The sequence below is a fragment of the Vibrio ziniensis genome, assembly GCF_011064285.1.
Taxonomy (GTDB): Bacteria; Pseudomonadota; Gammaproteobacteria; order Enterobacterales; family Vibrionaceae; genus Vibrio; species Vibrio ziniensis.
Window position 1 is genome coordinate 57,672 of the sequence record NZ_CP049331.1, and the last position, 230,686, is coordinate 288,357.

Below are 230,686 nucleotides of genomic sequence, written 5' to 3' on the forward strand. Positions count from 1 at the left end.
AGCTGGCTCTATCGTTTGTTATGAGAAAATGATTGCTGAAGGCATCGACGCTGGTTACGCAGGCCGTCTACTTCAATACGGTTGGGAAACTATTACTGAAGCATTGAAGTTCGGTGGTATCACTCACATGATGGACCGTCTATCTAACCCAGCGAAAATTAAAGCATTTGAGCTTTCTGAAGAGCTAAAAGAGCTTATGCGTCCACTGTACAACAAGCACATGGATGACATCATCTCTGGTCACTTCTCTAGCACTATGATGGCTGACTGGGCAAATGATGACGCGAACCTACTAGGCTGGCGTGCAGAGACTGCAGAAACTGCATTCGAAAACTACCCAACATCAGATGCGAAAATCAGCGAACAAGAATACTTCGACAACGGTATCCTTATGATTGCAATGGTACGTGCTGGGGTTGAATTGGCATTCGAAGCGATGACTGCATCAGGCATTATCGACGAGTCTGCTTACTACGAATCTCTACATGAGCTACCACTAATTGCGAACACTGTTGCTCGTAAGCGTCTATACGAAATGAACGTAGTTATCTCTGATACTGCAGAATACGGCAACTACCTATTCGCTAACGTTGCAACGCCTCTACTACGCGAGAAGTTCATGCCAAACGTAGGTACTGACGTAATCGGTAAAGGTCTAGGCGAAGTGTCTAACCAAGTAGATAACGCGAAACTTATTGAAGTGAACAGCATCATCCGTAACCACCCTGTGGAATACATCGGTGAAGAGCTACGTGGCTACATGAAAGACATGAAGCGCATCGCGGTAGGTGACTAATATAAGGTCAATGCCAGCCAAACACTAAAAACTCAAAGGCTGGCATAGCGTTACCACAATTAATATAAAAGCAAACACAACAAGAACAAAAAGGGCTGGGTCGTAAGACTCAGCCCTTTTACTGTTTATCGGATAATGAAATTACTTAGCAGCGATCTTGCTTTCTAGTTCCGCCAATTTTTGCTCCATCTCCGTCAGTTTTTGGCGGGTACGAAGCAGCACTTGAGTTTGTACATCAAACTCTTCACGGCTCACTACGTCTAGTTTGTTAAGCTGGCCTTGGATAACTTGGCGAACTTTCTGTTCAACGTCAGCACCCAGCTCTTTGACCGGTTGAGGCATTGATTCGTGAATTTGCTTAGCAATTTGCTCGAGTTTCTTTGGGTCAAACATCGGGTTTCTCTCCTATCTTTATGTCGAACATTCTATTCAATTCACACCTAAAAGTCGTTAATTGCAGTAATAAAAAAGGCCACAGATGTGACCTTTTTGTGATTCAAACAATGTGCGTTAGTTGTGGCTAGCTTGCTGCTCTTTATCAAAACGCTCTAGAGCTTCAAGTTCTTCTTCTTCCACAAATACAGGCAGCGGTTTGTGTTTCTCCGCTAAGTAACTATAAATCACTGGTAGTACGAACAGGGTAAACAAAGTACCAATCGCCAGTCCTGATACGATAACGACGCCGATGCTAAAGCGTTGAGCGGCACCAGCACCAGTAGAGTACATCAGTGGAATCAAGCCTGCGATCATCGCTGCTGTTGTCATCAGAATTGGTCTCAAACGAACTTTAGCCGCTTCAGTGACCGCTTCAATACGGGATTTTTTATTGTGTAGCTGTTCTTCTTTAGCTACTTCACAGATCAAAATGCCATGCTTAGTGATAAGGCCAACCAGTGTGATCAACCCTACCTGAGAGTAGATATTCATGGTTGCAGCGCCCCAAGCTAGCGTGATAAGCGCGCCACAGATCGCTAGTGGTACAGATACCATGATAACCAGTGGATCTTTTACCGATTCAAACTGAATTGCCAGAACCAAGAAGATTATTGCTAGAGCTAAACCAAATGTTGCGTAAAGCGCACTTCCCTCTGTTACATACTGGCGAGCTTCACCCATGTAGTCATGGTTATAACCCGCTGGCAGTTTCGTTTCCGCCATATTTTCAAACCAGTTGATTGCGTCACCCATTGCGGTTCCTGGCATAGGAACGGCGCCGATAGTCGCTGAGTTAAGCTGGTTGAAGTGTGGTAGTGAACGAGGTTCTGCTACTACATCGACAGAAATTAAACTACCAAGAGGTACTGCTTTACCGTCGGCCGCTCGCACAAAATAGTTCTTCATCGATTCAGGGTTTAGACGGTATTTACGTTCAACCTGTGGGATCACTTCGTATGAGCGACCATCAAGGTCAATACGGTTTACGTAACCGTCCGCCATCATAGTACCTAGCGTGATACCGATGTCTTGCATGGTAACGCCATATACACCGGCTTTGTCTTTGTCGATGTTGATTTTCATCGTCGCTGAATCAAAATTTAAATCCAACGTTGAGTACACCAACAGTGGGCTTACCGATGCTTCAGCCAGAATGTCGCTAGCAACGGTAAACAAGCTTTCAAAGCTGTTTGGTGTCGTAATTACAAACTGAATAGGTAGACCAGAACCCGCACCTGGTAGTTCAGGCATCTGGAATGCGGTAATTGACATCCCAGGGATATCTTTTAGTAATGTACCGAGACGGTTTGCAATTTCAGACTGGCTCAAGTCACGCTCACTCCATGGTACTAACGATGCAATACCAAATGCCTGATTCGAGTTTGGAACACCTGTAAATGCTTGGGTGTAATCCACTTCGTCTAATTGCTCTAATGTTCGGTTTACCTCTGCCATGGTATTTGATAGGTAGTCTAGGTTCGCATTTGATGGGCCTGTACCTATCATCATCACCGCACCTTTATCTTCTGAAGGTGCGAGTTCACTAGGAATGAACTTAAACAGCATCGGTAAGCTTGCGAATACGATGAATGCGAAGCCAATAATCACTGGACGATGTTGCATAACCGCCGCAAGCATCTTTGCGTAACGCTCTGTCATACCATCAAGAACATTGTGAACTTTCTGCTCGAATTTACTTGGCGCTTCGTTGGCTTTCAGCATTTTCGAACACATCATTGGCGACAGTGTTAATGCAATAATACCGGAAACGAATACTGCTCCCGCTAGGGTTAGCGCAAATTCTTTAAACAAGGAACCTGTGATACCCCCCATCATTGCGATTGGCGCATAAACCGCACCCAACGTCAGTGTCATTGCGATAACCGGAACCGCAATTTCGCGAGTACCGATAATAGCCGCACGGAATGGTGATTCACCCAGCTTAATATGGCGGTCAACGTTCTCGAGTACAACGATCGCATCGTCCACTACTAAGCCGATCGCCAGCACCATTGCTAGCAGTGTCATTAGGTTCCACGAAAAACCCATGGCCTGCATTGCCATCGCCACACCAATCAGAGACAGTGGTATGGTGATGATAGGGATTAATACTGCGCGGAAAGAGCCTAGAAATAGAGTAATTACAACCAGTACGATTAATGCAGCCTCCAAGATGGTTTTAATAACTTCTTGAATGGATTCATTAATAGAGACTGTTGAGTCATAAAGCACTTCCATTTTGATATTGCTTGGCAAGTTGCTTTCCAGTTGGGGTAACAGATCTAAAACATCGGCTGCGATGTTGATAGGGTTTGCGCTCGGTGCCGCGTTTATCGCAGTGACGACCGCTTCTTTACCATCAGCGGTTGCTCTGTAGACGTCATGGCTTTTTTCCATCGTCACTTTAGCTATATCGCTTAAGCGAATAACAGAGCCTTCGCCTGTTCGTACAACAAGGTTTTCCAATTCACCAACGGTTGAAACCTGAGTGTCCGCACTACCGTTGTACAAAACAAATTCACCAATCGCCTGACCTGTCGCCGATTGATAGTTGTTAGCGCTTAAGACGCTCATCACATCGGTAGCTGTTAAGTTCAATGCAGCCATTTTGGCTGGATCTAACCAAATACGTAGCGCGTATTTCATGCCACCATACAGGTCAACTTTAGATACACCATTAACAGTAAATAACTGTGGGTTGATTACGCGTTCTAGATAATCTGTGATTTGGCTTGAGGCTAATTCTTCACTGGTAAAACCAATGTAAAGAACGGCCGTTGTCGAACCGGTCGACATGGTTACTGAAGGGTCTTCAGACTCTTTTGGTAACTGAGAACGAACGGAGTTGGTTTTGGCCAGGATATCCGCCAGAGCAGCATTTGGGTCTGTGTTCAGTTTCATCGTCACGGTAATGGTCGATTTACCCAAAACAGATGATGAAGTCATATAGTCAATATTATCGGCTTGAGCGACAGCTTGCTCCAAAGGTTGAGTGATAAATCCCTGGATTAAATCTGCACTCGCGCCATAGTAACTGGTTGAAACCGTTACTACCGTATTTGTCATTTCTGGGTATTCATTGACCTGCATTTTGAACATTGCTTGTAAGCCAAGCAATGCGATCAAAAAGCTGATCGATACCGCAAGAACTGGACGTTTTATAAAAACATCAGTGAAGCGCATAGTTCCTCCAATTACAGCTTAGGTGTCTTAGCTGGTGGAGTAGTGGCATTACTTTCTACTACACGAACTTTTGCGTTGTTACTCAGACGGACTTGTCCTGACGTGATCACTATGTCACCAATCTCTAGGCCGCTAAGAATATGGGCATCAGCACCTTTGCGTTCGCCAACTTTTACTACTCGCTGTTCTACTCGTTCTACACCTTCAACGTTTTTCATCACATAGACGTTGTCGCCATAAAGAGTAAAGGTAATTGCGGTTTGAGGAACGATAACTTGGTCAACAAGCTTAGGCAGGATGATGTGTGCACGAGCAAACATACCACTACGCAATAGACCATCGTTGTTTGGAATGTCTGCTTGAACTTGAATCAAGCCACTTTGCACACTGACAGCTGGTTCAATCGCTGTGATAGAACCTCTGAACGGTGATGTAGGGTAAGCATCAACAAAGATATCGACTTCTTGTCCTAACGAAATTCGAGAAATGTCGGTTTGAGAAACGGTAAAACGCAGACGCATTATGCTAGTGTCTTCTAGGCGAACGATGTCTGTACCTGGTTGAAGGTATTGACCGAGATAAACGTTGCGGATACCTACGACACCTGCAAACGGAGCTTTGATTTCACGACGCTCAATGGAGGCTTTTAAACTTTCAATATCAGCAGATAGCGACAAGAAGTTTGCTTCAGCTTCATCATAAGATTCTTTAGAAATTGACCCTTTCGTGTACAGACCTTTGTAGCGTTTGTATTTTGCTTCCGCCGCAGGAAGACGAGCTTTGGTACTTTTCAGGTTTGCGGCTTCTACTTTTGAATCCAACAACACTAAAGGTTGACCAACCGATACTTGAGTACCAGATTCAAAAGCGATCTTGTCAATAACACCGCTGGTTTCCGTTGTTAACGTCACACCTTGGTTTGGCTCGATGAAACCGATGGCTTCGATGACTGGCGTCCAATCATTAGCCGTGACTTCAGTGACCGTAACAGGAAAGTCTGGTTCAGGACGGTTTGCCATATACTCGGCGATTTTCTGTTGTTTGAATAAATTGAAACCGATCACGCTGCCAAAAAGCAGTGTTGCGATCAGTAACATAAAAAAGGTCCACTTTTTCATTCGGATCCGAGCTCCAAGTTCGTATTGGTTTGACGATTAATTGTAGATAAATTAATCCATCAAACACGTTTGCTAACGAGTAAACCCGAGAAAGTGACCTTCCTCGGGGAAATGTAAATTAATTATTTGGCGGTATTATGCGCAACGACGTATCGATTTTGCAATACAGTTGTGCAATAAAATGACAATTGGTTACACTTTTAACTTTGTTGGAATTCATCGCTTATGCGGATTATCATAAGCGGCCTTTATTTATCGACTCGAGAACACTATGAAGCTGAACCCAAGACAAGACGAAGCCGTAAAGTATGTATCTGGCCCATGCTTGGTTTTAGCGGGTGCAGGTTCAGGTAAAACTCGTGTAATCACGAACAAAATAGCCTATTTAGTTCAGCAATGTGGTTACAAAGCCCGCAATATCGCAGCGGTAACATTTACTAATAAAGCTGCTCGTGAAATGAAAGAGCGTGTTGGTCAAACTCTCGGGCGCCAAGAATCAAGAGGGTTGATGGTTTCGACCTTCCACACCTTAGGTTTGAATATCATTCGTCGTGAGTATAAACATCTTGGTTTAAAAGCGGGCTTTTCACTCTTTGACGACCAAGATCAACTGGCGTTACTGAAAGAGCTGACAGAAAAACAGTTAGACGGTGATAAGGACTTATTACGTCAGTTATTGAGCACTATCTCTAACTGGAAAAATGACATGATTAGCCCTGCGCAAGCCAAAGCGATTGCTCAGGGTGAGCAAATGCAACTGTTTGCCTTCTGTTTTGAAATGTATCAGACCCAAATGCGTGCTTATAACGCTCTCGATTTTGACGATCTCATTCTAATGCCGGTAATGCTTCTGCATGGCAATGAAGAAGTTCGTCAACGCTGGCAAAATCGCATTCGCTATTTGTTAGTCGATGAATATCAAGATACCAACTCCAGCCAATATGAACTGGTGAAATTGCTAGTGGGTGAACGCGCGCGATTAACTGTTGTAGGTGATGATGACCAGTCAATCTACTCATGGCGTGGAGCTAAACCACAAAACCTAGTGCTACTTGGCAAAGATTTTCCCAACTTAAAATTGATTAAGCTGGAGCAAAACTATCGCTCAACCAGCCGAATTCTTCGCGCTGCGAACATCTTGATTGCCAATAACCCGCACGTGTACGAAAAATCACTATTCTCTGAAATTCCTGATGGGGAAAAGTTAAAGGTAATTTTGGCGAAAAATGATGAGCACGAAGCAGAACGTGTAACCGCGGAAATCATTGCCCATAAATTCTTAAATAGAACCGAATACCGAGATTATTCAATTTTGTATCGTGGTAACCATCAGTCGCGTTTGATTGAAAAATATCTGATGCAGAACCGAGTGCCGTACAAAATTTCTGGTGGTACGTCTTTTTTCGCTCGTGCAGAAATCAAAGACATCATGGCGTATCTGCGCATATTGGTGAACCCAGATGATGACAATGCTTTCTTACGTATTGTTAACACGCCTCGCCGTGAGATTGGCCCTGTGACGCTAGAAAAACTTGGCAGCTACGCCAACATGCGAGGCAAAAGTTTGTTTGAAGCCAGCTTCGAATTAGGTCTAGAACAGCACCTCTCAGGGCGAGGTTTGGAAAACTTACGTCGATTCACTCAATGGCTGGTGGCGATTGCTGATAATGCAGAGCGCGGCAATACGGTTGAGGCGGTGCGCTCGCTGGTTCGTGATATCAATTATGAAGATTGGTTATACGAAACCTCTGCAAGTCCAAAAGCAGCGGAGATGCGAATGAAGAACGTCTCTGATCTTTATTCTTGGATTGTGGCTGATTTAGAAGGTGATAATCCCGATAAAGAAGAGAAAACGCTTAAAGAAGTGGTTCAGCGACTTACGCTACGAGACATGATGGAGCGCGGTGAAGACAATGATGACAGTGATGCTGTTCAACTAATGACATTGCACGCATCTAAAGGTTTGGAATTTCCTTACGTCTATCTGCTGGGAACGGAAGAGGGGATATTGCCTCATCAAACCAGTATTGATGAAGATAATGTAGATGAAGAGCGTCGCTTAATGTATGTGGGTATTACGCGTGCGCAGCGAGAGCTAACCTTTATTATGTGTAAAGAGCGTCGCCAGTTTGGTGAGTTGATTAAACCAACTCAAAGCCGTTTCTTGGATGAACTCCCGTTCGATGATGTGGAATGGGAAAGCCAGAAAAAACCACAAACGGCAGAAGAGCGAATGGCGAAAGGGCAGGCACATATTGCGAACTTAAGAGCTATGTTTAAGAAGTGATACCATTCTGGAAAATTTCCTGATCAGTGAATGGGCGTCGATAAGCAAACCCTCCGAGCCATGGATGGCTCGGCGGAGCTTCAGGGACGAATGAATGCGCGTTTGCGTTTGCCGCCCATTCGCTGCTCGTCGATGCTCAGTCTGATCATATTTTTTATCTAGGATGGTATGACACGCGCAACACTGAAGTAAAAAGGGCTTGGTATAAACCAAGCCCTTTTTACATAGAAACCGAAAGAGATTACAAACCTTCAATCATATGTTCAATTGCAGCAAGGATTTCGTCATCAGAACAGTCCATACATGTACCTTTTGGTGGCATCAGGTTGAGACCGTTAAGTGCGTGCGTTTTCAATACATCTTTGCCTTGGGCAATACGAGGAGCCCATTGATCAGCGTTACCTTTGATTGGCGCGCCACTGACACCTGATGCGTGACAAGCGATACAAAAAGTACCATAAACTTTTGCGCCATCGCGAGGCCCTGTAGGCTCTGCGACAACTGGTTCACTGCCTGCTAGGTAAACATCACCAACGGGTTTAATACGTTCAGCAATAGCATCATAATCAGCTTGGCTAGTTGCTAGGGCTGCAGTAGAAAAAGTTAGAGCAGCGAACAATACGCTAAAGAGTGATCGAGACATATCCTATAAACTCACTTTACATTCCGAAGGTAAGTGCTGCTTACCTATTTATATTTAGAGTAGGGTGATTTAAAGCAACTTAGTCTGTTAAGTTAACTAGGCTGTTAAATCAATGTAAACAGTGAGTGATTATATCCCGATAAGTTGTTGCAATAAACAACAACTTGCGATCTTCAAGGGCTTAGTCACATCCTTATTGTGGTAATAGCAACAAGTATGTGACGAAAAAGCCACCAAACGGCAAAAAAAGTTGAAAAAATACTAGACGGCATAGTGTGAACTACGTATTATTCCACTCCGCCGATAGGGCATGCGCCCGTAGCTCAGCTGGATAGAGCGTTGGCCTCCGGAGCCAAAGGTCGAAGGTTCGAATCCTTTCGGGCGCGCCATCCGGATGCTTGCAGGAGCGTAAGCAAATTGGCAAATACAGTGGTGGCCATAGCTCAGTTGGTAGAGTCCCGGATTGTGATTCCGGTTGTCGCGAGTTCAAGCCTCGTTGGCCACCCCATTATTTAGGTAGCTTCGGTTCCCTTTCTTGATGAAGTTCGAGATAAAACTTAAGTCGGTGAATAGCGTGGTTTGATAGCGCATCCCGATTTTGGAATAAGCGGACCAGAGGGTGACCCTCTAGCAAATTCCATAGAAAAGAATTTAGTTCGGTGAATAGCGCAGCTTGGTAGCGCATCTGGTTTGGGACCAGAGGGTCGGGGGTTCGAATCCCTCTTCACCGACCACTTATTTTGGTGGCCATAGCTCAGTTGGTAGAGTCCCGGATTGTGATTCCGGTTGTCGCGAGTTCAAGCCTCGTTGGCCACCCCATTATTTAGGTAATTTCGGTTCCCTTTCTTGTTAAGTTCAAGATAAAACATAAGTCGGTGAATAGCGCAGCTTGGTAGCGCATCTGGTTTGGGACCAGAGGGTCGGGGGTTCGAATCCCTCTTCACCGACCACTATAACGAAGCCTCAGTCGAAAGACTGGGGCTTTTTTACATTCAGAGTTCAGGTTTTCGAACAGAGCTGGGTTCGCCTGATATTCGGGATCTGGCTCTTCACCGACCATTACAACGAAGCCTCAGTCGAAAGACTGGGGTTTTTTTACATTCAGAGTTCAGGTTTTCGAACAGAGCTGGGTTCGCCTGATATTCGGGATCTGGCTCTTCACCGACCATTACAACGAAGCCTCAGTCGAAAGACTGGGGCTTTTTTACATTCAGAGTTCAGGTTTTCGAACAGAGCTGGGTTTGCCTGATGTTCGGGATCTGGCTCTTCACCGACCACTACAACGAAGCCTCATACCATTCTGGAAAATTTCCTGATCAGTGAATGAGCGTCGATAAGCAAACCCTCCGAGCCATGGATAGCTCGGCGGAGCTTCAGGAACGAATGAATGCGCGTTTGCGTTTGACGCCCATTCGCTGCTCGCCGATGCTCAGTCTGATCATATTTTTGTCTAGGATGGTATCAGTCGAAAGACTGGGGCTTTTTTACATTCAGAGTTCAGGTTTTCGAACAGAGCGGGGTTCGCCTGATGTTCGGGATCTGGCTCTTCACTGAGCGCTATATAAGCCACATCGGAAATGATGGATATTCATACGGTTTTTACGTCTGTTTACGATGAATTGGGTTTTAATGATTTTTATGTAAGTTTTTCCGCTCAATATTGGGATGTGTTTCAAAGTTTATGGTGCCATTTGTTGTACCACGTAAAAATCACCTAGAGTATAAGTGGGTGAGTTTTGTACGGCAACGGTGTTTAAAACTAGAGTGACTAAACTTGCAACTTCGGTGCATTAAATTTGTTGGAGTAAACACCTGGCTTTGTATTTTTTATATCGAATTAATAACTATTGATTGTTTTTAATTTGGTTATAAATTTTAGTTTTCACTGCTGATTCTCATTTTGTTTCTATTTTGTTAATGGCAAAAACATGCCTTAATTTGATTTATTATTCATTGCTTGGGTTTTATATTGTATTGCTGATTCATGAGTTTTTAGTGTTTAAGGCTAAGTTGGTTGGTGTATTTTTACGTGCTAGATGAAAGGTCTAACCATTGTTATCTGTATAGGTGTTGCATACAAATTCGATAATAGTGCTTTAAATTTGTTTTTTTTCGAGTTTTTATCCTATCTTTGTTGCTTTTCTGTGAAATATTTGCCAAATTGATGGGCTTGTAAATTGCCAGAATTTTGTACTGGCAAGAATGGATTCACTTGTACTCATATTACTCGTATTTTTCACTGGTATATGGGGCGCAGACAGGGCAGAAAACTGCCGAGCAGTAGAGGTCTGGTGTAAATGTCACTTTTAGAAGTAAAAAACCTTCGTATTGAATATCCTTCGCGTCACGGTGTGCATGCGGCAGTCAAATCACTTTCGTTCAATATTGAGCGTGGTGAGATTGTTGGTGTGGTTGGTGAGTCAGGTGCGGGAAAGTCTACCGTTGGTAATGCCGTTATTGATTTGCTTAGCCCTCCAGGAACAATTGCTGGTGGTGAAGTTTTCTTAGACGGCGAAAAAATTTCCGGTTTATCATCTGAGAAAATGCGTAAAGTGCGCGGTTCTAAAATTGGCTTTATTTTCCAAGACCCAATGACGTCTTTGAACCCACTGTTTACAGTAGAGCATCAATTAACAGAAACCATTCATGCCAATATGAAGGTTTCAGATGATGAAGCTTATCAACGTGCGCTTTCTCTAATGAAGCAAGTGGGTATTCCTCAACCTGAAAACCGTCTTAAACAGTATCCTCATCAGTTTTCTGGTGGTATGCGTCAACGTGTAGTTATCGCTATTGCACTTGCTGGTGAACCAGATCTGATCATTGCAGACGAACCAACAACTGCGCTGGATGTATCTATTCAGGACCAAATCCTAAACCTTATCCGCGAGCTGTGTATCAAGAACAACGTAGGTTGTATGTTGGTTACGCACGATATGGGTGTGGTTTCTAACGTTACTGACCGCGTCGCGGTTATGTATCGTGGTGATCTTGTTGAGTTTGGACCAACGGCGAAAGTGCTAGGTAATCCAGACCACAAATATACACGTAGCCTGATTTCTGCTGTACCTCGTTCAGACAAGAAGCTCGACCGCTTCCCTCTGGTGACTTATATCGAACAAGCGGCAGATACCAAATCGATTGATATTAAGAATCACTGGTTGGGTAAAAGTCAGGACAACCGCAAGTACACAGGCCCACTACTGAAAGTGGAACACGTCAACTTGCGTTTTGTCACTAAAGATTCTTTATTCGAAAGCCGTCGTGAATACGTTCAAGCTTCAAATGATGTAAGTTTTGAAGTGCATGAAGGTGAAACATTCGGTTTAGTGGGTGAATCTGGTTCTGGTAAATCGACCATCGCACGTGTTATCGCAGGTTTATATGCGCCAAATGATGGTCGAGTGACATTTGAAGGTATCGATTTAACCGCTCTGAAATCAGAGAAAGAGCGTCGTCCTATGCGCCGCCAAATGCAGATGGTATTCCAAAACCCTTATACGTCGATGAACCCTCGTATGAAGATTTTCGATATCGTTGCAGAGCCGATTCGTTTCCATAAGCTCACCAGCGGTGAAGCGGAAACTCGTCAAATTGTGAATGACTTATTAGAGCATGTTGGCTTAGGCAAAATGGCTGGCGTGAAATATCCGCACGAGTTTTCAGGTGGTCAGCGTCAACGTATTTCGATTGCACGAGCACTGGCAACTCGTCCGCGCTTATTGATTTGTGATGAACCGACATCCGCATTGGATGTATCTGTACAGGCTCAGATTTTGAACCTTTTGAAAGATCTTCAAGATGAACTGAACCTAACCATGCTGTTTATCAGTCACGATTTACCAGTGATTCGCCAGATGTGTGATCGCGTGGGTGTGATGAAAATGGGGACCTTGCTAGAAGTTGCACCAACAGAGCAGCTTTTCAACTCACCTCAGCACGAGTACAGTAAACAACTGATTTCCTTGATGCCTGAATTTACAGGCTTGAGAGAAGAAGTAGAAACGGCTTAAAGCCGCAACCATTACCAAACGTTCTTGTTTGGCATTTTAAGCAGAAGCAAATACAACAACTAGGGATTTGGATTCCCGCATAAGGAGTTATGCAATGAAAACCATGAAAAGCAAATTAGCATTAGCTTTAATGGCCGCTGGTTTAAGCTTTGCAGCTAGCGCAGCAGATATCAAAGTAGCGTACGACGCAGACCCAGTGTCTCTTGACCCACATGAGCAACTTTCAGGTGGTACGCTTCAGATGTCTCATATGGTATTTGATCCACTAGTTCGTTACACACAGGAATTGGATTTTGAACCTCGCCTAGCGGAAAAATGGGAACGTGTTGACGATAAAACTGTACGTTTCCACCTACGCAAAGGTGTTAAGTTCCATTCAGGTAACGAACTAACAGCAGACGATGTTGTGTGGACATTCGACCGCCTACAAGTTTCGCCAGATTTCAAAGCGATTTTCGAACCGTTTGAAAAATTGGTTAAAGTTGATGATTACACATTTGACCTAGTGTCAAAAGGTGCATACCCGCTTGTTCTTCAAACCGCAACTTACATCTTCCCAATGGACAGCAAGTTCTACTCTGGTACTGGTGAAGACGGTAAAGACAAAGCTGAAATCGTGAAACACGGAAACTCTTTTGCTTCTACTCACACATCAGGTACTGGTCCGTTCATCGTAACTGCTCGTGAGCAAGGTGTTAAAGTTGAGTTTGAACGTTTTGACGGTTACTGGGACAAAGCGTCTAAAGGTAACGTAGACAAACTTACTCTAGTGCCAATCAAAGAAGACGCGACTCGTGTTGCTGCGCTACTTTCTGGCGACGTAGACATGATTGCTCCAGTTGCTCCAAACGATCACAAACGTGTTGAAGAAGCGAAAGGCGTTGACCTAATCACTCTTCCAGGTACTCGTATCATCACGTTCCAAATGAACCAATCTAGCAACGAAGCGTTGAAAGATGTTCGTGTTCGTCAAGCTATCGTTCATGCAATTAACAACGAAGGTATCGTTGATAAAATCATGAAAGGCTTCGCAACAGCGGCTGGCCAACAAAGCCCTAAAGGCTACGCTGGTTATAACCCAGATCTAGTTCCACGCTTTGACCTTAAAAAAGCAAAAGAGCTGATGAAAGAAGCGGGTTACGAGAAAGGCTTCACGCTAACTATGATCGCTCCAAACAACCGTTATGTGAACGATGCGAAAGTAGCTCAAGCAGTTTCTGCAATGCTGTCTAAGATCGGTATCAAAGTTGATCTGAAAACTATGCCTAAAGCGCAATACTGGCCTGAATTCGACCTATGTGCAGCAGACATGCTGATGATCGGTTGGCACTCGGATACAGAAGATTCAGCGAACTTCTCTGAATTCCTGACTATGACTCGTAACGAAGAGACTGGTAAAGGTCAGTACAACTGTGGTCACTACTCTAACCCAGAAGTAGACAAGCTAGTTGAAGAAGCAAACGTTGAAACAGATCCTGCTAAACGTTCAGCAATGCTACAGAAAGTAGAAGCGACTCTGTACAACGATGCAGCGTTCGTTCCTCTACACTGGCAAAACCTTGCTTGGGGTGCGAAGTCTAACGTACACGCGAAAGAAATCGTGAACGCAATGGACTTCCCTTACTTCGGCGACCTAGTGGTTGACGCTAAGTAAGATTAAGCATTAACACGTAATACCACGCCTTCGGTGTCTGACATCGAAGGCGTGTTTTAACAGCTAGACAGTTAGGCAGTTTATTTTTTCAGTCGGATAAAGTGTCGTTTTTTAGGCTGAGTATTTTCGCACCGTGTGTGTGTTCCGAATTTTGCATGGAAAGTTAAGGGGCAAGGAATGTTTACGTTTCTGGTCAAGCGCCTGTTTCAGGCACTGATAGTGATGTTTGTGATCAGTTTAGTGGCGTTTGCCATCCAAGATAACTTGGGTGACCCGCTACGTGAGCTTGTCGGCCAATCTGTTTCTGAAGCTCAGCGCCAAGCGTTGCGCGATGAACTTGGTCTGAACGATCCCTTCATTACCAAATATACACGCTTTGTTACTGCTGCAGTGCAGGGTGACTTAGGCACATCTTATTTCTTCAAACGCCCTGCAATCGACGTGATTCTAGATAAATTAGTGGCAACGCTAGAGCTTGTATTTGGCGCGTCATTAATCATTGTGATTTGCTCTATTCCAATTGGTGTTTATACGGCAATAAAACCAAAAAGTCTGTTTACGAAAGTCGTGATGGCCGGCAGTAGTATCGGTATCTCAATCCCGGTTTTCTTAACAGCGATTATGCTGATGTATATCTTCTCAATTGAATTGGGCTGGCTGCCATCTTATGGCCGTGGTGAAACCTACAATCTACTAGGTTGGGAATCAGGTTACTTTACCGTTGATGGTTTACTGCACCTGATCTTGCCATGTATCTCATTGGCTTCAATCATGTTGCCGCTGTTTATTCGTTTAGTTCGTTCTGAAATGTTGGAAGTTCTAAGCTCTGAATACATTAAATTTGCGACAGCAAAAGGTTTACCGCTGAAAAAAATCTACTACCAGCACGCTTTGAAAAACACTATGTTGCCGGTATTAACGGTAGGTGGGGTTCAGATCGGTACTATGGTGGCGTACACCATTTTGACTGAGACAGTATTCCAATGGCCGGGTACAGGCTTCCTATTCCTTGAAGCGATTAACCGCGTAGATACACCTTTGATTACTGCTTACGTTATTTTCGTAGGTCTAATCTTCGTTGTGACTAACACCGTGGTCGATTTGTTATACGGACTGATTAACCCAACCGTAGACTTAACAGGTAAAGGAGCATAATCATGAGTCAATTTTCAGAAGCTCCTTCACGCTGGGAGCGTTTTAAACAGTCAGATTTTCTGTACTACTTCTTACGTGACAAAGTGGCAATGGTGAGCTTTGCCGTTTGTATGGTATTCCTAGTACTTGCGCTGGCGGCACCGCTTATTGCACCAACCGATCCATACGATATGTCTTCAATCGATCTTATGGATGCAGAGTTGCCACCATCTTGGATGGAGGGCGGTGATGGGCGTTTCCTATTGGGCACGGACGAGCAGGGTCGAGATATTTTATCGACCATGCTTTATGGCTCACGTCTTTCATTGACTATCGGTTTCCTTGCGGTAGCGCTTCAGTTAGCTCTGGGTATCATTATTGGTTTGTCTTCAGGCTACTTTGGTGGTCGTATCGACAGCTACTTAATGCGTTTTGCAGATGTTCAGTTGTCTTTCTCAACCATGATGGTGGCGATCATTGTGTCGGCTATTTTCAAAGCGAGTTTTGGCAGCGAGTTCTACAGTAAATATGCGGTATTAATGCTGGTGGTGATCATAGGTGTGGCTGAGTGGCCTCAGTACGCGCGTACCATCCGTGCATCAGTACTGGCAGAGAAGAAGAAAGAGTATGTAGAAGCGGCTCGTGTAATGGGCTTTAAAGCTCCTCGTATTATGTTCCGCCATATCTTGCCTAACTGTCTGTCTCCGATTCTAGTGATTTCAACGGTACAAGTGGCAAACGCCATCATGTCTGAAGCGGCACTGTCATTCCTTGGCTTAGGTTTGCCAGTTGACCAACCATCGCTTGGTGCTCTGATTAGTATCGGTTTTAACTACATTTTCTCGGGCTCTTGGTGGATCACGGCCTTCCCTGGTGTGCTGCTTGTAACCTTAGTTTTGGTGATCAACCTACTGGGTGACTGGTTGCGTGATGTATTTAACCCGAAAATCTATAAAGGTTGATCCTCGTCGATTGATTTTACTCACATAATCTACCTAAACTAGAGCCGTAAGTGATTACGGCTCTTTTTTTGCCTATTCTTTTCTCAATGCAAGCTCAGGTAAAGTAATACAGTAACCATAGTCACCGGAATGGAGAACATATGGATATCAAGTGGGTCACAATGCCAAAACTTTCGCACCTTTTGTTGATTGGATTACCTTTGGGTTTCGTTTCTCAGCCACTATTGGCCGCAGAGTCTGACCAGTTTTTGTGTGGAGGGACTCAAACCTCGACCAATGAACTTCCTCTGCTAAACAGCAATTGCCCCATTGGTCATGGATTGTGGGCCAATGCCACACCGAAAGGACAAGACTCCTTGTTCTGGATTCAGTGTGGGTTGTTAGATCAACCAATATCGTTGAACCAAGCGAAAGTACTCTACAAGCATATTTCAACGGATGTGTGGATGAAGCCTGAAGGTAAGGATTTACGTTGTTTGATAGGTCCTTACGAGGATTATGCAACGGCTAAAAAAGAACTCGCAGGGGTCAGGAGTGAGAAGCGGTACAAGGAAGCATTTATTCGTGAAGTACGCAAAGGTGAGCAAGATACGCCAGTTGTAACGAAGAAGCCTGTGACAAAGCCAAAGAGCGCACCTAAGAAAGTGGCAGAAGTGAAGCCAGCAGTGACCACGCCGAAGCCAATGGTTAAAGCTGAACCTAAAATGAAACCAGAGTCGTCCTCTAAATCCACTAAAGCCTCTGCATCGGTAGCTAAAGATGCTGCTATGGTCACTATCCGACGTGAGGCCACACTTAATGGTGTTCACTATGTTGTGCCTTATGTGATGGACGAAAAAGAACAGTTCTATATGGAGCATGATTTAGCATGGAATCGCTTAAGTTATGCTGCAGCAGAGAAGCGTTGCCAACAGCTGCAAATGCGCTTGGCGATGGAAGTGGAATGGAAACAACTGCTTGATTCTAAACTTATGGAAAAGGAAAACTGGCCGATTTACTTGCCTTATTGGGGGCTGAACAACAAAGGCTTCTTTACCACAGGTAAGGTAACAACCTTAAAAGGGGACTCCTTACTGAACGTTCTTTGCGTAAAATAATACCAGCCTGGATGAATGCGTGTTTGCTTATCGACGCCCATTCACTGATCAGGAAATTTTCCAGAATGGTATGATTAGGAAATTAATGTTATTGGTATTAATAAAAAACCCAGTGAAGTCACTGGGTTTTTTTATCGTTAGATAAGATGATTATGCATCTTCAGGAATCTTATGTGGTTGTGTACGGAAAAACTTCATTACAATCACAAAGAACACGGGAACGAAGAAGATTGCCAGAATCGTCGCAGCAAACATACCACCCACAACACCCCAACCAATTGCGTTACGGCTAGCCGCACCTGCACCAGTACTTAGTGCCAGTGGAAGTACACCCAAGATGAAGGCAAATGATGTCATCATAATTGGACGTAAACGCATACGACACGCTTCGACGGTTGCACTAATTAAGTCTTGTCCTTCGTCATAAAGTGCTTTCGCAAACTCAACAATCAGGATGGCGTTTTTCGCAGACAAACCAATGGTTGTTAACAAACCTACTTGGAAGTAGATGTCGTTAGATAGCGATTTCAATGTAGCTGCTGCAATAGCACCAAATACACCTAATGGAACCACCATGATGACAGAGAACGGCACACTCCAACTTTCGTATAGAGCTGCAAGGCTCAAGAATACGATTAGGATAGAGAGCGCATAAAGCAGTGGTGCTTGTGAGCCGGTTTGTACTTCTTGGTAGGAAGCTCCTGTCCACTGTAGACCAATCCCCTGAGGCAACTGAGCAACGATGTTACTGATGGCTTGCATTGCATCACCGGTACTCATACCCGCTGCCGCAGAACCTTGAATGTTCACCGCAGGAACACCATTGTAGCGTTCTAGACGAGGAGAACCGTAAGTCCAGTCGGTAGTTGCAAACGCTTTAAATGGAACCATCTCATCTTTGCTGTTTTTCACATGCCACAGACTAAGATCTTCTGGTGTCATACGGTATTGAGCATCCGCTTGCAGGTATACTTTTTTAACACGACCGTTATCGATAAAGTCGTTAACGTAGCTCGAACCCAGTGCTGTTGATAGCGTGCTGTTGATATCAGATACAGACAGACCCATCGCCATCGCTTTTTCATAGTCAATGTTGATGCGGAATTGAGGCGTATCTTCCATACCATTTGGACGAACACCGGTTAGATTCGGGTTTTGTGCCGCCATACCTAATAGCTGGTTACGCGCTTGGATCAGTTTGTCGTGCCCTAAGTTTGCGTTATCAGTGAGATAAGCATCAAAGCCTGTTGCGTTACCTAAACCCATGATCGCTGGAACGTTAAAGGTATAGATGTTTGCCTCTTTCACTTGAGAGAATGCACCCCAAGCACGACCAACAATAGCGTTTACTGACATCGCAGGGTTAGTACGTTCGTCCCAATCTTTAAGACGGATGAACGCCATACCCATGTTCTGACCTTGACCTGCGAAGCTGAAGCCTGAAACAGTAAAGACTGACAGAACAGAGTCAGATTCGTTTTCCATAAAGTGTTTTTCAACTTTATCCATCACTTCCAACGTTTGCTCTTGAGTTGAACCCGCTGGCAACTGGATGATGGAGAGGAAAATACCTTGGTCTTCTTCTGGAACGAAAGAAGTCGGTAGACGAGTCCAAAGAGTACCTAGAATAGCAACAATGATGACGTACATAGCAAGGTAGCGAATTCGTTGATTCACGCCTTTGCTCACTACATTTCTATAGCCGTGTGTACCGCGATCAAAGGCTGTGTTGAACCAAGCCAGTGGACCACGGCGAACGTGGTGTTCACCTTTATGCATTGGTTTTAGCAACGTTGCACAAAGTGCAGGAGTCAGAACCATTGCCACGATAACCGACAGTACCATTGACGATACGATAGTCAGTGAGAATTGACGGTAAATTGCACCCGCCGCGCCGCCGAAGAATGCCATCGGAATGAATACCGCACTCAGTACCATCGCGATACCGACTAGTGCTCCGGTAATCTGTCCCATCGATTTACGAGTAGCTTCACGCGGCGCAAGACCATCTTCAGCCATTACCCGCTCAACGTTCTCTACTACAACGATAGCATCGTCAACCAGCAGACCGATCGCCAGCACTAAACCGAACATGGTTAGGGTGTTGATCGAGAAACCAAATGCGGCCATAACACCGAAAGTACCAAGCAATACCACCGGAACGGCAATCGTTGGGATTAACGTTGCACGGAAGTTTTGCAAGAACAGATACATCACGAGGAATACTAGAACGATCGCTTCAATCAGCGTATGAACTACTTCTTCGATAGAAATCTGAACGAACGGCGTAGTGTCGTATGGATAGATAACCTCAATGTTGTCTGGGAACGTTGGGGTCATCTCTTGAATGCGAGCTTTCACTAGCTGAGAGGTTTCAAGCGCGTTAGCACCTGTTGCCAGCTTAATCGCAATACCAGCAGCGTATTTACCGTTGTACAGTGCAACAGCTTGGTAGCTTTCAGCGCCCAACTCAACACGAGCCACATCTTTCAAACGAATTTGCGCACCATCGGTGTCAACGCGTAATAGGATGTTTTGGAACTCAGAGACCGTTCTCATACGGCTTTGCGCAGTAATGGTTGCGTTTAGACGCTGCCCTTTCACTGATGGCGCTGCACCTAACTGGCCCACAGACACTTGCGTGTTCTGTGCACTGATCGCTGACTTCACCTGAGCTGGTGTTAGGCTGTATTTGTTCAGTTTATTTGGATCCAGCCAGATACGCATTGCGTTCTGTGCACCAAACACTTGAACTTCACCCACACCTTGAACACGGCTTAGTGGATCTTTTACGTTCGAAATCATGTAGTCAGAAAGGTCAGTGTTGTCCATGCTGCCGTCTGTTGAGACGAAGCCAACAACCATCAAGAATGAGCTAGATGATTTTGAAACGGTAATACCTTGTTGTTGTACTTCGCTTGGTAGAGTCGCTTCTGCTAAGGCGAGTTTGTTCTGTACCTGAACTTGAGCGATATCCGCATCCGTACCACTTTCAAAAGTCAGTGTGATGCTGAAAGAACCCGATGAACTACTTTGAGACGACATATAAATCAGGTTATCAATCCCGTTCATATTTTGTTCGATCGTCTGTGTCACACTGTTTTCGACCGTATCAGCAGATGCACCAGGATAGGTACCTGATATGATTACTGTCGGCGGTGCGATATCCGGATATTGGGATACCGGTAGTGTCATGATCGACAGCACACCTGCTAGCATGATGATTATTGCAATCACCCAAGCAAAGATTGGGCGATCTATAAAAAATCGAGCCATATCTTATTGTTCCTTAGATGATTCCATGACTTGTGGGTTAACCGTGCTGCCAGCACGTACTTTTTGCAGACCTGCCACAATGACGGTTTCACCAGCTTCTAAGCCAGAATCAATCAACCATTGAGAACCTACGGTATGTGTTGCAACAACGGCTCGGCTTTCAACTACGTTTTCAGCATTAACAACTAAAACAGAGGCTTCACCACGAGCGTTGCGGCTTAGTGCTGTTTGAGGAACAAGAATGGCGTTTGCACGGTCTTCTGTTGGTAGTTGAGCTCGAACATAAAGACCTGGTAATAGGAATTGATCTGGGTTTGGCAGAGTTGCACGAACGTTTACCGTACCAGTGTTTTCATTAACAGATACTTCAGCAAATTGTAGCGTTGCTTTTTGCTCGATCGGCGTACCGTCATCTAGGAATAAATTGATGCCTTTCAGTTCATCTTTTTCTTTACCTGCACTTTGGCGCAGTTTTAGAAGTTCGTTACTTGGTTGAGAAAGGTCAACATAAAGAGGGTCTAGCTGCTGAATGGTTGCAAGCGCATCCGTTTGGTTAGCAGTAACCAATGCACCTTCTGTGACAATTGAACGACCGATACGACCTGAAATTGGTGCTTTAATGTGCGTGTAATCAAGGTCGATTTGTGCAGCGTTAACATTCGCTTGTGCCGCTTTTACTGAAGCCAATGCTTCTTTGTAAGTTGCTTGGGCATCTTCATAATCTTGTTGACTTACTGCGTGCTTTTTAACCAGTTCGTTATAGCGTTTTGCTTGAAGCTCTGTACGGCTTAATGTTGCTTCTGCTTTTGCTAGGTTCGCTTTCATACTTGCCAATGACGCTTGGTAAGTTGAAGCATCAAGTTCAAATAGAACATCACCTTTTTCAACTAAGCTACCTTCAACAAATTTACGTGCAGTAATAATACCGCGTACCTGAGGACGTACTTCTGCGATTCGGAAAGCATTCGTACGACCAGGCAAGGTGCTAGTTACATTAACAGACTGAGTCGCTACTTTAATAACGTCTACCGCTACAGCTGGTGCAGCACCGTTAGCTACCGCCGCTGGCTTGGCGTCTGGTTGACATCCTGCAAGCACAATTGCTGCTGCAATTGTGGTCAACCAAGTTTTCGACAAGGATTTACCTTGGCCCATATGTTTCTCTCCTTTACCACTAGAACTCATCCTGCACGCTTCCTTTTTATGCTTTGAAGGTAGTCGATAGGCAGAACGCTAATTGGAACTCAAATGTAGTTATACAAATATTGATAGTATAAATAACCCGCAGTTAATAATTGGTTAAGACATCGGTTCGTTACAACTTGTAAGGATGACTTTGTCATTTATTGCACAGTTGGACAAGACCCTACACGCAATTCATCACTAATACTAATGAAAAAGATGAAAATATATGCTTGGCAAACTTTTGCGGTGGAAAGTGAGAATTAAAAATGGAGTGCAGGAGACGAAAAAGCGGCCTACTCAAAGAGCAAACCGCTTGAGAGATTCTGCGTTATTTAGCGATTCGTACGATAGGGTTGGTTAAGCATGTCGGTCCGCCTTCACAAGCCATGCATAGAGCCTCACCTTCAAAAACAGTTACTTTAGTGCCGCTCTCTTCCATTACTGATTTCGTTTTTGGGAAGCCATCGATCATGATGCAGTGATCGGGTGAAGTAGGCAGAACATTCAGGTTGAGCCCAAACGAAGCCTCAAATTCATCCGCAGGCGCGACCACCATTTCGATGCCACGCTGTTTCAGTAGAGTCCAAAGTGCTGCTGGAATCAGTGGCGGGTGAACCAAATATTTAGTTTCCGTGAGTGGAGAAATGACAGACATGAGATGCAAACATGCTTCTTCGCCTGTCCAGTAAGGCATATCAAATCCAAGTACGGTTACTCCGTGAGGATTGAGTAATTGGTTGAGTTGCTCAACACCTTCTCGGTTGGAGCGAAATCCTAGTCCGACGATGAGCGTGCTTTCGTCCAACCAAATGATGTCGCCACCTTCCACTTTAGCGTCGCCCGTTAATTCACCCAGCACCGGAATTCCCGCTTTCTCGTAAGCGCGTTTGTGCAGTGCAGGCTCAGGAGTGCGTAGCGGTTTACCCATGCGAAGTGGGATTGCACCCGCTTTGGTCACCAATGATGCATCTCTGGTAAACATCGCATCAGCCAGCTCTTCACTCGCTTCGTCAATCCAGACTATTTCTGCACCAGAAGTTTCAATCAGGCTGGCAAACTCGTCATACTGTTGCAGTGCTTTTTCAGCATTGAACAGTGAGTTGTAGTGCCATTTCTGCGGGTCGGCGTTCAGCAGACTATTTCCAGGGCGGCGCATCAGTACGCGTGTCATTGGTTCAGCCATTAATTGGCAGCCGTAGTTCCCCATTGCATTCTCCTTATGACTGGGTAATTAAACTCTGTGTTAAACATTATACAAATGTATAAATTTATACAAGTGTATAATTTTGATTTTGAAAATGAGCTTTTGGGTTATGATAGTCACAGAGCGTTGAATGAAGGCTTGATTGGATGGCTCCACCTTTGGTGATATAGCCACAAGCAGCTGAAATAGAATGGAATGAAATGAGTAAGCAAAACAAAGCACCAAGAGAAGAAGCATCAAACAATCGCAAAGATGAGTTGATTGAAGCTACACTGCGTCTAATCGCAACCGATGGGATTAAAGCTGCTACGGTTCGTTCTATTTCTGAACAGGCAAAGGTTACTCAAGGACTGATTCGTTATCATTTCAAGAGTAAAGACGACCTCATCATTGCTGCTTATGAAAAGCACATGACCAATCTAATCGATTTGGCAGCGCAAGCCGCAGAAGGTGAGTTCGATTGTGCTAAGAAACGCCTAGCTCGTTTCGTTCAGGCTTCAGTATTGCCACCGATTGTCGATTCGCAAGCTATTGCACTATGGGCTGGCTTCTTCCAAATGCTGTTTCACAACCCAGCAATGAGAGAAAGTCACCGAAAAACCTATAACTTGCTGCGATTGCACTTAAAAAAGCTGATTGAAGATGTTTTGGTGGAAGAGGCTCGGAGTTTTGATGAGCCCGAACTGAGAAGGCTCAGCATCGCCTGCAACGCGGTACTTGATGGCTTATGGATTGAAGGTGGCGCTTTGCCGGAGGAGCTTAGCTCACAAGAGCTGGTGGATGTGGCTGTGACGACTTTCGGTCAAGTGATTGGTGTCGAGTTGATGAGCCATATTCAATCAGAGCTACAACCACCGTTTTGAATTAACATAGTTTTTGATCCAACAAGAAGCCCCGCATTTGCGAGGCTTTTGCATCTTAGGAGGTTGCGAATTAACGCATGGTAACAAACTCTTCAGAGCCTGTTGGATGGATAGCAACGACTGAGTCGAAGTCCGCTTTGGTAGCACCCATCTTCATTGCTACGCCGAAGCCTTGGATCATTTCATCGACAGCGAAACCAATGCCGTGAAGACCAACTACCGTTTCTTCTTCACCGGCACAAACCAACTTCATCTTACATGGTTGACGGTGCTGAGTGACGGCTGTGTACATAGCGGTAAAGCTTGAAGTGTACACTTTCACGTTCTCTTCGCCGTATTTTGCAACCGCTTCAGGCTGAGTCAGACCGATAGTACCGATTGGTGGATGACTGAATACCACAGTCGGTACTAAGTTGTAGTCCATCTTCGCGTTGGTTTTACCGTTGAACAGACGCTCAGACAATTGGCGACCCGCTTTAACTGCCACAGGAGTAAGCTCGATACCACCTTCCATGATATCACCTACACAGTAGATGCCAGCCACGTTAGTATTTTGGTACTCATCAACTTTGATATAGCCTTGCTCGTTGGTTGCAACGCCCGTTGCAGCTAGGTTGATCGCATCTGTTGCTGGGTGACGACCAATAGCCCAAATTAAAGTATCAACGTTTTGGCTTTCACCATTTTCTAAATGAAGAGTCAGGCTACCATCGGCTTCTTTCACGACTTCTTTTGGAACGCTGTGAGTATGAAGTGTTGGACCTTCAGTATTCATTACTTCAACCAAAGTATCGATGATCATTGGGTCGAAGCTACGTAGTGGTGATTCTTTACGGCAGAATAGGTGAGTTTCTGTACCCAGTGCGTGTAGTACACCAGCAATCTCAACGGCGATGTAACCCGCACCAATTACTGCTACGCGTTTTGGCTGTTCTGCTAAGTCAAAGAAACCGTTTGAGTCGATACCATGTTCCGCACCAGGAATGTTAGGAATGGTTGGGCGACCTCCGACAGCGATCAGAATGTTGTCTGCAGTGTAATGAACACCGTTAACTTCTACCGTTTTCGCGTCGATGAACTTAGCAAAACCGCGAATCACTTCCACTTTGTTGTTACCAAGAACACGGTCATAAGATTGGTGAATGCGACCAATATACGCTTGGCGGCTTTCTACCATTTTTGCCCAGTTGAAGCTTTTCACGTCAACGTCGAAGCCGTAATCAGGTGCGTATAGGTTCATTGCTTCAGCAACTTGAGCACCGTGCCACATTACTTTTTTCGGTACACAGCCAACGTTTACACAAGTACCGCCAAGATCTTTCGCTTCAATCAGTGCGACTTTTGCGCCGTACATTGCAGCGCGGTTTGCTGATGCGATACCGCTGCTACCGCCACCGATACAGATGTAATCAAAATGCGTTGTCATTACTTTCTCCACTTATTTTTATTCGTTTCCCACTTTTTATTCGTTTGCCACAAGCAATTCTAAACAGCTTAGGGATAAGTTGTATTCAGTCTACGATACGGAAAAACCAGAGCAAAGTATTCCCATATTGCTATTCGGTAAGATTATTCAGGAACAATCCATTCCACTTTGTAGTGACCGGTCACTGGTGCGATCGCTTCTTTCAAAAACGGCAGGATTTCCTTCATCTGGCTTTCCAGCTTCCACGGTGGGTTGATAACAATCATGCCTGATGCTGTCATGCCACGCTCATTGGTATCTGGTGAAACACCTAACTCAATTTGTAAAATTTTGTTAATACCAAGATTTTCCAAACCTTCAATCATGTCTTCGATATCACAGCGGTTTACCACCGGATACCAAATAGCATATATGCCCGTTGCCCAACGCTTGTAGCTTTGTGCAATGGCATTGACTACGTCACGGTACTCTTTCGCCAACTCGTAAGGAGGGTCAATCAGTACCAAACCACGACGCTCTTGCGGTGGTAAGCTTGCTTTCAGGCGTTGAAAGCCATCTTCTTTGTAAATCGATACTTGGCGATCACGTTCGAATTCTTGTTCCAACAGAGGGTAATCGCTAGGGTGTAATTCGGTTAATACCATGCGATCTTGCGGACGCAAGTGAGCACGCGCTACACGAGGAGAGCCAGGGTAGTAACGCAGTTCATCACCTTGGTTAAGAGCTTTGATTGCATCGAGGTAGCTCTGAATGTCTTCTGGCACATTATCTTGTTGCCAAATACGTGCGATACCTTGTTTGTATTCGCCAGTTTTTTCAGACCACTCATGAGTTAAGTCGTAACGACCCACGCCAGAGTGCGTATCGTGATATACGAAGGGTTTATCTTTTTGCTGCAGTGCATTGAGGATTAAGCTTTGTACGATGTGTTTCACTACATCTGCGTGGTTTCCTGCATGGAAACTGTGTCGATAACTTAACAAATTCGCCTCTAACCTGTTTCAGGGGATGTCGGTATCAGAAATATTTCGGCTAATTATACACCCAAGTTTCGACAAAATGCTCTGAATCCTGTTCCTTACGAACAGATCACTCTTGAAAATTCACCTTGCTACCTATATTTATTAACCTAACAGACGAGGATATCTCATCCTCACTACTCTCCATAAAAAGGAATGTTTTATGTCGAATCCACTTCTTAGCTTTACGGATTTACCTCCGTTTTCAGACATTAAGCCGGAGCACGTAAAGCCAGCGGTTGAACAGGCAATTGAAGATTGCCGTGCAAAGATTGAACAGGTACTTGAAGGTAATACTGAACCAACTTGGGAAAATGTGATTGCACCTATCGAAGAAGTGGATGATCGCTTGAGTCGTTTATGGTCACCAGTGAGCCATATGAACTCGGTGGTGAACAGCGACGAACTGCGTGAAGCTTATGAAAGCTGTCTGCCAATCCTGTCTGAATACGGCACTTGGGTTGGTCAGCACAAAGGGTTGTTTGAAGCGTATAAAGCAATCAAGAGCAGCGAAACATTCGAAACCTTAACTCAAGCACAAAAGAAGACCATCAAAGATGCACTGCGTGACTTTGAATTGTCGGGTATCGGCTTGCCTAAAGCGGAACAAAAACGCTACGGCGAGATCAGTAAGCGTATGTCTGAGCTGGGCTCTAAATTCTCTAACAATGTGCTTGATGCCACCATGGGTTGGACTAAGCACATTACCGACCAAAATGAGCTAGCGGGCATGCCGGAATCGGCGCTGGCGGCGGCTCAAGCAGCAGCGGAAGGAAAAGGTCTCGAAGGCTACCTGTTAACGTTGGATATCCCTTCTTACCTACCTGTAATGACTTACTGTGATAACCAAGCGCTGCGCAAAGAACTTTACGAAGCTTACGTAACGCGCGCTTCTGACCGTGGTCCGAATGCGGGCAAATGGGACAACACCGAGAACATCGCTGAGTTGCTAAAACTGCGTTATGAAGTGGCGCGTATGCTTGGTTTCAACACCTACAGCGAAAAGTCATTGGCAACCAAAATGGCGGAAACGCCAGATCAGGTTCTGAGCTTCTTGAACAACCTAGCGACAAAAGTGAAACCACAAGGTGAACGCGAAGTTCAGGAGTTGCGTGAGTTTGCTGAGCAAGAGTTTGGCGTTACTTCGTTTGAGCTGTGGGATATTGCTTACTACAGCGAAAAGCAAAAGCAGAAACTGTTTGAGATTTCTGACGAAGAGCTACGTCCTTACTTCCCAGAAAGCAAAGTTGTTTCTGGTCTGTTTGAAGTGCTAAAGCGTGTTTTCGGCATGAAAGTACAAGAGCGTGAAGGTGTGGACACTTGGCATGAATCGGTTCGTTTCTTCGATATTTTCGACAGTAACGGCGCACTGCGCGGTAGCTTCTACCTTGATCTATACGCTCGTGAACACAAACGTGGCGGTGCGTGGATGGATGAGTGTCGCGTGCGTCGTATCAATGCCAATGGTGATCTACAAACGCCAGTGGCTTACCTGACATGTAACTTTAACCGTCCTGTCGGTGATAAACCTGCGCTGTTTACTCATGACGAAGTAGTCACTCTGTTCCACGAAACGGGTCATGGTATTCACCATATGTTGACTCAAGTGGATGTGAGTTCGGTTTCTGGTATCAATGGTGTGCCTTGGGATGCGGTTGAGCTACCAAGTCAGTTCCTAGAAAACTGGTGTTGGGAAGAAGAGGCGCTAGCCTTTATTTCAGGTCACTACCAAACAGGCGAACCTTTACCGAAAGCGATGCTAGACAACATGCTGGCAGCGAAGAACTTCCAATCAGGTATGTTCATCCTGCGTCAACTTGAGTTCGGATTATTCGACTTCACGTTGCACACTACCTATGACCCAGAAGTCGGTCCTCAGGTGCTTGAAACTCTGGCTGAAGTGAAGAAGAAAGTGGCGGTGCTACCAAGTCTTGAGTGGAACCGTTTCTCACACAGCTTTAGCCATATTTTTGCTGGTGGCTACAGTGCGGGTTACTACAGTTACCTATGGGCAGAAGTGTTATCGGCAGACGCGTTCTCTCGCTTTGAAGAGGAAGGTATCTTCAATGCAGAAACAGGTTCAAGTTTCCTCAATAACATTCTAGAAATGGGTGGCAGTGAAGAGCCTATGGAGTTGTTCAAGCGCTTCCGTGGCCGTGAGCCACAAATTGATGCGTTGCTTCGCCATTCTGGTATTGCGGCATAAGTTTATTTGTATTTAGACAATTCAGTTCAAAAAATAACATAACCCTGCTTTAACCAGCGGGGTTATTTGTTAGAGTAACTTTGGTTTTAAAAGGAGATTCCAATGACGCAGTGCCAGAAGTTAAGCTTTTCTTTATTCACGACATTGTTGCTTTTAGGATGCGCTGAACTGAAACAAGCTGGAAAAGAAGTAGGGCATGCGACCCGTGATGCCACAACGGCTATTGGTCATGCAACTCGCGATACGACTAAAGCTATCGGTCATGCTTCTCGCGATGCGGTGACAAATATTAGTAACGATCTCAGCAAAGAGTAATCGTTAGACATTCTTCAACGTGAAGCCAGCAATCACTTGCAGTGCGGCCAATTTGGGTATTTCAGCAAGTTGTTGTTGGTTCAAATCTTCGAGAGTTGTCTGTTTGAGCATTGACTGCATAAATTCAAACTGATGCTCACTTAACGTTATCACCCAAGGGATTCCATTTTCTACATCACAACTCATCATACCTGACTGAGGCTTCATTAGCTCAAGTTCATCAAAGTTTTGCTGACGAATCGCCTGTTGTAAATCAAATAGAGCAAAGTGGGATTTAAACAGCGAGACCCAAGGGTAGAGATGAAGAACAACCCTATTCTGTTGATCATCCGTTAAACGCTCGAGATCGGATAGCGGTCTCACATTGGTTCTTTCCGTCTCAGCAAAGATTTGCTGTCCTCTATCCAGTTGCCACTCAAATATTGCTAATTCAAGCGCATAAGGTGCCGCCCTTGTCACATTAGGACATTTCTCTATAGTTCGATTGAAATGCTCGCCATAACCACTGACGTTGCCTTGCTTGAGTGGATACGAAAGTATGTGGTGGCGGGCAATAGCACCGAAACACTCTTCACCCAACACTGCCAGAAGCATCGGGTAGGTAGCTTGCAGCACCTCTGTCAAACTCATCACAAAGTTATTGCGGTATATCTGTAGCCTGTCGTCCGCACTCAATCGCCCACTTTTAATATCGCAAGCGCTTCCTTGGGCTTGGTAACGTAATGCTTGGGCAAAGGTGGCCTGTAGTTGGGCTAATCCAACGTTCATGATGCTTTCCTCGCCATCATGTCGAAGTTTGTCAGTATCTCGCTGGCTTTACGCGCTTCTGCCAGTAAAACGTCAACAGGTGGGATATCTAAATCCCATTCAATCAGTGTTCTTCGGCTGCCATGTCTTTCACACCAGTTTTGATAGAGTTGCCAGACTTCAGCAGATACTGGTTTGCTGTGGGTATCTATCCATATTTCGCCTTGGGGAAGCGTGTTGATTGAGAATCCCGCAAGGTGAATTTCGTCAACTGCATGTGCGGGAATAGCATCAATGTAGCTTTGACAACTAAAACCATGATTGAAAGCAGAAACATGTACATTGTTTAAATCTAGCAACAAGCGACATTCCGTGCGTTGTTGAACTTGAGCCAGAAACTCCCATTCTGAAATGGTGGAATGATTAAACTGCAAATAGCTGGAAGGGTTTTCAATCAATATCGGACGTTTAATGGCGTCCTGAACGGCAAGTACGTTACGGCAAAAGACATTCAACGCTTCTTCGGTATAGGGAAGGGGTAATAAGTCATTGAAATAGTGTCCGCCATTTTCACTCCAACTTAAGTGGTCTGAAACAAAAAGAGGCTGAATGTCGTCGACTAATGACTTAAGTTGCTGCAATTGGTTGGTATTGATGCTCTGTACAGAACCTAACGAAAGACCAACGCCGTGACAGCTAATCTGATAGTAACTACGAATTTGTCGCAGCTGTTTACGGGTAATCGAATAGGGAGAAAAGTAGTTTTCGCTATGAATTTCTAACCAGCTCACTTGTGGCTCTTGCTGGGCAAAATAGCTGATATGGGGAGCGCGTAATCCGACACCTACTTGGCTATGCAGCATAAAACCTCCGTCAGTCGTATGATGAGTTTGTTATAGCGAAAGAAGGAAAGTGGTGCGCCTTTTGAGCAGAGAGCACCACTTATACCATCCTAGATAAAAATATGCTCAGACTGAGCGTCGGCGAGCAGCGAATAGGCATCAAACGCAAACGCGCATTTATTCGTCCCAGCTCTGCCGAGCCATCCATGGCTCGGAGGGTTTGCTTATCGACGCCCATTCACTGAATCAGGAAATTTTCCAGAATGGTATTAGTTGTATTTTCAACTATTAAGACGACATAGTACTTCCGCCGGAAAGTTTGCCGCACAAACCTTTAGGTACGACAACGAAGGCGTCTTTCTGAGCATCTTTTTTAGAAGTACCTGCGCATGAACTCATTTTAGTCGCGCAGTCGTTTTGACCCGCTTTAGCCACGCCGTAGCATTTTTCCTGATCTGCTGCGACCGCTGATGTTGCTGTTAGCATGGTTCCGCCGACTACAAGTAAGCCTGTTACTGCTGCCGCTACCGCTAAATTTGATTTTTTCATCATCACTTCCTCATGAATTGCTCTTACCTGATATCGCAAGTTAACAATTTGTTAATTGTCGAGCTTGCTTATTGGAAAAGAGAGGAGTGACTAAGAAAAACTTTCACGGAAGGGAATAAAAAACCGACGAATTAAGCAGGTAAATGTGTTAAGCGAATGAAATATGTACCAATCTAAGTACAAAAAAACTTCAACTATTTTTGTTGAGGTCAGAAATCAGAAGCAATAATTTGGTTTGTTTAACGAGCATCTTGGTAGATTTTAGGGTTATAATCGTCATCATTATGTATAAATAACCAGTAGCCAAGTCATGATGGATCCTTCTCTTTTACTCGATGGTTTAAACGACAAACAACGCGAAGCAGTTGCTGCGCCACTAGAAAACCTGCTGGTGCTAGCGGGTGCGGGCAGTGGTAAAACGCGAGTTCTCGTTCACCGTATCGCATGGTTATTATCGGTAGAGCAGGCATCACCGTTCTCAATTATGTCGGTGACCTTTACTAATAAAGCTGCCGCAGAAATGCGGGGTCGAATTGAAGAACTGATGATGGGCAGTTCCTCTGGGATGTGGAATGGTACGTTCCACGGAATTTGTCATCGTATTCTGCGTGCACACTATCTGGATGCGAAACTGCAAGATGATTTCCAAATTATTGATTCTGATGATCAAATTCGTCTGTTGCGCCGCCTAATTAAAGCGCAGAACTTGGATGAGAAGCAGTGGCAAGCGCGTCAGGTATCGTGGTGGATTAACGGTAAGAAAGACGAAGGCTTGCGTCCGGCTCATATTGATGCCTATCGAGATCCTATCACTCAGACTTATCTTCAGCTTTATACCGCCTATCAGGATGCGTGTGATCGCGCTGGATTGGTCGACTTTGCTGAGATCTTGCTGCGAACGTTAGAGTTATTGCGAGATAACAAACATATTCGTGAACACTACCAAGCACGTTTCAAACATATTTTGGTGGATGAATTTCAAGATACCAACAACATTCAATACGCTTGGCTGCGTCTGATGACTGGTAGAGAGACCCACGTGATGATCGTGGGTGATGATGACCAGTCTATCTATGGCTGGCGTGGAGCAAAAGTAGAAAACATTGAGAAGTTTACCCAAGAGTTCCCAAGCGTAAATACTATTCGTCTGGAGCAAAACTACCGCTCAACCAAGACCATTCTTGAAGCATCTAACACTCTGATTGCTAATAACAGTGAGCGTATGGGTAAAGAGCTGTGGACTGATGGTGCCGAAGGTGAGCTAATCTCGGTTTACTCAGCCTACAACGAACTGGATGAAGCACGATTTGTGGTTGGAAAAATCAAAGCGTGGAACGAAGACGGTGGTTCTTTGGAAGATACGGCGATTTTGTACCGTAACAATGCGCAGTCACGTGTGTTGGAAGAAGCACTGATTCAGGCTGGCTTAGCCTATCGAATTTACGGTGGCATGCGATTCTTCGAGCGTCAGGAAATCAAAGATGCATTGAGCTACCTGCGCTTGATTGCTAACCGTAACGACGATACGGCATTTGAACGCGTAGTGAATACACCCACTCGTGGCTTGGGTGATAAAACCTTAGATACTATTCGTTTTGCTGCCCGTGATCGCGGTTGCACCTTATGGGATGCGAGTGTTCTATTGCTAGAAGAGAAAGTACTGGCAGGGCGTGCTGCTACATCGCTTGGTCGCTTTATTGAACTGGTTAACGCACTAGAAGATGACAGTGCAGAAATGTCTTTGCATGAGCAAACTGACCATGTGATCAAAACCTCGGGTCTGTTTGAAATGTACCAACAAGAGAAAGGCGAGAAGTCGAAGGCACGCATAGAGAACTTGGAGGAGCTGGTAACAGCAACTCGTCAGTTCGAAAAGCCGGAAGAAGCAGAAGAGATGACATTGCTAACGGCATTCTTGACCCATGCGGCATTGGAATCTGGCGAAGGTCAGGCAGATGAGTTCGATGATGCGGTTCAGTTAATGACGCTGCACAGTGCAAAAGGCTTGGAATTCCCAATGGTATTCATGGTTGGTGTTGAAGAGGGTATGTTCCCTAGTCAGATGTCAGCAGAAGAAGCTGGGCGTTTAGAAGAGGAGCGCCGCTTGTGTTACGTGGGCATGACCCGTGCCATGAAGAAGCTTTACATCACTTACGCGGAGATGCGTCGTCTGTACGGACAAGATAAGTATCATAAGCCTTCTCGCTTTATTCGCGAGCTGCCAGATAAATGCTTGGATGAAGTGCGAATGAAAGCGCAGGTGAGCCGTCCGGCAAGTAGCGGTCGTTTCAGTCAAACCGTTGTCAAAGAGAGCTTTAATGAGACGGGCTTTACGCTAGGCTCTCGTGTGCGTCACCCGAAATTTGGAGAAGGCACCATCATCAACTTTGAAGGCAGTGGTCCACAAAGCCGCGTTCAGGTTGCGTTTAACGGTGAAGGCATCAAATGGTTGGTTACTGCATACGCCAAGCTGGAACGAGTGTAAGTACGTTTGATTTATTGAAATTAAAACCTAGCCTTAGTGCTAGGTTTTTTTATGTTTACCAGATTGAATGCATCTCGTGCGGAACTGAGGATGGATAAGCAGGGCTAATGCCTTGTCGGGTTTATGTCTCTACCATCCTATATAAAAATATGATCAGACTGAGCATCGGCGAGCAGCGAATGGGCGTCAAACGCGCATTTATTCGTCCCTGAAGCTCCGCCGAGCCATCCATGGCTCAGAGGGGTTGCTTATCGACGCCCATTCACTGATCAGGAAATTTTCCAGAATGGTATCAGCTCCATACTGTTCAGATAAAGAAAAACCCCGAGGGCGTGAGCCCTTCGGGGTTATAGTCTTACTTGCAGCAATCCAGCTACTAATAGGTGCTCCCTGCATCTATTCCTTGATAAGTGTGCTGTATCCTTCAGCGCAATCCTTTCATCGCCATCCTAGCGGTGTCCATGATCTTCCTGATCTGCTAACAATCCTCGTTAGCTCTCATCACTTGTTCCCTGAGCGGTGTCCCTGACATCATCCTGATGTTAAGTCCTTTCCTCATCCAGAGGTGTCCATTGTCATTCCCTTGTCGCTACCATCCTAGTAACGAATGAGTCCGTTCAATGTCCATTTCGCTTTCCAAGCCGATCATTCATCCTGAATAACCGTAACTTCATCCTGAAGCTCACTATCCTTAGTGATCCATTTCCGTGTCAGCATCCTTCCGACAGGATTCATATTACCTACAACGAGGTATTCAGCAACGCAAAGAAATCGTTTGCATGCGGATATTTTTTGTCTAAAAAGTAACTTGTCATTAAAAATCAGTTAGTTAATTGTTTTCGACATCATTTTTCTCGCGCAGAAAGAGATATTTCCCTATCCGTTTGTGAGAGATCTCGCACAAGAATCAAGGGCGATCCGCCATTTTGCATTTTGGATCTAATTGCACAAATATTGAATATCTACCCACATTTATTCGCTTTTAGTGAATGAAACTAGTTAAAGACTGCCAAACAATGGTGAGACCTATAAGCGAAAAAATTACACCACATAGTAGATCGATATAGCGACTTGCCTGATTGAGCTTAGCTTGTAGTCGCTCTGTGGATAGCATCCACGCAAGGCAGGCAAACCAAGCCAAAGATAAGCTCCATAAGATGAGCAGTGCGATACCTTTGCCAGTTACCGACATGCTTGCTGGAACCAGTGTCGACATTAAGCTGACGAAAAAAACCAGAGCTTTAGGGTTAAGGATGTTGGTCATGAAACCGCGCGAAAACGCTTGTCTCTTGTTGCTCAGTAATAATGCTTTTTGGCTGGAGGAAGAGCGTTCTACAGACAAATTCCAGTGCGTTATCGTGGCTTTTAGAGCGCCAAAACCGAGGTAAAGCAAATAGCTGCCTCCGCACAATTGTAGCAGCGCAAACAGTACAGGTTGTTGATGTACCAAATAGCTGATGCCGGTGATGCTAAGAATCGAATGCAGCAAGATACCAAAAGAGAGACCAAGGGCAATATACACACCAGTCTGGCGGCCATAGCGGGTGGCATTTTGCACCACGAGCGCGACATCGGGACCTGGGCTCATGAGAGCTAAAAAATGCACTCCTGCTAAAGTGATAAGAATACTGGCTTCATTCATATTAAGACTCCTACTGCGAATGACGTGATTGTGCCTTGCCCGATTCTTAATGGCTTGTAAATTTTTGACAGTGTGAAGTGTTTAATTTATCGCAGAGGGGGAAACGCCGTAGCAGTGTTTAAAGGCTTTGGTAAAGTGTGCCTGATCGTAGAAACCTACCTGCATGGCGACTTCAGTACCTGTTAAACCACTCTTGACCAGTTTCATTCCCTGTTCGATACGCAGACGAGTTAGCCAAGCGTAAGGTGTCATGTTCATACGCGCTTTGAAATGGCGCTGAAACTGAGTAGGGCTAAGAGAGCAAAGAGTGGCAAGTTGTTCTAAGCGAACCGGCTGATCTAAGTGTGCTAAGAGATACTCTTTCAGTGTTGCCAGTGATTGCTTTCCAAGCGGGATTGCTGCCTTTTGTTTCAAAGTACCATAGCGTTCAACCAATCCACCCAAACCTTCATAGGGCATGCAATCGAGAGCTAATTGACTCAAGTTTGGTTGCATGAGTTTTTTATGTAGTTGGGCAAGAGGTGCAAAGAGATGGGGATCGCTAATGATGAGTTGTTTAAAGCTCAACATATCACTCGGCTGTGTGAACTCTAGGTTATCGGTAAACCAATTCGGTTCGATAGAAAACACTCGCACCTGATAGCCTGAGTCGAGGATAGAGCTACCATCGTGAAGTTCGTCGGGCGGCATGATGATGATATCGCCGTAGCCAACATTATGCTGTGTGCCTTGATGGGAGAATTTTTGTTGTCCGCTGGTCATTAACCCGATGTGAAAATCCAGGTGATAGTGGCGATCGAAAGCAAACTTATGATAATCAGCTTCTATCAAACTTATCCCTTGATCTTGAGTTGATGAGTAGAGGATTTTGTCCATGTTAGGCTTGGTGAAAGAAACCGCAATTCACCAAGCTTAACCAGTCACATTAGAATTGTCTTGTAAAAAACGATCACTTAGCTGCAACAAACGTTGCTGTACGTTTTTTACCTTGGGTCAGTCCGTCATAGCTAAACACCACTAACGCACCCCAGATAAATACGAAAGTGATGGCTTTATCTGTCGAGAACGACTCACCGTAAATCAGTACCGCCAACAAGAACATTAAGCTAGGACCTATGTACTGGAAAAAGCCTAAAGTGGAAAGCTTCAATTTGGTTGCTGCGCCGGTGAAACACAGCAAAGGCAAGGTAGTCACGATACCAGCACTGATCAGTAGTAAATTCAGGTGTAAATCGTTATCCGCCATTGAGCTGGTGGCTGAATTGGCAAACCAAGCTAGGTAGATGAACGCAATTGGCAGTAACACCAAAGTCTCAATGAACAGTCCTGTTTGACCATTCACACTGACCTTTTTGCGCAGCAGACCATAAAAAGCAAATGATAGTGCTAGCGAGAAAGCAACCACAGGCACAGAACCAAAAACGACGATCTGAATTGCCACCCCAATCGCAGCAAGTCCTACCGCAAACCATTGAAGTTTACGCAGACGCTCACCTAAAAACAGCATGCCGAAGACGACGTTGATCAGCGGGTTTATGTAATAACCCAAACTAGCATCAAGCATATGGTTGGCGTTGATTGCCCAAATGAAAATCAGCCAGTTGCCACCGATAAGTAGCGCTGTTGCAATTAGATATAACATCTTCGATTTTGACTGGAAAATGCTGACAACGTTACGCCATTGGTGACTAAAATGTATGATTATCGCTAAAAAGAAAAACGACCAAATAACTCGATGGCAGAGGATTTCCAGAGCAGGGACGAAAGTAATGGTTTTAAAATAAATAGGTGCGACACCCCACATAGTGTAGGCACCGATAGCCAGTAGTACGCCTTTTTTGGCGTTTGTTTGCTCTTCTGGAGTCATTATTTATTCTCGATTGAGAGTGTTCGATACCTGCTACAAATGGCTGCACTTATAGAGGTATTACAGAGTATTTTGAAAGGAATTGGCAGTATATACGTAAAATACCTGACTGTGCAGCTAAGGAATTGCCCGCAAGCAAAATAAAATAGCCATACGGTGGAGGTTTGATTTCTCGCAATTTTCTTTGCGTCGCTTCGAGTTCGCTATTTTCTTATACATTTAGCGGTTTTATTCACTGTTAAACGTCTCTACAATATCGAGCTAATTTTGATGCTTGTGCATCAATGGATTTACCCATCACTGAGACCTTGCATGACTGCCACTTTACTTGCTGAACAATCAGAGTCACCGTTGACTGCGACAGATGTCTTGCGTGACGTATTCGGCTATCAATCTTTTAGAGAAGGTCAGCAAGAAGTTATTGATACGGCGATTGAGGGCAACGACAGCCTAGTCATCATGCCAACTGGTGGTGGTAAGTCTCTCTGTTATCAAATTCCAGCTTTGGTCCGTTCGGGTATCACTGTGGTGATTTCACCGCTGATTTCATTGATGAAAGACCAAGTTGACCAGTTGAAAGCCAACGGTGTGTCAGCGGAATGCGTTAACTCGACACAAACCCGTGAAGAGCTGATCAGTGTTTATAACCGTATGCATGCGGGGCAGGTGAAGCTGATTTATGTCTCACCGGAGCGAGTACTAACTAACGAATTTATTGAGCGTTTGCACAGCATTCCGTTGTCGATGATCGCTGTGGATGAAGCGCACTGTATCTCGCAATGGGGACATGATTTCCGTCCAGAGTATGCATTGCTAGGGCAGTTAAAGCAGCTATTCCCCAATGTGCCGATTATGGCGCTGACTGCAACCGCTGACGACGCGACTCGTAGCGATATTCTGCACCGCCTTAATCTGACTGAGCCTCATATTTATCTCGGCAGTTTTGATCGCCCAAATATCCGCTATACCCTAGTTGAAAAGCACAAGCCGGTTTCTCAAGTCATCCGTTATTTGGGGACGCAAAAAGGGCAGTGTGGAATCATCTATTGCGGCAGCCGCAAGAAAGTGGAAATGCTGACCGAAAAACTGTGCAACAACCACATTCGCGCAGCCAGCTACCACGCTGGGTTAGAAGTGGATGAACGCGCGTACGTGCAGGAAGCCTTCCAGCGAGATGATATTCAGATTGTTGTCGCTACAGTCGCGTTTGGTATGGGTATCAATAAGCCGAACGTCCGTTTCGTGGTTCACTTTGATATCCCAAGAAATATTGAGTCTTACTATCAGGAGACAGGTCGAGCTGGTCGTGATGGTTTACCCGCAGAAGCGATGATGTTATACGACCCTGCTGATATTTCATGGCTTCGCCGTATGTTGGATGAGAAAGACGAAGGTCCTCAAAAGCAGGTTGAAACCCATAAATTGACCGCGATGAGTAACTTTGCCGAAGCGCAGACATGTCGTCGTCAGGTTTTGCTTAATTATTTTGGTGAATATCGTGAAAAGCCTTGTGGTAACTGCGATATCTGCCTTGATCCACCAAAGCATTTTGACGCGACAGATGAAGCGCGCAAAGCGCTGTCGTGTGTTTATCGTATCAACCAAAACTTCGGTATTGGTTATGCGGTTGAAGTGCTGCGTGGCATGCAAAATATCCGCGTGCGCGAAAATGGTCACGATAAAATCTCTACTTACGGTATTGGGCGAGACCACAGCCACGATTACTGGGTGAGCATTTTCCGCCAGTTGATACATAAAGGCATGCTGTATCAAAACATCACCCGAAATTCGACACTGCAACTGACAGAAGAAGCGCGCCCATTGTTGCGTGGTGATATGACGTTGGAATTGGCGGTTCCGCGTCTAGACACCGCTGTTCGCGCGGCTAAATCCGATAAGCTTTCGAGCAAAAATTACGATAAGAAGCTGTTTGCGAAATTACGTAAGCTGCGTAAGTCCATTGCGGATGAAGATGGTTTGCCACCTTACGTGGTGTTCAGCGACGCAACTTTGATTGATATGGCGGAGATTTTGCCAACTTCTTACGGTGAAATGTTGGCAGTCAACGGTGTTGGTCAGCGCAAGCTAGAAAAGTATGCCGACCCATTCTTAGATTTAATTCAGGAGCATTTAACCCATCATGGCTGAGTTCGGTTTAAAGGAATATCTGGCACTAGAAGGTCGACTGATTGTTCAAACTCAGGCGTTTGAATTTGATAGTTTTCCTGCAATGGGTGAGCGTTTACTTACTTTGTTGTCTGCAAGCGCAGTAGAGAAACAACAAGATGCCGATCTTCATTCATGGCTGATTGATTTCGAAGGCTGTCGTTTGATGCTGCGTGCTGAGCACTACAGTGAATGCGTGTGGCTAGAGGCATTGAGCGAAGGGCAGAGCAAAGAAGAACTGGATTTTATTGCAGGCTTATTAGCTCGAGGAATTTAAGATTTTAGTTCTCCCCCTCAGATGAGGGGGAGTTAGAGGGGGGTGAAGTCCACCGAACTTATTAATCACGGCAATCTTAATTAAGTGCGGTGAAAGCAACCCCACCCTGCCTCCCCTTCGAAAGGGGAGGAGCAAAGACTTTTGACTAAGAGGCAGGAGTTAAATAAAAATTAAACCTCGCCAATAAACCCACCAGTTTGGTGAGTCCATAGCTGAGCGTATACTCCATTTTGAGCAAGCAGCTCTTGGTGTGAGCCTTGTTCGATGATTTCACCTTTATCCATGACGATCAGGCGATCCATGGCAGCAATGGTTGATAGTCGGTGGGCGATGGCAATAACGGTTTTACCTTCCATCAGCACTTCAAGGTTCTCTTGAATCGCAGATTCCACTTCAGAGTCCAATGCGGATGTTGCTTCATCCATAATCAGTATCGGAGCGTTTTTCAGTAGTACACGCGCGATAGCGATACGCTGACGCTGACCACCTGAAAGCTTCACGCCTCGTTCACCCACTTCCACATCGTAACCCGTGCGGCCTTGTTCATCTTTCAAATCAATAATGAAATCATGAGCATGTGCTTGCTTGGCTGCGCAGATAAGTGCTTCTTCATCAGCGTTTGGATCGCCATAAAGAATGTTTTCACGAATTGAGCGGTGCAGAAGCGATGTATCTTGCGTGATCATACCGATTTGTTGACGCAGAGATTCCTGTGTCACCGCTGCTATATTCTGACCATCAATAGAAATTGTGCCGGACTGAACGTCGTAAAAACGTAGTAGTAAGTTAACTAAGCTTGATTTACCCGCACCTGAGCGTCCAACAATACCGACTTTCTCACCCGGTTTTAGATCCAGATTCAGCGATTGGAAGACAGGTTTATCTTCACTGTAATGGAAATCGACCTGATTAAATTCCACCTTGCCTTGTGTCACTGTCAAATCAGGCGCATTGGCTACGTCTTTGATTTCAACATCGCTGGAGATGGTGTTCATGCCATCTACTACCGTACCGATGTTTTCGAACAGCGCACTCACTTCCCACATGATCCACTTAGACATGCCCTGAACACGCAAAGCGATACTAATTGCAACTGCAATCACACCCACGGTAACGGCGTTATCTAACCAGAGATTGATAGAGAGCGCAGCGATAGAAAACAGCAACAAGTAGTTAATTGCGTCCACGCTAAATAGTAGGCACGTAACCATACGCATCTGTTTATAAACGGTTTTCAAAAACAGCTTCATGCTGCTTTCGGCATAATCCATTTCACGTTGCGAATGTGAAAACAGTTTTACTGTGGTGATGTTGGTGTAGCTGTCGACGATGCGCCCAGTCATTAATGAGCGAGCATCTGCTTGTTCAGTCGCAACTTGCTTCATTTTCGGGATGAAGTAGAACTGAATGCCCACATAGGTAATCAACCAAATAAGAATAGGCAGCATCAGTATCATATCGGATTCTCCCATCATCCAAATCATCGAAACAAAATAGACAGAGATATACACCAACACATCGACCATTTTCATTACGGTTTCGCGAACAGCAAGGGCACTTTGCATCACTTTTGTGGCAACTCGCCCTGAGAAATCTTTCTGAAAGAAGCCGACGCTCTGTTTCAGCATGTAGCGGTGTACTAACCAGCGGATTGACATCGGGTAATTGCCGAGCAAGGTCTGATGCATGATGTTGGAATGCAGAAACGCCAGTAACGGCATAACCAATGCGACAAGAATCGCCATCGACCAGAGGCGACCGCTTTGGTCTGCCCAAAAGGTGTCTGGATTTTGGCTACTTAGCATATCAACCAACTCACCCATATAACGCAGAAGCGTTACTTCAGCGATAGCAACACAGGCACTTAAAATCGACATGATCAGTAATGGCTTTTCAAAACCACGAGTGTAATGACGGCAAAAAGCAAACAAGGTTTTTGGTGGCTTTTGAGGTTCTTCTTTAGGGAATGCCTCGGTAAGTTTTTCAAACCATTGGAACATGTTTTTTTGACCTAGATTAATGAAATTGAGATTGCTTCGCATTTGTACTTCCAATTGTGATGTTTATCAGTAAAATGCCGTACGCATAATAATGATAATGACAATAGTTCTCAAATTTTTTAGCAGGGGTTACACCATGGTCAATACGCGCCCAACAAGGCTCGGACAATCAATCCGCACCGCTCTTCGCTTTAGCTTGGTGCCATTTTCGCTTCTAATTAGTCAAAACGTTTTGGCAGAAGACGTTGCCAAAAAAGATTCTCAAGCAGTAGAGACTATTGTCGTTACTGCTTCTGCGCTTAAGGTAGATACGCCAGCGCAAGAAACACCGAAGTCAGTTTCAGTGGTAACTGGGCAAGACTTGATTAATCGTGCACCACAAAAATTGGATGAAGCACTTCGTTACACCTCTGGTGTGACCTCTCAACCTTACGGTGCAGATAACGATACTGACTGGATTAAAGTTCGCGGTTTTGATGCTGCGACTTATCTAGATGGAAGCCGTCTATTTAAGGATGGTTACTATACTTGGTTGCTTGAACCGTACGGTTTAGAAAAAGTTGAAGTGCTCAAAGGCCCTGCATCTATCCTTTATGGCGAAGCGCCTCCAGGTGGTGTTGTTAATGCTGTTCAGAAGAAACCAACGGATACACCTCAAGGTGAGGTAGGGTTACAAGTAGGTAGCAATAACCTTCGTTCTTTGTCTTTGGACATTTCTGATTATGCTAATGAAGATGGTTCTATACGCTACCGTTTAGTTGGTTTAATGAAGGAAAATGACGGTGAATTAGACGGTACTGAAAATAATCGCTTTTATATTGCGCCAAGTTTAGCTATCGACATTTCAGATCGTACAACTCTGACTTTACTAACAAGCTATTTAGAAGATAAGGGTGTTCCAACGAACCCGTTTTTCCCTGCTGCCGGTACTTTAACTGCGTCTGATTATGGTTCGATTGACCCATCTACTAACTTGGGTCAACCTGACTACGATAAGTATGAACGTAAACAGATTTCTGCCGGCTACATTATTGAGCATGAATTAAATGATGTTTGGGCTCTGACTCAGAAGTTTAACTACGGGTACAACGAGTTATATCTTCGTAGCAGTTACTCCTTTATGAACTCAGATCCAAGTACAGATACTCTCTACCAAGGACTAGTTTTCCGTGATGGTAAGACAGAAAGTTTTACTGTGGATAATAATGCCATCGCTAAATGGGAATCGTCACGCATCGCTAATACCGTTCTATTTGGTTTAGATCTGCAACACCACAAAACAGATGGTGTAGAAGCTGACAACTATAGCTTTGGTAGTATTAACCCATTCAACCCGGTTTACGGCAACTACACTGCGATTGATGAAGCTGCAGCGGCAGATCGTGAGATCACGAAAGATCAAGCTAGTTTATATGCTCAGTACCAGATTAAATTTGATCAACAATGGATTGCTACACTAGGTGGCCGTTTTGATTCAGTAAAAACAGAAAACGTAAGCCAAGCAAATGCACAGAATAAGAGTCGTACGGACTCAGAGTTTTCGCTTGATGCAGGTGTTATGTACCTTTCTAAAGTGGGTCTATCTCCTTATGTGAGTTATGCGCAATCTTTTGATGTGTTGAGTACAATAGATGGTACAACTGGTGAGCTGTATAAACCGCTAAAGGGTGAGCAAGCAGAAGTTGGTGTGAAATATGAACCAAGTTTTTACAATGGTTACATAAATCTAGCCTTGTTCGATATGACACAAAAGAATGCGTTAGTTACTAATCCAACCACATATGTGGCGACTCAAACAGGCGAAGTAACTTCTCAAGGTGTTGAAGTTGAAACCACTGGATACCTAACAGATAGTCTTAAGTTAACGGCTAGCTATACATACACTAAAGCTGAAACCGATGAAACATCAGGACAAGGAACCAAACAAGCAGCTTTGATTCCTGAACATATGGCCTCTGCATGGCTAGACTTCGATGCAAACAAAGTGGGGCTTGATGGTTGGAAATTTGGCTCTGGTATTCGTTATATCGGTGAGTCAAAAGACAACCCTAAATCCAGCGATTTAACGATTCCAAGTGTTACCCTGGTCGACATGATGGCCTCTTACGACATTACTAAAGCTTGGCAAGCACAGCTAAATGTTAACAACTTATTTGATAAAGAATATATCTCAGGTTGTGACTATTGGTGTTACTACGGCCAATCTCGTAGTGTGGTGCTAAGTGCTAACTATCGCTGGTAATCCTTTTAAACTCACACTTATCAATGAGAGTGAGTTTTTGCTTTAATAATCTCTTCCCGCTTCTTGCGGGAATTGTCGTTTTTATCCCCATAGTCTCCTCATAAGTAAACTATGGGGGATTTCCCAGATTTAGGGAGAGAGAGATGTATTACTTACAAGGTGTTGAAATGGTACGAGGTGGGCGAACTATCTTGTCTGTGGATTCGCTGAACATTCCCACCAATGAGTTAACGGTTGTGCTTGGGCACAACGGTTCAGGTAAGTCTACTTTAGTCAGTCTTTTGTCTGGCCAGCAAGCGCCGGATAAAGGTCGAGTTGAACTAAATGGACAATCTCTCTCATCTTTAGCTACAAAAGAATTGGCGAAATCCGTCGCGTTTCTGCCGCAAAAGTTGCCTACCTCTGCAGGTTTAACAGTGCGTGAATTGGTTCGTTTAGGCCGTTTTCCTTGGCGCGGTGCATTAGGTCGCTGGAAAGCGGAAGATGAAACCATTATTGATGAGTCGATTGCCAAAACAGGTGTTACAGACTTTGCGAATACTCTAGCGGATGAACTGTCTGGAGGTGAACGTCAAAGAGCTTGGGTTGCGATGTTGCTTGCGCAGCAATCACCAGTTTTGATTCTTGATGAACCGACTTCGGCGCTTGATGTACACCATCAATATCAATTAATGGCTCTACTTTCTGAACTTAACCAGACACAAGGGTGTGGCATCATAGTGATTCTCCATGACCTAAATTTAGCTCTGCGTTATGCCACTCACATTGTTGCCCTTAAGCAAGGACGAATTGCTTTTGAAGGCGCGGCTGAATTACTGCTTGATGAACAGCGACTCTCAGAGCTTTACCATTCTCCTATCAAATTGATTGAACATCCGCAGCCAGTGGCTGAATCCAAAACCAATAAGGTCGCTATCGTATGTGCTTAAAAAGTTTGAAAAAGGCATGTCAAAGCCTCGTTGTTATTTCCAGTTTATTGCTTTCTTGTCAGGCATTAGCGGAGATTCATATTCAAGATAGTCGTGGTGAGCAGGTTTTCGCTCAATCTCCTCAGCGTGTTGTAGTGTTGAACTGGGATCTATTGGAGCAGGTTTTAGAACTTGAAATCACACCAGTTGGTGCGCCAAATCTGCCGTCTTATACCGAGTGGGTTGCTCAGCCTGCTATTCCTGCTGGCGTTGAAGATATTGGTACTCGCTCCGAGCCCAATCTCGATAAAATTTCAGCCTTAAAGCCGGATGTGATTATTGCGGCTTCGCCACAAAAAGATTTAATTCCAGCGCTAGAGCGCATTGCTCCTGTTGTATATTTGCCTAACTTTGAACAGTTGGATCAGTCTGCACAAGTGGCTATTGAGCAATTTAGAGTGCTCGCAAAATTACTTGGAAAAGAAGCTCTCGCAGATCAAAAACTAGCGGACTTGGATTCGCGCTTTCAGCAGTTAAGTACAAGGTTACATACGGCATTTGGTGAAGAATTACCATCTGTAGTGGCAATGCGTTTTGCCAGCACAACATCAGTGTTCTTGTATGGTGAAAATTCAACGACTCAATATGTGGTTGATAAATTGGGTTTAAGAACAGCGCTACCACAACCTGCAGCTCAGTGGGGTATTGTTCAAAAACGCCTGAATGAATTGCAGAATGTGAAAGACGGTTACGTGCTCTATATCTTGCCATTCCCAGAGCAAGAGAAACTCAATAAATCTATGTTGTGGAAGGCGATGCCTTTTGTCCGCAGTGGCAAGGTGAATGCGGTTCGTGCAGTTTGGAGTTACGGCGGTGCCATGTCATTGCTTTACACGGCTGAAGCATTGACCGAAAGCTTGCTGGAGGTTGCGCCAAAGTCATGAGGTTGGTTCATTTAAACCTGCTTGGTTTATTGGTGCTGCTGGCGGCAGTGTTCAGTTTGCAGATTGGCAACGAACTCAGTTTGTCGATGCAGTGGAGCCTTGCAACGTTAGCTACTGAAGCGCAAGAGTTTGCGGACTTCAATTTTTTCTATGCTCAATTACCAAGGGCGGCTATCACTATTCTCGTTGGCGCGATGTTAGGTCTAGTAGGTAGCCTAATGCAGCAGCTCACGCAGAACTCTCTGACTTCACCACTGACACTGGGCACATCTTCCGGTGCTTGGCTGGCATTAATCGTCGTTAATATCTGGTTCCCGGATTTAATCGCCGATTACAGTGCGCTTGCAGCCATGGTCGGCGCCTTGTGTGCATTCGGTGTGATTGTACTCATCACAGGTGTGAATAACATGACCGGCTTGCCATTAGTGGTGTCCGGCATGGTTGTGAATATTCTCCTTGGCTCAATCGCAACGGCAATCATTTTGCTCAATGAACAGTTTGCTCAAAACGTATTTATGTGGGGAGCGGGAGATTTAGCGCAGAATGGTTGGGAGTGGCTTGAGTGGCTACTTCCGCGTTTAGCTATCGCTATTCCATTATTAATCGTAGCGCCCAGAATTCTCACTCTGATGAGATTAGGACATCAGGGTGCTGCCGCTCGTGGTCTGGCTGTGATTCCTGCGTTCTTGTTATTGATGGTTGCGGGCATTTGGCTGGTTTCAGCATCCATTACGGCGGTAGGCGTGATTGGCTTCATCGGTTTATTAACGCCGAACATTGCTCGCGCTATGGGGGCTAGAACGCCAAAGATGGAACTTTATTCGAGCATGTTGCTTGGTGCGTTGTTGCTGCTGTGTACTGACATGCTTTCTATGTGGCTCAGCTTATGGACAGCGGAAGTCGTTCCTAGTGGCATTACCACCGCAGCGATTGGTGCACCGGCATTAATCTGGTTTAGTCGCCGTCAATTAAAAGCACAAGATACATTGGCTATCAGCTTGCCTCATCATCGCAGCAATGTGAGCACACGAAGTGTATCGATTCTTGTCATTGCGTTTGCTTTCGCGATTGTTTTGCACGCTTTTGTGCAAGTAAGTGATAACAGCTGGAGTTGGATTATCCCAAGTGACTATCAATGGCAATTGCGTTGGCCGCGAGCTTTAACGGCGTTGTTTGCTGGCATTGGTTTGGCGATAGCGGGTACGATTCTGCAACGTTTGATTTATAACCCATTAGCGAGCCCAGACATTCTTGGCGTATCTTCCGGTGCTACATTCGCCCTAGTGTTTTCCAGTTTGTTCCTTGGACAGTCGATGATGGGCACTAACTGGGCGACGGCTTTGCTAGGAAGTGTGGTTGTTCTGATTGCTCTGCTATTTTTAGGTAAACGTCATCAATACGCTCCTTCTAGCCTAATTCTGACAGGTATTGCCATTACTGCATTGCTAGAAGCACTGGTGCAGTTCTGTCTATCAAAAGGCTCTGCAGACAGTTATCAAATCTTGTTGTGGTTGGCGGGCTCGACGTATCGAGTAACCCCTTCTCAAAGTCTCTATTTGGCGGCCGGAGTGGCGGGATTGTCCTGCGTTGCTTTGCTGGCGTCACGCTGGCTAACTTTGATTTCTGTTGGACGCAGTTTTGCTGGCGCGCGAGGGTTAAGCCCGCAAACGGCCAGTTTAGTTCTGCTCATTGTGGTCGCTCTATTGTGTGCACTAGTGACAGCAACGATGGGGCCAGTCTCTTTCGTTGGCTTAGTCGCACCACATATGGCGATGATGTTGGGAGCACAGAAAGCAAAGCAGCAACTATTGGTGGCAAGTTTAGTTGGCGGCTCGTTAATGCTATGGGCGGATTGGTTAGGGCAAGTCATGCTGTATCCAATGCAGATTGCGGCGGGAACCATAGTTGCAATACTTGGCGGCAGCTATTTTCTGTTACTGCTGGTATTTAGCCGAGCTAAGTAATCAAAGAAAGAGCCCGTATGGGCTCTTTTTATATCAATGTGGAAAATTCACTGCTGCAACGATGCTTTACGTAAAATGGAATTACATCATATGTTTACGACGAATATCGAGTAGAGCGAAGATGCCGAAAATCAGTATTGACCATTTTTCCCAGCTGCTGGTTTTTACTTTGTCGCCAAATGCGCCGACAAATATCAGCATTTGCAGGCCATGCATCATGAAGAGGAATGCAGTCATGATGTAAAGCGCGATAGCCGCTTTACCGGGAAATGGCATAAAGATGTTAAGTAGTAAAACGATCCAGACAAATGCGATGGCTGCTTTGGCTAAAACTAATAGGGCTTTCATTCTGTGGTCCTTTCAAACGTTTTTTTCAAATAAGCGGTAACATACTTGGCCAGCACTTTTTTCTCGGTATAGCTGCCAGCTTGCTGGTAATTCAGGTAACGATAATTCTTTTTCGGTTTCTATGTAAATCATAGCGTTATCAGCAAGCCATCCATTTTGCTCAAGCAGTTGTAGTGTTTCTTCTAACAAGCCTTTACGAAATGGCGGGTCGATGAATACCACATCAAAAGGTGAGCCGCTTTGCTTCAGATAGGCTAAAGAGTCGGTATTAATCGCTTCGATGTTGGTTGCTTTTAACGTACCAATGTTGGTTTTTAACTGGTTGAAAGCTTGAGGGTTTAATTCCAACATAGTCACGCTTTCTGCCTGACGTGAAGCACACTCAAAGCCTAAACCGCCAGAGCCTGCGAATAGATCAAGGCATTTGGCATTTGGCACGTCTTGAGCAATCCAGTTAAACAGAGTTTCTTTGACTCTATCTGTGGTTGGGCGCAGACCCTCAGCATCGTGAACGGGTAGTTTTCTTCCGCGCCATAAGCCGCTGATAATACGAACTTGCCCACTTGGAGCACGATTTTGTGATGGGTTTTGTTGGCGACGTCTTACCATAGATTTTTTGACCGCTAATTAAGTGTTATTATACTCAAGTGACCTCAAGATGCTTGTTCAGCGAGAATTTATTCGCTCTTAGGCAAGGCACTGATTTGAAAACATAGTTATTCTACGTAGAAAATCAGTAACGCAGAATAGGAGCGAATAAAACTCGCCCTTTGGGAGCTCATCAACGAGCCCATTTCTGCGCTCAATAACGTTGAAAGGGAATGCCATTCCTACCGTTATTAAGCTTGCTCTGAACTCGTTGATGAAGCTCTGAATCCCGCATTGTGAGGTCACTTGGGTATATAGCCAACCTTTCAGTAATAATAGTTTTGCTGAAGATAAGCATTCATAAATATGGCAAAGTTTACCAAGTGAAGAAGAAAGTTATCACTGCTTTGTCATTTTTCTTTTCTTTTTAAGGATAATTCTTTAAGAAAAGAGTCATAGTTTAGAAAAATAATCAGTTAAGAAAATCTAGGATATCCTCAGATGACGGAAAAAAAGAAGCGTGGCTTACTGTCATGGCTTGGCTTTGGTGATGAAGAACCGAGCCAAACAAAAGCAGCCGAAGAACAAGTAGAACAATCAGAATCAGAACAAACGGTTGAAGAGCTGGTTGAGGAAGTCGAGACTGAAAAAGCAGAAGCAGAAGCAGAAGCAGAAGCAGAAGCAGAAGCAGAAGCAGAAGCAGAAGCAGAAGCAGAAGCAGAAGCAGAAGCAGAAGCAGAAGCAGAAGCAGAAGTTATAGCAGACGAAGAACCTCAAGTTCAAGAGCCTCGAATTCAAGAGCAGGAAAAACCGACCGAAAGCTTTTTTGCTCGCCTTAAACGCAGTTTAAGTCGTACTAAAGCCAACATTGGCGCAGGTTTCTTTGGCTTATTCAAAGGCAAAAAAATCGATGACGATTTGTTTGAAGAGCTAGAAGAACAGCTTCTTATTGCGGATGTGGGAATGGACACCACATTAAAAATTATTGAAAACCTGACAGAAAAAGCATCTCGTCAGCAACTAAAAGATGGCGAAGCACTGTACGATCTACTGAAAGGTGAGCTGGCAGAAATTCTGTCTACGGTTGAACAACCTCTAGTCGTTGATACAGCAAAAACACCTTATGTGATCTTAATGGTTGGTGTTAACGGGGTTGGTAAAACGACAACCATCGGCAAACTGGCGAAACAGTTCCAATCGCAAGGTAAGAAAGTGATGCTGGCCGCGGGTGACACATTCCGTGCAGCAGCCGTTGAACAGCTTCAAGTGTGGGGCGAGCGAAACAAGGTTCCTGTTATTGCTCAGCATACTGGCGCAGACAGTGCTTCCGTGATTTACGATGCGATTGAAGCCGCCAAAGCGCGTGGTGTTGATGTGGTCATCGCAGATACAGCAGGTCGCTTGCAAAATAAAGCGAACCTAATGGAAGAGCTGCGTAAAATCGTTCGCGTGATGAAGAAAATTGATGATTCAGCACCACATGAAATCATGCTGACGTTGGATGCGGGGACAGGTCAGAACGCGATTAGCCAAGCAAAACTGTTTAGCGATGTAGCGCCTATTACAGGTATTACACTAACCAAGCTTGATGGTACGGCTAAAGGCGGTGTGATTTTCGCAATTGCTGATCAGTTCCAAATTCCAATTCGCTTTATCGGTGTCGGTGAAGGTATTGAAGATCTTCGTCCGTTCGAAACGCAACAGTTTATCGACGCGCTGTTTAGTCGTGACGAGTAATAGCTGAAAATAAACCGAACAGTAACATACCCTAGAGAGATACCCGTTAGGGTATCTCGATGCACAAAAGGAATGATGCGTGATCAAGTTTCAACAGGTGAGTAAGGTATATCGAGGCGGGCGACAAGCTCTGCAGAAAGTCGATTTTCATTTACGTCGTGGTGAGATGACCTTTCTGGGCGGTCACTCCGGCGCAGGTAAGAGTACTTTGCTTAAGCTCATTTGTGCTATTGAGAGGCCTACCGACGGTAAAATCAGTTTCAATGGTCATGATGTGACGCGTATTCCCAATAAAGATATACCTTTTTTGCGTCGTAACATTGGGATTGTTTTCCAAGACCACCGCCTTTTGATGGATAGAACGGTATTTGATAACGTCGCGTTGCCAATGCGCATTGAATCCATCTCAGAAAATGAAATTAAGCGCCGCGTTTCAGCTGCTTTAGATAAAACCGGGCTGTTGGATAAAGCCCGCTGTTTACCTAGCCAATTATCAGGTGGTGAGCAGCAACGTGTCGGTATCGCTCGAGCAGTAGTAAATAGACCGACGCTCTTATTGGCCGATGAACCTACTGGTAATCTGGATCCTGAACTGTCGACCCGTATTCTTCATCTGTTTGAAGAGTTCAATCGCGCAGGGGTAACTATATTGTTGGCAACCCACGATCATAACTTAGTGAATTCTCGTCCTCAGTATCGCCACTTAGAGTTAAATCAGGGCTTTTTAAGTGAGGTTGAAGATTATGGCCGTTAAGCCGAAAAATAAAAAAGTAACTCAATCCCGCGATGCGAAAAGAATGAAAACTGATGGTTTTCTCAAGGTTCATATCAAGCAAGCGAAAGCCTCTTTCTTTAGTCTTTGGCAGCGTCCGATGGGTAACATTCTTACCTTAGCGGTCATTTCTATGGCTTTAACTCTGCCAGCCTGTTTATATTTGTTGAGTAAGAATATTGCGTCAGTAGCAGACAATGTCGCCAGCCCTTCACAGATTAGCGTATACATTAAACAAGATACTCCTGAGCCAAGAATTATGGTGATTAAGGATGAAATTGAAAGCCGATCTGACGTAGAAAAAGTCGAGTACATTTCTCCACAACAAGGTCTACAAGATTTGAGTCAGCATTCTGGTTTCGACCAAGCGATCAGCTTGCTTGATGAATATTCGCTGCCTGGTGTATTGATCGTGTCACCCAACGTGGAAACAGACCTAGAAATTAAGGCGATTGCAGAATCCATTCGTGACCAAGAAGGTGTGACTGACGTTCGTTTAGATGAAGATTGGATGGCCCGCTTAGATGCTATCCGTAATTTGGCAACTATTGTGGTAATAAGTTTGTCGGTACTGATGCTAGCTTCGGTGTTTCTGATTATCGGAAACACACTGCGTTTCAACGTTCAGGCAAACAAAGAAGAAATTCAGACCATGAAGCTGATAGGTGCAACGGATAGCTTCATTCTTCGCCCTTACTTATATGTAGGCATGTGGTTTGGTGTTTTAGGTGCGGTATCGGCTTGGTTATTGACGGCTTTCATTACGATAGTTCTTAATGGTGCAGTAGAGGATTTAGCTAAGCTGTACGATAGTCAGTTTAGATTAATCGGCTTAAATTGGGATGAAACTTTACTGCTACTCATGTTAGGAACTTTCTTAGGTTGTGTTGCAGCGAAAAGTGCAGCTCAACGTCATCTAAAAGAAATTGAACCTGTGTAACGAATCCTTGTCATTATTAGGTAAAAACAATATTTGGGTGGCTAGTTGACTTGTCACTAACATTTGTTTATGCATAATAACCAATCGGTCTTGAATCCTGTTCATTTTGGGTTCAAGATTGTTAGATTAAATTGGCTCCAGATCAGAGATTGATGAGGAATTGAATGACTACTTCAACATATCAATTAGCACTTGTTTCGCAAGACAGCTTAGATAGTTATATCCGCACAGCGAACAGTTATCCTATGCTGACCGCAGAGGAAGAACGTGAGCTTGCTGAGAAGTTGCATTATGAAGGTGATATCGAAGCTGCGAAAGGCTTGATTTTGTCACATCTTCGTTTCGTTGTTCACGTTGCTCGTGGTTATTCTGGCTACGGCTTGCCATTAGCGGATCTCGTTCAAGAAGGTAACATTGGTCTGATGAAAGCGGTAAAACGCTTTAACCCGGAAGTGGGTGTAAGACTTGTGTCTTTTGCTGTTCACTGGATCAAAGCGGAAATCCACGAGTACGTATTACGTAACTGGCGTATCGTGAAAATTGCGACCACAAAAGCGCAGCGCAAACTTTTCTTCAATCTACGTAAATCGAAAAAGCGTTTAGGTTGGTTTAACAACGGTGAAGTTGAAACGGTAGCTCGTGAGTTAGGTGTAGAGCCTTCAGAAGTTCGTGAGATGGAATCTCGTCTAGCGGCACAAGATGCTACATTTGAGTTTTCTGCTGACGATGAAGACAACAGTAACTCTTATGCAGCGCCAATGCTTTATCTTGAAGACAAGAATTCAGATTTAGCGGACAACCTCGAAGAGCAAAACTGGGAAAACCACACTACTCAACGTTTGAGCTTTGCGCTTGCTAGCCTTGATGAGCGTAGTCAGCATATTGTACGCTCGCGTTGGTTGGATGACCAAAAATCGACGCTACAAGAATTAGCCGATATGTATGAAGTGTCTGCAGAGCGAATTCGTCAGTTAGAAAAGAACGCAATGAAGAAATTGAAAGAAGCGGTAGGCGAGTTGTAATATCCCTAGCACTTTTATGAACACTGAAAACCGAGGTCTTTTGATCTCGGTTTTTTTATTCCGGATCGAAAAGTGTTTAGGATTTAGTTTGGATATCTGTGGATAACTCTGTGATAAATTTATTTACTGACTGTCATCAAGTAGGGTAAATAAAGGTATGAACGCTATTTTTTATTTGGGGATACTTTTCGATCTACACACAGAAAAAGCAGGATCATCACTAGATGTTGTGGATCGATCTTAAGAAAAACACTTTATCACCACAATCCACAGAATTATCCACAGTTGATGAACAAATGATCGCTGGTGGATAACCTTATTTAGCTCATGTACTTATCATTCATGGGATAGGTTACAATGATGCTTGAAAAATATTATTAAAGTGAGAGTAAATCATGGACCAATTTCAGCATATTGATGTAGCGGGTGCTCAAACCCTTATTGAACAAAAGAATGCAAAGCTAGTGGATATCCGAGATCCCCAGGCATTTGCTACTGCGCACGCAAAAACCGCATTCCACTTAACTAATGACAGTATTGTTTCATTCATGGAGCAAGCTGAATTTGATGAGCCTGTTCTAGTGATGTGTTATCACGGCATCAGCAGTCAAGGGGCAGCTCAATACTTGGTTAACCAAGGGTTTGAACAGGTGTATAGTGTGGATGGTGGTTTTGAAGCTTGGCATCGTGCCAACTTACCTGTTGAAGCGAGTTAGAAAGACAGATGATTAGATTGATCACTTTAAATAACCCTCGAATGGCACAATCATTTATTGATTACATGGCGTCGCGGCAAATCGAGATAAAAATGATGCCAGAGGGTGGTGGTCAATTTGCACTGTGGTTGATGGAAGATGAACATCAATTAGAGGTGGAAAGTGAAATAAAGCAGTTTCTCGCTGATCCCAACCACAGCAAGTATCAAGCCGCTTCTTGGGATATGGCTGAAAGCCGTAAACCTCAGTTCCAATACCACTCACCTAGTATGATGGATATGTTGAAAGCCAAAGCTGGTCCATTAACGCTATCCATCATGCTTGTATCTATTGTTATTTTTGTTCTTCAGCAAATAGGGATGAGTAACGCGGTATTTTCCGCACTGCATTTTCCAGCTGAAAGTGGACAACAGTGGCAGCTATGGCGTTGGGTGAGCCATGCACTACTGCATTTCTCCGTTTTGCATATAGTCTTCAATTTGTTGTGGTGGTGGCAATTCGGGGGGGACATCGAAAAACGTTTAGGTAGCTTCAAGCTATTGCAGCTGTTCTTGGTCTCTTCCGCTTTATCCGGCGCTGGGCAATATTGGGTGGAAGGTGCTAATTTTGGTGGGTTGTCCGGTGTGGTTTACGCATTGGTCGGCTATTTGTGGATGCTGGGTTGGCGCGCTCCTCAGTTAGGTTTAGGAATCCAGAAACCTTTGGTTGGTTTCATGTTAGTTTGGTTGGTACTTGGATTCGTGCAGCCTTTTATGGCAATTGCCAACAGTGCTCATCTAGCGGGTTTAGTGGTTGGTGTCTTACTGGGATTCACTGATGCGAACCGATATTCCCTAAAGAAACAAAAAAACGGCTCATAGGCCGTTTTTTTCGATTCGGAACGTGTTCATTACTGGTACAGATACTTAGTAAACAGTAGATCGGCGATGATAGTGCGGCCGGTCTCAGGTAGCAGTGTATTGTTTAGCTGCTCTACAAGGGTTTTACGTAAGTCTTCGCGGCCAGCTAAAGATTTAATCACATCTTCATTTTGTTTACCTAACAGCTCGACCACTGCATCACGTATTAGAGGCTGGTGTTTTTCTATCAGAGGTAAATCAGCACTGTTACTTACCATGACATCGATACGTACTTGGATATACCCTAATTTTTTACCTTTAGTGTAGAAGTTCGTTGTGACATCTGGCTCAAGCGTGAAATAGGCCAATTTTGGCGCTTCTTCTTCGGCACTGACTAAGTTGGAAGATAGAAGACCAAATACGAGTATGATCGGAGCTAGGTATTTTCTAAGCATATGTCTATTAATTCTTTTCTCTGTTCAAGATACTCGAATCGCCCGAGTCTTGTTACAATAGAGCATCTTTTTGTAAATAAAAATACTCTATTAGGTTTCATGTCCTTGGTTTGAGACCATGAGCGGAATTTCTTACGTGATGACTGCTCACTGTATTGAATATTAGTATGAATCAATCAATTTCGCTGTACCTGACTGCTTTAAGTCAAGTTAACTGGTCATCGCCAGAAGAATTTACATTTCCAGATCCCAATGCAAAAGCTTGGTTGCTAGAGCAAGGGTCTCTCTCTCGTCGATTATCGGAGAATTGCCAACAGTTAACCGTTGATCTGTTGAAAAACGTATGGGTTGAATCTTCGACCTTGGATACGAGTGAGACGGATTTGTTGCCAAAGGAGTCCTGTCTTCTGCGAAAAGTTATTCTACAAGGAGATGGTAAGCCTTGGATAGTCGGTAGAACATTGATTCCAAAATCATCTGTTCAAGATCAATCGCATAATCTCGAACATCAAGGCGAAATTCCACTTGGACTCACCGTGTTCAGTGCCGATAATGTTAAGCGTGATGCGTTACAGGTTGGTTGGGTAGAGACGCCGGATGGCATGTTTTTGGCGCGTCGTTCACGTTTGTGGATGAATGATAAGCCTATGCTGGTGTCTGAATTATTCTTACGTGATTCCCCAGCCTATTTTTCTAAGGAGCAAGTATAAATGAGCGCTGTAAAAGCAAAGGCATATTGGCAGCTAATGCGGATGGATCGTCCGATTGGTTCATTACTGCTGTTATGGCCTACTGTTTGGGCTCTTATTTTATCGGCTCAAGGTTTTCCAGACATCAAAGTTCTGATTGTATTCGTCCTAGGTGTATTTATGATGCGCTCGGCAGGGTGTGTGATTAATGACTTTGCGGATCGCAACGTCGATGGTCATGTCAAACGGACTTCACAACGCCCTCTGCCATCAGGAAGAGTGACTGCGAAGGAAGCTGTGATTCTCTTTCTTGCTTTATCTATTGCATCATTCTTGTTGGTGCTGACCATGAATCCACTGACAGTCCAGCTTTCTTTTGCTGGATTGGTGCTTGCGTTTATTTATCCATTCATGAAGCGATTTACACACCTTCCTCAACTGTTTTTGGGACTTGCTTTTAGTTGGTCGATTCCGATGGCTTGGGCTGCACAGGCAAATGAACTGCCGTTAATTGCTTGGTTTGTTTTTGCCATTAATGTGGTGTGGACCATTGCTTACGACACTCAATATGCAATGGTGGATAGAGATGATGATTTAATGATTGGCATTAAATCGACCGCCATTCTCTTCGGTCGATATGACAAAATGATCATTGGTGGCTTACAGCTGTTGACGATTGTAATGATGATCATGTTAGGTCATTACTATCAATTGGGAGCGAGTTACTACTGGGGATTGTTGGTTGCTGGTGGTTTGTTTGTGTATCAACAGCATTTGATTCGTCATAGAGAAAGACAACCTTGTTTTCAGGCTTTCTTGAACAACAACTATGTTGGAATGGTGGTCGCGTTTGGCCTGCTGATTTCGTACTTCTAATTAAAAGAAAAAAAAGGCATCCAATGGATGCCTTTTTTGTGTTCGTTGTCTACTTTACAAGATGTTGGTCGTATTGATAAATACTCTCTTGGATAGTCAATCTCACTTCTGGATAAAGCATGCTGTATAGCTTACGAGCAAGACGCTTGGTTTGCTCAACGTGGCATTCTCCATCACTATCCAAATAGCCTTCAGACTTCAACGTTACAAACAGTGCCGAGAACACACCTTTGTCGAAGAACTCTGGTGCGTTAATGCCGTGTAGTCGACCTAGACGTTGAGCAATTTCCTGGCTCTTCGTTTCTAAATCAGATTTACCCAGCTCTGGGTTTTCTACCAGTAAGTTTAAAGCAATCGCATAACGTTGCAGCGTTTCTGAAATAGTACGACCTAATAGCATCAACACTTGGGTTTTAGCTTGATTAATTGTCACCATACCATCGTTAATCGAGAGTAAATCTTGGCGCTGTAATTCATCTAAGTAGTGCGTTACTTTTTCAGTGAGTTGCTCACTATCAAGGCTGAGGAAGAGTTCTTGCTTCAAGAACGGGTAGATCAGCGCAACGTTTTCCTGAATCTTCTCAACACTGAGTTTTTGTTGACGAATCAGCATTTGAGCAATCAGTGATGGTAGAGCAAGTAAGTGAATGATGTTGTTGCGATAGTAAGTCATTAGAATCGATTGGTTACGGTCTAATGAAATAATATCCCCCATGGTATCGGATTCGATAACAAACTTGTCGAGAGATTCTGCGTGGTTAACCAAGTTTTCCGCGCTGTCATCTGGAACCGTAGAGGTATTCGAATACGGAACGTTACGCAGAATGTTTAAGTAGCATTCAATTTGGTTAATCAGCGTATCTCTTGATAACGCACGTTGACGGGAAGCAAGCAGTGCAGTTGCACACAGTGTGAGTGCGTTGGTCGCTGCAGCGTCGTTAATGTGTGTCATCATTTTAGTGGCGAGCTTATTAACCAACGGATTCATCCATTGTGGTTTGGTCGCCCCCATAGGATCGATATCTTGGGTCCAACTAGGAACTTGCTCGTTCAAGTATTGGTTTAGTGGAATTGGCTCACCAAAGTTCACATAGCCTTTACCAAAGTTGCGCAGTTTACGAATTGTACGTAGTACCAAACCCGCGTTTTCTTTCTCTTTTTGCTTACCGCGCAACTCTTTTGCATAGGTGCTCACTTCCATTACGTGTTCATAGCCAATGTAAACAGGCACGAGTGTCACTGGGCGATTCAGTCCACGTAGCATAGCTTGGATGGTCATCGCCAACATACCCGTTTTCGCTGTAAGCAGGCGGCCAGTGCGTGATCGACCACCTTCACTGAAATATTCAACTGAATAACCTTTAGAGAATAATTCAGCAAGATACTCACGGAAGATAGTTGAATACAGCTTGTTGCCCTTAAAGCTACGACGCAGGAAGAATGCACCACCACGACGGAAAATTGGGCCCGCTGGGAAGAAATTCAGGTTAATGCCCGCAGCGATATGCGGTGGAACTAAGCCTTCGTTATACAGAACGTAGGACAGCAATAGGTAGTCCATGTGACTGCGATGACATGGCACATAAACAATTTCATGTCCGTCTTGCGCTAAGCGACGTACAGTTGAAGCGTTATTGATGTTTAAGCCTTGATACAGTCGGTTCCAAAGCCAGCGTAAAACACGGCTGCCTTCTTTAATCATTGAGTATGAGAAGTCTGCTGCGATCTCATCCATGATGTCATGGGCGGCTTTACGAGCTTTCTCTATAGAAATGTTTTTTGCGTGGGCTTCGTCTTGAATTGCTTTATCAATCGCAGGAGATTGCATCAAGCGGCGAAAAAGCACTTCGCGCTGAGGTAGATTTGGACCAGAAGCGGCCAATTTCTGACGAGAAAAGTGAATACGCGCAACACGAGCTAACTTATGGGCAATGGCTTCATCAGTACCGTGTGAATCTGCCATATGACGCAGTGAAACCACAGGGCTGAAGCGCACCAAACAGTCACGACCGGATACAATAACCGCTTTTGCTTTCTGCAATCCGTTCATTGGCTGCAGATAAGGTTTCTCTCTGCCTTCTTTACCGGGCTTTCTTCCCCATAACACAGAGGCTGGAATTACTTGCACATCCAATTCTTGATCGTGGTGATGCAACGCTAGAAGGTCAGTGAATGTCGCAATCGAATCACTCGGTACATGGCTGTCATTTTGTAGCAACGTCGGACGAGAAGAGATAAACACGTAACGTTTTAGATTCTCACCCTGAATTTCTAGTGGAGATAGTGGATCTGGTAAGCCGGCCTCTCTCGCATGAGTTTGCAGTGTCAGCAAATCAATATTTGAGCGGAAAGGTAGTACATAAATGATTGGCTTATTTATATCGATGCCGATATCTTCAATCGGATTTGACGGAATTGGTGTTCCTTTTACTAGTAGCGTTGTCGGTAACTTTAAAAGCGAACGTGATAGTGATTGTCCAGAAGACATAAGAGTTCAAAGCCTCAAAAATCAGTACAATAACTAAAGTGTATTTCCGTGTTCCTAAAACGTTTGAGAAGGAAAATGGAGATACACCTAAGTTGGTCTTTATTTTTCGAGTGGCAAGAATACCAGAAACTGGTCAAACCTTTTAATTTTATTCAGAGATGTTTGCTTTTTGTGCAGTAATTCTGAATTTTCTTGCAGATTGATGTTTTTAACACGTGGAACACAGAATGTATAAGAAGAATCCCCAGGGCCTAATGCGCCTATTCAAAGCAACAAGCTATTCCTATAAAGGGATTTGTGCGGCATTTAAACATGAAGCTGCATTTCGCGAAGAAGCTTTGTTAGCCGTTGTCGCTCTACCATTGGCCTTTTGGTTAGATGTGACTCAAGTTGAACGCATGCTGATGATTTCAAGTGTACTACTGATAGTTTTGGTTGAACTGTTGAATAGTGCATTGGAAGCCGTTGTTGATCGAGTTGGCTCAGAACATCATGAGTTATCAGGTCGAGCGAAAGATATGGGCTCTGCTGCTGTGTTTATCGCGATGATTATTGCTGGTTATATTTGGCTAGAGGCTCTATTTATCTAAAAAATAAGCAATTGGCTTTGCATTTCATAAATTACTGGATATACTCACAGTCAACTGTATAAAAAAACAGGTGAACTATGAAGCCGTTAACGCCACGCCAGCAACAAGTTTTTGATTTAATCAAAAGCAAAATCGATGAAACCGGAATGCCACCAACGCGCGCTGAAATTGCTCGTGAATTGGGTTTTCGTTCTGCAAACGCTGCAGAAGAGCATTTGAAAGCTCTTGCTCGCAAACAAGCAATTGAGATTGTACCAGGGGCATCTCGTGGTATCCGTATTTTAGTTGAAGCGGCAAATGACGAAGAGCAAGGTCTACCTCTTATCGGTCGTGTAGCGGCGGGTGAGCCAATCTTAGCTCAAGAACATGTAGAGTCGCATTACCAAGTGGATCCAAACATGTTCCGTCCACATGCTGACTTTTTATTGCGCGTTCATGGCGAGAGTATGAAGAACATCGGCATTATGGATGGTGACTTGCTTGCTGTTCATAAGACTCAAGATGTGCGTAATGGTCAGGTTGTTGTAGCTCGCGTTGAAGACGATGTGACGGTCAAGCGTTTAGAGCGCCGTGGTTCAAAAGTTCTACTGCATGCAGAAAACGAAGAATTCTCACCAATTGAAGTGGATCTGACATGCCAAAACCTTTCTATTGAAGGTATCGCAGTAGGTATTATTCGTAATACCGACTGGATGTAGCCACTTCTGTATTGAGCGATTGTTAGGTATGAATCGAGTGAACAGATTCGATACCTAAATATTTGCAAATCTAATTGATATTCATTATCATCTTCTTTGTTGCGATACAAGGAAGATGATAATGCGCACTCCACAAAATCAAAACTCTCAACGTTATCAAATCCCTACCAATTTGGTTCAACCGCTTTGGTTACGTAGTCGTGAAAGCTTAGTCGATAACGGCCTTATTTATGATCCTATCGCAGCCACTGCTTGCCAACGTTGTCATTTAGCCCCCGATTGCCTAAGCGGTGATGTCGATCAGAAGCAGTTACTTCATGTCACCCTCACTCAACTCTGCGACAAACAAGTACGCAACTTTTTAGATGAACACCCAGATGGTTGGGTTATTAACGTGGGCGCTGGTTTGGACACTCGCTTCTATCGTATTGATAATGGACGATGTCATTGGATTGAGTTAGATGTGACAGAGAATCTTTTGTGGAGACAAAAACTGTTTCATCGCAGCGAACGCTATCTGCATTTGTGTGGCAGTGTTAGTGATATTGATTGGTTAGAGCGTCTGCCTGTTCCTGAGTTTGCTCCAGTTTTAATTCTGTGTGAGCATGCACTGCTGGATTGCGATACTGTACAAGCCTCTAGATTCATCCGCTCTTTAGGTCTGAGTTTTGCTCATGCGAATGCTTGTATTGTGTTGGCTGGAGATAAAACTTGTACCCACTTGGGGCAGAAAATGGGTTCAGGGACTTATGCGCATGGCTTTTCGGCACTAAAGGAAGCTGTGATGAACTGTTTGCCTTGGGCAAAACAAGTGACTACCTCTTCGCCACTCGACAGCCAATGTGGCCGTTGGAAATTTTGGCAACGAGTGTTGAGCAAGTTTGCCGGATTAAAGCAACGATTTACTCCTGTGGTTATTTACGTGCGTTGGTAGCGTGTGATAGCCGTTAGCTACTAACTTCGTTACACTTTGTTTTCTTTGCTCAATAGCTTTTTAGCTAAATGAGTTGGAATAAAAAACGCAGCTAAAGCTGCGTTTTTCTTGTTGTTGAACTTAAAACAGGCGGTTTAACCCGTTTAACGCAGCAACACGATACGCTTCAGCCATGGTTGGGTAGTTAAAGGTGGTATTCACAAAATATTCGATGGTATTAGCTTCACCTTTCTGTTCCATAATCGCTTGGCCGATGTGGATAATTTCTGCAGCTCGCTCACCAAAGCAGTGAATACCTAGAATCTCTTTGGTTTCTCGATGGAAGAGAATCTTTAAACTACCCACGTCTTTACCCGCGATTTGTGCGCGAGCTAAGTGTTTGAATGACGAACGCCCCACTTCGTAAGGCACTTTCGCTGCCGTGAGTTCTTGTTCCGTTTTACCAACAGAGCTGATTTCAGGAATGGTGTAAATACCAGTTGGGATATCTTCAATCAGTTTGTTGGTTGCTTGCCCATGAGAAATCGCTTGTGCAGTGAAACGACCTTGGTCATAGGCTGCGCTAGCAAGACTCGGATAACCAATTACGTCGCCGACAGCGTAAATGTGGCTAACTTCCGTCTGATAGTTACTGTTCACGCTGAGTTGACCACGAGAATCAGGCTTCAGACCAACAACTTCAAGATTTAGCTTATCTGTATTGCCAGTACGACCGTTGGCGTAAAGCATACAGTCTGCTTTCATCTTCTTACCGGAATTCAGATGTACGATAACGCCATCATCTGTACCTTCAATCTTGCTGTAGGTTTCATCGTTGCGGATAACCACACCGCTATTCCAGAAATGATAAGAAAGCGCATCTGATGTCTCGTTATCTAGGAATGATAGCAGACGATCACGGGTGTTGATTAAGTCGGTTTTAACGCCCAATCCACGGAAAATTGAAGCATATTCACAACCGATGACACCAGCACCGTAAATGATGATGTGTTGTGGATCGTGCTCGAGGTTCAAAATTGAGTCGCTGTCATAAACGCGAGGATGGTTGAAATCGACATCGTGAGGGCGGTATGGTCGAGAGCCTGTCGCGATAATAAATTTATCGGCAGTGTAGTGTTCAACCGTGTGGTCAGCTTTGGTTACTGCCACTGTATTGGCATCAACAAAATGCGCTGTACCGAAAATAAGGTTGCATTGGTTACGGTCATAGAAGCCTTGGCGCATTCTGGTTTGTTTATCAATTACGCTTTTTGCGTGGCCGAGAATGGATGAGAATGTTGAGTGTAAACTGGAATTATTATTACAGAACAAAGGGTTGCTGTTAAATTCTATGATGCGGCTAACCGCATGACGCAATGCTTTAGAGGGGATAGTACCCCAGTGTGTACAACCACCGCCTACGCTGGTTTCTTTTTCAATAATGGCGACATTCAATCCCGCTTTGGTTAACCCCATTGCTGCACCTTCACCGCCAGGTCCGCTGCCTATTACGATGACGTCAAAGTGGTTATTCAGTGCCATAGATGATCCTTGTTATAATTTGGTTAACATTGCGATAGCGGGATTTTAACTGATCTGTGCTAGGCGTAAAACTTAAAGCCCCTATAGAGTGGAGATGATCACGAGATTAAAACAAATATCGATGATTTAATGCTTGTGTTGAAAGCTTGATGAAAAATGCAACGGTTATGTTAAGAAATTGTCTGACGCTTCAAAATGACCTGCTTTGCCTCTTAGATATGGGGGGAAATCGCGATATAGTAGGCAACTTTAGTGACTGACTTGACAGGGTTTGGCTTGAAATGAAATCCATGGGAATTCGCGCACAACAGAAAGAAAAAACGCGCCGTTCGTTGATTGACGCGGCGTTTAGCCAATTGAGTGCTGATCGCAGCTTTTCTAACTTGAGCTTACGTGAAGTTGCACGTGAGGCTGGCATTGCACCCACTTCTTTCTATCGCCATTTTAAAGATATGGATGAGCTAGGTCTGACTATGGTTGATGAAGGTGGCTTATTACTGCGTCAACTGATGCGTCAGGCACGTCAACGTATTGTTAAAGAAGGTAGTGTGATACGCACCTCCATCGAAACTTTCATGGAATTCATCGAGAGTAGTCCGAACGTATTTCGCCTTTTGCTTCGTGAGCGTTCAGGCACCTCATTCGAATTTCGTACAGCGGTAGCTCGTGAAATTCAGCATTTTGCAGCAGAGCTCTCGGAATATCTGATTGCTACTGGGATGAATCGTGAAGAAGCCATTACTCAAGCCGAAGCTTCAGTCACTTTGGTTTTTAGCTCTGGTGCAGAAGCCTTAGACCTTGAGAGACGTGAACGCGATGAACTTGCAGAACGTCTCATCATGCAGTTGAGAATGATAGCCAAAGGGGCTTTCTGGTATCGTAAAGAACGTGAACGTAATAGATTGAAAGGAGGGCTGAATTAATGTCGAATGAAAGTAGCAGCACCATTAATCATGGCTCAGAACGTAAAACATTGGTACTTGCGTTAATTGCGGGTATGTGTGGCGATGCGTTGTTGTCTTGGATAACTATCAGCGAAGTGTCTTTCTCAATTTTCCCTGTAATCGCTTTAGTGTTGTCTGTACAGGCACTGTATCAGGAGTACCTACGTAATCCTGTCGCTGAAGAGATACCACTAGTTGGATTGGCATGTTTCTTTGTCGGGGTATTTGGTCACTCTGCTTTTGTTAAAGCGCAATACCCAGCTGCGGGATCTAACTTCTTTTCTATTATAGTGACTCTATTGCTCCTGTTATGGGTAGGGAAGAAACTGGGTTTTATAAGACGCTCTGAATAAGAGAGTGCTAATTAGAAACAAAAAACGAGCCATTGGCTCGTTTTTCTATTTATCAACTAATACTTCTGACTTCTGGTTACGCTTTTCTTTCTAGCATCACACCTGCTTCCATGTGGTGGGTGTATGGGAACTGGTCAAACAGAGCAAAGCGAGTCACTTTATGTGTTTTACATAAGACATCTAAGTTTTCTTGCAATGTTTCTGGGTTACATGAGATATACAGAATGCGCTCATAACCTTGCACCATTTTACAAGTATCGATATCCATGCCTGAGCGAGGCGGATCAACAAAAATGGTATTACAGTTGTAGCTCTTTAAATCGATACCAGCTTCTTTTAAGCGATTGAATTCGCGTTTACCTTCCATTGCTTCAGTAAACTCTTCTGCCGACATACGAATGATTTGTACGTTATCGATTTTATTGGCAGCAATGTTGTACTGTGCGGAATGTACTGACGGTTTTGCTAATTCGGTTGCCAGCACGCGATCGAAGTTTTGAGCCAACGCCAATGAGAAGTTGCCGTTACCACAGTAAAGTTCTAAAAGGTCGCCTTTGCTCTCTTGAGTACAATCGACGGCCCATTCCAGCATTTTTTCAGCCACTTTACCGTTTGGTTGAGTAAAACTGTTTTCTACTTGTTGGTAGGTATATGGTTTCCCGTTCACGCTCAGCTTTTCGACCACAAAGTCTTGGTCTAGCACAATCTTCATTTTGCGCGCACGACCAATGATATTCAGGTTAAAACCTTCATTTTGCAGAGCTTGCTTAAGTGCTTTCGCTGCAGAAATCCATTCATCGTCCAGTTGGCGGTGATAAAGCATTGATACCAGAACTTCGCCACTGAGTGTAGATAGGAAATCTACCTGGAAGAGTTTACGACGCAGAGTGTCGTTACCTTTCATTGATTCAATAAGCAGAGGCATCAAATCGTTGATAAGGCGGCTCGCTGCAGGGAATTGATCAACTCGGTATTTTTCACGTGTTTGCTGGTTGAACATGATGTAATACATTTCATCACCTTCATGCCAGATACGGAACTCTGCACGCATTCGATAAAACTGAGCCGGGGACTCAAAGACTTCCAACTCAGGCACACCATAAGATTCAAACATCTCTCCTAGTCGAGTGATCTTCTCATCCAGTTGCGCTTGGTAGTTGTCTGGGTTTACATCAAGAGTCGCCATTGCTTTACCTTTTTCTGGTACGTTCAAATAAAGAGCGCAGATTTTATTCAATCTCCCGCTTATGTCCAGTCTTGTTCTAAAATTGATGTTTTGTCGCACGTAAAAACTATAGCTTATATCAATCTATGCTAGACAAGTTATCGATTGCTCAATACTATCAACGGCAAGCTGGTGTTGTTTAGAAGCCTAGATGGCTAAAACAACTTAAGAGGGAATCTGGTGAAAATCCAGAACTGACGCGCAGCGGTAAGAGAGAACGAAAGCTCAAGTGACACTACGTTTGTGGGAAGTCGAGTAAGTAGGCCAAAGAGGTGCTCTCAAGTCCGAAGACCTGCCAGCAACCGAACAAACCCATGGGATGGACCCATGTTCGGTAGGATTAACGCGATTTAGGACAATATAATGAATAAATCCCTTCTAGCGGTGGCAGTGGCGTCGCTGTTTTCTCACACTTCTTTTTCTTACGCACAGCAGTCAACAGCTAGTGAAACTGTTGTTGTAACGGCGAACCGTTTTGAGACTAAAGTGAGTGAATTAACTTCTCCTATTGTTGTTGTAACAAAGGAGGATATTGACGCAATTCAAGCTAATTCTCTATCCGAAGTTTTACAACGTTTGCCGGGGATTCAAATCGTGAATGGTGGGGGGTACGGTAAGTCCACCGAAATATATATGCGAGGTACCTCGAGCAAGCACCAGCTAATTCTGATTAATGGGACTCGTATTGGTAGTGCTACTTTAGGCTATGCAGATATAAGCCAAGTACCTTTGATTGGTGTTGAGCGAATTGAGTATATTCGTGGGCCTCGTGCCGCGGTATATGGCTCAGATGCGATTGGTGGTGTGATAAATATCATCACCTCGACAAATAGCTCTCAGAGCAAAGTTGAAGTAGGTGCCGGTATTGGTAGTAATGGATACTATCAAGGCAACATTGGAGTTTCAGTTAACATTGGTGATGATAGTTGGGGTAAGTTCGCGGTTAAACGTCAACAAAACGAAGGCTTTTCAACTCTTCAATCTCCGTATGATCAAGATGATGACGGCTTCTTTTCCAATGATGTTTATGCAGAGCTAGGCACCAATATCTCCAGTTCACTTTCAGCATCTGTTGAAGCTACTTATCATGACGCTGAAAGTGAATATGATAGTGGTGCATACGCTGCACCAACTTATACGACTTGGGAAAATGCAGAAGATAGCGTTTCGCGTTCAAGCAGCTATAGCGTCGCGAGTAAAGTTGCGTATAAATCTGAATCCTATTCAAGTGATCTTCTGTTAGCGAATAATCAAGATGAATCGGTAAGCGTAAATGATGGTGACAGTAGTGAATACCAAACGGATCGTTATGTTGTTAACTGGATACATCGTTATCAATTGACAGATAACGTCGCTATTTCTGGTGGTTATGAATGGCAACAAGAGAAAGTAAGTACCAATGGCGATGCATATACAATAGATAATCGAAGCAACAATGCTTTTTACCTTTACAGCCAATATGCAATCAATGCACTTCTTTTGGAAGGTAGTGTACGAACTGATGACAGTGACGTTTATGGTAGGAAGAACACTTGGCAACTAGGTGCTTCATATCAGTTCATCAAGCAGTTAGGGTGGTCTATTAACTCTGGTACTGCTTTTAAAGCTCCTACTTTTAATGACTTGTATTACCCTGTGGATAGTTATGGAAACGTGGGTAACCCGAATTTGAAACCAGAGGAATCTAGTCATATTGAATCTTCTTTTTATGGTCTGTTACTTGACTCCATAGACTGGCGTGTTACTGCCTACAAGACGAAAATCGATAACTTGGTGTCTTGGGAATATGATTCAGCAACGTATACCTCTTCACCAGAAAATATTGATAAAGCGGAAATTAAAGGTATTGAAGTTGAATTCGCTTTTGATACAGGGCCGATCAACCATAGTTTGAGTTACGACTATACCGATGCAAAAGATAAAGAATCTGGTAATCAATTGATACGTAGAGCAAAGAACAATGTTAAATGGAATGCATCTTACTTATTAAACAAGTGGCGATTTGATTTATCTACGCTTTATCGAGGTCACAGTTTCAATGACACCAATAATCAATACGAGCTGGACGACTATGTCTTGGTCGACGTTGCAGCAAGCTACAATCTGTCAGAAGCTCTAGTTGTCAGAGGGCGAATTGCTAATGTATTTGATGAAGGTTATGAAAATAGACTTGATTACTATAGAACTGCCTATAACACAGCAGGTAGAGAGTTCTATATCAATGCTGCCTACCAATTCTAATAAAACTCAAACCGCCTTCGGGCGGTTTTTCACTATTTGGCGCTTCAACAATCATTGCCAATTCACATAGAGCGAGTATGATCTTTGCGATATCGTTGTTCTTATCTGGTTCCTGCTGTGTCTACTCAATCTGTTCCTAAAGTCCTAATATTCGACTCTGGTGTCGGCGGTCTATCTGTGTATAAAGAAATTGAATTGCGCCTTCCGCAACTCTCTTATACCTATCTGTTTGATAATGCCGCATACCCGTACGGAGAGTTAGAGCAGAGTGTCTTATTACAAAGAGTAGAACAACTAATCACAGGGCTAGTGGAACAACAAGGTTTCGACATAGTGGTTATTGCTTGTAATACCGCAAGTACCATTGTGCTTCCGACATTACGCTCTAAGTTATCTATTCCGGTGGTCGGTGTTGTCCCAGCAATTAAGCCTGCTTCGTCATTAGCCAATAAAGCCGTTGGGCTTATTGCCACACCCGCAACCGTCACTCGTCAATACACACATGATCTTATTCGAAGCTTCTCTGCTGATAAAAATGTGGAACTGCTTGGTTCTACTCGTCTTGTTGATATGGCGGAAGAAAAGCTTAGAGGAAAAGCGATAGATCTACAGGAGCTGCAAAATATCTTAAGTCCACTGATCAATCAGATTGATGTTGCGGTATTAGGATGTACACATTTCCCTCTTATCAAAGATGAGATTCAACAAGTGCTAGGGAAAGAAGTGTTGCTGGTGGACTCTGGTGAGGCAATTGCGAGACGAGTGAAAGATTTACTCGGTATAGAAAGCGGTGTTCGCTCGGAGAACAAACACACTATTTACTCCAGTGCACTTCCTTGGGAAGAAAGTGCACTGAATAAAAGGCTAGAACAGTTAGGATTTTCTGCTATTCGTCCATATCCTCTTCCGGGTGTTTCGGATCGTTTGCAATCCTAACTTTTAGTGTGCGCTGCATGTAATCATGTTCGTTGAGTGCATCAATCGCCGATTGAGCATGCGTTGCTGCCATGACAACAAAGCCAAAACCTCTACGTTTTCCTGTGCGCTTATCTTTCATTAAGCGAACTGCAAACACTTCACCATGTTGAGCAAATAAATCACGAACGTGAGACTCATTTGCTTTATATGGCAAGTTACCTACATAAAGTGTTTTGGTTGGTAATGCTGGTTCTTCATCTTCATTAAGAGAGGGTGATGATAGGAAAAGTTTGAATACAATAGTTGCTGCCACAACACCCACAATAAAACTTACAGCTGAAGGAATGCCTGGAACTAGAGAAATTATTGCACCGCCAATAATCGCAATCGCGATATTCAAAAACATTGGTTTATTTAAGTTCATATAAGAATACTACTTGTAAGAATAAAATTAGATGCGTATCTACGATTAACAAAATAGATACATGAATCTTACGTATATGCTTAGGTTTTTTCCAACCAATTGCTGTGACCCCCCTCAAATGTTGAAATTTTATTCGATAAACAGTGCTTTGCTTGCTTTTTGAGCGAACGAAAAATTATTTGAAAAAAGTGCTTGTCTAATTATTTTAGCTCCCTATAATGCCGCCTCACTGACACGGAGTGAGATGAACATCACAACGTATCAAGTAAGAGAGAAAATAAAGTTTGAAATAAACGTTGACTCTCAATAATTAAAGCGTATTATACGCACCCCTAGCGATGATGCTTTAAAGGCTGAAATCGATAGAAAAGCTCTTTAACAATTTAAACCTATCAATCTGTGTGGGCACTCGTTGATGAAAATCAATTAGAAGCTTCGGCTTCAAATTTAGATTTCAATGAACTGAGTGACCAATTTGATACTTCGGTATCGAGCACAGTCAATTCACTATCGAAAGATAGAATCAGTATTCGTTGAGTCGACAAAATCTTAAATTGAAGAGTTTGATCATGGCTCAGATTGAACGCTGGCGGCAGGCCTAACACATGCAAGTCGAGCGGCAGCACAGAGGAACTTGTTCCTTGGGTGGCGAGCGGCGGACGGGTGAGTAATGCCTAGGAAATTGCCCTGATGTGGGGGATAACTATTGGAAACGATAGCTAATACCGCATGATGCCTACGGGCCAAAGAGGGGGACCTTCGGGCCTCTCGCGTCAGGATATGCCTAGGTGGGATTAGCTAGTTGGTGAGGTAAGGGCTCACCAAGGCGACGATCCCTAGCTGGTCTGAGAGGATGATCAGCCACACTGGAACTGAGACACGGTCCAGACTCCTACGGGAGGCAGCAGTGGGGAATATTGCACAATGGGCGCAAGCCTGATGCAGCCATGCCGCGTGTGTGAAGAAGGCCTTCGGGTTGTAAAGCACTTTCAGTAGGGAGGAAGGCAGTGTCGTTAATAGCGGCATTGTTTGACGTTACTTACAGAAGAAGCACCGGCTAACTCCGTGCCAGCAGCCGCGGTAATACGGAGGGTGCGAGCGTTAATCGGAATTACTGGGCGTAAAGCGCATGCAGGTGGTTTGTTAAGTCAGATGTGAAAGCCCGGGGCTCAACCTCGGAATAGCATTTGAAACTGTCAAGCTAGAGTACTGTAGAGGGGGGTAGAATTTCAGGTGTAGCGGTGAAATGCGTAGAGATCTGAAGGAATACCGGTGGCGAAGGCGGCCCCCTGGACAGATACTGACACTCAGATGCGAAAGCGTGGGGAGCAAACAGGATTAGATACCCTGGTAGTCCACGCCGTAAACGATGTCTACTTGGAGGTTGTGGCCTTGAGCCGTGGCTTTCGGAGCTAACGCGTTAAGTAGACCGCCTGGGGAGTACGGTCGCAAGATTAAAACTCAAATGAATTGACGGGGGCCCGCACAAGCGGTGGAGCATGTGGTTTAATTCGATGCAACGCGAAGAACCTTACCTACTCTTGACATCCAGAGAAGTCGACGGAGACGTTGATGTGCCTTCGGGAACTCTGAGACAGGTGCTGCATGGCTGTCGTCAGCTCGTGTTGTGAAATGTTGGGTTAAGTCCCGCAACGAGCGCAACCCTTATCCTTGTTTGCCAGCGAGTAATGTCGGGAACTCCAGGGAGACTGCCGGTGATAAACCGGAGGAAGGTGGGGACGACGTCAAGTCATCATGGCCCTTACGAGTAGGGCTACACACGTGCTACAATGGCGCATACAGAGGGCAGCGAACTTGCGAGAGTAAGCGAATCCCAAAAAGTGCGTCGTAGTCCGGATTGGAGTCTGCAACTCGACTCCATGAAGTCGGAATCGCTAGTAATCGTGAATCAGAATGTCACGGTGAATACGTTCCCGGGCCTTGTACACACCGCCCGTCACACCATGGGAGTGGGCTGCAAAAGAAGCAGGTAGTTTAACCTTCGGGAGGACGCTTGCCACTTTGTGGTTCATGACTGGGGTGAAGTCGTAACAAGGTAGCGCTAGGGGAACCTGGCGCTGGATCACCTCCTTACGTAAAGATTCTCTTGATGAGTGTCCACACAGATTGATTAGGTTTAGAAAGTAAAGAGATTTTGATTTCACTTTTTTAAAAGTGGAAACAAATGCTAGTGTCCCGTTCGTCTAGAGGCCTAGGACACCGCCCTTTCACGGCGGTAACAGGGGTTCGACTCCCCTACGGGATACCATCTTTAAGCATTCTTGCGAGTGTGTTTAAAAATGGTTTTCGTAAACTCTTTGTTTATAAAAACTCTTGCTCTTTAACAATTTGGAAAGCTGACAAATAACAATTTTTGATTGAATTGTTATTTATTAAAAGTTCTCAAATCCTAATTTCTCTTAATAAAGAGTGATTAGGTACCAATACACATTCAAGTGTTCTTGGGAATCTTACTTTATAAGTAAGTATTCATATTTGAGTCCGGCAAAATCGAAATGTCTCTCGCTCATTCAAATAATGAGAGACAACTAAACCTTGGTTGTTTGCCATACGCCTTTTTGTCTTCACTTTTGAAAAGTGAAAGCAAATAGAAACCTCTTGGGGTTGTATGGTTAAGTGACTAAGCGTACACGGTGGATGCCTTGGCAGTCAGAGGCGATGAAGGACGTATTAACTTGCGATAAGCGTAGATTAGGCAGTAAAAGCCACTTGAGTCTACGATTTCCGAATGGGGAAACCCACATGCATAAGCATGTATCATTAACTGAATACATAGGTTAATGAGGCGAACCGGGAGAACTGAAACATCTAAGTACCCCGAGGAAAAGAAATCAATTGAGATTCCGAAAGTAGCGGCGAGCGAAATTGGATTAGCCCTTAAGCTTTTAATGACACAGGTGAAGGCTCTGGAAAGTGCCGCGATACAGGGTGATAGCCCCGTAACCGACATGTCATTTTAAGTGAAAACGAGTAAGGCGGGACACGTGATATCCTGTTTGAATATGGGGGGACCATCCTCCAAGGCTAAATACTCCTGACTGACCGATAGTGAACCAGTACCGTGAGGGAAAGGCGAAAAGAACCCCTGTGAGGGGAGTGAAATAGAACCTGAAACCGTGTACGTACAAGCAGTAGGAGCCTCTTCGTGGGGTGACTGCGTACCTTTTGTATAATGGGTCAGCGACTTATATTCAGTGGCAAGGTTAACCGTATAGGGGAGCCGTAGGGAAACCGAGTCTTAACTGGGCGCTTAGTCTCTGGATATAGACCCGAAACCGAGTGATCTAGCCATGGGCAGGTTGAAGGTTGAGTAACATCAACTGGAGGACCGAACCGACTAATGTTGAAAAATTAGCGGATGACTTGTGGCTAGGGGTGAAAGGCCAATCAAACTCGGAGATAGCTGGTTCTCCCCGAAAGCTATTTAGGTAGCGCCTCGGACGAATACTACTGGGGGTAGAGCACTGTTAAGGCTAGGGGGTCATCCCGACTTACCAACCCTTTGCAAACTCCGAATACCAGTAAGTACTATCCGGGAGACACACGGCGGGTGCTAACGTCCGTCGTGGAGAGGGAAACAACCCAGACCGCCAGCTAAGGTCCCAAATTACTACTAAGTGGGAAACGATGTGGGAAGGCTCAGACAGCTAGGATGTTGGCTTAGAAGCAGCCATCATTTAAAGAAAGCGTAATAGCTCACTAGTCGAGTCGGCCTGCGCGGAAGATGTAACGGGGCTAAGTAGTAAACCGAAGCTGCGGCAATATCCTTTAGGATATTGGGTAGGGGAGCGTTCTGTAAGCCGTTGAAGGTGTGTTGTAAAGCATGCTGGAGGTATCAGAAGTGCGAATGCTGACATGAGTAACGATAAAGGGGGTGAAAAACCTCCTCGCCGGAAGACCAAGGGTTCCTGTCCAACGTTAATCGGGGCAGGGTGAGTCGACCCCTAAGGCGAGGCCGAAAGGCGTAGTCGATGGGAAACGGGTTAATATTCCCGTACTTCTTACAATTGCGATGGGGGGACGGAGAAGGCTAGGTGGGCCTGGCGACGGTTGTCCAGGTTCAAGTGCGTAGGCTTGAGGGTTAGGTAAATCCGGCTCTCTTTAAGGCTGAGACACGATGTCGAGCTACTACGGTAGTGAAGTCATTGATGCCATGCTTCCAGGAAAAGCCTCTAAGCTTCAGATTGTAAGGAATCGTACCCCAAACCGACACAGGTGGTCGGGTAGAGAATACCAAGGCGCTTGAGAGAACTCGGGTGAAGGAACTAGGCAAAATGGTACCGTAACTTCGGGAGAAGGTACGCTCTTGACGGTGAAGTCCCTCGCGGATGGAGCTGATGAGAGTCGCAGATACCAGGTGGCTGCAACTGTTTATTAAAAACACAGCACTGTGCAAAATCGTAAGATGACGTATACGGTGTGACGCCTGCCCGGTGCCGGAAGGTTAATTGATGGGGTTAGCGGTAACGCGAAGCTCTTGATCGAAGCCCCGGTAAACGGCGGCCGTAACTATAACGGTCCTAAGGTAGCGAAATTCCTTGTCGGGTAAGTTCCGACCTGCACGAATGGCGTAATGATGGCCACGCTGTCTCCACCCGAGACTCAGTGAAATTGAAATCGCTGTGAAGATGCAGTGTACCCGCGGCTAGACGGAAAGACCCCGTGAACCTTTACTACAGCTTGGCACTGAACATTGAACCTACATGTGTAGGATAGGTGGGAGGCTTTGAAGCGCAGACGCTAGTTTGTGTGGAGCCGTCCTTGAAATACCACCCTTGTATGTTTGATGTTCTAACTCAGACCCGTTATCCGGGTCGAGGACAGTGCCTGGTGGGTAGTTTGACTGGGGCGGTCTCCTCCCAAAGAGTAACGGAGGAGCACGAAGGTGGGCTAAACACGGTTGGACATCGTGTGGTTAGTGCAATGGCATAAGCCCGCTTGACTGCGAGAATGACAATTCGAGCAGGTGCGAAAGCAGGTCATAGTGATCCGGTGGTTCTGAATGGAAGGGCCATCGCTCAACGGATAAAAGGTACTCCGGGGATAACAGGCTGATACCGCCCAAGAGTTCATATCGACGGCGGTGTTTGGCACCTCGATGTCGGCTCATCACATCCTGGGGCTGAAGTCGGTCCCAAGGGTATGGCTGTTCGCCATTTAAAGTGGTACGCGAGCTGGGTTTAGAACGTCGTGAGACAGTTCGGTCCCTATCTGCCGTGGGCGTTGGAGAATTGAAGGGGGCTGCTCCTAGTACGAGAGGACCGGAGTGGACGAACCTCTGGTGTTCGGGTTGTTACGCCAGTAGCATTGCCCGGTAGCTAAGTTCGGAATTGATAACCGCTGAAAGCATCTAAGCGGGAAGCAAGCCCTGAGATGAGTTCTCCCTGGCACTTTAAGTGTCCTAAAGGGTTGTTCGAGACTAGAACGTTGATAGGCAGGGTGTGTAAGTGCTGTGAGGCATTGAGCTAACCTGTACTAATTGCCCGTGAGGCTTAACCATACAACACCCAAGGGGTTTTGATTGGACTCAAAGCAAGAGCAGAATTGAATGTGTAGAGAACACAAACAGCTTTCCGAATTAAACAAATTTGCTTGGCGACCATAGCGATTTGGACCCACCTGATTCCATGCCGAACTCAGAAGTGAAACGAATTAGCGCCGATGGTAGTGTGGGGTCTCCCCATGTGAGAGTAGGACATCGCCAGGCTTTAATTTTCATTCACTTTTTTAAAAAGTGAAGACCAAAAGGTCATGACTTGCTTAGTTATTAAGCGAGTCAACATAGAGTTCTAAAATGTTTAGAATTTTATGTTGACTTTCAAAGCATGAAGCGTAATATACGCGTCCTGCCCAGGTGATAAGGCACTGAAAGCAAAGCTCTTTAACAATTTAAACCTATCAATCTGTGTGGGCACTCGTTGATGAAAATCAAATTAGAAACTTCGGTTTCAAATTAGGTTTCAATGAACTGAGTGACCAATTGAATCGTAAGATTCAGCACAGTCAATTCAACATTACTTAGCTTTTTATTAAGCAAAAGAATGTAATCAGTATTCATTGAGCCGACAAAATCTTAAATTGAAGAGTTTGATCATGGCTCAGATTGAACGCTGGCGGCAGGCCTAACACATGCAAGTCGAGCGGCAGCACAGAGGAACTTGTTCCTTGGGTGGCGAGCGGCGGACGGGTGAGTAATGCCTAGGAAATTGCCCTGATGTGGGGGATAACTATTGGAAACGATAGCTAATACCGCATGATGCCTACGGGCCAAAGAGGGGGACCTTCGGGCCTCTCGCGTCAGGATATGCCTAGGTGGGATTAGCTAGTTGGTGAGGTAAGGGCTCACCAAGGCGACGATCCCTAGCTGGTCTGAGAGGATGATCAGCCACACTGGAACTGAGACACGGTCCAGACTCCTACGGGAGGCAGCAGTGGGGAATATTGCACAATGGGCGCAAGCCTGATGCAGCCATGCCGCGTGTGTGAAGAAGGCCTTCGGGTTGTAAAGCACTTTCAGTAGGGAGGAAGGCAGTGTCGTTAATAGCGGCATTGTTTGACGTTACTTACAGAAGAAGCACCGGCTAACTCCGTGCCAGCAGCCGCGGTAATACGGAGGGTGCGAGCGTTAATCGGAATTACTGGGCGTAAAGCGCATGCAGGTGGTTTGTTAAGTCAGATGTGAAAGCCCGGGGCTCAACCTCGGAATAGCATTTGAAACTGTCAAGCTAGAGTACTGTAGAGGGGGGTAGAATTTCAGGTGTAGCGGTGAAATGCGTAGAGATCTGAAGGAATACCGGTGGCGAAGGCGGCCCCCTGGACAGATACTGACACTCAGATGCGAAAGCGTGGGGAGCAAACAGGATTAGATACCCTGGTAGTCCACGCCGTAAACGATGTCTACTTGGAGGTTGTGGCCTTGAGCCGTGGCTTTCGGAGCTAACGCGTTAAGTAGACCGCCTGGGGAGTACGGTCGCAAGATTAAAACTCAAATGAATTGACGGGGGCCCGCACAAGCGGTGGAGCATGTGGTTTAATTCGATGCAACGCGAAGAACCTTACCTACTCTTGACATCCAGAGAAGTCGACGGAGACGTTGATGTGCCTTCGGGAACTCTGAGACAGGTGCTGCATGGCTGTCGTCAGCTCGTGTTGTGAAATGTTGGGTTAAGTCCCGCAACGAGCGCAACCCTTATCCTTGTTTGCCAGCGAGTAATGTCGGGAACTCCAGGGAGACTGCCGGTGATAAACCGGAGGAAGGTGGGGACGACGTCAAGTCATCATGGCCCTTACGAGTAGGGCTACACACGTGCTACAATGGCGCATACAGAGGGCAGCGAACTTGCGAGAGTAAGCGAATCCCAAAAAGTGCGTCGTAGTCCGGATTGGAGTCTGCAACTCGACTCCATGAAGTCGGAATCGCTAGTAATCGTGAATCAGAATGTCACGGTGAATACGTTCCCGGGCCTTGTACACACCGCCCGTCACACCATGGGAGTGGGCTGCAAAAGAAGCAGGTAGTTTAACCTTCGGGAGGACGCTTGCCACTTTGTGGTTCATGACTGGGGTGAAGTCGTAACAAGGTAGCGCTAGGGGAACCTGGCGCTGGATCACCTCCTTACGTAAAGATTCTCTTGATGAGTGTCCACACAGATTGATTAGGTTTAATAAGTTTAGAGTAGGAAAAACTTTTCCAGATTGGGGTTATAGCTCAGCTGGGAGAGCGCCTCGCTGGCAGCGAGGAGGTCTGCGGTTCGATCCCGCATAGCTCCACCATCTTTAAATGTTCTTCCTTAAGAATCTTTAAAAATGGTATTTCTTTTTAGAAATTACTCATGCTCTTTAACAATTTGGAAAGCTGACAAATAACAATTTTTGATTGAATTGTTATTTATTAAAAGTTCTCAAATCCTAGATGATTTCTTTTTATGAAGAGATGATTTAGGTACCAATACACATTCAAGTGTTCTTGGGAATCTTACTTTATAAGTAAGTATTCATATTTGAGTCCGGCAAAATCGAAATGTCTCTCGCTCATTCAAATAATGAGAGACAACTAAACCTTGGTTGTTTGCCATACGAAAGACCTCTTGGGGTTGTATGGTTAAGTGACTAAGCGTACACGGTGGATGCCTTGGCAGTCAGAGGCGATGAAGGACGTATTAACTTGCGATAAGCGTAGATTAGGCAGTAAAAGCCACTTGAGTCTACGATTTCCGAATGGGGAAACCCACGTGCATAAGCACGTATCATTAACTGAATACATAGGTTAATGAGGCGAACCGGGAGAACTGAAACATCTAAGTACCCCGAGGAAAAGAAATCAATTGAGATTCCGAAAGTAGCGGCGAGCGAAATTGGATTAGCCCTTAAGCTTTTAATGACACAGGTGAAGGCTCTGGAAAGTGCCGCGATACAGGGTGATAGCCCCGTAACCGACATGTCATTTTAAGTGAAAACGAGTAAGGCGGGACACGTGATATCCTGTTTGAATATGGGGGGACCATCCTCCAAGGCTAAATACTCCTGACTGACCGATAGTGAACCAGTACCGTGAGGGAAAGGCGAAAAGAACCCCTGTGAGGGGAGTGAAATAGAACCTGAAACCGTGTACGTACAAGCAGTAGGAGCCTCTTCGTGGGGTGACTGCGTACCTTTTGTATAATGGGTCAGCGACTTATATTCAGTGGCAAGGTTAACCGTATAGGGGAGCCGTAGGGAAACCGAGTCTTAACTGGGCGCTTAGTCTCTGGATATAGACCCGAAACCGAGTGATCTAGCCATGGGCAGGTTGAAGGTTGAGTAACATCAACTGGAGGACCGAACCGACTAATGTTGAAAAATTAGCGGATGACTTGTGGCTAGGGGTGAAAGGCCAATCAAACTCGGAGATAGCTGGTTCTCCCCGAAAGCTATTTAGGTAGCGCCTCGGACGAATACTACTGGGGGTAGAGCACTGTTAAGGCTAGGGGGTCATCCCGACTTACCAACCCTTTGCAAACTCCGAATACCAGTAAGTACTATCCGGGAGACACACGGCGGGTGCTAACGTCCGTCGTGGAGAGGGAAACAACCCAGACCGCCAGCTAAGGTCCCAAATTACTACTAAGTGGGAAACGATGTGGGAAGGCTCAGACAGCTAGGATGTTGGCTTAGAAGCAGCCATCATTTAAAGAAAGCGTAATAGCTCACTAGTCGAGTCGGCCTGCGCGGAAGATGTAACGGGGCTAAGTAGTAAACCGAAGCTGCGGCAATATCCTTTAGGATATTGGGTAGGGGAGCGTTCTGTAAGCCGTTGAAGGTGTGTTGTAAAGCATGCTGGAGGTATCAGAAGTGCGAATGCTGACATGAGTAACGATAAAGGGGGTGAAAAACCTCCTCGCCGGAAGACCAAGGGTTCCTGTCCAACGTTAATCGGGGCAGGGTGAGTCGACCCCTAAGGCGAGGCCGAAAGGCGTAGTCGATGGGAAACGGGTTAATATTCCCGTACTTCTTACAATTGCGATGGGGGGACGGAGAAGGCTAGGTGGGCCTGGCGACGGTTGTCCAGGTTCAAGTGCGTAGGCTTGAGGGTTAGGTAAATCCGGCTCTCTTTAAGGCTGAGACACGATGTCGAGCTACTACGGTAGTGAAGTCATTGATGCCATGCTTCCAGGAAAAGCCTCTAAGCTTCAGATTGTAAGGAATCGTACCCCAAACCGACACAGGTGGTCGGGTAGAGAATACCAAGGCGCTTGAGAGAACTCGGGTGAAGGAACTAGGCAAAATGGTACCGTAACTTCGGGAGAAGGTACGCTCTTGACGGTGAAGTCCCTCGCGGATGGAGCTGATGAGAGTCGCAGATACCAGGTGGCTGCAACTGTTTATTAAAAACACAGCACTGTGCAAAATCGTAAGATGACGTATACGGTGTGACGCCTGCCCGGTGCCGGAAGGTTAATTGATGGGGTTAGCGGTAACGCGAAGCTCTTGATCGAAGCCCCGGTAAACGGCGGCCGTAACTATAACGGTCCTAAGGTAGCGAAATTCCTTGTCGGGTAAGTTCCGACCTGCACGAATGGCGTAATGATGGCCACGCTGTCTCCACCCGAGACTCAGTGAAATTGAAATCGCTGTGAAGATGCAGTGTACCCGCGGCTAGACGGAAAGACCCCGTGAACCTTTACTACAGCTTGGCACTGAACATTGAACCTACATGTGTAGGATAGGTGGGAGGCTTTGAAGCGCAGACGCTAGTTTGTGTGGAGCCGTCCTTGAAATACCACCCTTGTATGTTTGATGTTCTAACTCAGACCCGTTATCCGGGTCGAGGACAGTGCCTGGTGGGTAGTTTGACTGGGGCGGTCTCCTCCCAAAGAGTAACGGAGGAGCACGAAGGTGGGCTAAACACGGTTGGACATCGTGTGGTTAGTGCAATGGCATAAGCCCGCTTGACTGCGAGAATGACAATTCGAGCAGGTGCGAAAGCAGGTCATAGTGATCCGGTGGTTCTGAATGGAAGGGCCATCGCTCAACGGATAAAAGGTACTCCGGGGATAACAGGCTGATACCGCCCAAGAGTTCATATCGACGGCGGTGTTTGGCACCTCGATGTCGGCTCATCACATCCTGGGGCTGAAGTCGGTCCCAAGGGTATGGCTGTTCGCCATTTAAAGTGGTACGCGAGCTGGGTTTAGAACGTCGTGAGACAGTTCGGTCCCTATCTGCCGTGGGCGTTGGAGAATTGAAGGGGGCTGCTCCTAGTACGAGAGGACCGGAGTGGACGAACCTCTGGTGTTCGGGTTGTTACGCCAGTAGCATTGCCCGGTAGCTAAGTTCGGAATTGATAACCGCTGAAAGCATCTAAGCGGGAAGCAAGCCCTGAGATGAGTTCTCCCTGGCACTTTAAGTGTCCTAAAGGGTTGTTCGAGACTAGAACGTTGATAGGCAGGGTGTGTAAGTGCTGTGAGGCATTGAGCTAACCTGTACTAATTGCCCGTGAGGCTTAACCATACAACACCCAAGGGGTTTTGATTGGACTCAAAGCAAGAGCAGAATTGAATGTGTAGAGAACACAAACAGCTTTCCGAATTAAAGAATTTGCTTGGCGACCATAGCGATTTGGACCCACCTGATTCCATGCCGAACTCAGAAGTGAAACGAATTAGCGCCGATGGTAGTGTGGGGTTTCCCCATGTGAGAGTAGGACATCGCCAGGCTTTAATTTAGCACCAAGCGCTAACCAATGCGGAGCGGTAGTTCAGTTGGTTAGAATACCGGCCTGTCACGCCGGGGGTCGCGGGTTCGAGTCCCGTCCGCTCCGCCACTTATTTCGAAGCCTCGTCAGAAATGACGAGGCTTTTTTGCGTCTATAGCAAAGTGACCAATGCGGAGCGGTAGTTCAGTTGGTTGCTCTTTGTTTAAGAGCGGCCGGTCTGTCTCGCCGGGGGATGCGCTCACGTATAGTGAATAGGGAGTCCCGTCCGCTCCGCCACTTGTTCTTTAAAATAGACAGCGAAGCCTCGTCAGAAATGACGGGGCTTTTTTGCATCTATAGCAAAGTGACCAATGCGGAGCGGTAGTTCAGTTGGTTGCTCCTTGTTTAAGAGCAGGCCGGTCTGTTTCGCCGGGGGACGCGCTCACGCATGATAGATAGGAAGTCCCGTTCGCTCCGCCACTCGTTCTTTAAAATAGACAGCGAAGCCTCGTCAGAAATGACGGGGCTTTTTTGCGTCTGAAGAAAAGTACATAGGATTGAGTGTGATGTTCACTCCCACTCTTTGTTCTAAAGAATACGGCCTTCAACGTCTTTTAGACTAGACTCAGTTATTTGTATCACTCCTGTTTCTCTGCAGGAGCACAGTGCGAATATTAAGTATGAAAAAGCCGATGCAATGGCATCGGCTTTTAAAGAGACATATTGAATTTAAGCTCTAGAAGCTGCTTTGTGTTTTAGTTCTTCTTTTTCTAAGCCAGATAAGAAGGCTAGTTCTAAGCCATTTACTTGAGCTTGGCGGATTTGTTCTTGAGATAAACCAGCTTGAGGAGCCGCAATTTCATACTCGTGTGGAAGTTCAATACCCTCTACTGCCGGGTCATCCGTATTTAAACAAGCGAGAACACCATGTTCCAAGAATTGTTTCAGAGGATGATTTTGTAAGCTTTCGACTGTGCTTGTTTGAATGTTAGATGTAATGCAAGACTCTATGCCTATCTTATGCTCAGCTAGGTAGTCCATCAGCTTAGGATCTTGAATCGCTTTTACGCCGTGGCCAATACGAGTTGCACCAAGATCTCGAATTGCTTGCCACATGCTTTCTGGACCAGCAGCTTCACCAGCGTGAACAGTGATGTTTAAACCTGAATTACGTACTTGTTTGAAATGGTTAGTAAACAGTTCACCTGGTTGACCTAGCTCGTCGCCTGCTAGGTCGACAGCAACTATATTATCTCGTTGTGATAGGATTGCATTGAGTTCTTGCTGACATGCTTCTGTACCAAATGTACGGCTCATTATTCCGATAAGATTCGCTTTGATACCAAAGTCGCGGATACCCGCTTTAACTCCATCTACTACCGCTTCTACAACACCTGCAACAGGTAAGCTATGTTTCATTGCCATGTAATAAGGTGAGAAGCGCAGTTCAGCGTAATCAATTTGAGCATTTAGCGCATCTTCTACGTTTTCATACGCCACTCTTCTACAAGCATCTAAATCGCCTAAAACAGCTACGCCCCAGTCAAGTTTTGATAAGAATGCAACCAAAGATGGTTCTGCTTCTACGATCTGTACATAAGGTGTTAAATCGATAATGTTACTTGCAGGTAATTTGACGCCGAATTTTGTTCCTAGATCGAAGATAGTTTGGGTACGTATATTGCCATCTAAATGACGGTGTAAATCCGTTAATGGTAAGTTCTTGGTTATCATTATCTATTCCCATTGTTTATCTGGGTGAAGTATAAGAACCAATGTAGCACGTGTCAGTAGTTGTTCGAGCTAAAATGGGTCTAATTTGCTGTTTTTTGCCTCATGTTAACTAAGTTTGTTGGCCATTCATGATAAGGGATTGGCTTGCTAAATAAGAACCCTTGGCCCTGAGGACAGTTTAGCTGATGTAACAATTCAACCTGCTCTTGAGTCTCTATCCCTTCAGCGATTAGGTGCACTTTAAAGCCTTTCATCATGTTAATGATGGCAGCAACAATGCTCTCTTCCAAATGATCTTGGTTGAGTTGAAGAACAAAGGCTCTATCGATTTTTAAGCAGTCAAATGGCAGCTTATGTAGATAAGACAAAGAGCTATAGCCAGTACCAAAATCATCAATAGCGATATGTATCCCCAACTTCTTCAACGCAACCATGTTATTTAAGATGATTGGGTCGTTATCGACGATTTTCGATTCGGTGATCTCCAGCGCAAGGTTGCTTGGACTTAATTGAGTTACTCGAAGAATCTCTTCGAGTTGAGGTAGGAACAAATAACTGGACAGTTGGCTGACAGACAAATTCACGTGCATACGGAAATCGAAGGCCCATTTGCCTTCTTCTATTCCTTTGACAGTGTCTATACACGCTTGGACAAGTATTTGTTCACCGATGGTGTTGATGAGACCGCTTTCTTCCGCCACTGGAATAAATTCGGTTGGCGGGACTAAGCCGAGTTCAGGAGAAACCCATCGAGCCAGAGCTTCTGCACCTAATACTTCTCCACTATTTAAGTCAACGATAGGTTGATAGAAAGGTACAAATTCCCGTTTCTCTATCGCGACTTTGAGCAAGGTAACCATCTGAGTTCGTTTACGAGAGACTCCCGCCATTTCGGGAGCATAGTAGCTGATTCGCGTTGAATCTAACTTTGCATTACTTAACGCGATGCTGCCGTTTCTCAACCAAACGGTCATATTGCTTGAATCAAAGTTATGTACGATACCCACAGATACGTTAACGGCAATGGGTTCATTTGGCATTGAATAGGGTGTTGTAAACAATTGCAGAATTCGTTGAGCCTCATCTTGGATCTCTTGCTCATTCTGAACCAAAGGCAGATATAGAGCGAATTCATCACCACCAATCCGCGCTATATAGGCATCGGATGCGAAAATGCTCTTCAATCTTTGTGCAATCGCTATAAGCAGTTGGTCTGCAAGCTGGTGTCCTAAGCTGTCGTTGATGTCCCTGAATTTATCAATACCAATCAAGAATAAGCAGCCATTGAGATTCTTGAGGTTACTGCAGCTTTCAACCAGACCTTCACGGCTATAGAGTTTAGTGAGTGAGTCATACACCAACTGGGTTCTCAATGCTTTAAATGATGCTTTGAGATTATTTGCCATCTCATTAAAAGCGTGAACCAATAAACTCGTTTCGTAAATGTTACCTGACTTAGGCATTGGGCTTGTCCAATCACCACGGGCTAAATGCTCAGCAGCAGAAGCTGTTGACGTGATAGGCGCCGTAATTCGATTGAAGGCAATATAGCCGATACCAATGCCGAATATACTGATTAGCAGACCGATATACCAAGCATTACGCTGGTTATAAGGTACCTCACCTAATAACATCGGCTCAGAAATGGATACTCCGATGTACCAGTGCACGCCAAACTCATCTTTGAAAGGGGTAACTTTATTAAAATAGCGATCTGCGTTGACATAGGTGACGAAGTTTTTATTCGTGGTATTTTCGGATGGCTTCAGCTGTTTGAAGCGTTGGGCGCTGGCTTTGATGACCGGGCTAGCATTTTCGGTTGTTAATAGGCGAGCTCCTTTCGGAGATAAACTAGTTCCCCAAGAAACAACACCGCCAGCACTGGAATGAGCGATAAGACGATGCTCTTCATCAAATATGTAGACATCTGCTTCTGTTTGATGCTTCATCTCGCGTAAAAAAGCATTAAAGGTATCTATTTTAACGTCTGTAACCGTAACTCCCACAAATTGATCGTCTTGAAATACAGGGCTTAATGAAGAAAGAGTTATCTCTTGGCGTTCATCGGCGTTGGTATAAATAGAAGACCACATAGGCTTCTGACTTTCAGCGACGGGTGCATACCAAGGACGAATTCTCGGATCGTAGTTTTCTATCACCGAGCGAATGTCACGGCTAATGGTATTGTTCTGATAGATGACTAATTGATTTTGCGTTCTTCGATCTTGCACCATCAAGGTGTAGTTATGGTCGAGTTCTTTTCGGAAACCGACATACTCAGCATTGATGCCTCCAAATCCAACCACATCCATTTGCGATATAGATTGGTAGAGAACTGAAAAGTTAGAATGGAAGAAGTCCTCAATTTTTTTTGTGTTACCTTTTTGGTAAAGGCGATTGAAGCCAATGTTATGGCTCAAGTTTAAATTAGCGAGAAAAGGTTCTTCGAGAAAATTATAGAGGCGCTGTTCTACGTTGTTGGTGAGATAGGTCAGTTGTTTATTACTGATATCTTGAACCATCTGTTCGTAGTTGCCTTTTTGCACAAAAGCAATCACACCGAACGTGACCAAAAAAATGATCACGAACGGTAGCAATACAGCAGTTTTCAATTTGATTTGCTTATTAAAAGGCATATCCCTGATCTTAATACAAGCACTATCCCTATACTTACTGGAAAGAGCTCATCAGATGCCTTATAGATTCAAAAATCAGTACAGCTCTTTGAGTTTTCTTGTAAGCGTATTACGACCCCAGCCTAGTACTTTCGCAGCATCTTGTTTATGACCATTTGTATGATGCAGTGCCGCTTCTAGAAGTATACGTTCGAACTCAGGTAATGCGTACGAAAGAATCTCTGTTTCTCCCGATGCAAGCGCTGATTTAGCCCATGATTCCAATTGTTTCTGCCAACTGGTGTCATTTTCAAAGTCAACGTTCTTCTTCTCTGAAATTAATTCTGATGGAAGATCACTAGGTAGTACTTCAGAACCACTTGCCATGACCGTTAACCAGCGACACATGTTCTCCAATTGGCGAACGTTGCCTGGCCAGTCTAAGCGGTTAAGAATTTCTACAGTTTTAGGATGAAGAGTTTTCATCTCAACACCTAATTCTTTAGCGGCAAGTGCGAGGAAATGTTGAGTCAGCTTTTCAATATCTTGACGGCGTTCACGTAAAGACGGAATTTGAATACGTATTACATTTAAACGGTGAAATAAGTCTTCGCGAAACTTGCCTTGGTGGACGAGTTTCTCAAGATTTTGGTGAGTTGCCGCTACGATACGTACATCCACTTTAATCGCAGAATGACCACCAACCCGGTAGAACTGACCATCGGCTAAAACACGTAGTAGACGCGTTTGAATGTCGAGTGGCATGTCACCGATTTCATCAAGGAACAAAGTACCGCCGTTTGCCTGCTCAAAACGGCCTTGGCGAACGTTATTTGCACCGGTAAACGCGCCTTTTTCATGACCAAATAACTCAGATTCAATCAGATCTTTTGGAATCGCGGCCATATTGAGAGCAATGAAAGGTTTTTGCGCTCGAGGACTGTGGCGATGTAAAGCATGCGCAACCAACTCTTTACCTGTACCGGATTCACCGTTAATCAATACAGAAATTGAAGAACGAGACAGACGACCGATAGCACGGAAAACTTCCTGCATAGCTGGTGCTTCACCAATGATCTCAGGAGAATCATAAGATTGCTCAAGTTGACTTGACTGCTCTTTACGTTGCTCTTGACCATGTGCAATAGCACGTTCAACAAGAGTAAGCGTCTCATCCACATCAAATGGCTTAGGTAGGTACTCAAATGCTCCTTTCTGATATGCGTTAACCGCCGCATCCAAATCAGAATGAGCAGTCATGATGATGACTGGTAATTCTGGTGAGCGCGAATGTACTTGGTTAAGTAACTCGATACCATCAATACCTGGCATACGAATATCGGAAACCAATACATCAGGTGTTTCGCGCTCTAATGCCATTAAAACACTTTCTGCATCGGAAAAGGTTTCACATTTGATATTAGCTGATGAAAGGGTCTTCTCCATAACCCAGCGGATAGAACTGTCGTCATCGACAACCCATACGTATCCTTTACTCATAGTTTTATTCCTTAACAGCAAGCCTTTTAGCTAATGTGTCTAAATGGGTAAATAAATAGTGAATGTGGTTCTACCTGGCCAGCTTTCTACTTCGATTTTGCCATTATGCTGGTCGATCAGGTTCTGAGATATTGATAAACCAAGTCCAGTCCCACCTTCACGGCCACTGACCATTGGGTAGAACAAGGTGTCTTGCAGTTCCATTGGAATGCCTGGACCGTTATCAATAATCTCAATTCTGGCCACCAACTTATGCCGTTGGCCTTGAATCGTTGCTTGATGGACAGTTCTGGTTCGCAGCGTTATCTGTTGGTGTTTTTGACTCGATAATATTTGTGCTGCGTTACTGACGATATTAAGCAAAGCTTGCTCAATTTGATCTGTGTCCATCACGATGTCAGGTAGGCTTGGGTCATAGTCGCGTTCAATGACTAATTCTGGGCCACCTTCAAGTTCAACAAGCTGACGTACCTTTTCCAAAATAAGGTGCAGATTTTCAGATTTCTTTTTACCGGGCTTTTGTGGGCCAAGTAAGCGGTCAACTAAAGCTCTTAAGCGATCAGCTTGTTCAATAATAATTTGGGTATATTCGGTCAGGCTTTGATCAGGCAACATGCGTTCTAAAAGCTGTGCCGCGCCTCGTAAACCACCTAAAGGATTTTTAATTTCGTGGGCCAGCCCACGAACTAATAATTTAGCAGCTTGTTGCTGAGCATGTTGGTTGAGTTCTTGAGTGAGACGTCTTTGTTGACCAATACGGCGCATCTCAACTAATAAATACAGATCTTTTTCCCAAGACATTGGGCTTACGGTGACTTCGAGCATCAGTGGTTTGCCATCCACAACAAAGGTCACATCGCTGTCTGTAATACTTTGTCCACTCTGCAATGGTTGAGTGAGTAAAGCTAAATCCATTGAAGCGTGTTGAATCAGTTTAGAAAGCGGTTGATTTGTAATGCGTTTCGCACTCTGAGCGAACAGTTGTTCGGCCGCTGGGTTTGCATAACGGACGCACAACAATTCGTCCAACATTAAAGTGGCCGTAACGACGTTGTTTAAAATGGTGTGGCTCAGTTCTGCATTCACAGTTTCTTCCTTGTCCGTGTTCCAAAATAATGCAACGCACCTTTATGGTGCATTAAAATGTCAAGTATGGCGCAACGGTATGCAAAGAAAAAGAAAAACTCTTTGTGATATCAGGCTAATTAGTAGGTTATCGACTAATTCACGGACGCCCGATGTAGATACACCGTTACTACAGAGCTAGATGCAATAACCTTGCCGCTTCCAACTGACTGAATTGAAAAGCGATGAGTACCTCTATCGATGTTTTTTAGATGCCACACCGTTTTGGTGCTTGGTGCACCAATCGGTCTGTCATCCATTAATAATTGTAGGTGTTCAGAGCGATTTAAGCCTCTGTTGAGCTCGATTTTGACTTCAATTTTCCCATTATTATCTCGAATTGTTTCACCATTAGAGGGCGATATTATATTTATTGATAGTGGTGAGGTTGTTCTGGAACCGTCATCAAATTTTTGTGTTTTGGTATGGCTCGTAGGGAGTTTAGTGAGCGGCGAGTCTGATTTAGTTCGAGCGAATTTTGCAAGGTGCTGTGTAAGATAAGTGTCAGAAATGGGTCTTACGTTATCCCCATCAACCCACGGATTAGCTTCTTTAACTAAAGAGGGCATCGTAAAGAGTAGGCATACTGACAATAACCGCTGAATCAAGTTGTTACTCTCCAAACGTTCTTCAGATATTGAGAGCATTTATGCTAGAGAGATTTAGGCCATTGTTGAATATAAAAAAGGCCCGCCTGCGAGGCGAGCCTGATATATTGCTAAAGCGAGATCTTATACTGAGTAGTATAGTTCGAACTCTAGTGGGTGAACTGCTACGTTTACGCGTTGTACGTCTTTTGTCTTCAGCTCAATGTAAGAGTTGATGAAGTCATCAGAGAATACGCCACCTACAGTTAGGAATTCACGGTCATCACTTAGATATTGCAGAGCTTGTTGTAGTGATTCTGCAACTTTTGGAATCTCTGCTTCTTCTTCTGGTGGTAGATCGTACAAGTCTTTATCCATCGCTTCGCCTGGGTGGATCTTGTTCTTGATACCGTCAAGACCAGCCATCAACATTGCTGCAAACGCTAGGTATGGGTTTGCTGCTGGATCTGGGAAGCGAACTTCGATACGACGTGCTTTAGGGCTTGGTACCACAGGGATACGGATAGAAGCAGAACGGTTACGAGCTGAGTAAGCTAACATAACTGGTGCTTCGTAGTGAGGAACCAAACGTTTGTACGAGTTAGTTGATGGGTTAGTCAGTGCGTTCAGTGCACGAGCGTGTTTGATGATACCGCCGATGTAGAATAGAGCAGTTTCAGATAGACCGCCGTACTTGTCGCCAGCGAATAGGTTAACACCGTCTTTCGCTAGAGATTGGTGAACGTGCATACCAGAACCGTTGTCGCCAACTAGTGGTTTAGGCATGAAAGTCGCTGTTTTACCAAATGCGTGAGCAACGTTGTGAACAACGTACTTGTAGATTTGGATCTCATCAGCTTTTGCTGTTAGCGTGTTGAAACGAGTTGCGATTTCGTTCTGACCAGCAGTTGCAACTTCGTGGTGGTGCGCTTCAACAACTAGACCCATTTCTTCCATGATTAAACACATAGCAGAACGTAGATCTTGAGATGAATCAACAGGAGCTACTGGGAAGTAACCACCTTTAACGCCTGGACGGTGGCCTTTGTTACCATCTTCGTATTCAGTGCCTGTGTTCCATGCCGCTTCAATGTCGTCGATTTTGAAGAATGAACCAGACATGTTAGTTGAGAACTTAACATCGTCAAATAGGAAGAATTCTGGTTCTGGACCAACTAGAACTGTATCTGCGATACCAGTTGAGCGCATGTACTCTTCTGCGCGTTTTGCAATAGAGCGTGGGTCGCGGTCGTAACCTTGCATTGTTGCAGGTTCTAGGATGTCACAACGGATGTTTAGCGTTGATTCTTCTGTGAATGGGTCTAGCACAGCAGATGCAGCGTCAGGCATCATCACCATGTCAGATTCATTAATACCTTTCCAGCCAGCAACTGATGAACCATCGAACATTTTGCCATCTTCGAAGAAGTCTGCATCAATTTGGTGAGCAGGGATCGAAATGTGTTGCTCTTTACCTTTTGTATCTGTGAAACGTAGGTCCACAAACTTAACTTCGTTTTCTTGAATCAGCGATAGTACGTTTTCTACTGACATCTCGGATAACCTCCAGTGTTAATAAAGCGATTTGGGCTCGAATCAAAATTAGTTTCTTGCATCAATTAATGCTTAGACTCATCTTAATCGATGTTGAGCATATGCATGCGATATCCGTGCCAAACATTTTAGGCTATATATATCAATACATTACTCGCATTATGTTTTTTTTGGTGCTTTCTGTTGCACCAAAAAGATCCTTTAGTGAACCAAAATGGTGCTTGCGTGTGTGCAGTGCACCAATTTCTATCAAAGCGTACACTATTCACACAATGATTCACTCACTTTTTTAGTCATATTTAACTTTAATTTGTCACGGTTTGTTTAAAACCAGTTTAACGACTAGTCTTTATAGAGTGAAAATCAGCGTGATGGATCACATATTCCTAGGTTTTTCGCCAAAATCTGGTACATTATTGCCCGTTTTTTGAACCAAATTTAAGGCTACGTCTTTACATCGTGTAAAGGCGGGCCATTTTGTGTATATAAGTGAAGCAAACTCCATGGCTACTCCACAGATAGATAAATTAAGAAATATCGCGATCATCGCGCACGTTGACCACGGTAAAACTACCCTTGTTGATAAACTACTCCAGCAATCTGGTACGTTAGAATCACGTGGTGACATCGAAGAGCGAGTCATGGACTCGAACGACATCGAGAAAGAGCGTGGTATCACAATTCTTGCTAAAAACACAGCAATTAACTGGAACGATTACCGCATCAACATCGTAGATACTCCGGGACACGCAGACTTCGGTGGTGAAGTAGAACGTATCATGTCTATGGTTGACTGTGTATGTTTGATCGTTGACGCTGTTGATGGCCCTATGCCACAAACTCGTTTCGTAACGCAAAAAGCGTTTGCTCACGGTTTGAAACCAATTGTTGTTATCAACAAAATTGACCGTCCAGGTGCTCGTCCTGATTGGGTTATGGACCAAGTGTTCGACCTATTCGACAACCTAGGCGCAACTGATGAACAGTTAGATTTCCAAGTTGTTTACGCTTCAGCTCTTAACGGTTGGGCTACTCTTGAAGAAGGCACTACTGGCGAGAACATGGAACCATTGTTCCAAGCTATCGTTGACAACGTAGAACCGCCACAAGTTGATTTAACTGGCCCACTACAAATGCAGATCTCTCAGCTTGATTACAGCTCATACGTGGGTGTAATCGGTGTTGGTCGTGTTACTCGCGGTACAGTAAAACCAAACCAACAAGTCACTGTTGTTGGTGCTAACGGTAAGAAACGTAATGGTAAAGTAGGTACGGTTCTAGGCTACCTAGGTCTACAACGTTCTGAAACAGATCTAGCAACTGCTGGTGATATCGTTGCTATTACTGGCCTTGGCGAGCTTAAAATTTCTGACACTATCTGTGATGTGAACGCAGTTGAAGCACTTCCAGCACTGAGTGTTGACGAGCCAACCGTTACCATGACTTTCCAGGTAAACAACTCTCCGTTTGCTGGTAAAGAAGGTAAGTTTGTTACTTCACGTAACATCCTAGAGCGTCTTGAAAAAGAATTGGTGCACAACGTAGCGTTACGTGTTGAGCAAACTGAAGACCCTGATAAGTTCCGTGTGTCTGGTCGTGGTGAACTTCACCTGTCTATTCTGATTGAAAACATGCGTCGTGAAGGTTTTGAACTTGCAGTATCTCGTCCAGAAGTAATTCTGAAAGAAGAAGACGGCCAGCTAATGGAACCGTTTGAAACTGTAACGATCGACGTTCAAGAAGAGCACCAAGGCGGTATCATGGAGAAAATCGGCATGCGTAAAGGCGAGCTGAAAGATATGTCTCCAGACGGTAAAGGTCGTGTGCGTCTTGACTTCATCATGCCTTCTCGTGGTCTGATTGGTTTCCAAACAGAGTTCATGACTCTGACTTCGGGTTCTGGTCTTCTATACCATACGTTTGATCACTATGGTCCACACAAAGGTGGCGACATTGGTCAGCGTGTTAACGGCGTACTGATTTCTAACGGTGCGGGTAAAGCTCTGACCAACGCACTGTTCAACCTGCAAGATCGTGGTCGTTTATTTATCGGCCATGGTGTGGAAGTTTACGAAGGTATGGTTATCGGTATTCACAGCCGTGACAACGACCTGACAGTAAACCCTCTTAAAGGTAAACAGCTAACTAACATGCGTGCATCAGGTACGGATGAAGCGCAGGTGCTTACTACACCAATCACGATGACACTTGAGCAAGCTCTAGAGTTTATCGATGACGACGAGCTAGTAGAAGTAACACCAGAGAGCATTCGTGTTCGTAAACGTCACCTGACTGAAAACGACCGTAAACGTGCTTCTCGTAGTTAATTAATCTGTAACTGCTAACGTTTCCAAAGCCCCGACCTGCAATAGTTCGGGGCTTTTTGTTTTTACGGCTTTTAATGCAAAAAAAACTTTGCAAATTAATAATGAATCAATAGGTTAAGCAAATTTTTACTTCATCGCTTAAAATGAAGAGTGTGTAATTTCCCGGTCTAGGAGAGAATGTTGAACTTATCGTACTTTGCCAAACAGATATTTGCGTTTAGTCGCTATCTGTTTTTGAGAGTCAAACATGACAGAGTGAATGTCAATGCAGGGTATCTGGCTTATATCACTTTGCTCTCTATTGTACCGATGTTCACTGTATCACTCGCTATCATGTCATCTTTTGAGATCTTCTCTAATGTGGGGGAGGTGCTTCAAGATTTTGTGATAGAGCATTTTGTTCCCGCTGCGGGTTTAGCTGTGCGCACTGCTTTATCTGAGTTCATCGCCAACACTGCAAAAATGACGGCTGTCGGTGGTGTGTTTTTGTTTGTTGCAGCACTGATGCTTATTTCTAATATTGATAAGAATCTGAACTACATATGGCGGGTGAAGAACAAACGCCGGGTGGTTTTCTCGTTTTCAATGTATTGGATGATATTGACGCTTGGACCACTGTTATTAGGTGCAAGTATTGCGATGACGTCATATATCACTTCGCTAAAAATCATCAATAGTGAGGCTATGGTTGGCGTTTATACCCTGTTCTTGCGTTGGCTTCCGTTCTTACTTTCATTTTTCGCTTTTTCGGGGCTGTACTTATTAGTTCCGAATAAAAAGGTCTATATTTATCATTCTCTTGCTGGCGCGCTGGTGGCCGCTGTTCTGTTTGAGCTAAGTAAAAAGGCGTTTGCTGTTTACATCACTCATTTCCCTTCTTACCAGCTAATTTATGGAGCGCTGGCGGCAATACCAATTTTGTTCGTCTGGATATATTTGTGCTGGGTGATCGTATTGATTGGGGCAGAAGTGACGGCTGCGTTAGGCGAGCGTGAATGCTGGAGTGAGGAAAAAGACGTGATAGACTCAGGTTCCCTTTCAAATAGTGATAAGGAAGAAAATTCCAGTGATAGCGTTGATTCAACGAGTAAGTGAAGCTGCAGTACGCGTCGACGGTGAAGTAGTCGGTCAAATCGAAAAAGGTTTATTGGTATTGTTAGGAGTTGAGCGTGAAGACGATGAAGCGAAAGCTAAGCGTTTAATGGAGCGCGTGACCTCTTATCGAGTCTTTGAAGACCAAGCAGGCAAAATGAATTTAAGTGTAAAAGATGTGGGAGGCAGAGTGTTGGTTGTGTCTCAATTTACACTGCCTGCTGATACAAAAAAAGGGACACGAGCGGGATTTTCTCGTGGTGCTCATCCACAAGATGCTGAGCGTCTGTATAATTATTTTTCTGATCTATGTGAGGCTGTATTGCCAACTGAGCGAGGACGCTTTGCGGCAGACATGAAAGTTTCACTGGTCAATGATGGGCCTGTAACGTTCTGGTTGCAGGTATAAATTTTAGGAACGGAATCTATGTTTAAACTTATTACGCCGACTACGGATAATCAGCTCAATAAGTATTACCACTTCCGCTGGCAGATGTTGCGTGAACCTTGGCGAATGCCTATTGGTTCAGAACGCGATGAATATGATCCCATGAGCCATCATCGCATGATTGTCGATGGTAGAGGAAGGCCCATCGCTATAGGTCGCCTATACATTACGCCTGACAGTGAAGGCCAAATTCGTTATATGGCGGTAAAAGCGACTCGCCGAAGTAAAGGCATGGGATCGTTGGTCTTGGTTGCATTGGAGTCATTAGCCCGTCAGGAAGGGGCGAAACGTCTTGTCTGTAATGCTCGTGAAGATGCGATTTCATTTTATGAAAAAAATGGTTTTGAGCGTCGTGGTGAACTGAACGATGAACGTGGACCTGTTCGTCACCAACAGATGGTGAAGCAACTGGATCCCATGGCAAATGTGTTACGTAAACCAGAGTGGTGTACGGAACTTCAGGAACGCTGGGCAACCCAAATTCCAATCAGTGATAAAATGGGTATCAAGATTCAGCAGTATACGGGGTATCAATTTCAGTGCTGTGCGCAAATAAATCCGAACCTGAACCCACATAATACTATGTTTGCCGGTTCTGCATTCACTCTAGCCACGTTAACTGGTTGGGGGATGGCGTGGTTATTGATGCGTGAGCGTGGTTTAGAAGGTGATATAGTGTTGGTGGACAGCAGTATTCGTTATCGCCACCCAGTAGTTCATAACCCTGTTGCATCGACATCCTTAGATGGAATTAGTGGCGACTTGGATCGTTTAGCATCTGGCCGTAAAGCGCGAATTGTGGTGAATGTGACCATATCGAGTGGTGATGTTGAGGCTGTGGCCTTTGTTGGAACCTATATGCTGATTCCCAATTACCAAGAGATCCTAAAAAAGGCCGGTGCGAATTAAAGCACAAGCTTTATTTAGGACAAGGCTGAAACTCTTGTTTATTGTTTTGCAAGTCATAACTCACGTTCTCACAACCTTGAGCAACATTGAGCTTAAACTGCCCCTCTTGAGGTGAAACCAAATCAAGTTGGGCAGTGATATCAGCTTCCAATCCAGAACCTTTCAAAGCGGTCTTAGCAAGATGGATTCGTCCTCTGTCTGCTATCAAGTTAAAGTTCTCAATTTCAAAGGGTTGTACGACTAAAGACTCAGGGCTTTCGATCATCATAATGCCTTCGCGCATGCTACCATTAAGCTCTCCTGAAATAGAGTGTGCAAGCATAGAATAGTCTCCTGCCAACCCTTCTGCATTAACGTCGAATTCCGTAGTAGCATCAATCTTAACTGGCAGTTGGACAAAGTAATTCATAACGGAAAACGGTAGACCATCAGCATGTGCAGTCAGAGACCAGGGCGAGCTCGCTTTGGTGAAATCCCAGCTTGCATTCGCTTCAAGATAACCCTGTTCAAGTGGTATAAATGCTTTATTAAGCTGCCAGACCCCTTGCTCACTTCGCATATCAATTAGGCCTTGGCTGCTAACAATATTGCCTATACTGGCGCTGTTAGCATTGATAACGACATCACCATTCCATAATCCCAATCGGTTGTCTTTAATCAATTGAGTGTTCGATCCTTCAATCGTTAAGCCGGATAGTTGCCAAAATGGTTTGTTGTACAACTGAATAAGCTGCAGGTTGTTGATGTTTAATTGTTCTATGACCAGTTCATCAAACTGCGGCCATTTTTCATCTAACCAAGCGAGATCTTGCTGAGATTCACCAAACCATTTTATACCGTGGACGTTAAGTTCCTTTAAATGAAGGCTGCTCGGTGTCACTGTTCCTGATAGTTGTACGCTACCTTGCAATACTTCTGTTGAAAAGTCGCTGATAGCAATGGTTTGGTCAGAAAAATCAAGCTTGATGCTAGGTTCAATCCATTGGGTGTTTTTCCATAAAATGGTATCGGCATTTAATGACAAGTAACCTTGATCCTGTTGCCATATTGAATGAGTCAGAGATAAATTTTCCAAAGACGCGGCAAAATTCTCTAATCTCAATCCGGCTATCGTCAATTGGCTGTTAAGAATATCTAAACTGTTAATGTGGGTTATGTATTTAAGCGCTTGCTGTTGTAGTTCATCCGTTGTGCTGCTTAATGATTCAGGTAGATCTAGATGGTTGATGGTCGTATTAATTAGTGACCACCCTGAAGCCAACTGTTCTGCCTGACCTGAAAAGTCGCCTCCTTGCCATTTGAATGAGGCGCCATACACCGTGCTGTCTGAAGGTTTATAATCCGCATCAATCAGAATTTTATCAAAAGCTTCTCCATTCCAGTAAAACTGGTCAGCAGAAAGTTGAAGTTCTCCATAGGGCAGCAATTGCTCGGTATCTTTCCATTGCGGATGCTTGACCTGAAGATTAACTCCACGAGCAATAAGCCCTTGTTGTGAAAAATCCACATTGTGTAGAGCCAGTTGATTTAGTTGCAAGTAATGGAGGAAGTTTGACGCGGGTAAACCTTGGGAAAAGTTAGCGCCATCGAGTAATAGACTATCGATGACCAACTTGTCTTGTTTTATCAGTTTTTCGTTTAACCAAATATCAACTTTGGAAAAAGAGATCGGCTGTTCATCCGTTTCTATACTGACGTTATGTAAGGTGAAATGCGTCGGATACTCATACTCAAGTTTAGAGAATGAGAGTTTTTGGGGCCACAATTGTTGAGTTAGCCATTGAGCTGAAGGCGTGAAATAGCGGGTGTGCATAACACCAAATACTACCAACGTTAACGTGAGTAGTATGGCTATAACTCCAATCCCTAGTGCTAACAGCTTCTTCATGGTTTCGTATCGGCTAAACGGACAAGCTAACAGCTTTGATCAAATATCAATTTGCTTCAACAAAAAAGCCCCTAAATATAGGGGCTTGCTAGTTTTTTTGACGTTAAACGCTAAGATGTCTGCTTTAGTCTAGTTGTGGACCTGCTGCAACTAGAGCTTTACCTTCTGCGTTATCCGTGTACTTGTCGAAGTTGTTGATGAAGCGAGTCGCAAGGTCTTTCGCTTTGCTTTCCCATTGTAGTGGGTCAACGTAAGTATCACGTGGGTCAAGAATTGAAGGATCAACACCTGGTAGTGCTGTTGGGATTTCTAAGTTGAAGATAGGAACGTGTTTTGTTTTCGCTTCTTCAATCGAGCCATCCAGAATCGCATCAATAATACCGCGAGTATCTTGAATCGAGATACGTTTGCCTGAACCGTTCCAACCCGTATTCACTAGGTAAGCTTCAGCGCCAACGGCTTCCATACGTTTTACCAACACTTCTGCATATTGAGTTGGGTGTAGCGTTAGGAACGCTGCGCCAAAACATGCAGAGAAGGTTGGTGTAGGTTCGGTAATACCACGTTCAGTACCTGCAAGTTTTGCAGTGAAGCCAGACAGGAAGTGGTATTTGGTTTGTTCAGGAGTCAACTTAGACACAGGAGGTAGAACACCAAAGGCATCGGCAGACAAGAAGATCACTTTGTTGGCATGACCGCCTTTTGAAATAGGCTTAACAATATTATCGATATGATAGATAGGGTAAGAAACACGGGTATTTTCTGTTTTTGAACCGTCATCGAAATCGATAGATCCATCACCACGTACAGTGACGTTTTCTAGTAGTGCGTCACGGCGAATAGCGTTGTAGATATCAGGCTCAGCTTCTTTAGAGAGCTTGATCGTTTTCGCGTAACAGCCACCTTCAAAGTTAAATACACCGTCATCATCCCAACCGTGTTCGTCATCACCAATCAGTGCGCGTTTTGGATCGGTAGAAAGTGTGGTTTTACCTGTACCAGATAGGCCAAAGAAAATAGCAACGTCGCCGTCTTTACTCATGTTCGCTGAACAGTGCATAGACGCAATACCTTGAAGAGGAAGGAAATAGTTCATCATTGCGAACATACCTTTCTTCATCTCACCGCCGTACCAAGTACCGCCGATAAGCTGCATTTTTTCAGTTAGGTTAAATACGGTGAAGTTTTCAGAGTTCAAACCATGCTCTTGCCACTTGGTATTGATGCATTTAGCACCGTTCATAACGACAAAATCAGGTTTGAAATTCGCTAATTCTTCATCGCTTGGGCGGATAAACATATTTTTAACGAAGTGAGCTTGCCAAGCTACTTCAGTAATAAAGCGCACACATAAACGCGTATCAGCGTTAGCGCCACAATAACCGTCGAATACAAACAGACGTTTGCCAGAAAGTTGTTTGTTCACTTGAGCTTTCAAGTCGTTCCAAATTTCTTGGCTGATTGGTTTGTTATCGTTTTTTGCTTTCTCAGATGTCCACCATAGGGTGTCACGGGTGGTGTCATCTTTAACGATAAACTTATCTTTAGGTGAGCGACCAGTAAAGATGCCAGTGTCTACTGCTACTGCTCCCAGTTCAGTGACTACGCCTTTTTCGTAGCCTTCTAGGTCTGAGCGCGTTTCTTCAGCGAATAACGTTTCGTAACTTGGGTTATGTATCACTTCAGTTACGTTGGTTATTCCGTATTGGGTTAGGTCTAATTGTGCAGCCTTTGTATGTTCCATAACGGTCATAGGTGCTCCTTATAAGGATTTTTGTAGGGATTTTGTAATAATGTTTTTAATTGTTATCTGCTAACCATGCTAACAACGGGTCTGGGAGAAAACAGGGAGATAGTTCAAAAAACATCCACTTCTTTCCTGTGGTTTTAGGTGACTCGTCACATATATTAGCCTGAGTATTTTATCTTGTAGTTGAAGGCAGATACCAGAGAAAATCATTAATAATGACTAGAAATTAAGTATGCCGTACGGTGGTTTCAAGCCTTGTTTTTATTGGGTTGTGATCACAAAAAAAGCCAGCTTTATGCTGGCTCTTGTGCAAAGATTACGTGCTTGTTAATTCTAGTGAATTAATGCAGTGTTTTGGTGTCACTTTGTGCTTGAGAATATAGCTCAGCGACTTGTGCTGAATCGAAAGAATATGTTGTGCCGCAGTAATCACAATGTAAAGAAACCGATCCTTCCTCTGCTAAAATGTCGTTTATTTCATCGCGAGAGACAGTCACAATTGCTGCACCACTACGATCACGAGAACAGCCACATAGAAACTCAACATCTTGAGGTTCAAACAGTTTTACTTGTTCTTGGTTGTATAGGCGGTACAGCAGCTCGTTTGCTTCAAGAGTGAAAAGTTCTTCGTTTTTCACTGTGTTGGTTAGTTGCTCTAAGTGTTCAAAATCTTCAGGCGAACCTGTACCATCTGGAACAATTTGCAGTAGCATGCCTGCTGCATGCGGTTTGCCTTCGTGTTCACCAGTACGAATCCATAAACGGGTTTTTAGTTGTTCAGAGCGTAAGAAATAGTTTTCAATTACTTGAGCAATATTGTTACCTTCTAGCCCTACCACTCCTTGGTAGCGTTCGCCTTTTTTCGGCTCGATGGTAATTACTAAATGACCTTTACCCATTAAATCGTGCAAGCCTGCGTCATCGGCAATGTCACCTTCCCAGCGAGCTACACCACGAATACGTTGGTTGTTGTCGCCATTGATAACCGCTAAGGATACAGGACCGTTTCCTTGCAATTGCATGGTAATAGAACCTTCAAACTTAAGTGTAGCCGTTAATAGGGTCGTGGCCACTAGTAGCTCGCCCAATAACGTTTGAATTGGCGCTGGGTATTCCTTGCTAGTGATGATCTGTTGGTACGCTTTGTCTAGCTGTACTAGCTCACCGCGTACTGATAAGTCTTCAAATAGGTAGCGATTTAATACGTTGGTCGCCTTTGCGCTTGTAGTCATAAGGAATAATCCGGCTATTTACTGATGTTTAAATTTTAGAAGATCTCGACGCTGTTTTTTATCTGGGCGGCGATCTGGACTTGGGTTGTGGGCATTTAACTTGCGTGCTAACGCATGACGCTCACGTTTTTCTATACTCTCAAGCGTCTCTGAATAGAGGGTTTGCGCTTCCGGTGCACCACGCCTTTGATCCGATATCCTGTTAATGATAACAGTTTTCTCTTCTTGACCTTGGCGCAGAGTAATTACCGCACCAAGCTCGACAATCTTACTTGGCTTTGATCGTTGGCCATTATAATGAACTTTGCCACCATCGACCATATCTCGTGCAACAGAACGAGTTTTGTAAAATCTGGCAGCCCAAAGCCATTTATCGAGCCTAACCTCTTCTTTCATGGAATTAGCGGAACTCATTGTGCTTATCGCTCTCTAATCTGTGTATGACTCTTTTATGGGAATTACAATGGCGCTTAAATGGCATATTTTCAACCGAACCGACATTTTAATAATTAGAAAAAAACATTCCATATTGTTTGATGCTATAATTTTCGACCCCTATATTAACGAGTCAGTTAGTATTACAGTTGAAAAAAGTAAGAATGAACTAAGGATATATTGGCGGCGAATAATGAAGTTAAAGCAGTTTTATTTTCGACGAGACGGTCAATTCAGATGCTAAAAAAATTATATCAATGGCAGAAGACACTTAGTCTCCTTCTCACTCTTATTATGCTATCAGCTTCAGCGTGGATCATGGGCAAAATGATCTGGCTGTTAGAAGATGAACCAGTGATAGCGCTGCGCTCGAGTGCAGTCTCTGGTGTTAATGTGTCTAAAGCGAAGTCATTAGATTTAAGCGCGTTACATCAGGGTATTTTATTTGGTCAGTATTCAGAATCTGTTGAGCCCGTAGCCATTGTTGAGCAAGTTATTGATGCTCCAAAAACCAAATTAAATTTGGTTCTGGTCGGTGTTGTGGCAAGTAGTGACGCCAATAAAAATCTGGCGGTTATTGCTAATCGAAATGTGCAAGCGACTTACGGTATCAATGAGTCTATTGAAGGCACTAAAGCTAAACTCAAAGCGGTATTACTTGATCGCGTGATCATTGATAACTCTGGTCGTGACGAAACGTTAATGTTGGAAGGGGCTGAAAATATTGAGCTAAGTTCTAATGCTGTAAGAACCGCTCCGCGTCGTCCTCAGGCAAAACAAAATAACCAGCAAGAAGATAATAATGACAATAATAATGAAGATAAATTGGATGCAATCCGAGCATCAATTCTGAATAATCCTCAAGAAATTTTCCAATATGTTCGATTATCTCAAGTGAAAGAGGAAGATAACATAGTAGGTTATCGCGTGAGCCCTGGGAAAGATTCGATATTATTTGATTCAGTGGGTTTACAAAGTGGTGATATCGCCACGGAATTTAATGGTCTTGACCTCACCGAACCTGATGTAATGAGTAAGTTGGCTTCAGGTATGTCGGAAATGACTGAGATCAATTTAAGCGTATTACGCGATGGGCAACAATATGACATTTACATACAATTTTAAATCTGATGCACCAGCTTCAGCTTAGGGAGTATTTGTGAAGCATTGGCTTAAAAAAAGCACATGGTTAATTACCGGCAGTTTATTAGTTTCACCACTGGTATTAGCCAGCGAGTTTAGCGCAAGTTTTAAAGGCACTGATATCCAAGAGTTCGTCAATATTGTTGGCCGCAACCTTGAGAAAACGATCATTGTTGATCCATCAGTGCGAGGTAAAATTGATGTGCGCAGTTACGACACTCTGAATGATGAGCAGTACTATAGCTTCTTTCTAAATGTGCTTGAAGTGTACGGATTTGCCGTTATTGAAATGGATAACAACGTACTTAAAGTCGTTAAAGCAAAAGATGCTAAGACCTCACCAATTCCAGTGTTGGGTGATGATGACAGAGCCTCTGGTGATAAAGTTGTTACTCAGGTAGTGGCCGTTAAAAACGTGTCGGTAAGAGAGTTATCTCCCCTGTTACGTCAATTAATAGATAACGCTGGTGCAGGTAACGTTGTTCATTATGACCCCGCAAACATCATTTTGATCACTGGTCGCGCGGCGGTAGTGAACCGCTTGGCTGAAATTGTTCATCGAGTGGATCAGGCGGGTGACAAAGATATTGAGCTCGTTGAGTTAAAGAATGCGTCGGCGGCAGAAATGGTGCGTATTGTTGAGGCTCTGAATAAGACTTCTGACGCAAAGAATACTCCAGCTACATTACAGCCGAATCTTGTTGCAGATGAGCGTACTAACTCGATTTTGATTTCAGGCGAACCAAAGGTGCGCAAGCGTCTTAAGAATCTGATTAGACAACTTGATGTTGAAATGGCGACTAAAGGTAATAACCGAGTTGTTTACCTGAAATACGCAAAAGCGGAAGAGTTGGTGGATGTGCTTAAAGGCGTATCGCAAAACTTGCAAGCCAAAAGTCAGAACGGTCAGAAAAGTGCGGGTGGTGCCAGCAGCACTAACAATGACATTATGATCACAGCCCATGCTGGAACGAATGCTTTGGTAATAACCGCGCCACAAGACATCATGAGTGCGATGTTAGATGTCATTGCACAGTTAGATATCCGTCGCGCGCAAGTATTGATTGAAGCTTTAATTGTTGAAATGTCAGAAGGCGATGGTATTAACCTTGGTGTTCAATGGGGTTCGTTAGAAAGTGGCTCGGTTATTCAATATAGTAATACTGGTGCTTCAATCGGCCAAGTGATGGTTGGTTTAGAAGAAGCCAAAGAAAGCACAAGCACAGAATATTATTATAACTCTGATGGTAACCGTGTACCTTATGATGTAACTGAATCTGGTGACTACAGTACGCTTGCATCAGCGCTTTCCGGCATCAACGGTGCTGCAGTTAGCATTATGATGGGCGATTGGACAGCGCTGATTAGTGCAGTCTCTACAGATTCAAATTCGAATATTCTTTCTTCGCCAAGTATTACTGTTATGGATAACGGTGAAGCTTCTTTTATTGTTGGTGAAGAAGTTCCAGTTATTACTGGTTCTGCTGCAGGTTCAAACAATGAGAACCCATTCCAAACGGTTGATCGTAAAGAAGTGGGTATTAAGTTGAAAGTCGTACCGCAAATTAACGAAGGTGACTCAGTTCAGCTCAAAATTGAACAGGAAGTTTCTAACGTGTTAGGTGCTAATGGTGCTGTGGATGTCCGTTTTGCCAAACGTCAGCTCAATACATCTGTAATGGTTCAAGATGGGCAAATGTTAGTGCTAGGTGGTTTGATTGACGAAAGAGCAATGGAAAGCGAATCTAAAGTTCCATTTCTAGGCGACATTCCTATTCTGGGGCATCTATTTAAATCTACCAGTACTCAAGTGGAAAAGAAAAACTTGATGGTATTTATCAAGCCGACGATCATCCGTGATGGTATGACAGCTGATGGTATTACCCAACGTAAATATAACTATATTCGTGCGGAGCAACTATTCAAAGCAGAGCAAGGTCTTAAGTTAATGGATAATGACAATATCCCTGTACTGCCAAAGTTTGGCGAAGACCGCCGATATCCGCCTGAGGTTCAAGCCTTTATTGATCAAATGGAAGCGGTTCAATGACAGATGTTGTGGCGCCGATAGTCCGTAGATTGCCGTTTAGCTTTGCCAATCGATTTAAAGTCGTACTGGAATGGAATAACAGTTTAACGGAGGCAACCGTTTATTATGTTGCCCCAATTTCTATTATTGCTTTGGCTGAAGCTAAACGAGTCTTGCAAAGCTCTTTCCACTTAGTTGAAGTGAGTGAAGGTGATTTTGAGAGTAAACTTACTCAGGTTTATCAAAGAGATTCTTCTGAAGCGCGTCAGTTGATGGAAGATATTGGTGCCGATAACGACGACTTTTTCTCACTGGCGGAAGAGCTTCCTCAAAGTGAAGACCTGCTAGAATCCGATGATGATGCTCCGATCATTAAATTGATAAATGCCATGTTAAGTGAAGCTATCAAGGAAGGTGCATCAGATATTCATATCGAAACATTTGAGAAAACATTATCAATCCGTTTCCGTGTTGATGGTGTGCTACGTGATGTGTTAAGCCCAAGCCGTAAACTGGCTCCATTGCTTGTTTCTCGTGTCAAAGTTATGGCTAAACTCGATATCGCTGAGAAGCGAGTGCCGCAAGATGGTCGTATCTCTCTTCGAATTGGTGGTCGCGCTGTCGATGTTCGTGTTTCAACTATGCCATCATCACATGGTGAACGTGTAGTAATGCGTTTGCTGGACAAGAATGCTACTCGCCTCGACTTACATAGTTTAGGAATGACAGAAAGTATCCAAGATAATTTCCGTCATTTGATTGAACGGCCGCACGGTATTCTACTTGTTACTGGGCCTACTGGTTCTGGTAAATCCACCACGCTATATGCGGGCCTGCAAGAAATTAATAGTAATGAGCGTAATATTTTAACGGTAGAAGACCCAATTGAGTTTGACGTTGATGGTATTGGTCAGACTCAGGTCAACCCTAAAGTCGATATGACGTTCGCGCGTGGGCTACGAGCCATTCTACGCCAAGACCCTGATGTGGTTATGGTCGGAGAAGTTCGTGATTTAGAAACAGCACAAATTGCGGTACAAGCTTCTCTAACGGGGCACCTAGTGATATCTACACTGCATACTAACACTGCGATTGGTGCGGTAACACGTCTGCGGGATATGGGGATCGAACCATTTTTGCTTTCTTCTTCTTTGCTGGGGGTATTAGCACAGCGTCTTGTTCGAACATTATGTTCAGATTGTAAAGAAGCATATGAAGCGGATGACTCTCAGAAAAAACTGTTAGGGGTGAAGAAAAAGCAACCTCTTACACTCTATCGTCCCGTTGGATGTGAATGTTGTAACCAAAAAGGTTACCGAGGACGTACAGGGATCCATGAGTTGTTGCTAGTGGATGAAACCGTTCAATCTCTGATTCATGATGAAGCCGGAGAGCAGGCTATTGAGAAATATGTTCGTGAATATACGCCGAGCATTCGTCAGGATGGTTTAGACAAAGTGCTGCAAGGAATCACTTCTCTTGAAGAAGTGATGCGCGTGACGAAGGAGTCATAATGGCAGCATTCGAATATAAGGTTCTGGATACAAAAGGGAAAAATAAAACAGGTGTCATTGAAGCGGATAGTGCGCGTCAAGCTCGTTTACGATTGAAAGAGCAAGGACTCGTTCCTTTAGAAGTGATTGAGACTAAGTCAAAATCGACTAAAAAAGGTTCTTCCTCGTTTTCTTTCGGCCGTGGGATCAGCACCAGTGATTTAGCGCTGATTACTCGCCAGTTGTCGACATTGGTTCAATCGGGAATGCCATTAGACGAGTGTTTAACCGCTGTTTCTGAACAGGCAGAAAAGCCTCATATTCGTAATATGTTAGCGGCCGTACGAGCTAAGGTCACCGAAGGGCATACATTAGCCGACAGTTTTGGTGACTATCCGCATGTATTTGATGATCTGTTTCGTTCGATGGTATCGGCAGGCGAAAAATCCGGACATTTAGATTCCATCCTTGAGCGATTGGCGGACTACGCTGAGAATCGACAAAAAATGCAGTCTAAACTTTTGCAAGCGATGATTTACCCTATTGTTTTAGTTGTTTTTGCGGTGGGTATCGTTGCATTTCTGCTCGCTGCTGTAGTGCCTAAAATTGTTGGACAATTTGTGCAAATGAGCCAACAACTACCAGCGTCGACCCAGTTTTTGTTGTCTTCGAGTGAGTTTGTCCAACATTGGGGACTGCAACTTCTGGTTGTAATGGTTGCCCTAATTTATCTAGTCAAGTGGGCACTACGCAAACCGGATATTCGGCTCAAGTGGGATTATAAACTGATGTATTTACCACTGATTGGTAAAATTGTCCGAGGTCTTAATGCATCACGTTTTGCCCGCACGTTGTCAATCTGTGCGTCGAGTGCGATTCCAATCCTAGATGGAATGGGAATCGCTGTGGATGTTATGTCCAATCAATATGCTAAACAACAAATCCGCATTGCAGCAGATAATGTGAGGGAAGGGGTTAGCCTGAGAAAGGCCCTAACGGAAACGAAACTTTTCCCACCTATGATGCTACATATGATCGCCAGTGGTGAACAAAGTGGTGAACTTGAAAATATGCTCACTCGAGCGGCAGATAACCAAGACACCAACTTTGAATCAACCATAAACATCGCGTTGGGTATTTTTACCCCAGCACTGATTGCGGTTATGGCAGGGATGGTACTGTTTATTGTTATGGCTACTTTGATGCCAATTTTGGAAATGAATAATTTGATGTCTAGATAGCACTTTGTGCTGTCTGTTCACGTTATTATTTTGACGAAATATCATTTATCGACTTTTGCAAATGGAGCAAAAATGAACAAACGTAGTAAAAATCAGTCCGGCTTCACCTTGTTAGAAGTCATGGTTGTTATCGTAATTTTGGGTATTTTAGCCAGTTTTGTAGTCCCTAACTTGATGGGAAACAAAGAGAAAGCTGACCAACAAAAAGCTGTAACAGATATCGTGGCTTTGGAAAATGCTCTCGATATGTATAAGTTGGATAATAGTGTTTACCCAACCACAGACCAAGGTTTGCAAGCTCTTGTGACCAAGCCTTCAAATCCAGAACCACGTAATTATCGTGATGGTGGCTATATTCGTCGTTTACCGAAAGATGCTTGGGGCAACGATTACCAATACCTAAGCCCTGGCGATAATGGCACTGTAGATATTTTCTCTTTCGGTGCTGATGGTCAGGAAGGCGGTGAAGGTTCTAGTGCCGATATCGGTAACTGGAACATACAAGATTTCCAATAATAATCACGATAAGTGGGACTGGGGGCGGATGCCCCCACTTTTATTCGATGAAGCGAACTCAAGGTTTCACATTGCTGGAAATTTTACTGGTACTCGTACTGCTTTCTCTCAGTGCGGTAGCGGTAATTGCTGCTTTTCCCATTTCACAAAAAGATGAATCGAAGCTGGTCGTCCAAAGCTTATATCAGCGCATTCAACTGATTAACGAAGAAGCAATATTGAGTGGCCAAGATTTCGGCTTGCGAGTCGATCAGGATAAAAACCGTCTGCTTTTTCTAACGCTCACTGCTGAAGGGTGGCAGATACTAGAAAAGCCTCAGTTTAATGCAGAAATTGAAGTTCCCTCAGATCTAAAAATCGATTTTCAACTCGGTGGCAACACTTGGGGTAACGATGACAGATTATTTGAACCCGGTTCTTTATTTGATGAGGATATGTTTGCTGATCAAGAGGAGAAAAAGCAGCAGAAACCGCCCCAGATATTCATTTTGTCTAGTGGTGAAGTGACTCCGGTGATGCTGAGTATTCATCCGCTAAAAGATCAGTTAGAACAGAGTTGGAGAGTGGTCGTAAAAGATAATGGCCAAATCCAATTATTGGCACCCGGAGAGCAAGATGAAGAGGTATAAAGGCTTTACACTGCTTGAGGTGTTAGTTGCTTTAGCTATTTTTGCTACCGCTGCTGTAAGTGTCATTCGTTCAGTTAGCCAACATATAAATACAATTAACTACTTAGAAGAAAAGGCGTTTGCAGCCATGGTGGTTGATAACCAAATGGCTTTGGCGATGCTTGCTCCGGATGACTTAAAAGAGAAAAAAGGAACTGAATCTTTGGCTGGGCACACCTGGTATTGGAAAGTCATTCCGATTAAGACTGCGAATGGGTATTTGAAAGCATTTGATGTCAGTGTATCAGCAGAAGAAAAGAGCAGTCCTGTCATTACGGTAAGAAGCTATGTCGCTCAATAGAAAGGCAGCACAAGGCTTTACACTGATAGAAGTATTAGTGGCTATCGCTATTTTTGCTAGTTTAAGCGTTGCTGCGTATCAAGTGTTACATCAGGTGCAACGTAGCAACGAGGTATCTTTAGAGCGTACTGCTCGCTTAACTGAAATTAATCGTGCTTTTGTTTTGCTGGATGCCGATTTTCGACAGATTGCTGCGCGTCAGTTTCGCACTCAAGGTGGCGAGCCAAGCAAGCAGTTTTTAATTTGGCAAGATGGGTTGCTTGATTCGGAACAATACGGTGTTGTTTTTACTCGTTTAGGTTGGCATAACCCTCAGCAACAGTTCCCTCGGGGGGAGATAACCAAAGTTGCATATCGAATTCGAGATGGAGTGCTTGAAAGAGTATGGTGGCAGTATCCCGACACCTCTATTGACCAAGATGGGTTAGTAACACCATTACTCACTCAGGTCGACAGTTGGAGTATGCGCTTTTATTTTGAAGGTAAGTGGAGTGAATCTTGGGACAAAAACCTACAGTTACCTAATGCGGTTGCTGTTAAGTTAACGCTAAAAGATTATGGAGATATCGAACGTATCTACTTAGTTGCCGGGGGGATGGTTCAAGGCGGAGGTGATGATAGTGATTCGTAGCGCCTTACCTCGTCAACATGGTGTTGCATTGATCGTGGTGCTGTTGATTTTAGCGATTATGGTATCTATCGCAGCGACAATGTCTGCTCGTATGTTCACTCATTTTCAGCGAGCTCAGCATCAAGTTAATTACCAGCAAGCGTATTGGTATAGTGTTGGTGTCGAAGGATTGGCCAAGGTAGCAATTGAGCAGAGTTACAAAGACAGCGACACGATCAATCTTAGCCAAGCGTGGGCATTAAAAGAACAAGTCTATCCGCTTGATTATGGACAACTTAGCGGCAAGATTACTGATAAACAAGCGTGTTTTAATATCAACGTATTAAGCGGGGTTGAGGTCAGCAGCAGTACCAGTAAGCCGTATCTGCTTAATGTTTGGCAAACCCTGTTAGAAGAGCTTGAAGTCGAAAACTACCAAGCAGAAGTGATTGCCGATTCTACATTGGAATACATTGATAGTAATGACAGAGTTCAGACAACGTATGGTCTGGAAGACAGCTACTATGAATCGATGTCCCCTGCCTATATGGCAGCTAACACCTTACTTGCAGATAGTAGCGAGTTGCGTTCTGTTCAGCAAATGAGTGGCGATGTGATGACTAAAATTGCGCCATATGTTTGTGCTCTGCCAACAGATGACTGGCGGTTGAATGTTAATACATTGGATCCACAACAAGCTAAATTACTCGCTGCAATGTTCAGCCCTAATTTGTCTGAATCCAGTGCTAAGGCGGTATTGGAAAATCGTCCGTTTGACGGATGGGGAAGTGTTGAATCCTTCTTATCAGAATCGCAAATTGCTGCGACAGGCACATCAGTAACGGATCAAGCAAAAGGCTACTTAACCGTTGATAGCCAATATTTTGAGCTTGACGCACAAGTTTTAGTGGAAGAGGCGCGAGTTCGTATTCGCAGCCTGTTCTATAGTGATAATCGTAAAAATGCAATGGTAATTCGCCGTCGCTTTGGAGGGATCAGTGAGCGAGTTTCTGACCGTTCGGCTGAGTAGTCAAAAAGAAGCCAGTATTCCTTGGTTGGTGTGGTCTTCGGTACAACAAGAAGTGATCGCAAGTGGTGAAGTATTCGGTTGGGATCAACTTGAACAACTGAGTACATACGCAGATCAGCGGTCGACTATCGTTTTAGTTTCAGCTAGTGACGTAGTGCTAAGTAAAGTTGATATACCAACGGGTGCAAATCGTAAGATTGAATCCATTTTACCTTATTTAGTTGAAGACGATGTCGCACAAGATGTTGATAACATGCATTTTTGTGTCATCAAAAAATCAGGAAGCACTGTCGAAGTCGCTGGCATTGATCGTGATTTCTTACGTGCTTGTATTGATCAATTAGCTTCAGTTGGGCTCGCAGTAAAGCGTGTCATTCCTGACGTGCTGACGATTCCTGTTCAGCAAGGGTTAGCCGCTGTGCAGCTTGGCGATGAATGGTTAATTCGTAAGGGTGAGTGTCAAGGCGTTTGTGTTGCAAATGACTGGCTTGAGCTATTGAGTCACTCGGATTGGGTGAAAGATGAAGAAAACTACTTGCCTTTAATCGCTTACACGCCTCTTCCTGAACTCAGTTTAGCGGAAGATCAGCAGTGGCAGTTTACTCCGACACCACTCGTCATGCAGTTGCTTACCGAGGGCGCACTACAAAGCAAAATAAACTTATTAACGGGCCGTTTCAAAGTGAAGTCTTCTTCCATGAAATATTGGAATGTCTGGAAAAAAACGGTTTATGCATCGCTTATGCTTTCCTGCGTTATTGTCGGTTATAACCTTCTTGAAATACATCGTTTTGAACAACGTGTAGAAGCTTATCGTACTGAAAGTGAAAGGATTTTTCGCTCTGTATTTCCTGACAGAACAAAAATCCCAACGGTGAGTTATCTAAAACGATTGATGAATGATGAGTTAAATGCTTTGCAAGGCGGTGGAGGCAGCACTTCCGTTTTGGAATGGTTGGCTCAATTGCCAGCAACGTTAGGAACGATTCCCGGAATGGAGTTACAAAGCTTCAAATTCGACAGTAATCGTAGTGAAGTCCGTTTAGAAACCACTAGCAAAGATTTCCAGAGTTTTGAGCAAGCTAGAGTGAAGCTAGAGGAGCAGTTCATTGTTGAACAAGGACAAGTGAACAAAAATGGCGATGTGGTTTCTGGCTCATTTGTTTTGAAGCACAAGTAGGGGTGAGTAATGAATGAGCAAATAGCGAACAAATTAATTACGCCGCTTCAAAGCTGGTGGCAGAGTATCAATCAACGCGAGAAAATTATGGTGGTTGTCTGCTCGCTGCTGATGATTGCTGCTATCGTTTTTTGGGGGGTGTTACAACCACTTAATGAACGAAATTCTCAAGCAAAAAACCGAATTCAAAGCGAGAAACAACTGTTGGCATGGGTATCAGAGAATGCCGATAAGATTACGACACTGCGTAAGCAAGGTGGCGTTGTCCGAACCTCAACTCCTCTGAATCAAATTGTTACGACCACCACTCGTCAGTTTAAGATTGAACTTATACGTGTTCAACCTCGCGGTGAAATGATGCAGGTGTGGGTTCAACCACTCCCATTTTCTCAGTTAGTCGCTTGGATTGCCCATCTGAAAGAACAGCAAGGTGTGGATGTAGAATTTATGGATATTAAACGTGGTAAACAATCCGGATTGGTTGAAGTACAGCGCTTACAGTTAAAACGAGGCGGTTAACTTGAAAAAAGTCATTGGTTACGTCACGGTGTTTGTTACCGTATTCATCACGAGTGCTCTAGTAAATCTACCCGCTCGGTTTGTTATTCAAAAACTGCCGATACCTTCGCAGTTAGAGATAACGGGATTACAAGGAACAATCTGGCAAGGTAGCGCAGAGCAGATCCACTGGGAAAATCGTAACTTTGGTGATGTAGCATGGCAATTCAAGCCATCAGCATTATTCGGGGCTAGATTAGAAGTTGCGTTACGTTTTGGTCGAGGCAGTGAGCTCAATTTGCGAGGAAAAGGCTTGGTTGGATATGGTCTATCGGGAGGCTATGCCCAGGATACCATTATTTCTATGCCAGCAGATGTTGCGTTGACACAAGTTGCTTTACCAGTACCTATATCAGCCCAAGGGCAGTTAGAGTTGTCGATTAACCAATATGCTTACCAAGCCCCTTTTTGCTTGAATGGGCATGGTTCATTGGCTTGGAACTCAGCCAATCTTGAATCTCCATTAGGTTCACTAGCATTAACGCAAGCTGTTGCAGATCTGCAGTGCGATAATAGTACCGTTAAAATTAAAGGTAGCCAGAAGAGCGAGCAAGTTTCTAGTGAATTTTCGGCTCAGCTGAGCCCTAACTATAGTTATCAAGCTGAAGGTTGGTTTAAACCTGGTGCAGAATTTCCTCAGCAGCTCGCCAATCAGCTGAAATGGTTGCCTAAGCCAAATAACCAAGGCAACTACACGTTTAAACAGCAAGGTCGTTTGTAGAGCGAAACTTCATTTCGCTCATAACAAATAAAAAAAGGCGAGAGGGAGTTCTCGCCTTTTTAACTTAACGTCATCATTTCTTGCCTAGCATTTCAATATTTTATCCCATGGAAGATCTGCATCACCTAATACAATAAAATTCGGATTTTCCAAGGTTTCTCTTTCGTTGTATGAAAGGGGTTCTAAGGCAGTATTTAGAATGCGTCCACCGGCTTCTTCTACAATGCATTGTGTCGCTGCCGTATCCCATTCACCTGTCGGCCCTAAACGCAAGTAACAGTCGACAGCACCTTCAGCCACTAAGCATGCTTTTAACGCTGCAGAGCCGAGAGGAACTAAATCATAGTTCCAGGCGCTGCTGAGTTTGCTGGTAATGCGGTTGATGTCCTGACGACGGCTAATAGCAATGGCTATCGACTGGTTTGGCAGTTCATGAGTGTGCGTGCGGATACGAAGGCTTTCAGACATATCTGGAATTTTCCACGCACCTTTGCCTGCATAGGCATAGTACGTCACACCTGAAACCGGACCATACACCACGCCCATTACGGGTTTGTTGTGTTCAACTAGGGCAATAATTGTCGCGAAATCACCGCTGCGAGCAATGAACTCTTGGGTGCCGTCTAATGGGTCAACCAGCCAATATCTTTCCCATGTTTCACGTGTTTGCAAACTGATGTCAGCATCTTCTTCAGAAAGAATTGGAATATCTGGCGTTAATTCTTTTAAGCGTTCCATTACCAATTTATGCGCAGCTAAATCGGCGCTGGTTACTGGTGTTTCATCTTTTTTAGTGAATGCTTGGTAAGATTTTTTCTCATAGATATCGAGGATCAACTGACCGGCAGAGCGAGCAATCTCGATGACGTCTGGTAATAGGTGAGAGAGATCTTTGACTGTTGGCATAATCTTTCCTATGACTCTGGCGGTAATTATTGTAGGTATCGCAGAGTAAGCATTAGGGCGGTGATGCTGCGAGCTTCACAGAAGTCTAAGTGGGTTAGTAGCTCTTCAGCTTGTGCTAAAGGCCAGCGAACCACTTGAAGAGGCTCTGGTTCATCACCTTCCAATTGTTCTGAGTATAGATCTTGTGCAATAAAGAGCGTCATTTTGCTGGAAAAATAAGAGGGAGCTAGTACCACTTCTTTGAGTGCGGTCAGCTTATGTGCCCCAACACCAACCTCTTCTTTCATTTCACGGTTCGCTGCTTGTTCCGCAGTTTCGCCCGGATCGATCAAACCTTTTGGAAAGCCTAGTTCATAGCGCTCTGTTCCGGCACAATATTCGCGGACTAACAACAGATCACCTTGTTCAGTCACAGGAACCATCATGACGGCGTTACGACTACTCGGTTTCATCCGTTCGTAAGTGCGTTGTTCGCCATTGGAAAAACGAAGATCAAGTGCTTCGATAGAAAATAGCTTTGATTTAGCCACTACACTCTTGGCAAGAATCTCCGGTAACTTGGACGACATTCACTGACTCCTTCACTGCATTAGTTTTCTTACTATATGAGAAAATGTCTCAACTTAAAATATCACTTTCACCTGAGACACAAATAAAAAAGCTGATGCTTGTTGGCATCAGCTTTTTTTGAATGGAATCATTAGTAGTATGAGTGATCACCGCGGTCATGCTCTGTCGCATCGCGAACAGCAGTAAGTTCGCCTTCGAACTGAGCTAGCAACTCTTTCTCAATACCTTCTTTCAAGGTGACATCAACCATTGAACAGCCGTTACAGCCTCCACCAAAGGCAACAATAGCCACGCCTTGATCGGTAATTTCAACTAGGCTAACGTGACCGCCGTGACCCGCAAGTTGTGGGTTCACTTGAGTTTGAATAGCGTATTCAACACGTTCAATCAGACTCGCATCGTCAGCTACTTTACGCATTTTCGCATTTGGTGCTTTGAGCGTGAGTTGTGAGCCCATTTTGTCAGTAACAAAATCAATCAGCGCATCTTCAAGGAAAGGTAGGCTTAGTTCGTCAACGTAAGCAGAGAACTCGTTAAATGGAATCTCAGTATCAGTAGCTTCAACGGCTTCTGGTGGGCAGTAAGACACGCCACATTCAGCATTTTGCGTTCCTGGGTTTACGACAAAAACACGGATGTTTGTGCCTTCAGGTTGCTGTGAAAGCAGTTTTGCAAAGTGAGACTGAGCAGATTCAGTGATAGTTATAGTGTTAGTATTTGACACGACGAATACCTGAGTGCATTTGTAGGTTATTTGGTCACCATTCTACTCCTGTGATTGGAAGAATCCAGCCCTTTTGTTTTTATGCTCGGGCTTTACGAATTATCTTCTGGTTCAGGAGTGCGGCATATGCAGTAAATATCAATCCTTTCGACGCCTACTTCAAGTAGCAACTGACATAAATGCAGCACAGTACTCCCTGTTGTCACTACATCGTCCACTATTGCCACATGTTTGCACTTTGGCCGTCGGTTAAGTCGAAAAGCATTGGCTAAGTTGTGCTTGCGTTGCACTTTACTTAGTGCTTGTTGAGATTTGGTATCCAAAACTCGAGAAAACAATCTTGGCTGATAATCAACATTCAAAAAGGCGGCCAAGTGCTTGGCAATAAGATCACTTTGGTTAAACCCTCTGCGCAGATATCGATGCCAGTGCAGTGGGACGCTGGTTATCACTGGTGCCGGAGTTTCAATACATTCAGAGAGGCGTTTCGCCAACGGTTTCGCTTGCCAGAACTGCCGCTGATATTTGAGCAGGTGAATGATGTTGCTTAGTGGAAATTGGTAGTCACCCACACAATATAAGTTATGCCAAATCGTTGGTTTGGTGAGGCATTGACCACACATATCGACAGGTGTCAGTGTTGCTAAACCGCAGCATTGGCAACGAGGATATTTAGGATACCAAGCTTCACATGCAGAGCAAACGGCATAGGGTAGTTTGTTGTCTAATGCCAATTTACAGATAGGGCACTGTGGCGCAAGGCAACGGTGTATAAAATTAGCTTTTTGAAACCAATCGGATAACATGTTTTTGTCTTACAAAGAAGGAATAAATAGCATCTGCCTTCTGTAAATTGGATTGAATGGATTTAGTAGGAGAGTGTGTGAGTATGGCTTCAGAGTTGTATTGGCAAGTCAGTGGTAGTGGACCAGATATCGTATTGGTACACGGCTGGGGGATGAATGGCGCAGTTTGGCAGCAAACGGTCGATATTCTCAATACTCAGTTTCGTGTTCACGTTGTCGATCTTCCAGGATATGGACACAGTGCGGATTGCCATGCTGAAAACTTAGAAGAGATAGCTAAGGCTCTGATTCTTCAAGCGCCAAAGAAAGCGATTTGGATTGGTTGGTCACTTGGGGGGCTCGTTGCAACGCATATGGCGCTACATCATAACGAGTACGTCAGCAAGTTGGTGACTGTCGCTTCTTCCCCCAAATTTGCTGCAGACAAACCGTGGCGTGGCATTCAGCCAGCTGTGCTTTCAGCATTTACCGATCAGTTAGTGGAAGACTTTCAGCTAACTATTGAGCGCTTTATGGCTTTACAGGCAATGGGTAGTCCCTCTGCAAGACAAGATGTAAAAAACCTAAAGCAAGCAGTATTGTCTCGCCCGACGCCCAATCCTAAGGCTTTGCTTGCTGGACTTAAGATGCTCGCCGATGTCGATTTGCGTGAGCAGCTCCCTCATATTTCAGTTCCAATGCTGCGCTTATACGGGCGTTTAGATGGTCTGGTGCCGATTAAAGTCGCTCACGATTTACAGCAAGTTGTGCCGGATAGTGAACAATATATCTTCACGGAATCCTCCCATGCTCCATTTATGACGGAATTGGATACTTTTTGTCAGCAGTTGATCTCCTTCGCCCACCATAAACAGTGAATAAGAATCTATCTATCTGATATACGTGCGCTTTATTTTTGTGCTAAATGTTTACACAGATTGGTCGATAAATAAGCTAACCCGTTGAGGCAAAGCATAACTCTGTTTTAACGGGCTGGGCGATACTGAGGAGGTTTCGGCTATGATCGTGTCACCGACTAACGTTAGTGTGCCACTTATCGCCCCATCAGTGAATGTTCAGACAGAGCAGGCAGCACGAGACAACAAAGTTCGTGAACCTGTTATGCCGACCGTTGAGCTGGTTAGAACTAACTCTGAACGTAATGTAAAGGCTGATGATAAAAGGCGAAAGCGCGCCTCGTGGGATCCGTCAGAGCATCCTGGTTATGATGTGGTGACTGAACATGAAGCTCAATCCTCTTATCAAGAAGAACGACACAGTGAGCTTGATAGACTGTTCGAACTATTAGCACTATCGACATACAGTGAAGAGCAAGGTAAAGGCTATGCAATGCGGTTTCGGTTACCGAAACGTATCATTGATGAAGCGATAACTGCTGGAAAAATGGCTCGCAGACGTACTGTAATCAAGTACCACTATGGTCACGCTGTAGTGCCCAATATTCCTTCAGAAGTGATAGCGATATTATGAATGTCGTTTTTTCGCAACACTCAAAATAAAATCCCCATAGCAAAAGCGATGGGGATTTTTATTTGTAGCGTTCAACTCTTTTGCTTCGAATTGAAGGCTCTGGAGTCACTCTGGGGTGTTAAAAAAATGATCAGACGGAGCATCGGTAGAACAGCGAATAGGCGTCAAACGCAAACGCGCATTCATTCGTCCCTGAAGCTCCGCCGAGCCATCCATGGCTCGGAGGGTTTGCTTATCGACGTCCATTCACTGTCAGGATATTTTCCAGAATGGTATTAGCGTTTCGCTTTAGCAAAAGCGTCCGCAAAGGCACTATTAAAACCGCCACTTTGAGCTTCATTACGACCACGAGCAGTACCATTTCCTTGTGAAGAACGGTTGTTTCCGCGTGGTTGATTTCCCCTAGGTTGATCGCTCCTTGGTTGAGCGTTGTCAGAACGAGCTGGACGGCTGTCTTGCCCCGGTTCATCGTTAAGACGCATGGAAAGCGCAATACGTTTACGTTGCACGTCTACTTCCATGACTTTGACTTTAACGATATCGCCAGCTTTTACTACTTCACGAGGATCCGACACATAACGATCTGTCAGCGCAGAGATATGCACCAAACCATCTTGGTGAACACCAATATCCACAAAGGCACCAAAGTTCGCAACGTTAGATACGACGCCTTCTAGAATCATGCCCGGTTCAAGGTCGGAAACCTCAGTTATGCCGTCGGCAAATGTTGCTGTTTTAAATTCAGGGCGAGGGTCGCGTCCCGGTTTATCAAGCTCTTTAATGATGTCGCTAACGGTTGGTACACCAAAGTTTTCATCGGTGTAATCGACCGCACGTAGTGTGCTCAAGAAATCGCTGTTTCCAATCAATGTCTTAATATCTTGATGGTTTTTCTCTGCGATATTTTTCACCACAGGGTAAGCTTCAGGGTGAACCGCAGAGCCATCAAGCGGGTTCTTGCCATTCATAATACGCAAGAAGCCAGCACACTGCTCATAAGCTTTTGGTCCTAAACGTGCAACTTTTTTCAGGTCAGTACGAGCATTGAAACGACCATTTTCATCACGGTAGTCGACAATGTTTTGCGCGAGTACCGTTGAAAGTCCAGCGACTCGGGTAAGGAGGGCTGGAGACGCGGTATTTACATCCACACCTACGGCGTTTACACAGTCTTCCACTACTGCATCCAGACGTTTTGCCAGCAGCGATTGGCTTACATCGTGCTGATACTGGCCCACTCCGATAGATTTAGGGTCAATTTTTACCAACTCAGCTAGTGGGTCTTGCAGGCGTCGAGCAATAGATACCGCGCCACGCAAAGAGACATCCATATTCGGGAACTCTTTTGCTGCCAGTTCTGATGCTGAATAAACCGAAGCACCTGCTTCGCTGACCATGATTTTTTGCACTTTCAAACCATCACGTTTGATCATGTCTGCAGCAAAGGCATCGGTTTCACGAGAAGCGGTACCGTTACCAATCGCAATTAAATCTACGTTATGTTTTTTGACTAATGCAGATACAGTTTGCATTGCTCGGTCATATTGGTTTTGCGGCTGGTGCGGATAAATCGTATCGGTAGCGAGTACTTTACCAGTTGAATCAACTACTGCGACTTTACAGCCAGTACGCAATCCTGGGTCTAAACCCAATGTTGCGCGAGGACCGGCAGGTGCTGCCATGAGAAGGTCTTTGAGGTTGGTTGCGAAGACATTGATAGCTTCAATCTCAGCGCTCTCTTTCATGGTGCCCATCAGTTCGGTTTCCATATGCATAGAAACCTTGATACGCCACGCCCAACTGATCACCTGTTTACGCCATGTGTCTGCTGGCGCTTGGCTCAAATGAATACCGTAATGCTGCGCAATAATGGTTTCACAGTGAGATTGACGTGCGGTTTCTTCAAGCTCTGGATCAGCATTTAGAGTCAGAGTTAAGAAACCTTCATTACGTCCGCGAAGCATCGCAAGAGCGCGGTGCGACGGTACTTTGCTTACTGGTTCTTGGTGTGCAAAGTAGTCTTTGAATTTTTCACCTTCTTGCTCTTTGCCTGCAACCACACGAGAGACCAACTCTGCATTACGAGTCAGATGGCGGCGGACTTTTTCCAGTAAGTCCGCATCTTCAGCGATACGTTCCATAATGATAGCGCGAGCGCCATCAAGTGCTGCTTTGGTATCTTCGATGCCTTTATCTGCGGAAATGTAGCGCGCAGCTTCGGATTCGGGTTCTGTTTGTGGTTCGTTCCAAAGTTTGTCAGCTAATGGTTCTAAACCCGCTTCGATAGCGATTTGACCTTTAGTTCGACGTTTTGGTTTGTATGGCAGATAGAGATCTTCAAGACGTGTTTTGCTGTCGGTTTCTGAAATGGCTTTTTCTAATTCAGGCGTCAATTTGCCTTGATCCTGAATCGACTTAAGAATGGTTTGGCGGCGGTCTTCCAGCTCACGCAAATAAGATAGTCTGCTATCTAATGTGCGTAGTTGGGTGTCATCTAGACCACCAGTCACTTCCTTACGGTATCGAGCGATAAAAGGAACAGTATTGCCATCATCAATTAGGTTGACGGCTGCGATGACTTGCTCTGAGCGAACGTTTAGCTCATTGGCAATCAAGTTGCATATAGCTTGGCTCATGAATGCTCTCAAATTTTAACTACAGATATAATTAAATGGGGGCGGTGTTAATGGATTTAAACCGCATTGCCACTGCCCCAATTCATTTGTAGCTAGTTTATTTGTTTTTTACGCGTTGCAAATGCCAGTAAGAGCCGTGGACAATGAAGGTGTAACCGATGAGTTCTAGACCTTCTTGGATGATGGTTTTAACAGCAAATCCTTGTTGTCCTAACAAAGGCTCCCATATTAAGTGGCCGCTGCCTAAGATACGGCTTAACACCATCACTATAATTAGGCCCAACAATAGTGGGCGGAATTCGTCGAGCCTGATGAAATCACGGATTGGTCGCCAGATGGTGCTATTGTGGCGTAACAACGAATAGCCGATGGCCGAAAGTGCTACTGTCAGAGCTGGAATAAGCCAAAAGCCATGCCAGATAAGGTCAAAGAAATGATCTAATTCGCGGATTAATACGCAAACGAAAAAAAAGGATACCAGTATATAGAGGCCTCGTGATGAAACGTTTCTTTTAGCTGATACAGCAAAAATTAACGCACAATCCAATATAAACAGTTCTTGAAGCATCTCTGTTACTGAGATTTCTCCCACACCATTTTGGAAAACGATGAGATCCAAGTAAAGTGCTATCGGTGTTAACATCAACAGAAGCACAAAACCGGGAGGATCGGTTATTGAGCTAGCATGCTGTGATTTAGCGTATTGGTTAAGCATAGTGTCTGCTTATATATAGTTGTCATTAGATAGCTCATAGTAATGATGTGTTGTTTTTTATTTCTAATGAAAAGATCTAAATAAACCTAAAGCCAGACACATATTTCTGTAACACGTTGAATTAAAATATTTAGGCTGAGAATGAAAACAAAGTTAATCACTCGTGAAGGCTACAACAAGCTCAAAAAAGAGCATGATTACTTATGGAATGAGCGTCGTCCGGAAGTGACTAAAATTGTCACTTGGGCGGCAAGTTTAGGTGATCGTTCTGAAAATGCGGATTACACCTTTAATAAACGTCTACTGCGACAAATTGATCGACGTGTTCGTTTTTTACGTAACCTATTGCCAGAACTGAAAATAGTGGATTACTCACCTCAGCAGGAAGGAAAAGTTTTTTTCGGTGCTTGGGTAGAAATTGAAAACCAACAAGGGGATATTAAAAAATTCCGCATTGTAGGACCTGAAGAAATTTATGGTGAAGTAAAAGACTACATCTCAATTGATTCTCCAATGGCGCGTGCGTTACTGAAAAAAGAAGTTGATGATGAATTTGTGGTGAGAACGCCAACTGGCGAAAAAGAATGGTTCATTAATTCGATTTCTTATGAAAAAAGCAGTTGAAATAAACGCTAACAATTCTCTGAATTTCTTTATCATAAACGGTGTTACATTTCACTATCCCAGAAGTGTATGGGGTTGAATAACGAATAGGTAGGACGTAAATGCAAGAAAACTTTAAAGTCTTAGTAGTCGATGACGATGCACGTCTGCGTGCGCTGTTGGAGCGTTACTTATCTGAGCAAGGCTTCCAAGTTAGAAGTGTTGCGAACAGTGAGCAAATGGACCGCCTATTAACTCGTGAAACCTTCCATATCATGGTGTTAGATTTGATGTTGCCTGGAGAAGACGGTTTATCTATTTGTCGTCGTCTGCGCAATTCAAACAACATGATTCCAATTCTGATGCTGACTGCGAAAGGCGATGAGATTGATCGTATCGTTGGTTTAGAAATCGGCGCGGATGATTACCTGACGAAGCCTTTTAACCCTCGTGAACTACTGGCGCGTATTAAAGCTGTATTACGTCGTCAAACCATTGAAGCTCCGGGAGCACCAAGCTCTGAAGAGTCAATGGTCGAGTTTGGTGAGTTTCGTCTGAACTTAGGTACTCGTGAGATGTTCCGTGGTGAAGAGCCTATGCCTCTGACTTCGGGTGAATTTGCAGTACTGAAGGCGCTGGTGATGAATGCACGTGAGCCGTTATCGCGTGATAAGTTAATGAATATGGCTCGTGGCCGCGAATATTCGGCAATGGAACGTTCCATCGACGTACAAATCTCTCGTTTACGTCGTATGTTGGAAGTTGATCCAAGCAAACCACGCTACATCCAAACCGTGTGGGGCTTGGGCTATGTATTCGTTCCTGACGGCAAATTAAACTAAGCGTAATTTTATTTATGCTGTTTTATGCACGCGTCGGCTGATTAAACTAGAAGGCGCGTGTTGCTTCTCTTCTCTATTCGCGCCTTATCTGTAATTTTCATTGACGGTAAACCCCTGTCTGTAACAATCAGTAAGTAACTACTGGTTTATCAAAGCAGTGTTTAAAATCCGTTGATAAAGAACATAGGCAAAATATGCGTATTCGTAGCTCGTTTACTCAATCCATTCTTCTCTTTTTAAGCCTGCTCATTGCCAGTCAGGTTTACTCCTATTACGCCGTCTTCAATTATGCACTGATGCCGAGCTTAAAGCAGTTCAACAAAATTCTCAGTCACGAAATTAACTTGATGCTGGATGATACCGTCAATCAAGACTCGGACGTGTCAATGGATGCGCTATTGCGTCGTCGCGTTCTTGAGCAACTTGGGGTGACCATTCATGCTGAAGACAGTCCGATTGCCAGTGAGTTTGAGCATGCCATCAGTATTGATTTGATGAGTGAAGATATGAGCTTGGAGCTCGGTTCGCCAACGGAAGTTCGTATGATGTCTGGTGCAGAGAGTTATGTTCTATGGATGAAAATCGAATCTCTACCAGGGCAGTTACTTCGTATTCCTCTTTCTGAATTACGGGAAAAAGACTTCTCCCCTCTGTTTCGCAACAGCATCATCATGGCTTTAATGATTGTTTTTGGCGGTTGGTTATTTATCCGTATGCAAAACAGGCCTCTAATCACGCTAGAGAAAGTTGCGCAGGCTGTTGGTCGGGGAGAGGTGCCACCACCGCTACCGGAGAGAGGTGCTTCGGAAATTCGCTCAGTAACACGCGCTTTTAACCAGATGTCAAAAGGGATACAAGCGTTAGAAGAAGACCGAGCTCTGTTGATGGCAGGTATCAGTCATGATCTGCGTACTCCACTGACCCGCATTCGATTAGCCACAGAGATGATGGCTCCAGAAGACAGCTATTTGGCAGAAGGAATCATCAGTGACACCGAAGAGTGTAATGAGATCATCAGCCAGTTTATGGACTATTTGAAGCCTGTGAATAAACAGACATTCGAAAAGGTGAATGTCAACGATATTGCTCAGGATGTGGCAAGCTCAGAAGGCGGATACGAAGTGCAGATTGAAGTTGAACTGCACAAAGGCAAAGCGACTGCGTTTGGTAACCCAATTGCAATTAAGCGTGCGGTTAGTAACTTAGTGGTGAATGCGGTTCGTTACGGAAATGGCTGGGTGAGAGTCAGCTCTGGTGTCACAGCGGACAACAGCATGGTGTGGATTTGTGTGGAAGACAATGGACCAGGCATTGAACCAAGCCAAGTGAACAAGGTATTTGAACCTTTTACTCGCGGAGACACTGCTCGCGGTAGCGAAGGTACCGGTTTGGGACTCGCGATAGTGAAACGTATTATTAGCCAGCACAGCGGCTCTGTCATGGTCAGCAATCGCAGTGAAGGTGGTTTACGGGCGCAGATTAGCTTTCCGACCAAGTGATACCATCCTAGATCAAAATATGATCAGACTGAGCATCGGCAGAACTGCGAATAGGCGTCAAACGCAAACGCGCATTCATTCGTCCCTGAAGCTCCGCTGAGCCATCCATGGCTCGGAGGGTTTGCTTATCGACGCATATTCACTATCCAGAATGGTATGATTGAATATCTAGCAAATCAATTTTGGAATTAAAAAGGCTCGCATTGTGCGAGCCTTTTTCTTAAATCATCATAAGCACTATGAATCTAGAGCTTGTTCCAATTCTTGCTCAGGTTGCTCTTTTCTTACTGGCTTCGTTTCCGGTAGCAGCAGGTTTAAAAGAATCGCGGTAATACCGCCAGCCGCAACACCCGTCGAGAAAATGCTTTTCACAAAATCAGGCATAAACTGCAGGATTTCAGGTTTCTGTGCGATGCCCAGACCCATTGAAAATGACAGAGCTATGATAAGAATCGCGCGACGGTCTAAATCGACACGAGCAATGATACGGATACCTGCCGCCGCGATAGTACCGAACATGACTATGGTCGCACCGCCGAGTACTGGCTCAGGGATCAACTGAACAAAGCTTGCTACGCCAGGGAATAAACCTAATAGCACGAGCATACCTGCGATAAAGTAACCCACGTAACGGCTAGCAACGCCAGTCAGTAGAATCACGCCGTTATTCTGGCTAAAGGTTGAGTTCGGGAAGCTGTTAAATACAGCAGCAAGTGCTGAGTTAACGCCATCTGCTAAAACCCCACCTTTGATACGCTTCATGTAAATCGGGCCTTTTACTGGCTCTCCTGACACTTCCGACGTTGCAGTGATATCACCGATGGCTTCTAAAGCGGTGATTAAGAAAATCAGTACTAGAGGAATGAACAGTGACCAGTCAAAGCTCAAACCATATTGCATCGGTACAGGTAGTGCGATCAGCGATGTTTCACTTATTTTGCTGGTATCGACCATGCCCATGAAATAAGCCATCGCAACGCCCACAAGCATCGCAATCACAATTGAGGCAACGCGAATATATGGGTTACGTGCACGGTTTAGCAAAATGATGATGGCTAGAACGGTTCCTGCTAGAGCCAGTTTATCAAGACTACCGAAACTACCGTCGCCCATTGCCGCGTAGCCCCCACCCATAGAGACTAGACCAACTTGGATCAGAGTGAGACCGATCAGTGTAACGACAATACCTGATACCAGCGGTGTGATAACGCGTTGTGCAAATTCCAATACGCGAGAAAGCAGAATTTCAGCAAATGATGCGACTAAAATAGTACCGAAAATGGCCGCCATCATGGTTTGAATATCAGCACCGCCAGCTTTTAGCGCAAGACCGGCACCAATGATTGGACCTAAGAAGTTAAAGCTGGTGCCTTGAATCGATAACAAGCCTGAGCCGATAGGACCAATAGTTCGAATTTGAATAAATGAAGATACACCTGAAGCAAATAAAGACATGCTGATAATGGTGTTGGTTTCAGCTGCTGGAACGCCCAAACTTTGGCAAATAATCAGAGATGGCGTAATAACAGCAACGAACATAGCAAGCAGGTGCTGAAGTGCAGCAAAAAAAGTGTGTGGCAAAGGCGGTCTGTCATTGAGTTGGTAGACAAGATCGGACTTACGAGCCGCGTTTTCGGTTGTCATTTTTATTTTCCTAAGTGAGTGATTCACAAAGATGCGCTGAATGGGCATTCCTCGTGGAGCAGAATGGTTGTCTGTGATTGCTGTTAATCAGGTTCTGCTCTGAAAAATAGCCTTAAAGCTTTCAAGGTTTATAGAGCTTTGAGGCTAAATTTTGCGAGAATTATAGAGTAATAACTGTAAAAGGCAAACGTTTGCTTAAGTTTGGTGCAAAGGAAAACAGCTGCGATTTTTAAGGATTAAGCTTTTGCATAAACATCTCGTTCGTCAAGCCAGCGATCGATAATAGCGGTAGCATTACTTGGGTAATTGTCATGAATATGGCGAGCAATACGCTGAACTTCTGGAATAAGGCGCTGATCTCGTACTAAGTCAGCAATTTTGAAATCAGCCAAACCCGTCTGCTTGGTGCCTAGTAGTTCCCCGGGACCACGAATTTCCAAGTCTCGCTGCGCGATAACGAACCCGTCATTACTTTCACGTAATACGCCAAGGCGTTTCTGCGCGGTTTTAGAAAGTGGCGCGTGGTACAAAAGTACACAATGACTGGCAACCGAGCCTCGACCAACACGACCACGCAGCTGGTGCAACTGGGCTAAGCCTAAGCGCTCTGGGTTTTCAATGATCATTAAGCTTGAGTTGGGTACATCCACACCTACTTCAATCACTGTAGTTGCGACAAGAAGATGCAACTCATTGTTTTTAAATGCCTGCATCACTTCTTGTTTCTCGGTTGGCTTCATTCTGCCGTGAACCAAACCGATTTTGACATCGGGCAGTTTGCGTTGCAGCTCTTCTGCAGTATCAGCTGCAGCTTGTGCTTCCAAGACTTCAGATTCATCAATCAGAGTACAAACCCAATAGGCTTGCTTGCCTTCATTCAAACAAGCATTACGTACGCGTTCAACAATGTCGTCTCGTTTGGTATCTGGAATTGCGACGGTTTGAATCGGCGTTCTGCCCGGCGGAAGTTCATCGATAATCGAGGTTTCTAAATCCGCATAAGCAGTCATTGCCAGAGTTCGAGGAATAGGGGTGGCTGTCATGATGAGCTGATGAGGATACGCGCCTTGTTTAGCGCCTTTCTCGCGTAACTCTAGTCGCTGGTGGACACCAAAACGATGCTGCTCATCGATAATCACTAACGCTAAATGATCAAAAACCACGTGTTCTTGGAACAGTGCGTGAGTACCCACTACCATTTTTACTTCACCACTGGCAATACGCGCGAGCTCGGCTTCTTTGGCTTTGCCTTTGAGTTTGCCCGCTAGCCAACCTACTTTGATACCCATCGCTTCAAACCACTGGCTGAAGTTTATGGCGTGTTGCTCCGCTAACAATTCTGTTGGTGCCATCAAGGCGACTTGGTAGCCATTTTCAATGGCTCTGGCAGCCGCTAGAGCAGCAACGAGAGTTTTACCTGAACCTACATCCCCTTGAACTAAACGCATCATAGGGTGAGGTTTTGCGAGATCAGTTTCGATTTCGTTAACCACCCGAGTTTGGGCATTGGTTGGTGAAAAAGGTAATTGAGCCAACAGCTGATTTTTCAGAGAGTCTGACGCTTTTAGCGGCAAAGCGACATCTTGCTGCCCTTTACTGCGAACAGCCAACATGGATAGGTTTTGAGCCAGCAGTTCTTCCATAATCAGGCGAATTTGCGCCGGATGGCGACCATCATCAAACAGACTTAAATCGATATCCGATGGTGGGCGGTGGATGGTGTGCAACGCCTGAGCCAGAGTTATTTGATGATCGTATAAACCGGATGGAAGCAGTTCTTGCACTGCTGCTTTATCAAGTAGTGATAACGCTTGATCAGTCAGGCTGCGCAGAGTGAGCTGACGCAGACCTTCAGTGGTCGGGTAGACTGGAGTCAGGTTAGCTTCAACATCGGGCTTTTGTTCTGGGAAATAGAACTTGTATTCAGGATGAATAATCTCCAGCCCAGTATTGCCACGTTTAATTTCGCCGTAAGCGTGTACTAACTTACCTTCGGTAAAATTGTTTTTAATCCCTGCGGTAAAGTTGAAAAAGCGTAGCGTGAGCGTGCCGTTTCCGTCGCTGATTTTTACTGTCAGCATTTTGCGACGACCGAAAGTAGTATCGACCGCCATCACTTTACCTTGCACCGCTGCCCAAAGACCCGGATGCAGTTTTACTATTGGGTAGATTCGAGTGCGATCTTCATAGCGTAACGGCAGGTGGAACAGCAAATCTTGTACGGTGATAAGCCCAACTTTCTCCAGTTTTTCGGCCACTTTTGCCCCCACTCCGGAAAGTGAGGTTAATGGAATTGCTGATAAAAGCTGAGACATAATCAACCATTTAGCTGTTTGAAATAAAGGTTATTCAAACATTAAGCTGTGTTTTTGTACAGGGGAATTATTTGCTCTGCATCGCTTTCCACCAAGATTCATCTGCCACAATTTGGCCTTCGTCATCCAGTGGTGGATAGGGAAGCTTCTTACGTTTAGCCACTTTGGCTAATACAGGGTGACCGCGCTCGAACAAAATACGATGAATGGTTTCTTCAGGAAGCGGGCTTTTTTCCTGCTGATACATACCAGCAGCTTGGCGTTGACGTTGTGCCTCATACAGAATCAGTGCGCTAGCAACCGATACGTTGAGTGATTGCACCATTCCTACCATAGGAATCACGATGTCTTGATCGGCCAGCTCAAGAGCTTGTTTTGAGATACCCACTTTTTCACTACCCACGATAATCGCTGTCGGTTTGGTGTAATCAATTTCACGAAAATCTATCGCTTTTTCGGAAAGGTTGGTCACTAATACCTGCATGTTCTGCGCTTTTAGCGCTTTTATCGCATCTTGAATACTATCGTGAGTATCGACTTCGACCCAGTTACGAGCGCCTGCTGAGGTATGAGCAAGAGTACGCATTTGTTTGTTTGGCCAAACCGCATGGATTTTGTGTAATCCAATTGCATCGGCAGTACGAATGACCGCAGATACGTTATTTGGCTTGTGTACTTCTTCTAAACATACGGTCAGATCAGGTTGGCGTGCTTTCAGCACCTCTTGAATTCGAGTGTAACGTTCTAAGTTCATAATAAATTTTCTATGCTTTATCCCCTTACTACTTGAAGCTGCAGTGCTTTATGTTTTTGTACGGGGTCTACGTTCGTTCACCCCAATCACATAGTTTACTATGCTCATGGGGATTCACTCACTTGCCGCCTACCTGCAACTCCAAGTAGTTTGGGTATAGTCTGTGGTTGGTAAACGGTCACCACATAAAATAAAAAAGCCCTTGATAGGCCATATCAAGGGCTACATCGTTAGGTTACTTAAGCATAGGCGCTATTAGTGCCTTCTGCGTCTCACCTTCGGTGCGTTTGGCATTGCACGAATTTTCTTCATAATGCCAGCAAGATGAACACGATCTTTTGTGGTCAGTACCACAGTTACTGTGTACAGACGGCCATCACGTTCTTCTGTCGACAGACCATGAATATTGGAGCCTGTCTTCGAAATCACATTAGTCAGTTCTGCAAGTGCGCCTTGGCGGTTTTGCATATCGACTTTCAGTTCAGTGATGAAGTCTTGATCGTAATCTTTGGTCCATTCCACCGCCATGTACTTATCAGGCTCTTTCTGATGCCCGCGTACGTTAGGACAGGTTTCGCGGTGCACCACCAATCCACGGCCCGGAGAAACGTGCGCAATAATGTGGTCATCCGGAATTGGGTGACAGCAGTTGGCGAAGGTTAACAGAATACCTTCTGCACCTCGGATCGGCAGTTTCTTCTTAGGTTGACCGTCTTTGCTTTCTACTTCGGTTAATTCATCAGCATTGCCTAGTAGACGACGAGCAATCACGATACTCATTAATTCGCCAAGGCCAATCGCTGCTAATAAATCGTCAACGCTAGAAAGTTTTAGATCGCTAAGAACATGTTGCACACTGTCTTTGTTGATGGTGGAGATCGACTCTTCACCTAAGGCGTGATTCAGCAGGCGGCGACCCAAGCTCACTGATTCTTCACGGCGCATGGTTTTCAGAACCTGACGGATCTTAGTACGAGCACGTGAAGTCACTACGTAGTTTAGCCATGCGGCATTTGGACGCGCACCCGGAGCACTGATGATTTCAACGGTTTGACCATTCTTCAGTGGCTTGCTTAGTGGGTAAGGGTTGCGATCAACTCGAGTACCTACACAGGTGTTACCGACGTCGGTATGCACCGCATAGGCGAAGTCTACCGCTGTTGCGCCAACAGGCAGTTCAACGATACGACCTTTAGGTGTAAAGACGTAAATCTCATCTGGGAATAGATCGGACTTAACGTTTTCGATAAATTCGAACGAGTTACCTGCACTTTGCTGTAGTTCAAGCAGGCTTTGCATCCAACGCTGAGCTTTGATCTGTGCTGTTGTGCCGGTGCGGTCGCCATTGGCTTTATATGACCAGTGTGCTGCCACACCTTTGTCCGCCATTTGGTCCATATCTTCAGTTCGGATTTGAACTTCAACAGGTACGCCGTGTGGGCCAACCATTGAGGTATGCAGAGACTGATAGCCGTTCGCTTTTGGAACAGCAATGTAGTCTTTCATTCGACCCGGACGCGGTTTATACAGGCTGTGTACTTGACCTAGTGCTCGGTAACAGGTGTCAGCGCTATCAACCACAACACGAAACGCATAGATATCCATGATGGTGTGGAAGCGTTGCTCTTTAGTCTTCATCTTGTTGTAGATGGAGAAAAGGTTCTTTTCACGACCAAACACGCGAGCAGGTAAGCCAACTTCGTGCAGGCGACCTTCGATCTCGCTATGGATGCGTTGAATCATCTCTTTGCGGTTACCACGCGCCGCTTTCACGACTTCTTTTAGAACTCGATATCGGTTCGGATATAACGCTTCAAAACCTAGCTCTTCTAACTCGGTTTTAATGTTGTGAATACCTAAACGGTGGGCGAGTGGTGCGTAAATCTCTAGGGTTTCTCGGGCAATACGACGCTTTTTATCCGGACGAAGAGCACCTAATGTTCGCATGTTGTGCGTACGGTCAGAAAGCTTGATCAGAATCACGCGGATGTCTTGCACCATCGCAAGAACCATTTTGCGAAAGTTCTCTGCTTGAGCTTCTTTTCTATCGCGGAATTTAAGTTTGTCGAGCTTAGAGACCCCATCAACCAGTTCAGCAACAGCTTGACCAAATTGAGTTTCTAAATCTTCTTTGGTGACGTCGCAGTCTTCGATAACGTCGTGAAGGAGGGCTGCTTGCAGTGTTTCTAAATCCAAACGCATTTCTGCCAGAATTCGAGCTACTGCCACTGGGTGAATAATATAAGGTTCGCCGCTTGAGCGGGTTTGCCCTTCGTGGGCATCTCTTGCCACTATATAAGATTGGCGTAGAGCCTCAAGTTGAGGCTCTGTGAGATATTCCTGGGCAACGTCTTTGAGGCTATCGAATAGATACAAATTATAGGCCCGAGAGTTGTCTATTGTCTTACTTGCAGGGGATTAACGGTTGTGAACAATGCTGCTCACTGCTGCTAATTCAGCTGCTTCTTGCTCTTGCTGCTCTTGACGCTCACGTGCATCAAGTACGTCTTTAGTGATAAGACCTTCTTCGATTTCGCGAAGAGCGATAACCGTTGGCTTATCGTTCTCTTCTGGCACAAGTGAATCTTTACCACCAGTTTGCATTTGACGAGCGCGGCGAGCCGCAATCAGAACTAGGTCGAAACGGTTGCCAACTTTTTCAACAGCGTCTTGAACAGTTACGCGTGCCATGAGAACTCCAATATAAACAAAAATGTTGAATGACGAGAAAGTATACAACCTTACGCTAGTGGTTTCTAGCTAGTAAAGTTGTTAATAATACGTTTAATTACTCTGCGAGTAGTGCTTTAAGCATGCCTTTGTATTTGATCGACTGCTTATCTTGTTTTAATCGCTCGGCACGAATGATCGCTCTAAAATCGGTTAGGGCGGTATCGAAGTCATCATTAATAATGATGTAGTCGTATTCGTCGTAGTGAGAAATTTCAGATTTAGCTTCTGCCATACGCTTAGCAATAACAGCTTCGCTGTCTTGTCCGCGCGCGTTCAAACGACGTTCCAATTCACCGTTTGATGGAGGAAGAATAAAAACACTTCTAGCTTCGGGCATTTGCTCACGGATTTGGCGAGCACCCTGCCAGTCGATATCTAAAAAGACATCAATACCTTTATTAAGAGTCTCTTCAATCCAGATACGTGAAGTACCATAGTAGTTACCAAAGACTTCGGCGTATTCCAAAAATTCGCCTTTTTCGATCAGCGCTTCAAAGTGTTCCTTTTGCACAAAGTGGTAATGAACACCATCTTGCTCACCCGGGCGCATACCACGAGTTGTGTGCGACACCGATACTTTCATCGCATAGGCTGGGTTGTGTTCCAACATTTCAGCGATCAAGCTTGATTTACCTGCGCCGCTTGGTGCAGAGACAATATACAGAGTACCTTTGCCCATTGTTTGGTTCCACTTTGGTTTGGGATTGCGTGATCGGATTGTGCTCCGACACTCTTAAAGATAGCACTAGCTTAATTATTTCATTGGATTGATGAAATTTAGGCTAGAAAAATGGAGCGGAAGATTAGCATGATCTTGAGGATCTTCTCAAGGAAAAGGTCAAAAGCGACGCAATTTCTGACCGTAACCCTCTGCAAGTTCTGAAGAGATCACGCCTCGGTTTTTAATTGTTGTGAGAAAACGTTTGCTATTTTGTGAACTATTGCAGGTGAAATTGATTAATGTATAATCGCCGCCCTTAGCACGGGAGAGACAACTCTTCCGGATGACAACCAGCGAGAAGCGAAAGCTTCATTTGGGTTCCCTCGCCCCCAAATCAAACTAAAAAGGTACAATATGAGTAACTTTACCCCTGCGCAACAGCGCAAAGCCCTGACATTTTTGGTTTTGTTCCACCTAGTGATTATTGCGTCAAGCAATTATCTGGTTCAAATCCCGTTTACCGTATTCGGTTTACATACCACTTGGGGCGCTTTCACTTTCCCATTTATCTTCTTAGCGACTGACTTAACGGTACGTATTTTTGGTGCTGGTCTTGCGCGTAAAATCATTTTTTACGTCATGCTACCTTCACTCGTAGTTTCGTATTTGCTTTCGGTTGTGTTCTACGAAGGTCAGTTCCAAGGTTTTGCACCACTAAGTGAGTTGAACATGTTTGTTGCGCGTATCGCGATTGCAAGTTTCATGGCTTACTTGCTTGGGCAGATTATGGATGTACATGTGTTTAACCGTCTGCGTCAGATGAAGCAGTGGTGGGTAGCACCAACAGCATCAACGCTGTTTGGTAACGCTTTAGATACCATCGCTTTCTTCGGCATTGCATTCTACCAAAGCCCAGATCCATTTATGGCAGAGCACTGGACTGAAATCGCATTGGTTGACTACGGTTTTAAACTCGTGATTAGCCTTGGTTTGTTCGTCCCTATGTATGGTGTATTGCTGAACTACCTGATTGGCAAACTGACGACAGTGAATCCAAACTTTACTGCGATTGATGCTAAAGCTTAATTTGCACTGAACTATAAAGAGAAAGCCCAAAGCGATGCTTTGGGCTTTTTTGTATTTCCTCCCCTTATGAAGGGGAGATTAGGTGGGGTTGTGCTCACATTAGCTAATTTGATAGCGGTGGAGTCACCCCCCACTAACTCCCCCTTGAAAAGGGGGAGAACCATTAATGGTCTTGAGCTGCGCCTGCACCTTTAGGGAAGCGGATAGACTCAACCAAGTCTTGTACTTCAGTTGGTACTTCAGCAGTAAATTTATTCACTACAATAGACACCACGAAGTTCAAACACATACCTAGAGTACCGATACCTTCTGGGCTGATGCCGAAGAACCAGTTGTCAGGTGTACTTGCCGCTGGGTTAATGAACTTGAAGTAGATGATGTATGCCGCAGTGAATGCGATACCCGCAACCATACCCGCGATAGCACCTTCTTTGTTCATCTTCTTGTAGAAAATACCCAAGATGATGGCAGGGAAGAAGGAGGCCGCGGCCAAGCCGAAGGCGAATGCAACTACCTGTGCTACGAAGCCTGGAGGGTTAATACCCAAGTAGCCCGCACCGACGATGGCAATAATTGCAGCGACACGAGCAGCCATCAGTTCCTGTCTATCCGTCATATTTGGCTTGAAGCCTTTCTTCAACAAGTCATGAGAGATAGAAGTTGAGATTACAAGTAGTAGACCAGCTGCGGTTGATAATGCTGCTGCCAAGCCACCTGCTGCTAGTAAACCAACAACCCAGTTAGGCAGTTTTGCTAGTTCAGGAGAAGCCAGTACTATGATGTCGCGGTTGATGTCCATCTCGTTGCGAGCATCGCCAGAGTAGAACATACGACCGTCGCCGTTCTTATCTTCCCATTTTACTAGACCAGTGCTTTGCCAGTTTTTATACCAGCTTGGTGCTTGCTCAGCAGGAACACCTTGCATATCAGGACCGTTAATCGTGTCAATTAGGTTTACGCGAGCAAACGCAGCAACACCCGGTGCAGTAGTATAAAGTAATGAGATAAACAGTAACGCCCAACCCGCAGAGATACGCGCATCACGCACTTTTGGTACAGTGAAGAAGCGAATGATTACGTGTGGCAGACCTGCAGTACCTACCATCAGTGCAGCACAGATGAAGAATACATCCACCATGCTCTTGCTGCCTTCAGTGTACTGAGTAAAGCCCAGTTCTTGCGTTAGACCATCCAGTTTATCGAGTAGATAAACATCCGTTCCTGCAATGGTTGAACCCATACCAATTTGTGGTAGTGGATTACCAGTCATCATGATTGAAGTAAAGATTGCTGGTACAAGGAAGGCGAAAATGAGAACACAGAACTGAGCTACCTGCGTATAAGTGATGCCTTTCATACCACCAAGTACTGCATAGAAGAACACAATCGCCATACCAATAATGATACCAACGTTAATGTCTACTTCTAGGAAGCGAGAGAACACTACGCCTACACCACGCATTTGGCCTGCAACGTAAGTAAACGAAATGAAGATCGCACAGAATACCGCAACCATACGAGCTGTTTTCGAGTAGTAACGTTCACCAATGAAATCTGGAACAGTGAACTGACCAAACTTACGAAGGTAAGGTGCTAAACATAGAGCCAATAGAACGTAGCCGCCTGTCCAACCCATTAGGTAAACCGTACCATCGTAGCCGATGAACGAAATGATACCTGCCATTGAGATGAAAGATGCTGCTGACATCCAGTCTGCTGCTGTAGCCATACCGTTGGCAACTGGGTGTACACCACCGCCCGCGACATAGAATTCACTGGTTGATCCTGCACGAGCCCAAATCGCAATACCGATATAGAGAGCAAATGACAAACCAACGAGAATAAACGTCCAAGTTTGAATATCCATTTCTAAAACCTCTTAGTCTTCGTGCACGTTATATTTCTTGTCGAGCGAGTTCATTCGCGCAACGTAAATAAAGATTAAAGCGACGAAGGTGTAGATTGAGCCCTGTTGTGCAAACCAGAATCCAAGCTTAAAGCCGCCTAAATGAATGCTGTTTAGCGCGTCAACGAATAAAACGCCTGCGCCATAAGATACTAAGAACCACACTGCGAGCAGTGACCCCATAATCCCCAAGTTTTCTTTCCAGTAGGCTTGAGCATGTTCTGTAGATTCGAACGCCATGGCCTTCTCCTTCCTGTTAGATGTTGTGTTAACGTAATGTTACGATTTATACATTAGCAGTGTTAAAGCAAGAGATCTGTGCAACTTTAGTCTGTGGTCTTTACTTTGTAATTTGTTGTAATTTAAGTAAATAACCTGTGTGTGGTTGGTTTTTGAATGTTAATTAACTGTTAAATTAGCCGAAAGTATAAGGACGTTGAGATAAAAATCGAAAATTAAGCTTGTGAATAACCGTCATTTACTCGTCATTGATAGCTTCTAAGCTCAAAGCAGTTAACGTTGCAATTATTTACACAGACTTTTCTGACGTAGGTAAGAAAAATGTGCACAATGGAGAACATAATAAACTTGTATTTATAAACAGTTGAGTCGGTTGGGTAGGTGAAAGATTGGATGCGATAACGATAAATAGTTTTTTTCTGGTAGGTGCACTGCTGATTGCTCTGAGTGTGCTGCTCAGCCCTGTATCTTCGAAACTGGGTATACCTATTCTATTGGTGTTTCTTGTTGTTGGTATGCTGGCTGGAGAAGACGGTCCCGGAGGAATACAGTTTGATAATTATCCGTTAGCGTATCTTGTCAGCAACTTAGCTTTAGCCATTATTTTGCTCGATGGTGGTATGAGAACTCGAGTCGCCAGCTTTAAAGTGGCATTTTGGCCATCTGTTTCGTTAGCAACCTTCGGTGTCGCTTTGACGACCATCATCACCGGCGCTTTGGCGACTTGGCTGTTTGATTTATCGCTGATGCAGGGCATCCTAGTGGGCGCGATTGTGGGCTCTACAGATGCGGCCGCAGTATTCTCGTTACTTAAAGGACGAAGTCTCAACGAGCGTGTCGGATCGACGTTAGAAATTGAATCGGGTACCAACGACCCAATGGCGGTATTTTTAACCGTTACTATGATTGCGATTTTGGGCAGTGCTAGTGGCGATTTCAGCATCAATTTCCTAATGCTTAACTTCCTCCAACAGTTTGGCGTTGGAGCTTTATTGGGGTTATCCGGAGGTTGGTTACTTTGGAAAATCATCAACCGTAGTCAGCTTCCAGAAGGGCTCTATTCCATCTTGACTGTCAGTGGCGGTCTGATAATTTTTGCTTTGGCTAACGCTTTAGGCGGAAGCGGAATTTTGTCTATCTATTTGGTGGGCCTGCTACTTGGCAATCGACCAACTCGTTGTCGTCACTCTATTTTAAACGTATTGGATGGTATGACTTGGCTGGCGCAAATTGGTATGTTCCTGGTACTTGGTATGCTAGTGACGCCAACAAACTTGTTAACCATTGCATTACCGGGGCTCGCACTAGCGTTTGGTATGATCTTGTTTGCTCGACCTATTTCAGTATGGATAAGTTTGCTACCGTTTAAGAGTTTCACACCAAGAGAGAAATGGTTCATTTCATGGGTCGGTTTGCGCGGTGCAGTACCGATTATTCTCGCGGTATTCCCTATGATGGCTGGTTTGCCAGATTCGCAGCTCTATTTCAATTTGGCATTCTTCGTGGTGATGGTGTCTCTGATTGTTCAAGGTGGCTCTTTAACCAAGGCAATGAGTCTGGCAAAAGTTGAGCTGCCATCGAAACCTGAGCCAATTTCTCGTTCTGGATTGGAAGTATTCCCCACCAGTGAATGGGAGCTGTTTATTTATCAGCTGCAACAAGAGAAATGGTGTATCGGCGAGCCGATTCGTAACCTGTTTATGCCGGAAGGGACTCGTATTGCAGCGCTGTTTCGCGAAAAAACTTTACTGCATCCGTCAGGAAGCACGCGTTTAGAAGCGGGAGATATTCTCTGTGTTGTCGCTCAAGAAAAGGATTTGGCGGCACTGAGTCAATTGTTTAGTGAAGCTCCTGTGAAAGAGTCGCTTGCTCGCTTCTTTGGTGATTTCTTCCTCGATGTAGAATCGAAGCTGGTGGATATCGCGATGATTTACGGTCTGGATTTAGGCCCATTCCGTACCGATATGACGTTAAAAGACTTAGTCACGGAACATTTGGGCGCGACACCAGTATTAGGTGACCATTTCGAATGGTACGGTTTGCATTGGGTGGTTGCAGATGTCGTTGACTGGCAAGTGACGAAAGTAGGTCTACGTTTGCCAGCCGAAGAGGATGTGGTTGAATCAAGCGAAAGCGCTTAGCTGTTTAGCTCTTTCAATAAAATAACTGCCTGAGTTCTACTTTTTACTCCAAGTTTTCGGAAGATCGCTGTCATGTGTGCTTTGATGGTGGCTTCCGAAACGTTCAACTCATAAGCGATTTGCTTGTTCAGCAAACCATCAGAAAGCATACCCAGCACTTTATATTGCTGAGGTGTTAACGTTGCTATTTTACCTGCCAAATCGTCACACGCTTCGTTGTTGGTAATTAGACCTTCAGGGAAGTAGGGTTCACCATTAAGAACTTGATTTAAAGCGCTGATCAGCGCGCGCATGTCACTGGATTTAGGAATAAATCCGAAAGCACCATGGCTCTTCACCTGTGATACAACAGACGCTTCTTCACTGGCCGATATCACCACAATCGGCAAATCTGGGTATTCAGCTCGTAACTGAATCAGACCGGACATGCCATTGGCACCTGGCATTTTTAAGTCCAGCAGCAACAGATCAGGTTCAGGATCTTTTTCGAGAAGATTAAGCAAAGCATCTAAAGAGTCTGCTTCAAGTAAGTTCGCACCGCTTATCGCCATATGGACGGATTGAAACAATGCGTTTCGAAATAGGGGGTGATCATCCGCTATGATGATGGTGTAGGTCGAATCCATGACGTTAAGCACTTTTAACAATTACGTTAAATAAATTATTGTCTGCTTTAACGTTTGGAACAATGTCCACAGACTAAAAGTCTGAACTATATCCAGTTTTTATCTGCATGAAGATGAATACTACAACGAGGTTTGATGTATCGGACCAAACCTTGTTGTATAAGGAGATGAAAAATTAGATCTGATGGTCCTTTAGGTGCTGTAAAAAGCGATCTGCTTGCATAAATCCGGTAATTCGAGCAGTGGGTACTCTTTCACCTTGCTTGTTCCAAAATTCGATAGTGGGCAGGCCTAGAACGTCCATTTGATTCAGTAATTCGATATCTTGTTGCTGATTACGCGTCACGTCTGCTTGCAGTAACACAACATCCTTTAATTTCTGCTCCACTTCTGGCTGGTGGAAGGTGTATTTTTCGAACTCTTTACACGCCACGCACCAATCGGCGTAGAAATCCAACATAACGGATTTCCCAGCCAGCTTCGCTTGTTCTAGTTCAGCGTTAAGTTCATTGATATTCGCGATACGTTTGAAACTGATGGTTGATTGCTGCTCTATTTGAGTATTGCCGTTAAACCAGTAATTGAGAGCCGGTTGCGCTGAAGCGAGCAAACCGAGAATGGCAATAATGCCCAATGTACTCTGTTTCCAACCGCCAAAAGGTAGACTGTTTTTGACATGATAAAGCCATGAAAATGCAGCAAAGCCCAACACTGACCAAAGCGCCGTCGACCATATTTCAGGGAGAAGACGTTCAAGTAAAAAAATAGGTGCAGCAAGAAGAATGAAACCGAAGGCGGTTTTTACTTTATCCATCCAAGCACCTGCTTTCGGCAAGAAACGGTTGCCAAAAATGGCGACCAAAATCAGTGGGATACCCATCCCAATCGCCAATGCGTAAAGCGCAATGCCACCAGTCAGCAGATCGCCACTTTGCGCTACGTACAACAGAGCACCAGAAAGCGGGGCGGTGGTACATGGCGAGCACACTAAGCCAGAAATCGCACCCATGGCAAAAACGCCGGCTAAGCTACCACCTTGCTGTTGATTGCTTAAGTTATTGAGCCAAGTTTGTACTGAGCTTGGCAGTTGTAAGGTGTATACACCAAACATAGATAGAGCAAGCAATACAAACAGCGTACTCAAACCAATCAGCACAGAAGGGTGCTGAAGAGCGGCTTGGAACTGCAATCCTGCAGAAGCAACGACTAAACCTAGAAGAGTGTAAGTTAGCGCCATTCCTTGCACGTACACCACGCATAATAGCAAAGCGCGCTTATGACTAAGCTGTCCATTGCCTAAAACGATACTGGTCAAAATTGGATACATAGGCAATACACACGGTGTAAAAGCCAAGCCAATGCCTAATGCCAAAAAGAGTAGTGGTGTCCACCAGCTTTGGCTCAGTTTACTTGCCAGTGTGTCTTGTTCAGAAACAGGTGCTTTGTTAGTGGTCGTTTGTGAATTGGCGGACGTGTATACCCCTAGGCTGACATTATCGAGAGCCGAATTTATCGGTTGTGAAAAATTGAATTTGCTAACTTCCACTACTTGGGTTTCTGGTGGGTAGCAGAAACCGGCTTTGGCACATCCTTGATATTGAACAATGATTCGCGCACCCAACTGATAATCACTGAGAGGTAAGTTAATCGAAAGTGGAGTCGTGTAAATGGTGACATCACCGAAAAACTCGTCATGGTAAGGTTCACCATCAATCAGTTGATATTCGCCTAAAGTGACGTTTTCTGCAGTAATAGTGATGCGATCTTGATAGAGGTAATACCCTGCTTTCACTTGCCAATCGAGGAACAGATTACTTCCCTGCTGAAAGGCGCTAAATGGAAAGGCTTGATCAACTGGTACAAACTTATTTCCATTGTTTACCGATAAAGTGCTGTTGTTGCCAAAAATAGCAAACGCAGAGTGGCTGAAAGCAGACAGGGTAAATAGCAACAAAAATAGAATTTTACGCATCATCTAAACAATATTCTGGTTGATTGAAGAACACATAGTAACTCAATCAGACCGAGATGAGAGGTAATAAGTTTCATCCAGATATAACAAAACCTGCGAAACTCACACAACTAAGGTTGTTGAATCTCGCAGGTCTCTCTTATGGATGGTTCTGATACGAATAGTTCTGAACTAGATGAACAACCCGCCAAATAGGAAGCCAAAAGTTACTGCCGAAGCAATCGTCGCCACACCTGGAATGAAGAATGGGTGGTTGAAGACATATTTACCAATGCGCGTTGAGCCTGTGTCATCCATTTCCACTGCAGCAAGCAGAGTTGGATAGGTTGGCAGTACAAACAGAGCACTTACTGCTGCGAAAGAAGCCACCGCAGTTAGAGGTGCAACACCAATCGCAAGTGCCGCAGGCATTAGTGCAACAGTCGTTGCACCTTGTGAGTAAAGCAGCATAGAGGCAAAGAATAATACGATAGCGAGCATCCAAGGATTATTTGCCAATAGTGCACCCGCGACATCTTTGATGTCTGCAACGTGTGCGTTGACAAAGGTAGAACCCAGCCAAGCCACACCAAGAACACACACACAAGCTGTCATGCCTGAACGGAATGTTGGTGCGCTAGAGATTTTCGCAGCATCGATTTTAGTCACAAATACGATCAATGCCGCTGCTGCTAACATCACTGTCATAATGGCTTCGTTACGACCCAACGCAGGGTTCTCAATCAAACCTACAGATTTAGAGATAGCGGCTGCATAGCAAACAACGAAACCGATAGCGGCAAGGAAAATGTAAGTTGCTGTTTTTGCAGTCGGTAGAATCTTGCGTTGCTGTTTATCAGCAAGCTTGATTAAGCCCTTCTCTAAACGATCTTGATAAACAGGATCGTTTTTCAGCTCGCCGCCCATAAAGTTCGCAACTAACGCTCCCACCATACAGGCTGCAAACGTTGTTGGAATACACACAGCGAGAAGCGTCAGGTAATCAACTCCGAATGGTGCCAGCATGGCTGCAAACGCCACAACCGCCGCCGAAATAGGAGACGCTGTGATAGCAATTTGCGAAGCAACTACCGCAATTGAAAGAGGACGTGAAGGACGTACACCTTGTCCTTTTGCTACTTCAGCAATAACCGGAAGCGTAGAAAATGCTGTATGTCCGGTGCCTGCCATCAAGGTCATGATGAAAGTAACAATTGGAGCGTAGAAAGTGATGCGTTGTGGATTCTTACGCAGGAAGTTTTCTGCGATTTGAACTAACCAATCCATACCACCTGCCACTTGCATTGCAGCAATTGCTGTGATCACTGACATGATGATAAGAATAACGTCAACAGGGACATATGCTTGGCTTGTCGGTACACCAAGGCCTAGTGAGAGCGCAATTACACCTGCACCACCTGCTAAGCCAATACCGATGCCGCCAATGCGAGCACCCAAGAAAATGAAGAGAAGAACAACTAATAGCTCGACCCAAACCATAGTGATACCTCGTTTAGTAAATGAAATAATATTGGTTTGCAGTCCGTTGCAATTGTTATTTATGCGCTGCTTTTTGCAGCTTTTTTTAAAAGAAAAGGCTCCTTACAGAGCCTTTTCGCTGAATCTATTATTCGTAGCGCTTCGCTTTATACTGTGGGCGCATCAGGTTTTCAACAGAGAAGATGTCATCTAGCTCCTCTTCTGTTAGTAATCCGCGATCGAGTACAACTTCTCGGACGCTTTTCCCAGTTTCAGCGCAGATTTTTCCTACAATGTCACCTTCATGGTGACCAATATATGGGTTCAGATAAGTCACAATGCCGATAGAGTTAAACACGTAGTTTTCACATACTTCTTTGTTAACGGTAATACCATCAATACATTTGTCGCGAAGGTTTACACACGCATTTGACAGCAGTGAGATTGATTCAAACATGGCTTGTGCAATCACAGGCTCCATTACGTTTAGCTGTAACTGGCCGCCTTCTGCTGCAAAAGAGACAGTGTTGTCGTTACCTAGAACTTTAAAGCAGACTTGGTTTACAACTTCAGGAACCACAGGGTTAACTTTGGCCGGCATAATTGAAGAGCCTGCTTGAAGTTCTGGTAGGTTCAACTCGTTTAAACCTGCGCGAGGGCCAGAAGAGAGCAGACGTAAATCGTTACAAATCTTCGATAGCTTCACTGCTAGGCGTTTTAGAGCACCGTGAGTCATTACGTATGCCCCACAGTCGGATGTTGCTTCGATAAGGTCTTCAGCAGGTACGACACTTAAGCCAGTTACTTCTGCCAGGTGTTTTACTGCTAACGCTTGATAACCTGGCGCTGCGTTTAAGCCAGTGCCAATTGCGGTTGCGCCAAGGTTGATTTCAAGCAATAGCTTAGAGGTGTATTCAAGAGCACGAATCTCTTCGTTCAATGTTACAGCCCAAGCGTGGAATTCTTGTCCTACCGTCATAGGTACAGCGTCTTGCAGTTGGGTACGACCCATCTTAATGACGGTGTTGAATTCTTGGCTCTTAAGCTCAAACGCACCTTTCAAGTATTCGATAGCTTCAATCAGTTTTAGTACGCTGTTGTATACAGAAATGCGGAAGCCGGTTGGGTATGCGCAGTTGGTCGATTGACTGCGGTTTACATGGTCGTTCGGGTTAATAAATTGGTATTGGCCTTTTTCTTTACCCATTAACTCTAGCGCTAAATTGGCAATCACTTCGTTGGTATTCATATTCACTGAAGTACCAGCGCCGCCTTGGAATACATCTGTCGGGAATTGATCCATGCACTTACCTGTTTCAAGGATCACATCACACGCTTGAATGATGTAGTTAGCGACATCTTTTGGAATAACCGCTAACTCTTTGTTGGCGAGAGCAGCCGCTTTTTTAGTCATTACCATGCCACGAATAAACTCAGGGATATCCGATATCGTTGCGCTGGAGATGTTGAAGTTTTCGATTGCTCGAAGGGTATGGATACCGTAGTAGGCATCCGCAGGGACGTGACGTTGGCCTAGTAGATCTTCTTCAATACGATTGGCTGATTGAGCTGTATGTTGAGCTTCATAAAGAGTAGCCATATTTTGGATCCTTAGAGAATAATTCTATTGATAATAGTTACAGTGAGCCGTATCTGTATTAAGAATCCATTCATCAGAATAATTGGCTAAAAAACCGTCCTGATATGGCTGTGTATCATACTGGAGTTGGAATTTAAAAACAGGAGGTTTGTCACCTTTTATGTCAGATAAAACCGAGCTTATGGTGAGTTCGATTCTAAAATGCTCAAAGTCTCTTTGCCGTGGATGGAAATGCAATTTCGTCCTTTGCGTTTCGAGCGGTACATTGCCTGATCTGCGTTAGTAAAAGTTTGGTTTGCATCCGATGTTACTTCTGCTAAACCCACACTGATGGTGACATCATAAAGTGTCCAGTTACTGATATCAGTAGAGACACGCTGCATAAGTGTTTTCGCTTGCTCAATGTCCGCATGTTGAATCAAAACGGCAAATTCATCTCCGCCGATGCGAGCAATGAAATCTGTATCGCGTAATACAGTGCGCAATTGATTGGCGATATACAAAATCACTTCATCACCAACTGTGTGGCCAAAGGTATCGTTAATTTTTTTAAAGCAATCAATATCAACCACTGCGAGGCAAAAAGGTGGATGATCAGTGTAGCGTTGTTTTAAGCGACATTGATATTGAAGGTTTTGGTCAAATTTCTTCTTGTTCCACAAAGAGGTTGCAGGGTCTCGTTCAGTGCGCTCTTTTAGAGTAATGATGGTATTGTGATGTTCTGAAATGTCGGTAAAGGAATAGACATAGTATTGAATGTTTCTCAGCTTACCAGTAATCGCGTGGATTTCAGTTTGGCAAATCACTTCCTTATTATCTGTGGTGTGTAATGGGAAATGCCCTTGCCAGTTACCACGAATGGAAAGCTGCCTTTGAATCAGATTTTGTTTCGTTTTCGATGGGAGAAAATCAGCTATGTTACCGCCCAGCAGTAAGCTTAGGTCGCTGTTGACTAAGTGACAGAAGCTGGTATTCACTCTGAGTATCTTCATATTCTTATCAGTGACGACGACCGCCATGCTGTTTTCTATCGCGTATTCCGCATAGGTTTGATCCGTTTTTATTCGTCGATAGGCGTCCATAAACATGGATGCAATGACGGAGAATATACCCAAACCTAGCCAGATAATGACGGCTTCGATTTTAAGTTGTGTTTTTCTATCTGAAAGCAGCTCCGTAATCGTTGAGTTAGGGTACATAGTCAGCATGGTCAAAGTATTCTCCGAACCAAACAGCTGGCTACTAAATCGCTGATATACATACAAACCGTCATCAGTCTGCACACTATTCCCCGCACTCTGATTTTGCTGGATAGCACTCCATAGTTCAGTGTTATCTGTAGCCAAATTGCTATTGGAACGATCTTGGATCAGATCACCGAATAGTTTGCTCCTGTCGCTGCTGATAATGTAATAGCCATTCTTATCGATGAAGTCGACATTGATGTTATGGGTATTGGTCGTGATTTGCTCGATGATGGTCAAGACATCGAGATTGGCAATGAAGTATCCTTGTCTTACCGAATTTGCGACGATGGGGTAAATGATTCTATAACCAGGTTTATAAGGCATGATGGGTTTATCATTTTCAATTTCCAAATCAATGCCGTAGTGACCTAGTTCCCCATTCGCTAGCCTTTGGGCATAAAGGAAATAGTCTCGATTACTTTTGTTTTGCAGAAGATCATTGGGCACAATGTAGGGATGTGCCATGTTTGGCATATAATCAACCCTAATAACTTCGTAACCTCGGTTATCAATAAAACGTAATTGGTAGAACAACGTTGAGTTAAATGCCGTTAGATACCATTGGCTTTCAAGATAGTGTCTAAATTGAGAATCGCGATTAATGGCAAAGTCATGGAGTAATGTTGAATGACTCAACTCATAGAAGGTTTGCTGTATCTGTGAGTCCGTACGGCGCGCTTTGGAGTCAACATAAGCAAGAAACTGCAACCCTTGAGCTTCTAGGCGAGAAATATAAAACTGATGGGCTTTATTGGTTAAGTGGAAATAATAGGCGAGCGGAATCAGTGACAACACAAGCCACAACACAATACCGATTTTGATAGTGTTGGCAATTCCCTTCATGATTTAAGTACTGGCTGAAAATATACTTAAAAGGTAGTTGAGCCTAAGGCGCTTTTCCATTGCACTGGTGAATTGTTGGCGCTAAGGTGTAGCAAAATAAGGAGGAGCCGTGTTTCCGATTTTACTATTTCTATTTATTGCCGTGCCTATCATCGAAATTGGCTTGTTTATTCAAGTCGGTGGCATGTTGGGCTTATGGCCGACTATTGCTCTAGTTTTGATAACCGCATTTGTTGGCGCTTCTCTGGTTAGAAGCCAAGGTTTACAAACCTTGCTGACAGTTCAACAGCGTATGCAGCGTGGCGAAATGCCTGCGCAACAAATTGTTGAAGGTGTGATGCTCGCAGTTGCAGGCGTTTTACTGTTAACACCAGGCTTTATGACTGACGCAATGGGTATGGTTGTGTTATTACCAGTACCACGAGCCATGATTGCTAAATATCTGATGAGCAAAGTGGTGGTATCAAATATGTCTGGCGGTTTTCATTCAAGTCATTTTGAGCATGATCCATTCCGCTCTCATGATTCTCATCAGGGAAATACCTTTGATGGTGAATATGAGAAAAAAGCCGATGACGACCAAGACTCAAATCATCGTCTTCATTAAGGCTTTGCTAGCTAAGACCGATTGGGAAAACGCATTGCTGCACCGATACTTAATCTGAACATATTTTTACCTAGAATGGTGTAATCAAGAATAACCTAATAATAAAAAAGCTCTGGTGTTCGCCAGAGCTTTTTTGATCCATCGGTTTGATTTAGCAAGACTATAACGCGCCTTCAAATCCCATTTGTCGCCATGCTTCAAAAGCAATGATAGCAACGGCATTAGATAGGTTGAGACTACGAGCATCGGGCATCATTGGAATTCGGATGCGCTGTGCCATCGGTAAGCTCTCAATAATCTCGGCTGGAAGCCCGCGAGTTTCAGGACCGAACAGCAGAACGTCGCCTTTATGGAAGTTGGCATCAACATGATGACCCGTAGTTTTAGTGGTACAGGCGAAGATGCGAAATTCGCCTCGCTCAGTAAGGTAGTTGAGGAATGCTTGATAGTCTTTATGGCGAGTCACTCGCGCTAGGTCGTGATAATCCAAACCTGCACGACGAACTTTTTTCTCTTCCAAATCGAAACCAAGAGGCTCAATTAAATGAAGGTTTGCACCACAGTTTGCGGATAAACGAATAATGTTTCCTGTGTTGGGGGCGATTTCTGGCTCGTACAGGGCAATATCAAACATGACAATTCACTTCCTTACTAAATTTAAGGGGCGAGTATAAATCCCTCACCCCTTAAATCACAAGTTATAGAAATGGCAGATCAGATTGGTAAAGTGAACTGAACTTTTAAGCCATTTAACGGGCTGCGGCTCGCTTCAATCACACCACTGTGTTGGCGGATTGCACTTTCGGTGATGGCTAACCCCAAGCCTGTACCGCCGCTGTGTCGATCCCGTGCGGTAGAGACACGATAAAACGGGCGGAAGATTTGTGTGAGTTCGTCATCAGGTACGCCATCACCGTTATCTTCTACTGATACGGTAACATGGTGTTCTGTGGTCGAAAAACGCACCACTATAGTGTCTTTACCGTAATGAATTGCATTGCGAACGATGTTTTCCAAAGCGCTCATCAATAGCTTTGGATTACCAGAAATACTGACATTCGGTATTGCGTCGAATTTGAGTGTTTTATTCATTTGCTCGGCTTCAAACTGAGCATCACTAAGCAGCTCTTCCCAAAGGCTGCGCAACGGTTGTTCTTCACGACTCAGATGACTGTTGGTCTGCATTCTCGACAGTTCAAGTAATTCTCCAATCATTTGTTCTAAGCGCTGGGCTTCCGTATCAATCCGCTCAAGCTCGCTACTGGTGCCTTGTTTACGAGTTGCTAGTGCGTTTGCCATGCGTAACCGAGTCAGAGGCGAGCGCAGCTCATGGGATATATCTGACAGTAACCGCTGCTGACCGGAAATCATCTGGTTTACTGCTTCCACCATCTGGTTAAAGCTACGGCCAGCCTGACGAAACTCCATGGTTCCTTTTTCAAGATCGGGGTCAGCTTCAAACTGCCCACGTGCCACACGCTGAGCAGCCAGAGCCAAACGCTGAGCCGGTTTACTCAGTGCCCAAGCGAGCCACAATAAAAGTGGAGTACTGACTAACATGACCGCTAATAACAGTTGTATCGGTTTATCAAACAACTGAAGTAAAAATGGCGGCGGCTGATCCCAACGGAAGCCCACGTAGAGGAGTAGATTCTGATGTGCGAAAGTTACGGGGACTGGACCTGCTATCATATAGCGTCCATATAGGCGTTGTTGTGGTTTATCTAATGATTCAATACTGGTCGCAAAGTTTTGCAAAGCTTTGTATTTGAAATCTGGGTGTTCACGAGCGGTAAGCACGTTACCATCTAAGTCTGTGACAAAGAAGCGTGGTCGGGAGTCTTTTTCCTCGTCACGCATCATTGGTCCTTGTCCTCGATTGCCATTACCATTGCCTTCTAGGAACATCAGAATACGGGTAAGGTTGCCTTCTCCTCGGAACCGCTCTTCAAGCATATCTTTTTGCACCACGATGCGTTGGTACATGTCCGATGGTAAGTCGCGAGATTTTCGAGGGTCTAAATGGGGAAGTGCTAATACGGCTAAAAGCACCAGAAACATGGTGAGCCAGAAAATAGCGAAAATCCGCCCATAGAGATTATTGAATGTTGGTAAACGCATTAATCCTCCAACACCATTAGGTAGCCTCGCCCTCGAAGGGTTTTGATTCTTACTTTTCCATCTTCACGTTCAGGCAGTTTTTTTCTTAGGTTGGATACGTGCATGTCAATCGCACGGTCAAAAGCCGCCAGTCTTTTACCCAAGACATCTAGGCTTAGATCTTCTTTAGTGATGGTGTTTCCCGGATTCTGTACAAAGTGCGCTAAAAGCGCGAATTCTGTAGTGGTGAGATCGAGCAACTGACCCTGGCAGTATGCTTCTTGTTTAGCCGGAAATACCTGAATATCTTGGCATTCGATAACATCAGAATGTTTGTTTGAATGCTGCTGAGTGCGACGCAACACGGCGCGAATTCTTGCTAGCAGCTCTCTGTCGCTAAATGGTTTTGGCAGATAATCGTCAGCACCGAGTTCTAAACCGATGACGCGATCAATTTCTTCACCTTTAGCTGTAAGCATAAGAACAGGCGTTTGCCATTTTTCGCGCAATCTCTTTAAGGTTTCCATTCCGTTAAGTTTAGGCATCATGACATCTAATAGAATCAAATCTACGCTGTCATTGACCGCGTGTAGCCCCGCTTCTCCATCATTGGCTTCGGATACGTCAAACCCTTCATAGCTTAATACTTCTTTTAGCAAGCTGGTTAATTCTGTGTCGTCATCAATTAATAGGATGTGTGCCATGGTTACCTCAAAAAATTTACGAACTGCCAATCCATCATTTATTACTAACTGCACTTGATTGTAAATGTAGGATGCTGAATACAGTGTACTGTGAATTGACCATTAGGATCATAGGCAAACTCATCCTTTACGATTATTTACGCTTCTTAAACACTGCTTTACGTACCAAGTCGTATTATAAATTTAAGCGCTGCACAGGCAGCCGATTCAAGTCCAAACGAGAAGGAAAAGATTATGAAACTGGCAAAAAAAATGATCCTTGCAGCCGTTGTTCTACCTATTACTTTAGGCTCAGCAGCCGTATTTGCAGCTGGTGGCGGTAACGGTCCAGGCCGAGATTTTGGCGGTGATTGTGGACGCGGTGGCATGATGAATCCAGAAGTGTTTGCTCAATTAAATGTAACTCCTGAGCAAAAAGCAAAAATGGCGGATCTTCGTCTAAAAATGCGCGATACGATGCAAGCTCAACGCGCTGGTAAACAAGCTGAAATGCGTGCCTACAAACAGCAAGAAAGAGATTTGGTGATGTCATCAAACTTTGATGAAGCAGCAGCGAAAAAACTGGCAGAGCAAATGGTTCAACGTCGAGCAGAACAACGTGTTGCGATGATGAAACAACGCAACGAAATGATGAACGTGCTAACAGCGGATCAAAAAACTAAGTTGGCATCAATTCAACAAGATCGAATGAACGAATGTGTGTTATTTGGTCAAGGTAATGGCCAAGGTGGCAAAGGTGGTCAAGGTCCTAGAGGTCAAGGCATGATGCGTGGCGGTCCTCAAGGTCAAATGCTTCCTCCAATGGCACAATAAATCTCACACCGTTTGTTATTGTGGTTAATAATAATTTGGTGAGTACACAAAGGCAGCTTCGGCTGCCTTTTCTGTTTCTGCTTTTTCGCTGGTTTAACCTGTGACTAAATTGACTAACAAACAAGCATCCTAAGAGCTTTTAGGTATAATCAACTCATTGTTTGTTATGGTAAGACGTTATGAAAAAGGAATACGCACGTTTAGTCACGATTGCTGCATGGACGGCAACCTGTGTTGCGACGTTACTTCTGGTGGTTAAAGTTGCTGCTTGGTGGATAACCGGTTCTGTTAGCTTGCTGGCCTCACTTATTGACTCCATGTTGGATATTGCGGCGTCCGTAGTAAACCTAGTGGTGTTACGCTACTCACTTCAGCCTGCGGACAGAGAACATGCATTTGGTCACGGCAAGGCTGAATCCTTGGCTGCTCTCGCTCAAGCCATGTTTATCTCAGGTTCAGCTTGTTTTCTTATTTTGAACGGTGTTGATCGCTTCTTCCGTCCCCATGATCTTCAGGATCCTGAATATGGTATCTATGTCAGCTTATTGGCTATTGTGGTGACTTTTGCTTTGGTGATGTTTCAGCGTCATGTGGTGAAGAAAACGGGTAGTCAAGCCATTGCGGCAGACTCTTTACATTACCAATCCGACTTATACATGAACGGCGCAATTATGGTGGCGTTAGGTTTAAGCTGGTTTGGTGTGAAACAAGCGGATGCGGTTTTTGCTATTGGTATCGGTTGTTTCATTTTATACAGCGCATTCAAGATGGTTCAGGAAGCGATTCAAACCTTATTGGACAGGCAATTACCCGAAGAAGAGATCGAACAAATTCGAGATATTTCTCTTTCAGTAGAAGGCGTTTTAGGTGTTCATGACCTCAGGACTCGAATGTCAGGGCCAGTAAGATTTATTCAGCTACACTTAGAATTGGACGATAAGATGCCTCTGATTGAGGCGCATCAAATCGCAGATGTTGTCGATGAAAAATTGTGTAAAGCGTTTCCTGGTGCGGATGTGCTGATTCATCAAGACCCGTACTCTTTGATGTTTGGCCCAGAAAGGAAGCAAAAACTTCAGCACTGGTAGCGACAAAGCTTGTCAGATAGACTATATTTTTTGCGGCATGAATAAAATGCGCGAATCTGATGTGAATCAACGATGCGAACGTGCAAAACTGTAATACTGCTTCTGGGTAAAAAGCTTTATAGCAGCGCATGCTAAGCAAGTTAGTTTTTCTAACGTGCACATATAATTACAAGATTCTGCTGTCTGAACATGATTTGGGCGGCGCCAAAAATAGCTATACAAATTTCAAAAAAATTGAGGGTGATCATGATTAAAAAGATCGGTGTTTTGACTAGTGGTGGCGATGCTCCAGGCATGAACGCGGCTATTCGTGGGGTAGTACGTACAGCGTTAAGCTTAGGTATTGAAGTTTATGGTATTTACGATGGTTACCAGGGTCTTTATGAAGATCGCATCAAACAGCTTGACCGTTCAAGTGTTTCTGATGTTATCAACCGTGGTGGTACTTTCTTAGGCTCAGCTCGTTTTCCTGAGTTTAAAGAAGTCGCTGTTAGAGAAAAAGCGATTGAAAACTTGAAGAAACACGGTATCGAGGCTCTTGTAGTTATCGGTGGTGACGGTTCATACATGGGTGCTAAGAAGCTGACTGAAATGGGTTATCCATGTATTGGCCTTCCAGGCACAATTGACAATGACATCGCGGGTACTGACTACACTATCGGTTACTTAACTGCACTTAACACAGTTATCGAATCTATTGACCGTTTGCGTGATACTTCTTCATCTCACCAACGTATTTCTATCGTAGAAATCATGGGTCGTCACTGTGGTGACTTAACTCTGATGTCTGCGCTAGCGGGTGGCTGTGAGTACATCATTACGCCTGAAACAGGTCTGAATATGGATAGTTTGATTGCAAATATTCAGGACGGCATTAAGAAAGGTAAGAAGCATGCGATCATCGCTCTGACTGAGCTGATGGTGGATGCAAATGTTCTTGCGAAAGAAATCGAGAAAGCAACCAAGCGTGAAACTCGTGCAACCATTCTTGGTCATATCCAACGTGGTGGCAAACCAACAGCATTTGACCGTGTTCTAGCTTCTCGTATGGGTAACTTCGCGGTTCATCTATTAATGGAAGGCCAAGGTGGTCGTTGTGTTGGTATCCAAAAAGAAGCATTGGTTCACCACGACATCATTGATGCAATTGAGAACATGCGTCGTCCAGTGCGCAAAGACCTATACAAAGTTGCTGAAGAGTTGTTCTAACACTCATCTGATTTAGGTAAAGAAAAAGACCGCAAAATGCGGTCTTTTTTATGTTTGATGCTTAAAGAATAATGTCGCGAATTTCTGGGTCTTTACGCTCTAGATAGTGAATCGATTTAATACGACGGATGGTACGGCAGCGCCCACGAACTAACAGTGTTTCGGTGGTGGCAATATGACCTTTACGCGTGATACCTTCTAGCAAATCACCTTTAGTGATGCCTGTTGCTGAGAAGATAATGTTATCGCTACGGGCCATGTCTTCCATCTTTAGAACCACGTTCGCTTCAACGCCCATCTGCTTGCAGCGCTCTAGCTCACTTGCGCCCCAAATACGGTTATCTTCTGTGTCACCTTTAACTTGGTGACGTGGAAGCAAGCGCCCATGCATGTCGCCGTCAAGGGCACGAATTACCGCCGCAGATACCACGCCTTCAGGTGCGCCACCAATGCAGTACATCACATCCACTTCGCTATCTGGCATACAAGTAAGAATTGAAGCCGCCACGTCGCCATCTGGCACCGCGAATACGCGAACGCCCATCTGTTGCATTTCAGTAATCACCGCATCGTGACGAGGTTTTGCAAGCGTTGTTACCACAAGTGTATCGAGTGTTTTGCCTAATGCTTCTGCAATATTTTCTAGGTTTTCTTTCAGCGGCTTATTCAGATCGATACAGCCTTTCGCACCCGGACCAACAACCAGTTTTTCCATGTACATATCTGGTGCTTTTAGAAAGCTGCCTTTTTCGCCAGCGGCTAAAACGGCTAAGGCATTCGACTGACCCATCGCTGTCATACGAGTGCCTTCGATTGGATCAACAGCAATGTCCACTTCATCGCCACCTAGACCAACTTTTTCGCCGATGAACAACATAGGAGCATCGTCGATTTCCCCCTCACCAATAACAATTTCGCCTTGGATTTCTGTTTGATTCAGTAGTGTACGCATAACTTCTACGGCGGCACCGTCGGCGGCGTTTTTATCACCACGACCAAGCCATTTATAACCTGCTAGTGCAGCACCTTCTGTGACTCGAGAAAAAGCCATTGCTAAATCACGTTTCATTTTCACTCCAACTCAGAACGATAGGGGATAATTTCGGCGGCATTCTAACATAATAGTAGGAAAACGTTTGCTAATTAGCCCGGCAGAGAGTTGTATTGGATCAAAAGATAGTGAGATTTAGCACGTTACAGGACAGATTCTGATCAGGCTGTAGTTACTTTCTTAGATGAAAGTTAGCGCCAGGTAAAATTACGTTGTTTTTTTAAGCGAATAGCGAAAAAGATCGAATATAGTGAGTGTTTCTCTGGGCTTGGCTGAGTAGAATGGGGCAATAAGTGACGTTTTGTCCATTTCAACCGAATCAATAAAGGGTAAGTACCATGTCTTTTGAAGTACTAGAACAACTAGAAGCAAAAATCCAAACCGCGGTTGACACAATCGCTCTACTGCAAATGGAAGTTGAAGAGCTGAAAGAAGAGAAGCAAAAGCTAGTTGAAGAAGCAAATGAGTTGAAAGCGAACCACGAAGCTTCTGTACAAAAAGCGCAACAAATCCAACAAGAGCATGACCAATGGCAAGAGCGCATTCGTAGCCTACTTGGCAAAATGGATGATGTGGAATAAGCCTCTGCTTTTCACAAATAAAAAACGCCGAACAGTATCGGCGTTTTTATGTTTTGAATATCGAGCGAGAGTCGGCTCTCTTCAAAATTAACGAGTAGGGCGAACACCTAAGGTGTGGCACAACGCGTAAGTCATTTCAGCACGGTTTAGCGTGTAGAAGTGGAAGTCTTTTACACCTTCGCGTGACAGTACGCGAACCATATCAATTGCCTGACTTGCACCTACTAGCTGACGAGTCACTGGATCATCCTCCAAACCTTCAAACTGTTTTGCCATCCAGCTTGGTACTTTCACGTTGTTTTGTGCAGCAAAGCGAGATGCTTGAGCAAAGTTCGATACTGGAAGAATTCCCGGTACAATTTCTACATCAATGCCTGCCGCCACACAACGGTCACGGAAACGTAGGTAGCTTTCTACATCGAAAAAGAACTGAGTGATGGCGCGGTTAGCACCTGCATCTACTTTACGTTTCAAGTTCAATAAGTCAGCTTGAGCACTTTTTGCTTCTGGGTGTACTTCTGGGAATGCTGCAACAGAGATATCAAAATCATGGCGAGACTTTAATAGTTCAACCAGATCAGAGGCATACATCTCAGGCTTACCGCCGCCAGGAGGGATATCTCCACGTAGAGCAACAATATTGTGAATACCGTTCGCCCAGTAATCATCGGCAATGTTAATCAACTCTTCACGAGAGGCATCTATGCAAGTTAGGTGCGGCGCTGACACTAGACCTGTTTGATCTTTGATCGCTTTGATAATTGAGTGGGTACGGTCACGCTCACCAGAATTTGCACCATAGGTAACAGAAACAAACTTAGGTTGAAGAGTTTTTAGACGGTGTACAGAGTTCCACAAGGTTTCTTCCATCTTCTCTGAACTTGGCGGAAAAAACTCAAAAGACACATTAATGTTAGAAAGCTCAGAAATATTCTGGTTTAAAGCGTCAATATGACCTGCGTGCGTGTATCCCATCTTCTCTCTCCTTGTAGTTATCACTACAAACGCTGATATTCGTTTAAATTGACGTTTAGACGTCTATATGGCTACAGAATGAATTGAATACGTTTTAATGTCAACCCAACTATTATGAATTTTTCTCATGTTGATGGTGAAATCATTTCAATTCATTTAAATGCTAAATGGTGATTTTTCATACCAAGAAATAATAGTTTCGAGTGTTGTTCTGGATAAATGGAAGTTAATAGCGATAAAACAATAAAACTCGCCAGTTACGGCGAGTTTTATAAGGCTATAGGAAGCTTGAAAGTAGGTTGAGGTCAGACTGAATCGCTCCAGCGGTCACTTCTCGACCTGCCCCCGGCCCACGAATGACCAGTGGGTTGTCTTTGTACCAACGACTCTCGATGGCAAAGATGTTGTCACATGGCAATAGGTTTGCCAGTGGATGATCTTTCTCCAAAGCTTCAACACCTACACTTGCTTTGCCGTTTTTCTCTAGACGAGCCACATAGCGAAGCACTTTATCTTGCTTCTGAGCTTTCGCTAAACGCTCAGCTAGTCGCTCATTAAGTAATTGGCTGTTGTCGAGGAAGTCATCCAGCGAAATATCACGCAATTCTTTAGGAACCAGAGATTCTACTCGAATGTTTTGAGGTTCAACCTCCAAGCCTGATTCACGGGCGAGGATCACCAGCTTGCGCATAACGTCAGAACCGTCTAAATCGTTACGAGGGTCAGGTTCGGTCAACCCTTGTTGCCAAGCTAAATCCACCAGTTCGCTAAACGGGATTGAGCCATCATACTGTTGGAATAACCAAGAGAGAGTGCCTGAGAAAATACCAGACAGTGCAGTGATTTCATCACCACTTTCACGCAAATCTCGAACAGTGTGGTTGATAGGCAAACCAGCACCAACTGTCGCGTTATACAGCCAGTGGCGGCTGATCTTCGCAAACGCATCTTTGACTTGGTTGTAGTATTCGCTCGATGCGGAACCAGCAACTTTATTGGCAGAGATAAGGTGCATACCTTGTTCTGCAATATCCAGATATTGGTTAGCTAGGATTTTACTTGCTGTCACATCTAACACGATGGCATCGTCATAGCCTTGTAATTTGCCTAGCTTGTAGAGCCAGCTATTACTTTCATTTGGAATCGCTTCATCGCGATAACGGCTCAGAACTGTTTCTGGGTCGATACCTTGTGGGTCAAACCAGTATGTCTGGCTGTCTACCACAGCAACCAACTCAAAGTTCATACCTCTGCGTTTTTCCAACTCTTCTTTTTGTTCAGCAAACAGTTTTAGCCAGCTAGAGCCGATGTTACCTTTGCCGCATAACGCAAGAGCAACACGTTTCTGCGCTTGGAAAATTTGGTTGTGAACACCTACCACGAGCTTCTCGACGGGTGTTTGGCGTAGTACTGCCACTAAGCTAAGTTCTGATTCCGCTTCACAAACAAACTCTACCGGTGCATTTTTTAGTTGTTGGTAGAAACCGTAGCTATGGTTGGCGTTCTTGGTAACACCAGCACCGACGGCACCCACTAGGGAATAACCTTCTTTCAATTTGATGTCGGCTGCGGTTGCGATGTCTTGTAGGTATGCAAGAGCCCCCGACGCGATTTCAGCTGTGTATGCCAAGCGTAATTTATGTTGGTCTGCTTGCGCTTCAAAAGCGAGAGGTTCAAGTTGCTCGCGTTTGAGCTTCTCAAGAGTCTCACTGTAAACTCGTTCGAAATCATGGCCGTGACCAAACTCAAGTTCAATCAGTAGCACTTCATCTAATGAAGTAATGATTTTTGCTCCGCGACCTGACGCCAATACACGTTCAATTTTGGTTGAGCCTGATTCTGGCTTGTGACTGCAGCGCAGTTGAAGTTCCATTGCGCTTTGAGCAACTGGCTGTAACGTGCGGCTATGCAAAACTGGAGCGGCAAGACGAGCCAGTTCGTTGGCTTCATCTAAACGCAATAGTGGTAGTAGACACGCATTCGTTACGATACGTGGGTCAGCACTATAGACGCCAGCCACGTCACTCCAAATTGTTACGCGAGAAACATCGGCTAGAGCACCAATGACAGTCGCTGAGTAGTCAGAGCCATTACGACCAAGCAGCACGGTATCCCCTTGGTCATTTTGCGCCATAAAGCCAGTAATCACGATACGGTGATGTGCATGTTGCGCCAATACTTTCTTCAATAGTGGGTAAGAGCGCGAGCGGTCAACCTCCGGCTGAGTCCCTGCTTCAGCGCGCAGAAACTCACGTGCGTCTTGTGACAAGGCTGGTAAGTTGCTTTGGTTAAGCAGTGTTGCCAACAATCTTGCTGACCACATTTCACCGTGGCCAAGCACCGCAGCCTGCTGCGCTTTTGTTAGTGGTGCTGTTAGTTCGCCTAAGCGGATGAATTCGCCATTGACTTGTGTTAGCAAGCTATCTGCCACTTCACCTTCAAGAAGTTCTTCGACCAACTTGCATTGGAATTGACGTAATGATTGCAGAGTTTCGTGAGCAACCCGTCCGTCTTTGTTCAATGCTTCTAAAAATGCGATCAAGCGGTTGGTTGTTTTGCCTGCCGCTGAAACAACCACTAAATCTTCAGGTTGTGAGTACTCTTTAAGAATGTTTGCTACGCGCAAATAACATTCAGGATCTGCTAAGCTACTGCCGCCAAATTTATGTAGCTGGCGTGAAACCGTCATTAAAACTTCTCCTTAGCTTTGGTAAAGGCTTGGTCCAAATCAGCGATAAGATCTGATGCATCTTCTAAGCCAACCGATAAACGCAGCAATAGCTGAGAAATACCGGCTTCAGCAAGCGCTTCTTCGCCCATTGCACGGTGAGTCATACTTGCCGGGTGGCAGATTAAACTTTCCACCCCCCCCAGAGATTCTGCGAGTGAGAAAAGCTCTAGCTCGCCGACAAAATATTTTAGCTGTTCGTAGCTGCCTGCAAATTCAAAGCTCAACATGGAACCAAAGCCGAGTTGCTGTTTCTTCGCAATATCATGTCCCGGGTGCTCAGGTAGGCTAGGGTGATAAATCGCTTTTATCAGTGACTGTGTTTTCAAATAATCCAAAATTTGCAGCGAGCTTTCTTCATGCACACGCATACGGGCGCCCAAGGTACGGATACCACGCAATGTCATATAGCTGTCAAATGGTGTGCCTGTTGCACCAATACAGTTCCCCCACCAAGCCAGTTCTTCAGCATGAGCTTTGGTTTTACTGATCACCACACCGCCAATGACATCTGAGTGACCATTGATGAATTTCGTTGTTGAGTGGATGACAAAGTCTGCACCCAGCGTTAGGGGCTTTTGGTAAACGGGAGTTAAGAACGTGTTATCTACCGCGACTAGTGCGCCTACAGCTTTTGCTTGTTGACAGATTTTTTCAATATCAACTACACGCACCAAAGGGTTAGAAGGCGTTTCTAACAGCACCAGTTTTGGCTTCTTCGTCAACGCTGCCGTAAGTGCTTGTTCATCAGATTGATCAACAAAAAGAACCTTGAAATCGCCTTTCTTTGAGCGAGTATTGAATAAGCGGTAAGTACCGCCATAGCAATCGTGTGGCGCGACGATGAAGTCGTTAGGACCAAGTAGCGTTGAAGCAAGCAGGTTTAACGCTGAAGTGCCGCAGTTAGTCACAACCGCGCCTTCACCGCTTTCTAATTCGTAGAGTGCCTTTTCCAACAAACCTCTGTTTGGATTCCCTGAACGAGTGTAGTCGTACTGAGGCACTTCACCAAACGCAGGAAAGCCGTAGTTAGTCGATAAATAAATTGGCGGAACGACAGCGTGATATTGAGTATCTGATTCGATTCCGGTACGAACTGCAATTGTAGCTGGCTTGCGTTTGGTCATGAGTATTTCCTTTCCTGAGACTCTTAAATAGACTTCCAATTTCACAGTAAGAATACATGTGTTCGTCTATATTGGGGAATGACATCATACTTTACTTATCAATTTTAAAGACGTCAACACTTCTAGACGTCTATATGTCTTTGCTTATGGCGGTAAATCCCGCTAAAATCTAGCCTTTGGAATTATTACTCGAATTCAAACAATGAAGGTGCGCAATGGCAGACTGGAACGGTGAATATATAAGCCCCTATGCAGAGCATGGAAAAAAAAGTGAGCAGGTGAAAAAAATCACCGTATCAATTCCACTTAAGGTATTGAAAATACTCACAGATGAACGTACTCGCCGCCAGATCAATAACCTGCGACATGCGACCAATAGTGAGCTTTTATGTGAAGCTTTCCTGCATGCTTATACTGGTCAGCCGTTACCAACGGATGAAGATTTACGTAAAGATCGTCCGGATGACATTCCAGCAGAAGTAAAAGCATTAATGACAGAAATGGGCATTGAGTTCGAGGCTTACGACGACTAATTGTTGTCGATAATCTGTTTATTCGCCCAATTGTGTAGATAGTTATAAAAAAGCCCTGATATAAAACAGGGCTTTTTTGGCTTTGAGTATTTTTAAAACGAGTCATTAAATTGAACTCGTTTATGGGGGCAATATTAGTTTGCCATGTAGTTTTCAGGCATTCCGATATGCGCAACTCCAGAATCAATAGCTGCCTGAGCTACCGCTTTTGCTACGCGAGGCAATAAGCGAGGATCCATCGGTTTCGGGATAATGTATTCTTTGCCGAAAGTTAGAGAATCTACTCCCGCAGCTTTCAATACTTCTGCTGGTACGGGCTCTTTCGCTAATTCACGAATTGCAGCTACTGCTGCTAGTTTCATCTGATCGTTAATCACTTTCGCACGCACATCTAATGCACCACGGAAAATGAACGGGAAGCAAAGCACGTTGTTCACTTGGTTTGGATAATCGCTACGACCTGTACCCATGATTAAATCATCGCGCACAGCATGTGCCAGTGCAGGCTTGATTTCAGGATCTGGGTTGGAACATGCAAACACAACGGGTTTATCCGCCATCAGTTTAAGTTCGTCGGCTGTTAGCAGGTTAGGTCCTGAAACGCCTAAGAACAAGTCGGCACCTTTAATCACATCTTCTAGGGTGCGTTTGTCGGTATTGTTAGCAAATAACTGTTTGTATTCATTGATGTCATCACGACGAGTATGAATCACACCTTTACGGTCAAGCATGTAGATTTTTTCGCGCATAGCACCGCATTTAATCAGCAGTTCCATACACGCTACGGCTGCAGCGCCAGCACCTAAACAAACGATAGTACATTCATTGAGTTTTTTGCCTTGCAGCTCGATAGCGTTAAGCATACCTGCAGCGGTAACAATTGCAGTACCGTGTTGATCATCATGGAATACTGGAACATCACAACGTTCAATCAGGCGGCGTTCAATTTCAAAACAGTCTGGGGCTTTGATGTCTTCGAGGTTGATACCGCCAAAGGTGTCTGCGATGTTCGCTACCGTATCAACAAACTCATCGATAGTGCGGTGCTTAACTTGAATGTCGATGGAGTCTAGGTTTGCAAAGCGTTTGAATAATAGCGCTTTACCTTCCATAACCGGTTTAGAAGCCATAGGGCCAAGGTTACCTAAACCTAAAATTGCTGTGCCGTTAGAGATAACCGCAACGGTATTGCCTTTAGCTGTGTATTTATAAACGTTATCAACGTTTTGTGCGATTTCTCGAACGGGTTCTGCAACACCAGGACTGTATGCGAGAGCTAAATCTTTTGCTGAATCTGCGGATTTGGTGAGAGCGACTGCTATTTTTCCAGGAGTTGGCAGAGCGTGGTAGTCGAGGGCTTGCTGGCGAAAAGCTTCTTCCTCGGTAAGTTCATGGCGATCATTATTGGACATTAGGTAGAGCCTTATGGTTTTCGTTAAGGCCACTCATTCTAGAGTATGTCAATGGATCTTCATAGTTTTGATAAGTGAGAAATATAGCTCCTAAGACCAGATTATGTGGTTAGAGATATGACGGTAGCAAATGCCAAAAACTAAAAAGGACGCCGTAGCGTCCTTTTTTGAATCTTCGCGTAAAGTAAAATTACTTCTTGCTAGATAGCGCGCCGAAACGCTTGTTGAAGCGATCAACACGACCACCAGTATCAACGATACGTTGCTTACCAGAGTAGAATGGGTGGCACTTGTCACATACGTCTAGGTGCATTGTGTCTTTACCTAGAGTAGAGTTGAAAACGAAAGAGTTGCCACAAGAGCAAGTCGCGTTTACTGCTTTGTATTCTGGGTGGATACCAGTTTTCATGGGATAACCTCAAATTAGGCCGTGTCGCCATCCGAATCTATGCCGGACACCACACGTAAATTAATAAATAATTAGTGACACTTGAAGAGCGTTCTTACAAGCGTCTCATCAAGGCGCGATATAGTAATGAATCCTGAGTCACTGATCAACCGCTTTCGCTGTTATTTTCGCCACTTTAGTTGCTCGAATTTCATGGCATCATCCAGTAGACTGTATTTTCTTTGATTTTTGCTCTCTCAAAACCATTATGCGCCCAACAATAGCTCGTGTTGCACTACCTGTACCACTAGACAAACAGTTTGATTACCTCATTCCTAGCCATCTTTTTCCAATTATTGGCGGAAGGGTATCAGTGCCATTTGGCCGTCAAACGCTGGTGGGGATTGTGACTGAGTTTGCGCAAGAGTCCGAATTTTCTATAGAGCAGTTAAAATCAGTCAAAGAAGTCTTAGATTCTCAACCTGTTTGGCCGGATAAACTGTACTCGCTGCTGAAATGGTGCAGTCAGTTTTATCAATTTCCTCTTGGCGATACTCTCGCCAACGCTATGCCGAGTGCGCTACGTAAAGGTAAACCTGCAGACTTTGCCAGTTGCAAAGAGTGGCAAATGACACCCAGTGGTAGTAACCAAATGATGCAAGGTTTCGGACGCGCCTTTAAGCAGGCTCAGGTTATGAACCTTCTTACTTCTGGCGCCGTTTCTCATTCTTCCTTGTTGGAAGAAGACGTCAGCATAGCGACTCTCAAAAGCTTGCAAGAAAAGGGATGGATTGAAGTTAGTGAGCAGAAGCCGCAGTTCAAAGCCTGGCCGAAGCAGATTGAAGCGGATGTTGAAAAGCCAAAATTAAACCAAGAACAAGCCATCGCGATTGCTTCTGTAAACAGCAGTAAAGGCTTCGGTTGCTATTTATTGGAAGGGGTAACAGGCTCAGGTAAAACAGAAGTTTATCTCAACCTAATTAAGCCGGTATTAGAGCAAGGGAAACAAGCATTAGTGCTGGTGCCTGAAATTGGTTTAACGCCTCAAACCATCAACCGTTTTAAAAAGCGCTTTAATGTGCCTGTAGAAGTGATTCACTCTGGGCTCAATGATACCGAACGGCTAAACGCGTGGTTGTCGGCGCGAGATAAAGTGGCAGGCATTGTCATTGGTACTCGCTCGGCATTGTTAACGCCGTTTGCGGATCTCGGTATTATTATTGTTGATGAAGAGCATGACAGCTCTTACAAGCAGCAGGATAGTCTGCGTTATCATGCCCGTGATGTGGCGGTGATGAGAGCTAATCAAGAGCAAATACCTATTGTGCTGGGTTCAGCGACACCAGCGTTAGAGACGTTACATAATGCGTTAACGGGCAAATATCATCATCTACATCTGACAGAACGTGCCGGTGTTGCTGTACCTACTCGCAACCGCGTTTTGGATGTGAAAGGTTTGTATCTCGAAAGTGGATTGTCCGCGCCTTTAATTGCTGACATGCGGCGTCATCTGACTGAAGGCAACCAAGTGTTACTGTTTCTCAATCGTCGTGGCTTTTCACCTGCATTAATGTGCCATGAGTGTGGATGGATCGCCGATTGCCAACGCTGTGATGCCTATTACACCTTCCATCAATACAGCAATGAAATTCGCTGCCACCATTGTGGTTCTCAGCGTCCTGTTATTCATCAGTGTCAGAGTTGCGGTTCTACACAATTGGTGACAGTAGGGGTAGGGACAGAACAGCTTGAAAAACAATTAGCAGAGCTATTCCCTGAATATAAAACCATACGTATCGATCGAGACAGCACTCGCAGAAAGGGCAGCTTAGAGTCGGCATTAACGTCGATTCGTAGAGGTGAGTATCAGATCCTGATCGGTACCCAAATGTTGGCTAAAGGTCATCACTTCCCAGACGTTACTTTGGTCGCTCTGTTGGATGTGGATGGCTCACTCTACAGTAGTGATTTTAGAGCGTCCGAACGTTTAGCGCAGCTCTTCATTCAGGTAGCAGGAAGAGCTGGACGTGCAAGTAAGCCTGGTGAAGTGATATTGCAGACTCACCACCCAGAGCACAGCTTGCTACAAGATCTTCTTCAGCGAGATTATCACCATTTTGCCTTGACTGCTTTGGCGGAGCGTAAATTGGCAATGTTACCACCATATACCTATCTGACCCTGTTCAGAGCCGAAGCGAATCAGTCTCAGATGGTGGAAGATTTCTTGCGTCAGGTTCGTCATACATTGGAAGCGCATCCGTTATTTGATCAGCACTGCATGGTTTTAGGACCAACGCCTGCGCCACTGGCTAAACGTGCTGGAAAGTTTCGCTGGCAACTTCTATTGCAGGCAGAGGCTCGCTCAGTGATGCAAAAATTGTTGATGAGCGCTAAGCCGGCCATTTCAATGTTGCCATTAGCCAGTAAAGTTCGCTGGACACTGGATATTGAGCCTCAGGATTTAAGTTAATTTCGCAGCTTTTAGAGGGTGCAAATTAGGGCTGTGGATACGGTGTACTATATAAAGATTCTCTAATGTGACAGCGATCACGTTTGTAGTGCAAATTTTGTTAATTTGACCGTAACTTTCTGCTTAGAAATGAATAGACTAACGGTAGAATTCTCTCAGTGAAACGTTTTCGTTTTGTGAAATAGATTTCTCACTGGAAGGCTAGGTGTGTATCACACAATTTATACGCCATTAACATAATTACAAAACGTGTTTAAGCGTGGTTTGCTTAAGTACGACAAAGGAATAAGAAAAGAGGACTATTTAACATGGCGACAATGAAGGATGTTGCCCAGCTTGCTGGCGTATCGACCGCGACAGTGTCGCGGGCTCTGATGAATCCTGAGAAAGTATCGTCTTCAACTCGCAAGCGCGTAGAAGAAGCGGTTTTAGAAGCTGGCTATTCACCGAATTCTCTCGCGAGAAATCTGCGTCGAAATGAGTCTAAAACGATCGTGGCGATTGTCCCTGATATTTGTGACCCTTATTTCACCGAAATTATTCGTGGTATCGAAGACGCGGCGATGGAGCATGGATACCTTGTTTTACTGGGTGACAGTGGTCAGCAAAAGAAACGAGAAAGTTCATTCGTTAATTTGGTTTTTACCAAGCAAGCCGATGGTATGTTGTTGTTAGGTACTGACTTGCCGTTTGATGTGAGTAAACCGGAACAGAAGAACCTTCCGCCAATGGTTATGGCGTGCGAGTTCGCACCAGAACTGGAGCTACCGACGGTTCATATCGATAACCTGACCTCTGCATTTGAAGCTGTGAACTATCTAACTCAGTTGGGTCACAAGCGTGTTGCTCAAATTTCTGGTCCAGAAAGCGCGACACTTTGCCAGTTCCGCCACCAAGGGTATCAGCAGGCACTGCGTAGAGCTGGCATTACCATGAATCCCGACTATGTGATTTATGGTGATTTCACGTTTGAATCGGGTGTCAGTGCCGTTCGTGAGTTACTTTCTCTGCCCGACGTACCAACAGCGATTTTTTGCCACAATGATATTATGGCGATAGGTGCGATGCAGGAAGCAAAACGTTTGGGGCTTCGTATTCCACGAGATCTTTCCATTGTGGGGTTTGATGACATCCAGTTTTCACAATACTGCGATCCACCATTAACGACAATTTCTCAGCCTCGTTATGAGATTGGGCGTCAAGCCATGCTGATGATGTTAGAGCTACTGCGTGGTTTAGATGTTCAAGCGGGTTCACGTTTATTGGATACGAGTTTAGTCGTCCGTGAAAGTGCTGCTCCACCTCGCTCTCACTAGAATAGCTAAGATGAATGACAGTACTCATTGCAGTACTGTCATCAATAGGCTGTTATCTAACGTTAAACTGCTTTAACATGTGGGCAGATTTTATAACTATTGAAAACTTCCAGTGGCTAATAAAGATTATGTAAGACGCGGTCGTAGTCAGAAAAAGCCGGCCCCAAAAAAAACAACCTCTCGTCGTAAACCTTGGCGTAGTGGGTTTATTGCTCTCCTACTTGTTGCTTTATTAGGTTATGGCTTATACACGTTAAGTAATGATCCTGAGCCGTCAAAACCTGTTGCAGTCAAACCTGAACCGAAACCAAAACCCAAACCAAAGCAAACTGAGACGATTCCGCCTCCGCCAACAGAGAAGTGGGACTATGTTGATACTTTGCCAAAGCGCGAAATTGAAGTGGTAGCAAAAGAGCAAGAAATCTCTGATATACCATACATAATGCAGTGTGGTGCTTATAAAACGATGCAGCAAGCAGAAGCGAGAAAGTTGGATATCGCTTTCCAAGGTATCAACAGCAAAATTCGTAAGAAGGAAGACAGCAGTTGGTTCCGTGTGGTGTTAGGTCCCTATAAATTTAAGCGTGATGCTGAACGCGATAAGCATAAATTACAGCGCGCTAAAATTGAGCCTTGTGCGATTTGGAAAGAACAACAATAAGTTTTTGCATCGATATTTAGTTGTTAAAAATTGAAAGACGCCCAAAACATTTGCAACCCAAAGTGAGCAAGGTTCTGGGCGTTTTGCTTTCTTTCTCCCTTGAAATTTTTTCCGGCTATCCTCATATAACTTACATCTCCATCGTGAAAATAATTAAGAGGCCCTCTCGTGACTACCATCGTATCAGTACGTCGTAATAATAAAGTTGTCATCGCAGGTGACGGGCAAGTATCGCTCGGCAATACAGTAATGAAAGGCAACGCGAAAAAAGTTCGCCGTTTGTATAACAACAAAGTATTAGCTGGTTTTGCGGGCGGTACCGCGGATGCGTTTACGCTATTTGAACGTTTTGAAAGCAAGTTGCAAATGCACCAAGGTCATTTAACCAAAGCGGCAGTTGAACTGGCAAAAGACTGGCGTAGCGATCGCGCATTACGCCGTTTAGAAGCAATTTTGGCAGTGGCAGATGAGACGGCATCATTGATCATCACAGGTAATGGTGACGTGGTGCAACCAGAGCATGATTTGATTGCGATTGGTTCTGGTGGCAATTTTGCTCAAGCGGCTGCGATTGCACTGATTGAAAATACCGATTTAGACGCGCGCTCAATTGCAGAAAAAGCATTAAACATCGCTGGCGACATCTGCGTCTTTACCAACCATCACCACACCATCGAAGAGCTAGAAATCCCGCAAGAGCTCATCGCGAAAGACCAAGCATAAAACAGTGTGATTAGAATTTAAGGAATTCATTATGTCTGAAATGACTCCTCGTGAAATTGTTCATGAACTTAACCGCCATATTATCGGTCAAGATAAAGCTAAGCGCGCTGTAGCGATTGCTCTTCGTAACCGCTGGCGTCGTATGCAGCTTGAAGAGAGCTTGCGCGTAGAAGTGACACCAAAAAACATCCTGATGATTGGTCCAACGGGTGTGGGTAAAACAGAGATTGCTCGTCGTTTAGCAAAACTGGCGAATGCGCCTTTCATCAAAGTCGAAGCTACTAAATTCACAGAAGTGGGTTATGTGGGTAAAGAAGTTGAAACCATTATCCGTGACCTGACTGATGTAGCGGTTAAGCTGACGCATCAGCAAGCGACTGAAAAAGTCAAATTCCGCGCTGAAGAATTGGCTGAAGAACGTATTTTGGATGCGCTTCTTCCTCCAGCTCGTGATGCTTGGGGTAAAGCAGAGCATAGTGAAGAGAACTCCAATACCCGTCAGGTTTTCCGTAAAAAATTACGTGAAGGTAAGTTAGACGATAAAGAAATTGAATTAGACATCGCTGTACCGCAAATGGGCGTAGAGATCATGGCGCCTCCAGGTATGGAAGAGATGACTAACCAGCTTCAAGGTATGTTCCAAAATTTGGCTGGTAACACCAAGAAAAAACGTAAACTGAAAATTAAAGATGCGTTTAAAGCACTCACTGAAGAAGAAGCGTCGAAGCTTGTTAATCAAGATGAACTGAAAGAACAAGCTATCTACAGTGTTGAAAATAACGGCATCGTTTTTATCGATGAAATCGATAAGATCTGTAAGCGCGGTGAAGTGTCTGGTCCGGACGTTTCTCGTGAAGGTGTTCAGCGTGACTTACTGCCTCTGATCGAAGGTAGTACGGTTTCAACTAAGCACGGTATGGTTCGTACCGACCACATTCTGTTCATCGCATCAGGTGCATTCCAAGTGGCTAGACCATCTGATTTGATTCCAGAATTGCAAGGTCGCCTGCCAATTCGTGTTGAACTTGAAGCGCTTTCCAGTGAAGATTTTAAACGCATTCTGACTGAGCCTAAAGCTTCATTGACAGAGCAATACATGGCGTTGATGAAAACAGAGAATGTGGATGTTGAGTTCACTGACGATGGTATCAAGCAAATCGCAGAAGCTGCATGGCAAGTCAATGAAACAACGGAGAACATCGGTGCTCGTCGACTACATACAGTGATGGAGCGTCTGATGGATGAAATCTCATTTGATGCCACAGATAAAGCGGGTTCATCGCTCACTATTGATGCGACTTATGTGAAGAGCAAACTCGGTGAGTTAGTTGCCGATGAAGATTTAAGCCGTTTCATTTTATAAAATGCAAAAGCCCGCTCAAAATGCAGCGGGCTTTTTACCTTTATTCAAGGCGATATAGCCCGCTGACACCACGTGCGCTTTAGGTATATACTGACAACATTATTGAACAACCTATCATTATCATGAATAACTCTCTGCAAATATGGTTTGATGCTGCGCGGCCGAAAACTCTTCCTCTCGCCTTAGTGTCAATTTTTACCGGAAGCGCTTTAGCTTTTTCTTCTGGGCACTTTTCTTTGCCTATCGCTTTTTTGGCGCTGCTGACAGCCACTTTATTGCAGATCTTATCGAACTTAGCCAATGACTATGGTGATGCTGTGAAAGGTACGGATAATGAAAAACGTATCGGTCCTATGCGTGCAATTCAGTCTGGAGCTGTGAGTTTGAATGACATGAAAAGAGCGATTGTAATCAATGTGTTGATGACTATCGCGTCTGGGTTGATGTTGGTTCTATATGCTCTAGATAGTTTGCAAAGTATTCTTGCTTTCATAGGCTTGGGTGTGTTGGCAATGGTAGCTGCGATTGCTTACACGGTAGGCAATAAACCGTACGGCTACTTAGGGTTAGGAGATTTATCTGTGTTCTTGTTTTTTGGTCTTTTAGGTGTATCAGGTACTTATTTCCTTCACTCAGGAAGCATAGACTGGAGCCTGTTTTTACCATCATTAGGCTGTGGCTTAATGGCTGTTGCTGTACTTAACGTCAACAACATGCGAGATATCGAAAATGATGCAGAGTGTGGTAAGCGCACAGTGCCCGTGCGTTTAGGGCAAATGAAAGCGAAGAAATACCATTTCATGCTTTTGTCCGGCGCGGTGCTCGCTTTTGCTGCGTATCTTATTATGCAGGAGAAGCCGCTGTGGATCAGTTTGCCTTTCTTGTTGAGTCTGATATTAGTCACTAAACATGGTCGTGCTGTGTGGCAAACTGAAAAGCCGGCACAGATAGCGCCTATGCTCCCTGTAATTGTTAAGTGCTCTTTGATTACTAACTTGTTGTTTGTCGGCGTGGTTATCGCTCAAACTCTGACAAGTTAATTTGCGCTGTGTCATTGCATTGGCTTAATCACCCGATATACTCGTTGAAAGACTTTTCGTAAAGAGAACAAGGCTATGGAATACAACACCTCTGCACTATGTGACATTTACCTCGATCAAGTTGACGTGGTAGAACCTATGTTTAGTAACTTTGGTGGTCGCGCCTCTTTTGCTGGTCAAATCACTACAGTGAAGTGTTTTGAAGACAACGGACTCATTCGTGAAACGCTAGAGCAAGACGGCGTTGGACGAGTGTTGCTCATTGACGGTGGTGGTTCGCTGCGCCGTGCACTGATTGATGCTGAGCTAGCCGCTCTTGCAGAAGAAAACGAGTGGGAAGGTATCGTTGTGTACGGTTGTGTTCGTGAAGTGGACGAATTGGAAGATATGAGCATCGGTATTCAGGCGATGGCTGCAATTCCTGTTGGTGCTAATAGCCAAGGTATTGGTGAGGTTGACGTGCCGGTGAACTTTGGCGGTGTCACTTTCCTTCCAGAAGATTACTTATATGCTGATAACACTGGCGTTATCTTGTCTCAAGAGCCTCTGAATGTGGATCTTGAAACGGATGAAGAAGATGTAGTCGAAGAAGATGAAATTCTCTAATCGTTTGCGCTAAAACTCTCGGTTCAAAAACAACAAAGCCGATGCGGATGCGTCGGCTTTGTTGTTTGGACAAATAGAATTTGATAGGACGATAAGTGCGTTAAGTTTTGAATTCGTTTTAAGAGACGGAGTTTTCCGCAGTTGTTTCACCGCAGTGACTTTTTCTCAGCCACAGGGCATAAAGATACCCTAGCAATCCACCTGCCACGTTTCCTGCAGCAATGCCAATAAATAAGCCTTCAATACCATAAAGCTGAGAGCCCATCCAAGCCACAGGCAAGGTGAATACGAATAAACGCATGAAACTCCATTGGAAAGCCTTAATCGGCAAGTGAAGAGCATTCAACGCGGAAATAAGCATCATCACCACACCTTGAAAGCCGTAACTGAAAGGTACTACCAGTAAGTAGTGCCACAATAAATCCTGCACATCCGCTTCTTGAGAGAACAATTTCGAAAGAGGAATGCTCAAAGGCACCATCATAACGAAAATCATCAGTTGAAATAACAGTGAAAAACGCAGGCTGATAAATAATCCGGCAAAACTTCGTCTGGGATTATTGGCACCAAGGTTTTGTGCCATAAACGGTGTCAAAGAGGAAGTCAAAGACATCAATACCAGAATTAAAATCGACTCGATACGTTGTGCCGCACCATAAGCTGCGACAGCAGCGGTACCATGGTTTGATAGCATCATCATGAGTAATGCACCAGACAAAGGGTTCATTGCTGTTGAGAGCGCGGCAGGTGTGCCGATTTTCAGTATCTGGTTCCAGTCGTGGCGTAGACTCGGTAAGTGAGGTGCTGCGAGAAGTTTTACTCGTTTAATCAGAACATAGAATGAACCGATCAAAGCGCCAAGCCAAGACAGAGCACTCGCAATCGCTGCCCCTTGGATACCAAGCTCTGGGAATGGGCCATAGCCGAAAATAAGTAGTGGGTCTAACACGCCGTTGATCACGCCAGCCAGCATCATAATTTTAGCTGGAGTTTTGGTATCTCCTGTAGCGCGAATGACGCTGTTGCCTGTCATAGGGACAACCAGAAGGGGGATGGTGAGATACCACACTTGCATGTACTGCTCAATCAGAGGGATAAGTTCTTGCTTTGCACCGAGTAACAGGAAAAGCGGTTCAATAGTGAAATAGCCAATCGAAGAGGCAGCGATCACTAATACGATGGCGAGCATAATGCCGTGGCTGGAGAAACGCGCTGCGTTGTGCGCCGCTCCCTGACCCAGTAATCGACCGATATTGGTCGACAAACCGATACCGATACCCATAGTGATACAGTTGACGACAAAAGTGACCGGAAAAGTATAACTGATCGCGGCCAGCGCTTCGGTGCCGAGCAATGAAATAAAAAAGGTATCGACCAAGTTGAACATCAAAATTGCGATTAAGCCGAACATCATCGGTATCGTCATTTGACGTAATACAGTAGCAATAGGCGCGGATAGTAGACCGTGTTTATCGTGCATAGAGGCTGTGTTTATAGAGCATAGAGATAATAGGTTGGCGATAAAGTAGTTAGAATACTCGATCTTTGCCTGATGGACTACCCAAGTCTGGATGGACGTTTAAGGGATATGAAAAAGGCCAGCAATGCTGGCCTTCGATATTTGAATAAGCTTGAAATTAAGCTTTTGCTGCTGCAGCTGCTTTAGCGATAGCTGCGAAGCTTTTCGCGTCTAGAGATGCGCCACCAACTAGAGCACCATCGATGTCTGGTTGAGAGAAGTATGCTTGAGCGTTCTCTGGCTTAACAGAACCACCGTATTGGATGATTACTTGTTCTGCTACTGCTGCGTCTTTCGCTGCGATAAGCGCACGGATAGATGCGTGGATGCGTTGTGCATCTTCTGCTGTTGCTGCTTTACCAGTACCGATAGCCCAGATTGGTTCGTAAGCGATGATAGCACCGTTTAGCGCTTCAACACCGTATGCATCGATAACGGCGTTGATTTGACGCGCACATACTGCTTCAGTTTCGCCCGCTTCGTTTTGCGCTTCAGATTCACCGATACAGAAAACAGGTTTTAGACCGTTTTCTTTTAGGAATGCGAATTTCTTAGCAACAAACTCGTCAGACTCGCTGTGGTAATCACGACGCTCTGAGTGACCAATGATGATGTGAGTAGCACCGAAATCTTTCAGCATTGCAGGCGACATATCACCAGTGAAAGCACCGCTGTTGTGTAGGTCAGTGTTTTGTGCACCTAGGATGATTTTGTTGCCGCCTTCAGCGATTAGACGTTCAGCCAAATCAATGTAAAGCGCAGGCGGAGCAACTGCTACTTCAACACCTGTTACACCTTCAAGTTCAGCATTTAGACCATTTAGCAGCTCAGTTACCATTGCTTTGCTGCCATTCAGTTTCCAGTTACCCATTACGACAGGACGACGCATATGAAAGATCTCCAATATCAATAAAAATAAAAGTCTATAACTATATAAACTAAAAATGAATGCCACAGAATATAGCAGATAAAATTCTTCAAATCATGACTATGGTCATTAGTTTCTTGGATCTTATTTGACTCTTACCTATCAGCCTTCGTGATCGAGCTTGCATTATCGACTGTCTTAGCTCGGATTTTGTTTTGTGACTTGCTATGACTGTCTTCAATTATAGTGAAAGATGGAACAAGGAAAGTAAAATGCCTAATTTAGTACTGGAGTACAGCAATTCGGTTGAAGAACGAATCAATATTCAGGGATTGCTTGAAGATTTGCATCAAGTTGCTCTAGATAGTGGGCTTTTTGAAGTGAGTTCAGTCAAATCTCGTACTTTGCGTTGCCACCATTGGCTAGTGGGCAATGTTGCAGATAGTGAAGATTTTATTCACGTTCAATTTGAATTGCTTGATGGAAGAACGCCAGCGCAAAAACGAGAATTGTCGCAACAACTTATGGATGTGCTGTTATCTCAAGCTAGCCATGTCTACAGTTTGACGATAGATCTTCGTGATATGGACAAAGACTGCTTTATGAAGATCATTCGCAATTAAGTTAAACAGTTATTAACGGATAGCGCTTATGCCACTAACTACGTTACTTTTTTCTTTCCAAGGTCGAATTGGACGCCAAACCTTTTGGATTTGGAATTGTAGTTATTACGCTATGATTATTGGCTTTGTCGTTGGCGCAAACCAACTTTTCCCTGGAATTGCTTCGTTTATCTTACCTGTTTTTTTACTACTCATTTTGATTCCTGATTTGGCGATGACCGCTAAGCGTTGGCACGACAGAGATAAAAATAGCTGGTGGTTGTTGCTTAATATTCCGTTGGTTATTGGTCGTATGAGCGTACCTGTTGGCGCAAACGCAATGGCAGCGAATGAACCTCTGCTTTATGAAACTATCATTTCAGCCGCAGCGTTAATCTGTGGTTGCTGGATTTTGATTGAGTGCGGTTTTATGAAGGGAACTCACGGTGACAACCGTTTTGGTAAAGAACCAGTTTAATGACAGAGTTTCTCTACAACAATTGTGTGAGTAAAAGTGCATAAACAAAAGAGGAGCATAAGCTCCTTTTTTATCGGTTTTTGAAATCGAGTGGTTAGTGCCAATCTTCTTTATTGTTGTGAGGAAAAGGGATCACAACCGCTTGCTGTTGCGGTTCAACGTCACCCTCTAATGCATCACGAAACTTCACCATTTGAATGGTCATTTCACGCATCAAAGTGACGTTAATGTGATATGGGTTCTTGCATTGGCTAACGACGAGGTCGATGTGACTTTGCTGGGCTCTTAATCTTTGTTGCATATTGAGTGAGGCGGATGAAATCATCTCTTCACACATTTGATGTTTGAACTTAGTAAAAGCTTCTGGATTTTGCTTCGCAAGTGCCACAAGTTCGTCAAACGGAGGAAGCTCTTGATTATAGGGTTGCGACTGAGGTTGGGGCATAAAAGGCTCCTCTATTCATTCCTGACCTATTTGAACTCCTTATTAAAAACACGTTCAAAGGGCGGATAGAACATATTAGTGATGAAAAAATCAACACTATAAGCTTAAGCGAGGATTCTCAGTGCGGTGCGGGGAACATCCAAATTCTCAAATTTAAGACAGTTTTACTTAGGTCGAAAAATTCATTTTACCTTAGTAATGAGATAGGTGCAGCGTCGCTCGCCTTGGATTATGTGTTCTTGACGAACGATTTGATAGTCATGTCCTAATAAGTGCTGGAACACATTGAGTTCAGATTGGCACAGGTTTGGGCAACGAGTCGCAGCTTTGCAGATAGGGCAATGGTTTTCAATTAATGTAAAACCTTGCTCAGTCTTTTCAAGTTCTGCCATGTAACCTTCTCGTTCACGCAGCTTAACCAAAGCGTAGAGTTTTTCTTCTATACCAGAAAAGCCAGACAAGGCTTTTTGATAGATCGATAGAGTTTGTGCTTCTCTTTCGGCGGCGACTTTTGCGAGCCCTTCTTTACCGAAAATATGCTCCACAGCATCCATCACTTGGATGGTGAGTTCGCTGTGCCTGTCAGCAAATTGGCTGTGTCCTTGTTTGGTTAGAGACCAATGGCGAGTAGGGCGACCGACTTTGACTTTGACATCATGAAAGGAAAGGATTCCGTCTTCTTCTAAACTTTGTAAATGCTGACGCGCACCCATAGTGGTAATGGACAGGTCATCTGCAAGTTGTTTAGCGGTTACAGCACCTTCGCGTTTGATGGTGTGTAAAATCCTATCAATCGTTTTCATCATTTCCCTCACAATATATTGCTTTATTATGAGTTCAGTTCTTAATAAAGCAAATTATTTACTATGCTCCTCAGTTGTTAGGCTCGTTACTTAGATTCTTAGAATACTTCTCTGTTGAATCGTTAATTTGGTCACATTTTTTTCTTGCTGCCCCCTTGGGATATGAAAGAGTGTACCCCACATATCATTCACAAGCTGTTTAGGTCTGGTGATCTATAAATCAGTGTTTATTAACCATATGGAAATCTAATCAGGAGAGACGACCGATGAATATTCGTCCATTACATGATCGAGTTATCGTTGAACGCCAAGAAGTTGAATCAAAGTCTGCTGGTGGTATTGTTCTTACTGGTTCTGCTGCGGAAAAATCAACACGTGGCAAAGTGCTTGCTGTCGGTAAAGGCCGCATTCTAGAAAACGGTACAGTTCTTCCACTGGACGTAAAAGTTGGCGATTCTGTGATTTTTGCTGAAAGCTACGGCACTAAATCAGAAAAAATCGACGGCAAAGAAGTTCTAATTCTGTCTGAAAGCGACATTCTAGCAATCGTTGAGTAATTGCTCTGAGCTCTTATGTTCTCCAAAAGGACTAAAAGTTCGCTCTATCACTTATCAATAACGAATTCTTAAGAGGAAATACAACATGGCTGCTAAAGACGTAAAGTTTGGCAATGACGCACGTGTAAAAATGCTGGAAGGTGTCAACATTCTAGCTGACGCTGTAAAAGTAACTCTTGGCCCTAAAGGTCGTAACGTCGTTCTAGACAAATCTTTCGGTGCACCAACGATCACTAAAGATGGTGTATCTGTTGCTCGTGAAATTGAATTGGAAGACAAGTTCCAAAACATGGGCGCACAAATGGTTAAAGAAGTTGCATCTCAAGCAAACGATGCAGCGGGTGACGGTACAACAACAGCAACAGTACTTGCACAATCTATCGTAAACGAAGGTCTTAAAGCGGTTGCTGCGGGTATGAACCCAATGGATCTTAAACGCGGTATCGATAAAGCAGTAACAGCAGCGGTTGAGCAACTAAAAGCGCTATCAGTACCATGTGCAGACACCAAAGCGATTGCGCAAGTTGGTACTATCTCTGCTAACTCTGACTCAAGCGTTGGTAACATCATTGCTGAAGCAATGGAAAAAGTGGGCCGCGATGGTGTTATCACTGTTGAAGAAGGTCAAGCACTTCACGATGAATTAGATGTTGTTGAAGGTATGCAGTTCGACCGTGGTTACCTGTCTCCATACTTCATCAATAACCAAGAAGCGGGGAGTGTTGATCTAGACAACCCATTCATCCTATTGGTTGATAAGAAAGTATCTAACATCCGTGAACTTCTTCCAGTTCTTGAAGGCGTTGCAAAAGCTTCTCGTCCATTGCTAATCGTAGCGGAAGATGTAGAAGGTGAAGCACTAGCGACTCTAGTTGTGAACAACATGCGCGGTATCGTGAAAGTAGCAGCGGTTAAAGCTCCAGGTTTCGGTGACCGTCGTAAAGCTATGCTACAAGACATCGCTATCCTCACTGGCGGTACTGTGATTTCTGAAGAGATCGGTCTTGAGCTAGAAAAAGCGGTTCTTGAAGATCTAGGTCAAGCTAAGCGTGTGTCTATCACTAAAGAAAACACAACGATTATCGACGGTGCTGGTGAAGAAGCCGCGATCAAAGGCCGTGTATCTCAAATTCGTCAACAAATCGAAGAAGCAACTTCAGACTACGATAAAGAGAAGCTACAAGAACGCGTTGCTAAACTAGCTGGCGGTGTTGCTGTAATCAAAGTTGGCGCAGCAACTGAAGTTGAAATGAAAGAGAAGAAAGACCGCGTAGAAGACGCTCTACACGCGACTCGCGCTGCGGTTGAAGAAGGTGTTGTAGCTGGTGGTGGTGTTGCACTTATCCGCGCAGCTTCAATGCTAACTGAGCTTACTGGTGACAACGAAGAGCAAAACGTGGGTATCCGCGTAGCACTTCGTGCAATGGAATCTCCAATTCGTCAAATCGTTAAGAACGCAGGTGATGAAGAGTCTGTAGTTGCAAACAACGTTAAAGGCGGCACAGGTAACTACGGTTACAACGCGGCAACGGGTGTTTACGGCGATATGATTGAAATGGGTATCCTAGATCCAACTAAAGTAACTCGTAGCGCACTTCAGTTCGCAGCATCAGTTGCTGGTCTAATGATCACAACAGAAGCTATGGTTACTGAGAAGCCGAAGTCAGATGGTCCAGCTATGCCTGATATGGGTGGCATGGGCGGTATGGGAATGATGTAATTCCCTAGACTGATAAGACCAGTTTAGTATTTTAAGAAATGATTAATGGCGGGATGTACGAAAGTGCATCCCGTTTCTTTTTATTGATTTGTATTCATCCCTATCACATATCTCCCTTTCTTGTCGTTAATATTCTTTTACAAAATAAATCTTGTTCCGTACATCATCCCATAACGTTGATATGAGATTTAATCCATGTTTTTCGATGCCGAATAATAAAAAAATGAGATTTACACCAAACAAATAAAATGTGAATTTCAATTTTATGAAACGATGGTTTATAAATGTACAAGATAATAAAAACCTTACTGGGAGTATCCCTAATGAAAAAGACTTACCTTGCTGTTGCTGTGATGGCAACGTTAGCGGGTTGCAGTACTAGCAACAACGCCACTTCTTCTGCCGCTGCCACATCTCCTGCCGAAGCAATTACTTATGATGCAAACAGCCCTTCTATTGGTGCAACAGGTTGGGCATCCGCTGATGGTCCAGTGACTGGCGGTGAAGGCGCTAAAGCTGAAAATATTTATGTGGTAGAAAACCGCGTTCAATTAGTTGAAGCGCTTTTTGGTAAAAAAGATGCGAACTTAAAAGCTGAACCAAGCAACGAACGCAAAATTATTTATGTAAAAGGCACTATCGATTTAACTGAAGGTGCGGATGGTAAGTCTTTAACTGGTGCTGATTTTATTGCTCAGTGTCCAGATACAGGTTTCACGGATTACGATGCATTCTATGATGCTTATCGTAAAGCTTATGACCCTGCCGTATGGAACAAGCAGGACCTAGCTCGCAACGGTCGCCCACCGATGGTAAATGGTCCACTAGAAGATGCACGTAGTTGTTTCCAAAAAGCGCAAGAAGCACACACTGTACTACGTGTTGGTTCTAACACTTCCATTCTGGGTCTGGGTACCGATGCACAAATCAAATTTGGTACATTGCGTCTAGGTACTGCAGGTCGTGAGGCAGTAACAAACATTGTTATCCGTAATATTGAATTTAGCGATGCATTTGATTTCTTCCCACAATGGAGCCCAACTGACTCATTTAGCATCGATAAGAAAGAGCTAGGTCAAGGCAACTGTAGCGATAAATTTGTTAGCGATACTGTAAACCCATACGGTTGTGCGAGTGCTGGTGGTGGCGGTCGTTGGAACTCTGAATACGATTTGATTGCGGTTGATAATGCTCAACGTGTTTGGATTGACCACAACACATTTAGCGATGGTGAGCGTACAGACGATAAGTTCCCACCAGTATGGGCTGCTCCTTACAACATCAAAGAGCAAAAAGTTCAGCACCATGATGGCCTAGTGGACATTACTAACGCTGCAACTAAAGTAACTTTGTCGTACAACATCTTTAAAGATCACGACAAAACTAACCTGCTAGGTGGTAGTGATTCATCAAATGCGAAAAAAGGTTATGGCCCTGGCGCAATTGATGTGACATTCAACCACAACATTTGGGATAACACTGGTCAACGCATGCCTCGTATCCGTTTTGGTCGTGTACACTCATACAACAACTACTTCAACCTGAATGCAACTAAGGATAAAGAAGCCGGTAAGTACGGCATGATGGATGCTCTTATCCTAGGTACCGCTTCAAAACTATACGCTGAGAACAACGTATTTGACATTAAAAACGATGGTGAAGGTACATTTGAACATAAGATTGTTGGTTACTACTCACGTACTAACAACGAGCAAAAATGTATTAAGACCGGTGATTTTGATGAAGCATCATGCGGTACATATTTCTACGCTGCAGGAAACCAAGTTAATGGCGCAGCAGTTGATTTAAATAAAACTGTTGAAGCTAACCAAGCTAAATCAAGCAGCAACGCTAAATTAACTATGTTAAATCCAAATGATGAAAATTCATTCTGGTTGCCGAAGAAAACTTACCAATATCAAGTTGATTCAGTTGAAACATTGAAAGATCACCTACTAAATAATGCAGGTTCAGGAAAAATAGAAATTATTAAAAAATAATTTTTAAGCGTTAAATTTAAATGGGCTTCGTATGAAGCCCATTTTGGGGTCTTGGTTTATGACAATGTTAGTTATTATTTTGTAGGGAGATAATGACTAGCATTGTTATTTGTCTGGCAAATGTGCCGAATAACTTATTTGTTCTCTTTGATTATTATTTGGTTAAATATTTTTGTAGGTAAATGATGAGTAAGAAATTATTAGCTTTGCTTTGCGCAAGTATACTCGCTGGCTGTGGTGGTGGCGGTTCTGGCTCTGGTTCAAGCGATAACAGTGATGATGTGGTTGATATCGGTGAGGATATTACCGGTGCGCTAACATCGTTAGGCGCCGATGGTTGGGCAGCCTCTTCTTTAGAAGTTACTGGTGGTAATGATGCTGCATCAGCTAACCAGTATATCGTCACAACTCGTGCTGAACTGATAGAAGCTCTGTACGGTAGTAGTGACACGGCTTTGTCCAAAGATCCAAGCAATACGTCAAAAATCATTTATATTCAGGGTACTATCGACTTGGCAGAAGGCGATGATGGCCAAACGATGGACGGTTCAGACTTCATTCAAGCTGCTAATGCAGATTCGAGTGCTAACTGTTCAAAGTATGGTCATACGGATATAGACACTTTCTATGATGAGTACAATGCAGAGTATGATCCAAATGGCGATTGGGGTAAAGCAGATGTGTCTGGAGAATTGGAATTTGCTCGCCAGTGCTTCCAAAGATATCAGGCTACTCGAATGGTATTTCGCGTTGGTTCAAACACCTCTATCTTAGGTTTGGGTGAAGATGCGGAAATAAAGAATGGTATGCTGAGACTCGGTAAAAGTAGTGATACCGCGGTCGAAAATATTGTTATCCGCAACATTACTTTTAACGATGCGTTTGATCACTTTCCACAATGGGACCCAACAGATTCTGATGGGCGCTGGAACTCACAATATGACTTGATTTCGGTGGAAAATGCCAAGGGTGTGTGGATTGACCACAATACTTTCAGTGATGGTGAACGAACCGATGATCAGTATCCATCAGTTTTTGCTTCTCCATACAACAACAAAGAACAAAAAGTTCAGCATCATGATGGCTTAGTGGACGTTACCAGTGGGTCTACCCAGATTACTTTGTCTTACAACCATTTTAAAAACCACGATAAAACTAATTTGTTAGGTGGTAGCGATACTCCAGATAGGGATGACGGTTATGGCCCTGGTGCTATTGACGTTACCTTCCATCATAACTATTGGCAAAATGTTGGTCAGCGTTTACCTCGCGTGCGTTACGGTCGTGTACATGTGTATAACAACTATTATAAGTTGGATGTATCTGGTAGTACTTCACCAACGTATTACATGGGTGATGCTATGACACTTGGCACTGCCGCTAAGTTGTATGTAGAAAACAACGTGTACGATATCACTGGCAGTTATTCTAACAGTAAGCTTATTAAACTAAGCTCAAGCACGTCGAATCAAACTAAGTGTCTAACGGCTGGCTACACAGCGGCTGAATGTGGCACCTACTACTATGCTACTGAAAACAAAGTTAATGGTTCTACCAAGAACTTAAACAGCATTGTTACAGGGCAGGAGTCAAGTAGCAGTGTGTCTGTGACAATTCTAGATCCAACAGATTCGAGCAGCTTCTGGCTACCGTCATTTTCTTATACTTACGAGACTGACAGCACTGATAATGTTAAAGAACTGGTATTAAGAAGCGCTGGTGCAGGTAAGTTAATCGAAGAAGAGTAATCATCATTAATTAACTTATATAGAAAATGGATGCGAATATGCATCCATTTTTTTTATCTATCTTATCTTGTTTTTATATTTAAGTAACTTTATTTAAATTTGAATTGTTTTGATATTGTTAATTTAGTGATTGTGTGATTAAAAGCTATATTGTTTGTTGATTTATTGTTCTTAATTATGTTTTTTGATTTTTTATATATTTTTCGATTTAAAAAATAATTTCCTGTTTTTTTATTGAACTGTGATTTAGATAAAAAAAACGATATATGGTTTATTTTGAAATAGTGTTTTTCTTATTTTTATAAGATCAAACACAAATATTTATTTGATCTTTTAATATCATTACCGATGAAATTTATAATTCTAAAATTCAATAGGTATGAATATGAATAAGCATTTAAAGTACAGCTTACTTGCTATGAGTATTGCGCTTGCAGGTTGTGGCAGTGATAGCGGTAGTTCGAGCACGGACAACAATGATAACAGCGGTGGTGATAATACTGGTGGCGATGTTGTAACTGCTACGTATTGTGAAACTGCACAAGAAGAAAAAGGCGAAAGTTTATATTTCTGTGATGACTTTTCTGATGCTTCAACATTTGCAACTAACTGGAAAAGTGTTGGCACCCACGATGGTAAATTTGTCATAGAAGATGACATTCTATGGTTTGAAAACGGTGCAACGGGGGGGCAACTTCTGATTGCAACTCCTGCTGTTGCTAGCTTGGTTCCTGAGTCTGGTGACTACTATGTTGAAGCGAAAGTTCGTCTGCGTAACAATAACTCGACCGGTAGTAAGCGCACTTACCTCCTAGGTCGTTATACGGAAGACAGTCTTGGCTATTCAGCAGGTTTTAACTCGCAAGCTACTACAGAAGGTCAACGCGCAACCCTAGGTTACATCAACGGCGAAGGTACCGCAGATCATACCAACTATCCTTTTGCAATTGATATGGGTTCAAAACACTCTTTAGCAAGTGATGGCTACACTGTAACTGAGCACAGCACAGATGGTACTTGGTACACTATACGTCTTGTTATGAACGGTAGTGAAATCTCTGCCTACGTTGATGATGTGCCATACGCAGGTTTTGATGGCACTGCAGGTGAAGCTAACTCGACTAACATCACTGACCCTGGTTCAATTGGTTTCTACAGTAAAAACCGTGCGTTTGAAGTAGATTACGTAATCATCGGTGATGCAGCCGATCTTCCTGCTTCAGTTAGTCTTGATGTTGACAGCGTGTGGGAACCGACTATCGGTGATGAGATGACTGTCACTGTTTCTGCGGTTCAAGCAGGTGGTGATGCAGATACAGTAACTATGACTAACTCAAATACTGAAGTTGTTGATGTTACCATCGGTGCAGATAACACGTTTACTTTGAAAGCGATGCAGGCAGGTACTGCGGAAGTAAGCTTTGCGCTAGATTCTGACCCAACTAAGGTAACAACGCTATCTGTAACAGTAAACGAGGCTGTGGTTCTGCCAACGTTTGACTACGGTGATATTAGCGCTAAAGTGACTCCGACTGTTAATGCACAAGATCAACAGGTTGACGTTACTCTATCTTTGACTCTTGAAGGTACACCGACTCTAGGTGAGCGCGGTATCGTATACATCTATGATGCGAACACTAACGAGGTAGTTCAAGAGCTAAATGTGGGTGGTGATGTAACGACTGTTGGCTCAGTGACTTCTGGTAAAGTTCGTACTCTTAATTACTTCCCGGTTGTTTTAGATGGCAATACGGTAAACATCTACCCTAAAAAAGATGCGTTCACTGCAGGTGGTGAATACTACATCGCGATTAGTGAAGATGTAATTAACGGCGCGACACTAAATGGTGATGAGTTCGTTGGTTTAGGTAAAAACCAATGGCAGTTTTCTATCGGTGCGGCTGTTGAAGCGAGTAAAACTGCTCTATCAGTTGGGCCAAGTGGTGATTTTGCAACTGTACAAGGAGCATTAAACTACTTTATGGATGACACTGCACTTAAGAACTCAGATAAAACCATCACACTAGAAGATGGTGTTTACTACGAAATGTTAATGCTACGTAACGTAAACAACCTAACTATCAAAGGTACTAGCCGCGAAGGTACGATTATTCGCCATGATAACCATGAAGCTCGTAACGGTGGCTCTAGTGGTCGTCCTCTAATGTTAGTAGAAAGTGCAGATATGTTAACTTTCGAAGACATTACTCTGGAAAATACACACCGTCGTACAGGTTCCTCAGACCAAGCGGAAGTTATTTACTTCAACAGTAACTACCGATTAGTGGCGAAAAACGCAAACTTCCTAAGTGAACAAGACACTATTCTCGTTAAAGGTTACAGTTGGTTCTACAACACGCTTGTAGCTGGTAACGTTGATTTTATCTGGGGTTACCCAAATGCAGCACTATTTGAGAACAGCGAAATCCGTACTATTGCGGACTCGAAAGCCGGCTCTGCTGATACTGCAACTGATGGTGGTTACGTACTGCAAGCACGTATCCCTGCAATTTATCAAACAGATGCTGCTGGAAATTATGTTCTTGATGAAGATGGCGCTAAAATTGTTATTGGTTCAGAGACTGGCTTTGTATTCCTAAACTCAAAATTCACTTTTGGTAAAGGTGTCCTAGGTAACGACGTTAAGGCTGGCTCAACTTACATAGCTCGTAGCGGTGGTGATGCAACATACTTCGATAATGTCACTCTAGTAAATTGTACTCTTGATACCCATATTGCAGATGTAGGTTACGGTGGTGCGGCGGTTGATAAAGCGCCAACCCCAGGTATTGCAACTGCAACTGAAGGCTGGCGTATCGATGAGGCGAGCTTAGCAGCAAGCCCTATCACAAATATGACAGATGAAGCGTATACATTAACAGCAGCTGAAGCAGAAGCTTATGATACTCGTGCAGAAGTATTCGCTGCTTATAACAGTGGTGCTGGCTGGAACCCTGCAGAATAAGTTTTAGTTTATTAAACTTAAATAACCAATAATCAATGCCGCTCTTAGGAGCGGCATTTTTTATCTCAAATATTATGTAATACGTTGTTTTTGAAGACAGAACTAATCTGGGGTTGCTAACTCTTTGTCGAAGGGTAAGACGTTTGATTTATACCATTCTGGATAATTTCCTGATCAGTGAATAGGCGTCGATAAGCAAACTCTCCGAGCCATGGATTTCAGGGACGAATGAATGCGCGTTTGCGTTTGACGCCCATTCGCTGCTCTGCCGATGCTCAGTCTGATCATATTTTTATATAGGATAGTATTAAGGAAAGAGTTGCTACTGCAGATGTATTTACAATTTACATCGTTATTGATTGATAATTGTGATTTAGGTTATTCGACATATAAAAAATCCGCCTCGATGAGACGGATTTTTACTAACAATCTTGGGAGAACAACAACGCTTATTGAGTTGGAGCTTTGTATTCAACAATATGTGCCTGCAATTCAGTCAAGCTAGGGTTAGCTTTAATACCTTCTGCTGCTGCTTGGGCAATTAGTGTTGCAAACAGCTCTACAGGGTGGGTCCTGTCTGTTGAAGTGGATTTGACTTTATCGTAAGTGTAAAGCTCATTGTAAGCTTTCTCTTGGCCGTAAGATTCGACAATTTTCTTCGTCGCCTCTGTTAGGTCAACATAAGCTATATTATAGCGAGCTGCCAGTGCTTCCATTGCTGCAGGGTAATTACCACGCGCATAAGGTTCGTCTTTATTCAATTCAGTAAGGTTATGTTGACCTTTTTCAGTGATCTCAGAGCTCTCAAAATAGCCCCTTACAATCGGCGAAATCAAAATAGGTGTAGCGCCAGCGGCTTTTACATCTTCAACGTAGGATTTTAAGTTTAGGTAATAAGATCGATCTTTATCTTTGCAATTCTCAGCATCATCCGCAGTACTATTATTGCCGTCGTTACAGAAAGCATAAGTCCAGAATAAATTATAATCCGCACGTTCTGCCGTTTTTTGATCGTTATGTCCAAATTGAATAATGACGTAGTCACCCTCAGCAATTGCGGGTTTGATATTTGGCCAATGTGGTACTCCAGTCAGAGAGTAGTCATGGTAGCTTAATGAGCTACGTCCGCCACGAGCCCAGTTGTTCACTGCCGTTTGCTGATCAAAAAATTTCGGTAGCGCTTCACCCCAACCCATCTGTGGACGTTGATGTTCATAGTTCGCCATTGTTGAGTCTCCGACCATATGAATTGTCACGGCTGAACCTTTGGTTGGTGTCACTATGGTCGTGTTATGACCACTACTACATGCAGCTAGCAGGCTACACACCGCTAAGCTAAGTGTTGTTCTATAAAAACGCATTGTACAGTGCCTCTATATTGATACCGGATAAATGAACAAAACCCAGTTGCCTGGCAACTGGGTTTTTATTTTTTAATCAGTGAATTAGATTATTCGCCGCTTAGACCATCGATACTTACATCGTAAAGAGCAAGGTAACGGCCACCTTCAGATGCAGACTTCATCCAAGGGTAGATACGAACGTAGATAGCGCTATCAACTGGAACTTGCTCAGTCACAGGGTACTCAAATTGCTCCATAACATCTTTAGTCAAGGTTAACTCTGTTGCTACTGTTACTGGGCTACTAAAATCAGCAGATAGTGAGTAAGCAATATTTGCTGTTACGTTACTGGTACCGCTTGACGCAAAGTAAGCAGAAATTGATGTAACATTAAATGGTTGGCTCGCTGCCGTAACTTTAAATTCAATGTATTTGTCGCTGCTGTAGTCATGGTCAGAATAGACACGTGCTGTTACTGTATCTTGACCATTTATCGCATAGATCTTGTCAGAACCAAAGCCCTTAGTTAGCGCTTCTGAAAGTGTGACTTCAGCACCAGTTACTAGGCCATCAGCAGTTGCAGTTAAGTCGCCTTTACCCGCTGTAAACCAGTTTGAGTATGACTCAACACTTGCACCAATCGCAACACCTTCACCGCTTACGGCTAGAGTTTCAAGAGTATTTCCGTCTTGAAGTAGCTCTAAGTTACCTGTGTAAGATTTTTCTTCTGTAGGCGTAAACTGTACGTATACATCTTCAGTGAACGCACCGTTAGTGTAGGCAATCTCAAATGATTGCTCCCAAGTTTCAGAACTGCTTGTGTCTGCTAGTTTAAAACCGTCTGGTGAAGTTACTGTGATAGTACCTGTCTCAGGAGTTAGTGAGAATGCAGATAGTGTGATTGATTTAGTTTCAGAAACGTCAAGGTAACGTTTACCGAAGTCTAACTCAGATGGGTTCGCAACAATCATTGTATCTGCCGCCACGATGTGGTCAGTCATGATACCTAACTCTTGCAGGCCTTCAGCTGCTGCTTTAGCAATCAATGCCGCATAGAGTTCGTTCGGGTGAGTACTATCGTTGTAGTATAGGTTGGTATAACCGCTAGGACCGTACTGCTCAACGATTGTTTTAGTTGCTGCAGTTAAATCAACATATGGAATGCTGTAACGTTCTGCTAGTGCTTCCATTGCTGCTGGGTAATCACCACGAGCAACAGTTTCACTACCTAAGATACCAATATTGTGCTGACCTTTTTCACTGATCACATCACCTTCAAAGTACGCACGTACAATTGGTGACATTAAGATCGGTTGCGCACCCATAGCTTGAGTCTCTTCTACAAACTTCTTCAAGTTTAGGTAGTAAGAATGCTCTGTATCAGTACATGCTTCTGCGCCGTCTGCTGTGGTTGAACCATCGCTACAGAAAGCGTAAGTACCGTATTGCTCGTAATCAGAACCGTATTTTTGATCGTTATGACCAAACTGGATAATAACGTAATCGCCTTCAACAAGAGTTGGTTGGATATTGGGCCAGTGTGGGTTTTTACTTGGATCGTAATTGTAGAAACTTAGTGAACTACGACCACCACGAGCCCAGTTATTAACTGCAGTGTCTTCATCAAAGAACATTGGCATTTGTTCGGCCCAACCCATTTGTGGGCGACGGTCTTCTGTATACGGTGCCATTGTTGAGTCACCGATCATATGAATTGTCAGAGCAGTACCAGCAGTAGGAGTGACGAGGGAGGTATTGTATTCAGTGTTGTCTCCACCGGTGTTATCACCACCTGTGTTATCGCCAGTAGAAGAGGAACCACCAGAGTCGCTACCACATGCAGCTAATAAGCCACATACAGCAAAAGCAAGTGCAGATTTATAAAATTTCATAATACATGCCTTATATTTATTTGTTTCCCTATGCCGAGCCAAAAACAGCATAGACGCTTAAGTTCAATGAAAGGAATTTAGAGCAATTTTACTAGGTGTTAAATGCTGAAACTGGCAAAGTGTAAGGTGTATCAACAAAGTTCCATTTTTTTTATAAAAAATGAGTTTCAGATCAAAATATCGTTTCATAAAATACGATCAAATATTTTATATTGATTTTATGTATTTTAAATATAAAAAATAATAGCCCTGATAATATCTTATCAGGGCTATATATACTCAGTATGTATTTATGGTTTCAATGTGTTGGTGTGCTAGAATTGAACTTCTGTAATACCAGTCCAGCTCTTTGATACGTCTGTGCCGTAACCGTTAATGCGAGCATATTTTGCTTTTACAGGTGCGAATTCAAAACGCTCTAGCTCTTTGGTTGTGCCGCTTGTTGCTGTTTCTTTTAAAGCAGTCGTCCATGTTTTGCCGTCCATAGAGACTTCAAGGTCAAATTTTTGCTTACGCTCATCACCCTTAAATGCTGCTACTTGGACGTGAGACAGGGTTTGTTCGCCATCGAAATCAAATTGAATCCAAGCTTCATCACGCTGAGCCCAACGAGTTTTTAGGCTACCATCAACAGCATTTCTTGCTTCGTGATTTTTATCATGACCATTTGACGATACATTTACGATAGCTGTGGATGCTGCGCTAGCGTCGCTGCCGCCAGTAGATGAACAACCTGTTACCGCTAATACACTCATAAGAGAGGCAAATAATAGAGTTTTTTTCATAATCAATCCCGCTGTTTAAATAAATGTAGTGACTTAAAAAATGCTAATATGCTTTAAAGAATATTGTTTATGAAGGGTGTATTCGAGGGTTAACTTAATTATATGGGCTTTCGATCAATCAAATTATTATATTTTTATTCGATTTTGTTAACTGAAGCAAAGAAATTGCAATTAAATGGATTTTATTTTTTATAAAATATAAAAATGCGTTTCTTTTTTAGTGAAACTATTTTTGTGATCTGTGTATTATTAAGTTATTGCTGATATTTAATTAAATGATGTTGCCTTTAAGTCAGAATAAGTCATGCCTCTTACAGAAAATTAGGCAGTGGTTTTCGATAAGGATCTTATAACATATTGATTCTACTTGATTTGTAAACGTCAGGTGGCCGCAGGACTATTATTTAACTAATAAAAGGTTCCGACCATCAGAAAGCTAGAAATTACTCGCTAAATTATGCACTATAATCATTCGTTTTCCATGGAAGGTTACTATGCAAATTCAGCAGCTTAAACATAAAACTGAGTCAGTCTCTTTAGTCATTGATAATTGGCAAATGCAAGCTGGCGAGCATTGGGGAATGTTTTCGACTCACAGCCATGCTGCTTCACTGTTAGTGCGAGTGTTAAGTGGTGAATTGGAGCCCCAGCAAGGTGAAGTATCGGGGCTTCCTGAAAAGATAGCCAGTGTCTCTTTGCATGAGCAGCAGCGATTGCTCGATTTAGAATTGGAAAAAGATGATACCGATTTTATGGACTGTATCGACTACGGTTCTAGTGTGGAAGAGCTAGTAGCTGAATCAGACTGTACTCCTGATGAGTTGGAGGCACTGCTTGCCACAACCGATCTCTTGACTATTAGAAAGCGCGGCTTTCGCCAACTCTCAACTGGTGAAACTCGCCGCGTGATGCTGGCTCGTGCGTTAGCGGTTAAGCCACAATTGATGATTTTGGATGAGCCATATTCTGGTTTAGATATTGCGCATCGACAGCATCTTTCTGAACTGTTGCAGCAGTGTGCGAGCCAGATTCAATTGGTCATCATTACTTCTAGGGAAGACGAGTTACCACCGTTTATCACTCATGTCGCTTTATTTGATGATCAAAAGCTTTCGCAAACGTTAAGCCGTGACGAGTGGTTAAATCACCCTGTAATGATGCAAATGTTGGCATTATCCGAGCAAAAAAGTGATGCCATGCTAGAGCTTCTGCAAGCGCATCAATCACAGCATCAATACCCTAATCCTCTTGTGAGCATGAACGACGTTACCGTGGAGTATGTGGACGCGAAAATCTTTTCCGGAGTGAACTGGCAGATAGAGCAAGGGCAACACTGGCAAGTGCGAGGCCCGAATGGTTGTGGCAAAAGTACCTTGTTAGGACTGATTCTCGGCGACCATCCTCAGTGTTACAGCAATGATGTGACAGTACTTGGGATGAAACGCGGGAGTGGAGAGACTATTTGGGATGTGAAACGTCATATTGGTGTGGTTTCCTCGGCTTTGCATCTTCAATATCGGGTTAACTGCACCGCATTAGAAGTTTTGGTGTCTGGTTTTTATGACTCGATTGGTTTGTACCAACAACCGAGTAAGAAAGAAATTCTCTACGCACGCGAATGGTTGCAGCTATTGGAAATGAGTGAGTTTGAAAAAGTGGGTTTCCGTAATCTGGACTACGGGCAGCAGCGATTGCTGCTAATTGGTCGTGCTTTAATTAAACAACCAGCTTTGCTTATTCTGGATGAACCATACCAAGGGCTCGATTTCCTAAACCGTAAGTTAGTATTCAGGGCATTAAATCGAATTGCTTCTGCAAACATTAGCCAGTTGCTTTACGTCACTCATCATGAGGAAGATTCCTTAGAAGCGATTCACCATTTTGTGGATTTCATTGCTCAAGAAGGTGAGGGATACCGAGTTAATATCTATACTCTTTCTACTTGAAATCGCAGCGGTGTTGTCTATGTTCGTTCACCCCAATCACATAGTTTATCTATGCTGATGGGATTCACTTACTTGCCGCCTACCTGCAATTCCAGGTGGTTTGAGTATATTCCACCCAAGAACAATAGCGACAAAAAAAAGTGTTGCCAGAGCAACGCTTTAATCAATCTTATTCAAGATGTAAATCGAGCGGGGTTTTGCTGCTGCGTCCGCCTATCTCGCGAGTCAATTTAGGTACTAAATAACCCGAGACTCGTTCTATCACTCCCGCCATGATGGTTTTAGCTGCCTCGTCATCAATAAAGAAGTGAGCTGCGCCCTGAACTTTATCCAACACATGGATGTAATATGGCAAAATGCCAGCGTCAAATAGGTTTTCGCTAAGATTTACCTGAGCTTCAACGGAGTCATTGACTCCTTTAAGCATTACGCCCTGATTGAGCAAAGTAACGTTAATCGCACGCAAACGAGCCATTTGCTGTTTGAGTTCTAGATTAATTTCATTGGCATGATTGATGTGAGTCACAAGCACCACTTGTAAACGAGTTTGTGCAAGGGTCTCCACCAACTCATCTGTAATTCGGTCAGGAATCACCACAGGTAAGCGGGAGTGAATTCTCAGACGTTTGATATGGGAGATCGCGGCGATTTTGTCGATCAGCCAGGTCAGTTCATGATCTTTCGCCATTAATGGGTCACCGCCAGAGAGAATCACTTCATTGAGCTCAGGGTGTCCAGCAATGTAGTCTAAACTTTGCTGCCAAACTGATTTGGTGCCTTTGTTGTCTTCATAAGGAAAATGACGACGGAAACAGTAGCGGCAGTTAATTGCACAACCACCTTTCACTATCATCAGCGCTCGGTTGCGGTATTTGTGCAGTAATCCTGGGATGTCGTTGTTTTGCTCTAACAGAGGGTCGTTCGAGTAGCCTTGGTGCACTTCAAATTCTTCGCTCAGTGGTAACACTTGACGTAATAAAGGGTCGTGCGGATTGCCTTTTTCCATTCTACGGACAAAACTTTGCGGTACACGTTGAGCGAATAACTTGCGTGCAGCGAACCCGTCTTGCCAAGGTGTAGGATCAATATCAAGCTCGTTGAGTAACTGAGTGGGATCTGAGATGGCATTTGCTAGTTGTTTGATCCAGTTTTGCTCAACAGAATCGACTTTTCGGGTTATGATGTGCGGCATTAATTTTAACTCGAAGAATGTAAGAGGAAATATGGCTACTGTTAGCACGAATGAATTTAAAGGCGGTCTTAAAATTATGCTTGATAATGAGCCTTGTGTCATTCTCGAAAACGAGTATGTAAAACCGGGCAAAGGTCAGGCTTTCAACCGTGTAAAAATCCGTAAACTGCTTTCTGGCAAAGTTCTAGAGAAAACTTTTAAGTCTGGTGACTCTGTAGAAACTGCGGACGTAGTAGATATCGACCTAGATTATCTATATTCAGATGGTGAATTCTACCACTTTATGAACAACACCACGTTCGAACAAATTGCAGCAGACGTTGCAGCTGTTGGCGAAAACTCTAAGTGGTTGGTAGAAAACAACACTTGTACTCTAACGCTTTGGAACGGTAACCCAATTTCTGTTACTCCACCAAATTTCGTTGAGTTAGAAGTGACTGAAACTGACCCAGGTCTGAAGGGTGATACTCAAGGTACGGGTGGTAAACCAGCGACACTCGTTACTGGTGCTGTAGTACGTGTACCGCTTTTCATCCAAATCGGTGAAGTAGTAAAAGTAGATACTCGTAGTGGCGAATACGTAAGCCGCGTTAAGTAAGTCTCGCTTCTTTCTGATACAAGATGTTCTAGAAAAAGTCGAATACAAAAAGACCAGTCATTAACGACTGGTCTTTTTATTGGTTCATCGCAGCTCAATCGAAATGAGTGAGATTGCTGAATGACCTAAAGCATGAGCATGGCAATAAACACCACTGTAAGCAGTGTGATAAATCCAGCAAAGCTATAGCAAGCAATTTTGCCAATAACACCGGTATGGAATTTTAGGTCATGCATGCCGTGATGAATACGGTGCATTGCATGCCACATCGGCAATGCTAGTGTACCGATGATAAACAGCGCACCGATAATGCTGGTTGCAAAATCAGCCACTCGTTCATAGCTAAGAGCTTCTGCATCAATAATGCCTAGTGGTACTAAAATCCCTAATACGAATACAGTGATAGGGGTAATCATAGCGAACCATGTACCGCCAGCACCAAATAGTCCCCACCATACGGGTTCATCTGAACGTTTTGGATTGGTATTAATCACAATAGGCTCCTTACACCACAATGAGAACAATAAGCGAGATGAAGGCAACCGTTGCCCACTGGCTCAATACAACGATCTTCTTATCGAGCAATTTGCCTTTGATGCGGATTGGCATCACTTGCGGCATCATGCTAAAGAAGGTTTGAGCGTGAAATAGGCTTCCCGCTAAGGCAACAATGTTAATTGCGATAACGACAGGGTTTGCCATAAATTCAAGCCATGTATTCCAAGCTTCAGGACCTTTTACCAATGCTCCTAAACCGACAGTCAGGAACAAGGTGAAAAGAATGAGCGGTAAAACCGTCGCTTCACGCACCATGTAAAAACGATAGAAAGGATGATCTTTCCACCAAGTACGTTTCATCTGACGAACATAAGGTTTACGGTTACTCATCCTTAGCCCTCCACTTTGTTTGTTGAACCGTCTGGTTTCAACATTGCAATCACGAAGTCCATTGACGATTCCACTTTACCTTGGTTTACCGCCGCTGCTGGGTCGACATGTTTTGGACAAACTTCAGAACAGTAGCCAACAAAAGTACAACCCCATGCACCATTTTCACCATTGATAAGCTTCATACGCTCTGCTTTACCATGGTCACGAGAATCAAGGTTGTAACGATGAGCCAGTGTTAGTGCCGCTGGGCCAATAAACTCAGGGTTAAGACCGAACTGAGGACATGCTGCATAACACAGCCCACAGTTTATACAACCAGCGAACTGTTTGTAGCGTGCCATCTGTTCAGGAGTCTGGTTGTTTGGACCATCTTCAGGTTTACGATCATTACCGATGATGTAAGGTTTGATAGCTTCTAGACGTTCGATAAACGGAGTCATATCGACGATCAGGTCTTTTTCAATCGGGAAGTTCGCTAATGGTTCGATTTTTAAACCATTCGGGTAATCGCGAAGGAAACTCTTACATGCCAGTTTAGGCACGCCGTTCACCATAATGCCGCAAGAACCACAAATTGCCATACGGCAAGACCAGCGGTATGAAAGCTCTTTATCTAAGTGATCTTTCACATAGCCAATAGCATCCAGTACTGACATGGTTTCATCAAAAGGCACTTCAAAGCTTTGTAGATGAGGCTCTGCATCTTTTGCAGGGTCGTAGCGTAAGATCTCTACTTTTTGAATACGATTAGCCATTACTCTTGATCCTCCGCACTGACACCAACTTCTTTGGCCGCTTCTGCTGCTGCTGCTTTTTCTGCTGCTTCACCGTACAGTCTCGCTTTAGGTTGAGACTTAGTGATAGTCACTGGGCTGTAATCGATCTTCGGTGCATTGCCGTTGGTGTAGAAAGCAAGTGAGTGTTTTAGGAAGTTCTCATCATCACGCTCGGTACAACCATCGTCTAAACGCTGGTGGGCACCACGAGACTCTTTACGTAACAGTGCAGAATGAACCATAGCTTCAGCGACTTCTAAACCGTAGCCAACTTCAATCGCATAGAGTAGGTCAGTGTTGAACACTTTGCCTTTATCTTTGATGCTGATTTTCTTGTAGCGCTCTTTAAGCTCAGCAAGTTTAGCAATGGTTTCTTGCATCAAGTCTTCTTGACGGTAGATACCACAACCAGCTTCCATAGTGTGACCCATTTCTGTACGGATAGTTGCCCAGTTCTCATCGCCTTGTTGATCCAGTAGTGCTTGGATGCGTGCTTCAATCGCTTTAACTTGTTCATCAATCGCTTTGTCGTTCCAGCCTTTGAATTCTTCAGCACGTTTCACCGCGTGTTCACCGGCAACACGACCGAATACGACGAACTCAGCCAGTGAGTTCGAACCTAGACGGTTTGCACCGTGAAGACCTACAGAAGCACATTCACCAACCGCAAACAGACCGTTAATGCGAGTTTCACATTGGCCATTAGTTTCAATACCACCCATGGTGTAGTGAACGGTCGGGCGAATTGGAATCGGCTCTTTTGCTGGGTCAACGTTTACATAGGCTTTTGCTAGCTCACAAATGAATGGCAGACGCTCTTGCAGATACTCTTCACCTAAGTGACGTAAGTCTAGAAGCACCACATCTCCTAATGGATGTTTGATGGTGTTGCCTTTTTGCTGTTCGTGCCAGAACGCTTGTGAAACTTTGTCGCGAGGACCCAGTTCCATATATTTGTTCTTCGGTTGACCAACCGGGGTTTCTGGTCCCATTCCGTAATCTTGAAGGTAACGGTAGCCGTCTTTATTGACGATAATACCGCCTTCACCACGACAACCTTCAGTCATCAGGATTCCAGTACCAGGTAGACCTGTTGGGTGGTACTGAACGAATTCCATGTCACGTAGTGGGACACCGTGGCGATACGCCATCGCCATACCGTCACCTGTTACGATGCCACCGTTAGTATTACAGTGGTATACGCGACCTGCGCCACCCGTTGCCAATACAACCGATTTTGCTTTGATAAGGACTAATTCACCCTCAGACATGTGGATGGCAACTAAGCCTTGAACTTGGCCGTCGACAACCAATAAGTCGACAACAAAATACTCGTCAAATCGTTTGATTTGAGGATATTTGATCGAAGTTTGGAAGAGAGTATGTAGCATGTGGAAGCCAGTCTTGTCGGCAGCAAACCATGTGCGCTCGACTTTCATACCACCAAAACGACGAACGTTGACTTCGCCATTTTCTTTACGGCTCCATGGGCAGCCCCATTGCTCCATTTGAATCATTTCACGAGTGGAATTTTTCACAAAATATTCCACAACATCCTGTTCACATAGCCAGTCACCACCACCAACGGTATCGTTGAAATGATTGTCTAAACTATCTTCTTCCTTGATAACTGCTGCGGAGCCACCTTCAGCGGCAACCGTGTGAGAACGCATTGGATAAACTTTAGATATCAAGGCAACTTCTAGGTTTGGGTTCGCTTCAGCCGCTGCAATTGCAGTACGAAGACCCGCACCACCTGCGCCGATGACTGCGATATCTGTGGTAATAGTCTGCACAGTTATCCTCCAGTGTAATGTCTGTTGGTGATGAGCTATGTTGCTCATTCCTAGTTATGTTGGATGGTTGTCCGGTAGGGTGTTAAGCGTTGTAATGTTACCGGAGTAAACCAAATCCACTTATAAAGTGGTAGACCCAGTTTAGGAGAGGTCTGGAAGGAAAAAATTGATTCTGTTGGGTTTTTGCTTCGGTATTGCATACATAAGCATACAATTTTTATCTTGTGTGATTAGTGTCACATTTAAGTTTTGTATTTTGAGCCGAAAAGGTAAAATCTATACAACCCTGACTATATGAATAACCAAATGAACAAATCCGATTGGATGCCTACCGCATCAATAGAGCAACTACAGCAACGCGCGCAATTATTGGCGGCAATTCGTCAGTTTTTTGCACTGAGACATGTACTGGAAGTTGATACTCCAGCAATGAGTCACGCCACTGTAACCGATATCCATTTACATACCTTTCAAACAGAATTTGTTGGTCCCGAGTATGCTAAAGGAAGCTGTCTGCATTTGATGACGAGTCCCGAGTTTCATATGAAGCGACTGCTCGCGGCGGGAAGTGGCTCTATTTATCAAATCAATAAAGCATTTCGCAACGAAGAGAATGGTCGCTATCACAATCCAGAATTCACCATGCTTGAGTGGTACCGCGTTGGTTTTGACCACCATGATTTGATGGATGAAATGGATGATTTGCTGCAATTGGTATTAAAAGTGGGTGATGCAGAGCGCATGACTTACCAAAATGCGTTTTTGTCTGTACTCAAGATTTGTCCGCTAGAAGGTTCGATGAATGAGCTGAAGAAAGTAGCGGCAACGCTTGGTCTAAGTGATATCGCTGAGCCAGAAGAGGACCGAGATACCTTGTTGCAGCTTCTTTTTAGTATTGGCATTGAGCCTCACATTGGACAGCAGGTTCCGGTCTTTGTTTATGATTTCCCAGCCTCTCAGGCGGCTCTGGCAAAAATAAACCCGCAAGATCCAAGAGTGGCAGATCGCTTCGAAGTCTATTTTAAAGGCATTGAACTGGCGAATGGCTTCCATGAACTGGACAACCCTAAAGAGCAACTGGCTCGTTTTGAAAAAGACAATCGAAAACGCTTAGAAATGGGGCTTAAAGATCAGCCGATTGATTATCATCTAATTGCGGCGCTGGAATCCGGTTTACCGGAGTGTGCTGGTGTAGCATTGGGTATTGATCGTTTGATCATGTTGGCGCTTGGTGAAGACCATATTGATAAAGTAACGGCTTTTCCATTCCCACGTGCGTAAAGTAATAAATAGCTTCACATTGTCTTAAATGTGGGGGAAAGAAGCTGAAACCATGACACAAGCCAAGGATTATACGTGGTAACTGCTCGCGTCAGACGTTTAACCTCGTTATACTCCTTGTCTGATTTTGATCCACCATTATTTGATACACAACGGTAAGAGCGCAGGACATGCAAGAATACATTCAGTTTTTCCAACAAAATATGATCCTATCACTAGCTTGGGTCGGTATTTTAGTTGCGTTGATTTTTAATATTTTTAAATCTGCAACAGCATCATACAAAGAGATCACAGCACCAGAAGTGACTCAGCTTTTAAACCGCGAGAATGGTGTTGTTGTCGATATTCGTGCAAAAGACGATTTCAAACGTGGTCACATTACTGACGCACTTCACATTTTGCCAACAGATATCAAAGCGAATAACTTCGGTGCGCTTGAAAGTCATAAATCTGACCCAATCATTGTGGTATGTAAGATGGGACAAACTGCACGCGAAAGTGCGGATTTACTTACTAAAGCTGGTTTTGAGAACGTAAGTGTTCTGAAAAACGGTATTACAGGCTGGGTTGATGCAAAGCTTCCGCTTGTTCGTGGTAAGAAATAACACCCACAACCGATTTGATATGCTGTCTAAATTGGCAGCATTTGATTGAAAGAGATGTGATGTTTTACACGTATTTTTCTGGAACACATATTTGGTGTCTCAGCCTCGTGATTCAGAGCGTTCTCGGTTAATCTCAGGGTATCAACCTTGACCGGAATTTATCAGTATTAAGGATTTAAAAATGGCTGAAGCAGCAACACAAGAAGCACAACAAAACTTCGCAATTCAACGTATTTTCCTGAAAGATGTTTCTTTCGAAGCTCCTAACTCTCCAGTAATGTTCCAAAAAGAATGGAACCCAGATGTAAAACTTGATCTAGATACTCAAAGCCGCGAATTAGGTGAGGGTGTTTACGAAGTCGTTCTACGTCTAACAGTAACGGTTAAGAACGCTGAAGAAACCGCTTTCCTATGTGAAGTTCAACAAGGTGGTATCTTCACTATTGAGAACATGGAAGCGGGCCAACTAGCTCATTGCCTAGGTGCATTCTGCCCGAACATCATTTTCCCATACGCTCGTGAAACGATCTCTAGCCTAGTAGTTAAAGGTACTTTCCCACAATTGAACCTAGCACCAGTTAACTTTGATGCATTGTTCATGAACTACCTACAACAGCAAGCTGCTAGTCAAGGTGTAGAAAAAGCTGACGCTTAATGCGATAGCGACTCATATATGTAGCCATTCGTGGCAATGAATGCACAGCGTACTTGATGAGTACGATGTGCATTTTTATTTTTACCCAAGCACATTCCTATTAACTCACTCCTAAATAGGATTGGCATATTGCACTTTGGGTATAAAATTAGTGTTAACAAACGATTATCTATCGGGCGGAACAATGACAGAAGCACAAGTAAATAATGCCTACGGTAAAACGGTATCCATGACAGTTATCGGTGCCGGCTCTTACGGAACCTCTCTAGCAATTTCATTAGCACGTAATGGTGCTAACATTGTTCTTTGGGGACACGAACAAGAGCACATGGCTAAATTACAGGCTGATCGCGCTAACCACGAGTTTTTGCCGGGCGTTGATTTCCCTGACTCTTTGATTGTTGAATCTGATTTGAAAAATGCAGTAGAAGCTTGTCGAGATCTGCTGGTGGTTGTTCCAAGTCACGTGTTTGGTATCGTACTGAAAAGTTTAAAACCGTATCTACGTCCAGACACCAGACTATGTTGGGCGACGAAAGGTTTAGAGCCAGAAACCGGTCGACTACTACAAGATGTTGCTCATGATGTGATTGGTGATTCTCACTCATTGGCTGTGTTGTCTGGACCAACATTTGCTAAAGAGTTAGCGATGGGAATGCCAACAGCTATCTCGGTTGCATCTCCAGATACCCAATTTGTCAAAGACCTACAAGAGAAAATCCACTGTAGTAAAACCTTCCGTGTTTATGCGAATAGCGATTTTATTGGTTTGCAGCTTGGTGGTGCGGTTAAGAACGTTATCGCGATTGGTGCGGGTATGTCTGACGGTATTGGCTTTGGTGCTAATGCTCGTACAGCACTGATTACACGTGGTCTTGCCGAGATGACTCGTTTAGGTATTGCATTAGGTGCTGAAGCCGAAACTTTTATGGGTATGGCAGGTTTGGGGGATTTAGTGCTGACTTGTACGGATAACCAGTCTCGTAACCGCCGCTTTGGCCTGGCTTTAGGTCAAGGTAAAGATGTTGATACAGCGCAAGCTGAAATTGGTCAAGTTGTTGAAGGTTATAGAAATACTCAAGAAGTATGGGCTCTCGCTCAACGTATTGGTATTGAAATGCCTATAGTTGAACAAATTTATCAAGTATTGTATCAAGGAAAGGATGCACGCTTAGCCGCTCAAGATTTGCTTGCGCGAGACAAAAAAGCGGAACGTTAACCTTGTTGCACGGGTCAGGTTCTCACTCAATATTACTATAAATACAGACCTGATTTTGACTGAACGTCCGGGACATAGAACACAATGAAATTTTGCGAAAAAGAGAAAGTTTGGCAGACCATCGTTAAGGAAGCTCGTGAACAATCTGAGCAAGAGCCTATGCTCGCTAGTTTCTATCACGCGACCATTATTAAGCATGATAGTTTATCGTCTGCATTGAGCTACATTCTGGCCAATAAATTAAATACCGCTTCTATGCCAGCAATGGCAGTACGTGAAGTGGTCGAAGAAGCCTTTGCGGCCGACCCTAGTATTACAGAAGCTGCGGCATGTGACATTTGCGCGACGGTGAACCGTGATGCTGCTGTTTCCATGTATTCGGTGCCGCTCTTGTATTTGAAAGGTTACCATGCATTGCAAGGTTACCGAGTGGCAAACTGGTTATGGAAACAGGGACGCAGAGCTTTGGCGGTTTATTTACAAAATCAAATCTCTGTTGCTTGCCAAGTAGATATTCACCCTGCAGCACGCATTGGTCGCGGCATCATGCTTGACCACGCAACGGGTATTGTTATCGGTGAAACTGCAGTGGTTGAGAATGATGTTTCTATCCTGCAGGACGTAACTCTAGGCGGTACAGGCAAAGAGTGTGGTGATCGCCATCCGAAAATCCGTGAAGGCGTGATGATCGGTGCTGGTGCGAAGATTCTGGGTAACATTGAAGTGGGTGAAGGGGCGAAAATCGGCTCTTGTTCTGTGGTACTTCAAGCGGTTCCTCCGCATACAACCGTAGCAGGTGTTCCTGCGCGTATCGTTGGCCGTCCTAAGTCTGAAAAACCATCTTTTGATATGGACCAGCAATTTAATGGTCGAGTACAGACGTTTACTGGTGGTGACGGTATTTAGTTCGAGACTAACAAAGCAATAAAAAAGGGATAATACAGTGATTATCCCTTTTTTATATTATGAAGATTGAGTAGCGTTCGACCTGTTAGCCGATAGCATCGAGCTCAGTCAGTACTTCTTCTGCCCAGTCAATCCAAGCTTGACGAAGTAGTAGGTTGCGACGCAGTGTTAAACGTTCTAAACGCTGCTGTTTATCTAACACTGCAGGTGTTGCGTAATATGCCGCTTCAATTTCCTGATAGTGTGCAACTAGCTTGCGAGACTCTTCAATAAGCTCACCAAGTTGAGTGCTAAAAGGTGCTGCTGGTTGAACAGAGCAAGCAATCAGTTTAGCGCTGAACTCATCGCGTACCGTTGGGTGTGCGGTGGGTTGATCGAACCATTCACCTAGCGCGCTGCGGCCTGAATCTGTAATTGAATAGACTTTTCTATCTGGTTTACCCTCTTGCGGCTCTAAAACACAAGTAACCAAACCTTGTTGGCCCATTTTGTTTAGCTCGCGGTAAACTTGCTGATGGCTGGCTTTCCAGAAGTAACCAATACTTGCTGAAAACTCTTTAGTGATGTCGTATCCCGTCGCATCACGTGTGCTTAAAACAGTGAGAATTACGTGTGGTAATGACATGTCTTTATTATCCAAATTGGTTAAGTAAATCAAAAATTGCTTAACTATCATTTGTGCTTCTAATGGCACGTTTTTTTAACTTAATAAATAGTTAAAAACTGAATAGTTAGAAATCTTAAGCAAATCGAGCACAAGTGTGCTTTTCATGTCACCTTAAAGCCGTTTATCACCTAGAAGGAGCTATGCGTATGCATACCTCACTACGATCTCTTTTTATAAGTGTCAGTATCGTAGAGGTGCAGTAGTATATCTAAATAATAAGCATAAAGTAGAATACAAGGATGATTAGACCTAAAAAACTGATATTATTCTCAATAAAAATCATATGCAAAATAAAAGGTCGCTTAGCTGCGACCTTTTGGTTTATTTTGGAATATAATGCTGTTAATTAGCCTGTATTACGCATACCTGCTGCGATGCCGGCAATCGTCACCATGAGTGCTTCTTCCAGTTCAGTCGCTGGCGTTTCAGACTGACGAGTACGGTGCAGTAGCTCAGCTTGTAGCATATTCAGTGGTTCTACGTAGATATTACGCAGACGGATGGATTCCTGGCCCCAAGGGTCGCTTTGCATCAGGTTCTCGTTGTTCTCTACATTCAGAACAGTCTTGATGTCTTTCTGTAGCTGATCACGCAGACGTTGACCTAGTGGGCGTAACTTCTCATCAACCAGACGCTCATCGTAGTAGCGAGCTAAATCAACGCTACATTTGGTGTATACCATCTCTAACATACCAAGACGAGTTGAGAAGAATGGCCATTCGCGACACATCTCTTCAAGCAGAGCTTGATGACCTTTATCGATAGAGAACTGAATCGCTTCACCCGCACCTAACCAAGCTGGAAGCATCAAACGGTTTTGGCTCCAAGAGAAAATCCACGGAATCGCACGTAAACTTTCAACGCCGCCATTCGGATTACGTTTTGCTGGGCGAGAGCCTAGTGGCAATTTACCCAGTTCAAGCTCCGGTGTTGCTTGACGGAAATAAGGCACAAAATCAGGCTCACCACGAACCACATGACGATAAGCTTCACAAGAAACTTCTGATAGTGCATCCATCAGTTCGCGCCATTCTTGTTTCGGCTCTGGAGGTGGCAGTAAGTTCGCTTCAAGAATCGCACTAGCGTACATGTCGAAGCTGTTTACAGCGATTTCTGGCAAACCTAGCTTAAAGCGGATCATCTCACCTTGCTCTGTCACACGAAGACCGCCTTTCAGGCTCTTCGGTGGCTGAGAAAGTAGCGCAGCATGGGCAGGCGCACCACCACGACCAATAGTACCCCCACGGCCATGGAACAAAGTCAGTTCGATACCTTCTTGTTCACACACTTTGACCAATGAGTCCATTGCTCGGTATTGAGCCCAACCCGCAGACATCACACCTGCATCTTTCGCTGAGTCAGAATAACCGATCATTACCATTTGATGGTTTTGAATGAAGCCACGGTATAGGTCGATGCTCATTAGCTGCTTGATGACATCTTCAGCGTTGTTCAAGTCATCTAATGTTTCGAACAGTGGGCATACATCCATACGGTAAGGGCAGCCTGCTTCTTGAAGCAGTAGATGCACTGCCAGTACATCAGACGCTGTACGAGCCATAGAAATAACGTAAGCACCGAACGCAGCACGAGGCTGTGCAGCAATGATCTTACAAGTATCAAGAACTTCTTTGACCGGCTCAGAAGGTTCCCAATCGCGAGGAAGAAGAGGGCGCTTAGAACTTAACTCATTAGTTAAGAATGAAATCTTGTCTTGCTCACTCCAGTGATTGTAATCACCGATGCCGAGATAGCGAGTCAGCTCAGACAGTGCATCAGCATGACGAGTACTTTCTTGGCGGATATCAAGACGAACTAGGTGAACACCGAATGCTTTGATACGGCGTAGAGTATCTAACAGTGAACCATCAGCAATGACACCCATACCGCATTCATGCAGAGACTTATAACACGCGTATAGCGGGTCCCAAAGTTGGCTGATATCACGTAGTGGTGCTTTAACGGCTAGTTTTTGACCGTGAATTTTCGCATCCAGAATCTCTAGTGTTTCTTGAAGTAGTGAGCGAATGCCTTTAAGGATTGCACGGTATGGTTCGTGTTCGTTTTCACCAGCAAGCTGACGCAGTTCATCGCTGCACTTGGTCATTGATAGCTCACTGACCAACTCGTTGATATCACCTAAGTAAAGATCAGCGGCTTTCCAACGAGAAAGCAGTAGTACTTCACGAGTGATGGTGTGAGTTACAAATGGGTTACCGTCACGGTCACCACCCATCCATGATGAGAAATGAACAGGGCGAGCGTCCAGTGGTAGACCTTCACCTAAATACTCTTTTGCTCGTTCATTTAGGTCACGTAGGAACTCAGGTACTGCTTGCCATAGAGAGTTTTCTACCACAGCGAAGCCCCATTTAGCTTCGTCTAATGGTGTTGGGCGCTGTTGACGAATAACGTCTGAATGCCAGCTCTGAGCTATCAACTGTTCTAGACGACGTTCAGTTTTACGGCGTTCTTTAGATGAAAGTTCGGTTAACTCTAGACGTGACAGGCACTCATTTATTTTTACCAACTTGTTTATCATCGTACGACGGGTGATTTCAGTTGGGTGAGCAGTTAATACTAGCTCAATGTTGAGTTCTCTAAGTGCCTGAGCTGTATCGAGTTTGCTAATCGAGTTCTGGCTAAGTTTTGAAAATAGCGCATGAATCGCATCGGGTTCGCACACGTTCTCTTCACAATGACGTGAAATGGTGTGGTATTGCTCTGCAATATTGGTCAAATTCAAAAATTGGTTAAAAGCGCGAGCAACTGGAGTCAGTTGATCGTTTGGAAGGCTTTTTATCTCTTCAATAAGTAGATTTCGGTCCGCTTGATTACCTGCCATAGCAGATTTTGAAAGCTTACGGATGGTTTCTACTTTCTCTAAAATAACATCGCCATCTGCATCTTGAATGGTTTTACCCAGAAGATGTCCGAGCATGCTCACGTTACTTTTGAGTGCAGAGTATTTCTCGTTCATTGTCATCCTGCCTTGTAAAAAAATTACATCCTGTGTTTCTTGTTAGAGGGACAATTTATCGAAGATTGCCCAGTCTAGTCAAATGATGCTGGTGATTTCTTTGCCAGTTTTACTTTATTACCTGCAATGTAAGTTTGCTTAATTTAGGTGGTTTGTTGGAAATTTCTTACAAAACAACAAGACGTTCATCACATTGTTATTAATGTAGTACGTCATGTTGTTTTTTAGTTAAGAGATGCACCTGAAAAGCTGCAAATTAGAAGCAATATTTGTACATTGCTTTCGAAAGGATGTTGATGGTCGGATCGATAAACTCGAAGGCCAAAAATTCATCTGGCTGATGAGCTTGGTCGATGGAACCCGGTCCCATTACCAATGTCGGGCAAATTTCTTGAAGGAATGGCGCTTCAGTACAGTAGTTAACTGTCTGAGCATCCACGCCAGTGATTTCGCTGATTCCTGCAATGAAAGGGTGGTCATGCTGGCATTCGTAACCAGGAATGGCGTCATGTAGCGGTTCTATCTCAATTCTTCCTGGCCATTTCTCTTGTACTTGAGTCAGAGCACTACGCAGCATGTTGTCCAAGCCATCCAAACTGATACCTGGAAGTGGACGAACATCATAATGCAGTTCACAACAACCGCAGATGCGGTTTGGACTGTCGCCGCCGTGGATATGTCCTAGGTTTAGAGTTGGACTAGGAATATCAAAACCGGGGTGATGATACTCTTTCACTAACTTATCGCGTAGTTGCATCAGAGCGTAGAGTACTTCGTACATGATCTCGATGGCGTTGACACCCAACGCAGGATTTGAAGAGTGCCCAGATTTACCCGTCACTCTTATTGCATTTGCTACGTGACCTTTATGACCCCGTACTGGCACTAAACTTGTTGGTTCGCCAATAATACAGTAATCCGGTTTGAACGGAGTATTTTGAGTGAAGTGGCGTGCACCGAGCATGGTTGTTTCTTCATCGCAGGTCGCCAATATATAAAGAGGCTTTTTCTGTTTACTCCAGTCAACTTTCTTCACCGCTTCTAAAATAAAAGCGAAGAAGCCTTTCATGTCGGCAGTTCCTAAACCATAGAAGCGATTGTTTGCTTCGGTTAGCGCATGTGGGTTGTAGTTCCATCTTCCTTCATCGAAAGGAACGGTATCACTATGGCCAGATAGCAATAAGCCACCTTCACCTTCGCCTTTTTTTGCGATAAGGTTTTGTTTACCAGGGGCAACTTGAACCACGTCCACTTGAAAGCCCAATGCGCGGCACCAATCAGCCAATTTAGCGATGACTTTTTCGTTGCCTTCATCCCAACGACTATCGGTGGAGCTGATGGATGAGGTTGAAATAAGACCTTCATAAACCTCAAGGAAACTTGGCAATTGCATATATTATTTGCTCCTACTATTGACAGAATTACGTTGAAACTGTAAAACACATATTAAATCACTTTTAGTGAATAAAAAACCGATAAAAGTGCTAATTTTAAATATTTATAGTCACTTTTAATTGTCGATTTTTTACTCGATTTAGGACGTTTTGAGATGTTAAAAACCACCATCATCGGCGCAAGCGGTTATACCGGAGCAGAATTGGCTCTTATGGTGCACAAACACCCTGAGCTCACGCTATCAGGTTTATACGTTTCAGCCAACAGCGCTGATGCAGGAAAGTCAATTGGTCAACTACATGGTAAGCTCGCTGGTTTACTCGATTTGCCCGTGCAACCTATTGTTGATGTTGAAAAAGTTGCACAAGAGTGTGATGTTGTATTTCTGGCGACGGCACACGAAGTGAGCCACGACATTGCGCCGATTTTTCTGGCAAACGACTGTCAGGTGTTTGATCTTTCTGGCGCTTATCGCGTGGATGATGAGGGTTTCTATACTCAGTACTATGGCTTTGAACATCAGCATGCTGATTGGTTGAAAAAAGCGGCTTATGGTTTGGCTGAATGGAATTTAGAAAATATCAAACAGAGTCAATTAGTTGCTGTTGCAGGTTGTTATCCGACAGCTTCTCAGCTAGCAATTAAGCCTTTGATTGAAAGCAATTTATTAGATTTACAACAGTGGCCCGTGATCAATGCGACCAGTGGTGTATCAGGTGCGGGTCGCAAAGCGACACTCACTAATAGCTTCTGTGAAGTGAGCTTGCAGCCTTACGGCGTGTTTAACCATCGTCATCAGCCTGAAATTGCTACTCATTTAGGTCGTGAAGTGATATTCACACCACATTTAGGCAATTTTAAACGCGGTATTTTAGCCACGATTACCATGAAATTAGCTCAAGGTGTAACGGCAGAACAAGTGAAGCAAGCATTCACTCAGGCTTACCAAGGTAAAGCTGCTGTTCGTCTATGCTTGGATTCGTTACCTCGTATCCAAGATGTTGAATTTACTCCGTTCTGCGATATCGGTTGGAAAGTGCAGGGCGAACATGTGATTGTTGTTTCAGCAATCGACAATTTATTAAAAGGTGCATCAAGTCAAGCGATGCAGTGTTTAAACATTCACTACGGTTTCGATGAGCTAACAGCTCTGGTGTAAGGGTTATATATGACGGATACAAAACTAGATCCATTGGTGATTAAGTTAGGTGGCGCAGCTCTGTCTTGTTCAGAGACGCTAAGTAAGCTTTTCAGCGCAATCGCACAGTATCAAGCCCAAGCTCAGCGACGAATTGTTATCGTTCATGGTGGCGGTTACCTTGTGGATGATTTAATGGCTAAGTTACAGCTACCGACAGTCAAAAAAGACGGTTTACGTGTCACTCCTTATGATCAAATCGGTGTGATAGCTGGTGCTTTAGCGGGTACGGCCAATAAAATGCTTCAAGGCCAGGCAATCAAAGACGGTTTGAACGCAGTCGGTTTATGTTTGGCTGATGGCGGTTTATGCGTGGTAGAAGAGCTTGATCCAGAACTTGGCGCGGTAGGTAAATCAAGCGCTGGTGATGGTACTGTCACTAAACTCCTATTAGAGGCGGGCGTAGTACCAATTATTAGCTCGATAGGCTTGACTAAAGATGGTCAAATGATGAATGTAAATGCTGACCAAGCTGCTGTTTCCGTTGCTAGTGCGTTAGATGCTGAGTTAGTTCTATTATCCGATGTAAGTGGCGTATTGGATGGTAAAGGTCATCTGATTTCGACGCTTGACGAAGCAAAAGCAAAAAGTTTGATTGAAGGTAAAGTGATTACCGACGGTATGATCGTAAAAGTCAACGCAGCGTTAGACGCAGCGAAAGAGCTTGGCCGTCCAATTGAAGTAGCGACATGGCGTTATCCTGAGAAGCTTGCCAAGCTATTTGCTGGTGAAAGTATCGGTACTCAATTTTTACCTAAATAGTGAATTAGAAATGGCGGTTTCAAAACAGCCAATTTTAGAACAGTTAAACAAACGAATTTAAAGGAATCCTGAGCCCTGACCGCCAAGTACAGAGCCAGATATTTGGAGATATAAAATGAGCAAAGTTCAAGTCAAAAAAGTTGTCGTAGCCTACTCTGGCGGTCTAGATACATCAGTAATCATTCCATGGTTGAAAGAGAACTATGAGTGTGAAGTAGTCGCATTTGTTGCTGATGTTGGCCAAGGTGCAGAAGAGCTTGTTGGTATTGAAGAAAAAGCGATCGCTTCTGGTGCTTCAGAGTGTTACGTGGTTGACCTGAAAGAAGAATTGGTAAAAGACTACATCTACCCAACGCTTAAAACAGGTGCTTACTACGAAGGTAAATACCTACTAGGTACTTCTATGGCTCGTCCTGTGATTGCAAAAGCACAAGTAGAAATCGCTCGTAAAGTAGGCGCTGACGCACTGGCTCACGGCTGTACTGGTAAAGGTAACGACCAAGTACGTTTCGAAGGCGCATTTGCAGCGCTAGCACCAGATCTACATGTCATCGCTCCTTGGCGTGAATGGGATCTAGTGAGCCGTGAAGAGTGTCTAGACTACCTAGCTGCACGTAATATTCCTTGTGCGGCATCACTGACTAAAATCTACTCACGCGATGCAAACGCATGGCACATCTCAACAGAAGGTGGTGTGTTGGAAAGCACTTGGAATGCGCCAAACGCAGATTGCTGGGCGTGGACTGTTGACCCAGAGCAAGCACCAAACGAAGCTGAATATGTCACTCTAAAAGTGAAAAAAGGCGAAGTGATTGCAGTAGATGGTAAAGAACTCTCTCCATACCAAGCACTTGTTGCACTAAATGAGAAAGGTGTAAAACATGGTATCGGTCGTATAGATATCGTTGAAAACCGCCTGGTAGGTATGAAGTCTCGTGGTTGTTACGAAACTCCGGGGGGCACTATCATGATGGAAGCTCTACGTGCAGTTGAACAACTTGTGCTAGATAAAGCATCATTTGAGTTCCGTGAAGAAATCGGTATCAAAGCTTCTCACCTAGTTTATGACGGTCGTTGGTTCACTCCACTACGTAAGTCAGTATTTGCGGCAGCAAATGCACTAGCTGAAGACATTAACGGTGAAGTGGTTATCAAACTTTACAAAGGCCAAGCAACCGCAACGCAAAAACGTTCTGAAAACAGCCTGTACTCAGAAGAGTTTGCAACCTTCGGCGCAGACGAAGTTTACGACCAAAGCCATGCTGGCGGCTTCATCCGTCTTTACTCTTTGGCTAGCCGTATCCGAGCGCTAAACGAAGCGAAAAAGTAATTCTAAGGCTCTCCTACAGGGAGCTAAATTTAAAATAATAAAACTATGAGGATCGCGATTGCGCGATCCTTATTTACAATTAAAAAACACCAAACACTGGCAGAAATGAAGTATCCTTTGGCGCAGTAGCCAAGGAATTAGATGCAGGAGAAGCACAATGGCATTATGGGGCGGAAGATTTACCCAAGCAGCAGATACGAGATTCAAAGAGTTTAATGATTCATTGCGCTTTGATTACCGATTGGCTGAGCAAGACATTGTGGGTTCTATTGCATGGTCAAAAGCATTGCTTTCTGTCAACGTACTGAATGAAGACGAACAGCAAAAACTTGAGTTGGCATTGAATGAACTCAAGTTGGAAGTGATGGAAGACCCAGAACAAATTCTGCGTTCGGATGCTGAAGATATCCACTCATGGGTAGAGCAACAACTGATCAGTAAAGTCGGTGATTTAGGTAAAAAACTGCACACTGGCCGTTCTCGTAATGACCAGGTCGCGACTGACCTCAAACTTTGGTGTCGTCAGCAAGGTCAACAGTTGCTTATTGCTCTTGACCGTTTACAAAGCAAAATGGTTTCAGTGGCAAGAGAGCACCAAGGCACCGTGTTACCGGGCTATACTCACTTGCAACGTGCTCAGCCTGTGACTTTTGCTCACTGGTGTTTAGCTTATGTTGAGATGTTTGAGCGTGACTATTCACGTGTTAGTGATGCGATTAGACGTCTTGATACTTGTCCTCTAGGCTCTGGTGCTCTGGCTGGTACTGCGTATCCAATGGATCGTGAAAAGCTGGCACACAACCTTGGTTTCCGTCGCGCAACACGCAACTCTCTTGATTCCGTATCAGACCGTGACCACGTGATGGAACTAATGTCGGTAGCTTCTATCTCAATGCTACACCTTTCTCGTCTGGCTGAAGATATGATTTTCTATAACTCAGGTGAATCTGGTTTCATTGAGTTAGCGGATACAGTGACGTCTGGTTCATCATTGATGCCACAAAAGAAAAACCCAGATGCACTTGAGCTTATTCGTGGAAAAACCGGACGCGTGTATGGCTCATTAGCTGGCATGATGATGACGGTTAAAGCTTTGCCATTGGCATACAACAAAGACATGCAGGAAGACAAAGAAGGTCTGTTTGACGCTTTGGATACCTGGAACGACTGTATGGAAATGGCGGCGCTGTGTTTTGACGGCATTAAAGTTAACGGTGAACGTACGCTAGAAGCGGCGAAGCAAGGCTATGCAAACTCTACTGAACTGGCTGATTATCTAGTAGCGAAAGGTATTCCATTCCGTGAAGCACACCATATTGTGGGTGTGGCTGTGGTTGGTGCTATTGCCAAGGGTTGTGCGTTGGAAGAGTTAACGCTAGAAGAGCTAAAAACGTTCTCTGCTGTGATTGAAGATGATGTGTATGCAATTCTGACTATTGAGTCTTGTTTGGAAAAACGTAGTGCTCTTGGTGGCGTAGCGCCTCATCAGGTGGCTTATGCAGTTGAACAAGCGGAACTACGTTTATCTAAACGTGATGCGACCTCTGTGAAAGTGCGTCCTGCTCGCTTAACAGATATTGAAGCACTAGAAGGTATGGTGACGTACTGGGCGAACATGGGTGAAAACCTACCACGCTCTCGTAATGAAATCGTCCGCGATATCGGCTCATTTGCTGTCGCAGAGCATAACGGTGAAATCACTGGCTGTGCTTCTCTTTATGTTTATGACTCAGGCTTAGCTGAAATTCGTTCACTGGGCGTTGAAGCTGGTTGGCAGGGACAAGGACAAGGTGCAGCAATTGTTCAGTACTTGGTGAATAAAGCTCGTCAAATGGCGATTAAGAAAGTTTTTGTGCTAACTCGTACTCCTGAGTTCTTTATGAAACTACACTTTATTCCAACGTCAAAAACCTTGTTGCCAGAGAAAGTTCTGAAAGATTGTGAGAAGTGTCCTCGTCAGCATGCGTGTGATGAAGTTGCGTTAGAGGTGAGTGTCTCTGAACAATTAATTACTAAGATGAAAGTTGCATAACACGTTGAATTTAAAGAAAGGAAAAAAGATCGAAAAAAGATCATAATTTTCCGGAACCAAATAGAAAAAGCACGGTCTACTTTAATACCACTGCTTTTTCTTAGAAGAATCTAAGAGAGCCCTAAGACAGATATTGTTTTTAGGGCTTTTTCTTTTTAGAGGGGTAATGTTTTCTTTATGTCAAACACGTCAACGTTGATCTGGATAAAGTTCAAACGGCTCTAATCACTTTTTCCCTGACGCTTACGCCAAGGCAAAATGACGTACTTCATCCATAAATGTAGAAACAGAAGCGTGTTGAAAGCAAAGCCCGCGACGATCAAAGCGATCGACTCAATGCTACGCGGATCCTGCTTAAAGAAGAAAAACCATATTACCCAGCACACGACCGACAATACGGTCAGTTGATCCATACAACGTTGACACGTACCAATCTTCTTCCAAAACCAATTTTGTTGGCAGTTATCGCAAGCCATCTCACTAACCCTAGTCAAATCTCTATACCGAGTTTAACTGCCATTATCGTCATGTTCAGTAAATTAGTCACAAAATCTTTGATAGATCCAATCAGTTGATGTTATGGTTTTGATAGTTCAATTCTATCGGGGTGAATAATGAATATTCGAGACTTTGAATATTTGGTTTCGTTGGCAGAGCACAAGCATTTTCGCAAAGCGGCCGAAGCGTGTTTTGTTAGTCAGCCAACATTAAGTGGGCAAATTCGTAAACTGGAAGACGAGCTGGGAACTGTGTTGCTGGAACGCAGCAGTCGACGTGTTCTCTTTACTGAATCTGGCTTACAGCTTGTTGACCAGGCAAAACGTATTTTAGGTGAAGTGAAAACATTTAAAGATATGGCGAGCAAGCAAACGGGTGCCATGACGGGACCAATGCATATTGGTTTTATTCCAACGCTTGGACCTTACTTATTACCTAAGATTGTTCCGTCCCTAAAAGAGCATTTTCCAGAGCTAGAGTTGTTTCTTCATGAAGCTCAAACTCATCAACTGGTTCAGCAATTGGAAGATGGTAAGTTAGACTGCTTGGTTTTAGCATCAGTCGATGAAACGGCTCCATTTAAAGAGATTGACGTTTACAATGAACCTATGAGTATTGCCGTTCCTTGTGATCACCCTTGGGCTGACCATGATGAGATCGATATGCTGGAGCTCAATGGTAAAACAGTTTTGGCATTAGGCGATGGACACTGCTTGAGAGATCAAGCATTAGGTTTCTGCTTTGCTGCTGGTGCAAAAGATGATGACCGCTTTAAAGCAACAAGCTTAGAGACACTGCGCAACATGGTTGCAGCAGGGGCAGGCATTACTTTGTTGCCTAAGCTATCTCTACCGAAAGAAAAAGTGAAAGACGGTGTGTGTTATATCAAAGCGATCAACCCTGAACCATCACGTCGATTGGTTGTCGCGTATCGTCCGGGTTCGCCTTTACGTCAGCGTTTTGAAAACCTAGCTAAGTTGATGAAAGAAACCTTAGAGGCTCAAGCTTAAGTGATACCATCCTAGATAAAAATATGATCAGATTGAGCATCGGCGAGCAGCGAATGGGCGTCAAACGCAAACGCGCATTCATTCGTCCCTGAAGCTCCGCCGAGCCGTCCATGGCTCGGAGGGTTTGCTTATCGACGCCCATTCACTGATCAGGAAATTTTCCAGAATGGTATGACTGAACCAGTGATAAAAAAGAGGCCCTAAGGCCTCTTTTGGGGTTTGATACAGTGAAGAGTTTAGAACAATTCGTCGCCACTGGTTGTTGAGTAGATATCTCCAGAAACATTTTCTTGAATGTATTCTTTTGGTTCAGTGCCTTTCAAGAAATACTCAAACATAGATGTGGCGTCTTGTTTATTGGTTAGCAGACCAGTATCTCGGTCGATACGAACGCGAACAATATTGTTCGGTAACGCTCTCTCTTGTTCTGGTACACCTTCTAGTGCTTGGCCCATAAACTCAATCCAGGCTGGTTGAGCTGTTTTTGCACCCGCTTCAGCACCAGCTACATCATCTTCAATATTTGGATTTGGTATTGTTTTGCCAAGGTTACGGCTATGTTCATCAAAGCCGACCCAAGCGATAGCTACTACGCCCGGAGCATAACCGTTATACCAAGCATCTTTTGAATCGTTGGTTGTACCTGTTTTACCGCCAATATCTCTGCGTTTGAGAGCTTGAGCGCGCCATCCCGTACCATTCCACCCGGTTTTCTCAGCCCAGTTACCTCCCCCCCAAATGTTGCTATACATCATTTCGCGAACAAGGAATGCAGTTTGTTCTGAAATCACTTGTTTAGCGTAGTGGTGTTCAGCGCCTTGAGTATCGAACCCATCCGCTTTTGGACAGTTTTGGCGACAGACAATAGTAGGCTCTGCTTCAAATTCAATATCACCGTATGGGCTTTCCACTTTTTGAATGTAGTAAGGCTCAACGTAATAGCCACCGTTGGCAAACACAGAGTAACCTTGAGCCATTTTCACTGGTGTTAAACTGCCAGCACCAAGCGCAATAGTTTCTGATTTTGGTAGTTGGTCAAGATCAAAACCAAAACGTGTTAGGTATTGACGAGTATCTTCCAAACCGACTTCACGCAAGACACGAACCGCCATTACGTTTTTTGATTGTGCGAGACCAATACGAACTCGAGTTGGACCTGTGTAAGTCGGTGGCGAGTTCTTCGGACGCCAAGCAGTTCCTTGGCTTTCATCCCACTGGTTTATCGGTGCATCGTTAATCAGTGTCGCCAGTGTTAAGCCTTTATCTAAAGCTGCTGAATAGATAAATGGTTTTATACTCGAACCAACTTGGCGTACCGACTGAGTGGCACGGTTAAATTTGTTATGAACAAAGTTAAAGCCACCCACAAGCGCTTCAATAGCACCATTTTCAGGATCCATAGCGACAAATGCAGTATTGGCATTTGGTACTTGGCTCAACTGCCATATTGGAGTATCAGCTTTGTCTTGAGATGTCCTACGCACCCAGACTTGCTCACCTGCTTTTAGAATATCCTTTGTACTACTTGGAACGGGTCCTTGGCGATCATCAGTAATAAAACGACGAGCCCAGTTCATGTTGTTCCAATCAATCGTAAATTCACCCTGGTTTTTAACCCAAACTGTAGCTGATTTTGCTTCTGTGCTGAGAACGACAGCTGGAGAAAGTTCACCATAAGTCGGTTCCTTTTTCAGATGTTCAACAATCTGTTCTTCTCTCCATGCCGATTGGTTAGAGGTCCACAGTTCTTTTTCCGCTCCACGATAGCCGTGACGCTCATCGTAGGCAATCAGGTTATGAATAGCAGCTAAGTTGGCCGCTTGTTGGCGTTTAGAATCGACAGTGGTATAGATGTTCATACCTGAGGTATAAGCGTCTTCGCCATAGCGTTCAACCATCCAAGCGCGAGCAATTTCTGCAACATACGGAGCGTTGAGCTCGATTTCTGCTCCGTGATAATTGGTCGGCAACACTTCAGCACGAGCCGTATCGTACTGTGCTTGGGTTATGTACTTTTCTGCAAGCATACGAGCCAATACTACATTACGGCGGTTAGTGGCTCGCTCTAATGAATAGATTGGGTTCATGGTTGATGGAGCTTTTGGTAAGCCTGCAATCAACGCAATTTCACCTAAGGTTAAGTTCTTAACTTCTTTACCAAAATAAGATTGAGCTGCTGCCCCTACACCATAAGAACGATAACCCAAATAAATTTTGTTGAGGTAAAGCTCTAGAATTTCGTCTTTAGTTAGCAGTTGCTCGATGTGGATAGCGATAAAAATTTCTTTTACTTTTCGCATAATTTTCTTCTCATTCGACAAGAAGAAATTGCGAGCTAGCTGCTGAGTAATCGTACTTGCCCCTTGTGAGGCACTACCTGAAGCAATAACTGCAAATGCTGCTCGGGTAATACCGATAGGGTCAAAACCAAAGTGATCATAGAAGCGAGAGTCTTCAGTGGCGACGATCGCCTCTAACAGTTCTTTTGGCATGTCATCCAGACGTAGTGGAATACGACGTTTCTCGCCGAACTGCGCAATGAGTTTGCCATCTTTACTAAAGACTTGCATTGGCGTTTGAAGTTTGACGTCACGTAAAGTTGCAACGTCAGGTAACTCTGGTTTTACGTACAAATAGAAACCAAAAATTGTACTAGCTCCAAGGGCTATGCAAATCAATGAAAAAATTAATAAACGCTTTATGAACTTCACCGGAGATTTCCTGTTTAGTAGAGGCTGCCTTAATGCAATCCCTTGTACTCTAAGCTAAAAAAGTTGCTCTCAAAAGTAGTTATCGCTTATTTGCCCAATGAATAGGCGTTATAGCGGAGCTTTCTTATTGGAGTAGAGCTATATGGTTCAATCATTTGTTATAGGTGTCGATATCGGACACCATAGTATTAAAGCTGTGGTTATAAAACCTTCAGCTAATAAGTATACGCTGTTCGGTTATAAGGAAATACGTGTTACTGATGATATTTTCGCTGATAACCATGTATTGGTTTATCAGAAAATTGTAAAGAAACTCAAAGAACTAAAAAAGGGTTTACCGTTATTTAGTCGAAAAGTCGTTATTGCCATTCCAGATAACACAGTAATTAGTAAGATATTACAGATAGATAGCGACGTTGAACTCAATGAACGAGAGTTCGCTATTTATCAAGCTTTTTCTTATCAATCTCCATTCCCAATGGCAGATGTATCCCTTGATTTTATTCCTGAACCCAACCGTCTAAATATTGAGACTGCAACAACTAAAAGTAATTTAGTTGCCTATCAAGTGTATGCGACTAAACGAGACGTTGTGGAAAGCCGTACTTTTGCTTTAGAGAAAGCGGGTTTTGAGCCAATTTTAGCAGAAGTTCAAACACATGCCTTAGTTCAGTTATGGCAGCTTTGCAGCCAAACCTTTGCTCGCACAGATTTTCTATTGCTGGACGTTGGACATACTCAGACAACCTTGTGTTTCGATTTTGCGAATAAACCTCCATTTTATAAACAAATTGCAGAGGGCACATCCTACATATTGGCAGAGTCAAATCGGGGACAGTCTGATGTCACTAAAGATAAGAGTTTTGAGCTGGTGGAGAAAATTGCCAAGCAAATTCATCTGTTTATATCGGTAAATGGGACAACAACTCTTAGTGGTATTTGGTTAACCGGAGGTGGTGCAAACCTCGAAGTGATTCAGACAGCGTTGATTGAAAAGGTGGATCTCATCTGTGGAGTATTGGACCCATTTAGTCTGTTCAATGATAAGTCTAAAGGATGTCATCTCTCAGGCTTAACTCCGTCAGCTTTTGCAACTGCGGCAGGGCTTGCTCTAAGGGGAATCAATTGGTTGGAGGTTGAGCATGTTATATAGCATTAACTTACTGCCATGGCGTGATACTCAAAAGCAATCTCATAGAAAGCGTTTTATTCATTTCACTATTATGGCGGTTGGCTTAGGTGCTGCTCTGCAATGGGCCGCAGGTTGGTATCTCGATTATCAGGTGAATATTGAGAGAGGTCGCCTTGATTACTTAAACCAACATATTGCCAAATTGGATAGGAAACTTGATTTACTTAACCTAGTTGATAAGGAGTACCAATATTTAAATACTCGTTTTGAACTGGTGGAATCACTGCAGAAAAAGCGCAACAAAACTACCCAAATTATGGTTCTTATCCCTCAACTTATTCCTGAAGGAGTATACGTAGATCAAATCAATATGAACGATAACAGTATTGAGCTTCAGGGTATCAGTGACAGTACAGCTCAATTAGCAACGATGTTAGATCGGCTTGAGCGTTGTTCTTCTATCTCTAATGTTGAAATGCGTTCTATCGTCTCAGGAAACTTTCGATTTGGTCGGCCATTCCAAAGCTTTCAAGCATCGTTCTCTATCTTCCTGGACGGTCGTGACCTAACTACTTCAAAGGCGGTGATAAATGGGTGATTTTAATAACCTAGAGATCGACGATATTGCAGAGTGGCCACTGCTACCTCAGCTTGTCATGTTATTGATTGTTGCTTTGTTGATTCAAGGTGTGGGGTATTGGTTCTATCTCACGCCTAAGCAAAACACTTTGCATCTTCTTATTGAAGAGGAGCAAACACTCAAATCAGCGATCCGCACTAAAGCCCATAAGGTCGCTAATCTGCCGCAAGTCAAAGCTCAACTTGATGATTTGTCAGAGCGTTATGATGACCTTTTACAGCAACTGCCTGAACAGAAGGAACTCGCTACTCTGCTAGCGGCTGTGAATGAACTCGGAAATAAACATCAATTAAAGATCATTCGTATTGAATGGGGAGAAAAAGAGCAGCAAGCGTTCTTGTCTCGCATGCCATTAAACTTAGAGCTAACAGGTGAATACCACAATATTGGCTTATTTTCACAAGCTATCGCTCAGTTGCCTCGGATAATCCATTTAGAAGACGTTAACTGGCAAAGAATCCGTCATGACAGCGAAAACTTAAGCGTTCAGGTACGAGCGTTTACCTATCAATATCATCCTGATGTCGTTAACAAAGGTGAGCTGCAATGAGAAACAAATTCGGTTGCCGGTTGCTGCTGTGTATTGGAATGTTTGGCTGTCAGGCAAATGAAGACTCTCTGACCGAATACGTTGGGCAAGTCACATTCGATAGTCACAAAAGTATCGTTCCTCCAAACCCCAGAGTGCCTGTTGAAGCATTCATCTACGAGAACACAAGCTCAAGACAACCTTTCGAATTACCTAGAGAAGCGGAAACTCAAAGCCAAGCTGTGGAAAATAAAGAATGTAATCAGCCTGTCACTCGTATTGCAAAAGATCCTTTAGAGCAATTTGCTTTAAGCCAGTTGAACTTTAAAGGCGTGATAAGTAATGGCAAAAGTATATCGGCATTGATTCAGACGACAGATGGAAAACTATTCTATGCCGAACAAGGCCAGTACATCGGCTTGAATCATGGAAAAATTACGCAAATAAGTCAGTCCAATTTACTGATATCAGAATCGATAGTTGATGGTTCTGGTTGTTGGCAACATCGCAGGGAGAAATTGGCTCTGCAGCAAAGAGAACATATTGATGGCTAAGAAAAGTTACTTAAGGATGATGGCTATAAAATGCTTGCTACTAGGCAGTTGCTGTGGATTTGTCTCTACGACACTGGCAGAGCAGGCAAGCGACATTAAATCTTCTGAGTTGGAGGCATATCCTCACGATAAACAATTTGTTTCTATCAATTTCCAAGATGTACCGGTACGCAGAGTGCTTCAACTTCTTGCCGATTACCAGCGCTTCAATTTAATTGTTTCTGATTCTGTCGATGGAAATATTTCGCTACGTCTTGATAGTGTTTTGTGGGAAAAGGCACTCAATATCATTCTTGAAGCTAGAGGCTTGGATAAACGAATAGATGGCAATGTGATGCTGATTGCTTCCAAGAGTGAGTTGGATTTACGGAAACAACAATATTTGGAAAAAGCGCGTATGGAAGAGGCGTTAGGTGACTTGCAATTTGATGTTATTGAAGTCAGTTTTGCTAAAGCTTCCGACATCGCAGAGATGATAAATGGAACTGGCGTGGTTCGCATGCTCTCTGAGCGAGGCTCTATCAGTATTGATGAGAGAAGCAATGCGCTTTTAATTCGTGAGTTGCCAAAGAATATTGCGGTGATCCGGGAAATCGTGAAATCTTTGGACGTACCTGTAAAACAAGTTCAGATAGAAGCTCGAATCGTTACTGTCAATGAAGGTGATTTAGAGGAGCTAGGTGTTCGCTGGGGGTACACTTCAACGAATGGTAGCTTTACTTCTGGAAGTAGTATTGAGAGTAACTTGTATGCTACTGGGTTGTTAGAGTCAGATGAGAATCTTGATGCCGATAAGGGGTTAGTGCCGATTGACAACTTTTTAAATGTGAATTTGGCCGCAACAACGACAGGATCTTCAAGTATTGCTTTCCAAGTCGCTAAATTGGGTGCTGATACCTTATTGGATTTGGAGCTATCAGCACTACAACGAGAATCTAAAGCTGAAATTATTTCTAGCCCAAGACTGATTACCACCAATAAAAAACCTGCTTATATTGAGCAGGGGACAGAGTTACCTTACTTGGAAGCCTCTTCCAGTGGCGCAACTACAGTGGCATTTAGAAAAGCGGTACTGAGCCTAATGGTGACACCGCAAATTACCTCGGACAACCGTTTGGTTCTCGATCTTAGCGTGACTCAAGACCGTGTAGGAGATGTCGTAAAAACGGGGACTGGTGAAGCCGTCGCCATTAATACTCAGAGAATCGAAACGCAGGTACTAGTAAATAACGGTGAAACAGTCGTGTTAGGTGGTATTTTTCAACACAGTGTAAACAGCTCAGTTGAGAAAGTACCTTTGTTAGGCGATCTTCCGCTATTAGGTGCTTTATTCCGCCGAAGCTACGAAAAAATGGGTAGAAGTGAGTTATTAATATTTGTTACACCTAAGGTGGTTATTCAATAACTTATCGCTATTATTCATTATGAAGAAAAATTAAAGTTGCATTAGTGCCACCAGATCTAGATAATTTCGGGTCTTATCACGAAATATCTGTGAGGAATAGGTGCCACAAGCATTCCTATCGTTGACTTATGTCCGGCGAATTTTGTGGCGATGTCATTGAATTAACGTTGTAAATTACTGCTAAACATGGCTGAGAAACGCAATATTTTTCTTGTCGGTCCTATGGGCGCCGGCAAAAGTACAATTGGTCGACACCTAGCTCAACAACTGCATATGGAGTTCGTAGACTCTGATACAGTTATCGAAGAGCGCACTGGTGCTGATATCGCATGGGTATTCGATGTTGAAGGTGAAGAAGGTTTCCGCAAGCGCGAAGAAACTGTAATCAACGACCTCACTGAACAACAGGGTATCGTTCTAGCGACTGGTGGTGGCTCTGTATTGAGCAAAGAAAACCGTAACCGCCTATCTGCACGTGGTATTGTCGTATATTTAGAAACCACCATTGAAAAGCAACTTGCTCGCACCAACCGCGACAAAAAGCGTCCATTACTACAGACGGACTGCCCGCGAGAAGTTTTAGAGAGTCTAGCTGATGGTCGTAACCCTCTGTATGAAGAGATCGCGGACATTACCGTGCGTACAGATGATCAAAGTGCAAAAGTGGTAGCCAATCAGATCGTAAAAATGCTAGAAGAACATAACTAATTTGTTCTTTTTATTGGAGTGCAGACCATGGAACGGATCACGGTCAGCTTAGGTGAACGTAGCTACCCTATCTCAATTGGTGCCGGATTGTTTAATGATCCGGCTCTTCTTTCTCTTTCCGCAAAACAAAAAGTTGTTGTCATCACGAATCATACAGTGGCTCCATTGTATGCGGATAAGATAACAGCACTACTCGACCAAAAAGGTTGCATCAGTTCAGTACTAGAGCTGCCTGATGGTGAGAAATATAAAACCTTAGAAACGTTCAATACGGTTTTGAGCTTCCTGCTTGAACATAACCATAGCCGAGATGTTGTCATTATCGCTTTGGGTGGTGGTGTTATCGGTGATTTAGTCGGTTTTGCTGCGTCGTGTTATCAACGTGGTGTCGATTTTATTCAAATACCGACCACACTGCTTTCTCAAGTGGATTCTTCTGTGGGTGGTAAAACCGCAGTTAACCATCCGCTGGGCAAGAACATGATTGGTGCATTTTACCAACCGAAAGCGGTCATCATTGACACAGACTGCCTTGCGACTCTTCCTGAGCGAGAATTCGCCGCAGGCATGGCTGAAGTTATCAAGTATGGTATTATCTACGACGAAGCTTTTTTCGTTTGGTTAGAACAACATATGGATGAACTGTATGAGTTGGATGAACAAGCTCTGACGTACGCAATTGCGCGTTGTTGCCAGATTAAAGCGGAAGTTGTTGCTCAAGATGAAAAGGAATCAGGCATTCGTGCCTTGTTGAATTTAGGTCATACCTTTGGTCATGCGATAGAAGCGGAACTTGGGTATGGTAACTGGTTGCATGGTGAAGCGGTTTCTGCAGGTACCATGATGGCAGCCAAAACGGCTCAACTACAAGGTTTAATTACCCAGCAACAAGTTGAGAGAATCCTATCTATATTTAAAAGAGCAAAATTGCCGGTACATACCCCAGAAAGTATGTCTTTCGATGATTTCATGAAACACATGATGCGCGATAAAAAGGTGTTAGCGGGTGAATTACGTTTGGTATTACCAACCAGCATTGGTACATCTGACGTAGTGAAAGGCGTACCGGAAACCATTATTGAGCAGGCAATAGATTATTGCCGTACCTTTTAGTTTGGTAGTTACCCTTAGGGTAATGCTGTTTGCCTTTAGGATGAATGATGAATTGGGCACATGTGCTGGAGTTAGATTCTCAGACTGAGTTATTGGAGCGTTTGCATCTTCTGACTCGTTTTAGCTCAAATTTGATCAACGTGTGTGGTAGCCAAGGTGCAGGGAAATCTTGGCTAGCGCAGCGCTACCTAGAAGCATGGGCGAATGATAAAAATCAGTCATTACTCATGTGTCATCCTAATCAAGACGACGAACAACGCCGGATTACTATTCTCTCTCAGCTAAGCTCTGAATCTCTTTTTAATCCCAAAGACTCTCTTGTTGAAAGTTTTTCACATCTATTTGAACAAACCCACTGTGATATTGTTGTTGTCATCGATGATGCGCACTTGCTGTCTGAAACATTGGTCTCTGAATTGTGGATGTGGATCCTAGAATCTCAAGCTAATCCTCTCTGGACAGTGAATGTAGTATTGTTTACGCAATCTACTGGTTTAGATGCACTTTTAACTCGTTTAAGCTATGGTCAAGAACACAAACCTGTTGATTTAGAAGTTGAAATCCTTAGCCATGATGAGGCTGACCGTTTGTTTGAACAACGCGTAATGCGCTATGTCGATGATGAACATGAACGTCGTGTAAGGGCTGCTTATCGAAAAGTAAAACGCTTACCAGGAGAGATTATGGCGTTGGGAGAACAGAAAATGGAAAAACGTATTGTGATTCGCTCGATTATAGGTTCGCCAGTGAACGCAATTTTATTAGTACTTATCGTGCTACTCTTGATCGGCGCTGGGTACTGGTGGTGGCTTTCTCAACCATCTCCAAACGATAGAGCACAGCAATTGACTCTAGCTAAAGAGCAAACAGCCATTCCAACACTAAGCGAACCAAGTCCGCTTGTGGATCCAAACAATAGCGCGGGTTCTTCTCCATCTTCTCCAGTCAATAGCGGTATTGTTGATGATTCTGCAGCCCTTCCACCTGATGTTATTGAAGTAAAAGAAGGTGTGGGGATGTCTGATAATGAGCAGCAGCGTGTAGTGATCACCTCTGATGTGGTGGATGCTTTGTTAGAAGGTAAGCCAGAGAAGACTGATACCTCTAAGATTGACAATCTAGTGGAAAAATCTTCTGTACCTCAAACATCATCAGTGTCTCAAACCACCACAGCAGCAACACCTACGCAAACGGTGGATATTGAACAGCCTAAACAAGCTGAGCCAGCACCAGTGGTAGAAACTCCGCCTGAAGTGAAAATCACCTTCTCGTATGCGAGAGAAGAGCTTAAAGCTATGTCTCCTCGTAGTTATACCTTGCAATTGGCTGCGGTTAATACACTTCCTGATGCGCAGCGTTTTATTGACCAGTATCAGCTACAAGGGAAGGTAAATGTTTACCCAACATTAAGAAATGGTGTGGAGTGGTACATTATTACCTATAGCAACTATCCCACTATTCAGTTGGCGAGAGATGCAGTAGAAACCTTGTCAAAACCTTTGCAACAACTTGGACCTTGGGCAAAATCTTTAAGCCAAGTGCATAGAGAGATCGATCGTGCGAAATAAACCTGAGCTCGCTCATAAAATATGTTACATTTCGCAGCCTTATTTTTGTGGTGATGAATTAGAGCAGTAGATGAAGAAGCAGCGTGCCTTTCTGAAATGGGCTGGTGGTAAATATGGCCTAGTCGAAGACATCCAACGCCACTTACCATCTGCTGAACAGTTGGTTGAGCCATTTGTTGGTGCCGGTTCCATATTCTTGAACACAGAGTATGAGCACTACCTATTGGCCGATATTAACCCAGATCTGGTCAATCTTTACAATCTGCTCAAAGAGAATCCACAGCAGTACATTTCAGAATCCAAACGTTGGTTTGTGGCTGATAACAACCGCAAAGAGTTTTATCTGGATGTTCGTTCTCAGTTCAATCGATCTGATGATGTTTTGTATCGTTCATTGGCATTTCTATACATGAACCGTTTTGGCTTTAACGGCCTTTGTCGTTACAACAAAAAAGGCGGATTTAACGTTCCGTTTGGTTCATATAAGAAGCCTTACTTTCCTGAATCAGAGTTAGAATTCTTTGCTGAAAAGGCGCAGAAGGCGACGTTTATCTGTACGGGGTATGAAGAAACATTCCGTCGGGCAGGCGCAAGCAGTGTGATTTATTGCGATCCACCGTATGCGCCATTGTCAAATACGGCGAATTTCACTTCTTATGCCGGAGCCGGCTTTACGCTTGACGATCAAGCTGCTCTGGCGGACATTGCGGAGAAAACCGCAAGTGAGCGCAATATCCCAGTATTGATATCAAACCACGATACAATTTTAACTCGTCGCCTCTATAACGGTGCGCAATTAAATGTGGTCAAAGTGAAACGTACTATTAGCCGCAATGGTTCAGGCCGTAATAAAGTGGATGAATTGCTGGCACTGTTTAAAGCTCGCTCTTAATTTCTTTACACTAAGTTTTGGGAAGGTTGGATACTCATTATCTTCCCAAAATGACCTTCCTTAGAAAAACCAAAAAACCTTAACGCTAGGATCTCCAGCCTCCCTTAGGTAGAATGACGCACACATTGTGTTCAGCTTGCATTCAATAAGCCTAAGAGGTCAGGTATGAAAGATTTTCTCATTGCTCCATCCATTCTTTCCGCAGATTTAGCTCGTCTGGGAGAAGACGTCGAAAAAGCGCTCGCAGCAGGTGCTGACGTGGTGCATTTTGATGTGATGGATAATCACTATGTACCTAACCTGACCTTTGGCGCCCCGATTTGTAAAGCGCTGCGTGACTATGGCATTACTGCACCAATTGATGTGCATTTGATGGTGAAGCCGGTCGATCGCATCATCCCTGATTTTGCAAAAGCGGGGGCATCTATGATTACTTTCCACGTGGAAGCGTCAGAACACGTTGATCGCACACTGCAACTGATTAAAGAACACGGCTGTAAAGCGGGCGTTGTTTTAAATCCAGCAACATCATTAAGCCACTTAGATTATCTGATGGATAAAGTAGATATGATTCTGCTTATGTCAGTAAACCCAGGTTTTGGTGGTCAGTCGTTCATCCCACATACACTGGATAAACTTCGCGCAGTGCGTAAGTTGATTGATGAAAGTGGTCGTGATATCCGCCTAGAAGTGGATGGTGGCGTTAAAGTAGAAAACATTCGTGAAATTGCTGAAGCTGGCGCGGATATGTTTGTTGCGGGTTCAGCGATTTTTGATCAACCAGACTACAAAGCAGTCATTGATGATATGCGCGCCGAACTGGCTCGTGTTGAAAAATAATTATTAATAAAAAAGAGAAAGTTAGGGAAGTCGATAGTGAAGAAAATTAAGCTGATAGCTTTTGATTTAGATGGCACGTTATTGGATAGCGTTCCAGATTTGGCTGTAGCAGCAGACCAAGCAGTACAAGCGTTGGGTTACCCTGGTGTAACAGAAGTTGAAGTGAGAGATTACGTTGGTAATGGTGCCGATATTCTTATTGGACGATCCCTAAGCCGTAACCTTGTTGTTGACCCTGCCTTGGATAAAGCCGTACATGCCAAAGCTCGAGAGCTGTTTGACGATTTTTATGAAAAGACCGGTCACAAACTTAGCCACTTATACAGTAATGTAAAAGAGACTTTATCATCTCTACATCAAGCGGGTTTTACTTTGGCGTTGGTGACCAACAAACCGTCTAAATTTGTTCCGCACGTGTTGGAACAGCATAATATTGCTCAGTTCTTTACTGACGTGATTGGCGGTGACACCTTCCCGAATAAAAAGCCTGACCCAATGGCTTTAAATTGGCTGTTGGAAAAGCACCAAGTTGATGCGAGCCAAATGCTAATGGTTGGTGATTCGAAGAACGACATCTTAGCGGCAAAAAATGCAGGTTGTGCATCATTTGGTTTAACTTACGGTTACAACCACGGTGAACCAATTGCCAATGCAAACCCAGATTATGTCGCTGATGATATTGCACAATTGCTCGATGTTGTTGCGGTTTCAGCATAAAAACTATTTTCTTAACTAGAAAAATACTCGTTAATGAGTACACTGCTAAATCGCGCTGAAATAATCAGGTTGTAAACCGATTCAGCGCGTTAGATTGTTTGACCTTATATTCTTATCTGTAACAAGGAAATCATACCCATGAGCAAACCCATCGTATTGAGTGGTGTTCAGCCATCTGGCGAACTAAGTATCGGTAACTACTTGGGTGCTCTACGTCAATGGCAACAAATGCAAGACGACTACGATTGCCAATACTGCGTTGTTGATTTACATGCAATTACGGTTCGTCAAGAGCCTAAAGCCCTGCATGAAGCAACTCTAGACGCATTGGCGATTTGTTTGGCAGTTGGTGTTGATCCGAAGAAGAGCACGCTTTTTGTTCAGTCTCATGTACCAGAGCATGCTCAACTTGGTTGGGTGTTGAACTGTTACACACAAATGGGTGAGCTGAGCCGTATGACTCAGTTTAAAGATAAATCAGAACGTTACGCGAACGACGTAAACGTCGGTTTGTTTGATTACCCTGTACTCATGGCAGCAGATATTCTGCTTTATGGTGCACACCAAGTTCCAGTGGGCAGTGACCAGAAGCAACACTTAGAGTTGGCGCGTGATATCGCAACGCGTTTTAACAACATCTATTCGCCAGAAGCTCCAATCTTCACAATTCCAGAGCCGTACATTCCAACGGTAAACGCGCGTGTGATGAGCTTGCAAGATGCGACCAAGAAAATGTCTAAATCAGACGATAACCGTAAAAACGTTATTACTCTGCTAGAAGACCCTAAGTCGATTATCAAGAAGATCAATAAAGCGCAAACAGATACAGAGACACCACCACGTATTGCTCACGACGTTGAGAACAAAGCGGGTATTTCTAATCTAATGGGCTTGTACTCTGCTGCAACAGGTAAAACGTTTGCAGAGATCGAAGCGCAATATGCTGGCGTTGAAATGTATGGTCCGTTTAAGAAAGACGTCGGTGAAGCATTAGTGGCTATGCTTGAACCTGTACAGGCGGAATATGCACGTATTCGTAACGACCGCGAGTATTTAAACAGCGTAATGCGTGATGGTGCTGAGAAAGCATCGGCTCGTGCACTGCAAACGCTGAAGAAAGTATACGAAGCAGTAGGTTTTGTGACTCGTCCATACTAGATTCGACTTTCGGCAAGAGTTGGAATAAACACGTAAGGCCAGCATTTGCTGGCCTTTGTTTTGTATAGAGAAAACCCCCAGCTAGGCTGGGGGTTCCGTAAAGCTTACAGCTATAAATCAGTTATATAACCCCTTTCAATTTGATAAAAACGTCTTGTGGTCTGGCAACTACAAGAGTTAATTAAGAATTGAAAGGGGGTCCCAATGGGGGACGAAAAGAGCTTAGCGCACACGCGCTGGAACTGTAAATACCACATAGTCTTTGCACCGAAATATAGAAGACAAGTGTTCTACGGAGAAAAACGTAGAGCAATAGGTGAAATATTGAGGAAACTATGTGAATGGAAAAATGTGAACATTCTTGAAGCGGAATGTTGCTCGGATCATATCCACATGCTTTTAGAAATACCGCCCAAAATGAGTGTTTCAGCGTTTATGGGGTATTTGAAAGGTAAAAGTAGCCTAATGCTTTATGAACGATTCGGGGATTTGAAGTTTAAATATCGGAATCGTGAGTTTTGGTGCCGAGGTTATTATGTAGATACGGTAGGTAAGAATACGAGCAAGATACAGAATTACATAAAGCACCAACTAGAGCAGGATAAAATGGGAGAGCAATTGTCGCTCCCGTATTCAGGTAGCCCGTTTGCGGGCCGCAGGAAATAGTCATATGCAAATGTCAGATCACTACGCGCCTGCTAGGGCGCTGCCAGTAGGAGAGCCTTATAGGCGCATATGAAAAACCACCGGCTATGCCGGTGGATACTTTTTTTTATCTGTTGTTTTGCTATTGCTCTTTAGTTCGGGTAATTCCAGCCGCCTTGAGAATGTATTTCTCGTAGATGGGTTCGCTGGTGCCTTTTTTCACTTTATAGAGGAAGTATTTCTCATAGGCTATCTTCGCGATATGTACCCATTGTCCCATGGACGTCCAGTTGGTATTGCGTGGTGGGTTCTGTGGTAGAGCAATAAATGCAGCCCCTTTATCGCCCATGTCGGCCAAGCAAAGTGCATTCAGTGTCGGTTTAGTATGCATTTCTTCGCCTTTTTCTAGGCTAAGAATGTTCTCTACGATGGCAGTGGTCATCGATTCAATCATGAAGCCTGTCTTCGGCGCGCCGACAGGGACTGGCGTTTCTTCTAATGGTGGGATCGCAACGCATACGCCTGCCGCAAATATTTCCGGATAAATAGGGCTGCGTTGGAACTGGTCAGTAATCACGAAGCCTTTGGGATTACAAAGCTCAGGAACAGCAGCTATAGCTGGAGATCCTTTAAATGGAGGTAAGAACATCGCCATCGAGAAGGGAAGATGATGGTCAAAATCCACTTCACCTTTACGATTTAGTTCCTCGATATGCGCCATACCTGATTCAAACTCTTTGACCCGAGAGTTACATATCCATTTTATTCCGCGTTCACGAAACTCGTGTTCCATTAATGCTTTTGAGTCCCCGACACCACCTAACCCCATATGACCAATATAAGGTTCACTGGTGACAAAAGTAATTGGTATTTTGTCTCTAACTTTGAGCTTACGAAGATGTGTCTCTAGCGAGAGAACGTATTCATAAGCAGGGCCGAAACAGCTTGCTCCTTGCATTGCTCCTACAAGAACAGGGCCAGGTTTTTTCACTAACTCTTGTAGCGCCTCGTAAGACTTCACGGCGTGATCGACAGTACAGATTGAGTTGGTATAACCGTTGTCTGGGCCGGAACCCGTTATCGCTTCAAAAGCGAGTTTTGGACCGGTACAAATGGCTAAATAGTCATAGTTGTATTCGTTACCGTCCCCGGTCGTTATCCGTTTTTCTTTGGCAAATATTTCAGCAACGCCAGAGGTATTAAAGGGAATGTGAAATTTTTCGACGTAAGGGCTCAAGTCGAGTACGACCTGTTCTTTGGTTCTTTCTCCTAATGCTACCCAAGGGTTGGATGGAATGAAGTGAAATTCTGGGCTTTCATTAATAATCATCACTTCATGGTCTTTAGGCAGTTTTTGTCTTAATTCATAAACGATAGACATACCGCCTAAACCGGCTCCAATAACGATTGTCCTTTTCATGCTCTCATCCTCGTTTGTTTATTAGTTTTATCTAAATTAATAGTAGCTAATTAATCTTGAGCGCGAGAGGGTTGTTTAAAAAATGTGCACTGAGAGAGGTTGCTGATGTAACGCAGGTAAACTTATTGATTGAATCTTAGCAATGGATTCGTAGAATGCGGGTGGTTTTCATTGCAATAGAGATTTTAGCTTATGCTACTCATCATAGATAACTACGACTCTTTTACTTATAACTTGTACCAGTACTTTTGCGAGCTGGGTGCACAAGTCAAAGTGGTGCGTAATGATGAGATTTCATTAGAGCAAATTGAAGCATTGGCGCCTTCCCATCTTGTTATCTCTCCCGGACCTTGTACGCCCAATGAAGCAGGTATATCTCTAGCTGCAATTCAACATTTTGCTGGAAAATTGCCTATTCTCGGTGTTTGTCTCGGACACCAAGCCATAGCCCAAGTTTTTGGTGGGGAAGTCGTTCGAGCACGCCAAGTCATGCATGGAAAAACATCGCCAATTAAACACAATGGCAAGAGTGTTTTCGCAGGTTTGAATAATCCCCTCACTGTGACTCGTTACCATTCTTTGGTAGTGAGGACTGACTCTTTACCAGACTGTTTTGAGTTGACCGCATGGACTGAGTTACCTGATGGCTGCTTGGATGAAATTATGGGCTATCAACATAAGAGTCTACCGATTGATGCGGTTCAGTTTCATCCTGAGTCAATTAAAACAGAACAAGGACATGAACTGCTAGCTAACTTCCTGCGTCGTTAAAGTATTTATCAAAAGTCACTAATAAGCGATCGGATGTAAAGCCTAATTTCCAGTTCTAATTACTGTATAACTAGTACTAACGGAGTAATTACCACTGTGGTTGTGATTTTCTGTAGTAAATCGATGAAATTTTCCTGACGGCGATCACTATTCTTCACTTTCCTAATGTCAAATGTAAGATTTGTCTCTGGTGAAATTTTATTCGTGATACTTGATCCAGATTTCACCGAATACCTTATTCCTTATAGGGTTCTGCCAATTATTTTGTGATGAAACGTAGAAATTACTTCATAAAAGCATTGGCTTGTTGCATAAATACTCAACAGTAGTGTCATTTATTAGCCTGACAAAGGCTGAAAAAGGATAATTCACTATTGAAATGGTTAATATTTTGTAAATACAATGCTGCACTAACTAAAATGCAATACAAAATATCAAGGTTATATTTTTGTAGTTAGGTCGACGATCTACAAAGCATGCGGTATTAAAAAGGGACGAGCAATGACAACTGAAATTAATGTAGAACGCGGTCTGTTTGACGAGGTAATGGTACCTTGTTACAACCCAATGGAATTCATCCCAGTAAAGGGACAAGGCTCTCGAGTATGGGACCAACAAGGAAATGAGTACATTGACTTTGCTGGTGGTATTGCCGTGAGTTGTTTAGGTCATTGTCACCCTGCGATGGTTAAAGCGTTAACTGAGCAAGGCAACAAGCTTTGGCATCTAAGTAACGTAATGACAAACGAACCAGCACTTCGTTTAGCGAAGAAACTGACTGAAATCAGCTTTGCAGAAAAAGTATTTTTCTCAAACTCTGGTGCAGAAGCAAACGAAGCAGCACTGAAGCTTGCTCGCCGCTATGCAGCAGATGAATTCGGTCCAGAAAAGTCTGAAATCATTGCATTCAAACAAGGTTTCCACGGTCGTACTTTCTTTACTGTAACTGTTGGTGGTCAAGCTGCTTACTCAGATGGTTTTGGTCCAAAACCGGGTGACATTACTCACCTTGAGTACAACAACGTTGAAGCACTACGTTCACATATCTCTGACCGCACTTGTGCTGTGATGATCGAACCACTTCAAGGTGAAGGCGGTATCGTATCTCCAACGCCAGAGTTCATCCAAACAGTTCGCGAACTTTGTGATAAACACAACGCGCTATTGATCTTTGATGAAGTTCAAACAGGTAACGGTCGTACTGGTCACTTCTTCGCATATCAAGGTCTAGGTATTACTCCTGATATTCTAAGCACAGCTAAATCTCTTGGCGGTGGTTTCCCTATCGGTGCAATGCTTACCACAACTAAGCTTGCAGAGCACTTCAAACCAGGTACTCACGGTTCTACATATGGCGGTAACCCGCTAGCATGTGCGGTTGCAGAAGCGGTAGTGGACATCATTAGCCAACCTGAAACTCTGGCTGGTGTGCTTGAACGTGAAGCGTTATTCCGTGCAGGTCTAGAGAAGATCAATGCTAAGTACAACTTGTTCTCTGAAGTTCGTGGTAAAGGTCTGCTGATCGGCGCTGCGCTAAACGAAGAGTGGCAAGGCCGTGCTCGCGACATTCTTGTTGCAGCAGGTAAGCAAGGTCTAATGATTCTAATGGCGGGTGCCAACGTAGTTCGTATGACCCCATCATTAGTAATCGAAAAAGAAGAAATTGAAGAAGGCTTAGCGCGTTTGGATAAAGCCATCGCATCGCTAGTGTAAAAACTAAGCTATAAGGCTCACCGATTAGAGTGAGCCTAAAAGGGCCTAATGATTAGGCCCTAAATGCATCTGGAGGGAAGTATTGATGCTAGTTGTACGCCCAATTGCCATATCAGATTATGAGGCGTTGCACACATGTGCGGTTGAATCTGGTCATGGTTTCACTTCATTACCGGTTAACGAAGAGCTGTTAACCAACCGAATCAAACACTCTGAATACAGTTTTACTAAGCCTAACGTCACCTCGCCATCGGACGAAGGTTATCTTATGGTGGGTTTCGATTCAGAAACGGGTGAAGTGGCTGGGACCACGGGAATTGAAGCTGCTGTGGGCTGGGATGTTCCGTTTTATTCTTATCACATCAGCACCATAGTGCATTCATCACCAAAGTTGAATGTAAACAATGTGGTTAAGCTACTGACGTTTGGCAATAACTACACAGGTTGTTCAGAAATCTGCACATTGTTTTTGCGCCCTGAATTTCGCCAAGGTCTAAACGGCAAACTGATGTCGAAATGCCGATTCTTGATGATGGCTGAACATCCACATCGATTCTCTAAGACTATTTTTGCTGAGATGCGTGGCGTCTCGGATGAGAATGGCAATTCACCGTTTTGGCAGTGGCTACAAGAACACTTCTTCTCAATTGACTTCACCATGGCTGACTATCTGACAGGGATAGGCAAGAAAGGCTTTATTGCGGACTTAATGCCTAAATTGCCAATCTATATCAACTTGCTTAGTAAAGAAGCGCAAGCTGTGATTGGTCAGGTGCATCACAAAACTCGCCCTGCTCTAAAATTGCTTGAGAAAGAAGGGTTCACTTGTCGCAACTATGTCGACATTTTTGATGCGGGTCCAAGCGTAGAGTGCGATATCCATAACATAGACTCAGTACGCAACTCCGTCCGTGTCAAAGTCATTGTTGCGGAGCACTCTAGCTCACAAGACTTTTTAATGTGTAATTCGTCGTTTGAAAATTTCCGAGCGACCGCCGCAAAAGCAGCATTTAACCGTGAAGACGGCAGCGCAATTATCTCGCCAAAAGTGGCCAAAGCCCTAAAGGTTGATAATGGCGACTTTATTCGAATTTTGGCTCAGTAAAAGAATCTAAGGAACACATCATGGCTCAGTGGGTAGCAGGACAACAGTGGATCGCAGGACAGTGGTTAGAAGGTAAAGGTGAAACCGTTTCTTCTTTAAGCCCGTATAACGATGAGGTCATTTGGCAAGGTCAAGGTGCAACACAAGAGCAAGTTGAAGACGCCGTTGCTTCTGCTCGCAGTGCATTTGTTAGCTGGAAAAAACTGCCTTTCGCCGAGCGTGAAAAGGTTGTACTTGCTTTTGCCGAAAAGATTAAAGAGAACAGTGAGCAAATTGCAGAAGTTATCGCAAAAGAGACGGGTAAACCGATTTGGGAAACTCGCACTGAAGCTGCAGCGATGGCGGGCAAAATTGCTATCTCTATCCGTGCGTACCATGACCGCACTGGTGAAACCGTGCGTGAAGCGGCGGGTAACCAAATTGTATTGCGTCACCGTCCTCTAGGCGTTATGGCGGTATTTGGTCCTTACAACTTCCCTGGTCATTTGCCAAATGGTCATATTGTTCCTGCGCTACTAGCGGGTAACACAGTGGTATTTAAGCCTTCTGAGCAAACTCCATGGACTGCTGAAGTAACGATGAAACTTTGGCAAGCGGCTGGTCTGCCAGCAGGTGTTATTAACCTTGTACAAGGTGGTAAAGAAACCGGTATCGCTCTAGCTCAATCAAAAGGTATTGATGGTCTACTGTTTACTGGGAGTGCCAATACGGGTCATATCCTACATCGCCAATTTGCGGGTCAACCAGACAAGATGCTCGCTCTCGAAATGGGCGGCAATAACCCAATGGTGATTTCTGAACAGTTTGGTGACCTAAGCGCGACGGTTTATACAATCATACAATCTGCATTTATCAGTGCCGGTCAACGTTGTACTTGTGCACGTCGTCTATACATCCCTGTGGGGGCGAAAGGTGATGAGTTGGTTGCTCGCTTAGTAGAAGCAACGAAGAAGCTTCGTATGGATCAACCATTTGCTGAGCCAGCACCGTTCATGGGTCCACAAATCTCTAAAGCGGCGGCAGACTTTATTTTGAATGCACAAGCTCACCTTCAATCTCTGGGCGGTAAGAGCCTTGTTGAAGCGCAAAGTAAAGGTGCTGCTTTTGTATCACCGGGCATCATTGATGTTACGCCAATCGCCCAACTACCTGACGAAGAATACTTCGGCCCATTACTGCAATTGGTGCGTTACGAAACACTAGAGCAAGCAGTAGAACTGGCGAACGATACTCGTTTTGGTCTGTCTGCTGGTCTTGTGACTACCGACGATGCCGAGTGGGAATACTTCGTAGACCACATTCGTGCAGGTATCGTTAACCGCAACCGTCAGCTAACAGGTGCGAGTGGCGATGCTCCATTTGGTGGCCCTGGGGCTTCAGGTAACCTACGTCCAAGCGCATTCTACGCAGCGGATTATTGTGCATACCCAATGGCGTCAATGGAAGGTTCTGCAACCGAGCTTCCTGCGACACTAAGCCCAGGTGTAGAGCTATAACAAAATTATTCAGGCTTCACGAAAGGTGAAGCCTGTTTACTAATAACGTCAGAATAAATAATCACTTAATAGTACTTGGCTTAAATAAGCTTTTTCCAATCCAATACGTCGTGTTCATGCAGCCAAGGAGGCACTATGACGCCAGAAGTTCTGTTTCAATCACTGTGGAATGACTACATTACTCGCCTTTGTCCTTCAGCCGATAAAGTTCATAGCTTGCTAGAAGAAGATGAAGCGCTAATCAATGACCATATTGCACTACGAACCTTCAATGTTGCGCCTCTTGGTCTAGAAACGTTAGCAAAGCCTTTCTTAGCTCTCGGCTATAAAGCGGTTGGTGACTATGTTTTTGAAAGCAAAAAGCTGGTCGCTAAACACTATGAGCATCCAGATCCGCTTCAGCCAAAAGTATTTATCAGTGAGCTGAAAGTAGAAGAGTGTTCACCACAGTTACAAGAGATTGTTGCCAAATTGGTTGCGAAGGTAGATGTAACAAAGCTCGAAGGCGATGCATTCCTTTACGGTGGTCGCTTATGGGATATTAGCTTTGCTGATTATCAAGTGCTAGCGCAAGAGAGTGAATACGCCTCTTGGTTAGCGGCTCATGGCTATGGTGCGAATCACTTCACGGTTAACGTTAATCAGCTCAAGGCATTTACTGAAGTGAAACAGGTGAATGATCATCTGCGCAATGCTGGCTTCACCATCAATGAGTCTGGCGGTGAAGTCAAAGGAACTCCTGAGGTTCTACTTGAGCAGTCTTCAACCATGGCAGATAAGGTATCCGTAACCTTCAGTGACAGCACTGAAACGGTTCCTGGTGGTTTCTACGAGTTTGCTAAGCGTTATCCAATGGCGAATGGAGAGCTTTATACAGGCTTTGTTGCGGCATCTGCAGATAAGATTTTTGAAAGTACCGATAGTAAATAGAACTGGATAATTTTCCTCCATTTCGAAAGGAGAAGAGTAATACCATTCTAGATAAAAATGATCAGATTGAGCATCGACGCCCATTCACTGATCAAGAAATTTTCCAGAATGGTATAGAGACCTGTGACTGAGAGACAGTAGAAAAAGGCAGAATAAAAAAGCCACCGCAAGGGTGGCTTTTGAATTTTTGTAATAGCGTTAACTATTAGCGAGTTCCGTAGACAACGATAGTCTTACCGTGAGCTGAAATTAGGTTCTGCTCTTCAAGCATCTTCAGAATTCGACCAACTGTCTCACGTGAACAGCCAACGATTTGGCCGATCTCTTGACGAGTAATCTTGATCTGCATACCGTCTGGGTGAGTCATTGCATCAGGTTGTTTCGCTAGGTTAAGTAGCGTCTGAGCAATACGGCCTGTTACGTCTAGGAACGCAAGGTCACCAACTTTCTGGCTTGTTACTTGTAGACGGCGAGCCATCTGACCTGAAAGACGCATCAAAATATCTGGGTTTACTTGGATAAGCTGACGGAATTTCTTAAATGAAATTTCCGCAACTTCACATGGAGACTTAGCACGAACCCATGCTGTACGCTCTTGACCTTCTTCAAACAAGCCAAGTTCACCGATGAAATCACCTTGGTTTAGGTAAGAAAGGATCATTTCCTTTCCTTCTTCATCTTTAATCAGTACCGCAACAGAACCTTTAACAATGTAGTACAAAGTTTCTGCTTTCTCGCCCGCATGAATTAGCGTGCTTTTTGAAGGGTACTTATGAATGTGACAATGTGAAAGAAACCACTCTAATGTTGGGTCGGTTTGAGGTTTACCTAGAACCATAATATCTCACTTCCTCTGCAGGGTACGCTTGCTGCTATCCATATTTAGCAAAGCTTAAAATAGGATTACTAGAATAAGAGGACTTTATGGTCGCTGCAAGCTATCTTATGTTTCGGTTAAGAATAGTATCCTTTTTCGGCAACTTTTTCTTGATTTTAATCGTGTCACTGCCGCGATTTTGTACGCAAAAATGTGCACAT

The 230,686-nt window shown here is 44.1% G+C and carries 183 protein-coding genes, 8 tRNA genes, 6 rRNA genes, 1 pseudogene and 1 riboswitch (1 of these 199 running past the window's edge); of the genes and pseudogenes, 119 read left to right on the plus strand and 79 right to left on the minus strand.

The window, feature by feature from the left end; translation table 11 throughout:
* Positions 1–796, plus strand: the 3' portion of a protein-coding gene (gene ilvC / locus G5S32_RS00285; protein ID WP_165309957.1) for a ketol-acid reductoisomerase. It extends 689 nt beyond the left edge of the window; 796 of the gene's 1,485 nt are visible here — the last part of the coding sequence; its start codon lies beyond the left edge, outside the window; its stop codon occupies positions 794–796.
* 141 nt (positions 797–937) lie between these two features.
* On the opposite strand, the gene ubiK is transcribed toward ilvC, so the two are convergent.
* The 3 genes from ubiK to G5S32_RS00300 all read right to left on the minus strand — a co-directional run bounded on the left by ubiK (position 938) and on the right by G5S32_RS00300 (position 5,532).
* The gene (ubiK, locus tag G5S32_RS00290; protein ID WP_165309958.1) at positions 938–1,189 is read right to left on the minus strand and encodes a ubiquinone biosynthesis accessory factor UbiK; all 252 of its coding nucleotides are present in this window, start codon (positions 1,187–1,189) and stop codon (positions 938–940) included.
* Between the two features lie 117 nt (positions 1,190–1,306).
* Positions 1,307–4,414 (minus strand): multidrug efflux RND transporter permease subunit, encoded by a 3,108-nt coding sequence (locus G5S32_RS00295; RefSeq protein WP_165309959.1) that lies wholly within the window; start codon positions 4,412–4,414, stop codon positions 1,307–1,309.
* A gap of 11 nt (positions 4,415–4,425) precedes the next feature.
* Positions 4,426–5,532 carry an efflux RND transporter periplasmic adaptor subunit gene (locus tag G5S32_RS00300; RefSeq protein ID WP_165309960.1) on the minus strand — a complete coding sequence of 369 codons (1,107 nt, stop codon included), beginning with the start codon at positions 5,530–5,532 and terminating at the stop codon, positions 4,426–4,428.
* Between the two features lie 271 nt (positions 5,533–5,803).
* On the opposite strand from G5S32_RS00300, the gene rep reads away from it, so the two are divergent.
* Entirely contained in the window at positions 5,804–7,819 is a 2,016-nt protein-coding gene (gene rep, locus G5S32_RS00305; RefSeq protein ID WP_165309961.1) for a DNA helicase Rep, read from the plus strand.
* A 241-nt stretch (positions 7,820–8,060) separates the two neighbouring features.
* Here rep and G5S32_RS00310 read toward each other — a convergent pair whose 3' ends face one another.
* On the minus strand, positions 8,061–8,462 hold the full coding sequence (locus tag G5S32_RS00310) for a c-type cytochrome (RefSeq protein ID WP_165309962.1): 402 nt from the start codon (positions 8,460–8,462) through the stop codon (positions 8,061–8,063).
* Positions 8,463–8,774: 312 nt separating this feature from the next.
* Between G5S32_RS00310 and G5S32_RS00315 the strand changes: the two genes are divergently transcribed.
* The 10 genes from G5S32_RS00315 to G5S32_RS00360 all read left to right on the plus strand — a co-directional run bounded on the left by G5S32_RS00315 (position 8,775) and on the right by G5S32_RS00360 (position 17,322).
* Positions 8,775–8,851: transfer RNA gene (locus G5S32_RS00315), tRNA-Arg, on the plus strand.
* A gap of 43 nt (positions 8,852–8,894) precedes the next feature.
* A tRNA-His gene (locus tag G5S32_RS00320) sits at positions 8,895–8,970 on the plus strand.
* Between the two features lie 149 nt (positions 8,971–9,119).
* Positions 9,120–9,196, plus strand: a tRNA-Pro gene (locus G5S32_RS00325).
* Positions 9,197–9,205: 9 nt separating this feature from the next.
* Positions 9,206–9,281: transfer RNA gene (locus G5S32_RS00330), tRNA-His, on the plus strand.
* Between the two features lie 54 nt (positions 9,282–9,335).
* Positions 9,336–9,412, plus strand: a tRNA-Pro gene (locus G5S32_RS00335).
* 1,347 nt (positions 9,413–10,759) lie between these two features.
* Entirely contained in the window at positions 10,760–12,475 is a 1,716-nt protein-coding gene (locus G5S32_RS00340; RefSeq protein WP_165309963.1) for a dipeptide ABC transporter ATP-binding protein, read from the plus strand.
* Positions 12,476–12,569: 94 nt separating this feature from the next.
* On the plus strand, positions 12,570–14,129 hold the full coding sequence (locus G5S32_RS00345) for an ABC transporter substrate-binding protein (protein ID WP_165309964.1): 1,560 nt from the start codon (positions 12,570–12,572) through the stop codon (positions 14,127–14,129).
* Between the two features lie 177 nt (positions 14,130–14,306).
* Complete coding sequence (locus tag G5S32_RS00350; RefSeq protein ID WP_165309965.1) at positions 14,307–15,284, plus strand: ABC transporter permease; 978 nt, start codon at positions 14,307–14,309, stop codon at positions 15,282–15,284.
* A 2-nt stretch (positions 15,285–15,286) separates the two neighbouring features.
* Complete coding sequence (locus G5S32_RS00355) at positions 15,287–16,225, plus strand: ABC transporter permease (RefSeq protein ID WP_165309966.1); 939 nt, start codon at positions 15,287–15,289, stop codon at positions 16,223–16,225.
* Between the two features lie 140 nt (positions 16,226–16,365).
* Positions 16,366–17,322, plus strand: a complete 957-nt coding sequence (locus G5S32_RS00360) for an SPOR domain-containing protein (RefSeq protein ID WP_165309967.1) — start codon at positions 16,366–16,368, stop codon at positions 17,320–17,322.
* Positions 17,323–17,472: 150 nt separating this feature from the next.
* Here the strand turns inward: G5S32_RS00360 and G5S32_RS00365 are convergent, their stop codons facing one another.
* From G5S32_RS00365 to G5S32_RS00375, 3 genes are all read right to left on the minus strand, one after another.
* Positions 17,473–20,598, minus strand: a complete 3,126-nt coding sequence (locus G5S32_RS00365) for an efflux RND transporter permease subunit (RefSeq protein ID WP_165309968.1) — start codon at positions 20,596–20,598, stop codon at positions 17,473–17,475.
* A 3-nt stretch (positions 20,599–20,601) separates the two neighbouring features.
* Positions 20,602–21,783 (minus strand): efflux RND transporter periplasmic adaptor subunit, encoded by a 1,182-nt coding sequence (locus G5S32_RS00370; RefSeq protein ID WP_246201031.1) that lies wholly within the window; start codon positions 21,781–21,783, stop codon positions 20,602–20,604.
* A gap of 328 nt (positions 21,784–22,111) precedes the next feature.
* Entirely contained in the window at positions 22,112–22,990 is an 879-nt protein-coding gene (locus G5S32_RS00375; RefSeq protein WP_165309969.1) for a dimethylarginine dimethylaminohydrolase family protein, read from the minus strand.
* A 197-nt stretch (positions 22,991–23,187) separates the two neighbouring features.
* On the opposite strand from G5S32_RS00375, the gene G5S32_RS00380 reads away from it, so the two are divergent.
* Positions 23,188–23,850, plus strand: coding sequence for a TetR/AcrR family transcriptional regulator (locus G5S32_RS00380; RefSeq protein ID WP_165309970.1), 663 nt, complete (start codon positions 23,188–23,190; stop codon positions 23,848–23,850).
* 70 nt (positions 23,851–23,920) lie between these two features.
* On the opposite strand, the gene gorA is transcribed toward G5S32_RS00380, so the two are convergent.
* Both gorA and G5S32_RS00390 read right to left on the minus strand, forming a co-directional pair.
* Positions 23,921–25,276, minus strand: coding sequence for a glutathione-disulfide reductase (gene gorA / locus G5S32_RS00385; RefSeq protein ID WP_165309971.1), 1,356 nt, complete (start codon positions 25,274–25,276; stop codon positions 23,921–23,923).
* Between the two features lie 143 nt (positions 25,277–25,419).
* Positions 25,420–26,259: a 23S rRNA (adenine(2030)-N(6))-methyltransferase RlmJ gene (locus G5S32_RS00390; protein WP_165309972.1), complete on the minus strand. Its 840-nt coding sequence runs from the start codon at positions 26,257–26,259 to the stop codon at positions 25,420–25,422.
* 199 nt (positions 26,260–26,458) lie between these two features.
* Here G5S32_RS00390 and prlC point away from each other — a divergent pair, with 199 nt between their 5' ends.
* Both prlC and G5S32_RS00400 read left to right on the plus strand, forming a co-directional pair.
* Positions 26,459–28,501: an oligopeptidase A gene (gene prlC / locus G5S32_RS00395; RefSeq protein ID WP_165309973.1), complete on the plus strand. Its 2,043-nt coding sequence runs from the start codon at positions 26,459–26,461 to the stop codon at positions 28,499–28,501.
* A gap of 102 nt (positions 28,502–28,603) precedes the next feature.
* Positions 28,604–28,816, plus strand: a complete 213-nt coding sequence (locus G5S32_RS00400) for a hypothetical protein (protein WP_165309974.1) — start codon at positions 28,604–28,606, stop codon at positions 28,814–28,816.
* Between the two features lie 3 nt (positions 28,817–28,819).
* Here the strand turns inward: G5S32_RS00400 and G5S32_RS00405 are convergent, their stop codons facing one another.
* From G5S32_RS00405 to G5S32_RS00415, 3 genes are all read right to left on the minus strand, one after another.
* A complete protein-coding gene (locus tag G5S32_RS00405) occupies positions 28,820–29,584 on the minus strand; it encodes an HvfC/BufC N-terminal domain-containing protein (protein ID WP_165309975.1) in 765 nt (254 codons plus the stop codon).
* Positions 29,581–30,426, minus strand: coding sequence for an MNIO family bufferin maturase (gene bufB / locus G5S32_RS00410; RefSeq protein ID WP_165309976.1), 846 nt, complete (start codon positions 30,424–30,426; stop codon positions 29,581–29,583). Before bufB ends, G5S32_RS00405 begins: the two co-directional genes overlap by 4 nt.
* A gap of 267 nt (positions 30,427–30,693) precedes the next feature.
* Complete coding sequence (locus G5S32_RS00415) at positions 30,694–30,954, minus strand: BufA1 family periplasmic bufferin-type metallophore (protein ID WP_165309977.1); 261 nt, start codon at positions 30,952–30,954, stop codon at positions 30,694–30,696.
* Positions 30,955–31,264: 310 nt separating this feature from the next.
* Between G5S32_RS00415 and uvrD the strand changes: the two genes are divergently transcribed.
* Positions 31,265–33,439, plus strand: a complete 2,175-nt coding sequence (gene uvrD / locus G5S32_RS00420) for a DNA helicase II (RefSeq protein ID WP_165309978.1) — start codon at positions 31,265–31,267, stop codon at positions 33,437–33,439.
* Positions 33,440–34,421: 982 nt separating this feature from the next.
* Here the strand turns inward: uvrD and G5S32_RS00425 are convergent.
* The 3 genes from G5S32_RS00425 to rarD all read right to left on the minus strand — a co-directional run bounded on the left by G5S32_RS00425 (position 34,422) and on the right by rarD (position 36,948).
* Positions 34,422–35,081 (minus strand): LysE family translocator, encoded by a 660-nt coding sequence (locus G5S32_RS00425; RefSeq protein ID WP_165309979.1) that lies wholly within the window; start codon positions 35,079–35,081, stop codon positions 34,422–34,424.
* Positions 35,082–35,162: 81 nt separating this feature from the next.
* Positions 35,163–35,957 (minus strand): AraC family transcriptional regulator, encoded by a 795-nt coding sequence (locus G5S32_RS00430; protein WP_165309980.1) that lies wholly within the window; start codon positions 35,955–35,957, stop codon positions 35,163–35,165.
* 73 nt (positions 35,958–36,030) lie between these two features.
* Positions 36,031–36,948 (minus strand): EamA family transporter RarD, encoded by a 918-nt coding sequence (gene rarD / locus G5S32_RS00435; RefSeq protein ID WP_165309981.1) that lies wholly within the window; start codon positions 36,946–36,948, stop codon positions 36,031–36,033.
* A 312-nt stretch (positions 36,949–37,260) separates the two neighbouring features.
* Between rarD and recQ the strand changes: the two genes are divergently transcribed.
* Both recQ and G5S32_RS00445 read left to right on the plus strand, forming a co-directional pair.
* Entirely contained in the window at positions 37,261–39,096 is a 1,836-nt protein-coding gene (recQ, locus tag G5S32_RS00440; RefSeq protein ID WP_165309982.1) for an ATP-dependent DNA helicase RecQ, read from the plus strand.
* A complete protein-coding gene (locus tag G5S32_RS00445) occupies positions 39,086–39,391 on the plus strand; it encodes a DUF3630 family protein (RefSeq protein WP_165312686.1) in 306 nt (101 codons plus the stop codon). Before recQ ends, G5S32_RS00445 begins: the two co-directional genes overlap by 11 nt.
* Positions 39,392–39,561: 170 nt before the next feature.
* Here G5S32_RS00445 and G5S32_RS00450 read toward each other — a convergent pair whose 3' ends face one another.
* The gene (locus G5S32_RS00450) at positions 39,562–41,391 is read right to left on the minus strand and encodes an ABC transporter ATP-binding protein (protein WP_165312687.1); all 1,830 of its coding nucleotides are present in this window, start codon (positions 41,389–41,391) and stop codon (positions 39,562–39,564) included.
* 136 nt (positions 41,392–41,527) lie between these two features.
* On the opposite strand from G5S32_RS00450, the gene G5S32_RS00455 reads away from it, so the two are divergent.
* The 4 genes from G5S32_RS00455 (at position 41,528) to fhuB (ending at position 47,449) form a co-directional block, all read left to right on the plus strand.
* Entirely contained in the window at positions 41,528–43,633 is a 2,106-nt protein-coding gene (locus G5S32_RS00455; protein ID WP_165309983.1) for a TonB-dependent siderophore receptor, read from the plus strand.
* 143 nt (positions 43,634–43,776) lie between these two features.
* Positions 43,777–44,562 (plus strand): ABC transporter ATP-binding protein, encoded by a 786-nt coding sequence (locus tag G5S32_RS00460; RefSeq protein WP_165309984.1) that lies wholly within the window; start codon positions 43,777–43,779, stop codon positions 44,560–44,562.
* A complete protein-coding gene (locus tag G5S32_RS00465) occupies positions 44,553–45,485 on the plus strand; it encodes an iron-siderophore ABC transporter substrate-binding protein (protein WP_165309985.1) in 933 nt (310 codons plus the stop codon). Before G5S32_RS00460 ends, G5S32_RS00465 begins: the two co-directional genes overlap by 10 nt.
* The gene (fhuB, locus tag G5S32_RS00470) at positions 45,482–47,449 is read left to right on the plus strand and encodes a Fe(3+)-hydroxamate ABC transporter permease FhuB (RefSeq protein ID WP_165309986.1); all 1,968 of its coding nucleotides are present in this window, start codon (positions 45,482–45,484) and stop codon (positions 47,447–47,449) included. Before G5S32_RS00465 ends, fhuB begins: the two co-directional genes overlap by 4 nt.
* An 81-nt stretch (positions 47,450–47,530) precedes the next feature.
* On the opposite strand, the gene G5S32_RS00475 is transcribed toward fhuB, so the two are convergent.
* Both G5S32_RS00475 and rsmD read right to left on the minus strand, forming a co-directional pair.
* Complete coding sequence (locus G5S32_RS00475) at positions 47,531–47,797, minus strand: DUF1145 domain-containing protein (RefSeq protein ID WP_165309987.1); 267 nt, start codon at positions 47,795–47,797, stop codon at positions 47,531–47,533.
* Between the two features lie 12 nt (positions 47,798–47,809).
* Positions 47,810–48,406 (minus strand): 16S rRNA (guanine(966)-N(2))-methyltransferase RsmD, encoded by a 597-nt coding sequence (rsmD, locus tag G5S32_RS00480; RefSeq protein ID WP_165309988.1) that lies wholly within the window; start codon positions 48,404–48,406, stop codon positions 47,810–47,812.
* A 480-nt stretch (positions 48,407–48,886) separates the two neighbouring features.
* Between rsmD and ftsY the strand changes: the two genes are divergently transcribed.
* From ftsY to glpG, 6 genes are all read left to right on the plus strand, one after another.
* The gene (gene ftsY, locus G5S32_RS00485) at positions 48,887–50,122 is read left to right on the plus strand and encodes a signal recognition particle-docking protein FtsY (protein ID WP_165309989.1); all 1,236 of its coding nucleotides are present in this window, start codon (positions 48,887–48,889) and stop codon (positions 50,120–50,122) included.
* Between the two features lie 79 nt (positions 50,123–50,201).
* Positions 50,202–50,876 carry a cell division ATP-binding protein FtsE gene (ftsE, locus tag G5S32_RS00490; RefSeq protein WP_165309990.1) on the plus strand — a complete coding sequence of 225 codons (675 nt, stop codon included), beginning with the start codon at positions 50,202–50,204 and terminating at the stop codon, positions 50,874–50,876.
* Positions 50,866–51,834, plus strand: a complete 969-nt coding sequence (gene ftsX / locus G5S32_RS00495) for a permease-like cell division protein FtsX (RefSeq protein ID WP_165309991.1) — start codon at positions 50,866–50,868, stop codon at positions 51,832–51,834. Before ftsE ends, ftsX begins: the two co-directional genes overlap by 11 nt.
* Before the next feature lie 164 nt (positions 51,835–51,998).
* On the plus strand, positions 51,999–52,856 hold the full coding sequence (gene rpoH, locus G5S32_RS00500) for an RNA polymerase sigma factor RpoH (RefSeq protein ID WP_165309992.1): 858 nt from the start codon (positions 51,999–52,001) through the stop codon (positions 52,854–52,856).
* Between the two features lie 395 nt (positions 52,857–53,251).
* Complete coding sequence (gene glpE / locus G5S32_RS00505; RefSeq protein ID WP_165309993.1) at positions 53,252–53,572, plus strand: thiosulfate sulfurtransferase GlpE; 321 nt, start codon at positions 53,252–53,254, stop codon at positions 53,570–53,572.
* Between the two features lie 8 nt (positions 53,573–53,580).
* Positions 53,581–54,432 carry a rhomboid family intramembrane serine protease GlpG gene (gene glpG / locus G5S32_RS00510; RefSeq protein ID WP_165309994.1) on the plus strand — a complete coding sequence of 284 codons (852 nt, stop codon included), beginning with the start codon at positions 53,581–53,583 and terminating at the stop codon, positions 54,430–54,432.
* 29 nt (positions 54,433–54,461) lie between these two features.
* Here the strand turns inward: glpG and G5S32_RS00515 are convergent, their stop codons facing one another.
* Positions 54,462–54,866: a flagellar basal body-associated protein FliL gene (locus tag G5S32_RS00515; protein WP_165309995.1), complete on the minus strand. Its 405-nt coding sequence runs from the start codon at positions 54,864–54,866 to the stop codon at positions 54,462–54,464.
* Between the two features lie 167 nt (positions 54,867–55,033).
* Between G5S32_RS00515 and G5S32_RS00520 the strand changes: the two genes are divergently transcribed.
* Both G5S32_RS00520 and ubiA read left to right on the plus strand, forming a co-directional pair.
* A complete protein-coding gene (locus G5S32_RS00520; RefSeq protein WP_165309996.1) occupies positions 55,034–55,576 on the plus strand; it encodes a chorismate lyase in 543 nt (180 codons plus the stop codon).
* A complete protein-coding gene (ubiA, locus tag G5S32_RS00525; RefSeq protein WP_165309997.1) occupies positions 55,577–56,431 on the plus strand; it encodes a 4-hydroxybenzoate octaprenyltransferase in 855 nt (284 codons plus the stop codon).
* A gap of 49 nt (positions 56,432–56,480) precedes the next feature.
* Here the strand turns inward: ubiA and plsB are convergent, their stop codons facing one another.
* Positions 56,481–58,919, minus strand: a complete 2,439-nt coding sequence (gene plsB / locus G5S32_RS00530) for a glycerol-3-phosphate 1-O-acyltransferase PlsB (RefSeq protein ID WP_165309998.1) — start codon at positions 58,917–58,919, stop codon at positions 56,481–56,483.
* Between the two features lie 227 nt (positions 58,920–59,146).
* Here plsB and G5S32_RS00535 point away from each other — a divergent pair, with 227 nt between their 5' ends.
* From G5S32_RS00535 to G5S32_RS00545, 3 genes are all read left to right on the plus strand, one after another.
* Complete coding sequence (locus G5S32_RS00535) at positions 59,147–59,509, plus strand: diacylglycerol kinase (RefSeq protein ID WP_165309999.1); 363 nt, start codon at positions 59,147–59,149, stop codon at positions 59,507–59,509.
* Between the two features lie 77 nt (positions 59,510–59,586).
* Positions 59,587–60,207, plus strand: a complete 621-nt coding sequence (gene lexA / locus G5S32_RS00540) for a transcriptional repressor LexA (RefSeq protein ID WP_165310000.1) — start codon at positions 59,587–59,589, stop codon at positions 60,205–60,207.
* 115 nt (positions 60,208–60,322) lie between these two features.
* Positions 60,323–61,141, plus strand: a complete 819-nt coding sequence (locus G5S32_RS00545; protein WP_165310001.1) for a class I SAM-dependent methyltransferase — start codon at positions 60,323–60,325, stop codon at positions 61,139–61,141.
* A gap of 120 nt (positions 61,142–61,261) precedes the next feature.
* Here G5S32_RS00545 and sthA read toward each other — a convergent pair whose 3' ends face one another.
* Entirely contained in the window at positions 61,262–62,662 is a 1,401-nt protein-coding gene (sthA, locus tag G5S32_RS00550; protein ID WP_165310002.1) for a Si-specific NAD(P)(+) transhydrogenase, read from the minus strand.
* Between the two features lie 281 nt (positions 62,663–62,943).
* Between sthA and fabR the strand changes: the two genes are divergently transcribed.
* Both fabR and G5S32_RS00560 read left to right on the plus strand, forming a co-directional pair.
* Positions 62,944–63,585 (plus strand): HTH-type transcriptional repressor FabR, encoded by a 642-nt coding sequence (gene fabR, locus G5S32_RS00555; protein ID WP_165310003.1) that lies wholly within the window; start codon positions 62,944–62,946, stop codon positions 63,583–63,585.
* Entirely contained in the window at positions 63,585–63,959 is a 375-nt protein-coding gene (locus G5S32_RS00560) for a YijD family membrane protein (RefSeq protein ID WP_165310004.1), read from the plus strand. Before fabR ends, G5S32_RS00560 begins: the two co-directional genes overlap by 1 nt.
* A 76-nt stretch (positions 63,960–64,035) precedes the next feature.
* Here G5S32_RS00560 and trmA read toward each other — a convergent pair whose 3' ends face one another.
* Positions 64,036–65,145, minus strand: coding sequence for a tRNA (uridine(54)-C5)-methyltransferase TrmA (trmA, locus tag G5S32_RS00565; RefSeq protein WP_165312688.1), 1,110 nt, complete (start codon positions 65,143–65,145; stop codon positions 64,036–64,038).
* Positions 65,146–65,297: 152 nt separating this feature from the next.
* Positions 65,298–65,498, plus strand: a riboswitch (cobalamin riboswitch).
* Between the two features lie 49 nt (positions 65,499–65,547).
* On the opposite strand from trmA, the gene G5S32_RS00570 reads away from it, so the two are divergent.
* Both G5S32_RS00570 and murI read left to right on the plus strand, forming a co-directional pair.
* Complete coding sequence (locus G5S32_RS00570) at positions 65,548–67,425, plus strand: TonB-dependent receptor domain-containing protein (RefSeq protein WP_165310005.1); 1,878 nt, start codon at positions 65,548–65,550, stop codon at positions 67,423–67,425.
* Positions 67,426–67,542: 117 nt separating this feature from the next.
* Positions 67,543–68,361 (plus strand): glutamate racemase, encoded by an 819-nt coding sequence (gene murI, locus G5S32_RS00575; RefSeq protein WP_165310006.1) that lies wholly within the window; start codon positions 67,543–67,545, stop codon positions 68,359–68,361.
* Here murI and G5S32_RS00580 read toward each other — a convergent pair.
* On the minus strand, positions 68,312–68,767 hold the full coding sequence (locus G5S32_RS00580; protein WP_165310007.1) for an RNA recognition motif domain-containing protein: 456 nt from the start codon (positions 68,765–68,767) through the stop codon (positions 68,312–68,314). The two genes, murI and G5S32_RS00580, sit on opposite strands and share 50 nt — an antisense overlap.
* A gap of 551 nt (positions 68,768–69,318) precedes the next feature.
* Between G5S32_RS00580 and G5S32_RS00585 the strand changes: the two genes are divergently transcribed.
* From G5S32_RS00585 to G5S32_RS00625, 9 genes are all read left to right on the plus strand, one after another.
* A 16S ribosomal RNA gene (locus G5S32_RS00585) occupies positions 69,319–70,861 on the plus strand.
* Between the two features lie 99 nt (positions 70,862–70,960).
* Positions 70,961–71,036 (plus strand) — tRNA-Glu (locus tag G5S32_RS00590).
* Positions 71,037–71,398: 362 nt separating this feature from the next.
* Positions 71,399–74,288: ribosomal RNA gene (locus G5S32_RS00595) — 23S ribosomal RNA — on the plus strand.
* 91 nt (positions 74,289–74,379) lie between these two features.
* Positions 74,380–74,495: ribosomal RNA gene (rrf, locus tag G5S32_RS00600) — 5S ribosomal RNA — on the plus strand.
* Between the two features lie 368 nt (positions 74,496–74,863).
* A 16S ribosomal RNA gene (locus G5S32_RS00605) occupies positions 74,864–76,406 on the plus strand.
* Between the two features lie 79 nt (positions 76,407–76,485).
* Positions 76,486–76,561, plus strand: a tRNA-Ala gene (locus G5S32_RS00610).
* 326 nt (positions 76,562–76,887) lie between these two features.
* Positions 76,888–79,777, plus strand: a 23S ribosomal RNA gene (locus tag G5S32_RS00615).
* Positions 79,778–79,867: 90 nt separating this feature from the next.
* A 5S ribosomal RNA gene (gene rrf / locus G5S32_RS00620) occupies positions 79,868–79,983 on the plus strand.
* The 16S, 23S and 5S rRNA genes sit together here with 3 tRNA genes alongside, the layout of an rRNA operon.
* A 30-nt stretch (positions 79,984–80,013) precedes the next feature.
* Positions 80,014–80,090 (plus strand) — tRNA-Asp (locus G5S32_RS00625).
* 600 nt (positions 80,091–80,690) lie between these two features.
* Here the strand turns inward: G5S32_RS00625 and add are convergent.
* The 5 genes from add to glnA form a co-directional block, all read right to left on the minus strand.
* The gene (add, locus tag G5S32_RS00630; RefSeq protein ID WP_165310008.1) at positions 80,691–81,695 is read right to left on the minus strand and encodes an adenosine deaminase; all 1,005 of its coding nucleotides are present in this window, start codon (positions 81,693–81,695) and stop codon (positions 80,691–80,693) included.
* A gap of 80 nt (positions 81,696–81,775) precedes the next feature.
* The gene (gene gepA, locus G5S32_RS00635) at positions 81,776–84,331 is read right to left on the minus strand and encodes a phosphodiesterase GepA (protein ID WP_165310009.1); all 2,556 of its coding nucleotides are present in this window, start codon (positions 84,329–84,331) and stop codon (positions 81,776–81,778) included.
* Between the two features lie 75 nt (positions 84,332–84,406).
* Complete coding sequence (gene glnG / locus G5S32_RS00640; RefSeq protein WP_165310010.1) at positions 84,407–85,810, minus strand: nitrogen regulation protein NR(I); 1,404 nt, start codon at positions 85,808–85,810, stop codon at positions 84,407–84,409.
* Positions 85,811–85,849: 39 nt separating this feature from the next.
* On the minus strand, positions 85,850–86,896 hold the full coding sequence (gene glnL / locus G5S32_RS00645) for a nitrogen regulation protein NR(II) (RefSeq protein ID WP_165310011.1): 1,047 nt from the start codon (positions 86,894–86,896) through the stop codon (positions 85,850–85,852).
* Positions 86,897–87,666: 770 nt separating this feature from the next.
* Positions 87,667–89,076 (minus strand): glutamate--ammonia ligase, encoded by a 1,410-nt coding sequence (gene glnA / locus G5S32_RS00650; protein ID WP_165310012.1) that lies wholly within the window; start codon positions 89,074–89,076, stop codon positions 87,667–87,669.
* A 503-nt stretch (positions 89,077–89,579) separates the two neighbouring features.
* Between glnA and typA the strand changes: the two genes are divergently transcribed.
* The 4 genes from typA (at position 89,580) to G5S32_RS00670 (ending at position 93,852) form a co-directional block, all read left to right on the plus strand.
* Positions 89,580–91,403 (plus strand): translational GTPase TypA, encoded by a 1,824-nt coding sequence (gene typA, locus G5S32_RS00655; RefSeq protein WP_165310013.1) that lies wholly within the window; start codon positions 89,580–89,582, stop codon positions 91,401–91,403.
* Between the two features lie 177 nt (positions 91,404–91,580).
* A complete protein-coding gene (locus G5S32_RS00660; RefSeq protein WP_165310014.1) occupies positions 91,581–92,498 on the plus strand; it encodes a virulence factor BrkB family protein in 918 nt (305 codons plus the stop codon).
* Positions 92,470–92,904, plus strand: a complete 435-nt coding sequence (gene dtd, locus G5S32_RS00665) for a D-aminoacyl-tRNA deacylase (RefSeq protein WP_165310015.1) — start codon at positions 92,470–92,472, stop codon at positions 92,902–92,904. Before G5S32_RS00660 ends, dtd begins: the two co-directional genes overlap by 29 nt.
* An 18-nt stretch (positions 92,905–92,922) precedes the next feature.
* Positions 92,923–93,852 carry a bifunctional GNAT family N-acetyltransferase/hotdog fold thioesterase gene (locus tag G5S32_RS00670; RefSeq protein ID WP_165310016.1) on the plus strand — a complete coding sequence of 310 codons (930 nt, stop codon included), beginning with the start codon at positions 92,923–92,925 and terminating at the stop codon, positions 93,850–93,852.
* A gap of 10 nt (positions 93,853–93,862) precedes the next feature.
* On the opposite strand, the gene G5S32_RS00675 is transcribed toward G5S32_RS00670, so the two are convergent.
* The 4 genes from G5S32_RS00675 to hslR all read right to left on the minus strand — a co-directional run bounded on the left by G5S32_RS00675 (position 93,863) and on the right by hslR (position 99,136).
* Positions 93,863–95,740 carry an AsmA family protein gene (locus G5S32_RS00675; protein WP_165310017.1) on the minus strand — a complete coding sequence of 626 codons (1,878 nt, stop codon included), beginning with the start codon at positions 95,738–95,740 and terminating at the stop codon, positions 93,863–93,865.
* Between the two features lie 124 nt (positions 95,741–95,864).
* Complete coding sequence (pckA, locus tag G5S32_RS00680) at positions 95,865–97,493, minus strand: phosphoenolpyruvate carboxykinase (ATP) (RefSeq protein WP_165310018.1); 1,629 nt, start codon at positions 97,491–97,493, stop codon at positions 95,865–95,867.
* A 338-nt stretch (positions 97,494–97,831) separates the two neighbouring features.
* The gene (gene hslO / locus G5S32_RS00685) at positions 97,832–98,722 is read right to left on the minus strand and encodes an Hsp33 family molecular chaperone HslO (RefSeq protein ID WP_165310019.1); all 891 of its coding nucleotides are present in this window, start codon (positions 98,720–98,722) and stop codon (positions 97,832–97,834) included.
* 18 nt (positions 98,723–98,740) lie between these two features.
* A complete protein-coding gene (gene hslR, locus G5S32_RS00690; protein WP_165310020.1) occupies positions 98,741–99,136 on the minus strand; it encodes a ribosome-associated heat shock protein Hsp15 in 396 nt (131 codons plus the stop codon).
* A 258-nt stretch (positions 99,137–99,394) separates the two neighbouring features.
* Here hslR and gspC point away from each other — a divergent pair, with 258 nt between their 5' ends.
* From gspC to G5S32_RS00750, 12 genes are all read left to right on the plus strand, one after another.
* A complete protein-coding gene (gene gspC, locus G5S32_RS00695; RefSeq protein WP_165310021.1) occupies positions 99,395–100,282 on the plus strand; it encodes a type II secretion system protein GspC in 888 nt (295 codons plus the stop codon).
* A 34-nt stretch (positions 100,283–100,316) separates the two neighbouring features.
* The gene (gene gspD, locus G5S32_RS00700; RefSeq protein ID WP_165310022.1) at positions 100,317–102,350 is read left to right on the plus strand and encodes a type II secretion system secretin GspD; all 2,034 of its coding nucleotides are present in this window, start codon (positions 100,317–100,319) and stop codon (positions 102,348–102,350) included.
* Positions 102,347–103,843, plus strand: coding sequence for a type II secretion system ATPase GspE (gspE, locus tag G5S32_RS00705; RefSeq protein WP_165310023.1), 1,497 nt, complete (start codon positions 102,347–102,349; stop codon positions 103,841–103,843). The genes gspD and gspE overlap by 4 nt, the downstream gene beginning before the upstream one ends.
* Positions 103,843–105,063, plus strand: coding sequence for a type II secretion system inner membrane protein GspF (gspF, locus tag G5S32_RS00710; RefSeq protein ID WP_165310024.1), 1,221 nt, complete (start codon positions 103,843–103,845; stop codon positions 105,061–105,063). Before gspE ends, gspF begins: the two co-directional genes overlap by 1 nt.
* Positions 105,064–105,135: 72 nt before the next feature.
* Positions 105,136–105,579 carry a type II secretion system major pseudopilin GspG gene (gene gspG, locus G5S32_RS00715; RefSeq protein WP_165310025.1) on the plus strand — a complete coding sequence of 148 codons (444 nt, stop codon included), beginning with the start codon at positions 105,136–105,138 and terminating at the stop codon, positions 105,577–105,579.
* Between the two features lie 47 nt (positions 105,580–105,626).
* Positions 105,627–106,208, plus strand: a complete 582-nt coding sequence (gene gspH / locus G5S32_RS00720; protein WP_165310026.1) for a type II secretion system minor pseudopilin GspH — start codon at positions 105,627–105,629, stop codon at positions 106,206–106,208.
* The gene (gspI, locus tag G5S32_RS00725; RefSeq protein WP_165310027.1) at positions 106,195–106,548 is read left to right on the plus strand and encodes a type II secretion system minor pseudopilin GspI; all 354 of its coding nucleotides are present in this window, start codon (positions 106,195–106,197) and stop codon (positions 106,546–106,548) included. Before gspH ends, gspI begins: the two co-directional genes overlap by 14 nt.
* Positions 106,535–107,179: a type II secretion system minor pseudopilin GspJ gene (gene gspJ / locus G5S32_RS00730; protein WP_165310028.1), complete on the plus strand. Its 645-nt coding sequence runs from the start codon at positions 106,535–106,537 to the stop codon at positions 107,177–107,179. Before gspI ends, gspJ begins: the two co-directional genes overlap by 14 nt.
* Entirely contained in the window at positions 107,163–108,188 is a 1,026-nt protein-coding gene (gspK, locus tag G5S32_RS00735) for a type II secretion system minor pseudopilin GspK (RefSeq protein ID WP_165310029.1), read from the plus strand. Before gspJ ends, gspK begins: the two co-directional genes overlap by 17 nt.
* Positions 108,157–109,368 (plus strand): type II secretion system protein GspL, encoded by a 1,212-nt coding sequence (gspL, locus tag G5S32_RS00740; protein ID WP_165310030.1) that lies wholly within the window; start codon positions 108,157–108,159, stop codon positions 109,366–109,368. Before gspK ends, gspL begins: the two co-directional genes overlap by 32 nt.
* Before the next feature lie 9 nt (positions 109,369–109,377).
* A complete protein-coding gene (locus G5S32_RS00745) occupies positions 109,378–109,887 on the plus strand; it encodes a type II secretion system protein M (protein ID WP_165310031.1) in 510 nt (169 codons plus the stop codon).
* Between the two features lies 1 nt (position 109,888).
* The gene (locus G5S32_RS00750; protein ID WP_165310032.1) at positions 109,889–110,647 is read left to right on the plus strand and encodes a type II secretion system protein N; all 759 of its coding nucleotides are present in this window, start codon (positions 109,889–109,891) and stop codon (positions 110,645–110,647) included.
* Positions 110,648–110,731: 84 nt separating this feature from the next.
* On the opposite strand, the gene cysQ is transcribed toward G5S32_RS00750, so the two are convergent.
* The 4 genes from cysQ to G5S32_RS00770 all read right to left on the minus strand — a co-directional run bounded on the left by cysQ (position 110,732) and on the right by G5S32_RS00770 (position 113,653).
* A complete protein-coding gene (cysQ, locus tag G5S32_RS00755; protein ID WP_165310033.1) occupies positions 110,732–111,553 on the minus strand; it encodes a 3'(2'),5'-bisphosphate nucleotidase CysQ in 822 nt (273 codons plus the stop codon).
* A gap of 26 nt (positions 111,554–111,579) precedes the next feature.
* The gene (nudE, locus tag G5S32_RS00760) at positions 111,580–112,122 is read right to left on the minus strand and encodes an ADP compounds hydrolase NudE (protein WP_165310034.1); all 543 of its coding nucleotides are present in this window, start codon (positions 112,120–112,122) and stop codon (positions 111,580–111,582) included.
* 131 nt (positions 112,123–112,253) lie between these two features.
* On the minus strand, positions 112,254–112,847 hold the full coding sequence (nfuA, locus tag G5S32_RS00765; protein WP_165310035.1) for a Fe-S biogenesis protein NfuA: 594 nt from the start codon (positions 112,845–112,847) through the stop codon (positions 112,254–112,256).
* Between the two features lie 92 nt (positions 112,848–112,939).
* Positions 112,940–113,653: a ComF family protein gene (locus G5S32_RS00770; RefSeq protein WP_165310036.1), complete on the minus strand. Its 714-nt coding sequence runs from the start codon at positions 113,651–113,653 to the stop codon at positions 112,940–112,942.
* Between the two features lie 83 nt (positions 113,654–113,736).
* On the opposite strand from G5S32_RS00770, the gene bioH reads away from it, so the two are divergent.
* Both bioH and G5S32_RS00780 read left to right on the plus strand, forming a co-directional pair.
* Entirely contained in the window at positions 113,737–114,510 is a 774-nt protein-coding gene (gene bioH / locus G5S32_RS00775) for a pimeloyl-ACP methyl ester esterase BioH (protein WP_165312689.1), read from the plus strand.
* A 142-nt stretch (positions 114,511–114,652) separates the two neighbouring features.
* Positions 114,653–115,123 (plus strand): ATP-dependent Lon protease, encoded by a 471-nt coding sequence (locus G5S32_RS00780; RefSeq protein WP_165310037.1) that lies wholly within the window; start codon positions 114,653–114,655, stop codon positions 115,121–115,123.
* Between the two features lie 275 nt (positions 115,124–115,398).
* On the opposite strand, the gene G5S32_RS00785 is transcribed toward G5S32_RS00780, so the two are convergent.
* Together G5S32_RS00785 and G5S32_RS00790 are read right to left on the minus strand one after the other, a co-directional pair.
* Positions 115,399–117,759: a Tex family protein gene (locus tag G5S32_RS00785; RefSeq protein ID WP_165310038.1), complete on the minus strand. Its 2,361-nt coding sequence runs from the start codon at positions 117,757–117,759 to the stop codon at positions 115,399–115,401.
* A 97-nt stretch (positions 117,760–117,856) separates the two neighbouring features.
* Positions 117,857–118,474, minus strand: coding sequence for a hypothetical protein (locus G5S32_RS00790; RefSeq protein ID WP_165310039.1), 618 nt, complete (start codon positions 118,472–118,474; stop codon positions 117,857–117,859).
* A 141-nt stretch (positions 118,475–118,615) separates the two neighbouring features.
* Between G5S32_RS00790 and greB the strand changes: the two genes are divergently transcribed.
* The 3 genes from greB (at position 118,616) to envZ (ending at position 121,418) form a co-directional block, all read left to right on the plus strand.
* Entirely contained in the window at positions 118,616–119,098 is a 483-nt protein-coding gene (gene greB / locus G5S32_RS00795; protein WP_165310040.1) for a transcription elongation factor GreB, read from the plus strand.
* Positions 119,099–119,199: 101 nt separating this feature from the next.
* Positions 119,200–119,919 carry an osmolarity response regulator transcription factor OmpR gene (ompR, locus tag G5S32_RS00800; protein ID WP_165310041.1) on the plus strand — a complete coding sequence of 240 codons (720 nt, stop codon included), beginning with the start codon at positions 119,200–119,202 and terminating at the stop codon, positions 119,917–119,919.
* Between the two features lie 194 nt (positions 119,920–120,113).
* Entirely contained in the window at positions 120,114–121,418 is a 1,305-nt protein-coding gene (envZ, locus tag G5S32_RS00805; protein ID WP_165310042.1) for a two-component system sensor histidine kinase EnvZ, read from the plus strand.
* Between the two features lie 237 nt (positions 121,419–121,655).
* Here the strand turns inward: envZ and G5S32_RS00810 are convergent, their stop codons facing one another.
* From G5S32_RS00810 to gmk, 6 genes are all read right to left on the minus strand, one after another.
* Positions 121,656–123,062, minus strand: coding sequence for a uracil-xanthine permease family protein (locus tag G5S32_RS00810; protein ID WP_165310043.1), 1,407 nt, complete (start codon positions 123,060–123,062; stop codon positions 121,656–121,658).
* Between the two features lie 236 nt (positions 123,063–123,298).
* Positions 123,299–125,377 carry an ATP-dependent DNA helicase RecG gene (gene recG, locus G5S32_RS00815; protein WP_165310044.1) on the minus strand — a complete coding sequence of 693 codons (2,079 nt, stop codon included), beginning with the start codon at positions 125,375–125,377 and terminating at the stop codon, positions 123,299–123,301.
* 67 nt (positions 125,378–125,444) lie between these two features.
* Positions 125,445–126,131 (minus strand): tRNA (guanosine(18)-2'-O)-methyltransferase TrmH, encoded by a 687-nt coding sequence (gene trmH, locus G5S32_RS00820; protein WP_165310045.1) that lies wholly within the window; start codon positions 126,129–126,131, stop codon positions 125,445–125,447.
* 255 nt (positions 126,132–126,386) lie between these two features.
* Complete coding sequence (gene spoT / locus G5S32_RS00825; protein WP_165310046.1) at positions 126,387–128,507, minus strand: bifunctional GTP diphosphokinase/guanosine-3',5'-bis pyrophosphate 3'-pyrophosphohydrolase; 2,121 nt, start codon at positions 128,505–128,507, stop codon at positions 126,387–126,389.
* A 42-nt stretch (positions 128,508–128,549) separates the two neighbouring features.
* The gene (gene rpoZ / locus G5S32_RS00830) at positions 128,550–128,822 is read right to left on the minus strand and encodes a DNA-directed RNA polymerase subunit omega (protein WP_004728487.1); all 273 of its coding nucleotides are present in this window, start codon (positions 128,820–128,822) and stop codon (positions 128,550–128,552) included.
* A 97-nt stretch (positions 128,823–128,919) separates the two neighbouring features.
* Complete coding sequence (gene gmk / locus G5S32_RS00835) at positions 128,920–129,543, minus strand: guanylate kinase (protein ID WP_165310047.1); 624 nt, start codon at positions 129,541–129,543, stop codon at positions 128,920–128,922.
* A 396-nt stretch (positions 129,544–129,939) separates the two neighbouring features.
* Between gmk and G5S32_RS00840 the strand changes: the two genes are divergently transcribed.
* Positions 129,940–130,611 carry a 7-cyano-7-deazaguanine/7-aminomethyl-7-deazaguanine transporter gene (locus G5S32_RS00840; protein ID WP_165310048.1) on the plus strand — a complete coding sequence of 224 codons (672 nt, stop codon included), beginning with the start codon at positions 129,940–129,942 and terminating at the stop codon, positions 130,609–130,611.
* Positions 130,612–130,774: 163 nt separating this feature from the next.
* Here G5S32_RS00840 and G5S32_RS00845 read toward each other — a convergent pair whose 3' ends face one another.
* Together G5S32_RS00845 and G5S32_RS00850 are read right to left on the minus strand one after the other, a co-directional pair.
* A complete protein-coding gene (locus G5S32_RS00845; protein WP_165310049.1) occupies positions 130,775–132,478 on the minus strand; it encodes a sodium:solute symporter family protein in 1,704 nt (567 codons plus the stop codon).
* A 12-nt stretch (positions 132,479–132,490) separates the two neighbouring features.
* Entirely contained in the window at positions 132,491–132,757 is a 267-nt protein-coding gene (locus G5S32_RS00850; protein WP_020329362.1) for a DUF4212 domain-containing protein, read from the minus strand.
* A gap of 389 nt (positions 132,758–133,146) precedes the next feature.
* On the opposite strand from G5S32_RS00850, the gene G5S32_RS00855 reads away from it, so the two are divergent.
* Positions 133,147–134,898 carry a potassium/proton antiporter gene (locus G5S32_RS00855; RefSeq protein ID WP_165310050.1) on the plus strand — a complete coding sequence of 584 codons (1,752 nt, stop codon included), beginning with the start codon at positions 133,147–133,149 and terminating at the stop codon, positions 134,896–134,898.
* Here the strand turns inward: G5S32_RS00855 and G5S32_RS00860 are convergent.
* The 5 genes from G5S32_RS00860 to G5S32_RS00880 all read right to left on the minus strand — a co-directional run bounded on the left by G5S32_RS00860 (position 134,895) and on the right by G5S32_RS00880 (position 142,644).
* Positions 134,895–135,524 carry a response regulator gene (locus tag G5S32_RS00860; protein WP_165310051.1) on the minus strand — a complete coding sequence of 210 codons (630 nt, stop codon included), beginning with the start codon at positions 135,522–135,524 and terminating at the stop codon, positions 134,895–134,897. The two genes, G5S32_RS00855 and G5S32_RS00860, sit on opposite strands and share 4 nt — an antisense overlap.
* Before the next feature lie 175 nt (positions 135,525–135,699).
* Positions 135,700–137,496: a protein-disulfide reductase DsbD gene (locus tag G5S32_RS00865; protein WP_165312690.1), complete on the minus strand. Its 1,797-nt coding sequence runs from the start codon at positions 137,494–137,496 to the stop codon at positions 135,700–135,702.
* Positions 137,497–137,667: 171 nt separating this feature from the next.
* Entirely contained in the window at positions 137,668–138,975 is a 1,308-nt protein-coding gene (locus G5S32_RS00870; protein WP_165310052.1) for an anaerobic C4-dicarboxylate transporter, read from the minus strand.
* 127 nt (positions 138,976–139,102) lie between these two features.
* Complete coding sequence (gene aspA, locus G5S32_RS00875) at positions 139,103–140,554, minus strand: aspartate ammonia-lyase (protein ID WP_165310053.1); 1,452 nt, start codon at positions 140,552–140,554, stop codon at positions 139,103–139,105.
* A 179-nt stretch (positions 140,555–140,733) separates the two neighbouring features.
* Positions 140,734–142,644, minus strand: coding sequence for a sensor domain-containing diguanylate cyclase (locus tag G5S32_RS00880; RefSeq protein WP_165310054.1), 1,911 nt, complete (start codon positions 142,642–142,644; stop codon positions 140,734–140,736).
* Positions 142,645–142,753: 109 nt separating this feature from the next.
* Here G5S32_RS00880 and G5S32_RS00885 point away from each other — a divergent pair, with 109 nt between their 5' ends.
* A complete protein-coding gene (locus G5S32_RS00885) occupies positions 142,754–143,251 on the plus strand; it encodes an FxsA family protein (RefSeq protein WP_165310055.1) in 498 nt (165 codons plus the stop codon).
* A 160-nt stretch (positions 143,252–143,411) separates the two neighbouring features.
* On the opposite strand, the gene G5S32_RS00890 is transcribed toward G5S32_RS00885, so the two are convergent.
* The 3 genes from G5S32_RS00890 to G5S32_RS00900 form a co-directional block, all read right to left on the minus strand.
* Entirely contained in the window at positions 143,412–143,885 is a 474-nt protein-coding gene (locus tag G5S32_RS00890) for a tRNA (cytidine(34)-2'-O)-methyltransferase (protein WP_165310056.1), read from the minus strand.
* Positions 143,886–143,965: 80 nt separating this feature from the next.
* Positions 143,966–145,372, minus strand: coding sequence for an envelope stress sensor histidine kinase CpxA (gene cpxA, locus G5S32_RS00895; protein WP_165310057.1), 1,407 nt, complete (start codon positions 145,370–145,372; stop codon positions 143,966–143,968).
* Positions 145,372–146,055, minus strand: a complete 684-nt coding sequence (locus tag G5S32_RS00900) for a response regulator (RefSeq protein ID WP_165310058.1) — start codon at positions 146,053–146,055, stop codon at positions 145,372–145,374. Before G5S32_RS00900 ends, cpxA begins: the two co-directional genes overlap by 1 nt.
* A 234-nt stretch (positions 146,056–146,289) precedes the next feature.
* Here G5S32_RS00900 and G5S32_RS00905 point away from each other — a divergent pair, with 234 nt between their 5' ends.
* From G5S32_RS00905 to pfkA, 3 genes are all read left to right on the plus strand, one after another.
* On the plus strand, positions 146,290–146,868 hold the full coding sequence (locus G5S32_RS00905) for a CpxP family protein (RefSeq protein ID WP_165310059.1): 579 nt from the start codon (positions 146,290–146,292) through the stop codon (positions 146,866–146,868).
* Positions 146,869–147,047: 179 nt separating this feature from the next.
* Positions 147,048–147,956 carry a CDF family cation-efflux transporter FieF gene (gene fieF, locus G5S32_RS00910; protein ID WP_165310060.1) on the plus strand — a complete coding sequence of 303 codons (909 nt, stop codon included), beginning with the start codon at positions 147,048–147,050 and terminating at the stop codon, positions 147,954–147,956.
* Positions 147,957–148,202: 246 nt separating this feature from the next.
* A complete protein-coding gene (gene pfkA / locus G5S32_RS00915; protein WP_165310061.1) occupies positions 148,203–149,165 on the plus strand; it encodes a 6-phosphofructokinase in 963 nt (320 codons plus the stop codon).
* A gap of 61 nt (positions 149,166–149,226) precedes the next feature.
* Here pfkA and glpX read toward each other — a convergent pair whose 3' ends face one another.
* Positions 149,227–150,234 (minus strand): class II fructose-bisphosphatase, encoded by a 1,008-nt coding sequence (glpX, locus tag G5S32_RS00920; RefSeq protein WP_165310062.1) that lies wholly within the window; start codon positions 150,232–150,234, stop codon positions 149,227–149,229.
* 320 nt (positions 150,235–150,554) lie between these two features.
* Between glpX and zapB the strand changes: the two genes are divergently transcribed.
* Positions 150,555–150,797 carry a cell division protein ZapB gene (gene zapB, locus G5S32_RS00925; RefSeq protein WP_165310063.1) on the plus strand — a complete coding sequence of 81 codons (243 nt, stop codon included), beginning with the start codon at positions 150,555–150,557 and terminating at the stop codon, positions 150,795–150,797.
* 87 nt (positions 150,798–150,884) lie between these two features.
* Here the strand turns inward: zapB and metF are convergent, their stop codons facing one another.
* The 3 genes from metF to G5S32_RS00940 form a co-directional block, all read right to left on the minus strand.
* Positions 150,885–151,772, minus strand: a complete 888-nt coding sequence (gene metF / locus G5S32_RS00930) for a methylenetetrahydrofolate reductase (protein WP_165310064.1) — start codon at positions 151,770–151,772, stop codon at positions 150,885–150,887.
* A gap of 277 nt (positions 151,773–152,049) precedes the next feature.
* Positions 152,050–154,461: a bifunctional aspartate kinase/homoserine dehydrogenase II gene (locus G5S32_RS00935; RefSeq protein ID WP_165310065.1), complete on the minus strand. Its 2,412-nt coding sequence runs from the start codon at positions 154,459–154,461 to the stop codon at positions 152,050–152,052.
* Positions 154,461–155,627, minus strand: a complete 1,167-nt coding sequence (locus G5S32_RS00940) for an O-succinylhomoserine (thiol)-lyase (RefSeq protein WP_165310066.1) — start codon at positions 155,625–155,627, stop codon at positions 154,461–154,463. The genes G5S32_RS00935 and G5S32_RS00940 overlap by 1 nt, the downstream gene beginning before the upstream one ends.
* Positions 155,628–155,842: 215 nt before the next feature.
* Here G5S32_RS00940 and metJ point away from each other — a divergent pair, with 215 nt between their 5' ends.
* Positions 155,843–156,160 carry a met regulon transcriptional regulator MetJ gene (gene metJ, locus G5S32_RS00945; RefSeq protein WP_042484962.1) on the plus strand — a complete coding sequence of 106 codons (318 nt, stop codon included), beginning with the start codon at positions 155,843–155,845 and terminating at the stop codon, positions 156,158–156,160.
* Positions 156,161–156,294: 134 nt separating this feature from the next.
* Here metJ and G5S32_RS00950 read toward each other — a convergent pair whose 3' ends face one another.
* On the minus strand, positions 156,295–157,572 hold the full coding sequence (locus G5S32_RS00950) for a malic enzyme-like NAD(P)-binding protein (RefSeq protein WP_165310067.1): 1,278 nt from the start codon (positions 157,570–157,572) through the stop codon (positions 156,295–156,297).
* Between the two features lie 190 nt (positions 157,573–157,762).
* Positions 157,763–157,981 (minus strand): 50S ribosomal protein L31, encoded by a 219-nt coding sequence (gene rpmE / locus G5S32_RS00955; protein ID WP_165310068.1) that lies wholly within the window; start codon positions 157,979–157,981, stop codon positions 157,763–157,765.
* A 247-nt stretch (positions 157,982–158,228) separates the two neighbouring features.
* On the opposite strand from rpmE, the gene priA reads away from it, so the two are divergent.
* The 7 genes from priA (at position 158,229) to rraA (ending at position 166,139) form a co-directional block, all read left to right on the plus strand.
* Positions 158,229–160,430: a primosomal protein N' gene (gene priA / locus G5S32_RS00960; protein ID WP_165310069.1), complete on the plus strand. Its 2,202-nt coding sequence runs from the start codon at positions 158,229–158,231 to the stop codon at positions 160,428–160,430.
* A 308-nt stretch (positions 160,431–160,738) separates the two neighbouring features.
* Positions 160,739–161,746, plus strand: coding sequence for a DNA-binding transcriptional regulator CytR (gene cytR, locus G5S32_RS00965; protein ID WP_165310070.1), 1,008 nt, complete (start codon positions 160,739–160,741; stop codon positions 161,744–161,746).
* Between the two features lie 112 nt (positions 161,747–161,858).
* Positions 161,859–162,407, plus strand: coding sequence for an SPOR domain-containing protein (locus G5S32_RS00970; RefSeq protein ID WP_165310071.1), 549 nt, complete (start codon positions 161,859–161,861; stop codon positions 162,405–162,407).
* A 168-nt stretch (positions 162,408–162,575) separates the two neighbouring features.
* Positions 162,576–163,130, plus strand: coding sequence for an ATP-dependent protease subunit HslV (gene hslV, locus G5S32_RS00975; protein WP_102941223.1), 555 nt, complete (start codon positions 162,576–162,578; stop codon positions 163,128–163,130).
* Between the two features lie 31 nt (positions 163,131–163,161).
* Entirely contained in the window at positions 163,162–164,493 is a 1,332-nt protein-coding gene (gene hslU, locus G5S32_RS00980; protein WP_165310072.1) for an ATP-dependent protease ATPase subunit HslU, read from the plus strand.
* A gap of 122 nt (positions 164,494–164,615) precedes the next feature.
* The gene (locus G5S32_RS00985) at positions 164,616–165,533 is read left to right on the plus strand and encodes a 1,4-dihydroxy-2-naphthoate polyprenyltransferase (RefSeq protein ID WP_165310073.1); all 918 of its coding nucleotides are present in this window, start codon (positions 164,616–164,618) and stop codon (positions 165,531–165,533) included.
* Between the two features lie 75 nt (positions 165,534–165,608).
* Entirely contained in the window at positions 165,609–166,139 is a 531-nt protein-coding gene (gene rraA, locus G5S32_RS00990; RefSeq protein ID WP_165310074.1) for a ribonuclease E activity regulator RraA, read from the plus strand.
* Positions 166,140–166,257: 118 nt separating this feature from the next.
* On the opposite strand, the gene G5S32_RS00995 is transcribed toward rraA, so the two are convergent.
* Positions 166,258–167,619 carry an MATE family efflux transporter gene (locus G5S32_RS00995; protein WP_165310075.1) on the minus strand — a complete coding sequence of 454 codons (1,362 nt, stop codon included), beginning with the start codon at positions 167,617–167,619 and terminating at the stop codon, positions 166,258–166,260.
* A 157-nt stretch (positions 167,620–167,776) separates the two neighbouring features.
* On the minus strand, positions 167,777–168,547 hold the full coding sequence (gene tpiA, locus G5S32_RS01000) for a triose-phosphate isomerase (RefSeq protein ID WP_165310076.1): 771 nt from the start codon (positions 168,545–168,547) through the stop codon (positions 167,777–167,779).
* A gap of 251 nt (positions 168,548–168,798) precedes the next feature.
* On the opposite strand from tpiA, the gene G5S32_RS01005 reads away from it, so the two are divergent.
* Complete coding sequence (locus G5S32_RS01005; protein WP_165310077.1) at positions 168,799–169,149, plus strand: 5-carboxymethyl-2-hydroxymuconate Delta-isomerase; 351 nt, start codon at positions 168,799–168,801, stop codon at positions 169,147–169,149.
* Between the two features lie 28 nt (positions 169,150–169,177).
* A complete protein-coding gene (locus tag G5S32_RS01010; protein WP_165310078.1) occupies positions 169,178–169,606 on the plus strand; it encodes a DUF805 domain-containing protein in 429 nt (142 codons plus the stop codon).
* 94 nt (positions 169,607–169,700) lie between these two features.
* Here the strand turns inward: G5S32_RS01010 and G5S32_RS01015 are convergent, their stop codons facing one another.
* Positions 169,701–170,051, minus strand: a complete 351-nt coding sequence (locus G5S32_RS01015; RefSeq protein ID WP_165310079.1) for a DUF3135 domain-containing protein — start codon at positions 170,049–170,051, stop codon at positions 169,701–169,703.
* 182 nt (positions 170,052–170,233) lie between these two features.
* Positions 170,234–170,854: a helix-turn-helix transcriptional regulator gene (locus tag G5S32_RS01020; protein WP_165312691.1), complete on the minus strand. Its 621-nt coding sequence runs from the start codon at positions 170,852–170,854 to the stop codon at positions 170,234–170,236.
* 266 nt (positions 170,855–171,120) lie between these two features.
* On the opposite strand from G5S32_RS01020, the gene G5S32_RS01025 reads away from it, so the two are divergent.
* The 5 genes from G5S32_RS01025 (at position 171,121) to G5S32_RS01045 (ending at position 179,844) form a co-directional block, all read left to right on the plus strand.
* Entirely contained in the window at positions 171,121–171,411 is a 291-nt protein-coding gene (locus tag G5S32_RS01025) for a co-chaperone GroES (RefSeq protein WP_042485006.1), read from the plus strand.
* Between the two features lie 85 nt (positions 171,412–171,496).
* Entirely contained in the window at positions 171,497–173,131 is a 1,635-nt protein-coding gene (gene groL / locus G5S32_RS01030) for a chaperonin GroEL (protein ID WP_165310080.1), read from the plus strand.
* 323 nt (positions 173,132–173,454) lie between these two features.
* Positions 173,455–175,131 carry a pectate lyase family protein gene (locus G5S32_RS01035; protein WP_165310081.1) on the plus strand — a complete coding sequence of 559 codons (1,677 nt, stop codon included), beginning with the start codon at positions 173,455–173,457 and terminating at the stop codon, positions 175,129–175,131.
* Between the two features lie 185 nt (positions 175,132–175,316).
* Complete coding sequence (locus G5S32_RS01040; RefSeq protein WP_165310082.1) at positions 175,317–176,879, plus strand: pectate lyase family protein; 1,563 nt, start codon at positions 175,317–175,319, stop codon at positions 176,877–176,879.
* Positions 176,880–177,264: 385 nt separating this feature from the next.
* The gene (locus G5S32_RS01045; RefSeq protein ID WP_165310083.1) at positions 177,265–179,844 is read left to right on the plus strand and encodes a pectinesterase family protein; all 2,580 of its coding nucleotides are present in this window, start codon (positions 177,265–177,267) and stop codon (positions 179,842–179,844) included.
* A gap of 449 nt (positions 179,845–180,293) precedes the next feature.
* On the opposite strand, the gene G5S32_RS01050 is transcribed toward G5S32_RS01045, so the two are convergent.
* The 3 genes from G5S32_RS01050 to G5S32_RS01060 form a co-directional block, all read right to left on the minus strand.
* Complete coding sequence (locus G5S32_RS01050; RefSeq protein WP_165310084.1) at positions 180,294–181,205, minus strand: rhamnogalacturonan acetylesterase; 912 nt, start codon at positions 181,203–181,205, stop codon at positions 180,294–180,296.
* Positions 181,206–181,294: 89 nt separating this feature from the next.
* Positions 181,295–183,079: a GDSL-type esterase/lipase family protein gene (locus G5S32_RS01055; protein ID WP_165310085.1), complete on the minus strand. Its 1,785-nt coding sequence runs from the start codon at positions 183,077–183,079 to the stop codon at positions 181,295–181,297.
* Between the two features lie 314 nt (positions 183,080–183,393).
* The gene (locus G5S32_RS01060) at positions 183,394–183,864 is read right to left on the minus strand and encodes a discoidin domain-containing protein (RefSeq protein ID WP_165310086.1); all 471 of its coding nucleotides are present in this window, start codon (positions 183,862–183,864) and stop codon (positions 183,394–183,396) included.
* A 494-nt stretch (positions 183,865–184,358) separates the two neighbouring features.
* Here G5S32_RS01060 and modF point away from each other — a divergent pair, with 494 nt between their 5' ends.
* Positions 184,359–185,810 (plus strand): molybdate ABC transporter ATP-binding protein ModF, encoded by a 1,452-nt coding sequence (modF, locus tag G5S32_RS01065; RefSeq protein WP_165310087.1) that lies wholly within the window; start codon positions 184,359–184,361, stop codon positions 185,808–185,810.
* A gap of 169 nt (positions 185,811–185,979) precedes the next feature.
* On the opposite strand, the gene epmB is transcribed toward modF, so the two are convergent.
* Positions 185,980–187,002 (minus strand): EF-P beta-lysylation protein EpmB, encoded by a 1,023-nt coding sequence (gene epmB, locus G5S32_RS01070; RefSeq protein WP_165310088.1) that lies wholly within the window; start codon positions 187,000–187,002, stop codon positions 185,980–185,982.
* Positions 187,003–187,033: 31 nt separating this feature from the next.
* On the opposite strand from epmB, the gene efp reads away from it, so the two are divergent.
* Positions 187,034–187,600 carry an elongation factor P gene (gene efp / locus G5S32_RS01075; protein ID WP_165310089.1) on the plus strand — a complete coding sequence of 189 codons (567 nt, stop codon included), beginning with the start codon at positions 187,034–187,036 and terminating at the stop codon, positions 187,598–187,600.
* A gap of 125 nt (positions 187,601–187,725) precedes the next feature.
* On the opposite strand, the gene frdD is transcribed toward efp, so the two are convergent.
* The 4 genes from frdD to frdA are packed head-to-tail and all read right to left on the minus strand — an operon-like array spanning position 187,726 to position 191,063.
* Positions 187,726–188,094 carry a fumarate reductase subunit FrdD gene (gene frdD / locus G5S32_RS01080; protein WP_165310090.1) on the minus strand — a complete coding sequence of 123 codons (369 nt, stop codon included), beginning with the start codon at positions 188,092–188,094 and terminating at the stop codon, positions 187,726–187,728.
* 10 nt (positions 188,095–188,104) lie between these two features.
* The gene (gene frdC / locus G5S32_RS01085; RefSeq protein ID WP_165310091.1) at positions 188,105–188,488 is read right to left on the minus strand and encodes a fumarate reductase subunit FrdC; all 384 of its coding nucleotides are present in this window, start codon (positions 188,486–188,488) and stop codon (positions 188,105–188,107) included.
* Positions 188,489–188,490: 2 nt separating this feature from the next.
* Positions 188,491–189,246, minus strand: coding sequence for a succinate dehydrogenase/fumarate reductase iron-sulfur subunit (locus G5S32_RS01090; RefSeq protein ID WP_165310092.1), 756 nt, complete (start codon positions 189,244–189,246; stop codon positions 188,491–188,493).
* On the minus strand, positions 189,246–191,063 hold the full coding sequence (frdA, locus tag G5S32_RS01095; RefSeq protein ID WP_165310093.1) for a fumarate reductase (quinol) flavoprotein subunit: 1,818 nt from the start codon (positions 191,061–191,063) through the stop codon (positions 189,246–189,248). Before frdA ends, G5S32_RS01090 begins: the two co-directional genes overlap by 1 nt.
* Positions 191,064–191,369: 306 nt before the next feature.
* Between frdA and epmA the strand changes: the two genes are divergently transcribed.
* The 5 genes from epmA (at position 191,370) to cysE (ending at position 195,729) form a co-directional block, all read left to right on the plus strand.
* A complete protein-coding gene (gene epmA / locus G5S32_RS01100; RefSeq protein WP_165310094.1) occupies positions 191,370–192,344 on the plus strand; it encodes an elongation factor P--(R)-beta-lysine ligase in 975 nt (324 codons plus the stop codon).
* Between the two features lie 170 nt (positions 192,345–192,514).
* Positions 192,515–192,949 carry a rhodanese-like domain-containing protein gene (locus G5S32_RS01105; RefSeq protein WP_165310095.1) on the plus strand — a complete coding sequence of 145 codons (435 nt, stop codon included), beginning with the start codon at positions 192,515–192,517 and terminating at the stop codon, positions 192,947–192,949.
* Between the two features lie 181 nt (positions 192,950–193,130).
* Entirely contained in the window at positions 193,131–193,604 is a 474-nt protein-coding gene (gene secB / locus G5S32_RS01110) for a protein-export chaperone SecB (protein ID WP_165310096.1), read from the plus strand.
* Positions 193,605–193,788: 184 nt separating this feature from the next.
* Complete coding sequence (gene gpsA / locus G5S32_RS01115; protein WP_165310097.1) at positions 193,789–194,823, plus strand: NAD(P)H-dependent glycerol-3-phosphate dehydrogenase; 1,035 nt, start codon at positions 193,789–193,791, stop codon at positions 194,821–194,823.
* 84 nt (positions 194,824–194,907) lie between these two features.
* Positions 194,908–195,729 (plus strand): serine O-acetyltransferase, encoded by an 822-nt coding sequence (cysE, locus tag G5S32_RS01120; RefSeq protein WP_165310098.1) that lies wholly within the window; start codon positions 194,908–194,910, stop codon positions 195,727–195,729.
* A gap of 85 nt (positions 195,730–195,814) precedes the next feature.
* Here cysE and G5S32_RS01125 read toward each other — a convergent pair whose 3' ends face one another.
* The 3 genes from G5S32_RS01125 to argE form a co-directional block, all read right to left on the minus strand.
* Positions 195,815–196,354 (minus strand): PadR family transcriptional regulator, encoded by a 540-nt coding sequence (locus G5S32_RS01125; protein ID WP_165312692.1) that lies wholly within the window; start codon positions 196,352–196,354, stop codon positions 195,815–195,817.
* 388 nt (positions 196,355–196,742) lie between these two features.
* Positions 196,743–199,376, minus strand: a complete 2,634-nt coding sequence (gene ppc, locus G5S32_RS01130; protein ID WP_165310099.1) for a phosphoenolpyruvate carboxylase — start codon at positions 199,374–199,376, stop codon at positions 196,743–196,745.
* 256 nt (positions 199,377–199,632) lie between these two features.
* Positions 199,633–200,769, minus strand: coding sequence for an acetylornithine deacetylase (gene argE, locus G5S32_RS01135; protein ID WP_165310100.1), 1,137 nt, complete (start codon positions 200,767–200,769; stop codon positions 199,633–199,635).
* 156 nt (positions 200,770–200,925) lie between these two features.
* On the opposite strand from argE, the gene argC reads away from it, so the two are divergent.
* From argC to argH, 4 genes are all read left to right on the plus strand, one after another.
* Positions 200,926–201,930 carry an N-acetyl-gamma-glutamyl-phosphate reductase gene (gene argC, locus G5S32_RS01140; RefSeq protein WP_165310101.1) on the plus strand — a complete coding sequence of 335 codons (1,005 nt, stop codon included), beginning with the start codon at positions 200,926–200,928 and terminating at the stop codon, positions 201,928–201,930.
* Positions 201,931–201,939: 9 nt separating this feature from the next.
* Positions 201,940–202,731 (plus strand): acetylglutamate kinase, encoded by a 792-nt coding sequence (gene argB, locus G5S32_RS01145; protein WP_165310102.1) that lies wholly within the window; start codon positions 201,940–201,942, stop codon positions 202,729–202,731.
* Positions 202,732–202,846: 115 nt separating this feature from the next.
* Positions 202,847–204,061 (plus strand): argininosuccinate synthase, encoded by a 1,215-nt coding sequence (locus G5S32_RS01150; RefSeq protein ID WP_165310103.1) that lies wholly within the window; start codon positions 202,847–202,849, stop codon positions 204,059–204,061.
* A gap of 157 nt (positions 204,062–204,218) precedes the next feature.
* A complete protein-coding gene (gene argH / locus G5S32_RS01155) occupies positions 204,219–206,093 on the plus strand; it encodes an argininosuccinate lyase (protein WP_165310104.1) in 1,875 nt (624 codons plus the stop codon).
* A gap of 221 nt (positions 206,094–206,314) precedes the next feature.
* Here argH and G5S32_RS01160 read toward each other — a convergent pair whose 3' ends face one another.
* Entirely contained in the window at positions 206,315–206,569 is a 255-nt protein-coding gene (locus G5S32_RS01160; protein WP_165310105.1) for a DUF3624 domain-containing protein, read from the minus strand.
* Between the two features lie 138 nt (positions 206,570–206,707).
* Here G5S32_RS01160 and oxyR point away from each other — a divergent pair, with 138 nt between their 5' ends.
* Positions 206,708–207,601 carry a DNA-binding transcriptional regulator OxyR gene (gene oxyR, locus G5S32_RS01165; protein ID WP_165310106.1) on the plus strand — a complete coding sequence of 298 codons (894 nt, stop codon included), beginning with the start codon at positions 206,708–206,710 and terminating at the stop codon, positions 207,599–207,601.
* Between the two features lie 236 nt (positions 207,602–207,837).
* On the opposite strand, the gene G5S32_RS01170 is transcribed toward oxyR, so the two are convergent.
* Positions 207,838–210,312, minus strand: coding sequence for a penicillin-binding protein 1A (locus G5S32_RS01170; protein ID WP_165310107.1), 2,475 nt, complete (start codon positions 210,310–210,312; stop codon positions 207,838–207,840).
* Between the two features lie 142 nt (positions 210,313–210,454).
* On the opposite strand from G5S32_RS01170, the gene pilM reads away from it, so the two are divergent.
* From pilM to tnpA, 13 genes and pseudogenes are all read left to right on the plus strand, one after another.
* Positions 210,455–211,465, plus strand: a complete 1,011-nt coding sequence (gene pilM, locus G5S32_RS01175) for a type IV pilus assembly protein PilM (RefSeq protein ID WP_165310108.1) — start codon at positions 210,455–210,457, stop codon at positions 211,463–211,465.
* Entirely contained in the window at positions 211,455–212,042 is a 588-nt protein-coding gene (locus tag G5S32_RS01180) for a PilN domain-containing protein (RefSeq protein WP_165310109.1), read from the plus strand. Before pilM ends, G5S32_RS01180 begins: the two co-directional genes overlap by 11 nt.
* On the plus strand, positions 212,035–212,634 hold the full coding sequence (locus G5S32_RS01185; protein ID WP_165310110.1) for a type IV pilus inner membrane component PilO: 600 nt from the start codon (positions 212,035–212,037) through the stop codon (positions 212,632–212,634). Before G5S32_RS01180 ends, G5S32_RS01185 begins: the two co-directional genes overlap by 8 nt.
* On the plus strand, positions 212,631–213,167 hold the full coding sequence (locus G5S32_RS01190; RefSeq protein ID WP_165310111.1) for a pilus assembly protein PilP: 537 nt from the start codon (positions 212,631–212,633) through the stop codon (positions 213,165–213,167). The genes G5S32_RS01185 and G5S32_RS01190 overlap by 4 nt, the downstream gene beginning before the upstream one ends.
* A gap of 139 nt (positions 213,168–213,306) precedes the next feature.
* Positions 213,307–214,572 (plus strand): annotated as a pseudogene (locus G5S32_RS01195) (type IV pilus secretin PilQ); the annotation flags it as partial.
* A gap of 186 nt (positions 214,573–214,758) precedes the next feature.
* On the plus strand, positions 214,759–215,280 hold the full coding sequence (aroK, locus tag G5S32_RS01200; protein WP_165310113.1) for a shikimate kinase AroK: 522 nt from the start codon (positions 214,759–214,761) through the stop codon (positions 215,278–215,280).
* A 27-nt stretch (positions 215,281–215,307) separates the two neighbouring features.
* The gene (gene aroB, locus G5S32_RS01205) at positions 215,308–216,393 is read left to right on the plus strand and encodes a 3-dehydroquinate synthase (RefSeq protein ID WP_165310114.1); all 1,086 of its coding nucleotides are present in this window, start codon (positions 215,308–215,310) and stop codon (positions 216,391–216,393) included.
* A 47-nt stretch (positions 216,394–216,440) separates the two neighbouring features.
* A complete protein-coding gene (locus G5S32_RS01210) occupies positions 216,441–217,961 on the plus strand; it encodes an AAA family ATPase (RefSeq protein ID WP_165310115.1) in 1,521 nt (506 codons plus the stop codon).
* Positions 217,962–218,031: 70 nt separating this feature from the next.
* A complete protein-coding gene (locus G5S32_RS01215; protein WP_165310116.1) occupies positions 218,032–218,853 on the plus strand; it encodes a Dam family site-specific DNA-(adenine-N6)-methyltransferase in 822 nt (273 codons plus the stop codon).
* A 165-nt stretch (positions 218,854–219,018) separates the two neighbouring features.
* Positions 219,019–219,693, plus strand: coding sequence for a ribulose-phosphate 3-epimerase (gene rpe, locus G5S32_RS01220; protein ID WP_102941187.1), 675 nt, complete (start codon positions 219,019–219,021; stop codon positions 219,691–219,693).
* A 36-nt stretch (positions 219,694–219,729) separates the two neighbouring features.
* Positions 219,730–220,410, plus strand: coding sequence for a phosphoglycolate phosphatase (locus G5S32_RS01225; RefSeq protein WP_165310117.1), 681 nt, complete (start codon positions 219,730–219,732; stop codon positions 220,408–220,410).
* 138 nt (positions 220,411–220,548) lie between these two features.
* A complete protein-coding gene (gene trpS / locus G5S32_RS01230; protein WP_165310118.1) occupies positions 220,549–221,568 on the plus strand; it encodes a tryptophan--tRNA ligase in 1,020 nt (339 codons plus the stop codon).
* A gap of 204 nt (positions 221,569–221,772) precedes the next feature.
* Positions 221,773–222,234: an IS200/IS605 family transposase gene (gene tnpA, locus G5S32_RS01235; protein WP_165310119.1), complete on the plus strand. Its 462-nt coding sequence runs from the start codon at positions 221,773–221,775 to the stop codon at positions 222,232–222,234.
* A 121-nt stretch (positions 222,235–222,355) separates the two neighbouring features.
* On the opposite strand, the gene G5S32_RS01240 is transcribed toward tnpA, so the two are convergent.
* Entirely contained in the window at positions 222,356–223,633 is a 1,278-nt protein-coding gene (locus G5S32_RS01240) for an NAD(P)/FAD-dependent oxidoreductase (protein ID WP_165310120.1), read from the minus strand.
* Positions 223,634–223,825: 192 nt separating this feature from the next.
* Between G5S32_RS01240 and G5S32_RS01245 the strand changes: the two genes are divergently transcribed.
* From G5S32_RS01245 to G5S32_RS01265, 5 genes are all read left to right on the plus strand, one after another.
* The gene (locus G5S32_RS01245) at positions 223,826–224,404 is read left to right on the plus strand and encodes an aminodeoxychorismate/anthranilate synthase component II (RefSeq protein WP_165310121.1); all 579 of its coding nucleotides are present in this window, start codon (positions 223,826–223,828) and stop codon (positions 224,402–224,404) included.
* 501 nt (positions 224,405–224,905) lie between these two features.
* The gene (locus G5S32_RS01250) at positions 224,906–226,117 is read left to right on the plus strand and encodes an aspartate aminotransferase family protein (RefSeq protein ID WP_165310122.1); all 1,212 of its coding nucleotides are present in this window, start codon (positions 224,906–224,908) and stop codon (positions 226,115–226,117) included.
* Positions 226,118–226,202: 85 nt separating this feature from the next.
* The gene (gene astA / locus G5S32_RS01255; protein WP_165310123.1) at positions 226,203–227,222 is read left to right on the plus strand and encodes an arginine N-succinyltransferase; all 1,020 of its coding nucleotides are present in this window, start codon (positions 226,203–226,205) and stop codon (positions 227,220–227,222) included.
* Positions 227,223–227,242: 20 nt separating this feature from the next.
* On the plus strand, positions 227,243–228,718 hold the full coding sequence (gene astD, locus G5S32_RS01260; RefSeq protein WP_165310124.1) for a succinylglutamate-semialdehyde dehydrogenase: 1,476 nt from the start codon (positions 227,243–227,245) through the stop codon (positions 228,716–228,718).
* A gap of 135 nt (positions 228,719–228,853) precedes the next feature.
* Positions 228,854–229,648 carry a DUF1338 domain-containing protein gene (locus G5S32_RS01265; protein WP_165310125.1) on the plus strand — a complete coding sequence of 265 codons (795 nt, stop codon included), beginning with the start codon at positions 228,854–228,856 and terminating at the stop codon, positions 229,646–229,648.
* Positions 229,649–229,853: 205 nt separating this feature from the next.
* On the opposite strand, the gene crp is transcribed toward G5S32_RS01265, so the two are convergent.
* On the minus strand, positions 229,854–230,486 hold the full coding sequence (crp, locus tag G5S32_RS01270; protein WP_004728582.1) for a cAMP-activated global transcriptional regulator CRP: 633 nt from the start codon (positions 230,484–230,486) through the stop codon (positions 229,854–229,856).
* Positions 230,487–230,686: the final 200 nt, after the last annotated feature.

Excerpts from the sequence above, each read along its gene's own strand:
- G5S32_RS01045 (WP_165310083.1), top strand. The coding sequence starts at position 177,265 with ATGAATAAGCATTTAAAGTACAGCTTACTTGCTATGAGTATTGCGCTT.
- recQ (WP_165309982.1), top strand. The coding sequence starts at position 37,261 with ATGACTGCCACTTTACTTGCTGAACAATCAGAGTCACCGTTGACTGCG.
- G5S32_RS00545 (WP_165310001.1), top strand. The coding sequence starts at position 60,323 with ATGATAATGCGCACTCCACAAAATCAAAACTCTCAACGTTATCAAATC.
- G5S32_RS00840 (WP_165310048.1), top strand. The coding sequence starts at position 129,940 with ATGAGTAACTTTACCCCTGCGCAACAGCGCAAAGCCCTGACATTTTTG.
- frdC (WP_165310091.1), bottom strand. The coding sequence starts at position 188,488 with ATGAGTAACCGTAAACCTTATGTTCGTCAGATGAAACGTACTTGGTGG.
- G5S32_RS00355 (WP_165309966.1), top strand. The coding sequence starts at position 15,287 with ATGAGTCAATTTTCAGAAGCTCCTTCACGCTGGGAGCGTTTTAAACAG.
- G5S32_RS00475 (WP_165309987.1), bottom strand. The coding sequence starts at position 47,797 with ATGAAAGCCCTATTAGTTTTAGCCAAAGCAGCCATCGCATTTGTCTGG.
- G5S32_RS01035 (WP_165310081.1), top strand. The coding sequence starts at position 173,455 with ATGAAAAAGACTTACCTTGCTGTTGCTGTGATGGCAACGTTAGCGGGT.
- typA (WP_165310013.1), top strand. The coding sequence starts at position 89,580 with ATGGCTACTCCACAGATAGATAAATTAAGAAATATCGCGATCATCGCG.
- G5S32_RS01005 (WP_165310077.1), top strand. The coding sequence starts at position 168,799 with ATGCCTAATTTAGTACTGGAGTACAGCAATTCGGTTGAAGAACGAATC.
- cysE (WP_165310098.1), top strand. The coding sequence starts at position 194,908 with ATGAAATTTTGCGAAAAAGAGAAAGTTTGGCAGACCATCGTTAAGGAA.
- G5S32_RS00535 (WP_165309999.1), top strand. The coding sequence starts at position 59,147 with ATGTATAAGAAGAATCCCCAGGGCCTAATGCGCCTATTCAAAGCAACA.
- uvrD (WP_165309978.1), top strand. The coding sequence starts at position 31,265 with ATGATGGATCCTTCTCTTTTACTCGATGGTTTAAACGACAAACAACGC.
- G5S32_RS00675 (WP_165310017.1), bottom strand. The coding sequence starts at position 95,740 with ATGAAGAAGCTGTTAGCACTAGGGATTGGAGTTATAGCCATACTACTC.
- trmH (WP_165310045.1), bottom strand. The coding sequence starts at position 126,131 with ATGAACTTAGAACGTTACACTCGAATTCAAGAGGTGCTGAAAGCACGC.
- G5S32_RS00790 (WP_165310039.1), bottom strand. The coding sequence starts at position 118,474 with ATGCTTAACCAATACGCTAAATCACAGCATGCTAGCTCAATAACCGAT.
- G5S32_RS01245 (WP_165310121.1), top strand. The coding sequence starts at position 223,826 with ATGCTACTCATCATAGATAACTACGACTCTTTTACTTATAACTTGTAC.
- G5S32_RS00375 (WP_165309969.1), bottom strand. The coding sequence starts at position 22,990 with ATGGGGAACTACGGCTGCCAATTAATGGCTGAACCAATGACACGCGTA.
- rpoZ (WP_004728487.1), bottom strand. The coding sequence starts at position 128,822 with ATGGCACGCGTAACTGTTCAAGACGCTGTTGAAAAAGTTGGCAACCGT.
- ompR (WP_165310041.1), top strand. The coding sequence starts at position 119,200 with ATGCAAGAAAACTTTAAAGTCTTAGTAGTCGATGACGATGCACGTCTG.
- G5S32_RS01050 (WP_165310084.1), bottom strand. The coding sequence starts at position 181,205 with ATGCGTTTTTATAGAACAACACTTAGCTTAGCGGTGTGTAGCCTGCTA.
- G5S32_RS00845 (WP_165310049.1), bottom strand. The coding sequence starts at position 132,478 with ATGGATATTCAAACTTGGACGTTTATTCTCGTTGGTTTGTCATTTGCT.
- gspJ (WP_165310028.1), top strand. The coding sequence starts at position 106,535 with ATGTCGCTCAATAGAAAGGCAGCACAAGGCTTTACACTGATAGAAGTA.
- G5S32_RS00310 (WP_165309962.1), bottom strand. The coding sequence starts at position 8,462 with ATGTCTCGATCACTCTTTAGCGTATTGTTCGCTGCTCTAACTTTTTCT.
- metF (WP_165310064.1), bottom strand. The coding sequence starts at position 151,772 with ATGGGATACACGCACGCAGGTCATATTGACGCTTTAAACCAGAATATT.
- ppc (WP_165310099.1), bottom strand. The coding sequence starts at position 199,376 with ATGAACGAGAAATACTCTGCACTCAAAAGTAACGTGAGCATGCTCGGA.
- argC (WP_165310101.1), top strand. The coding sequence starts at position 200,926 with ATGTTAAAAACCACCATCATCGGCGCAAGCGGTTATACCGGAGCAGAA.
- rsmD (WP_165309988.1), bottom strand. The coding sequence starts at position 48,406 with ATGGTAAGACGTCGCCAACAAAACCCATCACAAAATCGTGCTCCAAGT.
- G5S32_RS01020 (WP_165312691.1), bottom strand. The coding sequence starts at position 170,854 with ATGAAAACGATTGATAGGATTTTACACACCATCAAACGCGAAGGTGCT.
- groL (WP_165310080.1), top strand. The coding sequence starts at position 171,497 with ATGGCTGCTAAAGACGTAAAGTTTGGCAATGACGCACGTGTAAAAATG.
- G5S32_RS01105 (WP_165310095.1), top strand. The coding sequence starts at position 192,515 with ATGCAAGAATACATTCAGTTTTTCCAACAAAATATGATCCTATCACTA.
- G5S32_RS01240 (WP_165310120.1), bottom strand. The coding sequence starts at position 223,633 with ATGAAAAGGACAATCGTTATTGGAGCCGGTTTAGGCGGTATGTCTATC.
- secB (WP_165310096.1), top strand. The coding sequence starts at position 193,131 with ATGGCTGAAGCAGCAACACAAGAAGCACAACAAAACTTCGCAATTCAA.
- G5S32_RS00560 (WP_165310004.1), top strand. The coding sequence starts at position 63,585 with ATGTCGAATGAAAGTAGCAGCACCATTAATCATGGCTCAGAACGTAAA.
- pilM (WP_165310108.1), top strand. The coding sequence starts at position 210,455 with ATGGTTCAATCATTTGTTATAGGTGTCGATATCGGACACCATAGTATT.
- G5S32_RS00430 (WP_165309980.1), bottom strand. The coding sequence starts at position 35,957 with ATGGACAAAATCCTCTACTCATCAACTCAAGATCAAGGGATAAGTTTG.
- G5S32_RS00415 (WP_165309977.1), bottom strand. The coding sequence starts at position 30,954 with ATGAAAAAATCAAATTTAGCGGTAGCGGCAGCAGTAACAGGCTTACTT.
- bufB (WP_165309976.1), bottom strand. The coding sequence starts at position 30,426 with ATGCTGCATAGCCAAGTAGGTGTCGGATTACGCGCTCCCCATATCAGC.
- aspA (WP_165310053.1), bottom strand. The coding sequence starts at position 140,554 with ATGGCTACTCTTTATGAAGCTCAACATACAGCTCAATCAGCCAATCGT.
- oxyR (WP_165310106.1), top strand. The coding sequence starts at position 206,708 with ATGAATATTCGAGACTTTGAATATTTGGTTTCGTTGGCAGAGCACAAG.
- glpX (WP_165310062.1), bottom strand. The coding sequence starts at position 150,234 with ATGAAACGTGATTTAGCAATGGCTTTTTCTCGAGTCACAGAAGGTGCT.
- G5S32_RS00950 (WP_165310067.1), bottom strand. The coding sequence starts at position 157,572 with ATGTCCAATAATGATCGCCATGAACTTACCGAGGAAGAAGCTTTTCGC.
- G5S32_RS00400 (WP_165309974.1), top strand. The coding sequence starts at position 28,604 with ATGACGCAGTGCCAGAAGTTAAGCTTTTCTTTATTCACGACATTGTTG.
- argH (WP_165310104.1), top strand. The coding sequence starts at position 204,219 with ATGGCATTATGGGGCGGAAGATTTACCCAAGCAGCAGATACGAGATTC.
- G5S32_RS00405 (WP_165309975.1), bottom strand. The coding sequence starts at position 29,584 with ATGAACGTTGGATTAGCCCAACTACAGGCCACCTTTGCCCAAGCATTA.
- G5S32_RS00365 (WP_165309968.1), bottom strand. The coding sequence starts at position 20,598 with ATGGCTCGATTTTTTATAGATCGCCCAATCTTTGCTTGGGTGATTGCA.
- gorA (WP_165309971.1), bottom strand. The coding sequence starts at position 25,276 with ATGACAACGCATTTTGATTACATCTGTATCGGTGGCGGTAGCAGCGGT.
- G5S32_RS01010 (WP_165310078.1), top strand. The coding sequence starts at position 169,178 with ATGCCACTAACTACGTTACTTTTTTCTTTCCAAGGTCGAATTGGACGC.
- cysQ (WP_165310033.1), bottom strand. The coding sequence starts at position 111,553 with ATGCCAACAGTCAAAGATCTCTCTCACCTATTACCAGACGTCATCGAG.
- hslR (WP_165310020.1), bottom strand. The coding sequence starts at position 99,136 with ATGAGTTCCGCTAATTCCATGAAAGAAGAGGTTAGGCTCGATAAATGG.
- G5S32_RS00360 (WP_165309967.1), top strand. The coding sequence starts at position 16,366 with ATGGATATCAAGTGGGTCACAATGCCAAAACTTTCGCACCTTTTGTTG.
- priA (WP_165310069.1), top strand. The coding sequence starts at position 158,229 with ATGCGCCCAACAATAGCTCGTGTTGCACTACCTGTACCACTAGACAAA.
- G5S32_RS01025 (WP_042485006.1), top strand. The coding sequence starts at position 171,121 with ATGAATATTCGTCCATTACATGATCGAGTTATCGTTGAACGCCAAGAA.
- tnpA (WP_165310119.1), top strand. The coding sequence starts at position 221,773 with ATGGGGGACGAAAAGAGCTTAGCGCACACGCGCTGGAACTGTAAATAC.
- argB (WP_165310102.1), top strand. The coding sequence starts at position 201,940 with ATGACGGATACAAAACTAGATCCATTGGTGATTAAGTTAGGTGGCGCA.
- G5S32_RS00935 (WP_165310065.1), bottom strand. The coding sequence starts at position 154,461 with ATGACGGTTTCACGCCAGCTACATAAATTTGGCGGCAGTAGCTTAGCA.
- gmk (WP_165310047.1), bottom strand. The coding sequence starts at position 129,543 with ATGGGCAAAGGTACTCTGTATATTGTCTCTGCACCAAGCGGCGCAGGT.
- G5S32_RS00850 (WP_020329362.1), bottom strand. The coding sequence starts at position 132,757 with ATGGCGTTCGAATCTACAGAACATGCTCAAGCCTACTGGAAAGAAAAC.
- ftsX (WP_165309991.1), top strand. The coding sequence starts at position 50,866 with ATGGCCGTTAAGCCGAAAAATAAAAAAGTAACTCAATCCCGCGATGCG.
- fabR (WP_165310003.1), top strand. The coding sequence starts at position 62,944 with ATGAAATCCATGGGAATTCGCGCACAACAGAAAGAAAAAACGCGCCGT.
- pfkA (WP_165310061.1), top strand. The coding sequence starts at position 148,203 with ATGATTAAAAAGATCGGTGTTTTGACTAGTGGTGGCGATGCTCCAGGC.
- rpe (WP_102941187.1), top strand. The coding sequence starts at position 219,019 with ATGAAAGATTTTCTCATTGCTCCATCCATTCTTTCCGCAGATTTAGCT.
- gspI (WP_165310027.1), top strand. The coding sequence starts at position 106,195 with ATGAAGAGGTATAAAGGCTTTACACTGCTTGAGGTGTTAGTTGCTTTA.
- G5S32_RS00340 (WP_165309963.1), top strand. The coding sequence starts at position 10,760 with ATGTCACTTTTAGAAGTAAAAAACCTTCGTATTGAATATCCTTCGCGT.
- G5S32_RS01250 (WP_165310122.1), top strand. The coding sequence starts at position 224,906 with ATGACAACTGAAATTAATGTAGAACGCGGTCTGTTTGACGAGGTAATG.
- rpoH (WP_165309992.1), top strand. The coding sequence starts at position 51,999 with ATGACTACTTCAACATATCAATTAGCACTTGTTTCGCAAGACAGCTTA.
- G5S32_RS01160 (WP_165310105.1), bottom strand. The coding sequence starts at position 206,569 with ATGGCTTGCGATAACTGCCAACAAAATTGGTTTTGGAAGAAGATTGGT.
- ftsY (WP_165309989.1), top strand. The coding sequence starts at position 48,887 with ATGACGGAAAAAAAGAAGCGTGGCTTACTGTCATGGCTTGGCTTTGGT.
- gspK (WP_165310029.1), top strand. The coding sequence starts at position 107,163 with ATGATAGTGATTCGTAGCGCCTTACCTCGTCAACATGGTGTTGCATTG.
- rep (WP_165309961.1), top strand. The coding sequence starts at position 5,804 with ATGAAGCTGAACCCAAGACAAGACGAAGCCGTAAAGTATGTATCTGGC.
- G5S32_RS01015 (WP_165310079.1), bottom strand. The coding sequence starts at position 170,051 with ATGCCCCAACCTCAGTCGCAACCCTATAATCAAGAGCTTCCTCCGTTT.
- G5S32_RS01185 (WP_165310110.1), top strand. The coding sequence starts at position 212,035 with ATGGGTGATTTTAATAACCTAGAGATCGACGATATTGCAGAGTGGCCA.
- G5S32_RS01190 (WP_165310111.1), top strand. The coding sequence starts at position 212,631 with ATGAGAAACAAATTCGGTTGCCGGTTGCTGCTGTGTATTGGAATGTTT.
- fieF (WP_165310060.1), top strand. The coding sequence starts at position 147,048 with ATGAAAAAGGAATACGCACGTTTAGTCACGATTGCTGCATGGACGGCA.
- G5S32_RS00670 (WP_165310016.1), top strand. The coding sequence starts at position 92,923 with ATGTTTAAACTTATTACGCCGACTACGGATAATCAGCTCAATAAGTAT.
- hslU (WP_165310072.1), top strand. The coding sequence starts at position 163,162 with ATGTCTGAAATGACTCCTCGTGAAATTGTTCATGAACTTAACCGCCAT.
- G5S32_RS01210 (WP_165310115.1), top strand. The coding sequence starts at position 216,441 with ATGAATTGGGCACATGTGCTGGAGTTAGATTCTCAGACTGAGTTATTG.
- G5S32_RS00520 (WP_165309996.1), top strand. The coding sequence starts at position 55,034 with ATGAATCAATCAATTTCGCTGTACCTGACTGCTTTAAGTCAAGTTAAC.
- G5S32_RS01180 (WP_165310109.1), top strand. The coding sequence starts at position 211,455 with ATGTTATATAGCATTAACTTACTGCCATGGCGTGATACTCAAAAGCAA.
- crp (WP_004728582.1), bottom strand. The coding sequence starts at position 230,486 with ATGGTTCTAGGTAAACCTCAAACCGACCCAACATTAGAGTGGTTTCTT.
- G5S32_RS00995 (WP_165310075.1), bottom strand. The coding sequence starts at position 167,619 with ATGCACGATAAACACGGTCTACTATCCGCGCCTATTGCTACTGTATTA.
- cytR (WP_165310070.1), top strand. The coding sequence starts at position 160,739 with ATGGCGACAATGAAGGATGTTGCCCAGCTTGCTGGCGTATCGACCGCG.
- G5S32_RS00865 (WP_165312690.1), bottom strand. The coding sequence starts at position 137,496 with ATGCGTAAAATTCTATTTTTGTTGCTATTTACCCTGTCTGCTTTCAGC.
- aroK (WP_165310113.1), top strand. The coding sequence starts at position 214,759 with ATGGCTGAGAAACGCAATATTTTTCTTGTCGGTCCTATGGGCGCCGGC.
- pckA (WP_165310018.1), bottom strand. The coding sequence starts at position 97,493 with ATGACCGTTATGGAACATACAAAGGCTGCACAATTAGACCTAACCCAA.
- gspE (WP_165310023.1), top strand. The coding sequence starts at position 102,347 with ATGACAGATGTTGTGGCGCCGATAGTCCGTAGATTGCCGTTTAGCTTT.
- G5S32_RS01060 (WP_165310086.1), bottom strand. The coding sequence starts at position 183,864 with ATGAAAAAAACTCTATTATTTGCCTCTCTTATGAGTGTATTAGCGGTA.
- glpG (WP_165309994.1), top strand. The coding sequence starts at position 53,581 with ATGATTAGATTGATCACTTTAAATAACCCTCGAATGGCACAATCATTT.
- gspF (WP_165310024.1), top strand. The coding sequence starts at position 103,843 with ATGGCAGCATTCGAATATAAGGTTCTGGATACAAAAGGGAAAAATAAA.
- G5S32_RS00660 (WP_165310014.1), top strand. The coding sequence starts at position 91,581 with ATGTTGAACTTATCGTACTTTGCCAAACAGATATTTGCGTTTAGTCGC.
- G5S32_RS00425 (WP_165309979.1), bottom strand. The coding sequence starts at position 35,081 with ATGAATGAAGCCAGTATTCTTATCACTTTAGCAGGAGTGCATTTTTTA.
- G5S32_RS00450 (WP_165312687.1), bottom strand. The coding sequence starts at position 41,391 with ATGTTCCAATGGTTTGAAAAACTTACCGAGGCATTCCCTAAAGAAGAA.
- ubiA (WP_165309997.1), top strand. The coding sequence starts at position 55,577 with ATGAGCGCTGTAAAAGCAAAGGCATATTGGCAGCTAATGCGGATGGAT.
- sthA (WP_165310002.1), bottom strand. The coding sequence starts at position 62,662 with ATGGCACTGAATAACCACTTTGACGTCATCGTAATAGGCAGCGGACCT.
- astD (WP_165310124.1), top strand. The coding sequence starts at position 227,243 with ATGGCTCAGTGGGTAGCAGGACAACAGTGGATCGCAGGACAGTGGTTA.
- G5S32_RS00460 (WP_165309984.1), top strand. The coding sequence starts at position 43,777 with ATGTATTACTTACAAGGTGTTGAAATGGTACGAGGTGGGCGAACTATC.
- metJ (WP_042484962.1), top strand. The coding sequence starts at position 155,843 with ATGGCAGACTGGAACGGTGAATATATAAGCCCCTATGCAGAGCATGGA.
- G5S32_RS00300 (WP_165309960.1), bottom strand. The coding sequence starts at position 5,532 with ATGAAAAAGTGGACCTTTTTTATGTTACTGATCGCAACACTGCTTTTT.
- G5S32_RS00295 (WP_165309959.1), bottom strand. The coding sequence starts at position 4,414 with ATGCGCTTCACTGATGTTTTTATAAAACGTCCAGTTCTTGCGGTATCG.
- astA (WP_165310123.1), top strand. The coding sequence starts at position 226,203 with ATGCTAGTTGTACGCCCAATTGCCATATCAGATTATGAGGCGTTGCAC.
- gspC (WP_165310021.1), top strand. The coding sequence starts at position 99,395 with ATGCTAAAAAAATTATATCAATGGCAGAAGACACTTAGTCTCCTTCTC.
- G5S32_RS00940 (WP_165310066.1), bottom strand. The coding sequence starts at position 155,627 with ATGACCAAACGCAAGCCAGCTACAATTGCAGTTCGTACCGGAATCGAA.
- G5S32_RS00890 (WP_165310056.1), bottom strand. The coding sequence starts at position 143,885 with ATGTTTGATATTGCCCTGTACGAGCCAGAAATCGCCCCCAACACAGGA.
- G5S32_RS00455 (WP_165309983.1), top strand. The coding sequence starts at position 41,528 with ATGGTCAATACGCGCCCAACAAGGCTCGGACAATCAATCCGCACCGCT.
- G5S32_RS01040 (WP_165310082.1), top strand. The coding sequence starts at position 175,317 with ATGAGTAAGAAATTATTAGCTTTGCTTTGCGCAAGTATACTCGCTGGC.
- G5S32_RS00785 (WP_165310038.1), bottom strand. The coding sequence starts at position 117,759 with ATGAGCCAAGCTATATGCAACTTGATTGCCAATGAGCTAAACGTTCGC.
- prlC (WP_165309973.1), top strand. The coding sequence starts at position 26,459 with ATGTCGAATCCACTTCTTAGCTTTACGGATTTACCTCCGTTTTCAGAC.
- G5S32_RS00900 (WP_165310058.1), bottom strand. The coding sequence starts at position 146,055 with ATGGCACACATCCTATTAATTGATGACGACACAGAATTAACCAGCTTG.
- G5S32_RS00370 (WP_246201031.1), bottom strand. The coding sequence starts at position 21,783 with ATGAGTTCTAGTGGTAAAGGAGAGAAACATATGGGCCAAGGTAAATCC.
- recG (WP_165310044.1), bottom strand. The coding sequence starts at position 125,377 with ATGTCTCAGCTTTTATCAGCAATTCCATTAACCTCACTTTCCGGAGTG.
- gspG (WP_165310025.1), top strand. The coding sequence starts at position 105,136 with ATGAACAAACGTAGTAAAAATCAGTCCGGCTTCACCTTGTTAGAAGTC.
- G5S32_RS00515 (WP_165309995.1), bottom strand. The coding sequence starts at position 54,866 with ATGCTTAGAAAATACCTAGCTCCGATCATACTCGTATTTGGTCTTCTA.
- tpiA (WP_165310076.1), bottom strand. The coding sequence starts at position 168,547 with ATGCGTCGTCCTGTCGTAATGGGTAACTGGAAACTGAATGGCAGCAAA.
- efp (WP_165310089.1), top strand. The coding sequence starts at position 187,034 with ATGGCTACTGTTAGCACGAATGAATTTAAAGGCGGTCTTAAAATTATG.
- trpS (WP_165310118.1), top strand. The coding sequence starts at position 220,549 with ATGAGCAAACCCATCGTATTGAGTGGTGTTCAGCCATCTGGCGAACTA.
- rarD (WP_165309981.1), bottom strand. The coding sequence starts at position 36,948 with ATGACTCCAGAAGAGCAAACAAACGCCAAAAAAGGCGTACTACTGGCT.
- rraA (WP_165310074.1), top strand. The coding sequence starts at position 165,609 with ATGGAATACAACACCTCTGCACTATGTGACATTTACCTCGATCAAGTT.
- G5S32_RS00350 (WP_165309965.1), top strand. The coding sequence starts at position 14,307 with ATGTTTACGTTTCTGGTCAAGCGCCTGTTTCAGGCACTGATAGTGATG.
- G5S32_RS00880 (WP_165310054.1), bottom strand. The coding sequence starts at position 142,644 with ATGAAGGGAATTGCCAACACTATCAAAATCGGTATTGTGTTGTGGCTT.
- G5S32_RS00570 (WP_165310005.1), top strand. The coding sequence starts at position 65,548 with ATGAATAAATCCCTTCTAGCGGTGGCAGTGGCGTCGCTGTTTTCTCAC.
- G5S32_RS01055 (WP_165310085.1), bottom strand. The coding sequence starts at position 183,079 with ATGAAATTTTATAAATCTGCACTTGCTTTTGCTGTATGTGGCTTATTA.
- G5S32_RS01150 (WP_165310103.1), top strand. The coding sequence starts at position 202,847 with ATGAGCAAAGTTCAAGTCAAAAAAGTTGTCGTAGCCTACTCTGGCGGT.
- epmB (WP_165310088.1), bottom strand. The coding sequence starts at position 187,002 with ATGCCGCACATCATAACCCGAAAAGTCGATTCTGTTGAGCAAAACTGG.
- aroB (WP_165310114.1), top strand. The coding sequence starts at position 215,308 with ATGGAACGGATCACGGTCAGCTTAGGTGAACGTAGCTACCCTATCTCA.
- rpmE (WP_165310068.1), bottom strand. The coding sequence starts at position 157,981 with ATGAAAACTGGTATCCACCCAGAATACAAAGCAGTAAACGCGACTTGC.
- argE (WP_165310100.1), bottom strand. The coding sequence starts at position 200,769 with ATGCAATTGCCAAGTTTCCTTGAGGTTTATGAAGGTCTTATTTCAACC.
- lexA (WP_165310000.1), top strand. The coding sequence starts at position 59,587 with ATGAAGCCGTTAACGCCACGCCAGCAACAAGTTTTTGATTTAATCAAA.
- G5S32_RS00810 (WP_165310043.1), bottom strand. The coding sequence starts at position 123,062 with ATGACAACCGAAAACGCGGCTCGTAAGTCCGATCTTGTCTACCAACTC.
- G5S32_RS00985 (WP_165310073.1), top strand. The coding sequence starts at position 164,616 with ATGAATAACTCTCTGCAAATATGGTTTGATGCTGCGCGGCCGAAAACT.
- G5S32_RS00745 (WP_165310031.1), top strand. The coding sequence starts at position 109,378 with ATGAATGAGCAAATAGCGAACAAATTAATTACGCCGCTTCAAAGCTGG.
- glnA (WP_165310012.1), bottom strand. The coding sequence starts at position 89,076 with ATGTCAGTAGAAAACGTACTATCGCTGATTCAAGAAAACGAAGTTAAG.
- G5S32_RS00345 (WP_165309964.1), top strand. The coding sequence starts at position 12,570 with ATGAAAACCATGAAAAGCAAATTAGCATTAGCTTTAATGGCCGCTGGT.
- G5S32_RS00770 (WP_165310036.1), bottom strand. The coding sequence starts at position 113,653 with ATGTTATCCGATTGGTTTCAAAAAGCTAATTTTATACACCGTTGCCTT.
- G5S32_RS01265 (WP_165310125.1), top strand. The coding sequence starts at position 228,854 with ATGACGCCAGAAGTTCTGTTTCAATCACTGTGGAATGACTACATTACT.
- add (WP_165310008.1), bottom strand. The coding sequence starts at position 81,695 with ATGATAACCAAGAACTTACCATTAACGGATTTACACCGTCATTTAGAT.
- nudE (WP_165310034.1), bottom strand. The coding sequence starts at position 112,122 with ATGTCGTCCAAGTTACCGGAGATTCTTGCCAAGAGTGTAGTGGCTAAA.
- G5S32_RS01215 (WP_165310116.1), top strand. The coding sequence starts at position 218,032 with ATGAAGAAGCAGCGTGCCTTTCTGAAATGGGCTGGTGGTAAATATGGC.
- G5S32_RS00780 (WP_165310037.1), top strand. The coding sequence starts at position 114,653 with ATGATCGTGTCACCGACTAACGTTAGTGTGCCACTTATCGCCCCATCA.
- epmA (WP_165310094.1), top strand. The coding sequence starts at position 191,370 with ATGAACAAATCCGATTGGATGCCTACCGCATCAATAGAGCAACTACAG.
- ubiK (WP_165309958.1), bottom strand. The coding sequence starts at position 1,189 with ATGTTTGACCCAAAGAAACTCGAGCAAATTGCTAAGCAAATTCACGAA.
- cpxA (WP_165310057.1), bottom strand. The coding sequence starts at position 145,372 with ATGCGTTTACCAACATTCAATAATCTCTATGGGCGGATTTTCGCTATT.
- envZ (WP_165310042.1), top strand. The coding sequence starts at position 120,114 with ATGCGTATTCGTAGCTCGTTTACTCAATCCATTCTTCTCTTTTTAAGC.
- gspH (WP_165310026.1), top strand. The coding sequence starts at position 105,627 with ATGAAGCGAACTCAAGGTTTCACATTGCTGGAAATTTTACTGGTACTC.
- hslO (WP_165310019.1), bottom strand. The coding sequence starts at position 98,722 with ATGACTACAAGCGCAAAGGCGACCAACGTATTAAATCGCTACCTATTT.
- G5S32_RS01090 (WP_165310092.1), bottom strand. The coding sequence starts at position 189,246 with ATGGCTAATCGTATTCAAAAAGTAGAGATCTTACGCTACGACCCTGCA.
- bioH (WP_165312689.1), top strand. The coding sequence starts at position 113,737 with ATGGCTTCAGAGTTGTATTGGCAAGTCAGTGGTAGTGGACCAGATATC.
- modF (WP_165310087.1), top strand. The coding sequence starts at position 184,359 with ATGCAAATTCAGCAGCTTAAACATAAAACTGAGTCAGTCTCTTTAGTC.
- glpE (WP_165309993.1), top strand. The coding sequence starts at position 53,252 with ATGGACCAATTTCAGCATATTGATGTAGCGGGTGCTCAAACCCTTATT.
- trmA (WP_165312688.1), bottom strand. The coding sequence starts at position 65,145 with ATGGCGACTCTTGATGTAAACCCAGACAACTACCAAGCGCAACTGGAT.
- gepA (WP_165310009.1), bottom strand. The coding sequence starts at position 84,331 with ATGCCTTTTAATAAGCAAATCAAATTGAAAACTGCTGTATTGCTACCG.
- glnG (WP_165310010.1), bottom strand. The coding sequence starts at position 85,810 with ATGAGTAAAGGATACGTATGGGTTGTCGATGACGACAGTTCTATCCGC.
- G5S32_RS00580 (WP_165310007.1), bottom strand. The coding sequence starts at position 68,767 with ATGAACTTAAATAAACCAATGTTTTTGAATATCGCGATTGCGATTATT.
- plsB (WP_165309998.1), bottom strand. The coding sequence starts at position 58,919 with ATGTCTTCTGGACAATCACTATCACGTTCGCTTTTAAAGTTACCGACA.
- gpsA (WP_165310097.1), top strand. The coding sequence starts at position 193,789 with ATGACAGAAGCACAAGTAAATAATGCCTACGGTAAAACGGTATCCATG.
- zapB (WP_165310063.1), top strand. The coding sequence starts at position 150,555 with ATGTCTTTTGAAGTACTAGAACAACTAGAAGCAAAAATCCAAACCGCG.
- G5S32_RS00905 (WP_165310059.1), top strand. The coding sequence starts at position 146,290 with ATGAAACTGGCAAAAAAAATGATCCTTGCAGCCGTTGTTCTACCTATT.
- fhuB (WP_165309986.1), top strand. The coding sequence starts at position 45,482 with ATGAGGTTGGTTCATTTAAACCTGCTTGGTTTATTGGTGCTGCTGGCG.
- G5S32_RS00860 (WP_165310051.1), bottom strand. The coding sequence starts at position 135,524 with ATGGATTCGACCTACACCATCATCATAGCGGATGATCACCCCCTATTT.
- greB (WP_165310040.1), top strand. The coding sequence starts at position 118,616 with ATGAAAACAAAGTTAATCACTCGTGAAGGCTACAACAAGCTCAAAAAA.
- G5S32_RS00465 (WP_165309985.1), top strand. The coding sequence starts at position 44,553 with ATGTGCTTAAAAAGTTTGAAAAAGGCATGTCAAAGCCTCGTTGTTATT.
- G5S32_RS00380 (WP_165309970.1), top strand. The coding sequence starts at position 23,188 with ATGAGTAAGCAAAACAAAGCACCAAGAGAAGAAGCATCAAACAATCGC.
- G5S32_RS00870 (WP_165310052.1), bottom strand. The coding sequence starts at position 138,975 with ATGGTTTGGGTCGAGCTATTAGTTGTTCTTCTCTTCATTTTCTTGGGT.
- G5S32_RS01125 (WP_165312692.1), bottom strand. The coding sequence starts at position 196,354 with ATGTCATTACCACACGTAATTCTCACTGTTTTAAGCACACGTGATGCG.